This window comes from Sphingopyxis sp. JAI108 (assembly GCF_013410105.1).
Lineage (GTDB): Bacteria > Pseudomonadota > Alphaproteobacteria > Sphingomonadales > Sphingomonadaceae > Sphingopyxis > Sphingopyxis chilensis.
Map to the genome: position 1 here is coordinate 1 of NZ_JACCCJ010000001.1, position 225204 is coordinate 225204.

The 225204-nt window shown below is 64.0% G+C and carries 219 protein-coding genes, 1 tRNA gene and 1 riboswitch (1 of these 221 only partly in view); of the genes, 115 read left to right on the forward strand and 105 right to left on the reverse strand.

Translation table 11 applies throughout. The features are described 5' to 3' along the window. Window positions 1-377: 377 nt before the first annotated feature. Complete coding sequence (locus tag HDC29_RS00005; RefSeq protein WP_257017956.1) at window positions 378-1589, forward strand: GGDEF domain-containing protein; 1212 nt, start codon at window positions 378-380, stop codon at window positions 1587-1589. 142 nt (window positions 1590-1731) lie between these two features. Here the strand turns inward: HDC29_RS00005 and HDC29_RS00010 are convergent, their stop codons facing one another. Further along, complete coding sequence (locus HDC29_RS00010) at window positions 1732-4410, reverse strand: bifunctional diguanylate cyclase/phosphodiesterase (RefSeq protein WP_179493435.1); 2679 nt, start codon at window positions 4408-4410, stop codon at window positions 1732-1734. A gap of 667 nt (window positions 4411-5077) precedes the next feature. Between HDC29_RS00010 and HDC29_RS00015 the strand changes: the two genes are divergently transcribed. Both HDC29_RS00015 and HDC29_RS00020 read left to right on the forward strand, forming a co-directional pair. Further along, on the forward strand, window positions 5078-7345 hold the full coding sequence (locus tag HDC29_RS00015; protein ID WP_179493436.1) for a glycosyltransferase family 4 protein: 2268 nt from the start codon (window positions 5078-5080) through the stop codon (window positions 7343-7345). A 154-nt stretch (window positions 7346-7499) separates the two neighbouring features. After that, on the forward strand, window positions 7500-8660 hold the full coding sequence (locus HDC29_RS00020; RefSeq protein ID WP_257017957.1) for a glycoside hydrolase family 130 protein: 1161 nt from the start codon (window positions 7500-7502) through the stop codon (window positions 8658-8660). Between the two features lie 6 nt (window positions 8661-8666). Here HDC29_RS00020 and HDC29_RS00025 read toward each other — a convergent pair whose 3' ends face one another. From HDC29_RS00025 to HDC29_RS00035, 3 genes are read right to left on the reverse strand one after another with little or no spacing between them, the layout of a single operon-like run. Continuing rightward, on the reverse strand, window positions 8667-8819 hold the full coding sequence (locus HDC29_RS00025) for a hypothetical protein (RefSeq protein WP_179493437.1): 153 nt from the start codon (window positions 8817-8819) through the stop codon (window positions 8667-8669). Continuing rightward, window positions 8816-9643, reverse strand: coding sequence for an HAD-IIB family hydrolase (locus HDC29_RS00030; protein WP_179493438.1), 828 nt, complete (start codon window positions 9641-9643; stop codon window positions 8816-8818). Before HDC29_RS00030 ends, HDC29_RS00025 begins: the two co-directional genes overlap by 4 nt. Continuing rightward, window positions 9640-9906 (reverse strand): hypothetical protein, encoded by a 267-nt coding sequence (locus tag HDC29_RS00035; RefSeq protein WP_179493439.1) that lies wholly within the window; start codon window positions 9904-9906, stop codon window positions 9640-9642. The genes HDC29_RS00030 and HDC29_RS00035 overlap by 4 nt, the downstream gene beginning before the upstream one ends. A gap of 594 nt (window positions 9907-10500) precedes the next feature. Between HDC29_RS00035 and HDC29_RS00040 the strand changes: the two genes are divergently transcribed. After that, window positions 10501-11154, forward strand: a complete 654-nt coding sequence (locus HDC29_RS00040; protein WP_326913892.1) for a LuxR C-terminal-related transcriptional regulator — start codon at window positions 10501-10503, stop codon at window positions 11152-11154. Between the two features lie 167 nt (window positions 11155-11321). Here the strand turns inward: HDC29_RS00040 and HDC29_RS00045 are convergent, their stop codons facing one another. Together HDC29_RS00045 and HDC29_RS00050 are read right to left on the reverse strand one after the other, a co-directional pair. Continuing rightward, complete coding sequence (locus HDC29_RS00045; RefSeq protein WP_179493440.1) at window positions 11322-12374, reverse strand: ACP S-malonyltransferase; 1053 nt, start codon at window positions 12372-12374, stop codon at window positions 11322-11324. After that, a complete protein-coding gene (locus HDC29_RS00050; RefSeq protein ID WP_179493441.1) occupies window positions 12371-14572 on the reverse strand; it encodes a thiamine pyrophosphate-dependent enzyme in 2202 nt (733 codons plus the stop codon). The genes HDC29_RS00045 and HDC29_RS00050 overlap by 4 nt, the downstream gene beginning before the upstream one ends. Window positions 14573-14751: 179 nt before the next feature. Between HDC29_RS00050 and HDC29_RS00055 the strand changes: the two genes are divergently transcribed. The 8 genes from HDC29_RS00055 to HDC29_RS00090 are packed head-to-tail and all read left to right on the forward strand — an operon-like array spanning window position 14752 to window position 22051. Further along, window positions 14752-15459, forward strand: coding sequence for a DUF4129 domain-containing protein (locus HDC29_RS00055; protein ID WP_179493442.1), 708 nt, complete (start codon window positions 14752-14754; stop codon window positions 15457-15459). After that, window positions 15456-16691, forward strand: a complete 1236-nt coding sequence (locus HDC29_RS00060; protein WP_179493443.1) for a DUF4350 domain-containing protein — start codon at window positions 15456-15458, stop codon at window positions 16689-16691. Before HDC29_RS00055 ends, HDC29_RS00060 begins: the two co-directional genes overlap by 4 nt. Further along, the gene (locus HDC29_RS00065) at window positions 16681-17658 is read left to right on the forward strand and encodes a MoxR family ATPase (protein ID WP_179493444.1); all 978 of its coding nucleotides are present in this window, start codon (window positions 16681-16683) and stop codon (window positions 17656-17658) included. The genes HDC29_RS00060 and HDC29_RS00065 overlap by 11 nt, the downstream gene beginning before the upstream one ends. Next, entirely contained in the window at window positions 17655-18971 is a 1317-nt protein-coding gene (locus HDC29_RS00070) for a DUF58 domain-containing protein (RefSeq protein ID WP_179493445.1), read from the forward strand. The genes HDC29_RS00065 and HDC29_RS00070 overlap by 4 nt, the downstream gene beginning before the upstream one ends. After that, the gene (locus HDC29_RS00075) at window positions 18968-20008 is read left to right on the forward strand and encodes a stage II sporulation protein M (RefSeq protein WP_373562735.1); all 1041 of its coding nucleotides are present in this window, start codon (window positions 18968-18970) and stop codon (window positions 20006-20008) included. The genes HDC29_RS00070 and HDC29_RS00075 overlap by 4 nt, the downstream gene beginning before the upstream one ends. Then, the gene (locus tag HDC29_RS00080) at window positions 20005-20871 is read left to right on the forward strand and encodes an RDD family protein (RefSeq protein ID WP_179493446.1); all 867 of its coding nucleotides are present in this window, start codon (window positions 20005-20007) and stop codon (window positions 20869-20871) included. Before HDC29_RS00075 ends, HDC29_RS00080 begins: the two co-directional genes overlap by 4 nt. Next, the gene (locus HDC29_RS00085) at window positions 20858-21547 is read left to right on the forward strand and encodes a nitroreductase (RefSeq protein ID WP_179493447.1); all 690 of its coding nucleotides are present in this window, start codon (window positions 20858-20860) and stop codon (window positions 21545-21547) included. The genes HDC29_RS00080 and HDC29_RS00085 overlap by 14 nt, the downstream gene beginning before the upstream one ends. 9 nt (window positions 21548-21556) lie before the next feature. Further along, on the forward strand, window positions 21557-22051 hold the full coding sequence (locus HDC29_RS00090) for a hypothetical protein (RefSeq protein WP_257017960.1): 495 nt from the start codon (window positions 21557-21559) through the stop codon (window positions 22049-22051). A gap of 8 nt (window positions 22052-22059) precedes the next feature. On the opposite strand, the gene HDC29_RS00095 is transcribed toward HDC29_RS00090, so the two are convergent. Continuing rightward, window positions 22060-22494, reverse strand: a complete 435-nt coding sequence (locus HDC29_RS00095) for a hypothetical protein (protein WP_179493449.1) — start codon at window positions 22492-22494, stop codon at window positions 22060-22062. A gap of 107 nt (window positions 22495-22601) precedes the next feature. On the opposite strand from HDC29_RS00095, the gene gyrB reads away from it, so the two are divergent. After that, window positions 22602-25178 carry a DNA topoisomerase (ATP-hydrolyzing) subunit B gene (gene gyrB / locus HDC29_RS00100; protein WP_179493450.1) on the forward strand — a complete coding sequence of 859 codons (2577 nt, stop codon included), beginning with the start codon at window positions 22602-22604 and terminating at the stop codon, window positions 25176-25178. Between the two features lie 89 nt (window positions 25179-25267). Then, window positions 25268-25690 (forward strand): septal ring lytic transglycosylase RlpA family protein, encoded by a 423-nt coding sequence (locus HDC29_RS00105; RefSeq protein ID WP_179493451.1) that lies wholly within the window; start codon window positions 25268-25270, stop codon window positions 25688-25690. 4 nt (window positions 25691-25694) lie between these two features. On the opposite strand, the gene HDC29_RS00110 is transcribed toward HDC29_RS00105, so the two are convergent. Next, window positions 25695-26588, reverse strand: coding sequence for a glutaminase (locus tag HDC29_RS00110; RefSeq protein ID WP_373562787.1), 894 nt, complete (start codon window positions 26586-26588; stop codon window positions 25695-25697). Between the two features lie 136 nt (window positions 26589-26724). Here HDC29_RS00110 and HDC29_RS00115 point away from each other — a divergent pair, with 136 nt between their 5' ends. From HDC29_RS00115 to HDC29_RS00125, 3 genes are read left to right on the forward strand one after another with little or no spacing between them, the layout of a single operon-like run. Further along, window positions 26725-27198 (forward strand): VOC family protein, encoded by a 474-nt coding sequence (locus HDC29_RS00115; protein ID WP_179493453.1) that lies wholly within the window; start codon window positions 26725-26727, stop codon window positions 27196-27198. Beyond that, entirely contained in the window at window positions 27195-27521 is a 327-nt protein-coding gene (locus tag HDC29_RS00120; RefSeq protein ID WP_179493454.1) for a helix-turn-helix transcriptional regulator, read from the forward strand. The genes HDC29_RS00115 and HDC29_RS00120 overlap by 4 nt, the downstream gene beginning before the upstream one ends. Beyond that, entirely contained in the window at window positions 27518-27988 is a 471-nt protein-coding gene (locus HDC29_RS00125) for an SRPBCC domain-containing protein (RefSeq protein ID WP_179493455.1), read from the forward strand. The genes HDC29_RS00120 and HDC29_RS00125 overlap by 4 nt, the downstream gene beginning before the upstream one ends. Window positions 27989-28163: 175 nt before the next feature. Here the strand turns inward: HDC29_RS00125 and glpX are convergent, their stop codons facing one another. Further along, window positions 28164-29132 carry a class II fructose-bisphosphatase gene (gene glpX / locus HDC29_RS00130; RefSeq protein ID WP_179493456.1) on the reverse strand — a complete coding sequence of 323 codons (969 nt, stop codon included), beginning with the start codon at window positions 29130-29132 and terminating at the stop codon, window positions 28164-28166. A 111-nt stretch (window positions 29133-29243) separates the two neighbouring features. Here glpX and HDC29_RS00135 point away from each other — a divergent pair, with 111 nt between their 5' ends. Continuing rightward, a complete protein-coding gene (locus HDC29_RS00135) occupies window positions 29244-29675 on the forward strand; it encodes a hypothetical protein (RefSeq protein ID WP_257017961.1) in 432 nt (143 codons plus the stop codon). On the opposite strand, the gene HDC29_RS00140 is transcribed toward HDC29_RS00135, so the two are convergent. Next, window positions 29672-31003 (reverse strand): homoserine dehydrogenase, encoded by a 1332-nt coding sequence (locus tag HDC29_RS00140; protein ID WP_179493458.1) that lies wholly within the window; start codon window positions 31001-31003, stop codon window positions 29672-29674. The genes HDC29_RS00135 and HDC29_RS00140 overlap by 4 nt on opposite strands. 205 nt (window positions 31004-31208) lie before the next feature. Continuing rightward, a complete protein-coding gene (locus tag HDC29_RS00145) occupies window positions 31209-32018 on the reverse strand; it encodes a hypothetical protein (RefSeq protein ID WP_257017962.1) in 810 nt (269 codons plus the stop codon). 341 nt (window positions 32019-32359) lie between these two features. On the opposite strand from HDC29_RS00145, the gene HDC29_RS00150 reads away from it, so the two are divergent. The 7 genes from HDC29_RS00150 (at window position 32360) to HDC29_RS00180 (ending at window position 36295) form a co-directional block, all read left to right on the forward strand. Further along, entirely contained in the window at window positions 32360-33016 is a 657-nt protein-coding gene (locus tag HDC29_RS00150; protein WP_179493460.1) for an energy transducer TonB, read from the forward strand. Window positions 33017-33071: 55 nt separating this feature from the next. Then, a complete protein-coding gene (locus HDC29_RS00155) occupies window positions 33072-33887 on the forward strand; it encodes a MotA/TolQ/ExbB proton channel family protein (protein ID WP_257017963.1) in 816 nt (271 codons plus the stop codon). Between the two features lie 123 nt (window positions 33888-34010). Further along, window positions 34011-34532 carry a biopolymer transporter ExbD gene (locus HDC29_RS00160; protein WP_179493461.1) on the forward strand — a complete coding sequence of 174 codons (522 nt, stop codon included), beginning with the start codon at window positions 34011-34013 and terminating at the stop codon, window positions 34530-34532. Between the two features lie 36 nt (window positions 34533-34568). Further along, window positions 34569-34994 carry a biopolymer transporter ExbD gene (locus HDC29_RS00165; RefSeq protein ID WP_037555438.1) on the forward strand — a complete coding sequence of 142 codons (426 nt, stop codon included), beginning with the start codon at window positions 34569-34571 and terminating at the stop codon, window positions 34992-34994. Between the two features lie 192 nt (window positions 34995-35186). Beyond that, window positions 35187-35528 (forward strand): DUF962 domain-containing protein, encoded by a 342-nt coding sequence (locus HDC29_RS00170; protein WP_179493462.1) that lies wholly within the window; start codon window positions 35187-35189, stop codon window positions 35526-35528. Window positions 35529-35607: 79 nt separating this feature from the next. Then, complete coding sequence (locus HDC29_RS00175) at window positions 35608-35811, forward strand: DUF2061 domain-containing protein (protein WP_179493463.1); 204 nt, start codon at window positions 35608-35610, stop codon at window positions 35809-35811. 55 nt (window positions 35812-35866) lie between these two features. Continuing rightward, the gene (locus HDC29_RS00180; protein WP_179493464.1) at window positions 35867-36295 is read left to right on the forward strand and encodes an OsmC family protein; all 429 of its coding nucleotides are present in this window, start codon (window positions 35867-35869) and stop codon (window positions 36293-36295) included. Here HDC29_RS00180 and HDC29_RS00185 read toward each other — a convergent pair. Beyond that, window positions 36292-36876 carry a 2'-5' RNA ligase family protein gene (locus HDC29_RS00185; protein WP_179493465.1) on the reverse strand — a complete coding sequence of 195 codons (585 nt, stop codon included), beginning with the start codon at window positions 36874-36876 and terminating at the stop codon, window positions 36292-36294. The two genes, HDC29_RS00180 and HDC29_RS00185, sit on opposite strands and share 4 nt — an antisense overlap. 70 nt (window positions 36877-36946) lie before the next feature. Next, window positions 36947-37363, reverse strand: coding sequence for a nuclear transport factor 2 family protein (locus tag HDC29_RS00190; RefSeq protein ID WP_179493466.1), 417 nt, complete (start codon window positions 37361-37363; stop codon window positions 36947-36949). Between the two features lie 229 nt (window positions 37364-37592). Between HDC29_RS00190 and HDC29_RS00195 the strand changes: the two genes are divergently transcribed. The 4 genes from HDC29_RS00195 to HDC29_RS00210 are packed head-to-tail and all read left to right on the forward strand — an operon-like array spanning window position 37593 to window position 40243. Next, window positions 37593-38480, forward strand: coding sequence for an arylamine N-acetyltransferase (locus tag HDC29_RS00195; RefSeq protein WP_179493467.1), 888 nt, complete (start codon window positions 37593-37595; stop codon window positions 38478-38480). A gap of 57 nt (window positions 38481-38537) precedes the next feature. Beyond that, window positions 38538-39395, forward strand: a complete 858-nt coding sequence (locus tag HDC29_RS00200) for a TauD/TfdA family dioxygenase (RefSeq protein ID WP_179493468.1) — start codon at window positions 38538-38540, stop codon at window positions 39393-39395. A gap of 12 nt (window positions 39396-39407) precedes the next feature. After that, complete coding sequence (locus tag HDC29_RS00205) at window positions 39408-39836, forward strand: DUF1801 domain-containing protein (protein ID WP_179493469.1); 429 nt, start codon at window positions 39408-39410, stop codon at window positions 39834-39836. A gap of 8 nt (window positions 39837-39844) precedes the next feature. Then, window positions 39845-40243, forward strand: coding sequence for a DUF1801 domain-containing protein (locus HDC29_RS00210; RefSeq protein ID WP_179493470.1), 399 nt, complete (start codon window positions 39845-39847; stop codon window positions 40241-40243). Here HDC29_RS00210 and HDC29_RS00215 read toward each other — a convergent pair. From HDC29_RS00215 to thiC, 11 genes are all read right to left on the reverse strand, one after another. Continuing rightward, complete coding sequence (locus HDC29_RS00215) at window positions 40240-41055, reverse strand: ThuA domain-containing protein (protein ID WP_179493471.1); 816 nt, start codon at window positions 41053-41055, stop codon at window positions 40240-40242. The genes HDC29_RS00210 and HDC29_RS00215 overlap by 4 nt on opposite strands. Before the next feature lie 77 nt (window positions 41056-41132). Then, the gene (locus tag HDC29_RS00220; RefSeq protein ID WP_179493472.1) at window positions 41133-41588 is read right to left on the reverse strand and encodes a glycine zipper 2TM domain-containing protein; all 456 of its coding nucleotides are present in this window, start codon (window positions 41586-41588) and stop codon (window positions 41133-41135) included. Window positions 41589-41697: 109 nt separating this feature from the next. Next, window positions 41698-42162, reverse strand: coding sequence for an NIPSNAP family protein (locus tag HDC29_RS00225; protein WP_179493473.1), 465 nt, complete (start codon window positions 42160-42162; stop codon window positions 41698-41700). Between the two features lie 25 nt (window positions 42163-42187). Then, window positions 42188-42625 carry an NAD(+)--rifampin ADP-ribosyltransferase gene (gene arr, locus HDC29_RS00230; RefSeq protein ID WP_179493474.1) on the reverse strand — a complete coding sequence of 146 codons (438 nt, stop codon included), beginning with the start codon at window positions 42623-42625 and terminating at the stop codon, window positions 42188-42190. 14 nt (window positions 42626-42639) lie between these two features. Next, window positions 42640-43197: a hypothetical protein gene (locus tag HDC29_RS00235; protein ID WP_218844264.1), complete on the reverse strand. Its 558-nt coding sequence runs from the start codon at window positions 43195-43197 to the stop codon at window positions 42640-42642. A 112-nt stretch (window positions 43198-43309) separates the two neighbouring features. Then, window positions 43310-43957, reverse strand: coding sequence for a hypothetical protein (locus tag HDC29_RS00240; RefSeq protein WP_179493475.1), 648 nt, complete (start codon window positions 43955-43957; stop codon window positions 43310-43312). Between the two features lie 82 nt (window positions 43958-44039). After that, the gene (locus tag HDC29_RS00245) at window positions 44040-44621 is read right to left on the reverse strand and encodes an N-acetyltransferase (RefSeq protein ID WP_179493476.1); all 582 of its coding nucleotides are present in this window, start codon (window positions 44619-44621) and stop codon (window positions 44040-44042) included. 32 nt (window positions 44622-44653) lie between these two features. After that, window positions 44654-45181 (reverse strand): 2'-5' RNA ligase family protein, encoded by a 528-nt coding sequence (locus tag HDC29_RS00250; protein ID WP_179493477.1) that lies wholly within the window; start codon window positions 45179-45181, stop codon window positions 44654-44656. A 61-nt stretch (window positions 45182-45242) separates the two neighbouring features. Continuing rightward, window positions 45243-46247, reverse strand: coding sequence for an SIR2 family protein (locus tag HDC29_RS00255; protein WP_179493478.1), 1005 nt, complete (start codon window positions 46245-46247; stop codon window positions 45243-45245). Between the two features lie 45 nt (window positions 46248-46292). Then, window positions 46293-47399, reverse strand: a complete 1107-nt coding sequence (locus HDC29_RS00260; protein WP_179493479.1) for a TIR domain-containing protein — start codon at window positions 47397-47399, stop codon at window positions 46293-46295. Window positions 47400-47594: 195 nt separating this feature from the next. Continuing rightward, window positions 47595-49487 (reverse strand): phosphomethylpyrimidine synthase ThiC, encoded by a 1893-nt coding sequence (gene thiC / locus HDC29_RS00265; RefSeq protein WP_218844265.1) that lies wholly within the window; start codon window positions 49485-49487, stop codon window positions 47595-47597. A gap of 43 nt (window positions 49488-49530) precedes the next feature. Then, window positions 49531-49642, reverse strand: a riboswitch (TPP riboswitch). A 78-nt stretch (window positions 49643-49720) separates the two neighbouring features. On the opposite strand from thiC, the gene HDC29_RS00270 reads away from it, so the two are divergent. From HDC29_RS00270 to HDC29_RS00280, 3 genes are all read left to right on the forward strand, one after another. After that, window positions 49721-50161 carry a DUF6265 family protein gene (locus HDC29_RS00270; RefSeq protein WP_179493480.1) on the forward strand — a complete coding sequence of 147 codons (441 nt, stop codon included), beginning with the start codon at window positions 49721-49723 and terminating at the stop codon, window positions 50159-50161. Next, on the forward strand, window positions 50161-50853 hold the full coding sequence (locus HDC29_RS00275) for a YafY family protein (protein ID WP_179493481.1): 693 nt from the start codon (window positions 50161-50163) through the stop codon (window positions 50851-50853). The genes HDC29_RS00270 and HDC29_RS00275 overlap by 1 nt, the downstream gene beginning before the upstream one ends. Before the next feature lie 81 nt (window positions 50854-50934). Then, entirely contained in the window at window positions 50935-51339 is a 405-nt protein-coding gene (locus HDC29_RS00280) for a GFA family protein (RefSeq protein ID WP_179493482.1), read from the forward strand. Between the two features lie 176 nt (window positions 51340-51515). On the opposite strand, the gene rplT is transcribed toward HDC29_RS00280, so the two are convergent. The 4 genes from rplT to hisN form a co-directional block, all read right to left on the reverse strand. Further along, window positions 51516-51881 carry a 50S ribosomal protein L20 gene (gene rplT / locus HDC29_RS00285; RefSeq protein WP_167920066.1) on the reverse strand — a complete coding sequence of 122 codons (366 nt, stop codon included), beginning with the start codon at window positions 51879-51881 and terminating at the stop codon, window positions 51516-51518. A gap of 13 nt (window positions 51882-51894) precedes the next feature. Further along, window positions 51895-52098 carry a 50S ribosomal protein L35 gene (gene rpmI / locus HDC29_RS00290; RefSeq protein ID WP_058803495.1) on the reverse strand — a complete coding sequence of 68 codons (204 nt, stop codon included), beginning with the start codon at window positions 52096-52098 and terminating at the stop codon, window positions 51895-51897. A gap of 117 nt (window positions 52099-52215) precedes the next feature. Next, complete coding sequence (locus HDC29_RS00295) at window positions 52216-52566, reverse strand: GFA family protein (RefSeq protein ID WP_179493483.1); 351 nt, start codon at window positions 52564-52566, stop codon at window positions 52216-52218. A gap of 17 nt (window positions 52567-52583) precedes the next feature. Then, window positions 52584-53366 carry a histidinol-phosphatase gene (gene hisN, locus HDC29_RS00300; RefSeq protein WP_179493484.1) on the reverse strand — a complete coding sequence of 261 codons (783 nt, stop codon included), beginning with the start codon at window positions 53364-53366 and terminating at the stop codon, window positions 52584-52586. A gap of 116 nt (window positions 53367-53482) precedes the next feature. Between hisN and HDC29_RS00305 the strand changes: the two genes are divergently transcribed. After that, entirely contained in the window at window positions 53483-54025 is a 543-nt protein-coding gene (locus HDC29_RS00305) for a TetR/AcrR family transcriptional regulator (RefSeq protein WP_179493485.1), read from the forward strand. Between the two features lie 4 nt (window positions 54026-54029). Here HDC29_RS00305 and HDC29_RS00310 read toward each other — a convergent pair whose 3' ends face one another. Continuing rightward, complete coding sequence (locus tag HDC29_RS00310) at window positions 54030-54965, reverse strand: ribose-phosphate pyrophosphokinase (RefSeq protein WP_179493486.1); 936 nt, start codon at window positions 54963-54965, stop codon at window positions 54030-54032. Window positions 54966-55089: 124 nt separating this feature from the next. Here HDC29_RS00310 and HDC29_RS00315 point away from each other — a divergent pair, with 124 nt between their 5' ends. From HDC29_RS00315 to rpmG, 5 genes are all read left to right on the forward strand, one after another. Further along, complete coding sequence (locus tag HDC29_RS00315) at window positions 55090-56757, forward strand: NAD+ synthase (RefSeq protein WP_179493487.1); 1668 nt, start codon at window positions 55090-55092, stop codon at window positions 56755-56757. Next, on the forward strand, window positions 56754-57182 hold the full coding sequence (locus tag HDC29_RS00320) for a hypothetical protein (RefSeq protein WP_179493488.1): 429 nt from the start codon (window positions 56754-56756) through the stop codon (window positions 57180-57182). The genes HDC29_RS00315 and HDC29_RS00320 overlap by 4 nt, the downstream gene beginning before the upstream one ends. Then, window positions 57179-58489: a glutamate--tRNA ligase gene (gene gltX / locus HDC29_RS00325; RefSeq protein WP_179493489.1), complete on the forward strand. Its 1311-nt coding sequence runs from the start codon at window positions 57179-57181 to the stop codon at window positions 58487-58489. The genes HDC29_RS00320 and gltX overlap by 4 nt, the downstream gene beginning before the upstream one ends. A 143-nt stretch (window positions 58490-58632) precedes the next feature. Then, window positions 58633-59370: an energy transducer TonB gene (locus HDC29_RS00330; protein ID WP_179493490.1), complete on the forward strand. Its 738-nt coding sequence runs from the start codon at window positions 58633-58635 to the stop codon at window positions 59368-59370. A 209-nt stretch (window positions 59371-59579) separates the two neighbouring features. Next, a complete protein-coding gene (gene rpmG, locus HDC29_RS00335) occupies window positions 59580-59747 on the forward strand; it encodes a 50S ribosomal protein L33 (protein WP_011543216.1) in 168 nt (55 codons plus the stop codon). 268 nt (window positions 59748-60015) lie between these two features. On the opposite strand, the gene HDC29_RS00340 is transcribed toward rpmG, so the two are convergent. Further along, complete coding sequence (locus HDC29_RS00340; RefSeq protein WP_179493491.1) at window positions 60016-61032, reverse strand: MipA/OmpV family protein; 1017 nt, start codon at window positions 61030-61032, stop codon at window positions 60016-60018. A 193-nt stretch (window positions 61033-61225) separates the two neighbouring features. On the opposite strand from HDC29_RS00340, the gene HDC29_RS00345 reads away from it, so the two are divergent. The 3 genes from HDC29_RS00345 to HDC29_RS00355 are packed head-to-tail and all read left to right on the forward strand — an operon-like array spanning window position 61226 to window position 64132. Continuing rightward, a complete protein-coding gene (locus tag HDC29_RS00345) occupies window positions 61226-61456 on the forward strand; it encodes a hypothetical protein (RefSeq protein ID WP_179493492.1) in 231 nt (76 codons plus the stop codon). 46 nt (window positions 61457-61502) lie between these two features. Beyond that, complete coding sequence (gene dxs / locus HDC29_RS00350; RefSeq protein WP_179493493.1) at window positions 61503-63431, forward strand: 1-deoxy-D-xylulose-5-phosphate synthase; 1929 nt, start codon at window positions 61503-61505, stop codon at window positions 63429-63431. A gap of 32 nt (window positions 63432-63463) precedes the next feature. Next, a complete protein-coding gene (locus HDC29_RS00355) occupies window positions 63464-64132 on the forward strand; it encodes a hypothetical protein (RefSeq protein ID WP_179493494.1) in 669 nt (222 codons plus the stop codon). A gap of 3 nt (window positions 64133-64135) precedes the next feature. Here the strand turns inward: HDC29_RS00355 and HDC29_RS00360 are convergent, their stop codons facing one another. Further along, window positions 64136-64672, reverse strand: coding sequence for a PaaI family thioesterase (locus tag HDC29_RS00360; protein ID WP_179493495.1), 537 nt, complete (start codon window positions 64670-64672; stop codon window positions 64136-64138). A 78-nt stretch (window positions 64673-64750) separates the two neighbouring features. On the opposite strand from HDC29_RS00360, the gene HDC29_RS00365 reads away from it, so the two are divergent. Then, a complete protein-coding gene (locus tag HDC29_RS00365; protein WP_179493496.1) occupies window positions 64751-65080 on the forward strand; it encodes a helix-turn-helix domain-containing protein in 330 nt (109 codons plus the stop codon). Window positions 65081-65205: 125 nt separating this feature from the next. Here HDC29_RS00365 and HDC29_RS00370 read toward each other — a convergent pair whose 3' ends face one another. The 9 genes from HDC29_RS00370 to purE all read right to left on the reverse strand — a co-directional run bounded on the left by HDC29_RS00370 (window position 65206) and on the right by purE (window position 74537). Continuing rightward, the gene (locus HDC29_RS00370; protein WP_326913864.1) at window positions 65206-65625 is read right to left on the reverse strand and encodes a DUF3035 domain-containing protein; all 420 of its coding nucleotides are present in this window, start codon (window positions 65623-65625) and stop codon (window positions 65206-65208) included. 27 nt (window positions 65626-65652) lie between these two features. Then, on the reverse strand, window positions 65653-66174 hold the full coding sequence (gene lspA / locus HDC29_RS00375) for a signal peptidase II (RefSeq protein ID WP_179493498.1): 522 nt from the start codon (window positions 66172-66174) through the stop codon (window positions 65653-65655). Further along, a complete protein-coding gene (gene ileS / locus HDC29_RS00380) occupies window positions 66171-69113 on the reverse strand; it encodes an isoleucine--tRNA ligase (RefSeq protein ID WP_179493499.1) in 2943 nt (980 codons plus the stop codon). Before ileS ends, lspA begins: the two co-directional genes overlap by 4 nt. Window positions 69114-69226: 113 nt before the next feature. Continuing rightward, window positions 69227-70276, reverse strand: a complete 1050-nt coding sequence (locus tag HDC29_RS00385; RefSeq protein WP_179493500.1) for a glycerophosphodiester phosphodiesterase family protein — start codon at window positions 70274-70276, stop codon at window positions 69227-69229. Between the two features lie 86 nt (window positions 70277-70362). Next, window positions 70363-71292 (reverse strand): bifunctional riboflavin kinase/FAD synthetase, encoded by a 930-nt coding sequence (locus HDC29_RS00390; RefSeq protein ID WP_179493501.1) that lies wholly within the window; start codon window positions 71290-71292, stop codon window positions 70363-70365. After that, on the reverse strand, window positions 71289-72470 hold the full coding sequence (locus tag HDC29_RS00395; RefSeq protein ID WP_179493502.1) for a dipeptidase: 1182 nt from the start codon (window positions 72468-72470) through the stop codon (window positions 71289-71291). The genes HDC29_RS00390 and HDC29_RS00395 overlap by 4 nt, the downstream gene beginning before the upstream one ends. 3 nt (window positions 72471-72473) lie before the next feature. Then, window positions 72474-72965 carry a dihydrofolate reductase gene (locus tag HDC29_RS00400; RefSeq protein ID WP_179493503.1) on the reverse strand — a complete coding sequence of 164 codons (492 nt, stop codon included), beginning with the start codon at window positions 72963-72965 and terminating at the stop codon, window positions 72474-72476. Then, window positions 72962-74035, reverse strand: coding sequence for a 5-(carboxyamino)imidazole ribonucleotide synthase (locus tag HDC29_RS00405; protein ID WP_257017965.1), 1074 nt, complete (start codon window positions 74033-74035; stop codon window positions 72962-72964). Before HDC29_RS00405 ends, HDC29_RS00400 begins: the two co-directional genes overlap by 4 nt. Before the next feature lie 4 nt (window positions 74036-74039). Further along, window positions 74040-74537, reverse strand: a complete 498-nt coding sequence (gene purE, locus HDC29_RS00410) for a 5-(carboxyamino)imidazole ribonucleotide mutase (protein ID WP_179493505.1) — start codon at window positions 74535-74537, stop codon at window positions 74040-74042. Between the two features lie 190 nt (window positions 74538-74727). Here purE and HDC29_RS00415 point away from each other — a divergent pair, with 190 nt between their 5' ends. The 4 genes from HDC29_RS00415 to HDC29_RS00430 all read left to right on the forward strand — a co-directional run bounded on the left by HDC29_RS00415 (window position 74728) and on the right by HDC29_RS00430 (window position 76929). Further along, the gene (locus HDC29_RS00415; RefSeq protein ID WP_179493506.1) at window positions 74728-75372 is read left to right on the forward strand and encodes a GGDEF domain-containing protein; all 645 of its coding nucleotides are present in this window, start codon (window positions 74728-74730) and stop codon (window positions 75370-75372) included. Between the two features lie 49 nt (window positions 75373-75421). Beyond that, window positions 75422-75754, forward strand: coding sequence for a hypothetical protein (locus HDC29_RS00420; protein WP_257017966.1), 333 nt, complete (start codon window positions 75422-75424; stop codon window positions 75752-75754). A gap of 44 nt (window positions 75755-75798) precedes the next feature. Further along, on the forward strand, window positions 75799-76353 hold the full coding sequence (locus tag HDC29_RS00425; protein WP_257017968.1) for a TMEM165/GDT1 family protein: 555 nt from the start codon (window positions 75799-75801) through the stop codon (window positions 76351-76353). Window positions 76354-76467: 114 nt separating this feature from the next. After that, window positions 76468-76929: a Dps family protein gene (locus tag HDC29_RS00430; protein ID WP_179493508.1), complete on the forward strand. Its 462-nt coding sequence runs from the start codon at window positions 76468-76470 to the stop codon at window positions 76927-76929. Between the two features lie 97 nt (window positions 76930-77026). Here HDC29_RS00430 and HDC29_RS19370 read toward each other — a convergent pair whose 3' ends face one another. After that, entirely contained in the window at window positions 77027-77815 is a 789-nt protein-coding gene (locus tag HDC29_RS19370; protein WP_179493509.1) for a cold-shock protein, read from the reverse strand. 261 nt (window positions 77816-78076) lie between these two features. On the opposite strand from HDC29_RS19370, the gene HDC29_RS00440 reads away from it, so the two are divergent. The 12 genes from HDC29_RS00440 to HDC29_RS00495 all read left to right on the forward strand — a co-directional run bounded on the left by HDC29_RS00440 (window position 78077) and on the right by HDC29_RS00495 (window position 91429). Continuing rightward, window positions 78077-78694, forward strand: coding sequence for a ribonuclease D (locus HDC29_RS00440; protein ID WP_179493510.1), 618 nt, complete (start codon window positions 78077-78079; stop codon window positions 78692-78694). Between the two features lie 28 nt (window positions 78695-78722). After that, window positions 78723-79361 carry an LPS export ABC transporter periplasmic protein LptC gene (gene lptC / locus HDC29_RS00445; RefSeq protein WP_179493511.1) on the forward strand — a complete coding sequence of 213 codons (639 nt, stop codon included), beginning with the start codon at window positions 78723-78725 and terminating at the stop codon, window positions 79359-79361. A gap of 14 nt (window positions 79362-79375) precedes the next feature. Continuing rightward, on the forward strand, window positions 79376-79933 hold the full coding sequence (locus tag HDC29_RS00450) for an LptA/OstA family protein (RefSeq protein ID WP_373562789.1): 558 nt from the start codon (window positions 79376-79378) through the stop codon (window positions 79931-79933). A gap of 105 nt (window positions 79934-80038) precedes the next feature. Then, entirely contained in the window at window positions 80039-80188 is a 150-nt protein-coding gene (locus HDC29_RS00455) for a hypothetical protein (RefSeq protein ID WP_179493513.1), read from the forward strand. 102 nt (window positions 80189-80290) lie between these two features. Further along, entirely contained in the window at window positions 80291-82111 is a 1821-nt protein-coding gene (locus HDC29_RS00460; RefSeq protein ID WP_179493514.1) for an ABC transporter ATP-binding protein/permease, read from the forward strand. A gap of 102 nt (window positions 82112-82213) precedes the next feature. Next, window positions 82214-84283: a bifunctional diguanylate cyclase/phosphodiesterase gene (locus tag HDC29_RS00465; RefSeq protein ID WP_257017969.1), complete on the forward strand. Its 2070-nt coding sequence runs from the start codon at window positions 82214-82216 to the stop codon at window positions 84281-84283. 32 nt (window positions 84284-84315) lie between these two features. Next, a complete protein-coding gene (gene ybaL, locus HDC29_RS00470; protein ID WP_179493515.1) occupies window positions 84316-85959 on the forward strand; it encodes a YbaL family putative K(+) efflux transporter in 1644 nt (547 codons plus the stop codon). Between the two features lie 93 nt (window positions 85960-86052). Further along, window positions 86053-87840, forward strand: coding sequence for a DNA helicase RecQ (gene recQ / locus HDC29_RS00475; RefSeq protein WP_179493516.1), 1788 nt, complete (start codon window positions 86053-86055; stop codon window positions 87838-87840). A 51-nt stretch (window positions 87841-87891) separates the two neighbouring features. Continuing rightward, a complete protein-coding gene (locus tag HDC29_RS00480) occupies window positions 87892-88326 on the forward strand; it encodes a TIGR01244 family sulfur transferase (RefSeq protein WP_179493517.1) in 435 nt (144 codons plus the stop codon). Next, window positions 88323-88757, forward strand: coding sequence for a hypothetical protein (locus HDC29_RS00485; protein WP_179493518.1), 435 nt, complete (start codon window positions 88323-88325; stop codon window positions 88755-88757). Before HDC29_RS00480 ends, HDC29_RS00485 begins: the two co-directional genes overlap by 4 nt. Further along, the gene (locus HDC29_RS00490) at window positions 88750-89664 is read left to right on the forward strand and encodes a sterol desaturase family protein (protein ID WP_179493519.1); all 915 of its coding nucleotides are present in this window, start codon (window positions 88750-88752) and stop codon (window positions 89662-89664) included. The genes HDC29_RS00485 and HDC29_RS00490 overlap by 8 nt, the downstream gene beginning before the upstream one ends. Before the next feature lie 178 nt (window positions 89665-89842). Next, entirely contained in the window at window positions 89843-91429 is a 1587-nt protein-coding gene (locus HDC29_RS00495; protein WP_179493520.1) for a GMC family oxidoreductase, read from the forward strand. 70 nt (window positions 91430-91499) lie between these two features. Here HDC29_RS00495 and HDC29_RS00500 read toward each other — a convergent pair whose 3' ends face one another. Beyond that, the gene (locus tag HDC29_RS00500; RefSeq protein WP_179493521.1) at window positions 91500-92042 is read right to left on the reverse strand and encodes a winged helix-turn-helix transcriptional regulator; all 543 of its coding nucleotides are present in this window, start codon (window positions 92040-92042) and stop codon (window positions 91500-91502) included. 95 nt (window positions 92043-92137) lie between these two features. On the opposite strand from HDC29_RS00500, the gene HDC29_RS00505 reads away from it, so the two are divergent. Both HDC29_RS00505 and HDC29_RS00510 read left to right on the forward strand, forming a co-directional pair. After that, window positions 92138-92512 carry a VOC family protein gene (locus HDC29_RS00505; protein ID WP_179493522.1) on the forward strand — a complete coding sequence of 125 codons (375 nt, stop codon included), beginning with the start codon at window positions 92138-92140 and terminating at the stop codon, window positions 92510-92512. Continuing rightward, window positions 92509-92988, forward strand: coding sequence for a hypothetical protein (locus tag HDC29_RS00510; protein WP_179493523.1), 480 nt, complete (start codon window positions 92509-92511; stop codon window positions 92986-92988). Before HDC29_RS00505 ends, HDC29_RS00510 begins: the two co-directional genes overlap by 4 nt. Before the next feature lie 231 nt (window positions 92989-93219). On the opposite strand, the gene HDC29_RS00515 is transcribed toward HDC29_RS00510, so the two are convergent. From HDC29_RS00515 to HDC29_RS00575, 13 genes are all read right to left on the reverse strand, one after another. After that, complete coding sequence (locus HDC29_RS00515; protein WP_179493524.1) at window positions 93220-95610, reverse strand: TonB-dependent receptor; 2391 nt, start codon at window positions 95608-95610, stop codon at window positions 93220-93222. Window positions 95611-95906: 296 nt separating this feature from the next. Then, window positions 95907-97271 carry an ammonium transporter gene (locus HDC29_RS00520; RefSeq protein ID WP_179493525.1) on the reverse strand — a complete coding sequence of 455 codons (1365 nt, stop codon included), beginning with the start codon at window positions 97269-97271 and terminating at the stop codon, window positions 95907-95909. Between the two features lie 17 nt (window positions 97272-97288). Further along, complete coding sequence (locus HDC29_RS00525) at window positions 97289-97627, reverse strand: P-II family nitrogen regulator (RefSeq protein WP_003043080.1); 339 nt, start codon at window positions 97625-97627, stop codon at window positions 97289-97291. Between the two features lie 170 nt (window positions 97628-97797). Continuing rightward, window positions 97798-98496: an endonuclease/exonuclease/phosphatase family protein gene (locus tag HDC29_RS00530; protein ID WP_179493526.1), complete on the reverse strand. Its 699-nt coding sequence runs from the start codon at window positions 98494-98496 to the stop codon at window positions 97798-97800. Between the two features lie 162 nt (window positions 98497-98658). After that, a complete protein-coding gene (locus tag HDC29_RS00535) occupies window positions 98659-98871 on the reverse strand; it encodes a DUF2007 domain-containing protein (RefSeq protein WP_179493527.1) in 213 nt (70 codons plus the stop codon). Further along, entirely contained in the window at window positions 98871-99434 is a 564-nt protein-coding gene (locus HDC29_RS00540) for a pyridoxamine 5'-phosphate oxidase family protein (protein ID WP_179493528.1), read from the reverse strand. Before HDC29_RS00540 ends, HDC29_RS00535 begins: the two co-directional genes overlap by 1 nt. Window positions 99435-99462: 28 nt before the next feature. Beyond that, window positions 99463-100029, reverse strand: coding sequence for a DUF924 family protein (locus HDC29_RS00545; RefSeq protein WP_257017971.1), 567 nt, complete (start codon window positions 100027-100029; stop codon window positions 99463-99465). A 104-nt stretch (window positions 100030-100133) separates the two neighbouring features. Further along, a complete protein-coding gene (locus HDC29_RS00550) occupies window positions 100134-100535 on the reverse strand; it encodes a hypothetical protein (RefSeq protein ID WP_179493530.1) in 402 nt (133 codons plus the stop codon). Window positions 100536-100617: 82 nt separating this feature from the next. Beyond that, complete coding sequence (locus tag HDC29_RS00555) at window positions 100618-101853, reverse strand: hypothetical protein (protein ID WP_179493531.1); 1236 nt, start codon at window positions 101851-101853, stop codon at window positions 100618-100620. 209 nt (window positions 101854-102062) lie between these two features. Further along, the gene (gene tldD / locus HDC29_RS00560; protein ID WP_179493532.1) at window positions 102063-103505 is read right to left on the reverse strand and encodes a metalloprotease TldD; all 1443 of its coding nucleotides are present in this window, start codon (window positions 103503-103505) and stop codon (window positions 102063-102065) included. Between the two features lie 39 nt (window positions 103506-103544). After that, window positions 103545-104042, reverse strand: a complete 498-nt coding sequence (locus HDC29_RS00565) for a DUF4402 domain-containing protein (protein WP_179493533.1) — start codon at window positions 104040-104042, stop codon at window positions 103545-103547. Window positions 104043-104194: 152 nt separating this feature from the next. Next, window positions 104195-104392 carry a zinc-finger domain-containing protein gene (locus HDC29_RS00570; protein ID WP_179493534.1) on the reverse strand — a complete coding sequence of 66 codons (198 nt, stop codon included), beginning with the start codon at window positions 104390-104392 and terminating at the stop codon, window positions 104195-104197. 136 nt (window positions 104393-104528) lie between these two features. Then, window positions 104529-105026, reverse strand: a complete 498-nt coding sequence (locus HDC29_RS00575; RefSeq protein ID WP_257017974.1) for a DUF4402 domain-containing protein — start codon at window positions 105024-105026, stop codon at window positions 104529-104531. 176 nt (window positions 105027-105202) lie between these two features. Between HDC29_RS00575 and HDC29_RS00580 the strand changes: the two genes are divergently transcribed. Then, on the forward strand, window positions 105203-106123 hold the full coding sequence (locus tag HDC29_RS00580; protein ID WP_179493535.1) for an ABC transporter ATP-binding protein: 921 nt from the start codon (window positions 105203-105205) through the stop codon (window positions 106121-106123). A 3-nt stretch (window positions 106124-106126) separates the two neighbouring features. Here HDC29_RS00580 and HDC29_RS00585 read toward each other — a convergent pair whose 3' ends face one another. After that, on the reverse strand, window positions 106127-106897 hold the full coding sequence (locus HDC29_RS00585; protein WP_179493536.1) for a PHB depolymerase family esterase: 771 nt from the start codon (window positions 106895-106897) through the stop codon (window positions 106127-106129). Between the two features lie 272 nt (window positions 106898-107169). Here HDC29_RS00585 and nadB point away from each other — a divergent pair, with 272 nt between their 5' ends. Continuing rightward, on the forward strand, window positions 107170-108744 hold the full coding sequence (gene nadB / locus HDC29_RS00590; protein ID WP_179497093.1) for an L-aspartate oxidase: 1575 nt from the start codon (window positions 107170-107172) through the stop codon (window positions 108742-108744). On the opposite strand, the gene HDC29_RS00595 is transcribed toward nadB, so the two are convergent. The 3 genes from HDC29_RS00595 to HDC29_RS00605 are packed head-to-tail and all read right to left on the reverse strand — an operon-like array spanning window position 108741 to window position 111363. Beyond that, a complete protein-coding gene (locus HDC29_RS00595; protein WP_179493537.1) occupies window positions 108741-108986 on the reverse strand; it encodes a GlsB/YeaQ/YmgE family stress response membrane protein in 246 nt (81 codons plus the stop codon). The two genes, nadB and HDC29_RS00595, sit on opposite strands and share 4 nt — an antisense overlap. Beyond that, window positions 108983-110188, reverse strand: a complete 1206-nt coding sequence (locus tag HDC29_RS00600) for a M20 family metallopeptidase (RefSeq protein WP_179493538.1) — start codon at window positions 110186-110188, stop codon at window positions 108983-108985. Before HDC29_RS00600 ends, HDC29_RS00595 begins: the two co-directional genes overlap by 4 nt. Next, entirely contained in the window at window positions 110185-111363 is a 1179-nt protein-coding gene (locus HDC29_RS00605) for an acyl-CoA dehydrogenase family protein (RefSeq protein WP_179493539.1), read from the reverse strand. The genes HDC29_RS00600 and HDC29_RS00605 overlap by 4 nt, the downstream gene beginning before the upstream one ends. A gap of 78 nt (window positions 111364-111441) precedes the next feature. Between HDC29_RS00605 and HDC29_RS00610 the strand changes: the two genes are divergently transcribed. Continuing rightward, the gene (locus HDC29_RS00610) at window positions 111442-112713 is read left to right on the forward strand and encodes a dipeptidase (protein ID WP_179493540.1); all 1272 of its coding nucleotides are present in this window, start codon (window positions 111442-111444) and stop codon (window positions 112711-112713) included. Window positions 112714-112725: 12 nt separating this feature from the next. Here the strand turns inward: HDC29_RS00610 and HDC29_RS00615 are convergent, their stop codons facing one another. Continuing rightward, complete coding sequence (locus HDC29_RS00615; RefSeq protein WP_179493541.1) at window positions 112726-113148, reverse strand: DoxX family protein; 423 nt, start codon at window positions 113146-113148, stop codon at window positions 112726-112728. Then, window positions 113145-114437, reverse strand: a complete 1293-nt coding sequence (locus tag HDC29_RS00620) for an FAD-dependent oxidoreductase (RefSeq protein ID WP_179493542.1) — start codon at window positions 114435-114437, stop codon at window positions 113145-113147. Before HDC29_RS00620 ends, HDC29_RS00615 begins: the two co-directional genes overlap by 4 nt. Window positions 114438-114591: 154 nt before the next feature. On the opposite strand from HDC29_RS00620, the gene HDC29_RS00625 reads away from it, so the two are divergent. After that, window positions 114592-114665 (forward strand) — tRNA-Gln (locus HDC29_RS00625). Window positions 114666-115151: 486 nt separating this feature from the next. On the opposite strand, the gene HDC29_RS00630 is transcribed toward HDC29_RS00625, so the two are convergent. Next, window positions 115152-116333, reverse strand: a complete 1182-nt coding sequence (locus HDC29_RS00630; RefSeq protein ID WP_179493543.1) for an acyl-CoA dehydrogenase — start codon at window positions 116331-116333, stop codon at window positions 115152-115154. A gap of 93 nt (window positions 116334-116426) precedes the next feature. Here HDC29_RS00630 and HDC29_RS00635 point away from each other — a divergent pair, with 93 nt between their 5' ends. From HDC29_RS00635 to HDC29_RS00650, 4 genes are all read left to right on the forward strand, one after another. Further along, window positions 116427-117413 (forward strand): LysR substrate-binding domain-containing protein, encoded by a 987-nt coding sequence (locus tag HDC29_RS00635; RefSeq protein ID WP_179493544.1) that lies wholly within the window; start codon window positions 116427-116429, stop codon window positions 117411-117413. Continuing rightward, complete coding sequence (locus tag HDC29_RS00640; protein WP_179493545.1) at window positions 117410-117991, forward strand: cupin domain-containing protein; 582 nt, start codon at window positions 117410-117412, stop codon at window positions 117989-117991. Before HDC29_RS00635 ends, HDC29_RS00640 begins: the two co-directional genes overlap by 4 nt. 93 nt (window positions 117992-118084) lie before the next feature. Then, on the forward strand, window positions 118085-119389 hold the full coding sequence (gabT, locus tag HDC29_RS00645; protein ID WP_179493546.1) for a 4-aminobutyrate--2-oxoglutarate transaminase: 1305 nt from the start codon (window positions 118085-118087) through the stop codon (window positions 119387-119389). Window positions 119390-119435: 46 nt separating this feature from the next. Then, the gene (locus HDC29_RS00650; RefSeq protein WP_179493547.1) at window positions 119436-120875 is read left to right on the forward strand and encodes an aldehyde dehydrogenase family protein; all 1440 of its coding nucleotides are present in this window, start codon (window positions 119436-119438) and stop codon (window positions 120873-120875) included. 235 nt (window positions 120876-121110) lie between these two features. Here HDC29_RS00650 and HDC29_RS00655 read toward each other — a convergent pair whose 3' ends face one another. Both HDC29_RS00655 and HDC29_RS00660 read right to left on the reverse strand, forming a co-directional pair. After that, on the reverse strand, window positions 121111-122412 hold the full coding sequence (locus HDC29_RS00655; protein ID WP_179493548.1) for an MFS transporter: 1302 nt from the start codon (window positions 122410-122412) through the stop codon (window positions 121111-121113). Window positions 122413-122642: 230 nt separating this feature from the next. Beyond that, the gene (locus HDC29_RS00660; RefSeq protein WP_179493549.1) at window positions 122643-123758 is read right to left on the reverse strand and encodes a class II histone deacetylase; all 1116 of its coding nucleotides are present in this window, start codon (window positions 123756-123758) and stop codon (window positions 122643-122645) included. A 656-nt stretch (window positions 123759-124414) separates the two neighbouring features. Between HDC29_RS00660 and HDC29_RS00665 the strand changes: the two genes are divergently transcribed. From HDC29_RS00665 to HDC29_RS00685, 5 genes are all read left to right on the forward strand, one after another. Next, window positions 124415-126718 (forward strand): TonB-dependent receptor, encoded by a 2304-nt coding sequence (locus HDC29_RS00665; protein WP_179493550.1) that lies wholly within the window; start codon window positions 124415-124417, stop codon window positions 126716-126718. A 119-nt stretch (window positions 126719-126837) separates the two neighbouring features. Then, window positions 126838-127863, forward strand: a complete 1026-nt coding sequence (locus HDC29_RS00670) for an alpha/beta hydrolase (RefSeq protein WP_179493551.1) — start codon at window positions 126838-126840, stop codon at window positions 127861-127863. Between the two features lie 207 nt (window positions 127864-128070). After that, complete coding sequence (locus HDC29_RS00675) at window positions 128071-129201, forward strand: hypothetical protein (RefSeq protein WP_179493552.1); 1131 nt, start codon at window positions 128071-128073, stop codon at window positions 129199-129201. Window positions 129202-129299: 98 nt separating this feature from the next. Then, window positions 129300-130208 carry a LysR substrate-binding domain-containing protein gene (locus HDC29_RS00680; RefSeq protein ID WP_179493553.1) on the forward strand — a complete coding sequence of 303 codons (909 nt, stop codon included), beginning with the start codon at window positions 129300-129302 and terminating at the stop codon, window positions 130206-130208. Between the two features lie 164 nt (window positions 130209-130372). Beyond that, on the forward strand, window positions 130373-132016 hold the full coding sequence (locus HDC29_RS00685) for an NAD(P)/FAD-dependent oxidoreductase (protein WP_179493554.1): 1644 nt from the start codon (window positions 130373-130375) through the stop codon (window positions 132014-132016). Between the two features lie 76 nt (window positions 132017-132092). Here the strand turns inward: HDC29_RS00685 and HDC29_RS00690 are convergent, their stop codons facing one another. The 4 genes from HDC29_RS00690 to HDC29_RS00705 form a co-directional block, all read right to left on the reverse strand. Next, window positions 132093-133385 (reverse strand): CoA transferase, encoded by a 1293-nt coding sequence (locus HDC29_RS00690; protein ID WP_218844267.1) that lies wholly within the window; start codon window positions 133383-133385, stop codon window positions 132093-132095. Between the two features lie 108 nt (window positions 133386-133493). Continuing rightward, a complete protein-coding gene (locus HDC29_RS00695) occupies window positions 133494-133979 on the reverse strand; it encodes an acyl dehydratase (protein WP_179493555.1) in 486 nt (161 codons plus the stop codon). 13 nt (window positions 133980-133992) lie between these two features. Further along, entirely contained in the window at window positions 133993-135159 is a 1167-nt protein-coding gene (locus tag HDC29_RS00700) for an acyl-CoA dehydrogenase family protein (protein WP_179493556.1), read from the reverse strand. A gap of 31 nt (window positions 135160-135190) precedes the next feature. Beyond that, entirely contained in the window at window positions 135191-136696 is a 1506-nt protein-coding gene (locus HDC29_RS00705) for an aldehyde dehydrogenase family protein (protein WP_179493557.1), read from the reverse strand. Between the two features lie 606 nt (window positions 136697-137302). On the opposite strand from HDC29_RS00705, the gene HDC29_RS00710 reads away from it, so the two are divergent. Together HDC29_RS00710 and HDC29_RS00715 are read left to right on the forward strand one after the other, a co-directional pair. Next, window positions 137303-138604: an aspartate aminotransferase family protein gene (locus HDC29_RS00710; RefSeq protein ID WP_218844268.1), complete on the forward strand. Its 1302-nt coding sequence runs from the start codon at window positions 137303-137305 to the stop codon at window positions 138602-138604. Between the two features lie 280 nt (window positions 138605-138884). After that, on the forward strand, window positions 138885-139622 hold the full coding sequence (locus HDC29_RS00715; protein WP_179493558.1) for an SDR family NAD(P)-dependent oxidoreductase: 738 nt from the start codon (window positions 138885-138887) through the stop codon (window positions 139620-139622). 291 nt (window positions 139623-139913) lie between these two features. Here HDC29_RS00715 and HDC29_RS00720 read toward each other — a convergent pair whose 3' ends face one another. Then, window positions 139914-140840: a LysR family transcriptional regulator gene (locus tag HDC29_RS00720; protein WP_179493559.1), complete on the reverse strand. Its 927-nt coding sequence runs from the start codon at window positions 140838-140840 to the stop codon at window positions 139914-139916. A gap of 115 nt (window positions 140841-140955) precedes the next feature. Here HDC29_RS00720 and HDC29_RS19100 point away from each other — a divergent pair, with 115 nt between their 5' ends. Further along, complete coding sequence (locus HDC29_RS19100) at window positions 140956-141159, forward strand: NAD(P)-binding domain-containing protein (protein ID WP_218844269.1); 204 nt, start codon at window positions 140956-140958, stop codon at window positions 141157-141159. Between the two features lie 461 nt (window positions 141160-141620). On the opposite strand, the gene HDC29_RS00730 is transcribed toward HDC29_RS19100, so the two are convergent. From HDC29_RS00730 to HDC29_RS00770, 9 genes are all read right to left on the reverse strand, one after another. Then, entirely contained in the window at window positions 141621-142280 is a 660-nt protein-coding gene (locus HDC29_RS00730) for a DsbA family oxidoreductase (RefSeq protein WP_179493560.1), read from the reverse strand. Between the two features lie 345 nt (window positions 142281-142625). Beyond that, window positions 142626-143762 (reverse strand): Gfo/Idh/MocA family protein, encoded by a 1137-nt coding sequence (locus HDC29_RS00735; protein ID WP_179493561.1) that lies wholly within the window; start codon window positions 143760-143762, stop codon window positions 142626-142628. A gap of 161 nt (window positions 143763-143923) precedes the next feature. Beyond that, entirely contained in the window at window positions 143924-144646 is a 723-nt protein-coding gene (locus HDC29_RS00740; protein WP_179493562.1) for an alpha/beta fold hydrolase, read from the reverse strand. A 136-nt stretch (window positions 144647-144782) separates the two neighbouring features. Further along, entirely contained in the window at window positions 144783-145799 is a 1017-nt protein-coding gene (locus tag HDC29_RS00745) for an aldo/keto reductase (protein WP_179497099.1), read from the reverse strand. Window positions 145800-145815: 16 nt separating this feature from the next. Beyond that, window positions 145816-146913 (reverse strand): Gfo/Idh/MocA family protein, encoded by a 1098-nt coding sequence (locus HDC29_RS00750; protein WP_179493563.1) that lies wholly within the window; start codon window positions 146911-146913, stop codon window positions 145816-145818. A gap of 132 nt (window positions 146914-147045) precedes the next feature. Then, window positions 147046-148002 carry a LysR family transcriptional regulator gene (locus HDC29_RS00755; protein ID WP_218844270.1) on the reverse strand — a complete coding sequence of 319 codons (957 nt, stop codon included), beginning with the start codon at window positions 148000-148002 and terminating at the stop codon, window positions 147046-147048. Between the two features lie 779 nt (window positions 148003-148781). Then, complete coding sequence (locus HDC29_RS00760) at window positions 148782-150254, reverse strand: aldehyde dehydrogenase family protein (protein WP_179493565.1); 1473 nt, start codon at window positions 150252-150254, stop codon at window positions 148782-148784. A 115-nt stretch (window positions 150255-150369) separates the two neighbouring features. Further along, window positions 150370-151449 carry an MBL fold metallo-hydrolase gene (locus tag HDC29_RS00765; protein ID WP_179493566.1) on the reverse strand — a complete coding sequence of 360 codons (1080 nt, stop codon included), beginning with the start codon at window positions 151447-151449 and terminating at the stop codon, window positions 150370-150372. 27 nt (window positions 151450-151476) lie between these two features. Then, entirely contained in the window at window positions 151477-152637 is a 1161-nt protein-coding gene (locus tag HDC29_RS00770) for an NAD(P)-dependent alcohol dehydrogenase (protein ID WP_179493567.1), read from the reverse strand. 105 nt (window positions 152638-152742) lie between these two features. On the opposite strand from HDC29_RS00770, the gene HDC29_RS00775 reads away from it, so the two are divergent. Next, a complete protein-coding gene (locus HDC29_RS00775; RefSeq protein ID WP_179493568.1) occupies window positions 152743-153642 on the forward strand; it encodes a LysR family transcriptional regulator in 900 nt (299 codons plus the stop codon). Window positions 153643-153650: 8 nt separating this feature from the next. Here HDC29_RS00775 and HDC29_RS00780 read toward each other — a convergent pair whose 3' ends face one another. Continuing rightward, complete coding sequence (locus tag HDC29_RS00780) at window positions 153651-155291, reverse strand: MFS transporter (RefSeq protein ID WP_179493569.1); 1641 nt, start codon at window positions 155289-155291, stop codon at window positions 153651-153653. A gap of 202 nt (window positions 155292-155493) precedes the next feature. Between HDC29_RS00780 and HDC29_RS00785 the strand changes: the two genes are divergently transcribed. Together HDC29_RS00785 and HDC29_RS00790 are read left to right on the forward strand one after the other, a co-directional pair. Beyond that, window positions 155494-156354, forward strand: coding sequence for a pirin family protein (locus tag HDC29_RS00785; RefSeq protein WP_179493570.1), 861 nt, complete (start codon window positions 155494-155496; stop codon window positions 156352-156354). Between the two features lie 26 nt (window positions 156355-156380). Further along, entirely contained in the window at window positions 156381-157337 is a 957-nt protein-coding gene (locus tag HDC29_RS00790; RefSeq protein WP_218844271.1) for a zinc-binding dehydrogenase, read from the forward strand. Between the two features lie 155 nt (window positions 157338-157492). Here the strand turns inward: HDC29_RS00790 and HDC29_RS00795 are convergent, their stop codons facing one another. Both HDC29_RS00795 and HDC29_RS00800 read right to left on the reverse strand, forming a co-directional pair. Further along, a complete protein-coding gene (locus tag HDC29_RS00795; protein WP_179493571.1) occupies window positions 157493-158434 on the reverse strand; it encodes a LysR family transcriptional regulator in 942 nt (313 codons plus the stop codon). A gap of 744 nt (window positions 158435-159178) precedes the next feature. Then, window positions 159179-159424, reverse strand: coding sequence for an amidohydrolase family protein (locus HDC29_RS00800; RefSeq protein WP_257017977.1), 246 nt, complete (start codon window positions 159422-159424; stop codon window positions 159179-159181). A 357-nt stretch (window positions 159425-159781) separates the two neighbouring features. On the opposite strand from HDC29_RS00800, the gene HDC29_RS00805 reads away from it, so the two are divergent. The 14 genes from HDC29_RS00805 (at window position 159782) to HDC29_RS00870 (ending at window position 173069) form a co-directional block, all read left to right on the forward strand. Beyond that, window positions 159782-160426, forward strand: coding sequence for a hydrolase (locus tag HDC29_RS00805; RefSeq protein ID WP_179493572.1), 645 nt, complete (start codon window positions 159782-159784; stop codon window positions 160424-160426). A gap of 236 nt (window positions 160427-160662) precedes the next feature. After that, a complete protein-coding gene (locus HDC29_RS19105; RefSeq protein WP_218844272.1) occupies window positions 160663-161418 on the forward strand; it encodes a nuclear transport factor 2 family protein in 756 nt (251 codons plus the stop codon). 71 nt (window positions 161419-161489) lie between these two features. Next, window positions 161490-162530 (forward strand): LLM class flavin-dependent oxidoreductase, encoded by a 1041-nt coding sequence (locus HDC29_RS00815; RefSeq protein ID WP_179493573.1) that lies wholly within the window; start codon window positions 161490-161492, stop codon window positions 162528-162530. 90 nt (window positions 162531-162620) lie between these two features. Next, a complete protein-coding gene (locus tag HDC29_RS00820) occupies window positions 162621-163265 on the forward strand; it encodes a hydrolase (RefSeq protein ID WP_179493574.1) in 645 nt (214 codons plus the stop codon). 153 nt (window positions 163266-163418) lie between these two features. Further along, window positions 163419-164249: an alpha/beta fold hydrolase gene (locus tag HDC29_RS00825; RefSeq protein WP_179493575.1), complete on the forward strand. Its 831-nt coding sequence runs from the start codon at window positions 163419-163421 to the stop codon at window positions 164247-164249. Window positions 164250-164255: 6 nt separating this feature from the next. After that, window positions 164256-164564, forward strand: coding sequence for a GNAT family N-acetyltransferase (locus HDC29_RS00830; RefSeq protein ID WP_179493576.1), 309 nt, complete (start codon window positions 164256-164258; stop codon window positions 164562-164564). Next, complete coding sequence (locus HDC29_RS00835) at window positions 164557-165450, forward strand: pirin family protein (protein WP_179493577.1); 894 nt, start codon at window positions 164557-164559, stop codon at window positions 165448-165450. The genes HDC29_RS00830 and HDC29_RS00835 overlap by 8 nt, the downstream gene beginning before the upstream one ends. Window positions 165451-165546: 96 nt before the next feature. Next, window positions 165547-166509: a retropepsin-like aspartic protease gene (locus HDC29_RS00840; RefSeq protein ID WP_179493578.1), complete on the forward strand. Its 963-nt coding sequence runs from the start codon at window positions 165547-165549 to the stop codon at window positions 166507-166509. Window positions 166510-166591: 82 nt separating this feature from the next. Then, a complete protein-coding gene (locus HDC29_RS00845; RefSeq protein ID WP_179493579.1) occupies window positions 166592-167041 on the forward strand; it encodes an OsmC family protein in 450 nt (149 codons plus the stop codon). Next, window positions 167038-167976 (forward strand): hypothetical protein, encoded by a 939-nt coding sequence (locus HDC29_RS00850; protein ID WP_179493580.1) that lies wholly within the window; start codon window positions 167038-167040, stop codon window positions 167974-167976. The genes HDC29_RS00845 and HDC29_RS00850 overlap by 4 nt, the downstream gene beginning before the upstream one ends. A gap of 5 nt (window positions 167977-167981) precedes the next feature. Then, window positions 167982-169016, forward strand: a complete 1035-nt coding sequence (locus HDC29_RS00855) for an alpha/beta hydrolase (protein WP_179493581.1) — start codon at window positions 167982-167984, stop codon at window positions 169014-169016. A gap of 36 nt (window positions 169017-169052) precedes the next feature. Further along, on the forward strand, window positions 169053-170804 hold the full coding sequence (locus HDC29_RS00860) for a monovalent cation:proton antiporter-2 (CPA2) family protein (protein WP_179493582.1): 1752 nt from the start codon (window positions 169053-169055) through the stop codon (window positions 170802-170804). A gap of 259 nt (window positions 170805-171063) precedes the next feature. Further along, the gene (locus HDC29_RS00865; RefSeq protein WP_179493583.1) at window positions 171064-171996 is read left to right on the forward strand and encodes a hypothetical protein; all 933 of its coding nucleotides are present in this window, start codon (window positions 171064-171066) and stop codon (window positions 171994-171996) included. A 185-nt stretch (window positions 171997-172181) separates the two neighbouring features. Further along, window positions 172182-173069, forward strand: coding sequence for a LysR family transcriptional regulator (locus HDC29_RS00870; protein ID WP_179493584.1), 888 nt, complete (start codon window positions 172182-172184; stop codon window positions 173067-173069). 32 nt (window positions 173070-173101) lie between these two features. Here HDC29_RS00870 and HDC29_RS00875 read toward each other — a convergent pair whose 3' ends face one another. Further along, window positions 173102-173983, reverse strand: coding sequence for an AraC family transcriptional regulator (locus tag HDC29_RS00875; RefSeq protein WP_179493585.1), 882 nt, complete (start codon window positions 173981-173983; stop codon window positions 173102-173104). 295 nt (window positions 173984-174278) lie between these two features. Between HDC29_RS00875 and HDC29_RS00880 the strand changes: the two genes are divergently transcribed. Continuing rightward, window positions 174279-175019 (forward strand): SDR family NAD(P)-dependent oxidoreductase, encoded by a 741-nt coding sequence (locus HDC29_RS00880; protein ID WP_179493586.1) that lies wholly within the window; start codon window positions 174279-174281, stop codon window positions 175017-175019. Between the two features lie 284 nt (window positions 175020-175303). On the opposite strand, the gene HDC29_RS00885 is transcribed toward HDC29_RS00880, so the two are convergent. Further along, on the reverse strand, window positions 175304-176263 hold the full coding sequence (locus HDC29_RS00885; protein ID WP_179493587.1) for a zinc-binding alcohol dehydrogenase family protein: 960 nt from the start codon (window positions 176261-176263) through the stop codon (window positions 175304-175306). Window positions 176264-176522: 259 nt separating this feature from the next. After that, window positions 176523-177425, reverse strand: a complete 903-nt coding sequence (locus HDC29_RS00890; RefSeq protein WP_179493588.1) for an AraC family transcriptional regulator — start codon at window positions 177423-177425, stop codon at window positions 176523-176525. A 91-nt stretch (window positions 177426-177516) separates the two neighbouring features. On the opposite strand from HDC29_RS00890, the gene HDC29_RS00895 reads away from it, so the two are divergent. Beyond that, the gene (locus HDC29_RS00895) at window positions 177517-178263 is read left to right on the forward strand and encodes an SDR family oxidoreductase (RefSeq protein ID WP_179493589.1); all 747 of its coding nucleotides are present in this window, start codon (window positions 177517-177519) and stop codon (window positions 178261-178263) included. 123 nt (window positions 178264-178386) lie between these two features. Here the strand turns inward: HDC29_RS00895 and HDC29_RS00900 are convergent, their stop codons facing one another. Continuing rightward, entirely contained in the window at window positions 178387-179364 is a 978-nt protein-coding gene (locus HDC29_RS00900) for a zinc-dependent alcohol dehydrogenase family protein (protein WP_179493590.1), read from the reverse strand. Window positions 179365-179596: 232 nt separating this feature from the next. Here HDC29_RS00900 and HDC29_RS00905 point away from each other — a divergent pair, with 232 nt between their 5' ends. After that, on the forward strand, window positions 179597-180511 hold the full coding sequence (locus HDC29_RS00905; protein ID WP_179493591.1) for a LysR family transcriptional regulator: 915 nt from the start codon (window positions 179597-179599) through the stop codon (window positions 180509-180511). A gap of 133 nt (window positions 180512-180644) precedes the next feature. On the opposite strand, the gene HDC29_RS00910 is transcribed toward HDC29_RS00905, so the two are convergent. The 3 genes from HDC29_RS00910 to HDC29_RS00920 form a co-directional block, all read right to left on the reverse strand. Then, complete coding sequence (locus HDC29_RS00910; protein ID WP_179493592.1) at window positions 180645-181103, reverse strand: VOC family protein; 459 nt, start codon at window positions 181101-181103, stop codon at window positions 180645-180647. A gap of 116 nt (window positions 181104-181219) precedes the next feature. Further along, entirely contained in the window at window positions 181220-183025 is a 1806-nt protein-coding gene (locus HDC29_RS00915) for an amidohydrolase (protein WP_179493593.1), read from the reverse strand. A gap of 169 nt (window positions 183026-183194) precedes the next feature. Next, a complete protein-coding gene (locus tag HDC29_RS00920; protein WP_257017978.1) occupies window positions 183195-184733 on the reverse strand; it encodes an alginate export family protein in 1539 nt (512 codons plus the stop codon). Between the two features lie 300 nt (window positions 184734-185033). Between HDC29_RS00920 and HDC29_RS00925 the strand changes: the two genes are divergently transcribed. Next, on the forward strand, window positions 185034-185972 hold the full coding sequence (locus tag HDC29_RS00925; RefSeq protein ID WP_179493594.1) for a LysR family transcriptional regulator: 939 nt from the start codon (window positions 185034-185036) through the stop codon (window positions 185970-185972). A gap of 46 nt (window positions 185973-186018) precedes the next feature. Here the strand turns inward: HDC29_RS00925 and HDC29_RS00930 are convergent, their stop codons facing one another. From HDC29_RS00930 to HDC29_RS00950, 5 genes are all read right to left on the reverse strand, one after another. Next, complete coding sequence (locus HDC29_RS00930; protein WP_179493595.1) at window positions 186019-186174, reverse strand: hypothetical protein; 156 nt, start codon at window positions 186172-186174, stop codon at window positions 186019-186021. Window positions 186175-186269: 95 nt separating this feature from the next. Beyond that, the gene (locus HDC29_RS00935) at window positions 186270-186731 is read right to left on the reverse strand and encodes a cupin domain-containing protein (RefSeq protein ID WP_179493596.1); all 462 of its coding nucleotides are present in this window, start codon (window positions 186729-186731) and stop codon (window positions 186270-186272) included. A gap of 191 nt (window positions 186732-186922) precedes the next feature. Next, window positions 186923-189199: a TonB-dependent receptor gene (locus tag HDC29_RS00940; RefSeq protein WP_179493597.1), complete on the reverse strand. Its 2277-nt coding sequence runs from the start codon at window positions 189197-189199 to the stop codon at window positions 186923-186925. A gap of 197 nt (window positions 189200-189396) precedes the next feature. Beyond that, a complete protein-coding gene (locus tag HDC29_RS00945) occupies window positions 189397-189837 on the reverse strand; it encodes a hypothetical protein (RefSeq protein WP_179493598.1) in 441 nt (146 codons plus the stop codon). 61 nt (window positions 189838-189898) lie between these two features. Further along, window positions 189899-190882 (reverse strand): hypothetical protein, encoded by a 984-nt coding sequence (locus HDC29_RS00950; protein WP_179493599.1) that lies wholly within the window; start codon window positions 190880-190882, stop codon window positions 189899-189901. Window positions 190883-191301: 419 nt separating this feature from the next. Here HDC29_RS00950 and HDC29_RS00955 point away from each other — a divergent pair, with 419 nt between their 5' ends. The 10 genes from HDC29_RS00955 (at window position 191302) to HDC29_RS01000 (ending at window position 204611) form a co-directional block, all read left to right on the forward strand. After that, window positions 191302-192813: a carboxylesterase/lipase family protein gene (locus HDC29_RS00955; protein WP_179493600.1), complete on the forward strand. Its 1512-nt coding sequence runs from the start codon at window positions 191302-191304 to the stop codon at window positions 192811-192813. Window positions 192814-192823: 10 nt separating this feature from the next. Further along, a complete protein-coding gene (locus HDC29_RS00960) occupies window positions 192824-194176 on the forward strand; it encodes a glycoside hydrolase family 1 protein (RefSeq protein WP_257017980.1) in 1353 nt (450 codons plus the stop codon). An 81-nt stretch (window positions 194177-194257) separates the two neighbouring features. Next, the gene (locus HDC29_RS00965) at window positions 194258-195178 is read left to right on the forward strand and encodes an ROK family protein (protein WP_179493601.1); all 921 of its coding nucleotides are present in this window, start codon (window positions 194258-194260) and stop codon (window positions 195176-195178) included. 304 nt (window positions 195179-195482) lie between these two features. Then, window positions 195483-197678: a TonB-dependent receptor gene (locus HDC29_RS00970; protein ID WP_179493602.1), complete on the forward strand. Its 2196-nt coding sequence runs from the start codon at window positions 195483-195485 to the stop codon at window positions 197676-197678. Window positions 197679-197737: 59 nt separating this feature from the next. After that, a complete protein-coding gene (locus tag HDC29_RS00975) occupies window positions 197738-199054 on the forward strand; it encodes an MFS transporter (RefSeq protein ID WP_179493603.1) in 1317 nt (438 codons plus the stop codon). Window positions 199055-199177: 123 nt separating this feature from the next. After that, window positions 199178-200755, forward strand: a complete 1578-nt coding sequence (locus HDC29_RS00980; RefSeq protein ID WP_179497111.1) for an AMP-binding protein — start codon at window positions 199178-199180, stop codon at window positions 200753-200755. Window positions 200756-200810: 55 nt separating this feature from the next. Continuing rightward, entirely contained in the window at window positions 200811-201524 is a 714-nt protein-coding gene (locus HDC29_RS00985; RefSeq protein WP_257017981.1) for a TetR/AcrR family transcriptional regulator, read from the forward strand. 440 nt (window positions 201525-201964) lie between these two features. Further along, window positions 201965-202105, forward strand: a complete 141-nt coding sequence (locus HDC29_RS00990) for a hypothetical protein (protein WP_179493604.1) — start codon at window positions 201965-201967, stop codon at window positions 202103-202105. A gap of 68 nt (window positions 202106-202173) precedes the next feature. Beyond that, window positions 202174-202863, forward strand: coding sequence for a lasso peptide biosynthesis B2 protein (locus tag HDC29_RS00995; RefSeq protein WP_179493605.1), 690 nt, complete (start codon window positions 202174-202176; stop codon window positions 202861-202863). Then, a complete protein-coding gene (locus HDC29_RS01000) occupies window positions 202860-204611 on the forward strand; it encodes an asparagine synthetase B family protein (RefSeq protein WP_179493606.1) in 1752 nt (583 codons plus the stop codon). The genes HDC29_RS00995 and HDC29_RS01000 overlap by 4 nt, the downstream gene beginning before the upstream one ends. Here HDC29_RS01000 and HDC29_RS01005 read toward each other — a convergent pair. The 10 genes from HDC29_RS01005 to HDC29_RS01050 form a co-directional block, all read right to left on the reverse strand. Next, window positions 204608-206815 carry a prolyl oligopeptidase family serine peptidase gene (locus tag HDC29_RS01005; RefSeq protein ID WP_179493607.1) on the reverse strand — a complete coding sequence of 736 codons (2208 nt, stop codon included), beginning with the start codon at window positions 206813-206815 and terminating at the stop codon, window positions 204608-204610. The genes HDC29_RS01000 and HDC29_RS01005 overlap by 4 nt on opposite strands. A 2-nt stretch (window positions 206816-206817) precedes the next feature. Beyond that, on the reverse strand, window positions 206818-209358 hold the full coding sequence (locus HDC29_RS01010; RefSeq protein ID WP_179493608.1) for a TonB-dependent receptor: 2541 nt from the start codon (window positions 209356-209358) through the stop codon (window positions 206818-206820). Window positions 209359-209455: 97 nt separating this feature from the next. Then, window positions 209456-210445, reverse strand: a complete 990-nt coding sequence (locus tag HDC29_RS01015; RefSeq protein ID WP_179493609.1) for a FecR domain-containing protein — start codon at window positions 210443-210445, stop codon at window positions 209456-209458. Further along, on the reverse strand, window positions 210442-210981 hold the full coding sequence (locus tag HDC29_RS01020) for an RNA polymerase sigma factor (RefSeq protein ID WP_373562736.1): 540 nt from the start codon (window positions 210979-210981) through the stop codon (window positions 210442-210444). The genes HDC29_RS01015 and HDC29_RS01020 overlap by 4 nt, the downstream gene beginning before the upstream one ends. A gap of 321 nt (window positions 210982-211302) precedes the next feature. Next, on the reverse strand, window positions 211303-211914 hold the full coding sequence (locus HDC29_RS01025; RefSeq protein ID WP_179493611.1) for a GntR family transcriptional regulator: 612 nt from the start codon (window positions 211912-211914) through the stop codon (window positions 211303-211305). Further along, entirely contained in the window at window positions 211911-212789 is an 879-nt protein-coding gene (locus HDC29_RS01030) for a phytanoyl-CoA dioxygenase family protein (RefSeq protein ID WP_179493612.1), read from the reverse strand. Before HDC29_RS01030 ends, HDC29_RS01025 begins: the two co-directional genes overlap by 4 nt. Further along, window positions 212786-213409 (reverse strand): acyl-homoserine-lactone synthase, encoded by a 624-nt coding sequence (locus tag HDC29_RS01035; RefSeq protein WP_179493613.1) that lies wholly within the window; start codon window positions 213407-213409, stop codon window positions 212786-212788. The genes HDC29_RS01030 and HDC29_RS01035 overlap by 4 nt, the downstream gene beginning before the upstream one ends. 98 nt (window positions 213410-213507) lie before the next feature. Further along, on the reverse strand, window positions 213508-214257 hold the full coding sequence (locus HDC29_RS01040; protein WP_373562737.1) for a LuxR family transcriptional regulator: 750 nt from the start codon (window positions 214255-214257) through the stop codon (window positions 213508-213510). A gap of 300 nt (window positions 214258-214557) precedes the next feature. After that, the gene (locus HDC29_RS01045) at window positions 214558-215049 is read right to left on the reverse strand and encodes a hypothetical protein (protein ID WP_179493615.1); all 492 of its coding nucleotides are present in this window, start codon (window positions 215047-215049) and stop codon (window positions 214558-214560) included. Window position 215050: 1 nt separating this feature from the next. After that, entirely contained in the window at window positions 215051-215242 is a 192-nt protein-coding gene (locus tag HDC29_RS01050; RefSeq protein ID WP_179493616.1) for a DUF6771 family protein, read from the reverse strand. Window positions 215243-215469: 227 nt separating this feature from the next. Here HDC29_RS01050 and HDC29_RS01055 point away from each other — a divergent pair, with 227 nt between their 5' ends. From HDC29_RS01055 to HDC29_RS01085, 7 genes are all read left to right on the forward strand, one after another. Next, entirely contained in the window at window positions 215470-215871 is a 402-nt protein-coding gene (locus HDC29_RS01055) for a DUF2958 domain-containing protein (RefSeq protein ID WP_179493617.1), read from the forward strand. 122 nt (window positions 215872-215993) lie between these two features. Further along, window positions 215994-217589 (forward strand): hypothetical protein, encoded by a 1596-nt coding sequence (locus HDC29_RS01060; protein WP_179493618.1) that lies wholly within the window; start codon window positions 215994-215996, stop codon window positions 217587-217589. 4 nt (window positions 217590-217593) lie between these two features. Continuing rightward, the gene (locus HDC29_RS01065; protein WP_179493619.1) at window positions 217594-218559 is read left to right on the forward strand and encodes a hypothetical protein; all 966 of its coding nucleotides are present in this window, start codon (window positions 217594-217596) and stop codon (window positions 218557-218559) included. Then, window positions 218559-218801 (forward strand): hypothetical protein, encoded by a 243-nt coding sequence (locus HDC29_RS01070; RefSeq protein WP_179493620.1) that lies wholly within the window; start codon window positions 218559-218561, stop codon window positions 218799-218801. Before HDC29_RS01065 ends, HDC29_RS01070 begins: the two co-directional genes overlap by 1 nt. Before the next feature lie 12 nt (window positions 218802-218813). Next, the gene (locus HDC29_RS01075) at window positions 218814-219860 is read left to right on the forward strand and encodes a toprim domain-containing protein (RefSeq protein ID WP_179493621.1); all 1047 of its coding nucleotides are present in this window, start codon (window positions 218814-218816) and stop codon (window positions 219858-219860) included. Window positions 219861-220300: 440 nt separating this feature from the next. Beyond that, a complete protein-coding gene (locus tag HDC29_RS01080) occupies window positions 220301-221242 on the forward strand; it encodes a DUF2493 domain-containing protein (protein ID WP_179493622.1) in 942 nt (313 codons plus the stop codon). Window positions 221243-221307: 65 nt separating this feature from the next. Next, on the forward strand, window positions 221308-222231 hold the full coding sequence (locus HDC29_RS01085) for a nucleotidyltransferase and HEPN domain-containing protein (protein WP_179493623.1): 924 nt from the start codon (window positions 221308-221310) through the stop codon (window positions 222229-222231). 411 nt (window positions 222232-222642) lie between these two features. Here HDC29_RS01085 and HDC29_RS01090 read toward each other — a convergent pair whose 3' ends face one another. After that, the gene (locus tag HDC29_RS01090; RefSeq protein ID WP_179493624.1) at window positions 222643-223221 is read right to left on the reverse strand and encodes a PIN domain-containing protein; all 579 of its coding nucleotides are present in this window, start codon (window positions 223219-223221) and stop codon (window positions 222643-222645) included. Next, entirely contained in the window at window positions 223218-223667 is a 450-nt protein-coding gene (locus HDC29_RS01095; protein ID WP_179493625.1) for a helix-turn-helix domain-containing protein, read from the reverse strand. The genes HDC29_RS01090 and HDC29_RS01095 overlap by 4 nt, the downstream gene beginning before the upstream one ends. A 934-nt stretch (window positions 223668-224601) precedes the next feature. On the opposite strand from HDC29_RS01095, the gene HDC29_RS01100 reads away from it, so the two are divergent. Continuing rightward, window positions 224602-225204: the start of a DNA sulfur modification protein DndB gene (locus HDC29_RS01100; protein WP_179493626.1), read on the forward strand. The gene runs 651 nt beyond the window's last position; 603 of the gene's 1254 nt are visible here — the first part of the coding sequence; the start codon lies at window positions 224602-224604; the stop codon falls past the right edge of the window.

Genomic DNA, 225204 nt, shown 5'->3' on the forward strand with positions numbered 1-225204 from the left:
TCAAAACCGCTTTCCCCATAGCTCTCAGCCTATGACCCCCGCGGTTCGGGCATCGAAGACTTTCCGACGCCTATCGGCGTCCGAAACTCTCAACGGTTCGCGACAGTCCGATATAGAAGCAAATCATGAGAAGCGGTCATTTGGCGGTCCGCCCGTCCGATGGATTGCAACCGCAATCGACCTCGGGATTGCGGAAAGGACAATGGTCCAGGCCTTCGTCGACACCGTAGCTCGCTTCGCGATGGATGGGATCGGTTCGAGTTCGTCGCCCTGCCACGCCGCCCCGCACGGTGGAACTTCGTGAGTCGCCGTTCATTAATTCCGCATATGCGACGCGGGTTACAGGGCGTTAAGATTAAGGGATTATGATTTGCCGCATGAGAAGGTCGGACTCCCCCGCACCGATCGCGCACATCTTTCGCCTGCGCATTTTCCCGGATCCCGCGACGCTGCCGCTTCCGGTGTACCGCGACTTCGTCGACATGCTCTTCAGCATGCGATTGCCGATATTCGGACTGGGGGCAGTATTTGTCGGCATATGCATCCTCGCCGGTCACGAGTTCGGCAGCGTCTTTCTGTTCGGCCTCGCCGGCCTTGGTGCCGTCACGACCCTGGCGCGCCTTTTGACGATCCGCGCCTATCGCCGGGCCGAGCCTGTCCTCGCATTCAGCGAGCTGCGAAAATGGGAACGGCGCTACGCGGCCGGAAATCTTACCTCGGCGGTGCTTCTCGCACTTCTCAATGTCGCCGCGATATCGGCCCATAACCCCCTGTTCCATCTCATCACCGTCAGTCTTGTCTTCGGATTCGGCGCGGGGATCGTCGCGCGGACGTCGATCAGGCCCGGGATCTGTGTTGCCGCGCTCCTCACGGCGACCGTGCCTACGGTGCTGGCGCTTGCGATGCACGCCGCCGAGATCCACGCGATGTCGCTCCATCGGGAAATGTATGTGATCGAGGCATTCATCGTCGCCGCGATCACAGGGCTTAGCCTCCAGACCGTCGCCCACCTCTATCGCTCCGCAGTCGAACATCACACGGCCCGCCACGATATGGCCAAGCTCGCCCGAACCGACGCGCTCACCGGGCTCTCGAACCGGTTGCTGCTGCGCGAACTATTCCAGGACCGCGCCGCGAACGCAGTGCGCGCCAAAAGCCTCGTGGCCCTTCACTATCTCGACCTCGACGGGTTCAAGGCGATCAATGATCGATATGGTCATCCCGCCGGCGACGCGCTGCTTGAACAGGTGGCGCGGCGTCTCGAAGACATGGTTCGGGCCGACGACGTCGTAGCGCGCCTCGGAGGCGACGAGTTCATCGTGTTGCAGGCCGGCATAGCCGAAGAGACGGAAGCCGAATTGCTGGCACGCCGGATAATCCGCGACATCAGCAAGCCCTATGTCGTCGACGGCATTTCGATGTCGATATCGGTCAGCGTCGGCATTGCCACGGCGCCCAAGCTCGGCCTCGAGCTCGAACGCCTGCTCGCCTGCGCCGATGCCGCGCTCTACCGGGCCAAAGCAGGCGGCAAGGCCCGCGCTCTATTCTGTCTGGACGCGGACGCGGTGGCTGCCGACATGGCGGCCTGAGGCCGGGGTTTCAGCGCGAGAAACGCGTTTGATGCGATCGGCAGTGGCCGTAAGCAGCCAGGGGTGCTTTTGTTCAAAAGCAGGAAAAAGCCGATGCTTTAGAGCAGCCGCTGCACGAGGCGCGGGCGGGTCCTTCCTTCGGTCATGCCGAGCGGATGGGCGGGTCGGCAGCGACCCGGTCGGTCACCGACTTCGACCAGCCCGGAAGATTCTGTGACCATTTTCGTAGCCAGGCCGGTACGCGTTCGGCGCTGATCGCGCGGCTGAAGAGATAGCCTTGCGCGATATCGCAACCGAGACTGCGCAGCTGGACCAGCTGATTATCATTTTCTACGCCCTCGGCAACGGTGACGATGTTCATGCGATGCGCGATGTCGATCACGCCATGCACGATTGCGAAGTCCGCGCTGTCGGCGCTGTCGAGACGCGAGATGAACGATCGGTCGATCTTGAGCACGTCGACCGGAAACTGCTGCAGGTGTGTCAGGGAAGCATAGCCCGTCCCGAAGTCGTCGAGCGCAATCGAGACGCCCTCGGCCACCAGTGCCCGCAGGGCGCGCTCAACATTGAGCGCCAGATGATCGACGAACACGCTTTCGGTAACTTCCAGCTCGAGCAGCGTGGGCGGAATGCCAGCCCGCTGAAACTTTCGGAGGATACGATCCGCGAAGTCGTCGCGCCGGAAATCCGCAAGCGAGCCGTTGATCGCGATGCGGCCAAAGGCAACGCCCTTCTCGCTAAACTGCACAACATCGGCGAGCACGCGGTCGATCATCCGGTCCGTCAGGTCGCTCGCGAGCAGGCTGTCGTCGAATGCGGCCTGGATGCTGTCGGGCGGCTGAAGACCGCGCCGATGATGATGCCAGCGCAGCAAGGCTTCGAAACCGATAACGTCGCCGCTGCGAAGGTCGATCTTTGCCTGATAGAAGGGGATGATACGATCGTCGCGCAGCGCCTCGCGCGCCTCGCGCAGCATCGACTTACGGCTCTCCGCGGACTCGCGCATTTCGGAACGAAATTCGCGAACGACCCCCGCACCCTCTGCCTTCGCCGCGTAAAGCGCGAGGTCTGCGCTCTTCAGTATTCCTTCGGCGTTATCGCCGTCGGCAGGCCACACGGCGGCGCCCGCGCTAATGCTGACGGGCAAGACGCTCTCGTCGATGGTGAGCGTATCGGCCACGCCCTTTAGGATTGCATCGACAGCCGAAGCGAGCGCGGAACCAGGAGCCAGCCCCGGCACGATTACCGCGAATTCATCGCCGCCAAGCCGGGCCACCGTCGCTTCGGCAGGAAGGTTTCCCTGCAGGCGTCGCGCTATGGTTCTGAGAAGCTCATCGCCTGCCGCATGCCCCATGCTGTCGTTGAGGAGTTTGAAGCCATCGACGTCGATCACGATGACGCAGACGCACGACGCGTTGGCGGAAGCGGCCGTCAGCGCCTGTTCCAGCACTTCGGCGAAGAGCTTGCGGTTGGGCAGACCGGTCAGCGGGTCGTGGTTCGCGGCCCAGCGCAGTTCCCCTTCCGCCCGGCGCGCGGCAGTGACGTCGAGAAGGGCGCCGATCGAGCGCACCGCCTGACCTTCATCGTCGCGCACGACATATCCTCGCGAGTAGAGGTTGATGAAATTGCCCTGCGCGGCACGGAACCGATATTCATGATTCCAGCTGTCGTGGAGCTTCCGCAGAATCCCGTCGAATGTCTTTTCCACCATCGGCAGGTCGTCGGGATGAATCCGCTCCTTCCACCAGGCGACTGCCGTGCCGGTTGATACTTCCGGATAGCCCAGCACCTCTACCGCGCCATTGCCCCATTCGATCCGGTCGGTACGATGCGACCAGTCCCAGATCACGTCGTTCGTGGCATGGGAGGCCAGGCGGTAACGCTCCTCGCTCTCGCGCAGAGCCAGCTCCGCGGTCACCTGATCGTGAATATCTTCGAGCGTTCCGTACCAACTGACGATCCGATCGTCGGAGTCGCGACGCGGATTGGCTCGGGCCCGGCACCATCTGTAGCTGCCGTCCGAATTGCGAACTCTGTACCGCACGTCGGCAAAAGCATTATCGACCGACGTCAGCGCCTCTTCCCAGTGCGCGAGAACGCCGGGCAGGTCGTCGGGATGGAGCGAATTGGTCCAACCCGCGCCGAGCGCATCCTCGGCCGGCGTGCCGGTAAGCTCGGTCCAGCGAGGTCCCACTTCGACGATCTGGCCTTCGGGATCGCTGATCCATGGAATCTGGGGATTGAGCTCGACGGAAAACCGATAATGTTCCTCGCTGCGCCGAAGGGCTTCGATCAGCACGGACATTTCCGAACGCGCCCGAAGCGACTCGAATACAGCCGACCGCGTCGTCGCGATCGTCCGTAGAATGACGCCGGCCCCCAGCAGGAACGTCAGGCCCATGCCCGTGAAGTACCAATTACCCGAAAGGAGGAGGCCGATCGTCACCGGTGTCGCTCCGAACAGGAGGACGAGCCGGGCGGCGGCGGGAAGGGCCTGGAGACAGTAACAACAACTGATCGAGCCTACGAATATGAACAGCGCAATCGCGGTCGTGTGGAACGGATCGGCCGTCAGGAAAAGATAGAGGCCCCAGCCGCCGAACAGGAGACTGAAAGCGCCGGCGCGAAAAACCGTACCGCGCAGATATCGGCGAATGTGATCGTCGGTGGTGACGGCACCCCTTCGCGCATACCACGCGGCCGCGCGAACCGCGATGATCCCCGTCAAAGCCAGCGGCGCCACGAAGCTGACTGCCCAGGATCCCCCGTCGGCGGTTACGAGCGCGAGGAACAGGACGTTGAGGAACATGAGTGCGTACATGAGGGGGACCTGCCGCGCCAAGCTCGCATATTGCTCGCGGAGGACAGCTTCCGATTGAACGTATAAATTACCGCTCGCGCCGAGGGCCATTTTTACTGCAATCCCGTAAATAGTGGTCAGAGAGGATATCGCTCCCCCATTTAACGAAGCGTTTAGCCGCTCGTTGCGCCAGCTTGGAAATTGCTTGCTGCCTTCTCCGGAGGCTCGTGAACATGAAAGGAGAAGACAAGCTCTTCAATCTTCGGGCTAGTCCGGCGGCGTTTGAGAGCAGAGTGGTCGATACGGCTGGGGAAAGCATAGCCCTCGATCGATCCGCCCCGATGTGGCCGGGTTTGCGCGAAGGCCCGGCACAATCGGCTTGGCCCGCTACTGGTAGGTAATAGACTCGCCCATCGCAAAAATAGGAATTATACAAATCAAGTCTATTGTTACTGATATGTAATTTTATTAGAGAATTGATATTATATTAACATTAAAAAATGGAAATTTACCGAAAAATTTATTGTTTTTAGATTTTCTAAAACGTTCATATTATTAATGTCGCTACCCTTGTTTTGGAGCATATATTCCCCACATCATCAGAAGACACGCCAAGGAAGCACCAGGCCCCGTGGTTCCCGATTCATCGCGGATGCGTCGACGCGCTGTCATCTGAAAGTTGGAACAAATGCACGAAGTCATCGACCGCGTGGCGTTCGACGAAGCCTGCTCGCCGGTTCTCGCGCCGGAAGCCGCCGCGCTCCCGGGAACGCGTCTGGCGCTTGTCGGCGGTTTTCTGCCGCGGCGATGCGGGATCGCAACCTTTACCACCGACATCCATGCGTCGCTGGGGCTCGCCGCTCCCGACCTTGCTGTCGATGTCTATGCTATGGCTCCCGCCATCGACGCGATCGCCTTCGATCCCTCCGCCTGCTCGACGATCACCGAAGGCGACGCGGCGAGCTTTGTCGATGCCGCGCGGCGGATCGAAGCGAGCGGCACCGACGTGATTTGGCTGCAGCACGAGTTCGGCCTGTTCGGCGGACTAGCTGGAGACAAGATATTCGAACTCGTCGATCGCGTCAGCGCGCCGCTGATCGTCACGCTTCACACCGTACTTGCCGATCCCGACGCCGATCAGATGCGCGTTATGCAAAAGCTGATCGGAAGCGCCAGCAAACTGGTCGTCATGTCCGACTGCTCACGGATCCTGTTGAAAACACTTTATGCCGTCGATGACGAGCAGATCGCCATGATCCCGCACGGCGTGCCCGACCGTCCCTTCGGACGAACCGAGAGCTTCAAGGCGGCCGCCGGCCTGGCGGGCCGCGATGTCCTGATGACGTTCGGCCTGCTGTCGCCGGGCAAGGGCATCGAGGCCGCGATCGCTGCGCTGCCCGCGGTTATCGCCGATTGCCCCGACATCCTCTATTGCATCGTTGGAGCGACCCACCCCAACCTGCTCGCACGCGAGGGCGAAGCCTATCGCGAACGCTTGCAGGCACAGGCGAAGGCATTGGGCGTCGAAAACCACATCAGGTGGATCGATGCCTTTCTGGAAACCGACGCATTGCTGGACCTGATCGAGGCGGCCGACGTCTACGTCACCCCCTATACCGGGGCGGGACAGTCGACGTCGGGGACGCTGGCCTATGCGATGGCCTTGGGAAAGGCGGTCGTTTCGACACCCTATGCGCACGCCGCCGAGCTGCTCGACGATGGCCACGGCATCCTCGTGCCCTTCGGTGACAGCACCGCAATCGCGAGTGCGATCGTCGCGCTGTTCAGCGACCGCGAACGGCTCGGTGAGATGCAATGGCGCGCATACGAGCACGGGCGGCTCATGATCTGGCCTGCGCTCGCCGCAGAGCTCGCCGGCCTCGTCAGCGCCACCAAGGTGACGCCCCGTGTCTCGGAACACCCCGCGCACGTCGGGATCGGTGGCCTGCTCCGCATTTGTGACGACACCGGCATCCTCCAGCACAGCGTCCACGACATCCCGGACCGCGCGCATGGCTATTGCGTCGACGACAATGCGCGGGCGCTGATGCTGACGAACCGGCTGGGTCCGGAGGCAGAACCGCACCGCAGCCGGCTGGGAAGCATTTTTGCGGCCTTTGTCGAGGCTTCGTGGAACGCGGACAAGGGGCAGTTCCGAAACTTCATGGGTTATCGCCGGAACTGGCTGGAAGACACCGGGTCCGAGGACAGTTGCGGGCGAACGCTTTGGGCGCTTGGCGCGACCGCGCTCGAAGGCCGCACCGCAAGCACGCGTTCGTGGGCGCGGCGGCTCTTTGCCCGCGCCGCGACTTCGATCTCCGATTTCCGTTCGCCGCGCGCGATCGCCTTTGCCATGCTGGGCGCCGACCATCTTCTCGCCGCCGAAGAAAACGCGCCCGCGCGCGCCATATTGGAGCAGGGCAGCAAGCGACTGCTCGCGCTCTACGACCGCGTGTCGGCCCCCGACTGGGACTGGTTCGAGCCCGTGCTGGCCTATGACAATGCGCGCATTCCCGAAGCCCTTATCCGCGCCGGCATGAGGTTGCGGCGCGCCGACGCGACGCAATGCGGCCTCGCCACGCTCCGCTGGCTCAACAACAGCCAGACCGCGCCCGCCGGCCACTTTCGTCCGGTGGGATCCGACAGCTTTGGCCGTCATCGCGAATTGCCGCGTCCGTTCGACCAGCAACCGGTCGAGGTGTGGGCGGCGATCGATGCTGCTTCGGCAGCCTATGACCTTACCGGCGACGCGATCTGGCTTGCCCACGCCCAGCGCGCCTTTCGCTGGTTTGCCGGCGCAAACGACCGCGGGCTTGCGGTTGCCGATCCGCTTACCGGCACCTGCCGCGACGGGATCAATCGGCGCGGCGTGAACCTCAACGAGGGCGCGGAATCGGTGTTGGCCTATCAGCATGCATGCCTCGCCCTTCGCGCGTTGACGGCCAAAATCCATTAAACGTCCCTCTGCTCTCGAACTCGTTCAGCACGAACTGCGACTCCACGCCGACCCGACGCGGGTCGTGGTGCGGCCATTCCATCTGGCCTGGCAGGCGTCGGGTCCGGATCTCGTCCGGGTCCAGCGTCTCGCCTGCGATATCGCCGGTCTTGATATGCGCACGGTGCGCAACGAACTCGCGTCGGTCCTGCGCGATTTTTCCGACAGGCACTGGCAAATCGAAAAAGTGTTCGAAGAAAGATACGTCGAGATCGAACCGAAGCTGGGGCTCGACGGAAAGGTGCTGAAGCGCGAGATGCGTCTCCTGATCGGGGCCTATTTTTGCCACGAATACAGCTATGCCGCTGCCGCAGTGATGAACCCCAGCGTGGTGCGGCATCCGGACCAGACGGGATTGCAGGAAGGCAGCGTCCGTATCATCCTCTCGCTGCGCGCGGTCGGCGAAGGCCATATTTCGACAATCGCCTTTCGCGAAGGGATTGTATCACCGGGCGGCGAATTGACGCTGGCGCCCCAACCCACCTTTGCGACCACGGCCATGCTGGGCGTGCATCAGGCGGGCAATCAGGTGGACCGCATTTCGGTCCGCTGCGACCCCGATAGCAGTATTTCCGGAACCGTTATCTTCCCGATTACCGAAGCCCAGCGCAACGGACTCGAGGACCTGCGCCTCGTCGAGTTTAGGCGCGATAGCGGCAAGAGCGAATGGATCGGCACCTACACCGCCTACAGCGGCCGCGATATTCGCTCGGAGCTGCTTCGGACGCGGGACTTTCGGGATTTCACGCTGACCCCGATCAAGGGGGACGCCGCCCGCAACAAAGGCATGGCGCTGTTCCCTCGCAAGGTGGACGGAAAATTCTGCATGATCGGGCGGCAGGACGGCAAGAATCTCTATCTGCTGCGATCGGACTCGATCGACCACTGGGAAAGCGGCGAGCTGCTGCTGGAACCCCGTTTTCCCTGGGAGTTCGTCCAGATCGGCAATTGCGGCGCGCCGATCGAACTAGACGAAGGCTGGCTTGTACTCACGCACGGCGTCGGAGCGATGCGAAAATATGCGATCGGCGCGATACTCCTAGACAAGCAGGACCCGTCGAGGGTTCTCGGGCGAACGCCGAACCCGCTTCTGTCCGCTGCGGACGAGGACCGCGAAGGCTATGTCCCGAACGTCGTTTATACTTGCGGCGCCATCCGCGTCGGCGAGGACCTCTTTCTGCCTTATGGGGTCGCCGACAGTTCGGTGTGCTTTGCCTTCATACCCATCGCAGGAATCCTGGCGGCGATGGAAATGCAAGCCGCCGCGCCGCCGTGACAGACCTCAGCCCCGGGGCGGGCTCATTTGCCAGGGCATGCCGGGCAATTTGACCATCTCGCCCTTGCATATCGCGCAATGGCTGACGAACCGTCCCCTGTCCCAATGGCTGGCCTTGAAATCGACCTGATGCCGCCCGAACAGATTGTGCAAGATCATGCCTCCGCTCCCAGCACGGATTGCGCACGATCGTTCGCAGCCGACGCATGGCGAACTGCCGCGCCCACGGTGGGTGCCGGTTTCAGGCAGGCGATGATGGTGTCGATCACCGCGCGGGTCTCGCACGGATCGCGCACGCACACCGTGTCGACCCCCAGCGTCTTGGCGGGATAGTCGTTGCCGCCGGGAAAGATCGCATCGCCGACGAAAAGCATGGCATCGAGCGATATGCCGCTGACGTCCTGCAATTTCGTCAGGCCATACGCCTTGTCGACCCCTTCGCGCGTGACGTCGATCGACGTTGCGCCGCCCATGTTGATCGAAAGCCCCGGGAGCCGCTGACGAAGGTCGCGCTGAATGACCTTGCGCTTCGCAAAGTCGGGATCCCATTTTTCCTTGGCATCGATCGGAGCTTTCTGACCCAGCGCCGAGAAGGTGATCTGGCTGCCGCGGTCCTCGACGCGTTCGCCCCACACGGTTTCGGGAACGAAGCGGGTGGCTTCGAGTGACGCGTCGAAGGCTCCGAAGATGAGCTGCTTTTCATCGTCCGCGAACAGTTCGGCATAGACCGGCCGCCATGCGCCGGAACCGTGAGTGTAGAGTTTGGTGCCCGTCGTCGGCATAAGCCACAGCCGCGCGATGTTCGCGCGGGCAGGAAGACGCGACGCGACCTGTGTTTCGAACTGGGGCCAGTCGCCGCCCGAGATCACCGCGACATCGACGACATCGAGAAGATCGGCGAGCGCTTCGCCCATCGCGGCATCGAGCGGCTGCTTGCTTTCCGCAAGCGTCCCGTCGAGGTCGAAGGCAATGAGCTGTTTCATGTAGCGGAAACGCAGCGTTGTGCGACGACCAGGTCACCCACGAACGGGCTCGGCTTTGCCTTGGCGCAATTCGCCGGTCCGCCGCCCCATTGCGCGATTACCGGAATATCGAAGGTCAGGCCGCGGCGCTCGCGATATTCGTTGATACGCCTGGCAAAATAGCAAGGGAGATCGAAATTGTCGATCGAGCGCCCGTCGCGCTGCGCCCGGCCCACGGCCATCAAAGCCATTTGATGATGATAGAGAAGTTCGTTGAGGTCCATATCGTCGCTCCGTTCGGCGGGAGCGCAAGAGTCTCTCAGTCGTCGGCACGCTCGGGAAGCCGTCGATATTCCATATGTGGTGTCGCGGCTGCGGATTTACAATCGGCTGCCGATTAAGCGATATATGCTCTTGGCCCGACTTTGGATCGCTGGGGCGTCCTTTGGTCACGAGTTCAGAGGATGAAAGGGCTTCGCCGGGGCGGCGGAGCCCTTTTGCCGTCGCGGCCCAGGCAAATTCGCTGACGCAATCCGCGCCTGTTGGCCGGTTCCGGCCAGGCGGCGTTCGGACGCGGATCGAAAATATCCGACATTCGTCATGATCCCGCGCGGGCGACCCATTGCGGACCTTAGCGTGTGGAAAACGCGAAGGGCCAAATAAGTCGCGGCTTCGATCGACTAGCGCTGCAAATGGAATGACGAGAAGCAGACGTTCAGGGCTATAACCCTCGCAGTCCTGCGAAAAGTGCCCGTAAAGGTTACCAAAAGCCGTGTTGCGGACGTAATTCTCGAAAATTTCGGCAAACGCGCCGAAATGGCGCCGGCATCGACCCTTTTTCGCTGTCCGTCCGACCCTTTGGTGCGCAGCATCGCGACGTGACCGAAAGCGGGGGCCATATCCATCTGATCCTGCCTGACCCGATCGAACGGGCGGCCTGTTTTCGTGTGCTCGCGGCAGGCGCCGATCGGGTCGTGCGTAGCTTTGCGAGCGCCGACGCCTGGCTCGAGGCGGAAGGCGACGATCTGTCCGCTATCCTGCTTTTTCACTGGCGCCAGCCGGGGCGGACGGACGGCGCGGCGCTGCTCGATCGGATCGCCGGGAGTCCCGCCATCACCGCCTTTGTCGCCGCCGAACAGCTCAGTATCGCCGAATCGCGCGCCATCCTGCGCGGCGGCGCGCGGGATTTGCTGCCCGCGCCGCTCGACCCGCGCCTCGTCCGGCGCACGATCGATGCGGCGCTTTCCGACTGGCGCGCGGCGCAGGACGCGGTCGCCCGACGCCGCGAGGCCGAAGCGCGGCTGGCCGCGCTGACCCCGCGCGAGCGCGACATATTGGACGCGATCGCCGTCGGCCTCGGCAACAAGGCGATCGCGCGTCAGTTCGACCTCAGCCCGCGCACGGTCGAAGTGCATCGCGCGAATATCATGCGCCGGGCGGGGGCGGGCAATATCGCCGAATTGCTGCGGTTGCAGTTCACCGCCGAACCTGCGCGCGCCGCGCCGGTCGATCGGGTCCGTTTTGGTGCATGATCGCGCGGGAACTCGGCCAAGTGCCAAACGTAGCGCCTATAAGGAAAATGAACGGTATATCGCCCTTGAGTTGGTCCCCATTGGCGCTGCCGTTCATCGCCCGGGGTCAACCCCACCTGACTCCGGGCAAACAACAGGGCCGGCAGGGACGTTCCTCCCTGCCGGCCCTATCGCTGTCCGGTAACCAGCTCTCGCTGGTCGGCGCGGGCCATCGAGAGCAGGATCGGGGCCGACGCCTGCCGCGCCATGAAGTCTGCCTTGCTTGCGAGGCCCTGCCAGCCGATGCCGATCAGGGATTGCGCGATCGCACCGCCCAATGTGTCGCCGGGGCCGGGCAGGATGATGACGTCGGGCGCATATTCCTTGACCGCCACCTGCACCGACAGCGCGAAATCATAAGGCGCGAGGATCTGGTGGCCGAAGGTGTAATCCCAAACCTCGTCAGGGTCGCTGGAGAAGCGCCGCCAGATATGCCCGCGGCCGTCGACCATCGGGATCGCCGGGGAAGCGAACAGCGAGGGCGGCAGTTCGGCCTTCGCCTTGCCCGAGCTGCCGAACATCAAAGGCGTGTGGAAGGGGCCATGGCCCGCGAGGCGCAGCGGGTCGCGACCTGGGGTCGGCGGCGCTTCGGCGAGCAGCGCGGCGAGACCTTCCTCATTGCCTGCGAGGACGAGCATGCCCGCGAGGTCGATCGACAGCGCGAGATCGTAGCCGGGACGCGATGCGATGGCGCCGACCAGCGCCAGTAGCGCATCGCGAAACCCCGGAACCGGGCGCCAGTTCTCGTCGACAATCTGAAGGAGGATTTGCCCGCCGGGGCCGTGCGTCTGGCTGTTGAGGCCCATCGCGTTGGATATGCGGAAGCCGTCCGCGACCGAAACCGCGCCGCCAAGCGCAAGCGCGCTGTACCAGCCCATCGAATTGCCCGCGACCGCAACGACGTCGAACCTGTCGCGGTCGATACTCAGATAATCGAGCGCGGTGGCGGCGTAGATCAGCGGCGCGGCGACGTCGCCGCGCATATGCGTCGCCACGCTAAAGCGCTCGGCACCGTCGAGTTCGCTCACCGTCGGCTGGCCACGATCGCGGCGCTGGGCGTCGAAATTCGCGATGTGGCTCGCGAAGCGCTGGCCGTGCAGCCGCGCGATGCTGCCGAGTTCGCCCTTGCCATAGGTGCCGCGTCCGGGCGCGATCACGATGGCGGTCTTGCGGGCGTTCATGCCAGCAACTCCTTTGCGGCGGCATAGATGGAATCGCGGCTCGGCAATGTCAGAGTCGCGGCCCTGCCCAGCGGGATGAAGCTGTCGTCGGCGGCGATGCGCTTCAGCTTCTTGTCCGGCGTGCGCTCGACAAATGTCGCCATCAGCGCCTCGCTCTGCGATCCGGTGATGCGGCATTCGTCGACGATCAGGATGCGTTTCGCGTCGCCGACGGCGGCGACGAGCTTGTCCTCGTCGATGGGTCCGAGCCAGCGCAAGTCGATCACGCGCGCCTTCACGCCATCGGCGGCGAGCAATTTCTCCGCCTGCCGCGAGAGATAATAACCATTGCCGTAGGTGACGATCGCAAGGTCGCTGCCCTCGCCATGAACGCCGACGTCGCCGAGGCCGATCGGCTCGCCCTCGCCGGGCGCTTCATAGACGCTCGTCCACAGCCCATCGCCTTCTTCGTGCAGGTCGCGGGTCATATAGAGCGCGATCGGCTCGACGAAGACGACGACGCGCTGTTCCTCGCGCGCCAGCCGCACACATTCGCGGAGCATCGCGACCGCGTCGCGGCCGTTCGACGGGACCGCGAGGATGACGCCCGGAATGTCGCGAAAGACCGCGAGGCTGTTGTCGTTGTGGAAATGGCCGCCGAAGCCCTTTTGATAGCCAAGCCCCGCGATGCGGATGACCATCGGGTTGGTATATTGGCCGTCGGAGAAGAAGCTGAGCGTCGCCGCCTCGCCGCGGATCTGGTCCTCGGCATTGTGGACATAGGCGAGGAACTGGATCTCGGGCATCGGGACAAAGCCGTTGTGCGCCATGCCGATCGCGAGCCCGAGGATCGCCTGTTCGTCGAGCAAGGTATTGACGACGCGCGCCGATCCGAAGCGCTGGTGGAGCTTTGCCGTGACGTTGTAGACGCCGCCCTTCGGCCCGACATCCTCGCCCATGACGGCGATTTCCTTGTGCGCGAGCATCAGGTCGGCCAGCGCCCAGGAGAGGAGCCGCGCCATGTGCATCGGCTTGTCCATCTGCGCGGCGTCGCTGCCGAACATCGCCTTGCGGTCTTCGGGAGACGGTGTGTTGGGCCGCGCCACCTCGCGCTTCGGCGGGATCAGGCTGTGCATTACATGCGCGGGCGTCGTGATCTTGGGCCGCTGGATCGCCGCCTCGGCCTGCCGCGCCAGCGTCGCGCCAGTCTCTTCATAGGCCTCGACGATCTCGGCGCGCGACATCCAGCCGTGCGCGTCCATCAGCGCCGCACCCGCAAGCAATGGATCGCGCGCCTCGTCGGATTCGATCAGCGCCTTGGGCAGATATGCGCCCTGCACGTCCGAGCCGGCGTGGCCGTAGAGCCGCACGGTCGCCATGTGGAGGAAGACCGGCTTGCGATAACGCCGCGCATGATCGGCGGCCTCGGCGGCGCCGGCATAGGCCGAGACGAGGTCGGTGCCGTCGCATTTGATATAATGAAGCCCCGCGCGGTGGCGGAACTGCGCCTCGATCCAGCCCGTCGGCGTGCGCGTCGAGATGCCGATCCCATTATCCTCGCAAAGGAAGATCAGCGGCATCGGCGACCCCTGGAACGCCGACCAACCCGCGGTGTTGAACGCGCCTTGCGCGGTCGAATGGTTTGCCGAAGCATCGCCGAAGCTTGCCAGCACGACGCCGTCGTCGGGCAACGCGCAACCGGTCAGGCCCTGACGCCGCGCGATACCGATCGAAAAGGCCGCGCCCACGGCCTTGGGCAGGTGCGAGGCGATCGTCGAGGTTTGCGGCGGAATGTTCAGCGGTTTCGATCCGATCACCTTGTGCCGCCCGCCCGAGATCGGATCCTCGCTCGATGCGGCGAAGCTCAGCAGCATGTCCCACGTCGGGGTGCCGCCCGGAAGCTGGCGCGCGCGGTGGAGCTGGAACGCGTTCGAGCGATAGTGAAGGAACGCCATGTCGGTGACGCGGAGCGCCGCCGCGACCGCGGCATTGCCTTCGTGCCCCGACGAACCGATCGTGTAAAAGCCTTCGCCGCGCGCCTGCAGATGGCGCGATAGCCGGTCCATCTGGCGGCTCGTCAACTGCGACAGGAAAATGTCGGTGGCGTCGCGGCGTGACAGGCCGGCGGCGGCGGGATCGGGCGCGCCCGCGCGATCGGGAAGCTTGCCCGCCGCCAGCGCCGCGAGGAATTTCTCATGTACCGCCTGCGCCGCGTCCACCTGTCTCTCCTGTCGCGCGGCCGGTGGTTACAAGTGGTGGTTACAAGTGCAACGATCAGGCCGGTTTTGCCGCGCGCTAGAACGGAGCAGTCGCACGCGCAAGCATCTCTTGCCTTGCCGCGCCCGCTCGCGCTACCACCATATTCGATGCACGATCGGGGCGGGGCCATCTTTTCAACATGATATCCTTGTGGATCGCCCAGGCGTCGGCAGCGGCCGAACCGTCGAGCAGCGACACCGGGGGAGGATGGCTGCTCGATCCTGAACTCATCGATCCGGGCTATAGCCAGACGATCGCGGGCGGCGAGATCCAGACCGCCTTTCCTCCGCCGCCTCCACCCCCGCCGCCGACACCCGAGTGGCTGAAGTCGCTGCTCGGCGCGCTCGGCGATTTCTTCGAATGGAGCGCCCCTGCGGTCAAGCCGCTGATGTGGATCGCGGTCGCGCTGCTCCTGCTGTTCCTCCTCTATCATTTCGTCCCCGCTTTCGCGCGGTGGGTCGATACCCTGCGCTACGGACGCAAGCGCGGCGGCGACACCGACGATCATGTTGGACAGGCCGAGGCGGGCGCGGCGCGCGCGCTGCTTGCCGAGGCCGACGCGCTCGCCGCCGAGGGGCGTTTTGCCGAGGCGGTGCATCTTCTGCTCTATCGCAGCGTCGAGGATATCGAGGGGCGCCGCCCGGGTCTCGTCAAGCCCGCGATGACATCGCGCGATCTGGCCGAGGCGAACGACTTGCCGTCGGTCGCGCGCGGGGCCTTCAGCCGCATCGCCCGCGCGGTCGAGATCAGCCTGTTCGGCGGGCGGTTGATCGATGCCGGCGCGTGGGAGCAATGCCGCAGCGCTTATGCCGAGTTGACGGTGCCGAAGAATTGGGCGCGCGCATGAGCAACGCAGCGACGAACGACCATGGCTTCAACCCGCGACTGATCGCGGCCGTCGTCGCCATCGGGGTGATCGCCTTCATCGCGCTGTGGGCGCTGATCGCGCTGGCGCCGCAGATCAGCAGCGGCAACGACGGCGGCGGCCATGCCTTGTCGAAGGCGGCGCCGGGTTATGCCGGCATCGTCGACCTCGCCGAACGCGCGGGCGCCGAGGTCGAGCTGCGGCGGCGGGTCGAGGTGGAATCCTATGAGGAATATGAACCGCTTCTGGTTCTGACCCCGACGCACCGCACCCGCGCACCCGAAATCGCCGAACTGCTCGACGCCCACCGCACCGGCCCCGTGCTGATCGTGCTGCCCAAATGGCAGACAATGGCCGTGCCGGGGCAGACGCCGAAACCCGGCTGGGCCAGTGCAGGGTTTCCGGTGCGTCCGCCCGCCAAGATGCTGCCGCCTGCCTATTTTGGAACGGTCGCGATCAAAGCGGCGCCGAGCAAGGCGCAGCAGGTGCCCGCTCGGCTCGGCGGCCGCAGCTTCGCGGCCTCGCTACCCGGCAATGTCCAGACGATCGAAGGCGGGAATCTGGAAACGTTGATCGCGGGGCCTGGCGGCGCTGCGGTGCTCGCGCAGGTCGGCGAGCACGACATCTATGTCCTCGCCGACCCCGACCTTATCAATAATCTGGCTTTTGCCTCACGCGACCGAGCTAGTGCGGGCGTCGTTTTGATCGACGCGCTCGCCGAATATGCCGACGCCGACGGGCTTGCCTTCGACGTCACGCTCAACGGTTTCGGCGGCCAGCGATCGCTGCTTCGCTTCGCCTTCGTGCCGCCGTTCATCGGCATCACCCTCTGCCTGATCGCCGCCGGGATGCTGGCGCTGTGGCAGGCGTGGATGCGCTTCGGTCCGGCACTGAAACCCGGCCGCGCGATCCCGGTGTCGAAAGCGGCGCTGATCGCGAACAGCGCCGACCTGATCCGGCAGGCACGGCGCGAACTCGACGGCGCCGACGCCTATGTGAAGAGCCAGCGCATCGCGATCGCGCGGCGACTGCACGCCCCCACCGGGCTCGACGATGCCGAAACCGACCGCTGGATCGACCGGCATCTGCGCGGTGGCAGCGACCTTTTTTCCTCGCTCGCGCGGCGCCTGCCGCTCGCGCGCAATACGCATGAATTCCTCGCAGACGCGCAGGCGCTGCACGACATCAGGAAGGATCTACTCCGTGACAGCTAATCCCGTCGCCCAAAGCGTTCAGAGCGTCCAAGCGCTCGGTGCCGCGATCGAGGGCGAGGTCGCGAAGGCGGTCTTCGGCCAGGGGCCATTGACGCGCATGGTAACGATCGCGTTGCTCGCGGGCGGCCACGTCCTGCTCGAAGGGCCGCCGGGCACCGCCAAGACCCTACTCGCGCAGGCGTTCGCGCGCGCCACCGGCCTCGATTTCGGGCGCATCCAGTTCACCCCCGACCTGATGCCCGGCGACATTTTGGGGTCGAACCTCTTCAACTTCCAGACGTCGAGCTTCACGCTGACCAAGGGGCCGATCTTCACCGAACTGCTGCTCGCCGACGAAATCAACCGCACCCCGCCCAAGACGCAGGCCGCGCTGCTCGAGGCGATGCAGGAACGCCGCGTCACCATCAACGGCGAGCCGCACGCGATGAGCCCGCGCTTCACCGTACTCGCGACGCAGAACCCGATCGAGCAGCAGGGCGTCTATCCTCTGCCCGAGGCGCAGCTCGACCGTTTCCTGTTCAAGCTCGTCGTCGATTATCCCGACGCCGCCGAGGAACGCCGCATCGTCGCCGACCATGGCGGGCGCTTCAAAAGCCCGGCGGTTAGCGATTTCGGCGTGGCGCAGGTCGCCGATGCCAAAACGATCGGCGCCGCGATCGACACGATAGCGACCGTCCGCCTGGCCGAGGAGATCGTCGACTATATCGTCCGCCTCGTCCGCGCGACGCGCGAGAGCGCCGACCTGGAATGCGGCGCGAGCCCGCGCGCCGCGACCCTGCTCGCGCGCGCGGCGTGCGCCGCGGCGGCGCTCGACGGGCGTGACTATGTCATTCCCGACGATGTCCAGCGCCTCGCCGCGGGCGTGCTTCGCCACCGCGTCATCCTGTCGGCGGCCGCCGAGATCGAGGGCCGCAACGTCGAGCAGGTCGTCGCGGCGTTGCTCGATCGCGAGGAAGTCCCACGGTGATATACCCCACCCGCCGGGCGATCTACTTGCTGCTCGCGGGCGCGCCGATGGCGCTTGCGCTCGGGCTGATCCGGCCCGAGCTGTGGTCGGTCGCGCCCGGCTGGATCGGGGTGATTCTTGCCTGCCTGATTCTCGACACCATGGCGGGTACCAATCCGCGTCACCTGAGCCTCGACGCCCGCTTTCCGAATCAAGTCGGGGTCGGCGACCCGTTCGACCTGTTGCTCGCCGCGAGCGGCCGCGATGTCCCGCCGCGCGCCGAAATCGCGCTCGCGCTCGACGAACGGCTGGCCGAGGGTGGCCGGCTCGCGGACGATATGCGGCGCACGGCAAGCGGCGAAGCGCTGGTCCGTACCCTGTCGCTCACCGCGTCGCGGCGCGGACAGGCGGTCATCGATTCGTTGTGGATCCGCTGGGCAGGGCCGCTCGGACTCGTGTGGAAGCAGCGCAAATTCGCGATCGGGGGTGCGATCAACGTCGTGCCGAGCCTGCGCGCGGTGACCGACGAGGGGAGCCGGCTGTTCCAGCGCAATAGCTGGTTCGGACTTCGCCAACAGCGTTTTCGGGGCGAAGGCACCGAATATGAGGCGCTCGCCGAATATCAGCCGGGGATGGATCGCCGCGCGATCGACTGGAACGCCTCGGCACGGCACGTCAAATTGCTTGCCAAGGAATATCGCGTCGAGCGCGACAATCGCGTCGTGCTCGCGATCGACGGCGGACGGACGATGGCCGAGCCCGTCGGCGGCATGCCGCGCGTTGACCGTGCGGTGTCGGCGGCGCTGCTGCTCGCCTATGTCGGCTTGAAGCTCAACGATCGGATCAGCCTCTTTTCCTTTGCCGCGAAGCCGCAGGCACTGACCCCCGCCTATATGCACACGCAGGATTTTCCGGCCCTGCAACGCGCAGCGAGCCTGATCGACTATGCGCATGTCGAGAGCAATTTCACCCTCGCACTGACGACGCTCTCGGCGCAGCTCAACCGCCGCTCGCTGATCATCCTCTTTACCGAATTCACCGATGCGACGAGCGCCGACCTGATGATCCGCGCAGCCGGACGGCTGGTGCAGAAGCACCGCCTGTTGTTCGTCGTGATCCGCGACGAAGAGGTCGAGAGCGAGGAGCGCCGCCGCCCCGAAACCGGCGCCGACGTCACGCGCTCGAACGTCGCCGCCGCGATGCTGCGTGACCGCCAGCTGGTGATCGCGCGGCTCCAGCGCCTGGGCGCCGACGTCATCGAGGTACCCGCCGACGCGATGGGGGCGAGCGCGGTCGAGGCCTATCTCGGCATCAAAAGGCAGGGCAGCCTGTGATCCCCCCCGCTGCCTCCGCCCGCGCGGTCGACGCGCCGAGCTTCTCGACCGGCCGCTTCCGCGCCGAGCGCGAGGCCGACTGGATCGCCTTCGACCTGCTGCTCACGAAGCTCGAGAAAAAGGGTGCGAAGGCGCTGACCAGCGACGAGTTGCTCCAACTGCCGCTCCTATATCGCGCGACCCTGTCGTCGCTGTCGATCGCGCGCGCGACGAGCCTCGACAAGGCGCTGCTCGACCATCTCGAGGCGCTGTCAATCCGCGGCTATTTCCTCGTCTATGGCGTGCGCGAGAGCCGTTGGAGCCGCCTCCGGCGCTTCTTCCTCTACGACTGGCCCGCTGCGGTGCGATCCGTCTGGAAGGAAACATTGATCATCGCGCTCGTCATCCTGCTCGGCGCGCTGACCAGCTATTCGCTCGTGTCGAGCAACCCCGAATGGTATTTCAACTTCGTCGACGAGGAGATGTCGGGCGGCCGCGACCCGCGCGCAACGGCCGAATTTCTCCAGTCGACGCTGGGGCACGGCAAGGCCGCCGGCGAAAAGGGCGAAAGCGGGCTGCACGTCTTCGCGACCTATTTGTTCACGCACAACAGCCGCGTGTCGATCCTGTCCTTCGCGCTCGGCTTCGCCTTCGGCGTGCCGACGCTGATGCTCGAATATTATCAGGGGATCGGCCTCGGCGCGATGATGGCGGTCTTTTCCGCCAAGGGGCTCGGCTACGACTTCGGCGGCTGGCTGTTCATCCACGGCACCACCGAATTGTTCGCCGCCGCACTGTCGGGCGCCGCAGGGCTGCGCATCGGCACCGCGGTCGTCTTTCCCGGCGCGCGCGGACGGCTGCAGGCGGCGTCGGATGCGGGGCGCACTGCGGGCAAGGTGATGGTCGGTGTCATCCTGATGCTGTTAGCCGCCGGCCTGCTCGAAGGGTTCGGGCGCCAGCTGATCACCGACACGATGCTCCGCTATGCGATCGGCTCACTGATGCTGCTTCTCTGGCTCGGCTATTACTACATCCCGCGGCGCGAGGATGTGACGTGACCGCCGCCGCCAACGCGAAACAGCGCGCCGTCAAGGCAAAGAAAATCCGCCAGTTCATCACGCCCGAAGGCGTCGATCTCGAGCTCAAGATCGCCAGCGCGGGGCTACGTTTCGGTGCCTTGCTTGTCGATTTGTTGCTGATCGTGCTGACGCTGTTCCTCTTTTCCCTGTTCATGCTGTGGGTCGGGCTCGCCTCGCGATCCGACGTCACGGTCGTCGTCTGGATGCTCGGCGCCTTCGTCCTGCGCACCTTCTGGTTCATCGGCTTCGAACTCGGTTCGCGCGCCGCGACGCCGGGCAAGCGCCTGATGGGAATCCGCGTCGTTGCGCGCGATGGCGGGCGCCTGACCGCAGACGCGGTGGTCGCGCGCAATCTGATTCGCGAGCTCGAGCTGTTCCTGCCCCTGATGATGCTCGGCGCCGGCGCGTCCGAGGATATGGTGTCGGGGTGGATCATGCTCGCCGGCGTGCTCTGGTCGCTGACCTTGAGCCTCTTCCTGCTGTTCAACCGCGACCGGATGCGGATGGGCGACCTGATCGCGGGAACCTGGGTCGTGATGGCGCAGCGCGTCAAGCTCGATGCCGATATCGCGAGCGACGCCGCAGGCGAGGCGATGACCTTCACCGACACCGAGCTCGCCGTTTACGGGATTTTCGAACTGCAGGAACTCGAACGCGTGCTGCGCGGCCGCGATCCGCGCGCGATGCGTGAGGTGGCCGACGCGATCCGCGCCAAGATCGGGCGACCCATCGCCGAAGAGGATGACGTCTTCCTGCTTTCCTATTACCGCCAGCTGAAAGCCCGGCTCGAACGCAAATTGCTGTTCGGCAATCGGCGAGAGGATAAATATGCCAGCGACTGACACCGTTTCCGTCACCGAAGCCCTCCACGCGCGCCGCTCGGTACGTGCCTTTACCGACAGGCCGGTCGATCCGGCGCTGCTCAAGGAGATTTTCGCTGCGGCGCAGCGCGCGCCGTCGGGCGGCAACCTGCAGCCGTGGCAGGTGACGGTGCTCACGGGCGAACCCTGGCAGGCGGTGAAGGATGCCGTCGCAGGCCGGATCGCGATGGGGCGCGAGGGCCAGGAGCCCGAATATGACATCTACCCCCCGGCGCTGACCGCACCCTGGACCGACCGCCGCTTCGGGGTCGGCGAGGCGCTGTACGCGTCGCTCGGCATTCCGCGCGAGGACAAGCGGGGGCGCCTCGCTCGGTTCATGGACAATTACCGGGGTTTCGGCGCACCGGTGATGCTTTTCCTCCATTGCTCGCGCATCATGGGCCCGCCGCAATGGTCGGACATGGGCATGTGGCTGCAGTCGGTGATGCTGCTGCTCGTCGAACATGGCCTCGCAAGCTGCCCGCAGGAGTGCTGGGCGATGTACGGTGCGACGATCCGGCGGACGCTGAGGCTCGACGAGGGGCAGATTTTGTTCACCGGGCTCGCAATAGGCTATGCGGATAACGATGCGGCGGTGAACCAGTGGCCGGTGCCGCGCGCGCCGCTGGGTGAAGTGATCGATTGGCAGGGGTTTTAGGGAATGAAAATGTCCGTGTTTCGCTGTGTGTTCGCAGGAACGCTGATGCTGGGCATCGCGGGCTGCGCCGCCATCCCCCAGCCCGCAGCGCCGCCCCCCGCCCCGCAACCCGTCGCCCCCGCCCCGACGCCCGCTCCGCTACCGACGCCGACGCTCGGGTGGGAAGACCGCGCCGTCGATCGCGGCGCATGGCGCTATGACGCCGCCAGCCGGACCGCCGCCTTTGTGCCGACGGGCAGCGCGAACCCGCTGCTGACGATGGCGTGCAGCGGCGGCAGCATCCGCATGACCTCGGCGCTCGCCGGCAATGTCAGCCTGCACACCAGCGCCGGCAGCGACCAGATCCGCTTCGACGGCGGCAGCGCGAACTTGCCGAGCCGTGATCCCCGGCTCGACCGCATCGCCTTCAGCCGCGGTCGCTTCGCGCTCGAAACGCCGGGCGGCGGCGCGCTGACGCTGCCCGTCCAGTCGGAAATCGGCCGCGTGATCGAGGATTGCCGCTAGGCCGGAGCCTAGCCGCCCAATTGTACCGTCCCGCCCCTGATCCAGCCCCAGCGGCACGGGCCCTGATATTCGCGGGCGTTGGGCACCGACTTGCCGACGCCGCACATGTCGGGATCGGTGCCGGGACCGGCGAAAACGACGCCGAACCATGCGTCACTCTCGGCCGCCTCGCACAGCGACACGTTCGCGCCGCCGGCGAGCTTCGCCTTGACCGCGCGCGTTTCGTTCGGCGCCCAATAGACGTCGGTGCCGCCCGCCTTGACGCGGCTGATGCTCGAGCAGGCGGGCAGGCTCGGCCCTTCGGTGCCGATCATCACCGCGCGCGTCGCAAGCGGTTCGCCTGCAAGCGCGGGAGCATTGTCGGCGGGCGGCGCGGGCTGGCTGCACGCGGCGAGAGAAGCGAGAAGAAGGGCGGCGAGGGGAAGGGCGATACGATGTTTCATGCCCACGAAACTAGCCGCCGCGGCGCGGGGGCGCAACGCTCGTCGTCCCGGGCCCGAGAGCCGCATTTTCGCTTGGGTTTTGCGGCCTTCGACCCTATATAATCGATATGACAGACATGCCCGAAAACGGCGCGCCCGAAAGCGCCTCCAAACAGCCCAACACAAATGCCTATGGCGCCGATTCGATCAAGGTCCTGAAGGGTCTCGACGCGGTGCGAAAACGCCCGGGCATGTATATCGGCGACACCGACGACGGTTCGGGCCTGCATCACATGGTGTTCGAGGTTTCGGACAATGCGATCGACGAAGCGCTTGCGGGGCATTGCGACCTCGTCCTGATCACATTGAACAGCGACGGATCGGTCAGCGTCGAGGATAACGGCCGCGGCATCCCCACCGGCATCCACGCCGAAGAAGGCATTTCGGCGGCCGAGGTCATCATGACCCAGCTCCACGCGGGCGGGAAGTTCGAGAATACGAGCGACGATAATGCGTACAAGGTGTCGGGCGGCCTGCACGGCGTCGGCGTCTCGGTCGTCAACGCGCTTTCGGAATGGCTCGAGCTCACCATCTGGCGCGACGGCGAAGAGCATTGGATGCGCTTCGAGCATGGCGATTCGGTTTCGCCATTGAAGGTCAACGGCCCCGCGCCGGCTGGCAAGAAGGGCACGCGCGTGACCTTTCAGGCGTCGACCGAGACGTTCAAGAATGTCACCGAATTCGATTTCGAGAAGCTGGAGCACCGTTATCGCGAGCTCGCCTTCCTCAATTCGGGCGTCCGCATCAAGCTCGTCGACGCTCGCCACGCCGAGCATGAGACGCACGACCTGTTCTACGAGGGCGGGATCGCGGCGTTCGTCAAATATCTCGACCGCAACAAGACCCCGCTGCTGCCCGACCCGATCGCGATCAGCAGCGAGCGCGACGGCATCGGCATCGACGTCGCGCTGGAGTGGAACGACAGCTATTACGAGAATGTCCTCTGCTTCACGAACAACATCCCGCAGCGCGACGGCGGTACGCACCTGGCGGCCTTCCGCGCGGCGCTGACACGCACCTTGAACGGTTATGGCGACAAGTCGGGCATCCTCAAGAAAGAGAAGGTCTCGCTCACCGGCGAGGATATGCGCGAAGGGCTCACCGCGATCGTCTCGGTCAAGCTGCCCGATCCCAAATTCTCGTCGCAGACCAAGGACAAGCTCGTCTCGTCGGAAGTCCGCCAGCCGCTCGAAAGCCTGATGGCCGACCGGATGACCGAATGGCTCGAGGAAAATCCCGCCTATGCGAAGGCGGTGATCCAGAAGGTCATCGACGCCGCCGCGGCGCGCGAGGCCGCGAAAAAGGCGCGCGAACTGACGCGGCGCAAGGGGGCGATGGACATCGCCAGCCTGCCCGGCAAGCTCGCCGACTGCCAGGAACGCGACCCCAGCAAGTGTGAACTCTTCCTCGTCGAGGGCGATTCGGCAGGCGGGTCGGCGAAGCAGGGGCGCGACCGGCATGTGCAGGCGATCCTGCCGCTGAAGGGCAAGATTTTGAACGTCGAGCGTGCGCGTTTCGACCGCATCATCTCTTCAAAGGAAGTCGGCACGCTGATCCAGGCGCTCGGCACCGGCATCCGCGACGAATTCAACCTCGAAAAGCTTCGCTATCACAAGATCGTGATCATGACCGACGCCGACGTCGACGGCGCGCATATCCGCACGCTCCTGCTCACCTTCTTCTATCGCCAGATGCCCGAGATCATCGAGGGCGGTCATCTCTACATCGCCCAGCCGCCTCTCTACAAAGTCGCGAAGGGGCGGAGCGAGGTCTATCTCAAGGACGACACCGCGCTCGAAAACTACCTCGTCGACGGCGGCATCGATGCGCTGATGCTCGAAACCACGGGCGGCGCACGGTCGGGCGCTGACCTCCGCGACCTGATCGAACATGGCCGCCGTCTGCGCGCGCTGATGCGCTACGTCCCGCGCGGCCATAATTATGAGCTCGTTGAAGCCTTGGCGCTGAACGGCGCGCTCGATCCGGAGCTCGACAGCGCCGGACGCACCGCAGCGGGCGTGCGCGCGGCCGAATGGCTCAACGCGGCCGAACGCGCGCTGACCGGAGGCGCCGAAGCCAAATGGACGATCGTCGCGGTCGACGGAGGCTATACGCTCGAAAAGCGCTGGCGCGGGGTCAGCGACCATCATGCGATCGACGCCGCCTTCCTCGCCAGCCAAGAGGCCCGCCGCCTGCACAAGCTCGCGAGCGAACAGGCCGAAACCTACGCCCATCCCGCGCGGCTGGTGAAGGGCAGCAGCGCCGCGGCGCAGGCCGCCGACGCTGCCGCGCTCGCTGCCGCCGAGGCGGCCGAAGACGATGCCGAAGCGAGCGACAGCGATCTGCCGGCCGCTACCGCCGGCAAGGTCACGCCCATCACACGCCCCTCCGAACTGCTCGAAGCGATCTTTGCGCATAGCCGCAAGGGCCTCGCGATCAGCCGCTATAAGGGCCTGGGCGAGATGAATGCCGAGCAGTTGTGGGAAACCACGCTCGATCCATCGAACCGTTCGCTGCTGCGGGTCGAGGCCGAGCAGGCCGATGTCGCGCACGAAATCTTTGAACGGTTGATGGGCGACGAGGTCGAACCGCGGCGCGATTTCATCCAGACGAATGCGCTCTCGGTCGCGAATCTCGACGTCTGACCGTAAATTAGGTTCGATCTAACGCGCGGCGGCTTGTTTCGGCAGGCCGTCGCTGCTTTGGGCGCCTCCACCAAAGAGGGAGAGGTGCCATGCGGGCTCTTGCAACCATGGTGATGCCGCTGATGCTCGTAGCGTCGGCCGCCGCGCAAGATAGCGATGCCGCGGCCATCGCGGGCGCCGCCGCCAGCGCGATCCCGCTCGCCTACCCGGAAACCGAAATCGACGGCGGTATGGCGAGCTATTACGGCAACGAGCTTGCCGGCAACCGCACCGCGAACGGCGAACGCTTCGACCCCGGCCAGCTTACCGCCGCACATCGCACGCTGCCTTTCGGCAGCAAGGTGCGCGTCACCAACATGTCGACGGGCGACAGCGTGATCGTCCGCATCAACGACCGGGGCCCCTTTGCCCACGGCCGCGTGATCGACGTCAGCCAGGCCGCCGCGCGCGAAATCGGCATGCATCGCAGCGGCACCGCGCGGGTGAAGCTGGCACTGCTGACCGACGATTAACGCGTCAGTCGAACACCGACCATCCCGCCGCATAGGCGAAATGTTCGAGCGCAGCCGCGCCCGCGAGCGACGTCCCCGCTTCGTTGAGCGCCGGCGACCAGACCGCGATCGATCCCTGCCCCGGCGCAATGCACAGGATGCCGCCGCCGACCCCGCTCTTGCCCGGCAGGCCGACGCGGAAGGCGAATTCGCCCGAATTGTCATAGTGACCGCACAGCATCATGACCGCATTGATGCGCCGCGCGCGGTGCGGGTCGATCAACTGCTCGCCCGTGAGCGGGTCGCGTCCCTCCATCGCGAGGAACAAGCCCGCCCGCGCCAGCTGGCGGCACGACAGGGCAATCGCGCATTGGCGGAAATAGACCCCGACCACCGTCTCGACCGGATGCGAGAGATTGCCGAAGGCGTCCATGAAATGCGCGAGGCTGCGGTTGCGGGCGCCGGTTTCGGATTCGGAAAAGGCAACGTCGAAGTCGATCGCGACGCCGTCGTCGTCCGCGCGGGCGCGGATGAAATCGACGATCTCGTCGATCGTCGCATCGCCGCTGCGCCCGTCGATCAGCCGGTCGGTCGTGGCGATCGCGCCCGCGTTGATCAGCGGATTGCGCGGGATGCCCTGCTCGCTTTCGAGCTGAACGATCGAATTGAACGCCGACCCCGACGGCTCGCGCCCGACGCTGTCCCACAGTGAACTGCCGACGCGGCGGAGTGCGAGCGCGAGCGTGAAGACCTTCGACACCGACTGGATCGAGAAGGCTTCGTCGGCGTCGCCCGACGTATGGATCGTGCCATCCGGCAGCGCGAGTGCGAAGCCGAGCTTGTTCGGATCGACCTTTGCCAGCGCGGGGATATAGTCGGCGACACGGCCCTTCCCGAGGTGCGCCGCGGCCAGCGTCATCGCCTCGTTGATATGCTTTCTGAGGTTCTCCGTCATCGGGTTCGCCTAGCATAATCGCCGCGCAAAGCATGTATTTTCATTTTTCCAGAAATATTCTATAAGATAGAAATCAATTAGCCGAATCGGGAGACGAAGCATGGCCGACCATCCGCGTTCCAAGGGGCTTTCGAGTGCCGTCTGCTACAAGGACGCAAAAGCGGCATTTCGTTGGCTGGAAGAGGCGTTCGGTTTCGAGCCGACCTTCGTGTTGCTCGACGATCAAGGCAATCTGGCGCACAGCGAAATGGAATATGGCGCTTCGTCGATCATGGTCGGCAATGAATGGTCGGACGATCATCGCAGCCCCGCGAACCTTGGCGGCAAAAACACGCAAACGGTGCATGTCCAGCTGGGGCGCGGTGAAGATATCGACGCGCATTGCGAAAAGGCGCGCGCCGCCGGAGCCGATGTCATCGCCGAGCCCGAAACGCAATTTTACGGCGACCGCACATACCGCGCCAGGGATCCCGAGGGGCATATCTGGACCTTCGGCGTCACCGTCGAAGAGAAGACCGCCGACGAGTGGGATGCCGCGGGCGGCTTCACGACCAAGACGCGGCTCGACGATTGAGCGCGGCCCTCGACCGGATGTTGGGCGCGATCGCCGATCCGACCCGCCGGCGTGCGATCGAACTGCTGGGCGAGCGGCCGCGCAGCGCGGGCGAACTGGCGGGCGCGCTTGGCCTCGCCCCGCCGGCGATGAGCCGCCATTTGCGCGTGCTGAAGGAAGGCGGGCTGGTCGAGGACGGGCATCCCGCATTCGACGCGCGCGTGCGCATCTATCGGTTGAAGGACGGCGCGACGGGCGAGCTCAAGCAATGGCTTGCCGAGACCGAGGCGCTGTGGGTGCACCAGCTGGCGAGTTTCAAGCGCCATGTCGAAAGCGGGGAATGAGCGGGGCGGCGGTCATCGTCGCGCTGCGCGTTGCGGCGACTCCGCAAGCGGCGTTCACCGCCTTCACCCGCGACATCGGAAAATGGTGGCGGAGCCATCCGCTATTCCAGCTTTCGCGCAAGGGCGATGGCATGCTGCGCTTCGACCCTGCCGGGCCGGGCGGGCGGCTCGTTACGCGCTTCGACGATGGCGAGGAGTGGGAGATTGGCGCGGTGCGCCACTGGCTGCCGGGCGAACGGCTGGCCTTCGCCTGGCGCTTGCCGAGTTTCCAGGAGGGCCAGCTAACCGAGGTTGATGTGCGGTTCGAGGCGGTGGACGGCGAAACGCGCGTGACGGTCGAGCATCGCGGCTGGGATACCATCCCCCCAAGCCATGTCGCGCGGCACGGCTTTGAGCTGATGTTGTTTCAGCGGCGGCTGGGCGAATTTTGGCGGGGGTTACTGAAGCGAATGAGCGCGCAGCCTTGAATGACTATCGGCTTTGAGGTGGAGCGCGGGCCCGCCCAACATTCGTCATTCCCGCGAAAGCGGGAATCCAGTGTGGGATCAGCCTACGCACGCCCTGGGTCCCCGCTTTTCGCGGGGATGACGAAAGTAGGAGGGTGTGCGACGGCTAACGCTCGCTTTCAGCCCCGACCCATATTCAATGCGCGCGATGCTCGCCCTTGACCCAGCGTACCGTGCCCGACGAGGCGCGCATCACGACCGTTTCGGTGGTCATCACGCCGTCGCGGCGCCGCTTGACGCCGCGCAGCAGCGAGCCGTCGGTGACGCCGGTCGCGGCAAAGATCACGTCGCCGCTGGCGAGGTCTTCGAGGTCATAGACGCGGTCGAGATCCTCGATGCCCCATTTCTTGGCGCGCCGCCGCTCGTCGTCGTTGCGGAAGAGGAGGCGGCCCTTGAACTGGCCGCCGACGCAGCGCAGCGCCGCCGCGGCGAGAACGCCCTCGGGCGCGCCGCCCGATCCCATGTAAATGTCGATGTTGGTTTCAGGGTTGGTCGTCGCGATCACGCCCGCAACGTCGCCGTCGGGGATCAGCGCGACGCCGCAGCCGATCGCGCGCAGTTCGGCGATGATCGCCTCGTGGCGCGGGCGGTCGAGCACGCAGACGATGATCTGTTCGGGCTTGCAGCCCTTTTCGCGCGCTACCGCCTCGACATTCTCGCGCACGCTGTTGTCGAAATTGACGATGTCCGGCGAATAGCCCGCGCCGACCGCGAGCTTGTCCATATAGACGTCAGGGGCGTTGAGCAGACAGCCTTCCTCGGCGATCGCGAGCACCGCGAGCGCGTTCGGGCCGGCCTTCGCCGTGATCGTCGTGCCTTCGAGCGGGTCGACCGCGATGTCAATCTTCGGGCCCTTGCCCGGCGCATTGCCGACCTTTTCGCCGATATAGAGCATCGGTGCCTCGTCGCGTTCGCCTTCGCCGATGACGATCGTGCCGTCCATGTAAAGGGTGTTGAACGCGGTCCGCATCGCCTCGACCGCTGCGGCGTCGGCGGCCTTCTCGTCGCCGCGGCCGATCAGCTTCGCGGCGGCGATCGCCGCGGCTTCGGTGACGCGCACCATCTCGAGCACGAGCACCCGGTCGAGGTTGCTGCTATTCGTCATGTCCGCCACTCTCCGTCTTTACTTGTTCCGCCCGGTCGGCATGGTGGGCGCCATATGGTCGCCCGCGCCACTTGTCGAGAACGCTTCGCCCGATTCGGTGCCGCTTTCGCCATGAGCTGTGTCATCGCGATGACCGGCGCGATAACCGCGATGGTCCCTGCGGCCGCGCAGGTGCAGGGGCCGCCCGCGCCCCCGACGGCGCGCGACGCCGAAACCGCCGCGGCCCGGGCGAAGGAGATGGTCGATCCGATCCGGCGCTGTAAACCCGCCGAAGACGGGTCGATCAATGTGTGCGGTACGGACACCGAACGCCACCGCCTGACGCCCGAACTGCGCGCGATCGCGGGCGTCGGCCGCGAGGCGCCGCCCAAGCTGCCGCGCGCCGAGGCGCGCGCGATGAGCCTCGACAAGCTGCCCTATAACTGGATCTCGATCGGCGGCGGCTATCCGCCGGGCCCTGAATATAATGCGCTCTATGAAATGGCGAAGCGCGCGACCGATCCCGAAACGGGCAATCCGCCGCCGGCGGAAGAGGAACCTTAAAGCGCGAGGATCGGCATGTGCATCGGCGCGCCGACGACATGGTCCGACGCGCCGAGCACGCCGAGCGCCGCGTGGATTGCGCGCGCGGGGCCTTCGTGCGTCACGAGCACGATGACGACGCCCTCGCCGTCCTCGCTGCCGCGCTGGATCAGGCTTTCGATCGACACGCCCGCATCGCGCATCGCTGCGGCGATTTCGGCGAGAACGCCGATGCGGTCCTCGACGATCAGGCGGACATAATGTTTTCCGACGCGCGCGCCGGCATCGGCGGCGGGCGCGGCGTCGAGCGAGTCGACGGGCATCGCGAAGGCGGGTCCATATTCGTCGCGCGCGATGTCGATGATGTCGGCGACGATCGCGGAGGCGGTCGGCCCCGCGCCCGCGCCCGCGCCCTCGAAGAACAGGCGGCCGACAAAATTGCCCTCGGCGACGACAGCGTTCAATGCGCCGGGGACATAAGCGAGCGGGTGGTCGGCGGGGACAAGGCACGGCTGGACATGCTGGTAGAGGCCGCCCCCGTTTTCGGCGCTATCGCGCTCGGCCATGCCGATCAGGCGGACGCGGTGGCCGAGTGCCTCGGCCTCGCGGATGTCGGCGGCGATCAGCCCGCGAATCCCGTCGGCGGTCACCGCGCCGATGTCGAGCCGGGTGCCGAAGCAGAGCGCGGCGAGGATCGACAATTTATGCGCGGCGTCGATGCCGTCGACGTCGAAGCTCGGATCGGCTTCGGCGTAACCCTCGGCCTGCGCAGCAGCGAGCGCGTCGGCGAAGCTCGCGCCGTTCCGCTCCATCTGCGTCAGGATATAATTGCAGGTACCGTTGAGGATGCCATAGACGCGCGCGATTTCGTTCGCCGACGCACCTTCGCGGATCGCCTTGATCACCGGGATGCCGCCCGCGACCGCAGCTTCATATTTCAGCGGCGTGTCCTTCGCCTCGGCGAGCTTCGCCAAGTCGAGCCCGTGATGCGCGATCATCGCCTTGTTCGCGGTGACGAGCGCCTTGCCCGCGCCGAGCGCGTGGCGCGCAAGGGTCAGCGCCGATCCGTCGGCGCCGCCGATCATCTCGACGACGACATCGACATCGTCGGCCGCGACGATCGCGTCCATGTCGTCTTCCCAGCGATAGGGGGACAGGTCGACGCCGCGGTCCTTGTGGCGGTCGCGTGCCGACACCGCGACGATTTCGATCGGGCGGCCCGCGCGCCGGGCGATCAGTTCGCGGTTCGCCTCGAGCAACCGCACGACGCCGCCGCCGACGACGCCGATTCCCGCGAGCGCGACGCGGAGCGGCGGGCGGGGAGCGGTCGGGGCGGAATAGGGCGACATGCGGGAACTCCATAAAAGCGCGGAGCCTCGCCCCGTCATCGCGAGCGCCCTATCGGCTTTTCCCGCCGAAACAAGGAAGCTTTTCTGTTTCCACGACGCGGAAACATACGGCACCGCCTGCTCCCGGCCTCCCCAGGTTGCTATCGTTGGGAGGGCGGGAGGGAGCGAGCCGGTGCCGCTTACGACGTCAGGCGGAGATAATCGATCAATCTACCGGCGGCTTGCGCGTCCGCGTGCATTCGCCGAGCGCGCCGAGGATGACGCCATAGTCCGATGCCGCCTTGCGCCGATCCTCGGGCGGGGTCCCCGCGAGCTTGTTCAGCGGGAGCTGGCGCGGCAAGCCGCAGGCGAGGCGGTACCAGGCGAGCGTATCGCGCGCGGGCACCGCCGCCGATCCATCGACGATCTCGCCGAACGCCGCCGCCCAGCGCCGTGACCCGTCGGCAGCGGTCAGCACGGTGAGCGACACGGGGTCGCCGGTTTCGGTGTTCAGGAACAATTGCGTCTCGCCTTCGCCGGGAAGCGTGCCCGGGACGTGAAAGCCGTTGGCGATGCCGGTGATCGCCGGCGGCGCGCCCGGCTTGACCAGCTCGGTGAGGATCGCGCGTAATTGCGCCTCGGTCGCCGGGTCCCACGGGAGCTGCGCGTCGGGGGCGATCAGGCGGACGCTTCCCGTGTTGTTCGTCCCTGCGCTTGCGCCCGCGACGGGGCGGGCAAAGAGCAGGACGGGCTGTTTCTTCTTCAGCTTCGGCGGCTTGCCCTTCGCATCGACTGGCAGGTCGACGAGATAGGAGATTCGCGCGGCGAGCGGGCCCCTACCGCGAATCAGGCTGACGACGTCGGCTTCGACGTAGATTCGGACATGACCCGCCGCGACTCCGGGCGCGCGCTCGGGTTTCAGGACCGTCGCCTCGCGGATACGCGCGTGCAACGCAATCGGCGCCTCGGTCGCCAGGTCGGCGATATCGGCATAGGTGTAAGGGCCTGCCGTCGCGGCGGTGGCCGGCGCCTGCATTGCAGAAACGCTTGGGATTCCAAAGCTCAAGGTCAATATGCCGGCGATAGCGGCCGGGTGAGGGAGGCGCATGATCGATCTACTTTCCATCATCTGTGACACCGGTATCGGCGCCTGAATCCCCATCATGGGACAAGGCACATTAACCCCTGATAAAGGGTTTGCGAATGTGCCGCCACCGCGATAGGACGGGCCGCGAAGCGTCCGGCGAAAACATAATAAGCCGGATGCAGCGCCGTCGGGTCTGTGGAAACGCATCGGAAATCATCCGGGCATTTGGCAACCGTCCCGAGGGTTGGGAATTGGTGTCAGGATGATCTAGCAAGGAGCGTCGTCCCTGAATGGCTTATGGTGATAATGTCGACCCTAAAAACAGGGTAGTGGCGATTGTCTTGGTTGGTCTGTTTACGGCAGTTCTGGGCTATGGCCTGGTGAACGGCCTGAATATCAGTATCGTCAAGAAGATCGCCGAAAAATTGGATGTGGTGGACGTCGAAGAGCCGCCGCCGCCGGAGGAGCCCCCGCCGCCGCCGCCGCCGGACAACAAGCTGCCGCCGCCGCCGCCGGTTGTGACGCCGCCGTCTCCGATTCCGCCGCCGGTGACGACCAACACGGTCCAGTCGGTGCCGAAAGCGCCGCCGACGCCGCCGCCGCCCGTCTTCACGCCGCCGGCTCCGCCGGCTCCGCCTCCGACGCCCGACCTCAGTCAAGCCGGTACGCCGCGTGGCAACCCGGGACGTTGGGCGACGAACGACGACTATCCGGCGCGTGCCATGCGTGAAGAACGCGAAGGCACGACGGGTTTCCGCGTGACCTATAATGCCGAGGGCCGCGTGACCTCTTGCGACGTCACGTCGTCGAGCGGCCACGCCGACCTCGATGCCGAAACCTGCAAGCTTATCCAGCGCCGCGGCCGGTTCAATCCGGGCAAGGACCGTGCGGGTAATCCGACGGGCGGCACTTACAGCAATCGTATCCGTTGGCAGATTCCGCGCTGATCGGCGCCGGACCACCTGTTTTCGATTTTGAATATTTTGAGAGGGAATTTCCTATATGTTTAATCTGATCGCAAATGCCGCCGCTGCGGCGCCGGCTGCCGCTCACGACGCAGGCATGAGCCTGATGCCCGCATCGATGTGCGTGAAGGAAGAAGGCACGAACCCCTACGGTCTCGTTCCCGCGCTCTGCGAAGGCGGTATCGTCTCGCAGGTCACCTTCCTCGTCCTGCTCATCATGTTCATCGGCACGCTTTACATCCTGTTCACCAAGCTCTTCGAACAAAATAAGGTGATCAACCAGGGCAAGGCGGTTGACGCCAACTTCTGGCGCGCGCCGACGCTCGCCGACGGCGCGTCGAAGCTTGAAAAGAACAGCGCCTATCGCCAGGTCGTCGAAGACGGCCTGCGCGCCAACGAAGAGCATAACAAGCTGACCGACCCCGTCGAAGCCCACGACTGGATGCACGGCACGCTCGAGCGTTCGCAGAACCACATCAACTCGAAGCTGAATTCGGGCCTCGCCTTCCTCGCGACCGTCGGTTCGACCGCGCCGTTCGTCGGTCTGTTCGGTACCGTTATCGGTATTCTTCGCGCCCTTGTGAAGATCGGTGCGTCGGGTCAGGCCTCGATCGACACCGTCGCCGGTCCGGTCGGTGAAGCGCTGATCATGACCGCTATCGGTCTGATCGTGGCGGTTCCCGCGGTGCTCGCGTTCAACTGGCTGCAGAGCCGCAACAAGTCGATCGCCCGTCGCCTGTCGACCTTCTCGAACGACGTGCTCGGCTCGATCATGTCGAACGGCCAGGTGAAGCCGGCGTCGCTCGCTCCGGCGAAGGCGACCGCTCCGGCCGCAGCGCCGAAGAAGGCCTGATTGGTTCCTGGATCCCGGCCTTCGCTATGCGGCGAAGGCCGGGTCCGCTGGACCGGGCGCAGCGCCGGTGGCGCGACCACCCAAGGGTCCATGACAGTAATTTTGTGACAGGATGCTAATCCTATGGCGATGAGTGTAGGCGACAAGGGCGGCGAAGACGCCCCGATGTCCGAAATCAACACGACCCCGCTCGTGGACATCATGCTTGTGTTGCTCATCATCTTCCTCATCACGGTTCCCGTGGTGCTGGAGACGGTGAACCTCAAGCTGCCCGACGTGGTCTTCGAGCCGACGACGACAAAGCCTGAAAATGTGCTGCTGTCGATCCGTTCGGCCGATACCGACGGTGATGGCGAGCCTAATGCGGACAGCAGCGCGTGCGAAGTTTACTGGGGCCAGACCCCGGTCGATTCGCGGCAACTGCTCGAGCGCGGACAGCAGAAGCTTGAAAAGCTGCTCGAAGATATCGGCGGGCCGCAGAACATCACCGAAGAGAACTTCCCCGAAGTGCATATCCGCGGCGACGTGAATACGCCGTACCAGTGCATCGGCGGCGTGATCTATACGATGCAATATGCCGGCTTCCAGAAGATCGGGTTCATTTCCGAACCGGCTCCTGGCTCGGGCACGGTGGGTCGCCTTTAAGGGCGGTCTTCCGTTTAGGAACGAAGGAATAATCGCATGTCCATGGCAGTTGGAGATCGGGACGAAAACGAACCGATGATGGACATGAACACGACGCCGCTTATCGACGTCATGCTCGTGCTCCTCATCATGTTCATCATCACCATCCCGGTCCAGACCCACGCGGTGAAGATCGACCTGCCGGTCCCGACCGACAGCCAGAGCAATGTCGACCCCGAAAAGAACAAGGTAATGATCGATCCCGCCGGGACGATCACCTGGAACGGGACGCCGGTCGATCTCGCTCAGCTGGCGCAGTATCTGGAACAGACCAAGGCGCTGCCGGTCGAACCCGAGCTGCAGGTCCAGCCCGATCCCTATGCGCGCTATATCGTCGTCGACAACGTTATGGCGGTGATCAAGCGTAGCGGCGTCGGCAAGCTCGGCTTCGTCGGCAACGAACAATATGCCCGCGTCTTCTGATTTCTGATCAGAGTCGTCAGGCAAAAATAGATGGGGCCGCGAAGCGATTCGCGGCCCTTTTCTTTTGCGCGCGATAGGCAGAAACCGCCGGGAACCGCCGCTGGCTGCTTCCTGCCCCAAAACCCACGTGGGGCGGCTGGCATACGATTGGCAGCTTGACGGGGCGCGCCGGTCGCAGCATCTTTCATCATCATGCCGCGGCTTTACAAGAGTTTCGCCGAATTCTGGCCCTTCTACCTGCGCGAGCACAGCAAGGCATCGACGCGTGCGCTGCATTATGTCGGGACCAGTCTGGTTATGCTGATCGGGATAGCGGCGGTGCTGAGTGGGCGCTGGGGCTGGCTCGTGGCGCTGCCGGTCGCCGGCTATTTCTTTGCCTGGGTCGCGCATTTTGCGGTCGAGAAAAACCGGCCGGCGACCTTCACCTATCCACTGTGGAGCCTCGCCGCGGACTTCAAGATGTGGGCGATGTGGTTTGGCGGGCGGCTCGGGCCCGAACTCGATCGCGCGGGAGTATCGCGGGAAAACCGATAAGACTGAGCGAAAGCACTCTCTGGCACTTGTTGCGAACCATTCTTAATTTGAAAGAGTTCGCCGCTGCTGGAGACTGGCCATGCCGACCGACCTGATCAAGACCTTCACCTATCTCTCGATCCATCTGACCATCGGATTCAGCGTCGCTTATGTGTTGACCGGATCGGTCGCGCTGGCGGGCGGGATCGCGATCATCGAGCCGTGCATCAATGCGGTCGCATTCTTCTTCCATGAAAAGGCGTGGAAGCGTTTTGCTACGCGGCGTAAGCTGCTTGCCGCCTGAGGACTCCGAGTCTTCGGCGCCGTTTCCGACTCGCCCCCTCGAAGGAGATATGAGCATGACCGTCAATCGCGCATCCGCCCGCTACGAAGGTTTCGGCAAGGAGGGCAAGGGATCGATCACGACGAAGTCGGGCGTCCTGAATGCGCAGCCCTATGGTTTCGGCACGCGCTTTGAGGGCCAGCCGGGAACCAATCCCGAGGAGCTGATCGCGGCGGCGCACGCCGCCTGCTTCACCATGGCGCTGTCATTCGGGCTCGCGCGCGCGGGTTATTCGGGCGACTCCCTCGAGACGAGCGCCGCGGTGACGCTCGAGCAGCAGGACGGTGGCTTCACGATCACCAAGTCGGCGCTGACGCTGACCGGCAAGGTGCCGGGAATCGATGCCGACGAATTCGCGAAGATCGCCGAAGAGGCCGAGAAGAACTGTCCGGTGTCGAAGCTGCTCGACTGCGAGATAACGCTCGAACATAGCCTCGAAGGCTAAGCCGCATGGCGCAGCAGCGGCGGTAGCGCGTCGTCCATGAAGTCGAACGCGCCCTGCGCAGATGCAGGCAGTCGCCAGCGCTGGAGGACGCGGTGACGGCTGTGACCGATATGGCTTTCGATCAAGACTAGTTCGCGCGGGGTCCAGTTCCACGCGACCCGTACCGGGTCGAACAGATGCTTGCCATAGCCGAGCGTGACATGCGGGCGGAGTCCCGACCGGCGATACCAGGGTGCGATCCCGTGCGGCGCGAGCAACGCGACGAGCTCGTCATAAAGCTGGCGAACAGCGGCAACGCTTCCGACCGTGACGAGCTCGGCGCCCGCCCCCCTGCTGATGATCCGGCCAAAGGGTATGGAACTGGCTGCGGGCAAGCCGGCTTCGAATGCCCTGGCGACGTGTTGGCGCAGGAAGGGATTGGGAACCGACGTTTCATCGATCGTGCAGAGCGTGAGGTGATAATATTGCGGTTTCAGTCCTGCGAAGAGATCGCCCGAAACCGGCGGCAGTTGGCGAGCGAGCCAACCGGCGCGGTCGGGGGCAAGCTGAAAGCCCAGGAAATAGCGGAACATTGGCGACATGGCGATCCCTCCGAATCAGATCAATGTTCCTATTATGTTCTCATGTGTGCGGAGAGTCGAATCGTTCCCGCTATTCCTGTTCGATCGTCATCCGGGTGACGTGGATATAGGCTACCTGCCAGCTATCGCCGTGACGCCGGAATATGTCAGTGAAGCGGATACGGACGCGGAAGGGCTTGCCTGCCGAACGGCCCGACAGGATTGTCTCGGCGCTTGCAAGGCCCGCATCCTCGCCGAGCGGCAGGACGATCCTGTCCTTCAACATCACCGGATCATAATCATCGTCGGGCCCGGTCCAGCCGTCGATGAAGAAAGCCTTGCCATAGCGTTTACCGCTCCCGTCGATGAAGACGAGGTCGTCGGCGACCATGCGCTCGAGCGCGGCGCGATCCTGCGCGATCTGCGCGGCGTCGAAGGCATCGGCAAAACTGGCGAGATCGGCACCGGTGCCCACGGGCGCTTCGGCGGCGATGGCGGGCGGCGCCATGACGATAGCCAACAATATTGCCGTTGCGCCCCGCATAAAGTCCTCCGAACGTGCCGCAGCCAATATCCCGACATGATGTGCGCCGGCATAGGCGCGCCCGCAAGGGCCAAGTTGCGGACAGCACGATCTTTGCGGGGTGTTGGTTGCCGGGCGAAGATTCGGGCTTGATCTCAACTGTGGTTGAGCTTTCATAAGGCGGGCAGTTGATTTGCGAACGGAGCATTATTGCATGTTGCACTATCCCGCTGCCCCCACCGATTCCGGCGAAGCGTCCTTCGCCGCCGCCGCCGGGTTCCTCCCGCGCTACTTTGCGCGCATCGGCTATAGCGGCGCCGTGGCGCCGACATGGGAGGTGCTCGCTGCGCTGCAAGCCGCCCATATCGCCGCGATCCCGTTCGAGGCGATCGACGCGCTGACCGGTGCGGGGGTCGATATCGGCGCCGACGCGATCGATGCGAAGCTGATCGGCCAGCGGCGCGGCGGATATTGCTTCGAGCAGAACGGGCTTTTCCTTCGCGTCTTGCAGGCGATCGGATTCGCTGCCGAAGGGTTGATTGGGCGCGTGCGCTGGATGCTCCCCGACGATGCGCCGCCGACGCCGCGCACGCATATGGTCGTGCGGGTGACGATCGAGGGCAGGTCGTGGCTCGTCGATGCCGGCTTCGGCGCGGCGGTGCCGCCGCAGCCGCTGGCGATGGACAGCGAAGACCCCCAGCCGACGCGACACGAAAGCTATCGCGTCGTGCGGCATGGCGCCGAATGGCAGGTCGCTGCGTTGATCGAGGAGGAATGGCGGACGCTCTACCGGATCGAGAATGTGGTGCCGCCCGCGATCGATTATGAAATCGGCAACTGGTACACCTCGGCGCATCCGGATTCGCATTTCCGTCACCAGCTGATCGCGGCGCGTACGACCGCCGAGGCGCGTTATGGCCTGCGCGACAACCGCCTGACGACGCGGCTTGCCGATGGGCGTCTCGACCGCCGCTATCTGGGTGCAGACGAGATCGAACGCGTTCTGGGCGAAATCTTCCTGCTGCCGGCGCGGCCGCACTGGCGCCCGGCGATCGAACGGGCGGCGACCGCGGAGATCGCCGCTAGTCGCACCGCGGCTTGACTCGCCGCCGCCAGGGCTCTCTCATGCTCCGACAACAAAACAGCAGGAGCGGAAGCCATGACCCTTGTTGCAGCGCAGCGGGTGTTCGAGCGCGTGAAGGTCGCGCCCCTGACGCCATCGATCGGTGCCGAGATTTCCGGGATCGATCTCGCCGACGAACAGGATGATGCGACGATCGCCGAAATCCGCGCGGCGCTGCTCGCGTACAAGGTGATCTTCTTTCGCGACCAGTTCATCACGCCCGAACAGCATATCGTCTTTGCGCGGCGCTTTGGGCCGCTCGAAATCCATCCCGCGACGCCGAAGGAGCAGTCGAACCCCGAAGTGCTGCATATCGCGCACGGGCCCGAGTCGCGCGGGCGGGAGAATTTCTGGCATTCGGACGTCACCTGGCGCGCAGAACCGTCGCTGGGGTCGATCCTGCGCGCGATTGAGGTGCCCGAGGTCGGCGGCGACACGCTGTTCGCCGACATGGCGGCGGCGTTCCGCGGCCTGTCGCCCGCGATGCAGGACTGGTGCCGCTCGCTGAGCGCGGTGCACGATATCGCGCGCGTCTTCGCCAAAAGGCTGGGGAAGAGCGCCCACGAATTGCACGAGCAATATCCGCCGCAGCTTCATCCGCTGGTGCGAACGCACCCCGAGACGGGCGAACAGGCGCTGTACGTCAACACCGCCTTCACCAGCCATATCGAAGGTGTGTCGGCGAAGGAAAGCGAGTGGCTGCTCGCGCATCTTTATGCGCAGGCGGCGGTGCCCGAAATCCAGTGCCGTTTCCGCTGGCGTGCGGGTTCGGTCGCCTTCTGGGACAATCGCGCCGCGCAGCATTATGCCGCGTCGGATTATTTTCCCGCGGTGCGGCGGATGGAACGGGTGACGATCGCGGGCGACCGGCCCTTCTATCGCGACGAACGCTGACGCGAGGATTTGATGAGCGAAAAGAAGGTCGTGCTGCTGTCCGGCGGCAATCCCCAGATCGCCAAAGGCTATGGCGACGCGCCGGTGCAGGCCTATATTGCCGCGATGCCGGGGTGGAAGTCGGCCGCCTGGGCGCGGCTCGACAAGCTGATCGAGAAGACGGTCCCGGGGGTCGCGAAAGCCGTCAAATGGAATTCGCCCTTCTATGGCCCGCCGGGGCAGGGCGAGGAGCCGACGCACTGGTTCATGAGCATCCATTGCTTCGACCGCTATATCAAGGTCGCTTTCTTTCGCGGTCAGTCGCTCGATCCCGTGCCGCCGGTCGCATCGAAAAGCGGCGACACGCGCTATTTTCATATCCATGAAGACGATCAGGTCGACGAGGCGGCATTCGTCGACTGGGTGAAACAGGCCGCGGCGCTGCCCGGCGAGAAGATGTGAGGGAGACGATGGCGACGGATCTGATCGATGCGAAGATAGCCGGGCTCGGCGACTGGCGCGGCGAGATGCTGGCGAAGCTGCGCGCGCTGATCCACGCCGCCGACCCGGATGTCGAAGAGACCGTGAAGTGGCAGAAGCCGTCGAACCCGGCGGGCGTGCCGGTGTGGGAACATGCCGGAATCCTGTGTACGGGCGAGACATATAAGGACAAGGTCAAGCTGACCTTTACCAAGGGCGCGGTGCTTGCTGACCCAGCAAGCCTGTTCAATTCGAGTCTCGATGGCAACACGCGGCGCGCGATCGATCTGTTCGAGGGTGACGACGTCGACGCGGCGGCGTTCAAGGCGCTGGTCCGCGCCGCAGTCGCGGCGAACCTGGAAAAGCCCGCTCGCCCAAAAAAGGGCTAGTCGCAGCCCGTCCCCTCCTTGCGCGCTGCCCAGGCGATTGCGCCGTCGACGACCTTCAGATGCACGGGGTCGGCCCATGCCTCGGCCTTGTGGCCGAGCGCCGAGTAGAAGATGCGCGCGCGGCCTTCGCAGCGCCACCAGATAAGGGCGTGGTGGCCCATCTCGAGCTTGGGCGTCAGCCGCATCCCGGTCTCGTCGAGCGAGGCGAGGATATGCGCGTCGGCGGCGGGCGGGGCGTCCCAGCTGTAATATTCGTCGGTCCAGCGCCAGCGGGCGGGCAAGTGGTGCGTCGCGGGATGGTTATGGTCGGCGACGATGAGATCGGCGGGCTGGAACTGGTCGCCGCCGCCGGGATGGCCGGTGAAGTTACCGTTGCCGCGCATCTTCACGAACCAGTCGGGATGGCTGCCGTCGCCCGCGCTGTGGAGGCCGACGAAGCCGCCGCCGTTGGCGACCCACGCCTGAAACGCGGCGCGTTGGTCCGGGGTATAGATATCGCCGCTGGCATTGGCGAAGACGATGACATCGAATTTGGCGAGGTCCCGCGGATTGAACACCGCGGCATTTTCGGTCGCGAAGCTGCTCCAGCCGCGCGCCTCCACCATCGATTCGATCGCGGGCACCGCTTCGGCGATGCTGTCATGGCGGTAGCCGTTCGTCTTGCTGACGATCAGCACGGCGGGGCGGTCCAGCGCAGGCAACGCGGGCGGGATGCTGTCGAATGTCGGCGCCGGGCGCCGCGGGTCGGGTGCCGCCTGCGCGGCACCCTGCGTCAGCAACAGCGCGGCGGCCAGCGTGGCGGCGGTGATCATTTGGGCTCTCCCGATATTATCGGGCACAGACTAATGACACCGGTGAACCTCCGCAAGCCACCGTGGCGTCGCGCCCGTTAGCGGCAGCGCACGTCGTCGTTGCCGCTGCGTTCGATCGCGCGCCCGGCGACCGCGCCGCCGACCGCGCCCAGCACGGTGCCGAGCGTCTTCGAATCGCCCGGCGCAATGACGTTGCCCGCGATGCCGCCGACGACGCCGCCGACGATCAGGCCGGTCGAGCCGTCGTTGCGGCGGCAATAATATTTGCCGTCGCGGCCGCGATAGACGCGGTCGTTGTTCGACAGGCGGCGTTCGCGGTAACGGCGGTCGTTGCGGTAATAATTGTCGGCATAATAGCCGTCATAGCGCGGGTCGGGCCGGTCATAATCGTAGCGGCCGTACTGGTCGTAAGTGCTGCGATCATAATAGCCGTAGCCGCCGTCGTCATAGCCGCCGCCATAACCGCCGGTCGAGGCGCAGGCGCCGAGCGTCGCGGTCGCGGCGGCGAGGGGCAGGATCATGAACTTGTTCATCGGCATCACTCCATCTGGTCGCGTGCCGGGCCAAGCGGGCGGGGCATGCTTTATGGCCCCTCTGCATCATAGACCCGCGAAGACGCCTCCCGGTTCCGTCGGCGGGCCGTCAGCCGCCCGCGCCCGCGCGGTCGGGCGACCAGGGCAGGGGTTCGAGCGTGCGGTCCGAAATCGCGTCGACGAAGCGGCCGTGGCGCGCGCCGGTTTCCTTCTTGATCGCGGCCCATTCGGGATCGGCCATGAAGGCGGCCCAGGCCGCTTTCATCGTGGCGGCGTCGGGCCAGTCGATCAGATAGACGAACTCGACCTTGCCCTCTTGCTCGCTGCGCCAGATCGAGCGGACGGCAAAGCCGTGGCGCGCCATGATGCGCAGCGCATGATCGCGGAAGCGGTCGTGGAACACACGTTCGTTGGCGCGCGGGATTTCGTAGATACGGAGCTGCTGGAGCGGCGCGGGAGCGGCCGGAGATGCGGCCGTGGCGGCGGGCGCGAGGGCGAGCAGGGGGGCGATCAGCGCAGCGAGCAGCGCGGCGGGGGCGAGGGTGGGGGCAAGGCTGCGGATGGGGGAGGGCATCGGCGTTTCTCCTTTCTACGGGCGGTCAGTCGATGATCCCATCTTTCCCCTCGGCCTTCAGCTTCGCGAGGCCGTCCTTCATCGCCGCGAGCACCTCGGGCGCGTGCGGGGTCCAGCTTTCGACCTCGCCGACGATGCGCAAGGGGGCGCGGCTGCGGTAGCTGCGCGTCGGGTTGCCGGGGAATTTCTGATCGGTGAGGTTGGGGTCGTCGAACCAGTCGCCGGTGGGCTCTACGATATAGATGCGCTCGCGCCCCGCACCTGCCGCGAGCTCGCAGCCCCAGATTGCGGATTCGAGCGCGGCGGAAAAATAGATCCACGACAGCGGCTTTTCGGTGCCGTAATTGCTGTTCCAGCCGGCGGCGAGCAGGTCGCCGGCGGCGAGGTCGGCGCGCGTGCCGTGATAGAAGGTCGCGCCCTTTTCAGGACCATTGGCGTCGGCGCCGGTGGGCATGTCGGTCATCGGCGTATCTTGCCTCAATATGCGTTGCGCGTCGTGCGCAGCACCGCCTTGCCGTCCTGCCAGTTCACCTCGGCGGCGGGCTCGTCGGCCTTGCCCGGCGCGAAGAGTTCATAGACGATCATGCCGTCGTTCTGCGTGCTTTCGATGACGCGCGCGGGGATGAAGGCATCGGTCGCGGCGGCGGCCACCGCGCGCACCTCGGCGGGGGCGGCGGCCCAGGCGATGTCGCGCTGCATCTCGACCACCGTGTAGGCGCCCGCTTCCTCGATCAGGTCGAGCTCGACGGGGCTGCCGTCGGGGCGCGTCCCCTCGACATCATAGAAGATCCTGCCGCCCCGTTCCTTGCGCTCGGCCTCGGCAATTTTCATGCCGGGCACGCGGGCGAGCACGGCATCGCGCACCCCCTGCGGCAGGTCGGCCTCGGCAATCTCGTCGATCTCGGCGGCGGGGCCGTCGGCGAGCACCGACTTTTCGGGCGCCGCACTTTCGGGCGTTGCGGGCGCCTCTGCCTTGCCGCACCCCGTTAGCGCCAGCATCGCGCTCGCAATCAACCAGGCCTGTCCACGCATCATCACTCTCCCATGAAGGCAAGGGAGGTCAGCCTATCCGGGACCCGGCGACGTGTCGAGGCGGGTGGAAGTTGTCAAACTTGTCATTCCCCTCCGGTAAAATGATACCCGTCGCTCAATAATCGTCATCCTCGTCCGCGTCTTCGGGGCGGAGGACGCGCGGGTCGATGCCGAGCGCGGCGGCGAGCAGCGCGGGATCGGGCGGCGCGGGGGTGCCGCGATCCTCGCCCATATAGGCGGCGTCCTCGGCCAGGCTGAGCAGCCGCGCGAGGATCAGCGCGGGGCCGTCGAAATGCTGCACCGCCTCGCGCCCGTCGCGCCAGTCGCCGAAGCGCACGGGATCGCGGCGGCGGAGGATGAACTGGGTCAGCCGCTCGTCATAATAGCGCCGCTCGCCGATCTGTTCGCCCCGATAGAAGACGGGGCGCGACACGCCGTGGACCGCGCGCGACAGCGCGGCGTCGGCGAGCCGCCGCACCCCCATGTCGAGCGCCGCGTCCCACGCGAGGCGGAACGCCTGCGCCTCGGGCCGGCGGCGGAGGTTATAGGCGGCGGTGGCCGAGACGCCGACCGCGGCGGCCGCCTGCACGACGCAGGCAGTTTCGGCGAGCGCCTCGATAAAGCCGACCTGCCGCTCGGGCGTCCAGCCGTCGTGGCGCGCGCGCAGCGCCACCGGGGCGAAGCCCGCGGGGGCGTGGGAAGGGGCCGGCGCGGCATCGTCGTGCGGCGCGGCGGGGCGAGGGGGGATTTTTTCCTGCTTCATCGGGCAGGATGAACCACGAACGGATAATGTAGGACAGCGATTTCGGCGCGGCGACGTGCGAAATAGGATCGCGCCGCGCGCCTCACCCCCGCCCCGGCCGGAGCATCGGGGTCAGCACCGGCGAGCTTTCGGTGCGGATCTCGCCGGTAATTTCGAAACCGAAGCGGCGGTAGAGCGGGATGTTGCGCGGGTTCGAGCTTTCCAGATAAGCGGCGCGGCCGTCGGCGTCGATGACCGCGATCGCCGCCTCCATCAGCGCGGTGCCGAGCCCGCGGCCGCGATACGCCGGATCAGCGGCGATCAGCGGCAGATACCAGACCGGCTCCTGGGGGTGAAAGCGGTCCATCTGTTCGACGAACGCGTCGAGTTCGGCCTTGCGGTGCGGCGGCGTCTGTTCATCCATGATCGCGGCCATGACCTCGCCGTCGGGCGCGACGCCGGGCGGGAGCCAGGTCGCGACCGCGGCGCCGTCGTCGGCGACGAACGCCGTTCCATGCGCGAACGCCGCGCCGCCGAAGGCGCCGAAGAATTCGTGACGGCGGCTCATATAGGTCGCGGCGTCGGGCGAGGCCCAGCGCGCCACCGGGTCGGCCGAAAAGCCGAGCACCAGCGTGTGGAGCAGCCGCGCCTTGTCCGCGGGTTTGCCGATCGTGATCGTCGCCATGTCTGCTCTCCTCTCTCGTCGGGGCGCCGCGCTCAGTCGCCGGGCGGCGTCAGCGCCCAGCGGCCGTGCTCGACATGCGTGGTCTTGCCGACAACGCTTTCCATCAGCAAGATTTCCCGCACCGTCCATTCGATCGGCGGCAGTTTCAGCGCGCCGAACGTCTGCGAACCCAGCCGGTCGCCGCGATAGTTGATCGTGATGTGCGGTTCGGGCGTGGTGCCGTCCATGATCGGCGCCTTTTCGCGCAGCAGATGGTTCACCAGCGCCTTCTGAAACGCCCGCGCCTCGGCCAGCGGTTCGCGCGTGCGCAGCGTCACCGCCTTGCGGTTCTCGATCCGGTCGAAGCGGAGCGGGAAGGGGGCCGCGGCGAAGCCGTCGAGCGCGGCGATGGTCGCGGGCAGCCACTCGGGCGGCGCATAATGCAGGTCGTAGAGCGAGATGAGCGTGACATGAAGCAGGTCGGGCCCGCGCCCGGGATCGTTGCGCGGCAGCGCGGCGATTGCCGCCTGCACCTCGGGCGGCGGCTTGGCCATGACGTAGAGGGGGTTTCGGGCGCGCATGTCGGGAGTGTAGCATGGTGTGGGGGTGAGGCCGACTGGCCGTTGCGCCAATCCTGAAGTTTCAAAACTTGATTGAGGATATCGCTGACTTGTTGAAACCAGATTGTATTAGCTTGACCCGCCCGCGCTGGCTCGGAAAGTTCGTAGGGTTGGGATTAATAATATAAACATCTGTCGAAGATGTAACGTTTTCACGTATTATGGAGTTAATATGTTCATCTCTAAATGCAAAACCAATAAATATAATCGCAGAGCTTTCGGCTATGGATTTTGCGAGATAATTATGAAATATTGAAAAAAACTCGTTGTCGCTCTGTCCTTTAAATCCGGGATATATTATCGCATGATTTTTGTGATTTCCCGTGAAGTTCGAATCTCCAACATGTATCTCTTTGCCGGCTCTCCTCCAGTCGAGTGAGCCGTGAAGCTTCGTTAAAGTCGAATGTCGAGCACCAATTTCTGCCCATTCCTTCAGGTTCAATTTTTGCCGGATGCGACCGCTAACCCCCCGCCATTCCTTTGCGGTGTCTGGTCCTAGCCGTATGTCCAACGCAGTTTCGATTGCGGCATCATAATTCGTTGTGAATATTTCAAGGCTCTCTCCCGCGCCCTCGGCGTGATGTAGTAGTTCCAACCAGTTGTCTTTTAATTCTTCCTCGCTTGGTTCATATCCATAGAGGTCGTATACGACCTCGTTTATACTTGAAATCAAACTGTCCAGCCTAGACCTTGCGCCAGAATTTAGATCAAAAAATGCACCAATATTTTTGCGAGGAATAATTTCGTTTATCAGTGAGCTTCTAAAGAAGCGTCCCGTTATCGAACCTTTTGACTGTACCCTGACGCAGTCGTTTCTAAGGTTTTCTAGTATCCATAGGACCATCTCGATATCAATTTGGTCGGGATTCTCGGTTTCTCGGATAAAAGATATGGCAAATTGAAAGAAGCTATCATTTTGAATTTCAGCGGGGAGGCGTTCAAAAAACTCCACGGTAGTTGGAAACTCATTTGAGTTAACTGCCTTCGAGGCCCCTGCTCCGGCAAATATCGTAAGCCTCGTACCCATTTTTATCTCCAGTTAGGCGGGTTCTTATTAATATAAGTCCAGTCTCTATTGAGCTTTGAGTCCTCTAAGGGCTTTCAAAATCTTCATCCCTGCTTGAAATTCAATTGAACTTCCTGAGTATCGAGATTCATATAGCCCCTGCAGATTGGACGGCAAAGTTACACCATCCTCAACCACAAGGATAAAGCGACCCTTATAGAGTGCCATTGCCGCGCCTATCTCAATTAGGACATTAGAATTAATTTGAGGGTGTTTTTTTCCTTCGTCGTCAGTAAGGACGCCTTCAGATCCAACGTGTATGACGGCCGCGCTGCAGCTGCGCATGTCGTCCATTACTTTATCGGGTATCGGTTTCGCGGTGGTTTCTGTTCGTGTCGATATAATAGGTTCAAATCCACCAAGCTCGACGACTTCTTTGATTTGGTCCAAGATGCCTTGGTTTTTGCCGTGAGTGATAAAAACCCTGCTGTTAGGAGCTGGGCTTATTGTCACGATGTCGGATTGCGGCGCAGGTGCTCGCTCATCCCGGTTCTCGTCTTGGCGCTCTCCGTACTCTTCGTCATCGACCTGCAAATCGGTTTCGCCTGATCGGAGCTTGGCTTGGCTAGGAGAAGGGGCGTCGAGCGAAACAAATGGACCCGTCTTAGTCTGTTTGATGAAACCGACGAAATCGCCGTTGCGCTTTAAAAGGGCGACGAGGCCATCAATCCGATCTTTGGGGAGGCCTTTGCTAACCAGTACATTCCCGGCAATGTCGTCACGGGGAAATTTTGCTCGATCGTAATTGCGATAAAAATCCCCAAGAAGACGAGGTTTTAATGCTGCTTCCTGCAAGGCGACTAGGTCATCTCCTTCGGAAGTAGGCGCCACTATGCGACGTCCTAAGTCTGTAAGAAGTATCTCGCTAGCGTTATAGCCGCCTTCGGTAAGGCCATACGCAATAGAGGCGCCACAAAGGTTACGCCATCCGCCACTTGTCGGACTGAGATCTAGCGCCATTGCTACGTTGTGCGGCGCAGCGCCCTTACCCGCGTAGTTGTCCCAGAGACCACGCGCGATGCGAAGTGCTTCTTCTAAGCTGATATTTGGGAAGTCTGCTTGGCTGATTCTTGAACGTTTTGCCGCTTCGCTGGCCGTCTCCGCTTTAGGCATGACCCTACCCCTTCGTTGCTCAATGAGAACAAAGTAGGATTTTTGCGCGGCCGTTTCTAGGCTTATTTGATCACGTCGCTCTGAATCTTCTGTGTGGTTGGTTTAGAGTTATGATTTTATTGTCTAAATAAATTCAGAAGATTCATTTTCCTCACCCCAGTTTTGCTTGAGCGGTGATTGGAGCGCTTCCTCGCCCTAATCATGCTCCCGGCCACCTGCGCCCATATAAAGCTCGCTCCCCGTTTCCTTAAACAGCTCGCTCATCTGGGCCATGCCCTTCTCGGCTTCCTCGGCCGCGATGAAATTCTCGGCGGGCTGGTTTTGCTTCGCCGCAAATTCCCGCACTTCCTGGCTGATCTTCATCGAGCAGAATTTCGGGCCGCACATGCTGCAGAAATGCGCCGACTTGGCGCCCTCTGCCGGGAGCGTCTGGTCGTGGTACTGCTCCGCCGTGTCGGGGTCGAGCGACAGGTTGAACTGGTCGCGCCAGCGGAATTCGAAGCGCGCTTTCGATAGCGCGTCGTCGCGGACCTGCGCGGCGGGGTGGCCCTTGGCGAGGTCGGCGGCGTGGGCGGCGAGCTTGTAGGTCACGACGCCGACCTTCACATCGTCGCGGTCGGGCAGGCCCAGATGCTCCTTGGGCGTGACGTAGCAAAGCATCGCGGTGCCGTACCAGCCGATCTGCGCGGCGCCGATGCCGCTGGTGATATGGTCGTAGCCCGGCGCGATGTCGGTGGTGAGCGGCCCGAGCGTGTAGAAGGGCGCCTCGCCGCACGCTTCGAGCTGCTTTTCCATATTCTCCTTGATCTTGTGCATCGGGACGTGGCCCGGGCCCTCGATCATCACCTGCACATCCTGCGCCCAGGCGCGCTTGGTGAGCTCGCCCAGCGTGTAGAGCTCGGCGAACTGCGCCTCGTCGTTCGCGTCATAGATGCTGCCGGGGCGCAGGCCGTCGCCGAGGCTGTAGGCGACGTCATAGGCCTTCATGATCTCGGTAATCTCGTCGAAGCGTTCGTAGAGGAAGCTTTCCTTGTGATGCGCGAGGCACCATTTCGCCATGATGCTGCCGCCGCGCGACACGATGCCGGTCATGCGCTTGGCCGCGAGCGGGACGTAGGGCAGGCGGACGCCGGCGTGGATGGTGAAATAGTCGACGCCCTGCTCGGCCTGTTCGATCAGCGTGTCGGCAAAGATTTCCCACGTCAGATCCTCGGCGACGCCGCCGACCTTTTCGAGCGCCTGATAGATGGGGACGGTGCCGATCGGGACGGGCGAGTTGCGGATGATCCATTCGCGCGTGTCGTGGATGTTGCGCCCGGTCGACAGGTCCATGACGGTGTCGGCGCCCCAGCGGATCGACCAGACCATCTTGTCGACCTCGGCCGCGACGTCGCTGGCGACCGCGCTGTTGCCGATATTGGCGTTGATCTTGACGAGGAAGTTGCGGCCGATCGCCATCGGTTCGGATTCGGGGTGGTTGATGTTGCTGGGGATGATCGCGCGGCCGCGCGCAACCTCGTCGCGGACGAATTCGGGGGTGACATAATCGGGGATGCTGGCGCCGAAGCTTTCGCCGTCGCGCTTATATTCGGACAGGCGCGCGCGGCCGAGATTTTCGCGCTCGGCGACATATTCCATCTCGGGGGTGATGATGCCGCGGCGGGCATAGTGCATCTGGCTGACGTTCTGACCCGGCTTGGCGCGGAGGACCTGGCGGCGGACGTTGGGGAAGGCGGGGACGCCACCGCTGCGGTCGGGGCCGAGCTGGCCGTTGTCCTCGGGCTTCACCTCGCGCTGGGTGACTTCTTCGACGTCGCCGCGGCCGCGGATCCACTGGCTGCGGATTTCGGGGAGGCCGGCGTTGATGTCGATGGTGGCGTTTGCGTCGGTGTAGGGGCCGCTGGTGTCGTAGACGCGAACGGGGGGCTCGCCCGAATGCGGGTCGAGGTCGATCTCGCGCATCGCGACGCGGATGCCGCTGCCGGTCTGGGTCGCGACGTGGATCTTGCGGCTGCCGCGGATCGGGCCGGTCGTCACTCCGATGGGGGTTGCGGCGCTCTTGTCGAGGCGGGAATCGATGTCGGCCATGTGCAGTCGCTCCATTTTTATCGGAGCGAGAATGGGATTCCGGCTTAGGAACGCCAACCCTCCCTCCGCCGGTATTAGCCGGATCAGGTTCAACGGGTCGCGGTCTATTCCGCTCTCAACCGGCCCTTGCAGACGCGGCTCCCCGGGGATGGAGGGGTTATAGGGGGCGGGGGATGCGCTGTCCATTGATGATGGGGATGGTGCGATGGTAATGAGCGGCGAGGGAGAGATTTATGCGGATCATGGCGGCGGTTCTATCGGTCCTGCTGGTGGCGGCGAGCCCGGCGGCGACGGTCGACGATCTCGGCTGGCTCGCGGGTGACTGGGCGAGCGAGGCCGACGGGCGCTGGACCGAGGAAAGCTGGGCGCCCGCGCGCGGCGGGGTGATGCTGGGGCACAGCCGCTCGGGGCGCGACGAGGCATTGCGCGAGTTCGAATTTCTGCGCATCGCGCGGGGCGACGACGGCGCGCTCGCCTATATCGCGATGCCGCAGGGCGGGGCGCCGGTCGTGTTCCGGCTGGTGCGGCAGGAGGGTACAAGCGCGACCTTCGAGAACGCCGCGCATGATTATCCGCAGCGCATCGCCTATGTTCGGAGCGGCGACACGCTGACCGCGACGATCTCGGCGATCGACGGGTCGAAGCCGCGTAGCTGGAGCTATCGGCGGCGCTGATGGACAAGACGGGACGGTTGTTCGCGATCATCGACGGGCTGCGCCGGCGGCGGCGGCCGGTGACGGCGGAGGTGCTGGCCGAGGAGCAGGGCGTGTCGGTGCGCACCCTCTATCGCGACATCCAGGCGCTGATCGCCCTGGGCGCGCCGATCGAGGGGGCGGCGGGGGTCGGCTATGTGCTGCGCCCCGGATTTTTCCTGCCGCCGCTGATGTTCACCGCCGACGAGCTGGAGGCGCTCGTGCTCGGCGCGCGCTGGGTCGAGGGGCGGCAGGACGGATCGCTGTCGCGCGCCGCGGGGCTGGCGCTCGCCAAGATCGCGGCGGCGAGCCCCGACGAACTCAAGCAGCGGATCGACGAGGCGGGGCTGTGGCCGGTGAACAGCCAGTGGCGCGAGAGCGATGCGCCCCTGCTCGCGACGGTGCGCGATGCGATGCGCGCGGAGAAGGTGCTGCACATCGACTATGCCGACGAGCGCGGCAAGGCGACGGCCCGCGCGATCTGGCCCGCGGCGCTCGCCTATTATGAGGAGAAGCAGATCATCGCGGCCTGGTGCCTGCTGCGGCAGGATTACCGCAGCTTTCGCATCGACCGCATCGCCGCGGCGCGGATCGGCGACGAGGGGTTCGGGCGGCGGCGCGCGGTGCTGATGGCCGACTGGTGGCGGCGCAACGGCTGGGACGACGCCTCCTGACATGATCCGTCAGGGGGGTGGGCTATCCCCTTCGGGAGAGCGGCGCCGGCGGACGGCGCGCACCCGACCGGAGGATAGGAAATGCTGAAAACCCATCATGGTTCGTGCCACTGCGGCGCCGTCAAGTTCGAGGCCGACATCGACCTCGAGGCGGGGACGGGCAAATGCAATTGTTCGATCTGTACCAAGAAGCGGGGCTGGAACGCGCAGATCAAGCCCGAGGCATTTCGCCTGCTGACCGATCCCGCGGCGCTGTCCGACTATCAGTTCGGGTCGAACAGCGCGCATCATGTCTTTTGCAAGGCGTGCGGGGTGTCGGCGTTCGGTCATGGCTATGTCGAGGAGATCGGCGGCGCCTATGTTTCGGTGTCGATCGCGTGCCTCGACGATCTGACTCCGGCCGAAATGGCGGCGCTGCCCGTGACCCATATGGACGGCGCGGGCAATAATTGGTGGAACCCGCCCGCCGTCACCGCGCATATGTGAGGGGGCGCGGCTGGTTTGCTGAAGCGTCGGCTTCGGGGTGGGGATCGTCGTTCCCGCTTTCGCGGGAATGACGAAGCAAGAAGTAGAACAGCAGCTTCCGGTCGATAACGGACACCCCGACGAAAAAGGGCGGCCCCGCGGGACCGCCCTTGTTTCGTTCGTCCTGGCTGAAAGCGTCAGGCTGCCTTGGGCAGCGCCGCCTTCGCCTGCGCGATGATCGCGGTGAATACGCCGCCTTCGTTCATCGCGAGGTCCGCCATGACCTTGCGGTCGAGTTCGATTCCGGCGAGCTTCACGCCGTGCATGAACTGCGAATAGGTCAGGCCTTCGGCGCGAACCGCGGCGTTGATGCGCTGGATCCACAGGGCGCGGAAGCTCCGCTTCTTTACCTTGCGGTCGCGGTAAGCATATTGGCCCGCCTTTTCGACGGCCTGCTTGGCGATGCGGATCGTGTTCTTGCGACGGCCATAATAGCCCTTCGCCTGATCCAATACGCGCTTGTGCTTGGCGCGCGTGGTGACGCCGCGTTTGATGCGTGACATGGTCTAGCGCTCCTTACTTCAGGCCGTAGGGCGCCCAGAGGCGCACATGGGCCGCGTCCGAATCGCTGAGCACGCTGGTGCCGCGGTTGGTGCGGATATATTTCGAGTTGTGCGACATCAGGCGGTGGCGCTTGCCGGCGACGCCGTGCTTCACCTTGCCCGAGGCGGTGAATTTGAAGCGTTTCTTCACACCGCTCTTGGTCTTCATCTTGGGCATTTTGGTCTCCTTTGAAGTCCGTTTGCGTATCGGCCTGGCAGCCCTTTCAGCCAGCCGACACAATCGGAAGCGGGGCGCTTAGGGGGATTCGCCCGGAAATGCAAGCTTGGAAGCCGATTAAAAGCTCGCGCCGTCGACCTTCTGGATCTGGAGCGCGTCGAGATCGGCATCGGGCACGCAGCGCAGGTTCACCGCGGCCATCTTTGCGCCGTCGGGGGCGATGCCGACCGAAAAACTCTGGCAGCCGCAGTCGGAGCAGAGTTGATGGTCGATATTATGCTTGTTGAACTTGTACGACGCGAGCTTGTCACTGCCGCTCTCCAGACGAAACCGGTCGATCGGCACGAAGGTCAGCAGGAAGCCCTTGCGCCGGCAATGCGAGCAGTTGCAACTCATCGCCGTGTCGGGAATGTCGCCCTCGACCGTATAGGTCACCGCGCCGCAATGGCAGCTGCCTTCATAAGCCATGTCCGTTCCTCCCCTTGTCAGTGGTGGCAGGCGAGTCCTTCGATCACATCCTCGAGCCGCGCCGGATCGCCCAGTGCGATGACATGGCCCGCGCTCTCGCTATGCAGCGGGTCGCCGTTCCAGTCGCACATCGTCCCGCCCGCACCCTCGACGATCGGCACGAGCGCGGCGAAGTCGTGGAGCTTCAGCCCCGCTTCGACGACGAGGTCGATATGGCCGCTCGCGAGCAGGCCATAGTTGTAGCAGTCGCCGCCGAAGAGCATCCGCTTGTGCGACGTCTTTGCCGCGAGCGCCATGAAATGCTCGCCGTCATGGTCGCTGAAATATTGCGGGCCGGTCGTCGCGAGAACGGCGTCGGACAGGCTGCGGCAGGCGCGCGTTGTCGCGGGCACGCCACTGAACAAGGTCGGATGCCCCGTTGCGCCGACCCAGCGCTCGCCCGAGATCGGCTGGTCGATGATCCCGATCAGCGGCCAGCCATCCTGCAGCAGCGCGATCAGCGTGCCGAAGATCGGGCGGCCGGCCATGAAGCTGACCGTGCCGTCGATCGGGTCGAGCACCCATTGGCGCGCGGCCTCGGGACGCTCGGCGCCATATTCCTCGCCGATGATGCCGTCGCGCGGCGCCTCGGCATCGAGCAGGCGGCGCATCGCGGCTTCGGCGGCGCGGTCGGCTTCGGTCACCGGGGACGCGTCAGCCTTGGCTTCGTGGGCCCAGTGCGAACGAAAAAGCGGGCGAATCGCTTCGCCCGCGGCGTCGGCGAGGCGGTTGGCGAGAGCAAGGTCAGAGGTAATCGACATCGCCCCCCGCTAGCCCAGCCCGGCCCGCGCCGCCAGTCCGCAGCGCACATATCGCGCCCTTCGGTACGTCATTATATCGATTTTACAATATTCATATAAACTGTAAAATCACGCCGATGCCGGGCGAGTTTCCTCTCGATGCGATCGTCGCGACCTTCGCGCGCTATGGGCTGCGCAAGGCATCGATGGAGGATATCGCCGCCGCGCTCGGCGTCTCGCGGCAGGCGCTTTATCTGCGCTACGGATCGAAGGGTGCGTTGATCGGCTGGGCGACGAAGGCGCTGATCGACGCGTCGCTCGCCGCCGCGCTCGCGAGCATCGAACAGCCGGCGAAAACGCTCGCCGACCGACTGGTCGATGCGCTCGACGCGTGGGTGGGGCGGCATATGGCGGCGCTCCATGCCTCGCCGCATGGCGCCGAGATCGTCGCCATGCTCCAGCGCGATCCGTCCGATGCGGTGCGCACCGCCGAACGCCGGCTGGTCGCCGCGATAGCCGAGGCGATCCGCCTGAGCGGCCCGGGATCGGCGGTCGCGCGCGCGGGCAGCATGGCGCAGGCCCTATGCTGGACGGCGCGCGGGCTCGTCCACGCCGTGCCCGACCATGCGAGTTTCCGGAGGCAGATGGAGCATATCGTCGGCGCGCTCGTCGCGCGCTGACGCATCAGTCGAAGAGCGAGGAGACGCTCGTTTCGTCGGCGATGCGCTTGATCGCTTCGCCGAGCAAGGGCGCGACGGTGAGCGCGCGGACCTTGCCGCTGTCGTTCACCGCGTCGGTCGGCTGGATCGAATCGGTGATGACGAGCTCGGTGAGTTCGCTCGCATCGACGCGCGCGACCGCGCCGCCCGACAGCACGCCGTGCGTGCAATAGGCGACAACACCCTCGGCGCCCGCGGCTTTCAGCGCGGCGGCGGCGTTGCAGAGCGTGCCCGCCGAATCGACGATATCGTCGATCAGGATGCAGAAGCGGCCCGAAACGTCACCGATGATGTTCATCACTTCCGATTCGCCCGCGCGCTCGCGGCGCTTGTCGACGATCGCGAGCGGGGCGTTGTCGAGGCGCTTCGCCAGCGCGCGTGCGCGCACCACGCCGCCGACGTCGGGCGAGACGACCATCAGATTCTTGCCGCCGAAGCGCGCCTGGATGTCGGCGCTCATCACCGGCGCAGCATAGAGATTGTCGGTCGGGATGTCGAAGAAGCCCTGGATCTGCCCGGCGTGCAGGTCGATCGCGAGGACGCGATCGGCACCCGAGGTGGTGATCAGGTTCGCGACGAGCTTCGCCGAGATCGGCGTGCGCGGGCCGGGCTTGCGGTCCTGGCGGGCATAGCCAAAATAGGGGACGACCGCGGTGATGCGCTTCGCCGAGGCGCGGCGCAGCGCGTCGTTGATGATGAGCAATTCCATCAGATTGTCGTTCGCGGGGAAGTTCGTCGGCTGGACGACGAAGACGTCCTGGCCGCGGACATTCTCGTGAATTTCGACGAACACCTCTTCGTCGGCGAAGCGGCGCACGCTCGTGTCGGTCAGCGGCAGTTCGAGATAGTCCGCGATCGCACGGGCCAGCGGCAGGTTGCTGTTGCCGGAGATGAGTTTCATGGCGTGCAAGGCCCTTTCGCGCGGGTGGGATTGCGCGCCCCTTAGCCACCCTGGGCGGAGAGGGGAAGGGTCTAGTTGCTTCGCCGCCATTGCCCCGGCGCCGCGGGCGGAATATGGGCAAGGCATGACCTCGCCCGAAACGCTTACCATCGTCCTTTCGCAGATGACGCAGGCGGTCGGCGATCTTGCCGCCAATGCCGATGCGATGCGTAGCGTTCGCGCGCGGCATAAGGACGCCGACCTGATCCTCTACCCCGAGTTCCAGCTGATCGGCTATCCGCCCGAGGATCTGGTGCTCAAACCCGCGCTCGCCGAGCGCGCGGCGAAGCTGCTCGCCGATCTGGCGGCGGAAACCGCTGATGGGGGCCCGGCGATGCTCGTCGGGTCGGTTGAGCGGGAGGGGGAAGCGCTCTATAATATCGTCGCCTTGCTCGATGACGGCAAAATCGTCGCGACGCGGCGCAAGCATGAACTGCCCAATTACGGCACCTTCGACGAAAAGCGCATCTTCGCGCCGGGGCCGTTGCCCGACGTCGTCGAATGGCGCGGGGTGAAGCTCGGGCTGCCGATCTGCGAAGATGGCTGGCTGCCGAAGGTGAGCTCACATCTTGCCGCGCAGGGCGCCGAGCTGCTGATATCGGTCAACGGCAGCCCCTATGAGATCGACAAGGACGAGCGCCGCCTTGCCCAAGTCTTCGCGAGCCGCGTCGCCGAAACGAAGCTGCCGCTGATCTTCCTCAACCGCATCGGCGGGCAGGACGAGCTGGTGTTCGACGGCTGCTCCTTCGTCCTCAACGACGATGGATCGACCGCGCACCGGCTGACCGACTGGGAGAGCGAGGAGCGCGTCACGCGCTGGACGAATGCGGGCGACGGGCGCTGGACCTGCGAACCCGGTGCGATCGCCGAATGGGAAGTGCACCCCGCCGACATCTATAGCGCGATGATCCTCAGCTTGCGCGACTATGTCGAACGCAATCGCTTTCCCGGCGTCGTGCTCGGCCTGTCGGGCGGGATCGATTCGGCGATCTGCGCCGCGATCGCCGCCGATGCGCTGGGCCCCGACAAGGTCTGGTGCGTGATGCTGCCGAGTCGCTTTACCAGCGAAGAGAGCCTCGACGATGCGGCCGGATGCGCGCGCATGATCGGGTGCAGGCTCGACACGATCCCGATCGTTCCCGCAGTCGAGGCGTTCGACGTGATGCTTGCCGGCAGCTTCGCCGACAAGCAGGTCGACATCACCGAAGAGAATGTCCAGTCGCGCATCCGCGGTGTGACGCTGATGGCGCTCAGCAACAAATTCGGCCCGATGCTGCTGACAACGGGCAACAAGAGCGAGATGAGCGTCGGCTATGCGACCATCTATGGCGACATGGCGGGCGGCTACAACCCGCTGAAGGACGCGTACAAGATGACGGTCTTTGCGATCGCGAAGTGGCGCAACGAAAATGTCCCGCGCCTGTCGCGCAACCCGGTCACGCCGGTGATGCCCGACAATATCGTCACCAAGCCGCCGAGCGCCGAGTTGCGCCCCGACCAGAAGGACGAGGACAGCCTGCCGCCCTACGCCGATCTCGACCGGATGCTCCATATGCTCGTCGAAGAGGAAGCGAGCGTCGATGATGTCGTGGCGAAATATGGTTTCGATCGCGACGCCGTGGCGCGGATCGAGCGCCTCCTGATGCTCGCCGAATATAAGCGACGCCAGGCGCCGCCGGGGGTCAAATTGTCGACGCGCAATTTCGGGCGCGACCGGCGCTATCCGATCACGCACGGGTTTCGGACTGCATGATCGCCGCACTCTTGCTCCTGTTTCTGGCCGAGCCGGAAACCGCCCCCGAGCGCTCCTGCGAATATTGTGCAGCAATCTTCGCTGACGTTCGTCTCAATGCGATGATCGGGAACGGCAATGTGGAGGTGAGCACGGAGTGGGCCATGGGCCGTAACGGCGATGATGTCGTGATCCAGGTTGAGGATATGTCTTGCCCTGACGGACGAAAAAGCAAGACGTGCAGCTTCACGCTACGCCGGATGCTGACCCGCAACGGCGTCGCGGTAACCGATCCGGCCTTACCCGAACGCCTGCGTTGTATCGCCATATTGAAATGGGTGGAGGCTCGCGATGGAGCCGGATGGGGTGTCAAACATGATCCTCCGCGCCGCATCGGTCATTCGCGCACATCAATGACCTGCCGGCGCCCAAGAGAAACATCATGACCGTCGTTACCCGCTTCGCCCCCTCGCCGACCGGCAGCCTGCATGTCGGCAATGTCCGCACCGCGCTCCACAACTGGATGTGGGCGCGCAAGCATGGCGGGCGCTTCCTGCTGCGCATCGACGATACCGACCTCGAGCGGTCGAAGGAGGAATATGTCGAGGGCATCCGCGCCGACCTCGCGTGGCTGGGGCTCGATATCGACGGCGAGGAGCGGCAGTCGGCGCGCTTTGCGCTTTATGAGCGCGAGTTTGAAAAACTCAAATCGGACGGGCGCGTCTATGCCTGTTACGAGACGCCCGAGGAACTCGACATCCGGCGCAAGGTGCTGCTGTCGCGCGGGCTGCCGCCGGTTTACGAGCGCCGCCCCGAGGGGGCGCCGGTGCCCGAAGGCGTGGCGCCGCACTGGCGTTTCCGGCTCGACCATGATGCGCCGATCGAGTGGACCGACATGGTCCGCGGCCCGCAGCATTTCGAGCCGAAGACCATGTCCGACCCCGTCGTGCGCCGGGCCGACGGCAGCTGGCTCTATCTGCTGCCGAGCGTGATCGACGATATCGCGATGGGGATCACGCATGTCGTGCGCGGCGAGGACCATGTGTCGAACACCGCGGCGCAGATCCAGATGTTCGACGCGCTCGGGGCGAAGCCGCCCGAATTCGCGCACGAAGCGCTGCTCGTCGGGACCGAGGGCAAATTGTCGAAGCGGCTCGGCTCGCTCGGCATGGCGAGCCTGCGCGATGAGGGGATCGAGCCGATCGCGCTCGTCGCTTTGCTCGCGCGGCTCGGCACCAGCGATCCGGTCGAGCCGGTGACGACGCCCGCGCCGCTGATCGAGAGCATCGATTTTACGCGCTTCGGCCGCGCTCCCGCGCGCTTCGACGAAGCCGAGCTGGTGCTGCTGAACCAGAAGATCCTGCATCACACCGATCATTCCGCGGTCGCCGGGCGACTCCCCGCCGCGATCACCGAAGCGCGCTGGAACGCGATTCGCCCGAATGTGATGACGGTCGCCGAGGCGGCCGAGTGGCTGCCCGTGTTCGAGGGCCCCTTCGCACCACCGCCTGCCGAAGCGGCCGACCGCGCGGTGCTCGACGCGGCGGCGGCTGCCGTGCCGGATATCGACTGGACGAATGATCCCTGGCACGCGCTGACCGGCGCGGTGAAGGCGGCGACGGGCGCGAAGGGCCGCGCGCTGTTCCTGCCGCTGCGCCGCGCGCTGACGGCACGCGATCACGGGCCCGACATGGCCGAGCTGCTGCCGCTGATCGACAAGAGCGAGGCGTCCGCGCGGCTTTCGGCCGCATAGGCGCGAATCGCCCGGCCGATTGATTCTTGCTTACCGATCCGCTTGACAAGTGACGTGATGTTATAATATCACGTCATTCTGACCTGGCCGGAGACGACGGTCAGAACGCCGCGGGGCCGGGTCGACAGGCAAGGAGAGATGCCATGACCTTGATACCCTTGATTTCGGCGATTGTGGCCACGCCCGAGGCGGCGACGGTGCCGGCCGGTGCCCATCAAGCCCTGCAACCACGCAACAGCTATGGCGCCGGCCAGAGTCACCGGCCGGTTGCCGCTTTGCTTGCCGTGGGATTGCCGGCGGCGCTCGTCGTCGCGGTTGCCTTGTCACCGATGGTCGTCGAGCCCGGACCGCGGAGCGTCCCGCTGATCGGCACGATTATCGACCTGCCGACGCCGCCCCCGCCGCCGCCCGAGGTGGTCGAGGATGCCAAGCCTACGCCGAAAACCTCCTCTGCCAGCGACACGGTCGAGCCGATCGTCAAGACGATCCCGCTTGGCGACGATCGCGTGGAGCCGGGGCCGGTGATCGTCGACCTGCCGCGCATAGATCCCGGCCCGCCCGTGCCGCCTGTCGATCCGCCCGCGCCGCCCAAGCTCGTGCTCGCCGACGTCGATCCGCGTTTTGCCGGCGCCTTCCAGCCCGATTATCCGGCGCGCGAGCAGCGCGGGGGGATCGAGGGTGTGGCGAAGGTCCGCGTGCTGATCGGTGCCGACGGGCGGGTCAAGGCGGTCGAGCTGATCAGCGCCGACAGTCCGGGCTTCTTTGAAGCGACGAAGCGGCGCGCGCTCGCCAAATGGCGTTTCAAACCCGCGACGCGCGGCGGGGTGCCCGAAGAAAGCTGGAAGGTGATGACCGTCCGCTTCGAGATAAAGAACGCCTGAACCCCTCCCGGGCGGGCGGCCGATCTTGCCGCCCGCCCTTCGCTTTCGCTTGACAGAAAGGCCGAATCCCGCCAAAGGCGCCCGGATATTGAGGGGCGGCGCGGCGTCGCGCGGCCCTTTCATGTTTTTCACACCAACGTCGGGGCCCATAGTCCCGCCGCATCCATCGGGCCTCCGGCGGATGTGCAGTCATTTCGAGGAACAGGGCCATGGCCAAGCCGACGACCGTCAAGATCAAGCTGGTGAGCACCGCCGACACGGGCTTTTTCTATGTCACGAAAAAGAACCCGCGCACGATGACCGAAAAAATGACGGTGCGGAAATACGACCCGCGTGCGCGCAAGCACGTCGAGTTCAAGGAAGCCAAGATCAAGTGAGGCGTTTCCCGCGCGGCTGAGCTGCGCGGTTTGAAATGCGTCATCCCGGCGATGACCGGGATCCGGGAGGGCGGCCGCGTGCCGCCCTTTTTTGCGTTTCGGATGGCGGCTTCGGGGTGGTGAGCTGCCGTTCCCTTGTTCGTCATCCCGGACTTGATCCGGGATCCACTGCGGCGCTGATGTCGTGGACCCCGGATCAAGTCTAACCAGCCACGCGTCTCGTTAGAGGTTGACGAGGAGAGAGAAGGCCGCTTCCGGTCGAAACTCGTCAGAACTGATAGGCGAGCCCGGCGCCGAAAAGCCATTGGTCGGCGCTGCCGACGTCGGCCACGATGGGCGATTTGGCGAAGCGCGAGCCGATTCGGCCATATTGTGCGCCGCCGATCAGCGTGAACCCCTTTCTGAGGTCACCCGACAGCGCATAGGCGCCCGCGATTCCAACCGTATATTTGCCCGCAGTCGCCTTGCGGCCCGCGCCGTCATAGACGGGAAGCCCGCTCGCGGCGCTGTCCGCTGCGTCGATGTCGTAATAATAGCGGCCGAAACCCTTGCCATAGAAATTGATCGACGCCGACACGCCGACATAGGCGCGTTTCGACAGCGGGGTACCATAATCGATCGTCGGCGATGCGGTCCAGCTGCCATGGCGGCCCGAGATATCCTTCGACGCTGACATGCGAAAGCTGACCTGATCATAGGCGCTGGTGATGACCCCGGTATGGCTGACGCCGGCGAACAGCCCCATTTCGACCGCGAGTTTGCGCTTGCCGAGCGCCGCGACCTGCGGGTCGTCGATCTTGCCGGTGCGGTCGCCGCGCAGGCTGATCGTCGGCCCGAATTTGAAATCGGTTTTTTGCCCGCGCCGCTGGCGGATCAAATCGACCTGGAAATTGGTGCCGCGCGTCGAGAAGGAATAGCCGCTGATCCGCCCGCGCAGGTAAAAGGCGGGCAGCGTGCGGCGATCGTCCGAGCCGTTATATTTGGGCGTGTTGAGCACCCCGGCGGCGATCGCGAAATAGTCGCGCGACCATGTGCGTTCGGGATCGTCGTCCTGCGGCCGCGCGGGAGGCAGCAGGATATTCTCGTCGATGTCGCTATCCTGGAGATAGCGCGCGGGCGCATCCTCGACGCCCGTCGCGAGCGCCGTGTCGGCCGCGGAGGCCGGGAGATCGTAAGAGAGCGGCACGTCTTCGGCGGCAGCGGGGACGGCGACGGCTGCGGCGATGAAAGGGATGAAGAGCGGAAACGAGCGCGTTATGCGAAGCAGCTTGGTCAAATCGGGCATAAGCGTCCGGTTCCTGTATATTTTGCCCCCTCTTTACGGGGGTGTAAGTAAACAACGCATCATTGCAACGGCTTCGTCTTGCCGACCGCCGCATTTCGCCGCATGTGGCTTTCATGCCACGATGCTTCTTCGCCGCCTTGATATTCCTCCGCAGCGCCATTGGTTCCCTCCGGCGACCCCGGCGTGCGTGCGCATGAGCCGGATCCCGCGCCTGATCGGCTATGGCTTCATGGCCGCGGCCGCGTTGCTGGCGGCGGCGATGAAGAAGGAGGGGGTCGAGGCGATCGGTCCGCTGCCCGCGGTCGCGGTCGCGCTTTTCCTCGGCATGGTCGGGGTGATGCTGGTGTTCACCGACCTGATGGTGCGCGGGCTTTATGCGCAGGTCGATGCGGCGAAACGGCGCGAGGACGAGCGCGGCGACTGATCCCTTTTCGTTCGACACCCCATGTGGTTGCCAGTATGACGGCGTGATGACTGATCGCCCGCATACGCCGCTGCTCGACACGGTGGATGTCCCCGCCGACCTCCGCAAGCTGAAGCCCGAAGACCTCCGCCAGTTCGCAGACGAATTGCGCGCCGAGATGATTTCTGCGGTGGGCACGACGGGCGGGCATCTGGGTTCCGGCCTCGGCGTCGTCGAGCTGACCACCGCGCTCCATTATGTGTTCGACACCCCGCGCGACAAGATCGTGTGGGATGTCGGGCACCAATGCTATCCGCACAAGATCATCACCGGGCGGCGCGACCGCATCCGGACCTTGCGGACCGGCGGCGGCCTCAGCGGTTTTACCAAGCGCAGCGAGAGCGAGTACGACCCGTTCGGCGCGGCGCACAGCTCGACGTCGATCAGCGCGGCGCTGGGTTTCGCGGTCGCGAACAAGCTGACCGGCGCGCCTGGGCGCGCGATCGCGGTGATCGGCGACGGGTCGATGTCGGCGGGCATGGCCTATGAGGCGATGAACAATGCGAAGCAGGCGGGCAACCGGCTGATCGTCATCCTCAACGACAATGACATGTCGATCGCGCCGCCGGTCGGAGGGCTTTCGGCCTATCTGGCGAAGCTGGTGTCGTCGCGCCCGTTCGTCGAATTGCGCGAAATCGCGCGGCGCTTCGCGCGCAAGCTGCCCGAGCCGCTGCACAAGGCGGCGAAGAAGACCGACGAGTTCGCGCGCGGCATGGCGATGGGCGGGACGCTGTTCGAGGAGCTCGGCTTTTATTATGTCGGGCCGATCGACGGGCATAATCTCGAACATCTGATCCCCGTGCTCGAAAATGTCCGCGACAGCGAGCATGGCCCGGTGCTGATCCACGCGGTGACCAAGAAGGGCAAGGGCTACGCCCCCGCCGAGGCCGCCGCCGACAAATATCATGGCGTCCAGAAATTCGACGTCATCACCGGCGAACAGGCGAAGGCGCCGCCGGGACCGCCCGCCTATCAAAATGTCTTCGGCGAAACGCTCGCCAAGCTTGCCGATACCGATCCGCGCATCGTCGCGATCACCGCGGCGATGCCGTCGGGCACCGGCGTCGACAAATTCGCGAAAGCGCATCCGACGCGCAGCTTCGACGTCGGCATCGCCGAGCAGCATGCGGTGACGTTCGCGGCGGGATTGGCGGCGCAGGGGATGCGGCCTTTCGCGGCGATTTATTCGACCTTCCTCCAGCGCGCCTATGACCAGGTCGTCCACGATGTCGCGATCCAGAACCTGCCGGTGCGCTTCGCGATCGACCGCGCGGGGCTGGTCGGCGCCGACGGATCGACACATGCGGGGTCGTTCGACGTCACCTATCTGGCGACGCTGCCCAATTTCGTTGTCATGGCGGCGGCGGACGAGGCCGAACTCGTCCATATGACCTATACCGCGGCCGAATATGACGCGGGCCCCATCGCCTTCCGCTATCCACGCGGCAACGGCACGGGCGTGGCGTTTCCCGCGCTTCCCGAGAAGCTGGAGATCGGCAAGGGCCGCGTCGTGCGCAGCGGCAAGACTGTCGCGATCCTGTCGCTCGGGACGCGGCTTGCCGAGGCGCTCAAGGCTGCCGACACGCTGGAAGCAAGGGGCCTGTCGACGAGCGTGATCGACCTGCGCTTCGCGAAACCGCTCGACGAGGAGCTGATCCGCAAGGCGCTCGCCGCCCATGAGGTCTGCGTGACGATCGAGGAAGGCAGCATCGGCGGGCTGGGTGCGCATGTGCTGACGCTCGCGAGCGACGAAGGGCTGATCGACGCCGGGCTGAAGCTGCGCACGATGCGCCTGCCCGACGTGTTTCAGGATCAGGACAAGCCCGAACTGCAATATGATGCCGCGGGGCTCAACGCGCCGCAGATCGTCGATACGGTGCTGAAGGCGCTGCGCCATAACAGCGCGGGGGTCGAGGAAGCGGGCGCGCGGGCCTAGGTTGGACGCCCGGTCGGGGCGGGGGGCACGCCATGGATTTCCTGAAACTCATCCAGTCGCTCGACGAGCTGCTTTACGAGGTCATGTCGTGGCTGATCTTCTATCCGGTCACGCTGTGGCGCGCACTGACGCGGCCGCTGAAGATGATGGATTATTCGGAGTCCGAGCTCTCCGACCCCGCCGAGCGCCAATATACCGACACGATGTCGCCGCCCTTGTTCCTGATGCTGACGCTTGCGCTGACGCACGCCGCCGAGCTGTCGATCGTCGGGCAGAGCGAGACGGTGCTGCAAAAGACGGGGCTGGGCGGGCTGGTCAACGACGATTCGAGCCTGATCGTGATGCGCGTCGCCTTTTTCAGCATCTTTCCGCTGGCCATGGCGGCGCGGCTCGTGCGCGCGCGCAATGTGAAGCTCGACCGCGGCCCGTTGAAGCCGCCCTTTTACAGCCAATGCTATGTCGCCGCGCCCTTTTCGGCGATGGTCGGCATTTCGGGCATCCTGATGCAGCTGAAGCCGCTCGCCCCCCAGCTTGGCGGGATCGCGCTGCTCGCCTTCGCGCTGCTGTGGTTCGGGACCCTGCAGATATTCTGGTTCGCGCAGCACCTCAGGATCAGCTATTGGCGCGCTGCGGGCCATGCCTCGATCGCGATGGTCGAGGCGCTCGCGGCCTTCACCCTCTTTTCGCTGATGTTCCTGTGACCCTCAGGCAGCTTCGCGCGACGGGTCGGCGACATGCGCCGCCTCGATCGCGGCGCAGGTGAGGCAGGTGGCCGCTTCGTGTACGGCCGCCACCGGCGCGGCGTCCACCGCAACCGGCACGATCGTCGCCTGCGCGATCGCGCAGCGGCGCGGTTCCTCGCCGTCGCTTTCGGCCCAGACGTCGGCGCGGACGATTGCCTGGCGCTTGCCCGCCTTGATCACGCTGCCCTTCGCGCGCAGCCGGCTGCCCTTCGCAGGCGCGAGGAAGTTGATCATATAGCTGCCCGTCACCACGTCGCCGACGACGCTGCTCGCCGCCCATGCGCAGGCATTGTCGGCCATCAGCCCGACGATCGCGCCGTGCGCAAAACCGTGATGCTGGGTCATGTCGGGGCGGAGCGCGAGCAGCAGTTCGGATTCGCCGTCGAAGCAGCGCAGCGGTTCGACCCCGAGGAAGGCGGTGAAACCCGAGGCATCGACCGCGACGCGTTTCATATAGGCGACGGCCTCGTCGTTGCTCGCAAAGCGATGTCCGCGCATGGGGAGAATCCTGTTTAGTCTGGATTGCAGACATTATCGCCGCTTGCGCCGCATCGCGTCAAGTCTTAAATCCAGACTATGAAGGATTATACGCCATCGCGGTCGCCGTGCGCGGTCGGCCGCGCCTCGCGCCTGCTTGGCGATCGCTGGGTGCTGCTGATCCTGCGCGAGGCGTTCTTGGGGGTCGACCGCTTCGAGGATTTTATCGCGCGGCTCGACATTTCGCGCGCGGCGTTGACGTCGCGGCTCGGCTGGCTGGTCGAAGCGGGCGTGATGGAACGCGTGCCGCCCGAGGGCAAGCGCGCCGTTTACCGGCTGACCGCGGCCGGATTGGCGCTGCGCCCGACCTATGATGCGATCAAGGCATGGGGCGACACATGGCTGCCGCGCGGAGCGGCGCTTGGCTGAGGTCGGTTAGCGGCCGCTTGCGGACATATAATTCGCCGTCACCCGGGCTTGACCCGGGGCCCATGACCGCGGCGCCGCAGTGGATTCCCGATCAGGTCCGGGATGACGAGGCGGGGTAGAACGCCTTACGCGCCTGGGATCGCCGCCTGTGCGTCGCGGCCGTCGCCTTCGGGGGCGGCGAGGATGTCGCGGACGACGAGGCCCTTGTCGACGACCTGCGTGCCGGGGCTGCCGACTGCGCTGCGGATGCCCGGATCGGCGCGAGTGCCGTCGGCGGCGCCGATGATCTGCGTCTCGCTCGCGCTACGCTGCGACGCGCCGCCGAAGAGCGCGCGCAGCGTCTGTTCGGCGGTCGATTCGCCGCCGGGTCGCGCGGTGCCGGGCGCGGGCGGGGTCAGCGCGAAATCGGGCGGCACGACGAGCGGCGCCTGACGCGACACCATCATCTCGTCGGGGCGGTCGCGGCTGAACAGGCTGTTCGACCCGCAAGCCGACAGGGTGGTGGCGACGATCGAGGCAGCCAGGATGGCGGTGGTCCGGTTCACTTTAAACATACTCCCAATGCGCCCCGTTTACTCGGCGGACGGCCTGGCGTCCGCGTTCCCGGCCTTTTCGCCCAAGAGCAGCGCGCGCGCAACCAGCAAAAGCACGCCGAGCGTGATGCACGCATCGGCGACGTTGAAGATCATGAATGGGCGGAAATCGCCGATATGCAGGTCGGCGAAGTCGACGACATAGCCGAAGCGCACGCGATCGACGATATTGCCGAGCGCGCCGCCGAGGATCATCGCGAGCGCGATCACGTCGCCCTTCGCCTGCTCGCGCGTCATCCAGAAGGCAACCGCGGCGGCGACGATCCCGGTCACTGCAACGAGCGTCCAGCGCGTCGTGTCGGTGCAGCTGGCGAACATCGACAGTGAAATGCCGCAATTTTCCGCCCAGGTCAGATTGAAGAAACTCGTGATCTCGATCTGCCCCTTGGGTTCCAGCGACAGCGGGACGGTGACGACCCATTTAGCGATCTGGTCGAGGATGAAGGCGGCGGCGGCGAAAATAAGGCCGAAGCGCAGATAGGGCGAACGTTGGCTGCTCATGCCGCGGTCAATACCGTGTCGCAGCGATTGCACAAGGCGCCGTCGGCGGTGACTTCGGGCAGGTGGCGCCAGCAGCGGCCGCATTTGTGGTTTTCGGTCGCCTTGATCGTGATGCCGTCATGCCCCGGCACAAGATGCACCGCTCCAGAAATGAAGGTTTCTGCCAAATAAGCCGGATCAAGGTCCCGGAGGATGGTGTCGAGATCGCTCATCGTTACTTCAGCTTCGAGGCTGGAACGCACGATCTTGTCACGACGCAAAGGTTCGATGGCCTCGGTGACTCGTGCGCGGACTTCGCGCAGTTCGGTATTCCGAACGACGAGATCCTTGTCACGCTCGAACGACGGTAGTGCCGGCCACTCCAGCAAATGCACGCTGCCCGCATCGGGATAGCGCGTACCCCACACTTCCTCAGCCGTGAACACCAGCACCGGCGCCGCGTAGCGGACGAGCGCGTGGAAGAGCGTGTCGAGCACGCTGCGATACGCGCGGCGGGTGTCGGTGCCGAGTGGGGCGGCGGGGCCGAGGTCGCAGTAGAGGACGTCCTTGCGGATGTCGAAATAGAAGGCCGAGAGGTCCTCGTTGCAGAAATCGGCGAGCAGGCGCGTGTAGGTATTGAAGTCGAAGTCATCGACCGCCTGATGCATCTTGGCGTCGAGATCGGCGAGAAGCGAGAGCATGTAGCGCTCAAGCTCGGGCATCGCCGCGACGTCGGTGACGCGTTCCTCTTCGGTGAAGCCGTCGAGCGCGCCGAGCAGGTAGCGGAACGTATTGCGCAGCTTGCGATACTGGTCGGCGACGCCCTTGAGGATTTCGTCGCCGATGCGATGGTCCTCGGTGAAGTCGACGCTCAGCGCCCACAGGCGGATGATGTCGGCGCCGTTGGTCTGCATCACCTTGACGGGATCGGTCGTGTTGCCGAGCGATTTCGACTGTTTGAAGCCCTTGCTGTCCATCGTGAAGCCGTGGGTCAGCACCGCCTTGTACGGCGCCTGTCCGCGCGTGCCGCAGCTTTCGAGCAAGGACGACTGGAACCAGCCGCGATGCTGGTCGCTGCCTTCGAGATAGAGGTCGGCGCTGTGGGTGCCGCCGTCGTGGCGGACGAGCGCGGGCCAGCGGCCGCTTTCGAGGACGAAGGCGTGGGTGCAGCCCGAATCGAACCAGACGTCGAGGATGTCCACGATGCGCTCGTAATCGGCGGCGTCATAAGCGTCGCCCAGATATTCCTGCGCGCGCGCGTCGCTCCATGCGTCGACGCCGCCCGCCTTCACCGCCGCGACGATGCGGTCGTTGACGGCGGGGTCGCTCAGATACTGGCCGGTCTTGCGGTCGACGAAGAGCGTGATCGGTACGCCCCAGGCGCGCTGGCGGCTGAGCACCCAGTCGGGGCGGTCCTTGACCATCGACCCGATGCGGTTGCGGCCCTTTTCGGGGACGAAGCGCGTGCGGTCGATCGCGTGCATCGCGGCCTGCCGCAGCGTCGGCGCGGCGCACAGATCCTCTTCGGCGGGGTTGATCGCGCCGCCTTCGGATTCCCAGCGCTGCTCGCGCGGCGCCTTGGGCTCGATATGCGTCATCACCCGGTCCATCGGCACGAACCATTGTGGGGTGCAGCGATAGATGACCTTCGCCTTCGAGCGCCAGCTGTGCGGGTAGCTGTGCTTGTAGTCGGCGCTCGCGGCAAGCAGCCCGCCGGCGTCGCGCAGGTCGGTGCAGATCGGGCCGTCGGGGGCGTTGAATTTCGGGTTGATCACCGATCCCTGACCGCCGAGCCAGCCCCAATCCTCGCGATATTTGCCGTCGCCCTCGACCGCGAACACGGGGTCGATGCCGTTCGCCTTGCACAGATCGAAATCATCCTCGCCATGGTCGGGCGACATATGGACGAGCCCGGTGCCGCTGTCGGTGGTGACGAAATCGCCGGGCAGGAAGGGGCGGGGGCGTGCGAAGAAGCCGCCAAGCGCGTGCATCGGGTGGCGGGCGATGGTGCCGGCGAGGTCGGAGCCTTTGCCACGCCAGATTTCGGCGCCGGTGCGGCCGGTGCGCGCATAGAATTGCTCAAGGAGCGGTTCGGCTACCAGATATTCGCCAACGCCTCCCATCGCGTCGTCGAACAGCTTCACCGAAACATACTCGACATCCGGCCCATAAGCCAAAGCCTGATTGACAGGGATCGTCCACGGCGTCGTCGTCCAGATCACCGCATGCGCGCCGACCAGCTCGGGGATCGGGCTCTCGACGATCTCGAACGCCACATCGATCTGCGTCGAGACGATATCCTCATATTCGATCTCGGCCTCGGCGAGCGCGGTCTTTTCGACCGGCGACCACATCACCGGCTTGGCGCCGCGATAGAGCATGTCGTTCGCCGCGAATTTGAGCAGCTCGCGGACGATCGTCGCTTCGGCCCCATAATCCATCGTGAGGTACGGATGGTCCCAGTCGCCGCCGATGCCGAGGCGCTTCAATTGCTCGCGCTGCGTGTCGACCCAATGCTGGGCATAGGCGCGGCATTCGGCGCGGAATTCCTCGACCGGCACCTCGTCCTTGTTGAGCTTTTTCTTGCGATATTGCTCCTCGACCTTCCACTCGATCGGCAGGCCGTGGCAGTCCCAGCCGGGGACGTAAGGCGCGTCCTTGCCCTTCAGCGTCTGGGTGCGGACGACCATGTCCTTGAGGATATGGTTGAGCGCATGGCCGATGTGCATGTCGCCATTGGCGTAGGGCGGGCCGTCGTGGAGGATAAACTGCTCGCGGCCCTTGCGGGCTTCACGAATCTGGCCTTCGAGATTGCCCTCGAGCCATTTGGCGAGAATCGCCGGTTCCTTCTGCGGCAGGCCGGCCTTCATCGGAAAGTCGGTCTTGGGCAGGAAGACGGTGTCGCGGTAATCGCCAGTATCTTTGGCGCGCTGTTCGGCGGGTGCGGGCGTGTCGGTCATGGTGGCGGCGCTTAGCGCAGATTTGCGTGGGAGCAAAGGGAATGGGCGCGGAACGATGACCGCTTCGTCAACCCGGATCAAGTCCGGGGTGACGAGGAGTGATAAGCTCGCCCTTACCTCTGCCGTGGCCGCAGCGCCGGGCCGACTTCGCGAATATCCTCGACCCAGATATGGCCATTGAAGCTCGCGGGAATTTTCGCGAGTTGCTGCGGGGTCGAAACGCCTTCGTTCGACTTGCCCTTTTCATAGGGGCCGAAGACGATCACGCGCGCGCCGACGCTGTCCATGCGGGCGATCAGCCGGTCGGGCCAGCCCCAATAGGCCCATTGATAGTTGATCGGGATCGCGATCACGCCGTTCCGGCAGCTTTCGGGGACGACGCCGGTCCAGCCCCAGGCGACATAATCCTTTGTGCAGGCCTTCGCGCCGCCCTTGAGGTCGAAGGACCAATTGTCCGGCAACAATTCGCGCATCCGCTTCACCGGCGCTGCGCCGCCGTAGAAAGCGTCGCCGATCTTAACGCTGTCGCGGCCCGAGGCTTTCAGGATCGCGAACAGCTGGTCGGCCTCGCGCGCGTCTTTCGACTTGAAGTTGAACAGGATCGGATGGACGGGGAGCGCCGCGAGGCCTTCCTCGACCGTCGGCATCTTGCCGATGCCCTTGCCGCGCAGCGGAAAGGTCTTGCCGCCGTCGGCGGTGTAACCAAAGCCGATGTCGAGCGCCTTGAGCTGGGCGAGTGTCAGGTCGCGTGTTTCGCCCTTGCCATCGGTGCGGCAGTCGACGGACCAGTCGTGGAACAGCACCATGCGTCCATCCCTGGTCGGCGCGACATCGACCTCGACCATCGCGGCGCCGTTGCCGACCGCCCAGCGCATCGATTCGGGGGTGTTTTCGAACACCTCATGCTCGGGTGCGAAGATATGCCGCGCGGTGCAGGTGTCGCGCCCCGTCGCGGCGCGCTTGTCGTAGAGGTGATAGACGCCGCGATGCGCGATCAGCTTCGGCTTGCCCTTGGGATCGGGGGCGAGGAAGCTCGCGTTCGACAGGGTGAACCAGGCGACAAGGGCAGCGAAAAGCCAGAGCAGGATTTTTGTGCGCCGCTTCATCGGCTTTTTCTTCGGGCCTTCGAGCGCTGCGGCCCAATCTTCGCTGTCGGTCATCATTCCCCCAATCCGTCATGCCGGACTTGATCCGGCATCCGTTCCTGCCTCGCCTCATGGGTCCCCGATCAAGTCCGGGGTGATAAAAATCAAAGATGGGCGAGCAGCCTCTTGGCCTCGTCGCAGTCCTCGGCGATCTGCGCCATCAACGCGTCCATATCGTCGAACCTGGCTTCGGGCCGGATGAAGGCGTGGAAGGCGACGTCGATCTCCTGCCCGTAAAGATCCTCGGCGAAGTCGAAGAAATGCGGTTCGAGCAACTCCTTCGGCGGATCGAAGGTCGGGCGGATGCCAAGGTTTGCGGCGCCCTTCAGGATACGCCCGTCGGGCAGGCGGCCGGTGACGGCATAGATGCCGTAGCGCGGGCGGAGATACTGCCCCATTTCGATATTCGCGGTCGGAAAGCCGAGCAGGCGGCCATTCTTGTCGCCGTGCTGCACCCGCCCGCGCACCGTGAAGGGGCGGGTGAGCAGGCGCGTTGCGGCGGCGCAGTCGCCCGCCTGGAGCGCCTCGCGGATGCGGCTCGACGAGATGACCTCCTCGGCGTCGTCGACCGGCGCGACCATTTCGGTGAAGAAGCCGTGCGTGCGCGCATGTTCGGCGAGCGTGACGACATCGCCGCCGCGGCCCTTGCCGAAGACGAAGTCGCTGCCGGTGACGACGCCCGCGGCGCCGTAGCGATCGAGGAGCAGCCCGGTGATGAAATCATCCGCCGTCGTGCCTGCGAGCGCGGCGTCGAAGGGCAGGACAAGCATCGCGTCGGCGCCGGCGGCGGCGAACAGCTCCTGCCTTTGGTCGAGCGTGGTGAGGCGGAAGGGCGGGACTTCGGGCTTGAAGAAGCGCACCGGATGCGGATCGAAGGTCGCGACGATCGCCGGGCGGCCATCGTCCTTTGCATGGTGGACCGCGCGGCCGACGACCGCCTGGTGCCCGGCGTGGAATCCGTCGAAATTGCCGAGCGCGATCACCCCGCCGCGCAAGGGCTCGTCGATACGGGCGTGGCCGTCGAGGCGGATCATGGGGCTGGCGGGGTCAGGGGCACCAGCCCCGCCTTGAGTATGCGGATCGCGTTGCCGCCCATCGCGGCGCGAATCTCGTCGTCGGAAAAGCCCGCGTTGATCAGCGCCTGCGTCACCTGCGCGAGCTTCGAGGTATCGAAGCGCACGGTGGTGGCGCCGTCATAATCGCTGCCGAGCGCGACATATTGAATGCCGACAAGGTCGCGGACATGCTTCATCGCCTTGGCGATGCTCGAGGGGGATGTGTCGCAGACGGCGGCGTCCCAATAGCCGATGCCGACGACCCCGCCGGTCGCGGCCACGCCCTTGATCTGTTCGTCGCTGAGGTTGCGGTTGACCTGACACGTCGCCTGCACGCCGCCGTGGCTGGACACGACCGGGCGGCGCGCGATCTTGAGGATGTCCGCGACGCAGGCTTTCGAGCAATGCGCGATGTCGACGATCATGCCCTTCGCCTCCATCGTCTCGACGACCTGCCGTCCGAGCGGGGTGAGCCCGCCCTTCTTCAGCCCGTGCATCGATCCGGCGAGCTCATTGTCGAAGAAATGGGTGAGCCCCGCCATGCGGAAGCCCGCGGCATATAGTTTGTCGAGATTGGTGAGCTTGCCTTCGAGGACGTGGAGCCCCTCGATGCTGAGCATCGCGCCGACGGGCGGAACCTTGCCGCGACGCGCGGCGAGCAGGGTGCCGATATCGTCGGGCGTATCGACCGCGCGCAGCTTGCCCGCCGATGCCGCAACCGCACGGTGCAGCTTTTCCGCGTGCCAGAGCGAGCGTTCGAGCAGCGAGTTCCACGTCCGCACCGGCTGGAGCTGCGCGATCACCAGTGCGGTGATATTGTCGGTGTCGCCGCTGTTGGCGTCGTAATTCTGGCCCTTGGGCGACTTGGTCGTGCTCGCGAGGATTTGCAGCGCGACATTTCCGTCCTCGAGCCGCGGCAGGTCCATATGGCCGCGTGTCGCGCGATCGAGGATGTCGCGTTTCCACAGCAAAGTATCGCTGTGGAGGTCGACGATCGTGAGCGTCGAGTGCAGCGCTTTCGCGCGTTCGCTGACCGTCGGCAGCGGCTTGCCGTCGATCTTGTTCGTGCCGCGCTCGATGATCCCGGGGGCGAGCGCGAAAAAAGCCAGCGCGGCGACCGCAACGACGAGCAACAGGCCGGCCAGCCAGCGGCGCATCGGCTATTTCCTCACCAGCGTGACGAAGCTGTACGCCGGGCGGCCGGCGTCGTCGGCGGGATGATCCTCGCGCGCGGCTTCGCGCCAGTCGGCGACGGCTGGATAGTCGATGACCGCGTCGCCCTTGGGCTCGATCGCGACTTCGGTCAGTTCGACGCGGTCGGCCAGCGGCAGGAAAAGGCGATAGATTTCCGCTCCGCCGATCACCATGACGTGCGGCGCGTTGGCGAGCTTCAGCGCTTCCTCGATCGTCGCCACGGGCTCGGCGCCCTCGTCCTGCCAGTCGGGGTCGCGGGTGAGGACGATGTGGCGGCGGCCCTCCAGAATGGCGGGCAGGCTGTCGAAGGTCTTGCGCCCCATGATCATCGGGCGGCCCATGGTGAGCTGCTTGAAGCGGCGGAGGTCGGCGGGCAGATGCCAGGGCATCTTGCCGCCAGCGCCGATCACGCCGTTGGCCGCGCGGGCGAGGATCAGCGTGATTTCGGGGCGGTTCATGCGGGCGAGGCTCCAACCCAAGTGGCGTGGCCGAGTTTGCGTCCCTCGCGCACCGCGGTCTTGCTGTAATGATGGACGTGGCAATTTTCGTCGGCGAGCAGCGCGGGCACGGTTTCGATCCCGCCGCCGATCAGATTGTGCATGGTGACGGGGAGCGTCGCGGTTTCGGTGCTGCCGAGCGGCAGGCCGGCGACGGCGCGGATATGATTCGCGAACTGGCTGGCGACCGCACCCTCGATCGTCCAATGGCCGCTATTGTGGACGCGCGGCGCCATCTCGTTGAATACCGGCCCGTCTTCGGTGGCGAAGAATTCGCCGGTGAGGACGCCGACATAATCGAGCTCGGCGGCGATTTTCGCCATCAGCGCGCGGGCTTCGTCCTGCTGGTCCAGGATGATCTGCGGCGGGGGCAGGCTCGAGGTCGCGAGGATGCCGTCTTCATGAACATTGACGGGCGAGTCCCAGAAGCGGACCTCGCCATCGATGCCGCGGACGAGGATCACCGAAAATTCGTGCGCGAAGGTCACGAAACCTTCGAGCACCGCGGCGTGGCGGCCGATCGCTTCCCATGCGGCGTCGGCATCTGCGGGCGCCACGATACGCGCCTGTCCCTTGCCGTCGTAGCCCATGCGCACCGTCTTGAGGATCGCGGGCGCGCCAAGCTCGGCCAGCGCGGCATCGAGCGCGGCGCGGTCGGGCACCGCCGCGAAGGGGGCGGGACGGCCGCCGAGGCCCGCGACGAAGGTCTTTTCTTCCAGCCGGTCCTGCGCGATCTTCAGGCCCGCCATGCCGGGGCGCACCGTGACATGCCCCGACAGGAAGCGCACCGTGTCGACGGGCACATTTTCGAATTCATAGGTGACGACGTCGCACGCCGCGGCGAAGGCGGCGAGGCGCGGTTCGTCGTCCCACGCCGCCTGGCTGTGGTGCGCGGTCACCTCGGCCGCGACGCTTTCGGCGTCGGGGGCGTAAATGTGAACCTTGTAGCCGAGCTGCGCCGCGGCAAGACCAAGCATCCGGCCGAGCTGGCCGCCGCCAAGGATGCCGATCGTCGAACCGGGTGCGAGCAAAAGGTCAGCCCTCGCGAACGGGAACGGGGGCGACGCCGTTCGTCTGCGCATCGCGCCAGCCATTCAGCTTGTCGGCGAGACCCGCATCCTCGTTCGCGAGCAGCGCGGCGGCGAACAGCCCGGCGTTGGTCGCGCCCGCCTTGCCGATTGCGAAGGTCGCGACGGGGACGCCGCCAGGCATCTGGACGATCGAATAGAGGCTATCGACGCCGCTCAATGCCGCCGACTGGACGGGAACGCCGAGCACCGGGACGCGCGTCATCGAGGCGACCATGCCGGGCAGGTGCGCGGCGCCGCCTGCGCCCGCGATGATCGCCTTGAGGCCGCGCTCCGCCGCGCTCTTGGCATAGGCGACGAGGCGGTCGGGGGTGCGGTGCGCCGAGACGATCTGGACGTCGTGGGCGATGCCGAATTCCTCGAGAATCTGGACCGCGTGCGCCATCGTCGGCCAGTCCGACTGGCTGCCCATGATCACACCGACTTGCGGCGCCCTATCGCCCATCACCCGATCCCTCCTGTTGGCCGCGATGAATCGCCGCCGCCTTCCCCCTAGCGACTGCGCAGCGCGCGGGCAACGCCGCGCAATTGATGTCGGGCGCGTTTACCGATTGGTATCAAGTCGCAGCTAATGTTGCCGCCTCATATCCGTCGGCATCCGGCCGGCGGAGGATAGGGCGCGCCGGGGACAAGGCATGGATAGCGTAGGGGGGGCACGGATCGCGGTCGACCATTTCGGGACCGTCGCCGTTGACTCCATTGAGGACCAGTTGCGTGAGATACGCCGGGAACGCGACGCGCTGCGCCGCGAGAATCGCGTATTGAAGATCGCCGTCGCCGAGCTCGAACGCGTGTCCGAGCGCGATACGCTGACGCCGTTGTTCAATCGCCGCTATTTCCTGACCGCGATCCATCACCGCATGGCGCGGTTCGAGCGCCATGCCGAACGCGCCGCGGTCGTGTTCATCGACGTCAACCAGCTCAAATATATCAACGACAATTTCGGTCATGCCGCAGGCGACTTCGCGCTGATGGAAATCGCCAAGCGGCTCGCGGGGTCGATCCGCGCGACCGACGTCGCGGCGCGCATCGGCGGCGACGAATTCGGGCTGATCCTCGACCAGTCGAGCGAGGAAGGCGCGCGCGCGCAAGTCGACAGGCTGTGCGGCGTGCTCGCCGCCGCCCCCGCCGACTATGACGGGCACGAGATTCCGCTTTCGGCCTGCTTCGGGGTCGCGATGCTGCAGACCGGAATGACCGAATCCGACATATTGGCCGCGGCCGACCGCGACATGTATCGCAGCAAGCAGAGCCTCGGCGGCCTGCCGGGCCACCGCTAACCCTGCCTTAACCAAAAGGGCGCATCGTCCGGGTCGGAACAGGGGGTGGATGATGCGGAACCAGACCGACCCATATCTCGACATTCAGGACCGGATCACCGGGCAGATCGGCGCGCTTGCCGAAGCCCTGCCGCGCTGCGCGCTCGCGCAGATCGTACAGGGAATCGACGATATCCGCTGCCTCGCGCGCGACAATGGCTTTGCCGCGGTCGAAACGCTGGCGAGCCGGCTCGAATCGGCGGTCGCGGGCGGCGGCTACCGCGCCGCGATCCTGACCTATCTCGACGCGATGAGCGACGCGGCGCACGCGCCGCGCGGACCGATGCCCGCGGCCGCGCACGAGGCGTGGCTGGCGTCGGTGGCGACGCGGCTCGGGCATTGACCCCGAGCGCCTGAAAATCCAGACCTGACGTCATGGACGCAATCATGCTCGCGCTGGTGGCGGTGCTGCTCGCCAATGCCGACGGGCGCAGCGGGATCGCGCTGTCGCGGCTCGTTGGCGTGCGCGGCGACCGGCGCGTTACCGTCGGCATCGCCTTCGGCGCTTTCATCGTCAATGCGGCTGTCGCCGCGACCGCCGGGGCCCTCGCGAACCAGATGATCGGGCAGGGCATCGCAGCCTTGCTCGTCACGCTCGCGATGCTGTCGGCCGCGGTCGCATTGCTGTGGCCGCTGAAGCCCGTTGGCGATGCGCGCGCCGACGACGCGTCGACGATCATGTTCGCGGGCCGGATGCTCGCGAACCAGTTCGGCGACCGCAGCCATTTCCTGATCGCGGCGCTCGCCGCGACCAGCGGTGCCGGACAGTGGGCGGCGGCGGGCGGGCTGATCGGCTGGACCTTGTCGATGCTGCCCTTCCTTGCCTTCGGACCCGCGCTGGCCGAGCGGCGCGCGGCGCGGAACCTGCGCTGGGCCGCGGCGGTGATCCTGGTGCTTTGGGGTTTGCGCACCGCGCTCGGCGCTTTCGGATTAATCGGCTGATCGGGCGCGCGGGGAGTGTTTCATCGCTTTTATCGATGAAACTTACCCAAAGCTTCAATGGGAAAGCGTCATCGGGTTTCGCTATATTGGCGGGACAACAGAAAGGATGCTCCCATGTCCGAGAAGAACGCGAACACCCCCGCCGTCGCCGATGCGCTGAACGCGCTGCTAGCCGACAGCTTCGCGCTGTATCTGAAGACCAAAAATTATCACTGGCACGTCCAGGGACCGCGCTTTCGCGAACTGCACCTGCTGTTCGACGAACAGGCGGGGCAGATTTTCGCGACCACCGACCTGATCGCCGAACGCGTGCGCAAAAACGGTGCATCGACGCTGCGTTCGATCGGCGATATCGGCCGCCGCGCCTCGATCCGCGACGATGATAGCGCGAACGCCGATGCCGAGGCGATGATCCGGCGCCTTGCCGAGGATAACAAGCTGCTGCTCGGCCAGTTGCGTGACGTGAAGGCCGCCGCGGAAGCCGATGGCGACATCGCGACGAGCGGGCTGGTCGACGGCTGGGCCGACGAGACGCAGCAGCGCATCTGGTTCCTCGAGGCGACGCTGGGCTATTGAGCCGGTCACTCGCCGCAACCGCTCGCGCATAAAACCGGTGCAGCAAACAAAAAGGGCGGCTCGCGAGCCGCCCTTCTTTTTTGGCTTGTCCGGCCGATCAGTCCTGATGCGGCTGGATGTTCACCGCCGCGAACTTGCCGCGGTCGTCGACTTCGATGTCGAAGGCGACGCGGTCGCCCTCGTCGAGGCCCGCCATGCCGGCGCGCTGCACCGCGCTGATGTGGACGAAGGCGTCGGCCTGTCCGTCGTCGCGCGCGATGAAGCCGAAGCCCTTCGTCGTGTTGAAGAATTTGACGGTGCCCGACGTGCGTTCACCGGTCAGCTGGCGACGGCCGCGGGCGCCGCCCGGACGGTCACCGCCAGCGCGATCGTCGCGGCGCGGAGCGAATTCCTCGACCGGCATCGGTTCGCCCTCGATCTTGAGGTCGATCGCCGAAACCTTGCCGTTGCGCTCCACGAGCGTGAAGCCGAGCGGCTGGCCCGAAGCGAGGCCCTGAAGACCCGCCTGTTCGACCGCGCTGATGTGAACGAACACATCTTCGCCGCCATCGTCGCGGGCGACGAAGCCGAAGCCCTTTGATGCGTTGAAGAATTTGACGGTGCCCTGGCCTTCGCCGACGACCTGCGCCGGCATGCCGCCACCGCGTCCGCCGCCGAAACCGCCACCGCCGCCGCCGCCGCCGAAGCCGCCGCTGCGCTCACCGCCGCCGAAACCGCCACCACGATCGCCGCCGCCGAAGCCGCCGCGATCACGGTCGCCGAAGCCGCCACGGCCGCCGCCATAGCTGTCGCCGCTGTAGGGAGCCGGCTCGAAGCTGTCGAAATTGCCGAAATCATCGCGCTTGCCGCGTCCCCGATGGCCACGGCGATCCTTGTTGAAACTCATTGCTTAGTAGTCGCTTTCGGTCGTCCATACCCCATTCAACCGGCTCCTTGCGCCGGACGGGGACGCAGTTCACCACGGGCACAGACTCGCCCCATGCCATCAAGGACGCAAGATATAGCCTAATTATCCACAGGCTGCGAACAGAAAATTTCAGAAAGATGCTGCGGAATATTGCACGGTTTGCCGCGGGCTTCGGTGGCTATGGGGCGGGCCTGCAAACCAGCCATTGAGCGGCAGGGCCGCTTGGCCTAAGGCGACCTGATGACAGTCTATTTCCACGAAGAAGATTTGCCCGAGGGCGTGATCGGCCCCGGCGCGGTCGCGATCGATACCGAGACGATGGGCCTCAATCCGCTGCGCGACCGGCTGTGCCTCGTCCAGATCAGCGACGGGTCGGGCGACGAGCATCTGGTCCGTTTCAACCCCGGCAGCGCCTATGATGCGCCCGTGCTGAAGGGGATATTGACCGATCCGGGCCGGTTGAAGCTCTTTCATTTTGCCCGCTTCGACATCGCCGCGCTGCAGCAGGCGCTCGGCGTCGTGACCGCGCCCGTCTATTGCACCAAGATCGCCTCGAAGCTGGTGCGCACCTATACCGACCGGCACGGCCTCAAGGAACTGGTGCGCGAATTGCTCGGCCAGGAAGTGTCGAAGCAGCAGCAGTCGAGCGACTGGGGCGCCGCCGAGCTCAGCGACGCGCAGCGCGACTATGCGGCGAGTGACGTGCGTTTCCTGCACGCGATGAAGGCGATTCTCGATACGCGGCTGGCGCGCGAGGGGCGGGCCGAACTCGCGCAGGCCTGTTTCGATTTCCTGCCGACGCGCGCCGCGCTCGACCTCGCCGGTTGGCCCGAGGCCGATATTTTTGCGCACAGCTGACGAGCGATTCGCACGAAGGTCCTGATGAATGTCCGAACGCGCCGACCTTGACCGCACGATGCGCCAGATGTGGGCGCGAAGCGGCTCGAGCCACGACCGGGTGGTGCGCATCCTGCGCTTCGGCCTGCCGCTCGTCATCGGCGTCGTCGCGGCGGTGCTCGTCTTCTCCCCCTTCACTCAGCGCGCCGAGATCAGCTTCCTGCTCGCGAAGGACAAGGTCGACATGGCGAGCGAGCGGATGAAGGTGACGCGCGCCGAATATCGCGGGCAAGATGCGAAGGGGCAGCCTTTTGCGCTGCTCGCGGGCAGCGCGGTGCAGAAAAGCTCGGCCGAGCCGATCGTGCGGATGACCGACCTGTCGGGGGCGATCAAGCTCGCCGACGGCCCCGCGACGATCGTTGCGCGCGACGGTGCCTATAATATGGAAACCGAAAAGGTCGCGGTGCCCGGAACGGTGCAGGTCAAGAGCGCGAACGGCTATCATATCGACGCGAGCAATGTCGCGGTCGATTTGAAGACGCGCACCCTCACCGGCACGGGCGGCGTCAACGGTGCGTTGAACATCGGCCCGTTTTCGGCCAACCAGATTTCGGCCGACCTCGACAAGCGGATCGTGCGGCTGGAAGGCAATGCGCGGCTCAGGATCAATCAGGGAGTGCTCAAATGAACCGGCTTTGGACCATGAAGAGCATGGCGCTTGCTGGCGCGAGCTTTGCCCTGACCAGTCTCGCCGTCCTTTCCGCCGGCACTGCGGACCGGGCCGAGGCGCAGGCGCTCGCCAATCACAACAGCAACGCGCCCGTCGATTTCGCGGCGGGCAGCATCGAGGTGCAGGATCGCGCAGACCGCGTCGTGCTGGCGGGCAATGTCCGTGTGACGCAGGCGGGGCTGACGGTCACCGCGCCGCGGATGACCGTCGCCTATACGCGCTCGGGCGGCACCGACGTCAACCGGCTCGATGCGACGGGCGGCGTGACGGTGGTGAAGGGCGACGAGACGGCGAAGGGCAATGTCGCCATCTATGACCTCGACCGCCGCCTGATCACGATGGTCGGCAATGTAGAGCTGCGCCAGCGCGGCAACAATCTGCGCGGCGGGCGGCTCGTGATCGATCTCAACAGCGGCCGCGCGACGGTCGACGGGCGCGGCGCGTCGCGCGGTCCCGATGGCAACGCCGTCCAGGGCGGCACCGGCGGGCGCGTCACCGGCACCTTCACGGTACCGGAAAGAAAGCAGTAACCACGCCGCTTTACCGGGCTGCAACCATGCGGCTGCACCATGGGTGCCGGGACCAGATCATAGCGGAGCCGGGGGGCGCGCCGCGTCAGATTGAAGGCAGCCCCCATGCGCTTTTCCCCCCTCGTCCCGCCCCGCCGTCCGCTGTTCGGTCGGCGCCAGGAACCGCCCGCCGCGATCGTGCCGACCCCGACATCCGAAGAGCGGCGGCTGATCGACCGGATCATCCGCCACGCGGTGCCGCGCCAGAAAATATAGCTCTGCCGTCCCGATAATCGTCATGCCGGCCCGCGCCGGGATGCGGGAGCAGGGAAGCGAGCCGCTTGGCGTTGAGCTCCCGCGCCCCTACATGGGGCGTTCATGCCTCCCGACACCGCAACCTCCGCCGACGCCAGCCGCGAACCGCCCGTCCTCGCGACGCTCCGCCGCTTCCTGCCCTATCTGTGGCCGGCGGGGCACGCCGAGGCGAAGGCCCGTATCGTTCTTGCGGGCCTCATCGTGCTCGCGTCGAAGGGCGTGCAGCTGTCGATGGGCTTCCTGTATGGCGCCGCGATCGATCGCATGGCGCCGGGAATGGAGGAGGGCGCCCTGCTCGCGATCGGGCTGGTGCTCGCCTATGCCGGCGCGCGCTTTGCGGGGGTGCTGTTCGACAATCTTCGCAACGTGGTGTTCGAACGCGTCGGGCAGGATGCGACGCGCGAGCTCGCGATCGCGACCTTCAGCCACCTCCACGCGCTGAGCCTGCGCTTCCACCTCGCGCGGCGGACGGGCGAGGTCACGAAAGTGATCGAGCGCGGCACCAAGAGCATCGACACGATGCTCTATTTCCTGCTGTTCAACATCGCGCCGACGATCGTCGAGCTCGCCGCGGTGCTGATCATTTTCTGGACCAGGTTCAGCTTCGGCCTTGCCGGCGCGACCGCGCTGATGGTCGTCGTCTATATCATTTTCACGCGCAAAGTGACCGACTGGCGCAACGCGCTGCGCACGCGGATGAACGACCTCGACACGCTGACGATCGGGCGCAGCGTCGACAGCCTGCTCAATTACGAGACGGTCAAATATTTCGGCGCCGAGGACCGCGAGGAAGCGCGCTATCGCGACGTCGCCGACCAATATGCGCGCGCGGCGGTGAAGAGCGAGAACAGCCTCGCCTGGCTCAACATCGGGCAGAGCCTGATCACCAATGCGGCGCTCGCGGGCGCGATGGCCTATACCGTGTGGGGCTGGTCGACCGGCGAATATAAGGTCGGCGACGTGGTGCTGGTGAACACCTTGCTCGCGCAGCTTTTCCGCCCGCTCGACATGCTCGGCATGGTCTATCGCGTGATCCGCCAGGGGCTGATCGACATGGAGGCGATGTTCCGCCTGATCGACACCCCGCCCGAGATTTCGGATGCGCCGGACGCGCGGCCGCTGGTCGTGAACGGCGGCTCGGTGGCGTTCGAGAATGTCGTCTTCGGCTATGAACCCGACCGCACGATCCTGAACGGCGTGAGCTTCGCGGTCGGCGCGGGCGAGACGCTGGCGATCGTCGGGCCGTCGGGCGCGGGCAAGTCGACGATCGCGCGGCTGCTTTTCCGCTTTTATGACCCGCAAGGCGGGCGTGTGCTGATCGACGGTCAAGATATCAGCCAGGTTACGCAAAAGAGTTTGCGCGCCGAGATCGGGATCGTCCCGCAGGACACGGTGCTGTTCAATGACAGCATCGGCTATAACATCGCCTATGGCCGCGAGGGTGCGAGCGTCGACGAGATTGCGGCGGCCGCCGAGGGCGCGGCGATCGACGGCTTCGTCGCGCTGCTGCCGCAGGGTTACGAGACCGAGGTCGGCGAGCGCGGGCTGAAGCTGTCGGGCGGCGAGAAACAGCGCGTCGCGATCGCGCGCACCCTGCTCAAGAACCCGCCCGTCCTGATCCTCGACGAAGCAACCAGCGCGCTCGACAGCCGCACCGAGGCGGCGATCCAGGACACGCTCGAACGCATCGCGGCGCGGCGCACGACGCTGGTGATCGCGCACCGCCTGTCGACGGTGACGAACGCCGACCGCATCATCGTGCTCGAGAAGGGCCGCGTCGCCGAAACGGGCACGCACGACCAGCTGCTTGGCATGCGCGGGCTCTATGCCGACATGTGGGCGCGGCAACAGGCGGAGCGTGACGAAGGAACGGTGGAGGCGTAATTCGCGACCCCGTTGTTTACAATTTTGTAAGTGATTTCCGCTCATTGAGCCTCTTCGAACCTATCCGTCACGTCGGCGGACATCGACGCGAAAGGTGGGCTCTTGATCAGGCTGGCGATGTGTATCGCGATCGACCACGATCCGTGGCTCGTCGCGCTGGCGGTCGCGATTTGCGGCGTCGGCGCTTTTGCGATCGTCCAGATGTTCGAGCGCGCGCGCGATGGATCGCGCGCGCACGGGGTCGCCTGGGCCTTCCTCGTCGCGGTCGCCGCGAGCGCGACGATCTGGTGCACGCATTTCGTCGCCATGCTGGCGTTCGAGGCGAAAGCGCCGGTGACGCTCGACCCGGTGCTGACCATCGCGTCGCTGATGGTCGCGATGATCGGTAGCTTCATCGGATTCGCGGTCGCGGCCTGGGGGAAGGACGAGGTCTTCGGCGCGATCGGCGGGGCGCTGTTCGGCGCCGCGATCACCGCGATGCACTTCACCGGCATGACGGCGTACCGCGTCGATGGCATCGTCACCTGGGACGGCCATTATATCGCCGCCGCGGTGATCTGCGGGATGGCCTTTGCGGCCGCGGCGCTGACCGTGCTGCGCACGACCCGCACGGTACGATATCGCGTCCCCCTCGCAACGCTGCTCATCGTGCTGGCGATCGCTTCGCTCCACTTTCTCGCGATGACCGCGATGCGGATCATCCCGATGGCGCTCGACGCCACGCCGCTGCGTCCGGCGGAATTCAACGCGCTGGCGCTCGCGACGGTCATCGTCGGCGGCATCGTGATCGCGGCGGGAGTCTTCGCCGCGATGCTCGACCGCCAGACGCGGTCGGAGGCGCTGCGCGAGATGACGCGTATGGCGATGAACGACGCACTGACGGGCCTGCCCAATCGCGTCGCCTTTCGCGGCGAACTGGCGCGGCAGATAGGGGCAGCGATGGTGAGCAGCGAGCGCGTCGGCCTCTGCGCGATCGATCTCGACCGCTTCAAGGAAATCAATGATGTCCACGGCCACAAGGCGGGCGACGAGGTGCTCGCGCGGCTCGCGCAGCGGATGCGCGATATGCTCGGCCACAATGAATTCGTCGCGCGGCTGGGCGGCGACGAATTCGTCGCGCTGACGCGCTTTACCGATCGCGCGCAGCTGACCGCCTTCGCGGCACGGCTCGATTCCGAGCTGAAAGCGCCGCTGGCTTTTCCCGATTTCGAGGCGCGGCTCGGCGCGAGCATCGGCGTCGCGGTCTTCCCCGACGATGCCGCCACCGCCGAGATGCTGGCGAACAACGCCGACCTTGCGATGTATCGCGCGAAAGCCGATGCCGCGACCGCGCCGTGCCATTATGACGGGCAGCTCGACGAGGCGATCCGCGAGCAGCGCGAGCTCGCGGCCGACCTGCGCGGCGCGATCGATCGTCACGAGCTCGACGTCCATTATCAGGTTCAGACCTCGGTCACGACGGGCGAGGTCACCGGATATGAAGCCCTGCTGCGCTGGACGCATCCGGTCCGCGGTTCGATCCCGCCCGCGGTGTTCATCCCGCTCGCCGAGGCGAACGGCTTTATCCTGGCGCTCGGCGAATGGGTGATGCGGCGCGCCTGCGCCGACGCGGCCGCCTGGCCGCACGCGTCGAAGGTGGCGGTCAATGTGTCGCCGCTGCAACTCGCGCATGTCGACCTGCCGCGCCTGTTCCACCAGATATTGCTCGACACCGGCCTGCCGCCGCGACGGCTGGAGATCGAGCTCACCGAGACGGCGATCATCGCCGACCGCGAACGCGCGCTGCATGTGCTGCGTCAGATCAAGGCGCTTGGTGTCGGGGTGGCGCTCGACGATTTCGGAACCGGCTATTCGTCGCTCGAAACGCTGCGCGTATTTCCGTTCGACAAGATCAAGCTCGACCGCTTCTTCCTTGCCGAACTCGCCGGCAACGCCCAGTCGACCGCGATCCTGCGGGCGGTGCTCGCGCTCGGCAAGAGCCTGTCGATCCCGATCCTCGCCGAAGGGATCGAGACGCCCGAGCAGCTCGACGTGCTGCGGCGCGAGGGCTGCGACGAAGCGCAGGGTTTCCTGATCGGGCGACCCGGGCGCGGGGTGGCGATCGCGGCGACGGCGAACGGATCTGCGTCGCCCGACGGTCCAATCGTAACGAAAATAATGGGCTTGGGTTGACCCTGCGCGCGCGGGCCCTTTACGCAGGGTCCATGCCGCATGATACCACGCTGATCGGAACCATCGTCGCGGGCCTTGGTGTCGCCTTTCTGATGGGCGCGCTCGCGCATCGCCTGAAAATATCGCCGATCGCGGGCTATCTGCTCGCAGGTATATTGGTTGGTCCCTTCACGCCGGGGTTCGTCGCCGATACGGGGCTCGCGATGCAACTCGCCGAGATCGGCGTCATTCTTCTGATGTTCGGGGTCGGCCTCCACTTTTCGCTGAAGGACCTGCTCTCGGTGCGCAAGATCGCGGTGCCGGGGGCGATCTTGCAGATCGCGGTCGCGACCGCGCTCGGCATGATGCTCGGGCTTTACCTCGGCTGGCCCGTCGAGGGGAGCGCGGTGTTCGGCCTCGCACTGTCGGTTGCATCGACCGTCGTCCTGCTGCGCGCGCTGCAGGCACGCGACATGGTCGAGACCGAGAAGGGACGCATCGCGGTCGGCTGGCTGATCGTCGAGGATCTGGTGATGGTGCTCGCGCTCGTGCTGTTGCCCGCGATGTTCGGCGACCGCGCCAATGACGCGAACGGCGCGGGATTGCTGCAATCGGCAGGCTTCGTACTGCTCAAGGTCGTCGGCTTCGCGGCCTTCATGTTCCTGATCGCGCGGCGCGTGCTGCCGTGGGTGCTGCATTGGGTCGCGCATTCGGGGTCGCGCGAGCTGTTCCGTCTCGCGGTGCTCGCGATCGCGCTGGGGGTCGCCTTCGGCGCGGCGGTGATCTTCGATGTGTCCTTCGCGCTCGGGGCCTTCTTCGCGGGGATGATCCTCGGCGAGACGCAATTGTCGCGGCGCGCGGCCGAAGAAACGCTGCCGCTGCGCGATGCTTTCGCGGTACTCTTCTTCGTGTCGGTCGGGATGTTGTTCAATCCCGAGGTGCTGACCGAACAGCCGGGGCCGGTACTGGCGACGGTCGCGATCATCGTCGTCGGCAAGTCGCTCGCCGCCTTCGCGCTGGTCCGCGCCTTTGGCTACAAGTCGCAGACCGCGCTGACGATTTCGGTCAGCCTCGCGCAGATCGGCGAATTTTCCTTCATCCTCGCGGGGCTTGGCGTGGGCCTGGAGGTCCTGCCCGAAACCGGGCGCGACCTGATCCTCGCGGGGTCGATGCTGTCGATCCTGCTCAACCCGATCCTCTTTACGCTGGCGGTGAAGCGCATCCGCGCCGACGAGCCGATCGAGAAACTGCCGTGCGATGTCGCCGAGGAGGCACCCGAGCCGTGCAACGCCGGCGTCGTGCTGATCGGTTATGGCCGCGTCGGCAGCCATATCGGCGGCATGATCTGCGGGCGGGGCGAGGGGCTGACGGTGATCGAGGACCAGAAGGATATGGCGGCGGCGGCGCGCGAGGCGGGCGCGACGGTGATCGTCGGCGACGCGACCAAGGAAAGCATCCTACGGCAGGCGGGGCTGGAGGATGCGTCGACGCTGCTGATCGCGATTCCAGAGGGGATAGAAGCGGGCGCGATCGTACGGCGCGCGCGCGCGATCAACCCCAGGCTCGTGATCGTGGCGCGGGCGCATTCGGACGAGGAAGTAAATGATCTCGTACGCCGCGGCGCCGACCATGTGGTGATGGCCGAGCGCGAGACAGCGTCACGGATGGCCGAGCGGGCAATGTTGGCTAGAGCGTAAACCGCTCTGGATTGCTTCGCTCCGCTCGCAATGACGATATTGGAGACGTGTGGGGCTTCCCCCTTGCTCCTAAACTTCCTATCGCCCTCTCCAATGTCCGCAGACGCACTTCTCCCTCTCCTGAAATCGACCTTCGGCTTCGACCATTTTCGTGGCCGTCAGGGCGACGTCGTCAGCCGCGTGATGGCGAGCGCGCATACGCTCGCGGTGATGCCGACGGGCGCGGGCAAATCGCTGACCTATCAGCTTCCCGCCGTTGCCTTGGACGGATGCGTCGTCGTGGTGTCGCCGCTGATCGCGCTGATGCACGACCAGCTGCGCGGCGCGCGCGCGGCGGGGATAAGAGCGGCATCGCTGACCAGCGTCGACGCCGATTTCGCCGATACGCGGCAGGCCTATCGCGACGGCCAGCTCGACCTGCTCTACATCGCGCCCGAGCGTGCGACGGGCGAGGGCTTCCGCTCGCTGATGGCGGCGCGGACGCCGGTGCTGTTCGCGATCGACGAGGCGCATTGCGTCAGCGAATGGGGGCATGACTTCCGGCCCGATTACCGGCTGCTGCGCCCCTTGCTCGATGCCTTTCCCGCGGTGCCGAGGCTTGCACTGACGGCGACGGCGGACAGGCACACGCGCGAGGATATCCTCGTCCAGCTCGGCATTCCGGCCGACGGGCTGGTGCTTGCGGGGTTCGACCGGCCGAACATCCGCTATCGCGTGACCCCGCGCGTCAGCCCCGCGAAGCAGCTCACCGATTTTATCGCCGCCAATCCGGGGCCGGGGATCGTCTATTGCCCGACGCGCGACGGAACCGAACGCATGGCGGCGAAGCTCGCCGCCGCGACCGGGCGCAGCGTCGCGGCCTATCACGCCGGGCTCGACCCCGAACGGCGCGCGCAGGTCCAGCATGACTTCGTCGCGTCGGAGGACGGGATCGTCACCGCGACGGTCGCATTCGGCATGGGGATCGACAAACCCGACGTGCGCTTCGTCGCCCACGCGGGACTGCCGAAGTCGATCGAGAGCTATTATCAGGAAACGGGGCGCGCGGGGCGCGACGGCGACCCCGCCGAGGCGATGATGCTGTGGGGCGCCGAGGATTTCGCGCGCGCGCGGATGCGGCTCGGCGAACTGCCCGAGGCGCGCATCGCGGGCGAGCGGGTCCGGCTCAATGCACTGGCGGCGCTGGTCGAAACGGTCGAGTGCCGGCGCGCGCTGTTGTTGCGGCATTTCGGTGAAAATCCGCCCGAGCGCTGCGGCAATTGCGACAATTGCCTCGAACCGCCGCGGCAGATCGATGCGACGGTCCTCGCGCAGAAATTGCTCTCGGCGGTCTATCGCACCGGGCAGAGCTTTGGCGCGGGGCATGTCGAAGCGGTGCTGACGGGCCGGAGCGACGAGCGGATCGAAAGCCGCGGTCACGACAAGCTGTCGGTCTTCGGCATCGTCGCGGGCGAGGAAGCGCGGCTGATCAAGCCGCTCGTCCGCACGCTCGTCGCGCGCGAGGCGCTCGAGACGACCGAGCACGGCGGGCTGATGTTCGGGCCTTCGGGGCGCGCGGTGATGAAGGGCGAGGTCTCGGTGCTGATCGCCGAGCCGCCGGTGAAGCGCAGCCATCGGGAGGGTGGGCGCGCCTCGCGCGCCGATCGCGCGGCAGCGAACCCGGTGGGCGATCCGCTGTTCGACGCGCTGCGCGCGATGCGGCGCGAACTGGCGGCCGAAGCCGGGGTGCCTCCCTATGTGATCTTTCACGACGCGGTGCTGCGCGCGATGGCGAGCGAGCGGCCGGCGACGCGGAGCGCACTGGCGGACATCCCCGGCGTCGGCGGCAAGAAGCTCGAGGCGTGGGGCGACGCATTCCTGAATGTGATCAGTCAGCACTGACGTTCACCTTCACGCTTGTCAGCAACCAGCCGCCGGGAGTAGATCGCTGGCATGAGCGATTTTAGACCCCTGTCCGCCCATTTCAGCGTCGCGCCGCAGCTCGGCATCGAGGATGTCGCCGAGGCGAAGTCGCAAGGCTTTGCCATGGTGATCAACAACCGTCCCGACGGCGAGGAGCCCGCAGCGCCGCAGGGCGAGCATATCTCCACTGCCTGCGCCGCCGAAGGGCTGGCCTATGCCGCGATTCCGATCGGTCACGCGGGGTTCAGCCATGCGCAGATCGACGCGCTCGACAAATTGCTGGCGAGCGCGACGGGGCCGATCCTTGCCTATTGTCGCTCCGGAACGCGTTCGACGCATCTCTGGGCGCTGACCCGCGCGCGCGCGGGTGACAATGTCGATGGCATCGTCGAGGCGGCCGCGAAGGCGGGTTATGATCTTTCCGGGCTCAGGCCGATGCTGGACGCGCTCGCGGGGGAAAAATGACGGCGGTGCTCGTCCAGACGGGCGCGTCGCTCGCCGCGGTGCTGTTCGTTGCCTGGCTGGTCGGCAAGATGGGGCTCGGCGACGATCCCCGGATCGCGGATGCCGATCATGCGATCCGGCTCGCCGAAGAGGCCGAAGCGGGGTTTCGCGGCACCGAGGTCGCGCGCGACCGCGCGGGCTTCGCCGCGATAGTGCAAAATGCCGAGGGGCGGATGATGCTGGTGCGCGCGCATGGCAATCATTTCGCAGCGCGGCCGGTCGATGCGAGCGTCATCGGGCGGCTCGACAAGGATTTCCTGACGCTCACGATGCCGGAGAAGACATTCGGCGCGGTGACGCTGCAACTGGGGAAGGATGCGGGGATGTGGGCGAGCAGAATGCGGTCGCTTTCCGCGGCCTCTTCGTCAGAAGAGGCTGTTGATCGTGCCTGAGCTGCCCGATCCCGTCGTCTACGCGGTCCCGGCCTTCATCCTGTTGCTGATCGCCGAGATGATCGTCTCGCTGCGCAAGGACAGGAGCCGGTACGAGGCGCGCGATACGCTGACGTCGCTGATGCTCGGGACAGTGAGCCAGATTGCGGGTGCGCTCGTCGGCGCGGCGGTGATCGGCATGTCGGTGTGGGTGTACCAGTTCCATCTGTTCGACATCGGGATCGAGTTCAGCCGCTGGTGGTGGGCGTGGATCCTCTGCTTTTTCCTCGACGACCTCGCCTATTACGCCTTCCACCGCAGCGCGCACCGCGTGCGCTGGTTCTGGGCGAGCCATGTCATCCACCACAGCAGCCAGCATTATAATCTCTCGACCGCGCTCAGGCAGACGTGGACGGGCTTTTTCAGCCTGACCTTCCTGTTTCGCATGCCGCTGTTCCTGATCGGCTTTCCGCCCGCGATGGTTTTTTTCTGCGCGGGGCTGAACCTGATCTACCAGTTCTGGATCCATACCGAGGCGATCAAGCGGCTGCCCCGATGGTTCGAGGCGGTGATGAACACGCCGTCGCACCACCGCGTCCACCATGGCGTCAATCCGCGCTATCTCGACGCCAATTATGCCGGGGTCTTCATCATCTGGGACAAGATGTTCGGCAGCTTCGTCCCCGAGCGCGACGACGAGCCGGTGCGATACGGCATCGTCAAGCAACTCGGCAGCTTCAACATATTGTGGGCCGCGGTGCATGAGTGGGTCGGGATCGCGAAGGATGTGTGGAGCGCGCCGTGGAAGCACAAGCTATCCTATATGTGGCGCGAACCCGGCTGGAGCCACGACGGCAGCCGCGCGACCAGCGCGATGATCAAGGAACGCTGGGCGGCGGGACGGCCGATGGAAGAGCCGGCGGAATAATTTTCGCCGTCATTGCGAGGAGCCGAAGGCGACGCGGCAATCCAGAGTCGGCGCAATCCGCTCTGGCTTCGCTCCGCTCCCAATGACAAGCTTTTGGCAGCTTGCTTCGCCGCCTAATGACATTCATGTAAGCATCCGGGCGACCGCCGGCAGGCGGCGCGAGGGAGAGTCGCGAAACATGGATCAGTTCGACATCATCGTCATCGGCGGCGGCAGCGCGGGGAGCGCGGCTGCGGGGCGGCTGGCCGAGGACGGCAAGCGCACCGTCTGCCTCGTCGAAGCGGGCGGGCACAACGACACGGTGCGCGTCAAGACGCCGGGCTTCATGCCCTTCATCCCCAAATCGTCGAACTATCGCTATGACACCGTGCCGCAGTCGGGGTTGAACGGCCGGATCGGTTATCAGCCGCGCGGGCGCGGGCTCGGCGGGTCGAGCGCGATCAATGCGATGGTCTATATCCGCGGCCATGCCTTCGATTACGACCAGTGGGCCGCGCTCGGCGCGAGCGGCTGGAGCTACGCCGACGTGCTGCCCTTCTTCAAGCGCAGCGAGGGCAATGAACGGGGGGGCGACGAATTTCACGGCGCCGACGGGCCGCTCAATGTCATGGACCAGCGCTGGCCGAATGTGACGAGCCGGCGTTTCGTCGAGAGCGCAGCGGCGCTGCAACTGCCGCGCACCGCCGATTTCAATCAACCCAACAACGAAGGCTTCGGTCTCTATCAGGTGACGCAAAAGGGCGGCGAACGCTGGTCGGCGGCGCGCGCCTATGTCGAGCCCCTGCGCGGGCGTGGCAATTTCGCGGTGCGCACCGGCGCGCTGGTCGAGAAGATCCTGATCGAGGACGGGCGCGCGACCGGGGTGGTGATCCGCCGCGGTTCAAAGCGTGAGACGCTGCGCGCGCGCGGCGGCGTGGTGCTGTCGGCGGGGGCCTTCAACAGCCCGCAGATTTTGATGCTGTCGGGGATCGGCCCCGCGGCCCAGCTCAAGGACAAGGGCGTCGAGGTGGTCGCCGACCGCAAAGGTGTCGGCGCGAACCTGCAGGACCATATCGACTATGTGTCGAGCTGGGAGACGCGATCGACCGACCCGTTCGGCGACAGCGCGGGCGGCACATGGCGGATGGTCAAGGCGATTTTCGAGCATCGCCGGCAGCGTAGCGGGATCATGACCACCTGCTTCGCCGAGGCGGGCGGTTTCTGGAAGTCGCACCCCGACCTCCCCGCGCCCGACATCCAATATCATTTCGTCCCCGCGATGCTCGAGGATCATGGGCGCACCAAGGTAAAGGGGCACGGCTTTTCGTGCCATGCCTGCGTGCTGCGCCCCGAGAGCCGCGGGTCGGTGACGCTGGCGTCGGGCGATGCCGCCGCGGCGCCGCTGATCGACCCTGGCTTCCTGACCGACGAGCGCGACATGGCGACGTTGCGCGCCGGCGTGCGGATGATGCACCGCATCGCTGCAGCGCCGCCGCTGTCGGACTATGCCGGGGTCGACCGGCATCCGGTGAATCTCGACGACGATGCGGCGCTGGACGCGTTGATTCGGTCGCGGGCCGACACCGTCTACCATCCCGTCGGGACGTGCCGGATGGGGAGCGATGCCGAGGCGGTGGTTGATCCGGCGCTCAAGCTCAACGGTGTCGAAGGGCTGTGGGTCGCCGATGCGAGCATCATGCCGCGGCTGGTGTCGGGCAATACGAACGCGCCGAGTATCATGATCGGCGAGCGGGCGGCGGATTTCGTGAAGGCGGCTTTGGCATAGTGACACCCGGCGAAAGCCGGGGGCCCCTGCGATGTAGCGCCAGCCTTCTGGCCCCGGCTTTCGCCGGATGTCACCAGGTGCAAGCCTCCGCCAGCACCCTTCCAGTCCGCGTCAGTTCATAGCGACTCGCCGGCGGGCGCAGGTCGAGCACTTCGCGCGACACCAGCCCATGCTTGCCCAGCGCCGTCAGCCCCTGAGACAAGGCGCGGGGCGTTGCCGGGGCGAGCAGGCGCGACAGCGCGTTGAAGCGGTCGTGCCCGGCGCCGATTCCGGCGACGAGCGGCAGGCCCCAGCGCGTCGCGGCGCCGCGAGGCAGGCCGATTTCCCGCTGCGCTACGGCGATCGCGGCGGCGCGCGCGGCTGCGGCCCGCCCTTTTTCGGTGAGGATATATTCGGGCCGCAGCGGGTGGCCGTGGCCGGGGTTGCGCTGCACCCAGCCGATCCTTGCCGCAGCATCGAGCGTGCGTGCGCAGCTGTCGCGCGACAGCCCGAGCCGGTGGATCAGCTCGACGAAGCGTGCGCCCTTGTGCGCCGCGAGGTCGGCGAGCAGCGGCACCAGCCAGCGGTGGCTGCCAAGCTCGACAAGCAGGGGATCGGGTGTGCTTGACTGCATTTGCAACTAACTATACAAACCAGATCATCGAGGCAAGCGATTTGGGGTGCGGCATGGCTTGCCGTGCCGGTCGGCTGGCGGTCAGGGAGGAAGCTATGGCGCTTGAGATCGGGTCGGAACTCACCTGTTCGATGGGGGTCAGGGACATGACCGCATCGATCGCATGGTATGAGCGGGTGATGTTGTGCGAGCTGCTCTACCGCGCCGACGAGATCGGCTGGTGCGAGCTGAAGACCCCGATGACGGGGGTCAATATCGGGCTCAGCCAAATCGAAAATGTGGTGCAGGGCGGCGGCGCGACCAATGTGTTCGAGGTCGCCGATATCGAGGCAGCGAAAGCGCATCTCGACGCCGAGGGCGTAAAGCAGGACGGCGATATCCAGCATATACCGGGGTTGGTGAAGCTGCTCACCTTTTACGACCCCGACGGCAACGCCTTCATGTTCTCACAATCCGAGATCGCGCCATGATGCGGCTTGGGTGGGCCGCGGCGGCGCTGCTCGCGCCCGCCGGGCCCGCCGTCGAGGCGCCTTCGCTCGCTGCCTGGCATGGCAGCTGGGTCGGAGAGGGCGAGGCGTTCGGCAAGCCCGCGACCGCGACGCTCGAAATCGCACCGGACGCGGGCGGCGCGACGGTGCTGGCCTATCGTCTGAGCATCGCCGGGACGCCGTCCGTCATCTATGCGGCCAACGCGACCTATGCCTTTGATGCCGAGGGGCGGTTGTACGGGAAATGGACCGACGACACGGGCCGAACGCGCGCGATCGCGGGCGGAGTGAATGCGGCGAAATGGTGGACACATTGGGGCAGCGCCGATGTCGAGATCGGCCGGTCGGCCTATGTCCTTGAAGAGGACGGAAGACTCGTTGTCAGCGATTCGATTCTGCAGGACGACGGCAATTGGCGCGTCTTCGCCATGCTGCGCTACACGCGCAAAACCCCGTGAAACTGCCATTTTCAGGCAATATTCCTGTCGCGCACAAAAAAAAGAGGGCCGGGACTTGCGTCCCGGCCCAGCCTTTCAGGCTCTCCCCTCCTGAAACTGTTGACCCAATGAATGCCATATTAATGTCATGTTGGAAAGGCTAAAATTGCGGCAATGCTGCACAAAATTTGTGCAGCATTTCAGCGCGAAAAAGGGGCCGCGTTGCGGTCGCGCCCGACCCCCTTTCCACTCTTAAAAGCCCTTTCGTACCGTGACGCCGAAGGTGCGCGGCTGGTTCGTCGCAAAGCCGAGCCGCGCCCGCCCGCCGCGTTCGCGGTCGAAGGCGAGCAGCGCATTTTCGTCGAACAGATTGTTCACATAGACCGAGATTTCGAGTTCGTCCGGAAACTCGATCCCCGCGCCGAGATTGACCAGCTGATAGTCGGGCAGCTTGAGGTCCAGCGTCGTCGCCGACCCGATCGGCGCGCCGCCGAAGGTGAAGCCGTGCACGAAAGTCCGCGGGTTGTTCTCCTGGTCGCCCGGCTGGGTATAGCGGCTGCCGACATGCTGGAAGGAGGCGGTGACGAAGGCGTTGGTGTCCGACGAGGGATCGATCGGGAAGCTGTAGGTCGCGTTCGCCGACATCTGGAACTTCGGTACCGAGGGCAGGCGGTTGCCGTCACGGATACCCTCGATCACCGTGCCGTTCGGGCGCGTCAGCGTCGAGTCGAACTCAGCCTCGACATAGCTGCCCGACAATCCGAGATCGAGCCCGGTGACGGGGCTCGCCGACAGCTCGAATTCGAGCCCCATCGTATGCGCGTCGGCGTTGAACACGATGCGCGACGAGCAACTGCCGGCGTCGGCGGTGACCTGCAGATTGTTGATCTTCGTATAGAAGCCGGCGGCGTTGAACGTGATGCCGCCGAACTGCGCCTTCACCCCGCCTTCGTAGTTCCACAGCGTTTCGTCGTCGTAGCGCGGCCGGCCGCCAAACGTCTCCGCGTCGGGGCCGTTCGGCACGCCGCCGTCGCAGAGCGGCAGGTTCAGCGGGTCGTTGACGCCGCCGAGGCGGAAACCCTTCGACGCCTGCGCGTTCAGCGTGATGCCGTCGGCGACGTCGTAGCTCAAGAGAAGGCGCGGCGAAAAGCCGGTCGACGAGGTCTTGTCGCGGTCGTTGTCGCCGTTCGTGAACAGTCCTCCCGATACGAAGCGGCGCGTTTCGTCGAAGGCATAATAGCGCCCGCCCACCGTCGCGGTGAGGCGCTCGGTGAAATCATAGCTGACCTCGCCGAAGATCGCTATTTGCGACAGGTCATAGGGGATGTCGGCATTGTACGGTGAATTGGGGCCGAACCCGTTCGCCACCGCCGCAGAGGTTCCGTCGCCAAGCGTCGCATCGGTGACGGCATCGTAGCCCGGTGTCGGCAGGCGCTGCGTATAGTCGCGTTTGACGTTGGCATAATAGCCGCCGATCAGCCACTGGAAGGGACCGGTGCCGGCGGAGTTCACGCGCACTTCCTGCGTGAACTGCTTGACGCCGGTCGTGTCGACGAGGTTCGACGGGAGCAGGATGCCCGCGTCGGGGAAGCCGAGGTCGGCCGACACGCTGCCGGTGAGCGCGCTCGCATCGCGGCTGACGAGGATGTCGCGATCGGTATAGCTCGTGACCGAGGTCAGGCCGATCGTATCGCCGGCATAGTTCATCGTGAGGTCGAAAAGCTTGACCTCGTCCTCGAACGCTTCGTCGAGGAGCAGATATTGCTGGCGCTCGTCGAAGGTCACCTGCGGCCGCGTCGTCGTGAACGGGTTGGCGAAAAGGTTATAGACCTCCTGCCGGTTGAAACCGTCGGTGGTCACCTTCTGATAGACGAAGCGCGGGGTGATCGAGAGATTCTCGGCGGGTTCCCAGCGGAGCGACACGCGCCCGCCATAGCGTTCGCCGTCGTTGACATCCTCGGTCACGCCGCCGCCCTCGCGCAGCGCGTCGATGAAGCCGCCGTATCGCGTGTAATAGCCGACCGCGCGCATCGCGAGATTGGAACTGAGCGGCAGGTTGATCGCGCCCTTGAGGTGTCCGCCGAAATCGTCGCCGTCGACGAGATTCACATTGCCCTCGACCTTGCCCTCGACGCGGTCCGTGGTCGGCTGGTTGGTGATGTAGCGCAGCGTGCCGCCGACCGAACCCGAGCCGAAGAGCGTGCCCTGCGGCCCGCGCAGTGTCTCGACGCGGTTCAAATCGAACAGGTCGAGGTCGGGGGTGAAGAGTGAGAGCGAGACGACAGATTCGTCGAGATAGACGCCGACCTGTTCCTTGACGCCTGGCTGGTCGCGCGCGATCTGGCCCGCCGAAACGCCGCGCACCGACACCTGGCTCTGCCCGGGGCCGAGGTTTTGAACGGTCAGGCCCGCGACATTGCGCGACAGATCCTCGATCGTGCTGGCGTTGGCGCGTTCGATCGCCTGCTCGGTCTGGGCGTTGATCGAAAAGGGAACGTCCTGAAGGCTCGCGTCGCGTTTGGTGGCGGTGACGATGATCTCATTGCCGTCGTAGCCGCCCGAAGTCGCGTCCTGCGCCGCTGCCGGGGTGCCTGCGAGCGCAAGGCACGACAAGCCCGCGAGCAAAGATGCTCGGTTGTTCATGATAATCCTCCTCCTGGTGGCCAATCTTCGCTGGTCCGTCCGGGAGGGTGCGCCTCTTGCGGGTGATCTGCAATGGGGGACGATTCGCACGTAATAAAATTACTCTGACCTGTTGCGTCGTAGCCACAGTCAAAAAAACGGCCGGAACGTCGGTTCAGGGCCCGTGGCCCTTCCGGCCACAACCAAAAAAAAGGCCGGGACATCGGTCCCGGCCAGTGGTTCGCAGGAGGAACCCGGTGAGGATCCCGCCGCCGTTTGAAAGGAGAGAGACGTGCGGCGACGGGTATCCTGTCTCGTCAATAATTGTAGGCGCGCTCTCCATGCTCGCCGAGGTCGAGGCCTTCGCGCTCCACCTCTTCGGAGACGCGCCCGCCGGTAACCGCCTTGGCGATATAGAAGGCAATGGCCGAACCGACCGCCGACCAGAGGACGGCGACGCCGACCGACTTGATCTGGATCCAGAGCTGGCTGCCGAGGACATAGTCGTCGCCGGCCGGACCGCCGAGCGCGGGCAGCATCGTGACCGCGGTCAGGATCGAGCCGATCAGGCCGCCGATGCCGTGGATGCCGAACACGTCGAGCGAGTCGTCGAAACCGAGCTTGGCTTTCAGCTTCATCACGAACCAGCAGCAGACAATACCCGCAACGGCGCCGAGCAGGATCGCGCCGAACGGACCCGAGTTGCCCGCGGCCGGGGTGACCGCGACAAGGCCGGCGATCGCACCCGAACAGGCGCCGAGCAGCGAGCCCTTGTGGCCGAGGACGCGCTCGGTGAGCATCCAGAACAGGACGCCGGCGGCGGTGGCGGTGAAGGTGTTGATCAGCGCGAGGCCGGCCGAACCATTGGCTTCGAGCGCCGAGCCGGCGTTGAAGCCGAACCAGCCCACCCAGAGCAGCCCGGTGCCGATCAGCGTCATGGTCAGCGAGTGCGGCGCCATGATGTCCTTCTGATAGCCGCTCCGCTTGCCGATGATCAGGCAGCCGACGAGCGCCGCGACACCGGCGTTGATGTGGACCACCGTACCGCCCGCGAAGTCGAGCGCGCCCCAGCCGAAGATCAGGCCCGTCGCTTCATCGGTGCCGCCGAGATACCAGACCATGTGCGCGATCGGGTAATAGACGATGGTCAGCCAGACGATCGCGAAGACCATGACCGCGGAGAATTTCATGCGCTCGACGAGCCCGCCGAGGACCAGCGCGACGGTGATCGCCGAGAAGGTCATCTGGAAGGCGATGAACACGAATTCGGGGATCACGACGCCGTCGCTGAAGGTCGCGACGGTCGAATCCGCGGTGACTCCGGCGAGGAACAGTTTGCCTGACGAAATATACTCATTGCCGTCGCCGCCAAAGGCGAGGCTGTAGCCGAACATCACCCACATGATCATCGCGAGCGCCGCGACCGCGAGGATCTGCGTCAGAACCGACGCCATATTCTTGGTGCGGACGAGGCCGCCGTAGAACAACGCGAGGCCGGGGACGATCATCGCCATGACGAGCACGGTGGAAATCATCATCCAGGCGGTGTCACCCTTGTCGGGTGTCGGCGCGGCCGCCTCTGCGACGGCGGGCGCCGCCTCTTGCGCCCAGGCGGGCAGCGCGGCGAACAGCGAGAGGCCGGCGGCCCCGGCGCTCGCCGCAATCTTGTTTGCGAACGTCATAGTTTCCCCCTTCGTCATTACAGTGCCGCCTCGCCGGTCTCGCCCGTGCGGATACGCACGGCCTGACCGACGTCGAGGACGAAAATCTTGCCGTCGCCGATCGAACCGGTGCCGGCGCTTTGCTGCAAGGTTTCGACGACCCGCGGTGCGAGCGCGTCGTCGCAGACGAGCTCGATCTTCACCTTCGGCACCATGTTGGTGGCATATTCGGCGCCGCGATAGATTTCGGTCTGCCCCTTTTGCCGGCCGAAGCCCTTGACCTCGGTCACGGTCATGCCGGCGATGCCGAGTCCGGTGAGCGCCTCGCGCACCTCGTCGAGCTTGAATGGTTTGATGATGGCCAGGATCAGCTTCATGACGCCCCCTTTTGCTAATGGCACCATGTTGCACTGCAACGGGCGTGCCAGATTGCGCACACGGGACGAAAGTTAACATTTTGTGACGGTATTGGAGTCGCCGACGCGCCAGATCGTGCGTTTGATGGGCAGGAAAGGCAGGGTCATGCCTAAATTTTAGGCAAAGATTGCTATTTTGTTGCTCTGAACCGGGCCCAGATCGGCAGATGGTCGGACGCGCGCGCGGCGAGCGCGCTGCGGTGCACGCCCGCCTCGATCGCTTCGAGATCGGGCGAAGCGAAGATGCGGTCGAGCCGCGCGACGGGGCGGCGGCTGTGGAAGCTGTGGCCGGTGTCGACGGGGCGGTGATGCGCGCCGAAATCGGCAAGGCAGCCGCCGCTCGCGCGCCATTCGTTGCAGTCGCCCATCAGGATCGTCGGCAGGTCTTCGCCTTCGGCGACATGGTGCAGGATCGCGCGGGCCTGCTGGCGCCGCCGCAGCCCCGAAATGTCGAGGTGCATGCCGACGACGCGCAGCCGCGTGTCGCCGATGCGGATCGTCGCCGCGACCGCGCCGCGCGGCTCGAGGGTCGGCAGGTGAAGCGCGTGGCTTTCCTCGACCTCGGCGCCCTTGCGCACGAGGAGCGCATTGCCGTGCCAGCCGATCGCATAGGGGCGGCCGCTCAGGAGGTCGACGGGGACATAGTCGCTATGGTCCTCGAACATGTGCGGCGGGATCGCGCTCGCGCGCGTGCCGAACCGGCGGTCGGCCTCCTGCAATGCGACGATATCGGCGTCGAGTTCGCCGAGCACCGATAGCACCCGGCCGGGGTCGCGGCGGCGATCGAGCCCGATGCCCTTGCGCATATTGTAACTGGCGACCTTGATCATGTTCGGCGTTTTCACAGGATTAGGGACGAACGGATGCGGGGTTGGTTGCGTTTTACAGGCTCGTCATTGCGAGCGGAGCGAAGCAATCCAGGGCGGCTTACGTCCCGCTGGATTGCCGCGTCGCTTCGCTCCTCGCAATGACGAAGTGAGGAAACCACGACTCTAGGGTGTGGTAAACTCGGCCATCAGCGCCTGCGCTTCGCTCAGATCCTCGTCGAGCACCATCACGCGCACGGGGATGAGCAGCCCGACGCTTTCGGCGATGTTCATGCCCGCATCGAAGCACACAGCGTGGACGCCGGCGCTTTCGAGCCGGCCGCGCAGCAGCTCGGCCTCCGCACCGTTGGGAAGACGCACCAGCTCGACCAGCGGCATCAGGCGTCGCCCGCGATGAAGCGGTCGGTCGGGCGCGTGGGCAGCCCGTCGATGCTTTGCGTGCGTCCCTTGAATTTTTCGACCCAGAGGTCGCGGTCGGCCTGACGGTGGTATTTCTGCAGCGTGTCGCGCTCATGCTGCAATTCCATCATCGGCACGCCCCAGCCGCAGCTCGTCTGCACGCTGTCGATATCGATCACGAAAATCTGGCGCGTGCCCGGAATCAGCGTGAAATGCGCCGCAAGCGCCTCCCACTCGGCATCCTGCGGCAGCACGGCGCGGCCGCGACCATAGATGCGCAGGATCAGCGCGCTGCGATCGAAGGCGCAGAACATGATCGTGATGCGGCCGTCAGCGGCGAGATGCGCGTGGGTCTCGTTCCCCGATCCGCCGAGGTCGAGATAGGCGACCCGCGTATCCGACAGGACGCGGAAGCTGTCGGCATAGCCCTTGGGCGACAGGTTGATGCGCGCATCGGCGGCGGCGGTCGCGGTGAAATAGACCGGCTGCCTTTCGATGAAGGCGATATGCTTGTCGGTCAGCGTATCGGTGAATTCGGCCATGGCTGATCTCCGTTTGCAGCCCGCCCTATCACCAATTCTTGCCCTCTTCTATCGCCGCTTCTTCCTCGGGACGCGTCGCGCGGCCGAGCGCTTCGTTGCGGTGGGGGAAGCGGCCGAAGCGGTCGACGATGTCGAAATGCTTCTTCGCATAATCCTGGAACATCGGATCGCCGAAGCGCGCGAACAGGCGCAGCGATTCGCGCTGGTCGCCGATGTCCTCGCTGTGCTGGAAGGGCAGGCAGGCGAACTGGCGGCGTTCGTCGGGCCAGTTTTCTTGCCAGCCGCGTTCGACGATCCCGCGCGCGATGGCGCGCGCGAGGCTGTCGGTCGCAAAGGCATCGGCGTGGCCGCGATAGATGTTTCGCGGCACCTGGTCGAAGAGGATCGTCGCGGCGAGCGCCGTGTCGGGGTCGGTCAGGAAGCTCTCCGCCGGCTGCGAGCGGAGCGCTTCGTGCCAGCCCTCGGCCAGGTCGCGGACCGCCGCGTCGAAATCGGCGCCGCCGCCGTACCAGTCGTCCATGCCGTGCGCTTCGAACCAGAAGGCGAGGAGCTGCCGGGCCCAGTCGGCGGGTGGCGGGGCGGGCGATATGTCCAAGTCATTTGTCATTGCGAGCGGAGCGAAGCAATCCAGAGCGGTTTACGCAAGCTCTGGATTGCCGCGTTTCGTTCGGCTCCTCGCCATGAGGGAACGGATGATCCTTATTCGCCCTTCGCGCGGCGATAGGGGACGAACTCCCCGAGCGACACGAAGCCGCTGTACATGCGGCTCGTCCGATCGTGCAGTTCGAGCGTGTCGATGCTGCACAGCTGGCTACCCGTCGTCCTGAGGACGAGGATATCGTCGTCGTCGAGCGATTCGGCGCCGCCCTTCGGCCGGTTGACCCAATAGGTGCTGCCGACCTTGTAGACGATCGCTGTCTTGTCGATGATCTGCGAGCTGCGCGCGGTCGAGAGCGGGATGCAGTCCTGCGGTTCGCCAGCGACGCGGCCTTCGAGCAGCTTGGCAAGCTGTGCTTCGGGTTCGAGCTTCTCGCGCGCCATGGCGGCGGGGGCGGCGGTTACAGCCGCGGCGGCAATGAGCGCCGGGATGAGGTGACGCATGGTTCGACTCCTGTCTTCATCATACCCTACCCGGCGCCCTCTTACGCGATCACGCGTGAACAGGGGCTGACTCGCCGCCGTTTCAGCACGCCCCGTCGGGGAGCGGGATGCCGAACGGACCCTTGCACTTTTTCTTTTTTGCAGGCTCTGCCGGGGCGCTGCCGCCTGTCGACGATCCGCCCATGCCGCCGAAATCGGCGCCGATCATCAGCATGGTGTGCGAACGGAAGCGGACTTTCGCGGTCCAGTCGATATTCCACACGGCGTTGCCCGCGGGCTTGGGCGGATAGGAGAAATTGGCTTCGGGGCCAAAGGCGTTGAGGTTTCCGAACATCATTTCGCCCGACGCCTTTTTGACCTCGGCCGGAATCTGGCAGCTCGTCTGCGCGGGCGGCATCACGATCTTTCTGGTCACGAGGTTGGCGACGGTCGCGGGCGGCAGCCAGTCCCACAGCCCGCCGCCGAACTGCTGCGATGCGCTGCTGGTCCACCATATCATGTCGCCGTTCCCACCGCCGCGGTCCATGCCGCCGAACGCCCAGGCGACGTAGCCGGTCGCTGGCTGGAGCGCGTTCCAGCGGATCATCACCGACCCGTCGCCCTGCATCGCGGTCGACGCAGTCAGCGCAGGCATATAATCCTGCGCGAGGGTGAAATTGATATCCGGCCCGACATTGCCCGCGATGCGGTGCGCGCCGAGCAGCGAGCTGTCCTTCGGCACCGCCTTCGACGATTTGCGGTTCGGCCAGTCGGCATAGGAGGCGCTGTTCGACGCCATCACCTCGCGGATGCGCGGGACGGTCGAGGTAAAGAGGTTCGGCGGCACTTGCCCCGCCGCGACCTTGGCAAAGTCTATCACGACGGGCTGCCCCGGCCCGGCCTTGGCGCCGCAGCCCCAATAAAGCATCAGGCGGCCCTTGGGCCGCTCGAAATTGTCGGGCATTTCATTGCCGTCCTCGCGCGGACGCGGCTGGCTGGGCTCGGGCCCCCATAACGGCAATGACGCGCCAAGCTTCGCCTGCGGCTGGAAGAAATGATCGGCGCGCACGGGCGGCTTGGTCGGCGGCTGGTTTGCCCCCAGGCGAAGTTCGATCGTGCGCGCGACCTGATTGTCGGGGCCGCCCCCGAACATCATCCCCATCATCCCGCCCATGCCGGGCTTGCGCCCGCCCGCGGTCATCGCGGCGAACCCCGACGCGGTCGCGACGTCCATCTCGTAACGCTCTTTGGGACCGGTGGTCTTTTGCGCCGAGCCGGGAACGGCGGCGAGCATCGCGGCGATAGCGGCGACGGAAACGAAACGCAGACTCGAACGCATATTATCCTCCCTGTTGCGAGGGATCCCCCCACGGATGATGCGACCGAAACCTGTTCTTGTTTGACGCTGTTATATGCGCTGATCGGGCGAACGCCAAGTGAGGGCGATCACAGGCGCAAATCACCATCGTCGCCCCGGACTTGATCCGGGGTCCATTGCGGCGATGGCGTCATGGATGCCGGACCAGGCCCGGCATGACGATATGGGGGTCAGGCCGTCCCGCCCACGGTCAGCCCGCTGACCAGCAAGGTCGGCTGGCCAACCCCGGCGGGGACGCTCTGGCCGCCCTTGCCGCAGATGCCGATGCCTTCGTCGATCGCCATGTCGTTGCCGATGCCCGTGACCTTGGTCAGCACGCTCGGACCATCACCGATCAGCGTCGCGCCCTTGATCGAGTCGCCCAGCTTGCCGTTCTCGATCTTGTACGCTTCGGTGCAGGAAAAGACGAACTTGCCCGACACGATATCGACCTGTCCGCCGCCGAAGCTCTTGGCGAAGATACCGTTCTTGACGCGGCTCAGAAGCTCGGCGGGATCGTCGTTCCCGCCGCGCATGAAAGTGTTGGTCATCCGCGGCATCGGCGCGTGCGCGAAGCTTTCGCGGCGGCCGTTGCCTGTGGGTTCGACGCCCATCAGCCGTGCGTTGAGGCGGTCCTGCATATAGCCCTTCAAAATACCGTCCTCGATCAGGATCGTCTCGCCGGTCGGGGTGCCTTCGTCGTCGATCGAAAGCGACCCGCGGCGACCGCCGCCGACCGGGCTTTCCATCGCGCCATCGTCGACGACGGTGACGCCGGGCGCGGCGACGCGCTCGCCGATCCGGCCCGAAAAAGCACTGGTGCCCTTGCGGTTGAAATCGCCCTCGAGCCCGTGACCGACCGCTTCGTGCAGAAGCACGCCGGGCCAGCCGGGACCGAGCAACACGGTGAACTCGCCCGCGGGGGCGTCGACTGCGCGGAGGTTGACGAGCGCCTGCGACAGCGCCTCGTCGATCGCGCGGTTCCACTGCGCTTCCTCGAACAGATGGTCGTACATGTAACGGCCGCCGAGGCCGAAATAGCCCGATTCCCGACGCCCGTTCTCCTCGACGACGATCGAGACGTTGAGGCGGACGAGCGGGCGGATGTCGGTCGCGACGAAGCCGTCGGCGCGGACGATTTCGACCACCGACCAGCTGCCCGCCAGCGCAACCGACACCTGCACGACGCGCGGGTCGCGCGCGCGCGCTGCGGCATCTACCTTTTGGCAGAGCTCGACCTTTTTTGCGAAGGGGATGAGGTCGAGCGGGTTCGCTTCGTCATAAAGATGGCGGTTGGTGCGCGGCGGCGGGCCGGCGGGCGCCTGCCCGGCGGGGTCGAGCAACGCGAGCGTCTCGGCCGCGCGGCGGATCGCACCGGCGCTGACATCGCTCGCGTGCGCAAAGCCCGTCATCTCGCCCGATACGGCGCGCAGGCCGAAACCCGCGTCGGTCGAATAGTCGGCGGTCTTCAATCGCCCGTCGTCGAAGCCGAAGCTCTCGGTCGCGCGATATTGCAGGTAGAGTTCGCCGTCATCGGCCTTGGCGAGCGCTTCGCGCGCGAGCTTCTGCGCCAGATCGGGGTCGAGCGCGTCGGCACGATAAAGGAAGCGGCGGGGATCGGTCGGGCTTGTCATCGGCCCGATATAGGCACGCGCAAGCGTCGGCGCCAGCGCTCAGAGATAATTGACGGTGAGCGTGAATGTCCCGCTGTAACTCCCCGCGGGCTGGTTCGCTGGGACGTTGAGCGTGCCGCCGATATAATAGGTCTGCACCCCGCTCGGCAGCAATGTGCCGCCCAGCAGCGCGATGCCGCCGCCGCTGGTGCTCGCGGCGCGGACGAGGGTCGCGGTCATCGCCGGAGCGCCGCCGCCCGCGCGCGTGAGCGTGGCCGAGGTGCTGCCCGATACGGTGATCAGGAAGATACCGCCGGTGCCCTGGAACACCGCGCGGCGGCCGTCGTTGCCGACGAGTGTCGCGCCGCCGGTCGCGCCGCGCCCGTTGGTGAGGGGGTTGATCGTCACCGTGCCGCCCGTCGGGCCGCTGATCAGCGTGCCAAAGTCGAGATCGTCGGTCTTGATCAGCGTGTTCGGACGAACGACCGCGGCATTGGCGGTGCCGCCCAGGTCGGCGGCGTGCGCTGGTCCGCATAGCGCCGCGATCGCCGTTGCCACGGCGATGGCCAGGACGCGAGCCGCGCCCCGACAGTTTCTGGTCCCTCGAATCCCCACAGATTCTGCTCCTGTCTGGCACATACTATGCCAGCGGGACCTTCATCACTGATGCATGGGGTTGGTAAATCGGCCGTTTACTTCCGGCCGGCGGCCTAAGCTTTATCGGCGATCCCGCCGATGAGGACGAACCGCCGGTCGCAATAGCCGCAATCGGCGAAGCCTTCGTCGGGGTCGATTTCGAGCCACACGCGCGGATGGCCGAGCGCCGCATCGGCGAGGCCGTCGCCGGTGCCGTCGCAGGCGATGCGGGTCTTGGGCGTGCGGATGGTTTCGGGTGCGGGCTGGGTCATCGATCGCGCCCATAGCAAGGCCGCGAAGGCTCGGCAATCGGGTCTGCGCGATGACGGCAGGGCCGTGACGGCACCGGTGCAAACGCCGCATGGGCGCAAGTGGTCCCCCGGTGCCGTCTTCCCCCCACAGGAAGGCCTAAAGATAGTTGAGCGTGATCGTGAACGTGCCGCTGTAATCGCCCGGCGCCTGGTTCGCTCCGACCTCGAGCGTTCCGCCGACAGGGAAGTTGTAATTGCCAAGCGGCGAGGTGATTCGAAATCGCGTCGGCGCGGTCGACAGGATCGCGGTCGGCGTGCTGCCGATTTCGAAATTGCGGACGCGCATCCTTGTACCCGGTCCGGTGATCCAGATCATATTCGATCCCAGGGATATATTGACCTGACGGTTGAAACTGCCGAGCCCGGCGAAGCGCGCAGGTTCGCCGCCGTTACCCGCGAGCGTGACGCCCCCGGTGCGGCTTCGCGACCCGTCGGGCTCGATCGTCACCGTTCCCGCGCTCGCCGACGGGATGATGTCGCCGAAATGAAGGTCGTTCACCTTGAAGAAGGAAAGCGGACGAAGCACGATGGCTTCGGCCTCGCCCTGCGCGCCGCCCTGTGCCAGCGCCGGCGCGGCGAGGGCGGGCGCGATCAAGAGCGCAGCGATGGCTAGCCCGCGCTGCATAGGCAGCGGGCAAAAGATGTGACTGGTCCCCACAGGCCTCGTCCTAGCGGCAAGTTTCCAATTTAGCGTTAACGCCCCCGGTCAGCAGAAAATCTATCGGCGATGATGCCTTTCGCGTGGGCCGACGCGCGGCTATGGAGGCGGCCATGAGTGAAGCCGCCATCCGCATCGACGCCGTCTCCAAAATCTATGCCGGCGGCAAGCAGGCGCTCGACAATGTCAGTTTCGACGTACCGCGAGGGGCAATCTTCGGGCTGCTCGGGCCGAACGGCGCGGGCAAGTCGACGCTGATCAACATCCTCGCCGGCCTCGTCAACAAGACCGGCGGCCATGCGAGCATCTGGGGCTTCGACATCGACGCCGACCCGCGCAACGCCAAATATTCGATCGGCATCGTGCCGCAGGAGATCGTCTTCGATCCCTTTTTCACGCCGTTCGAGACGCTGGAGAATCAGGCGGGGCTATACGGCGTGCCCAAGGACAAGCGTATTTCCGACGAGCTGCTCGCCGCGGTGCATCTCAGCGACAAGCGCGACGCCTATGCGCGCACGCTGTCGGGCGGCATGAAGCGCCGGCTTCTCGTCGCGAAGGCGATGGTGCATTCGCCGCCGATCATCGTGCTCGACGAACCGACCGCGGGGGTCGATATCGAGCTTCGTCAGCAACTCTGGGAATATGTGCAGAGCCTCAACGATCGCGGCGTGACCGTGGTGCTCACGACGCACTATCTGGAGGAAGCCGAGGAGCTCTGCGACCGCATCGCGATCATCAACCATGGCAAGCTGATCGCGAACAAGCCGACGCGCGAGCTGGTCGACATGGCGCGCGAAAAGATCGTCGTCGTGACGCTCGACGCCGATGTCACGGTGCTGCCGACGCATCCGGCGTTCGAAAAGGTCGAGCGCGACGGGACGCGCGGGCTCGCGATCAGCTATAACAAGGACCGGATGAACGCGGGCGAAGTGCTCGCGGCGGTGAACGCGATGGGGCACGGCATCGTCGATGTTTCGACGCGCGAGGCGGACCTTGAGGACGTCTTCCTCAACCTGACGCGCAGCGCGGCCTGAGGCTCAGCGCCGGTAGCGCGCGAAAAAGGCCCACATCGCCTCATTATCGGCGACCCATTCGTGGCCGCGACCCTGGACGATACGCCCTGCGACGCGCGCGTTGCCGAGGCAGTTCGAATAGATTTGCTCTTCGGCGGTCTCGGAAACGGGGACGGTTTCGGGGCCGGTGCTGCAGCGATCGAGCTCGGCCCAGCGCGCGAGCGCGGTCGCCATCGAATATTGCCAATAGCCGGCACCGCCGCCCGCGACGGGGTTGGTCGTGTCGTCGCTGCCCGCAAAGGCATAGACCGGAACCGCCTTCTCCGGCCGACAGGTTGCGGGGTCGGGGCGCTGCGGATCGCCGGGTGAAGGATTGCCGGCGCGAAGCCCGACGACGGGTGCGATCGCCGCGAAGCGATCCGACGCGACGCAGCCGAGCCACGAGGTCATGCGCCCGCCGCCCGACAGGCCCGTCGCGTAGACACGCTCGGCATCGATGCACCTCTGCCCGGCAAGCCAGTCGATCGCGGCGGTCAGATAGGCGACGTCGTCGGGATCGTCGGCGGTCGGCAACGCGCCGGTGACGGTCGGCACGCCGGGGATGTTCCAGACGAAGCCCTTGCCAGCGGGAATGCCGGCATCGGGCGCCGCGAGCAGGAAGCCGTGATGGTCGGAGGTCGCGGCGAGCCCCGAATGGCGGAGCATTTCCTGCCCATTTCCGGTGCTGCCGTGGAGAAGGAAGACGAGCGGCCGATCGCGGATGCGGCGCACCCCGACGGGAATATGAATCAGCATCGAACGCCCGGTGTCGCCGACCGCGACGCGCTGCGTCGTTCCCGGTGCGCCGAGGGTGCAGCCGGGTGCGGCCAGTGCGGGCGTGCCGAAACCGAGAACCGCGATCAGGGCGACGGCTAGGATGCGAAACAGGGACAGGGGGCTTCTCCTTCGCGGCTTTGCTAGGCGGCGAGGGCGGTTGCGGCAAGGGCGCGCATCGAATTGAACCGCCGCCGCTTTCGCGTATAGGTGCGCGCACCGACGGCCGAGAGGAGCCTGCCTTGTCCACCGAAATGCAGCATGACGTCATCATCATCGGCTCGGGCGCCGCGGGGCTGACCGCCGCGATCGCGCTCGCCGATCATTGCCGCGTGCTGGTGCTCGCGAAGGGCGAGCTGACCGGCGGGTCGACAGCCTGGGCGCAGGGCGGCATCGCGGCGGTGCTCGATGCGGGCGACACGTTCGAGAATCATATCGAGGACACGATGGTCGCCGGCGCCGGCCTGAACCGGCGCGACACGGTCGAGTTCGTGATCGAGAATGCCCCGCATGCGATCGAGCGTCTCGTCGAAATGGGCGTGCCGTTCAACAAGGACGCCGAGGCGCTCCACCTGACGCGCGAGGGCGGGCATTCGCACCGCCGCATCGTCCATGTCGACGACGCGACCGGCTGGGCAGTGCAGGCGGCGCTGCTCAAGACTGCGGAGGCGCATCCGAACATTACCCTGCTGCCCGGACAGGCGTGCATCGACCTGATCACCGGGCGCCATGAGCTACGCTATTCGGGTTCGGGGCGTGTCTGGGGCGTCTATGCGCTCGACGAGAAGAGCGGCGAAGTCCACGCGTATGTCGGCCGCGCGACGATCCTCGCCAGCGGCGGGGCAGGGCGCGTGTATCAATTCTCCACCGCCCCGCGCGGCGCGACCGGCGACGGCATCGCGATGGCATGGCGCGCGGGCGCGCGCGTGTCGAACATGGAGATGATGCAGTTCCACCCGACCTGCCTCTATAATCTCGACGTCAAGAATTTCCTGATCACCGAAGCGGTGCGCGGCGAGGGCGGGATATTGAAGCACCCCGTCACGGGGCACCGTTACATGCCGGATTATGACGCGCGCGCCGAACTTGCGCCGCGCGACGTCGTCGCGCGCGCGAACGACGATCAGATCAAGCGCTTCGGGCTCGATTATGTCCATCTCGACATCAGCCATCAGGACCCCGATTTCGTCGCGGGGCATTTCCCGAACATCTATGAAAAGCTGTTGACGCTGGGCATCGACATGACGAAGCAGCCGATCCCGGTGGTGCCCGCGCAGCATTATACGTGCGGCGGGGTGCTGATCGACCTCGAAGGGCGCACCGACCTGCCCGGGCTTTATGCGGCAGGCGAATGCACCGAAAGCGGGTTGCACGGCGCGAACCGCCTCGCGTCGAACTCGCTGCTCGAATGCTTCGTCTTCGGCGAGGCGGCGGCAAGGGACATCGTCGCGCGCTGGGATGAGCTCGACGCCCCGCCGCCGATCCGGCCGTGGGACGAAAGCCGCGTGACCGATTCGGACGAAGAGGTCGTGATCAAGCAAAACTGGACCGAGATCCGCCGTTTCATGTGGAACTATGTCGGCATCGTCCGCACCACGAAGCGGCTCGAACGCGCGCGGCACCGCATCGACATGATGACGCACGAGGTCGAGGATTATTACGGCCACTTTCGCGTCACCACCGACCTCATCGAACTGCGCAACCTGCTGCAATGCGCCGAGCTGATCGTCAGGAGCGCGCTCCACCGCAAGGAAAGCCGCGGGCTGCATTATACGCTCGACTATCCCGACCTGCTGCCGCAGGCGGTCGATACGGTTTTGGTGCCCTAACCGCCTACACCGACCAGCCGCCCAACCAAAATCAACACGATCGCGCCGATCACCGAGGCGAGGCAGCCGGCGCGGTGGAAATCGCCGCGGCCGCGCGAGGTGGCGAGGCCGGCGAGCAGCGAGCCACCGATGCCGAGCAGGATCGTCGCGACCCATCCCATCTCTACCGCGCCGGGGTAGAAGAAGCGCGCCAGTGCGCCGATGATCAGGCCCGACAGGATCGCGCCGATGATGTTGATCATGCGTTGAATCCTTCGTTGAGAAAGCGTTCGGCGAGCGCGGCGTGCAAGGCGGCGCCGCGCGCCATCACGCTCTCGTCGAGCACCATATGGTTACTGTGGAGCCCGCAACATTGGCGCCAGTCGCTGCCCGCCTCGCTCGCGCCAAGCCAGAACATCGCGCCGGGGACTTTCTCGAGGACGTAGGAGAAATCCTCGGCGCCCATCACCGGATTGTCCATCGTCAGCCAGGCCTGCTCGCCAAAGGTCGCCTCGACGACCGACTGGCCGAAGCTCACCGCGCGGCTGTCGCAGATGGTGACGGGGAAGCCCTCCTCGATCTGCACCGCGGCGGTACAGCCGTGCGCTTCGGCGATCGCGGGGGCGAGGCGCTTCAGTTCGCGCGCGACCATCGCGCGGCGTTCGGGCGACAGCGTGCGGATCGTGCCGAGCATTTCGGCACTTTCGGGGATGATATTGTTCGTCGTTCCTGCGGCGATCTTTGCGATGGTGACGACGGCGGGGTCGAAAACCGAGATGCGGCGCGTCACCATCGTCTGGATCGCGGTGACGATCGCACAGGCAACGGGGATCGGGTCGATGCTGTCGTGCGGCATCGAGGCATGCCCGCCCGCGCCCTTCACGGTGATCGACAGGACATCGGACGAGGCGAGCAGCGGCCCGGCGCGCCCGGCGAAGATGCCGTGCGGCGCGTTGGGCATGATGTGGAGCGCAAAGGCGGCATCGGGCAGCGGGTCGATGATCCCGTCATCGAGCATGAAGCGCGCGCCATGATGGCCCTCCTCGCCCGGCTGGAACATGAACATCACGGTGCCAGGGAGCCGATCGCGCGCCGCGCAGAGCAGCTTCGCCGCGCCGACGAGCATCGCGACATGCGTGTCGTGCCCGCAGGCGTGCATCGCGCCGCTGATCTCCGAAGAGAAATCGAGCCCGGTATCTTCGAGCAAGGGCAACGCATCCATGTCGCCGCGCAGCAACACGGTGCGGCCGTTGGCGGGCCCGCGCAGGATCGCGACGAGGCCGGTGGTCGAAGGCCCCTCGCGAAACTCGAGCGGCAGCCCGGCGAGCGCCTGCTTGATCTTCGCGAGCGTCTTGGGGTTCTGAAGCCCGAGCTCGGGTTCGCGGTGGATCGCGCGGCGAAGGTCGACGAGGTCGGATAGGAGAGTTTCGGCCTCCGCGGGCCAGCTTCGAGCAATCTCGTTCATTTCTTTCCTCCTCCGAAGAGTTGCCGTCCCGCCAAATCGAGCATGATTTCCTCGCTGCCGCCCCCGATCGCATTGACGCGGACCTCGCGGTAGATGCGTTCGACCTTGCTGCCGGTGATATAGCTCGCGCCGCCGAGGATCTGTGCCGCCTCGCGCGCTACGCTTTCGAGCATCCGCGTCGCCTGAACCTTCAGCATCGCGAAGTCCGCTGGGCGGTCCTTGCCCTCTTTCACCTGCCACGCGCAGAGGTCGACCCACGCCTGCGTCGCTTCGATCTGGCGTTCCATGTCGGCGAGCTTGATGCGGATCGACTGGTGGCCGACGAGCGGTTTGCCGAAGGTTTCGCGGCTCTGCGCCCATTCGGCGGCCTCCGCCATCGCGACGCGGGCATAGGCGCAGCAGCCCATTGCCATGCCGAGCCGCTCGCTGTTGAAATTGCGCATGATGCCGATGAAGCCGCCATTCTCGGGACCGATCAGATTCTCGGCGGGGACGCGGACATCGCCGAAGTGGATCGCGGCGGTGTCGCTGCAGCGCCAGCCCATCTTGTCGAGCCGCGTGCGCTCGACCCCGGGCGCGTCCATCTCGATCAGCAGCAGCGAGATGCCCGCGGCGCCCGGGCCGCCGGTTCTCACCGCGCAGGTGAGCCAGTCGGCGCGCATCCCGCTGGTGATGAACATCTTCCCGCCGTTGACGATGTAGCTGCCACCGTCGCGAACCGCCGTCGTTTTGAGGTTCGCGACGTCGCTGCCTCCGCCCGCTTCGGTGATGCCGAGCGCGATGATCTTGTCGCCCGCGAGTACCGGCGGCGCGACGCGCTGTTTCAGTTCGTCCGACCCCAATGCGAGGATCGGCGGCAGGCCGATGCCGTGCGTCATCAACGACGCGCCGAGCCCGCCCGCGCCGACCGCCGCGAGTTCCTCGGTCAGCACCAAGCCATGGAAATTGTCGAAGCCTTCCGAATGGCCGCCATATTGTTCGGGATAGCGCAGGCCAAGGATGCCCGCGTCGGACGCCTTCTTGTGGAGTTCGCGCGGCAGCTCGCCTTCGGCCTCCCAGCGGTCGATGTGCGGCGCGATCTCGCGCGACACGAACCGGCGGACGCTTTGCGCCAGCGCTTCGTGGGTTTCGTCATAATAGGGCGACCTTGCGCGCCAGTCGTCGAAGGCTGTCATGCGCCGATGCTGCGCGGCGTTGACGTCCCCGTCAAGCAAGGCTTGCGCCGCCGGGCCAAGGACTTAAGGTCGCGCACCATGAACATGTCGCACCTGCTCGCCGGCCTTGCCGCTTTCGCCCTGATCTCTACCCCCGCCCTGGCGCAAAAATCACCCGAAGCGACCGCCGAAGCCGCGCTGAAGAAGGCGCCGGTATTTGACGGGCATAATGACGTGCCCTGGGCGCTGCGCGGGCGCGTCGACAATATGATCAACGGCTTCGATTTCCAGGACACGACCGACACCGCCAGGCCCGACGCAACCCCGCCCGAGATCGCGATGCACACCGATCTGATGCGGCTGCGCAAGGGCCATGTCGGCGCCCAATTCTGGTCGGTCTATGTGCCGAGCAATCCGAACGAGGGGCAGGCGGTGCAGCAGACGCTCGAGCAGATCGACGTGATGAAGCGGCTCGTCGCGCGCTATCCGGACGACCTCGCGCTCGCATCGACCTCGGCCGAGCTCGAAAAGGCGATGAAGGCGGGCAAGGTCGCCGGGATGCTCGGCATGGAGGGCGGTCATTCGATCGGCTCGTCGCTCGCGGTGTTGCGCCAGATGTACGACCTCGGCGCGCGCTACATGACGCTGACGCATTCGAAGAATCTGAGCTGGGCCGACGCCGCGACCGATGCGCCTGCGCATGACGGACTCACCGATTTCGGACGACAGGTCGTTCGCGAAATGAACCGCATCGGCATGATCGTCGATTTGAGCCACGTCAGCGAGGCGACGATGAAGGACGCGCTCGAAACCTCGCAGGCGCCGGTGATGTTCAGCCATTCGGGGGTGCGCGCCATCAACCCGCATCCGCGCAACGTCCCCGACAGCGTGCTGCCCGCGGTGAAGGCGAATGGCGGGATCGTGATGATCGTGCTGTTACCGAGCTTCCTCGATGCCGACGTCCGCGCGCAAGGCCTCGCGCGTACCGCCGAGGCGGCGCGGCTGAAGTCGCTCTATCCGGGCGACCCGGCGGCGGAGGCGGCCGCGCTCAAGACGTGGGACGCCGCCAACCCCGCGCCGACGACCAGTGTCGCGAAGGTCGCCGATCATATCGATCATCTCAAAAAGACGATCGGCGTCGATCATATCGGGCTCGGCGGCGATTATGACGGGATGGATTCGGCGCCCGTCGGCATGGAAGATGTGTCGGGCTATCCGGCGCTGTTCACCGAACTGGCGAAGCGCGGCTATTCGCAGGCCGACCTCGAAAAGATCGCGAGTGGCAACATGCTGCGCGTGCTGAAGGCGGTCGAGGCCTATGCCAAAGCGCATGCCGGCGACCCGCCGGGTGAAACGCCCGTCGCCAAATAGCGCCTTCCGCTTTCAGGGCGAACGGCGTTGGGGTACTTCTGTCTTCCCGAACGGCCAGTCGACCGCCTCGCTTGCCCAGAGCGCCCACCAGATGATCAGCGGCTGCGCGGCGAGGCGTGGGCCGTGGTACCACCAGCCGAGTGTCTCGCCGCCGATCGCGATGTTGGCCAACGCGTGGTGGAAATTTGCGGGCCAGACACACAGGGCATAAAGCGCGAGGCCCAAGCCCGCGGCCTTGCGCGCCTGCGGAATCATCAGCCCGATCGCGCCGGCAATCTCGGCGATGCCGGTCGCCGCCACGACGATCTCGGGCGCGGGCACCCATGGCGGGGTGATCGCGATAAACGGGGCGGGGCGCACGACATGGAGATAGCCCGCATAGCCATAGGCGAGCGCGAGCAACCAGCGCAGCGCGGTGCGACCGCGCTCCTTCACCGCCCGATGGCGCCGAGCATTGCCTCGATGCTGGTGAATTTCTCGCGCGGGTGGCCGTCGAGTGCAGCGGCAACCTCGGCTTCCTCGATCCGGCGCCAGTCGCGGAAGGTGACGGGGGCGATGCCCCGGCTCGCGAGCAGCGCATCGAGCCCCGGGCGCCCCGCCTTGCCCGCGCCGCGCCCGATATCCGCAAGCACCATCTCGCCGATGCGCGCGCCGTCCGGCTTGTTCGTGCCGATCGTTCCCGACGGGCCGCGCCGCGCCCAGCCGACGGCGTAGAGGCCGGGCAGGATGCGGCCTTCGTCGCTCGCGAAGCGCCCGCGCCCATGCTCATAGGGGACGCCCGCGATCGGCGGCGTCTGATAGCCGATGCAACTGACCACGAGTCCGGCATCGACGGCGTAGGTCTCGCCCGTGCCGTGGCTACGCAGGTCGGCGTCGAGCGTTGTGCGTTCGACGATCACGCGTTGGACGCGGCCGTCCCCCTCGATCGCCACGGGCATCGCGAAGAAATCGAAATCGATCGTCACCGGCTTGGCGACGGGGTTGGCGGCGAATTGTCGGAGGTGCGTCACCGACTTGCGCATCCCGGGCTCGAGCAGCGCATCGTCGCCTTCGGGCGGCAGGTCGGCGGGATCGACGCGCGGGCTCGCGCGCTCGAGATGGCCGAGTTCGCCGAGCTCCTTCGGCGTCATCGCGATCTGGTGCGGGCCGCGGCGGCCGAGGATATGGATATGGCGTACCGCGCTTTCGGCGAGTGCGGCGCGGGCATGGGTGACGATATCGCTGCCGGCGAATTCGGCCGGCGTCTTCGCCAGGATGCGAGCAACGTCCAAGGCGACATTGCCATTGCCGATCACGGCAACGCCGGGCGCGCCGAGCGGCGGATCGAGGTCGGCGAAGTCGGGATGGCCGTTGTACCAGCCGACGAAGGCGGCGCTGCCGATCACGCCGTCGAGGTCGGCGCCGGGGATGTCGAGCGGGCGGTCGTTCGGCGCGCCGGTCGCGAGCACGACCGCGTCGTAGAGGCCGACAAGCTCGTCGATCGTTACGTCGCTGCCGACCGAGACGTGGCCGACGAAGCGGACATTGTCGGTGAGCGCGACGCCTTCGTAGCGGCGCGACACCGCCTTGATCGACTGGTGATCGGGCGCGACGCCGGTGCGGATCAGGCCGTAGGGCACGGGCAGCCTGTCGATGACATCGACCGCGACATCGTCGGCCTTCTGCAATGTTTCGGCGGTGTAATAGCCCGCGGGGCCCGATCCGACGATCGCGACATGACGCATCAACCCACTCCTTCGGGCATCCGCGCGGGCGCGCGGCCCCTCTTTTGTTATGGGATGATGCTAGCGGCGAAATGCGTCAGGGCAAGCGGGCTTGTACGGGCCGCCGCTCCGGCCTTGACAGGCGGCCCTCGCAATCATATTGCGCGCCCCTCTTTGCCCCGTCGTCTAATGGTAAGACTACGGATTCTGATTCCGTCTATTGAGGTTCGAATCCTCACGGGGCATCCACAGCTTCGCTCTAAGCGCATGAAATTATTGGGAAAAGTGCGCGCCCAGCTCGCGCCCTCCCTCATTTCCTCCCTCATTCGGCATTTCCAGCAAGCGAGCGCGATGGCGTTGCCTCGCCCTCTCCAGCGTAGATTGCCGGGCACGAATCGGATTTTAGCGAATTGCTATATAGCGGTCGTCAACTGCGCCCACGTGATGGCGACCCCTGCGTCGGGGCCTGAGAGAGCGGCAGCGGAGCCTTGGCGGTAAGAGTCCGATAATGGATCTCTCTTGAATTTCGCCCAATGATCGCGCGGTTCGGGAGATCATGAAAAAGAGCCTGTAGCGCGTGCCTTGAGCGCAGCATGGGAGGCCAGATCGCCGAAGTCCGGAAGGCCTTCGCTCAGTCCGCAATCTTGGAGTCCCATCCGCCGCCTGCCGCGCGAGCTGCACGGTCCGATAGTCAACCGCTGTCGAGCTTGATTGCCGCACAGCCAGCGCAGGCGATCAGAAGGCTGAAATACCCGTGATAGCTCGGCCAAGTATCAATGCGTGGACGTCGTGCGCGCCCTCATAGGTGTTGACCGTTTCAAGATTCATCGCGTGGCGCATCACGTGATACTCACCCGAAATTCCATTCGCGCCATGCATATCTCTCGCGGCCCTTGCGATATCAAGCGCCTTGCCGACATTGTTGCGCTTAATAAGTGAGACCATATCGGGCGTAAATCGCCCTTCGTCCATCAGCCGCCCGACGCGTAGCGACGCTTGGAGGCCCAAAGTAATATCGGTCAGCATCTCGGCTAGCTTCTTTTGATAAAGTTGCGTCGCAGCGAGTGGCCGGCCGAACTGGGCACGGTCGAGGCCGTAACGCCTTGCGGCGTGAAAGCAGAATTCGGCTGCTCCTAGCGCGCCCCAGCTAATGCCATAGCGCGCGCGATTGAGGCAGCCGAACGGTCCTTTCAGTCCTTCAACGTGCGGCAACAGCGCTTCCTCGCCGACTTCGACATCGTCGAGATTGATCATGCCCGTTATCGAGGTCCGCAACGATAACTTGCCCTCGATCTTCGGGGCAGAGAGACCTCTCAAGCCTTTCTCCAGAAGAAATCCGCGAATGGCGCCGCCATGCTCGTCGGACCTGGCCCAGATGATGAATATGTCAGCGATCGGGGAGTTGGAGATCCACGTCTTATTGCCGGTGAGCCGGTAACCCCCCTTGGTCTTGACCGCGCGAGTACGCATGCCGCCAGGGTCCGAGCCAGCATCGGGTTCGGTGAGACCGAAGCATCCGATCATTTCTCCAGTCGCGAGCCTCGGCAGAAAACTGTGCTTCTGCTTTTCCGATCCATAGGCGTGGATCGGAAACATGACGAGGCTCGACTGAACGGACATCATCGAACGATATCCTGAATCGACGCGTTCTATTTCACGCGCAATCAGGCCATATGCGACGTACGAGGCCTCGGATCCGCCAAATACCGCAGCCAAAGTTGGCCCAAGCAGTCCGATTTCCCCCATTTCCCGAAATATCTCCGGCGCCGTGAACTCGTTTGCGAAATCTTCGTTCGCTCGCGGGGCCAATTTGTCCTGCGCATACGCACGCGCGGTATCGCGGACCATCCGCTCACTGTCGGTCAATTGCTCATCGAGCAAAAATGCGTCGTCCCATTCAAAATTTGTCGTCGCCATGATGTCACCTCCTGCGCGCCTCGCATTGCGCTGAAAGATTGCATCGAATAAAGAGCGCAAATCATGACATATGAGCTTATTTTGCGATCATAAATGTCGATCGACACACGGCACCTCCGCGCATTCATTGCTGTTGCCGAAGCGCTTCATTTCGGACGGGCGGCGCAATCGCTCGACCTCGCGCAATCCGCGCTGAGCGCTCACATTAAGCGATTGGAAGATGTCGTGGGCGGCCCACTGTTTCACCGCGGGCGTCGGTCGGCTGTGATGCTGACGCGTGCCGGCCATACCTTCTATCCGGAAGCGCTGGCGACGATGGCGCATTTTGAAAGAAGCGAACGTATTGGACGATTGGCAAATCGTGGAGAAGCAGGCGAGTTTCGGATTGGGTATGTTTTTTCGGCCGCCATGACCGGACTTCTATCGTCCGCCATTTCGATCATTCGTGAAAGGTTTCCCGAAATTGCGGTCAAAATCTCTCCTATGGAGACACCCGAACAGATTGCCGCATTAAAGGCCCTGCGCATCGATGTCGGCTTAGTCCGCCCCCGGGCACATTATCCTGCAGATGTGGAAGGCCAGCTCGTGCATCGCGAGCCACTTCTGATCGCATTGGCCGAGAGCCATCCACTAGCTCGTTTGCCGGAGCTTGCCGTCGCGGATTTGGTGGATGAATGCTTTCTAATTCCCCAAACGGCCGAGACCGGCGCGTTTGCGGCGGCCGTCAACGAATTACTGGGCCGAGAGAAGCGGCGCCCGCATTCCATTCAGGACACCAGCGACTTCGTTTCGGCAGCAAGCCTCGCGGCGAGCGGCGAGGGTGTCATCCTTGCTCCTCGCTCGCTGTCGCATCTCAGGATGCCGGGACTAACTTTCCGCCCCGTCGCGACGCTGCCGATCACCGTTGATTTGGCCCTCGTTTGGCGAGAGACGACGTCGCCGGTCGTTGCCACTCTTCGGCACGCGTTTCAGGAGGTATCTTTGGGTCAGCCAGGCAGCGTTCAGGTTGCAACACGATCCGATCGACGCCAAGGCCGAAAAATAGCGGGCTCAACCGCCAGATCGGGAATGACGAAATGACTACGCCGTTCAACGCCGACTTTGATGTCGGTGCTCGTTTGCGAGAAATCCGCACCGAGGCGGGCCTCAGTCAGCGGGCGCTGGCGGACCGCGCTCAGGTGCCGCATGGTCAGATATCCCTCGTGGAAACCAACCGGAGCAGCCCGTCGGTCGCAACGCTGAGGAAGATCCTGGGTGGCGTTCCCATGACAATGTCGGAATTTTTCGATCCGGATCGCCCGGAAAACGACAATGTGTTCCATCGTCACGCCTCGTTTCTCGAACTGACGGCAAAAATGTCGAAAGATTCGGCACCAATCTCCATAAGGCAGGTCGGGGATTCCCGGCGCCATAACCTCCAGATCCTCCATGAACGCTATCCACCAGGCGCGGACACCGGCGTGTCGATGCTGGAGCATGCGGGTCACGAGGGCGGCATCGTGATTTCGGGGACCCTCGAAGTGACGATTGGCTCGCAGCGCAGCCTTCTCGGCCCCGGCGACGCTTATCTGTTCGATAGCCGGACCCCGCATCGCTTTCGAAATCAGTCCGATCAGGAGGTGGTCCTGTTCTCTGCCTGCACGCCCCCCTATCTTTGACTCCCATTATCGGCACACACCAAAGCATATTTAAAGCGGTTGCTTAAAATTTTAATAAAGACTAGCATCCTGTCGTTGCGACGGGAGGATGTTATGGGCACAAACACGAACAGCTTGCGCGAACGCCATCTCAAGGCGGTCAGCGCGGGTATCGGCACGAAAGGCATTTACGCAGCCCGCGCCGAGAATGCTGAGATGTGGGACGTCGACGGTAAACATTATATCGATTTTGCAGCGGGCATCGCTGTCAACAATACTGGGCATCGCCATCCCAAGATCATGAAAGCCGTCGCCGAGCAGGCCAGTCGGTTCACTCACACCTGCTTTCATGTGGCCCCCTTCGAAGGCTATATACGGCTCGCCGAGCGGCTTAACGCGCTTGCCCCAATTGCAGGGCCGGCCAAGACGATGCTGGTCACGACTGGAGCGGAGGCGGTCGAAAATGCCATAAAGATAGCGAGGATCGCCACCGGCCGTCCCGCTGTCATTGCTTTTGCCGGCGGATTTCACGGGCGCACGCTGATGGGCATGGCGCTGACCGGAAAAGTGGCGCCTTACAAGACAGGCTTTGGCCCCTTTCCGGCGGACGTATATCACGCGCCTTACCCAAACGACTTTCACGGCGTCTCGATCGACGACGCGCTTCGCAGTCTCGAGATGCTGCTTGCTGCCGATGTCGATCCCAGCCGGGTTGCAGCGATCATTATCGAACCCATCCAAGGAGAAGGCGGCTTCGTCCCAGCGCCAGCGGCATTTCTTGCAGCTATCCGCGATATCGCCGACCAGCATGGCATCCTTCTGATCGCAGACGAAGTGCAGACGGGGATCGGAAGAACCGGTGCCATGTTCGCACTGGAGGGGAGCGGAGTAAAAGCCGATCTCGTCACCCTCGCCAAGGGGCTTGCGGGCGGCTTCCCCCTTTCAGCGGTCGTTGGCCGAGCAGATCTCATGGACGCTGCTCATGTAGGCGGCCTGGGTGGCACCTATGCGGGCAATCCTCTCGCGGTCGCTGCCGCCAACGCGGTCATCGAAATTGTCCAAGAGGAGCAGCTTTGCGAACGCGCGCTGGCGATCGGCCGGACGATCACGGACCGGCTCACCAGCCTTGCGCATCGGCAAGGTATGGAATGTATCGGGGATATCCGGGGTCCCGGCGCAATGGTCGCGTTTGAACTTGTTACGGATCGCGACACACGCAATCCCGATCCGGCTCTTACGAATATGGTGATCAGGGAAGCGGAGATGCGCGGCCTGATCCTGCTCGGTTGCGGTACGCGCTTCAATGTTATCCGCCTTCTGCCGCCGCTGACGATCCCGGAGAGTATTCTCGCCGAAGGCCTCGACATTCTCGAAGCCTCCATAATTGCGGCGACAGGATGCGAGGCCGAAGCCGCGTAGCGGCACTTTTGCACGCGGATCGAGACGAAACCGATAGGAAACTACCATGGCCGAGACGCTTCGCCGGAATCTGATCGGCGGCGCATGGGTGGAGGGCGCTCCGACCCCGAATTTCAATCCATCTGATGATAAAGATATTGTCGGATATTTTGCGTCGGCCTCGGAAGCTCAGGTGAATGATGCCATCCTGGCGGCGCGTGCGGCCTTTCCGGGTTGGCGCAATTCCAGCCCCCAGACCCGCGCGGACCTCCTCGATCTGGTGGGCACCGCGCTCATCGCTCGAAAGGACGAGATTGGCGAACTTCTTGCCCGTGAAGAGGGCAAGATCCTGGCGGAGGCTGTTGCCGAGACCGTCCGTGCAGGCCAAATCTTCAAATTCTTCGCCCAGGAGGCGCTCCGAATTGCGGGAGACCTGATCGCATCCACCCGGCCGGGCGTCGACGTGGAAGTCACACGCGAACCCCTCGGCGTGGTGGGGTTGATCACACCTTGGAATTTTCCGATTGCCATTCCCGCTTGGAAGGTCGCGCCTGCGCTCGCTTTCGGCAATTGTGTGGTATTGAAGCCTGCTGAACTGACGCCGGCTTGCTCGCACGTCCTTGCAGGTCTCCTTGACGATGCGGGATGCCCGCCAGGTGTCTTCAATCTTGTAATGGGCCGGGGCTCGGTGATCGGAAAGCAATTGGTCGATCATCCCGAGATCGATGCAATATCGTTCACCGGGTCTGCGCCCGTCGGACAACAAATCGCCGCTTCAGCAGGCCCGGCCATGAAAAAGCTGCAGCTCGAGATGGGGGGCAAGAACCCCATTGTGATCCTCGATGATGCGGATCTGGAATTATCGGTGGCCGCATGCCTCAACAGCGCTTTTTTTTCGACCGGGCAGCGATGCACGGCGGCATCGCGGCTCGTCGTCCAATCCGGGATTCACGATGCATTCGTCGACCGGCTGACCACTGCCATGGCTGCATTGAAGGTCGGACATGCCCTCGACTCTTCCAGCGAAATCGGCCCGGTCGCGTCGGAAAAGCAGTTGATCGAAAACCTTGCCTATATCGACCTCGCGAAGGTCGAAGGCACACAGGTGATCGGCGGAGACCGGCTAGAGCGGGAGCGGAACGGCCTTTACCAGGCCCCGGCTTTGTTCGTCGGCGCATCGAACCGGATGCGTATCGCGCGCGAAGAAATTTTTGGGCCCGCGGCCGCGGTGATTAAGGCCGATGATTTTGATCATGCCCTGGCCATCGCCAACGATACCGAATTTGGCCTCTCAGCGGGCATTTGTACGACAAGCCTCAAGCATGCGCGTGCGTTCCGGCAGAATGCTATGTCCGGGATGGTGATGGTCAACCTGCCTACGGCCGGCGTCGATTATCACGTGCCGTTCGGAGGCCGAAAGAAATCATCATATGGCAGCCGCGAACAGGGCCGCTACGCGATCGACTTCTATACGGCAGTGAAGACCTCATATGTCTTCGCCGGCTGATCATTTTATCGGAGTCGAGCCGCACGCATGATCGCATCGCAGGGGGCGAAATCGGGATTTTGAGCCGGTCGAATTGAGCCGATATCAAGCATCGCATTGCCGCCCGTGCAAACGCTTATTGGACATGTCGTTGCCGGCGTCGGATGCAGATTTTCGACAATATGAGTGAAGGGCAGCCAAGCGACCATACCGCTGCCCAATCCGATCCAGCCCGGGGAGCGCCCGGCATTTCGTGTCAGAATTTATTGAACTGGAGCGCCTGCGGCGGCTTCCCGATTGCTCTGGCCGCAAATAGCTGGGCGCCGATCGCGACGACGATGACAGGTATCAGAGCCGCAAGGCCGACGCTCAGGGAATTGACATCGTATCGACTTGCGGCCCAGTCTGAAATCCAGCCAATGTACAGGGGGCCGGCTCCGAGACCGATCAGATTGATGATCAGCAGGATGATGGCGCCCGAAATCGTGCGTCGGTTCGGTGCGACACTGTTCTGAACGAGAGCCAAGGCAGGCGCGAGATAAAATAGGTTGGCCACAGACGGCACGACCAGAAACGCGAGAGCGATGGGCCAGGTCGGCGCCCACAGCACACCGACCCAAAACGGAATACTGATGAAGAGCGCAATAGCGGGCAACCAGGCCGCCCAACGCCGGTCCTTTGACATTAGCATGTCGGCCAGACGGCCGGAAACGAACGTTCCGATCATGCCGGTTATGCCGACCACTATGCTGTAGTAGAAGGCGATCTCGGTCAGAGTCATGCCTTTGACCCGCATGAGAAATGGCGGGTTCCAGGACATTGCCCCATAACCGATGAATGCCGAAAGACCGCCGGCGACGGCAATGCGGGCCAACATGGGATTGGCGAAAAAGTCCGCGACGGCTTCACCAAACGTGGGCAAAGCGTCCTGCGTGGGAGCGCTTATCTGCAGCTTATCGAGGCGCCCCCGGCGAGGTTCCTTCACGAAAATCGCGAGCAATACGGCCATGATGATGCCGGGGGCACCCAAGCAGAAAAAGGCCATGCGCCATCCATATTCGGCAGCAATAAATCCCCCTAGGGCTGCGCCGATCATCGCGCCAAAGGGCACAGCCATGGAATAGACTGCCAGCGCCGTGGCGCGTTCGGTCGGGGCAAAATAATCGGAAATCAAGCTGTAGGACGGAGGAGCGCCGCCGGCTTCGCCGAAGCCGACTCCCATTCGCGCCAGCGCCAACTGCCAAAAATTCGTCGCAAGTCCGCAAAGGGCGGTGAACAGGCTCCAGATGGCACATGCGAATGATATGATCCGGACGCGATTGGCGCGATCCGCGATCCAACCGACCGGCACTCCGAATAAAGTGTAAAATGCCGCGAACACAATTCCACTCAAAAGCCCGAGCTGTGTGTCGGTGAGGCCAAGGTCGCGGCGGATCGGTTCGGCAAGGATCGAGAGCAACTGGCGATCAAGAAAATTGAGTGCATATATCAGCGTCAGCATGGACAATGCCGCATAGCGATGGGTTGCTTTTTCGCGAGATATCATCGGTTCGATCAAAACATGTCCCTTTTCACTGGCGAGCCGACAGATGCCAAGTTGCTGCGCTCACGCTCGGATCGATCCTGGAAGTTGGCCTTGAAGCTTGACCCCGGCATTCCATTGACGGCCACGATCGGGCACAGGCCGGGCTTTTGTTGACCTGGTCGGTCTCCGCTCAATCCCGGTGCAGGTTAGGAGTCTTGCCGGTATCGCAAGTCTCTGCTCGCTCGCGTACGGGCCCCGATATTTCAGGGTCCGTCCAGGCCATGATGCTGGCGAACCGCATCGACCAGCGCTTGCTGGTGCGCAGCGAGTTGTTGCCCGCCATAGCTCAAGATGTGCTGCATGAAGGGATCCTCAATGCCGGTCTTGTGGTTTGCGAGCTCTTCGAGCACCGCGAGGCCGCAATAGGGCACATATGCGGCGGAATAGCCGCCCTCATGCGTGACAACGATGCGGCCGCCGCAATGGCGCTCCGCGAGCGCTAAAAGTCCCCGCATCATATAGGCATAGTCAGCCGACGCGAGCATCATGTGCCCCAGGGGATCCATTGCTGACGCATCAAATCCGCTTGCAATAAAAATCATCTCCGGCGCGAAGCGCTCGATCGCCGGCACCACTACCCTGTCGAATGCCTCACGATAAGCGCCCGAGCCTGAGCCGGGAGGCAGGGGGATGTTGATGTTAGCGCCTCGCCCGGCGCCCGATCCCATGTCCCCGAGATTGCCTCTTTTGGGCGGGAACAGATCGTCCTGATGGACCGAGATCGTAAGGATGTCCGGGTCCTCCAGAAAGGCCGTCTCCGCGGAATTTCCGTGATGCACATCCCAGTCGAAGATGGCGAACCGCCTGATCCCGTGAACTTGCTGAGCATGTTTAACCCCAAGCACGCCGTTCGCGAGCAGACAAAAGCCATAGGCCGCGTCAGAATTCGCATGATGGCCTGGGGGGCGGCATAAGACATAGGCATTGTCGACACGTCCCTCAACGACGGCATCGACCGCGTTCAGCACCCCGCCGACCGCCAGCCTTGCGATGGCATAGCTGGCTGCCCCTACCGGCGTTTTTGATGCTGCAAGACCACCCCCCGACAAGCACAGGCTTTCGAGCGCATCAAGATATTGCGGCGTATGGAAGCGCAGCAGTTCCTCACGAGACGCCTGTCGCGGCTTTATGCGTACAAGTTCGTCGGCCAGACTGGACACTTCGACGAGATTGCTGAACCGCCGCTTGGTTTCTTCGTTCTCGGCATGCTCGCCCGGCTGCACGGTCAAGCTCGGAGCAACGGTCAGATTGTAGCGCTGGGTATCGTGCCACAAATATTGTTCAGCAAACACCCATCCGGTACGCCGCGCCAATGTCACTTGCCGTTCCTAACACTCTTGGCACCTCTGACAGGCGCGGTGGGAATAACGACATGATAGCGAGGGCGTTCTGGCAATTAAGTTCAAATAACTTGCCGAAATCCAAGAGTGAAGTTCACCAGTACAACCTGATTCCGGTTCATGTGTGATGGCAAGCCTTCAGCCGAACCAGGAGCCACGGAATTTTAGCTGAACATGGCGCGCTTGTTTCTCCCGGTCTTGGCCGGGCAGCCAAAGCGATGCGATGCATCTGATCGCACGGCTACGCCGCAGATGTCTCCGATTAGTCCCGATTATCCGCGTTCGCTGGCAAGCCGCAACCGCCAAGCCGGGCGCAAGCTCGGGCGGGCATGGCGATATCTGAGAGGCGGCTGCCCCCGTCGTGATGACCCTCGCGTCACCACCTTCACTCTGATAGCGCCATGACCAATCACCCCAAGATTGCATCTGCTCTGAGCAAAGCTTTGCCCCATCCGATGCCCAGAATTGATGAAGTTTCCTCATGTGTAACAGCAAGTTCTTTTGACTTATCCCGTTTGAATTTTTCGTTATTAATATATGCGAGTCTCTCTCATTTGCCGGAGAGTAATTTTGGGGGCGAGCAAATGAAATATTTAGCAAATTGTTGTTCGATACTTGCAATCTCTTGGATGGGCGTGAGTTCTGCTTACGCCCAAGATAACTCCGGCCAAAGCGATACAAGTTTTGCTGATTCCGTTGGTGAAGCCGATGCGAATGATGTGCCCGACGCGTCAAGCTCGGGGAATGTGATTGTCGTCACGGCCAACAAGCGGCAATCGACCACAGTCCTTAAAGCGCCTAGCGCTATTCAGGCCATCTCCGGCGCGGATTTGCTCAACCAAGGCGCCGTGAGCTTTGAGGATGTCGCCGGGCAGGTGCCTGGTCTGGCGATCCAAAATCTCGGCCCCGGCGATCGCAAATATGTCATTCGAGGTGTCAGCTCTACGGGTGCCTCAACCACCGGCGTTTATTATGACGAGGCGGTGATAAGCGGCTCCAATGCGAATGACGGCGGCGGTTTTCAATCCGACATCCGGCTGTATGATCTGGAACGCATCGAGGTCCTTCGAGGGCCGCAAGGTACGCTTTACGGCGCCGGCTCCATGAGCGGAACCATCCGCTTCATCACCAACAAGCCCGATCTTGACGAGTTTAGCGGCTATGTGAAAGGCGAGATATCGACGACCCGTAAAGGCGGTGAGAATTACAATATAAACGGGGCGCTAAACCTGCCGATCATCGAGGACAAGATGGCCTTGCGCCTTGTTGGTTGGGGCGTCGATGACAGCGGCTTCGTCGACCAGGTCCGCGTCGGTGCCGGTTCGCTCGATCCGCTGGGGCGTGTCTCCAACGTCAACAATGACAATGTCCTTGGGGGCAGGGCTATCCTGCGCGTCAAGCCGGTCGACCAGCTGACGATCGACCTTTCTTACACGCGTCAGAAGCAAAAGGCACGCGGATCGTCGCGATACACGCCTGCCGGGATCACGGCCTACCCGGCTCCGGGGGCCCCGATTATCCAAGGTTGCGATCTGTGCAACACCGATGTCAACCTCGCTCCGCGCGAAGACAATCTTCAGATTTATAGCGCCACCGCCAATTACAGCACGTCGTTCGGTACATTCACGGCCACCACCAACCAGTTCAACCGTAAATTTCTGTACAGTATCGATACGACAGCAATCCTGGTTCAGTTTGGCCTTCCCTACCCGTCGGTGACCTATGAATATGTCGATCGGAAGGTAAACTCCAGCGAGCTGCGCTTCGCTTCCGATTTCGATTTCCCGGTCAATTTCGTGGTGGGCGGCTTCCGCCAGAGCGAAGCTTCGAAACTCGAGGTCAATGTGCTGGCTACGAATAACATCGGCACGCCAAGGGGCGGGTTCAGCACGCTGACTTCGCAAGATGCTCTGCAGTTCCCCGACACCGGGACCACGTTTCTTGGCCGCACCGATCGCCGCAAGAACCTGCAATATGCTGCGTTTGGCGAGATGGCATGGGATGTGGTGCCTGGTCTCGAACTGACGGCTGGCATCCGCTATTTCCACGAGACACTTAACGGCGTTCAGCAAATCACCCATCCGTTTTTCGGTTTTCCGGACGGCCAGACAAGCGAGCCACCGGTCGTCAACGAGGAACAAACCAACGACAAGTTTACCTACAAGTTCAATGCGGGCTACACGTTCAGCGATGACTTGCTGGTCTATGCGACGGCGTCTTCAGGCTTTCGTTCTGGCGGCTTGAATCCCCCGAGCCCCTTCGCGCCCATTCCACTATCATTCGGGCCGGACAATCTCTGGAACTACGAAGCTGGTATCAAAGGGAAATTGTTCGGTGGCGGTCTCGAGTATCAGGCCGACGTCTTCTACATCGACTGGAAAGATATCCAGGTTCAGCAAGCAACCTCACAAGCATTGCCTTACCTGGGCAATGCCGGCAACGCGCGGATCAAGGGCTTTGAATTCGAGTTTGTCGCGAGGCCGACCGATGCGCTGACCGTCAATTTCGCCGGCTCGATCCAGGATGCCTATCTGAAAGAAGGCGCCGCGCCCGATCAGTTGGCGATAAATCCCACTCTGGGTGTCTCCGGAGACAAGCTGCCTGACGTCCCGCCGTTCCAATTTGCAGTTGGGCTGAATTATACGGCCCCGCTGTCGGCGACCAGCGACTGGACCGCGACCTTTGCGGCTGACGTCAACTATCAGGGCAAGCGCAACGCTTATTTCCAAAACAGTCCGTTCAACATCGAGCTGGAGGCCTACACGCTGGTCGATCTGCGTGCTTCGATGACGAACGATTTGTGGACCGTGTCGGTTTTTGCGAGAAACCTTACCGATAAGCGGGCCCAACTCTCGGCGATCAACTCGGCCCAGGATCCATACGCGTTCATAACAGCTCGTCCGCGGACGTTTGGCCTCTCCGTCCTGCGGAATTTCTAAAGCGCGGCAGGAATGATGGTGCTGAAGCGGGACCCTCGCGGCGACCAGGATAAAGTCCCGGTCGCCTTGAGTTAATGCGCTGAGCGGGCGATGCTGGCAGGAATCTTCGGAGGGTGAATATGAAGCCGATTTGTATCCGTCTTTTGCGCAGTGCCCTGGTCGGCATGTTGCTATGCGTCTTTGGCCAGCCTGCGTCGGCGCAAGAATTCATGCAGCAATATTGTGTTCCCAGCGAAGCCGCCGATCCCCAAGCCTTGCATATCAATGGCGCCAAGCCGTTCATCTACAAGACGGTCGATGATGTCGCGTTGCGACTTCACGTGTTTAACTCTGCTGCGCGGCAGCCCGGTGAGAAGGCGCCGGCGGTCATATTCTATTTCGGGGGCGGCTGGATCATCGGCGACATCCGGCGCTTCCAGACCCAGGCCACTCATCTGGCGCTGCGCGGCATCGTGACAATTCTTGTCGATTATCGCGTCAAATGCCGGCATCGGTCTTCCATGATGGATTCCGTTGCCGACGCGAAGTCGGCGATGCGTTGGGTTCACGAGCATGCCGGCGATTTCGGCATCGATACCAACAGGATCGCAGCCGTCGGCAGCTCAGCCGGGGCGCATCTGGCATTGGCTACGGCACTTTACCCCGATGCGGTAACGGCGACGAAAAGGCAGGAAATGGATTTCCGGCCCGATGCCCTCATTCTTTACAATCCCGCCCTCGACACCTCCTCTCCCGAAGTGGTGCAAAACATAGCGCGATATGTTGGCGGGGAGGATGCCGAGCGAGGTCGCGCATTCTCGCCACTTGAGCATCTCGACAAAGGCCTGCCCCCCACCATAATCTTTCAGGGCACGGCAGACACGTCTACACCGCCAAAGAAGGCGGAAATCTTCTGCGAGGAGGCCAAGGAGAGAGGGGCGCCTTGCGAGGTTGTGCTGTATCCCGGCGCGCCGCACGGGTTCACCGAAATCTGGATGGGCCTCGAGGATCCTTCGGTCGGCGTAAAGGCAGAATATTGGGCAGCGGACACCAGCCGGCGCACCGATGCCTTTCTTGCCGCGCTGGGCTGGTTGCCGGGAGATGAAAATTCCGCCGACGGCACCGCCGCGTCGTGCGAATGCGCCGCGCCGCGGAGTGGTCATTAGCGGCCTGTCGGTGACAAGCTATTTTGAAGCGGTGACGGTTTCTCGGGCACGGAGCGCGGCTTCGCGATCGCTACGCCAGCCATTGCTCGTGCAGCCTCGCTAGGAAAGGCAATTGTCTTGAACGAACGTAAATTCATCGGCCAGGAAAAGGCGCGCGGGACCGGTCTTCGGGACTGCCCGTTCGCAGCCCTGATCCGTTAACGCGTCATGTCAAGCAAGCTGACTCGCGTCATCTTAACGCCATCGGCGGTGTTTCTCTCCGTGCTGTTCGGAGGCGCGTTTGGTTCGGGACGCGAAGTCGTACAATTTATGAGCCGACACGGCCCCGTGGGTGGGTTTCTGTCGATTGGTACGATCGCACTGGTGTACGCGGCATGCCTGTTTCTCAGCTTCGAAATCGCGCGAATATATCGAACGCACGAATATCGAGGTTTCTACAAGCTGCTGCTGGGCCGGGGCTGGTTTGTCTACGAAATCGTCATAACGCTCACTATGGTGGCGACCCTGGCGATTTGCGCGTCGTCGTCCGGCGCGGTGCTGCAATCGCACTTCGGCGTGCCGCTGCGCATTGGCGAAGCTGTGCTGCTGCTGCTCGTCGTCGCGATCAATTATGGCGGACGCGACCTTGTCGAGCGCTCGATGCGGTATAGCGTGCTGGCGCTTGCCCTGATCCTGATCGCTCTGCTGGTGATCGTGATCTCCTCGCACGGACAGGCTCTCGCCGGTGCATTCGAAGACGCGTCCTCGGTCCCCGGCGCGCTGCGCGACGGACTGAAATATGCGATCACGAACGCGGGCTTGATTCCATTGCTGCTGTTCTGCGGGACGCAGTTGGAAAGTCGCGGCGAGGCCCTGGTAGCGGCAGTCTTCGCCGGTTCTGCCGCGGTTGCTCCCGCCGTCTGCTTCCACCTGACCTTTCTTGTCGAATATCCGCGGGTGCTCGGCGAAGTTTTGCCGACCTACTTCATGATGGAACGGCTTACCTCTCCTTTGTTTCTCGATGCCTATGTATTGGTTCTCTTCGTGATGATCGCGCAGACCGGCGTGGGTTTGCTGCGCGGTGCGATCGAGCGCGTCGATCGCTGGAGCCAGGAGCGCGCAGGCGCCCCGATGGGCAGGCTTAGCCATGCCGGCCTTTCGGGTGTCGCGCTCCTCGCCAGCATGGCTCTTGCATCCATTGGTCTCGTGGACCTGATCGCACAGGCGTATAATTATCTGTCGATCATTTTCACCCTGATCTTCGTTCTGCCGTTGCTGATCGTCGGCATTCCCAAAATCATGCACGGCAATTCCTACTCAAAGACGCCGTCCGGGCCTGGAGAAAACGAGGCCGCATAGCGCGGTTTCAAGGCACTGAGCGGCACGGTCGGCCCAAGGGCCCAATACTGGCATGTCGCTGGACAAAGGCTGCGAGATGATGCGGCGGGAGGTGATCGATGAAGCTTCAGCAATTGCGTCAGTTCGTTGCGGTTGCGGAAACGCTCAGCTTCCACCGGGCGTCCGAGCGCCTGAACATCGCCCAGCCCCCGCTATCAATGGCGATCAAGCGGCTGGAGAATGAACTCGGCATGAAGTTGTTCGAGCGCACTTCGCAATCGGTGGCGTTGACGGAGGCGGGACGGGCTGCGCTCGAACCGGCGCGAAATGCGATTTTTCATGCGGACCAGGTTCGGCAGGTACTGGCCCAGGTGGAGTCGGGTCACATCGGCCGGCTGCGGATCGCTTTTGTCCCGTCCGCGATGCTGTCCTTCTTGCCGCGCACGATCACTCGCTTGCGTGTCGAAAATCCAACGATCCAGCTCGATCTGGTCGAAAACGACACGCAAGCCATTCTCAGCTTGTTGAGCGAGGGGCAGGCAGACGTAGGAATCGTGCGCCATCCGGCCCCGCAATATTCATCGATCACCCTCGTTCCCATTCAGCATGATGGTTATATTGCCGCTCTTCCCGAGGGACATCGGCTTTCAAAGTCACCGGGGATTGCGTTGGAGGATCTCGCGAGCGACAGCTTCGTGTTGCCCTCGGAGAGCCGCAATCCGACGATGTTCTTTAGCGTCAAGGCCACATGCGCCCAAGCGGGGTTCATTCCGAAAATCGTGCAACACGGCGAGCAAGCCCACACAATCCTTGCCTTTGTCGAAAGCGGGATCGGCGTGGCGCTCGTACCCGAGATGTGGAAAAGGATCGCGCCGCCCGGGGTCGTCCTGCGCCCGCTCACCCAGCAGACGCCAGCCAGCCGAACCGGCCTTTCGATCGCGCACCGCGCCGACGCGATGACATTCGCCAAGCGCCGGATGATCGAGGTGGCGATTGATGTGCAGAAGGCGTTTGACGCGTCCGCATAGGCGAACCCGGCAGTATCCGAATGATATCGAGACCGTAGCGAATGATATTAGACGGCGTGCGGAGCGGTTCCTAATTTGATCGCCAGGCTGGCGGCGGGCCTGCCCCTGACGGGCGGGAACGGAAATTTCGGTCAATATAATATGTTTGAGAGAGGGACCCACCGATGAGCTCCGCATCCGTCGTGAAAGACACTCAGGCCCATGACGCCGAGCAGGTCGATGTCCTGATTGTCGGAGCAGGCTTTGCCGGCCTTTACCAGCTCGATAGCCTGCGGCAGCGCGGCTTCAACGTTCGATTGATTGAAGCTGCGGCCGATGTTGGCGGGGTCTGGTTCTGGAACAGTTACCCGGGCGCGCGCCTCGATTCCGAAGGTGCGGTATATCAATTCTCGCGTGATGACCTGTGGAAAGACTGGGATTTCAGCGAGCGGTTTCCCGGCCGTGACGAAGTCTATGCCTACTTCAAATATGTCGACGAGAAGCTCGACCTGAGCCGAGACATTCGGTTCAACACGCGAGTCACCAAATGTGTGTTCGACAGCGGCGCGAACGCCTGGACGATCGACACCGATACCGGGTCGAGGTTTCGCGCGACCTTCATGGTCATGTGCACCGGTTTCGCCTCAAAGCCATATATCCCCGAACTAAAAGGTCTCGAAAGCTTCAGCGGCGAATGCCACCATACCGGCCTGTGGCCCAAGGAGGGGATCGACTTCGAAGGCAAACGCGTGGCCGTGATCGGCACCGGGGCAAGCGGGGTCCAGCTGATTCAGGAGGTGGGGCCCCTCGTCGAGGAACTGACCGTTTTCCAGCGGACCCCCAATACGGCCTTTCCGATGGGACAACGCCAGTTCGATGCGGCGGCCAAGCTCGAAGTGAAGAAGCAACAGGCTGCGGGACGGTTCAAGGCCGTGGCGGACTCTCACGGAGGGGTCGACGTTGTGCCGCTCGGCGATTCAGCGCTCGCCGTTTCCGAGAGCGAGCGCAATGCCGTGTTCGAAGAGCGCTGGAATCAAGGCGGTTTCGGCTTCTGGCTCGGTACCTTCGCCGATGTTCTCCAGGACATCGACGCGAATGTAACGGCCTATGAATTCTGGCGAGACAAGGTTCGTGCGCGGGTCAAGGATCCCGTCATGCAGGACAAGCTGGCACCCATGAAGCCGCTGCATCCGATCGGCACCAAGAGACCCAGTCTGGAGCAACGCTATTATGAAGTTTACAATCAGCCCAACGTGACGCTCGTCGACGTCCGAACCGATCCGATCGTCGAGATCACGCCGACGGGATTGCGGACGGGCCAAGCGGCGTTCGAGTTTGATATTCTGGTGCTGGCCACGGGCTATGACGGGGTGACCGGCGGGCTGACCAGCATAGATATTCGCGGTACGGAGGGTGCGCCGCTGAAGGATAAATGGCAGTCTGGGGCCAAGGCTTATCTTGGCCTTGGCATCCACGGTTTTCCGAACATGTTCGTGATTTACGGTCCGCAAAGCCCCTCGTCGTTTTGCAACGGTCCGACCTGCGCCGAGATACAGGGCGCGTGGGTCGTCGATTGCCTCGAACATATGCGGGAGCATGGCTATAGCCGGATCGAGGCGACCGAGGAAGCGCAGGAGAATTGGGTCCAGCACGCAACCGAAGTAGCTATGGCGACCTTGTTCGTTCACGCAGACTCGTGGTGGATGGGGGCCAACATCCCTGGCAAGGCCCGCCAGCTCATCAGTTACGCAGGTGGCCAGCCGGCCTATTTCGAGAAGTGCAGAGAGGTCGCTGTCAAGGGTTATGAAGGCTTTACGCTGAGCCGATAGCGCGCGGCGCCGCCGCCCGGTTTTCAAAACCATATGGCAGGACGCTTTGCGGCGGCTGCGAAGGCGCGCTGCGCCCTCACAGATTGTCCTGCTGTTCCTCTCCGGCATGGGGCGGCTTGTCGCCCAAATATATGACGCTATCGCGCGCGAGCTTTTCGATCACCTCGGCGGAATAGCCAAGATCATCCAGAACGGCCCGCGAGTGCTGGCCGAGGCTGGGCGCCGGAAGGCGAACACTCATCGGCGTGCGTTCGAAGCGGGCGGCAGGGCGCACAAATCTCGTCTTGCCCTCACTCGGATGATCCATGGTTTCGAACATCCCCACCGCCTTCAGGTGCGGGTGGTCGGGCAGATCCTCGATGTTGTAAATCCGCGTTGCGGGGATATCGAGCTCTTCGCAAATCGATAGCCATTCATCGGTGGTTCGCGCCGGCGTGATCTCGTTCAGTCTGTCGTAGAGCATGCGGACGGCCGAATTCACCTTGAAGCGGTCACCGATGTCGCATTCTTCCAGAACCGCGGCATGGCCAAGATGGGCGAACAGATCGGCCCAATGCTTCGGGCTGTAGGGGAGCATGGCGACATAGCCATCGGCCGTTCGCGAAGGCCGCCGCCCGCCGCTCAGGATACGGGCATATCCCGCCGGACCCGCAGGGGGTTCGAATGCCATCCCGCCCATATGTTCGGCCAAGACGAACTCGACCAGGGTTTCGTACATCGGGACTTCGACATATTGGCCCTCTCCGGTCCGCGCCTTATGCACCAACGCGGCAAGCACAGCGCCGGATACCGCGACACCCGCCAGTTTGTCGGCAACGAGGCTTGGCGTATATTCCGGTCGGCCACTCGCCGCGCCAACCAGACCCACGAGGCCGCAAGCTGCCTGAATGATGTCGTCGAACGCCGGCTTGTTTCGATCGGGACCGTCCTGGCCGAAGCCTGTCGCCGCACAATAGATGACTTCGGGATTGACCGCCTTGACGGCTTCATATCCCAGGCCCAGCCGCTCCATGGCGGGGACGCGCATATTGTGGATGACAATATCGACCGACGCGGCGATTTCCAAAGCTATCCTTCGGCCCTCGTCGGTTTTCAGGTCGACCGCCAGCGAGCGCTTGTTCCTGTTGATTGCCAGGAAGATGGAACTCATGCCGAGGTTACGGGCGGCACCGTTGGCACGCATCATATCGCCGGTGGTGGCCTCGATCTTTATGATATCGGCACCGTGGTCGCCGAGTATCTGCGTGGCAACCGGGCCGAGGACGACCGATGTGAGATCGAGCACCCGGATGCCCGTCAGAGGACCGGCTGCAGTTGGCGATGCGGGTTCGCCATCCGGCGACACGGCTCGATGGCTAGGCGTCGTCACGGTTTTTTCCCCCTGAAATGGTGACAGCGGCGAACGCGTCGGGTGCAGATCGCGCCGGTGCTGGGCGGCCGGGGTGCAGCGGGGTGGTCGCGCGGAAAGGCCAGGGCATCACCCGGCGCTCTCTGTTTCGCCATGGGTATCCCGGAGACGTAACAAACGCAGCGGCTGATACTGCAGAACAGGCCGTTCATTTTGATCCACCACGATATTGCGCGTGCGAACCAGTCCACGGTCTTTCCTGGACGTTAATCGCGCCTCGATGACCTCGCACTCGACATGGATTGTATCGCCGAGGCGCGTCGGCGCTAGGACTTCCATATCGGTGTGGAGAAATGCGAGCCCGGCCCGGGCGAGGGTGGGGACGATCAGCCCCTCCGCAAAAGCCATCACCATGAGTGCGGGCACGGGACGCCCCTCGATCGCATTGTCGGCGCGATCATGCTGATTGGTGAACAGCTCTTCGGTGAACCAGCTCAGATTGATGTAGGCTGCAAGGTCAGCCTCCAGTAATGTGCGGCCAGGGCTGTGCCACCGCATGCCCAATGCGAGGTCGCCGAAAAACAGACCGCTGCCGATCAAGCCCAAATCTTTCATGCGATTCGCGCGCCTAATATGAGCGAGGAAGGCCGAGGACCTTCTCCGCGATAAAACACATGATCAGCTGGATGCTGACGGGCGCGATGCGCAAAAGCATCGCCTCGCGCATGTAGCGTTCGACATGATATTCCTTGGCATATCCGAAGCCGCCATGGGTGAGGACCGCGGCTTCGCAGGCTTTGAATCCTGCTTCACCGGCCAGATATTTGCCTGCATTGGCTTCGGCGCCGCAGGACAGGCCAGTATCGTAGCGCCAGGCGGAATTCATCACCATGAGATTGGCGGCTTCGAGCTCCATCCAGCATTTGGCGAGAGGATGCTGAATCCCCTGATTCTGTCCGATCGGACGATCGAAAACGATCCGCTCATTGGCATATTGCGCCGCCCGTTTGAGCGCCGCCCGGCCAAGCCCGATTGCCGCGGCTGCCGCCAGCGATCGTTCGGGATTCAGTCCGTGCAGGATGTGGTAAAAGCCCTTCCCCTCCTCGCCGATCAGATCGGCGGCGGGCACCGGCAGGTTCTCGATGAACAATTCGTTGGAATCGACGGCCTTGCGCCCGAGTTTTTCGATCTCGCGCACATCGATATAGCGCCGGTCGAGGTCGGTGTAGAACAGGCTCAATCCGTCCGTCGGTTTCTTGACGTCCTCCAAGGGGGTCGTCCGTGCCAGAATCAGCATTTTTTCCGCAACCTGCGCCGTACTGATCCATACCTTGTGCCCGGTCACGAAATAGGTGTCGCCTTCGCGCCGCGCGAATGTCTTGAGCTGCGTGGTATTTAGTCCGGTGTTTGGTTCGGTTACCGCGAAACACGCCTTTTCGGCTCCCGCGATCAGCGGCGGAAGGATGCGTTGTTTTTGTTCGTCTGTCCCGAACACCACGACCGGATTGAGACCGAAGATGTTCATGTGGACGGCGGAGACGCCGCTCATTCCGGCGCCGGACTCGCTGATCGCCTGGATAAGGATGGCGGCTTCCAGGATTCCCAGCCCGGCACCGCCATATTCCTCCGGCATGCAGATGCCGAGCCAGCCGCCATCTGCAATGGCTTTGTGGAAATCCAGCGGAAAGCCGCCGTTGCGGTCACGGTCCAACCAATATTCGGCGTCAAAACGAGCGCATAATCGCAACACCGAGTCGCGTATCTCGTTTTGCTGTCCTGTCATTTCGAAATTCATGGGCGAGTTGTCCGGTCTGGAAGGTGAGATATTAATTGTGAAAATAGAGAGACTGGGGCGTCGTGTAGGCGAGATAGCCGTGCTCACCGCCATCGATGCCAAGTCCAGATTCCTTTTGCGGTTCAAAATAGCGGGCGGTCCCGAGTTCGGGACCGGTCGAGCGCGCCGCATCGACCGAGGAAAAGATGGATATGCCGCCGGCTCGAATGTTACGGGCCAGCTTGTAGCCATGGTCGGATCGCGCGGTCCAAACACTTGCCGATAGACCGAATTCGGTGTCGTTCGCCAACGCGATCGCATCGTCCAGATCGTCGAACAGCTCGACCGTCATCAGCGGGCCGAAGACTTCTTCCTTTTGCAGGACCGAACCTCTGGGCAGCCCGGTAACAATGCTGGGCAATGCATAATAACCATCGCCCTGCATGTCGCCGCGCGGGCAGCCAAGGTTGATAACTTCACCCAGCGCTCCGGCCTTGGCGTAATATCCTCTGACCCGGGCAAGCTGGCCCCTGCTGGCGAGAGGGCCGAGCCGCGTGGCCGGATCGGCCGGATCGCCTACTCGCCATTCACGAGCGGCAGACATCAGGCCGTCGATCGCCTGCTGTTCCCGAGCTCGCGGGATCAGCAGCCGTGTCTTGGCAACGCACCATTGCCCGGTATTCCAGAAGGCGGAAAAGAAAAGCAGCGCCCAGATCCGCTCGTCTTCGAATGCGTCGTCGAGCACGACTTGCGGCGACTTTCCGCCGCACTCCAGCAGCACCGGCTTGAAGTTCGTGCTCGCGGCGGCGCGCGCCACCGCGTGGCCCGTGGCGCTCGACCCGGTGAAGGCGACGAGGTTCAGGTCGGGATGTTCGGCAAGGCGTGCGCCCGCCACGGGCCCCGCCCCGATTACGGCATTGAAGGCGCCGTTCGGCAAACCGGCTTCCGAGGCTAGGCGCGCCAACAGGAGCGTGGTTCTGGGGCACAGCTCGGAGGCTTTGACGACGATCGTGTTTCCGGCCGCAAGCGCTGGGGCTAACCGCAGAAGGACGTTCATGACGGGAACATTCCACGGAACGATCGCGCCGACGACACCGCGCGGGCGGCGCAGCACTACACCCATCCGGCGCTCCTCGGACCGGAACATGTCTCCATTCACGGTATCGATCTTGGCCGCATAAGTCCGGATTATATCGCCTGCCGCGGCGTTAAGCGCGGCGGCGTCGCTGCTCGGTCTGCCCACCTCGAGCATTTCGAGCAGCGTCAGCTCGGCCGCATGCTCGTCTATCAGATCAGCATAGCCGAGGAGCAGCTTCTTGCGGTCATAGGGCGACAATGAACCCCAGCTTCCCTCGAAGCAGCGGCGCGCGGAGGACATGGCAAGATCAACGGTTCGGGCGTCCGCCATTACCGTGTCGCCAAGATCTGCATCGTTGGCGGGATTTCGATGTGACATGACCTCGCCGACATCATCAACGGCTCGGCCGTCGATCCAGGATGAACGCATGGCGGACATCAGGGCAATTCCGCTTGAGATATCTGCGCGGTTAGGTTTCACGGGCATCTTCCCCTGACGAAGTGGCGGCATTGGTCGTTTGGCGCGAAGGCGAGCGACCGGATTAACTCGACGCGATGTGGAGGCAGACTGCCGTTTTCCGCGCCTCACGCGCTGCGCGTGATGGCATTGTAATTTCCAAGGCGGCTGTTCATCACGCCGCTTTCGACGCGATGGCTCACCCCAAGGGACGGCTGCGATCGCATGCCCCTATGATCTTTCACCTCAAGCCCGCCTGGCGCAAACTTTTCCCGATTCCGACGATAATGCTACTGTTGATCTGCGGCCTAACCCCCGCAAACCGCACCTTCAAATATCAGTTTGTTGAAGATCAATATCCGACAGATATCAGCCCAGAGTTAGCTTGCGGGCTTTGCGAGCCCTTGCTGGCCAAAAATGTCAAGCCGACTGGGTAGCTGATCCTATCGGGTTGCCGGTCAATACGCATCGGCCTTGCCGTTCAAAACAGCGATAATTCAGGATTGAAAAAATGTTCTCATGAATTGGAGAGAAGTATTTGCGTTTATCGCTTGTGCTGTCGTCGGGCTAATAATCGCCCGAACATCATCGATATACGTCGATGTCAAAGTCTGAAGGGGCGGCACCAAAATGAATAACCCGGTAAATGGCATGGATCGCTCGTTGTGGGATGCCGCCGACAAGTATCTGCTTCGCTATATGGGCGTCAGTGGCAGCTTTGTTCCCTTTGTGCCGGAGCGCGCCAAGGGATCTTGGCTTTATGATGCATCTGGCCGGAAGGTGCTCGATTTTACCTCCGGTCAAATGAGTTCGGTGCTGGGCCATGCGCATCCCGATCTGGTCGAAGCGCTGCGAGACGCTGCCGGTCAACTCGACCATCTTTTCAGCATGATGATCTCCAAGCCGGTGGTCGATCTCGCTGAAGCACTCGCCGACCTTGTGCCGGACTTGCCCCGCTCGATGTTCCTTTCGACGGGCGGCGAATCCGTCGAGGCGGCCATCAAGCTCGCCAAGGTCGTTACCGGCAGGTGGGAGGTGGTGGGGTTTGCCCAATCCTATCACGGGTCGACGGGGGTTGCCGCCTCGGCGACTTATTCTCTGGGGCGCCGCGGCCAGGGCCCGCTCATGCCGGGCCAGTTCGCAATTCCGGCGCCCAATGCCTTTCGCCCCCGCTTTCCGGGTGTAACCTGGCAGCAGGAGCTCGATGACAGCTTCGCCCTGCTCGATCGCCAGTCGACGGGCAATCTCGCGGCGTTTGTCGCAGAGCCTGTGCTGAGCACCGGTGGGGTAATCGACCTGCCTCCCGGATACCTCCCCGCGCTCAAAAAGCACTGCGAACAACGCGGCATGCTTCTCATCATAGACGAGGCGCAAACCAGTCTTGGCCGAACCGGCGAAATGTTCGCGTTCGAACGGGATGACTTTACGCCGGATATCCTGCTTCTATCCAAGACGCTGGGGGCTGGCATGGCCATGTCGTCGGTGTCGACCACGGACGAAATCGCGGCGGCCGGGGAAGCGGGCGGGTTCATGTTTGCAACGACACATGTCAACGACCCGCTGCCTGCGGCTGTCGCGCTCAAGGTGCTCGAAGTCATCAAGCGCGATCAACTGCTTGACCGATCGAAACAACTCAGCAGCCGCCTCGTGAAGGGGCTTCAGAACCTGATGCAAAAGCATCAATGCATCGGCGATGTGCGCGGACGCGGCCTCCTTCTCGGCGTCGAATTCGTGCCGCATAAGGGTCTAACCGGCACCGAAATTGTATCGCGTGTGACGCGGCTGGCGCTTGAGAATGGTGTCTCGGCAAATATCACCGGAGCTTTCTCGGGCGGCACGATGCGTCTGGCGCCTCCGATTACGGCAACAGAGGATGAGATCGACTTCGGTCTGGAGGTTCTTGATACTGCGATCACCCAAGCCACAGCCTGAGCGTAACCGTGGTGTGGAGGCCGCCTTGCAGGAAGCTGCTTTGGGGTAATGTTAGCCGCTCTTTGCCAGGAGTGGTGATGAGCGAGGATATGGCGAGCGGTCGCGAACTGACACTCCTATTGCAAACGATCCGTTGAAGATAAATCAATTGATTTGCCGCTTATTGTGAAGCGGTATCCTGTCCATCTTCAGGGTGCGGCGCCAACATCGATCACGTGATGATCGGCGAATATCGCAATGGCAGCGCGCACGTCGCGCAAACACTGAGGAAGGAATTTCGATGACTGAGTTGGCTGGAAAACGCGCACTTGTGACCGGAGCGTCACGCGGGATTGGTGCGGCTATCGCAGTTGCGCTGGCGGGAAAAGGCGCAGACGTTGCCATCACCTACGCGCATTCCGCCGATCGCGCGGCAAAGGTGGTGGAATTAATAGAGAGCAAGGGCCGTGCCGCCGTTGCAATTCAGGCCGATAGCGCAGATCCGATTGCAATCGCGCGCTCGGTGGATGAGGCAGTGAAAGCGCTCGGGGGTCTTGATATTCTCGTCAACAACGCGGCGATCGCCACCTACAAGGACGTTGCGGACTTCACGGTCGACGAGATCGACGCGCTCTTTGCCGTCAATGCCCGGTCTCCGGTCCTGGCATCTCAGGCGGCCATGCCCCACCTCTCTGCCGGGGGGCGCATTATCACGATCGGGTCCGCCGGCGCCGAGCGAATTGTCGGGCCATCAACGGTTTACTCGATGACGAAATCCGCGCTCCAATCATTTACGCGAGGGTTGGCACGCGAACTGGGTCCTCGTGATATCACCGTCAATCTGGTGCAGCCTGGTTCAACGAATACGGAAATGAACCCGGCCGAAGGCGAATTCGGTGATTTCCAGCGAGCGTTGATCCCACTGGGGCGGTATGGCGAGCCAGAAGACGTGGCAGCTGCGGTCGCATTTCTCGCATCGAATGCCGCGCGCCAGATCACGGGCACCATCCTGACGGTTGATGGAGGTACGCTTACCTAAAGACCTAGGCCATTACAGTGAGGGCTGCGATCGCTCCACCGCGAAACCGGGTAAGGTTCCCAGCGCTCGCAGCCACCTCACTCAAAACCTCCTCTGGTTCGCCTAAAGGCTGATGCCAAGGTGTGATCAAGGCGCCCTAAGAACTATGGGCTAACAGAACGCATATATTTTTTGGGGCACCTCGCTCCGCTCCAGCAGCGCCGGGCCTTTCGGCACCTGTTTGGAAGGAGGCAATGGAGGTGCCCATCATTTATCTAAGACAATCGTCAGGGAATGGATTACGCTGGCTTACTAGAGGCTTCCCGCGAACCGTGCGCTGATGCGCTCTCGACGAAAATGTTCCGTGTAAAAGTCGATGAATGCTCTGGTCTTGCGCGGCTGCAAGGCGCGACCTGAGTGGTAGAGCGATATTGATCCCGCATCCGCATACCATTTCGGCAGGATGCGTTTCAGCGCGCCGCTTTCCAAATGCGGAAGCGCGTCCGACACAGCCACCATTGCGATACCAAGCCCCGCAAGGGCCGCTTGGACCATTGGGGCGGAATCGCTCATAATGATTGTCTCCTTTAACAGCGCGCGCTCCTCATCCCCCTGAGCATTCCGCATCATCCATTGTCGGATGCGACCCGATGTAGAGAAGCGCATGAGAATCCCATCGTGTTCAGCGAGATCAGCAGGGCTCGTAGGTAGAGCTTTTCTGCCGAAATAGCTTGGCGCGCAGACGGCGACGACGTGAACGGGCGCTAGTGCCTTGGCAACAATTCCGGGATTTAGGTCAAAACCTCCGCCGATCGCGACGTCGAAACCTTCCGCAACCAAGTCGACTTGGCGGCTGTCGAAATGCCAATCGGGCCGGATGCCCGGATACCTGCTGAGAAATTCTGGCAGCGCGGGAAGGACGTAGCCCATGGCGAAGGAGAGGCTCAGGCTTACTTTCAGGACGCCGACTGGCTCGCCCTTGATCTGCGAGGCGCCGTCGATTGCGCTCTGAAGGTCGGCAAGGCTGTCGCCGATGCTTTGCAAGAAGGCTTCACCCTCTTCCGTCAGGGCCAACTTGCGTGTTGAGCGATGGAATAGCCGCACGCCTAAGTTTCGTTCGAGCATGCCGACGTTCCGGCTGACTGCCGCCGGCGTGAGGGAGAGTCGGCGAGCCGCGCCCGAGAAGCTGTTTGCCTCCGCGCTACGGACGAACGCTTCCAGGTTGGCGAGTGTCTCCATGTAATTAAACCTTCAAGCAAGAATTGAAACTTAAATAATCCATCTGTGACTTTTGATATGTCTATCTGCGACCCATTTTCTGGTCAACGGAAACACGTGATTGAAGTATTGGCTCATGACGAGTGGTATTATCGGCGCAGGCAATATCGGCGGTGTGTTCGCGAAAGCGTTAGGCAAGGCAGGCATTGAGCCCGCCATCGCGAACAGCCGCGGACCTGACAGTATCGCGGGGCTCGCCTCCACGTTCGGAGGCTCAATTCGGGCTGGAACGGTCAAGGAAGCTGCAGCACGGGACTTCGTTCTTGTGGCTGTCCAGTGATGGGAAATTCCCGGCGCGCTCGCGGGTCTGGATTTCGGCGGCAAGATCGTGATCGATGCCAATAACCCCTTCTAGGCGCCGCTCTATCGCCCGGTCGATCTGGGTGGCCGCATTTTTGGATGTATTTGCGGACCTCGTTCCCGGTGCGCGGGTCTTGAAGGCGTTCAACCATCTCACCCGAGCTCACTTGCCGGGCGATCCGCAATCGGAAAGCAGCAAGCGCGTTCTCTTTATTCGGGCGACGATCGGCGGGCCGAGGCTGAGGTAGCCGCCATCATCGACCAGATTGGCTTTTTCGGCATCGATCTCGGCTCGATCTCAATTGGCGGTTAGCTGGTGCAATTCCCCGGTGGACCCCTGCCGGCGCGCTGAGCGTCCCACCTCAAACGCGGTGTCCATTCGGCTGCGAGCGTGGAAATGCGCTGACGCAGTGAGGCGATGCGTTCGGTGCATCGTCGGCGTCAGCTGGCATCGCCGCCTTCGGCGGCAAGATCACGCAGCCGCCGCTCAAACTCCTCGGGGGGTTGCGCGCCGGAAATTAAGTGCCGGTCGTTGACGATCACCGTCGGAACGCTGTTGATACCGCGACTACGCCAAAGCTCCTCCTCGGCACGGACCTCTTCGACGTATCGATCGGATTCCAGCACCGCACGCGCCGCTGATCCGTCCAGACCGACCTCCTCCGCGGCCACCACGAGAGCAGAACGGTCGCCCGGATCGACCTGATCGGTCCAATATAGAGCCAGCAAGCGGCGCTTCATGTCGAGCTGCCGTCCCTCATCCTTTGCCCAAGCGAGCAGCCGATGCGCGTCGAACGTATTGTAGATGCGGCTCTCATCGGAAGTGTTCATGGTGACGCCGACGCTGGCGGCACGTGCCCGGATCATATCGCGGCTGGAGCGAATCTGGTCGTGCGGCATGCCGAACTTCCTGCTGATGTGCTCCAAGCCGTTCTGCCCGCCCGCCTGCATGTCCGGGCTCAGCTCATAGGGATGGAACGTGATGTCGGCGTCGACCTGGCCCTCCAAGGCCGCGAGCGCCTGCTCCAGACCTCCTACCCCGATCGCGCACCAGGGGCAGGCGATATCCGAAATGAAGTCGATCTTGAGCTTGGTGGTCACGGCGAAGTCTCCTACTGATTGCATCATAAGTCGATTCTGCCGTCGGGCGACAAGCCCGCCGACGGGATGAGACTATCATCAACGAGGATGATGACGGCGCGGCGGGAGCCGGACGCCGGACTCGCGGAGTCGGTTCGGCTCCGCTTTGAAAACTATTATAACAGCGCCTAGAAACGTAGCTCCAGCAGAAGGCCAGTGAACATCGCGGCTTCTGCATCCGCGCTGTGACAGCCATAGCCGTCGACCGAGAGCCACCCTCAAAAGCCGGTCATGCACGATCGCTCGGCCTTCCGGTTGCACGCGCAGAGATAAGCGACGCGGGCGGATCATGGATATTCCTTGGTTTTAGCGATTGGAGTTGACTAGGTCGGGTTGGGCCAGATGCTGGCGATGACCCGTTTCAGAGGCCTGTGTGATCGCCTCGAGCACCCGGTGACGCTCGAGTGCGACCGCGAAGTCCGGCGCATCTGAGGTTCCATCGCGGAGGTCGGCGGCAAGCTGGGCATAGAGGCGGGCGACGCCCGCCGCGGGCGGGTCGAGTTGCAGGTCGGGAGCCGCGTATGCCGGTGGGACGTGTAGCTGCTGGACAGGCTCGCTGCTGCGGCGCAACGTGATGGTAATATCGCCGAAGTGGATGTAGCCCGACGCCGTCTCGACTCGCAGCCGGCCTTCGGTGCCCTGGATCTCCCAAACCACCCCCGCGGACTGCCCGGCACTGTAGTGCAGCGAAGTGACGATCCCGCCTTCGAGAACGCCGGCGACGATGATCTCGTCCGGCGCGTCCTTCGGGAGGGACGTGCCATCCGAGAGGTGAATGCCGTCGCCGCGCTGATTGGAGACGACGGCGGACAGGCTCTCGAATGCGCCGAGTACATGCGCGAGCGGTTGGAGCGCGTGGCCGAGCATGATGCTTTGAAGCGTGGCGCCATTCCCTGCGTGAGCCATGTATTCGAACGGCGGGTCATATCGGCCGACCCACATGTCGTCGTTCAGATGCGCTCGGATGCTCGTGCTGAGCGGCCTGCCGATCACGCCCTGCCGGACGAGGTCGCGAAGGTAGCGGATCGGCGGGTGCAGGCCGCCCTGCAACCCGATAACCGTGCGCAGCCGCCGTTCGCGGGCGAACCTCTCCAGCGCTTCGGCTTCCGATAGGTTTCGCGCGAGCGGCCATTCGCAATAGACCATTTTGCCCGCAGCGAGCGCGTCGGAAACGATCTGCTTGTGCTCCGGTACCTTAACCGCAACCACCACCAAGTCGACCTCCGGCCGAAGGACCAGCGCCTGATGCGTGTCGAAGGCGAGATCGGCACCCAGTTGGTTAGCGGTCGCTTTCGCGCTCTCCATACGAGTCGTGCTGACGGCGCGGATCTGGAACGCGTCGAGCGCCCGCAGCGCCGGTACGTGAGCAATTCCGCCCCAGCCTCGATCGGCACTGGCGCCGACGATACCGACGCCGATCCGGGTGTTTGCTGAATTGATCATGTAGGTGCGCTCCTGTCTGGTGCAGCCTGGGCAATGCTCGCCCGGCTGCTCAACCATGGTTTCATTTCCGGACGAGTGCTTGGGCGCATTGCAAGTGACCAAGCATTGTCGTTCGCGCTGCGGATGCGTGGGTTTGACCCAAGTGAAGCAAGCGCAGGGAGTTAAGATTGAGCCCAATGGGCCTCGAGTTCGCGCGCGACATCGGCCGGACGCTCGTTCATCGGCCAGTGCGAGCTGCGCAGTTTCACGACGGCGCGTGCTTTTGTGGCATTGCCGAGCTCGTCGGCGAATCGGTGCGGCAGAAACGGATCGTCCAGGCCCCAGATCACCAGCGCTGGGGCGGTCACATCGCTCAAACCCGGCTTCCACTCCGCGCCGACCTCAATTGCGGAACGGTAAAGTGCGAGAATGCTTGCCCGCATGGTTGCATCCAGATGCCGAACCGATTCATCCGCCGCATCTCTCGGCATCTGTGCCTCGACGAGATTTGCCGCAAATTCCTCGAGGTCGAGATCTTCCATCCATTGCTCGCCCTGCCCTGGCGTCTGCCAGATCTTGGCAAGATAGTGCCACGGAAACTCCGGATCGATGGGCCCGCTGATTCCGGTCCAGGTCCGCACCAACTCCGGTCGGATCGACGCGAGACGGCCTGTTAGCAGGCTGCCCCAGTCATGACCGACCAGATCCACGGGTTCGCCGATCTCGGCGATCCGGTGGACAAGCCAGTCGAGATACTCTTCCTTTGTCGACCTGAAGTCTGACGGCAACGGATTGCCGAAACCGGGGAGATCGACCGTGATGATGTCGTCCCGCTCAAGATGAGGGCGGACGTCGTCCCAAATCCGGTGGGTGTCGGGTACGCCGTGGACGAGGACTGCAGGCATGTCGTTATCTCCTTGTGATTGCTATCAGGAGAATAGGGAGATGGATGCATTGCGGAAGCCGGCGTTGGAGAAACCGGGCGTTGCCAATCGCGGAACCCCCGCCGTCGTGCGCTCTGTGCGAACGCTGGTAACATGACTATATATCTTGCTCTGCCGCCCGGTTCAGCAGCCAGCCCGGATATTCTATCGGAAGGCGGCTGGCTGCGCCCAGGCGGTGCATGTCGTCGATATCGAGCTCGACCTCCGCTGCCTGGAGATTCTCGTGCAACTGTTCAACGCGCTTTGCGCCTATGATGACGGTGGACACAACGGGCTGTTTTAGCAGCCATGCAATAGCGATCTGTGCTGGCTGGCGCCCATGCTTGATCGCAACTTCCTTCATCACGCCGATCAGCGGTTCCCCACGGATGCGATCGATCGGTGGAAAGTCGAGCTCGGTCTGCCGCGCCGATTCAAGATTGCCGCGATCGGCATATTTGCCGCTGAGATAGCCACCCGCAAGCGGGCTCCAGACCATCATGCCGACCCGTTCGGCGGTGAGCAGCGGCACGATCTCGCGCTCCACGTCCCGGCCGACGAGCGTGTAATAGGCTTGAAGCGACGTGATCGGCGCCAGGTTGCGCGCCCGCGCAATGCCGATCGCCTTCATGATCTGCCAGGCGGCCCAGTTCGAAAGCCCGATGTATCGAACGTCACCGGCGCGCACGAGCGTGTCGAGCGCCTCCAGCGTCTCCTCGATCGGGGTCGCGGGGTCGAAGGCGTGAACCTGGTAGAGGTCGATATGGTCGAGCGCTAACCGGCGCAGGCTGGCATGGCATTCGCTCAGGATGTGTCGGCGCGAAGCGCCGCCCTGGTTCGGCCCTTCGCCCATTGACGAGGCCACCTTCGTTGCCACGATCACGTGATCCCGGGCAACGCCGATGTTCCTCAGCGAGCGGCCGAGAATTTCTTCGCTCCGGCCGTGCGCGTAGACATTCGCCGTGTCGAACAGGTTCACGCCCGCGTCGAGCGCAGCGCCGACCAACGCATCGGCATCCTCCTGTCCCAATTTGCCGACCTGTCCCCACAGGCCGTCCGTGCCGCCGAAGGTCATCGCACCAAAGCAAAGTTCGGACACGAACAATCCGCTGCTGCCAAGTTTGCGCAAGCGCATGATATGTCTCCCTGGATCAGATCGACTGCCGCTCGCCCGATTGCGCCGCCCGCTCGACGGCAGCGACGAGGCGGCTGTTATGGAGCGCGTGGTCGAAGCCAGGCGTGTGGTAGGTGCCTGCCACCAGATCGCGCGCGAGCGAGGCATAGACCTCGCCGACATTGATCGCCGCGCCGGCCCAGAAGTCGGCCGCTGTGGGCCCGACGCCGGTCGCGATGGGCGCGTCGGGAGCGGCAATATCGACGGATGCCGTCAAGCGGAGATCGCCGACCTGCACACCGGCGAGGTGATCGCCGGTCAGTGTGAGGCGTCCTTCCGTGCCGCGGATGTCGAAGCGGAACCGCGCTTCGTCGGCGGGCACGCCGGCCAGCACCTGAACTGACACTGGGGTGCCGATCGCCGTCGCGGCGATAAGGTCCAGATGGTCCGGGATCTCGCGAGTGGAAGTTTCGCCGGTGTCGACCACTTCGATCTGCGGCCAGTGCAACGCGGTGCGCGCATCCACCTGCGTGATGTCGCCGAGCACGGCTTCGATCACGTCGAGGACATGGCCGACGGTGATCGTCATGAAACTGGCGCCGGACGCGGCCTTGTTGAAATAGTCGTAGTTGCTCGTCACTTGCGGTCCATAGCCGAACGTCGTTGCATCGACGCGCGCCGACAACAGGCGGCCGAGTTTGCCCGAAGCGACCAGTTCGGCTGCGCGGCGAACGGCGGGATTGTGCCGGCCTTGTAATCCGATCGCGGTGTGAAGAGATCTGCCAGCTGCCGCCATCGCCTCGGTTTCGGCAAGCGTCGCGCCCAAGGGAGACTCCGCGTAAACCGCCTTGCCCGCGGCCAGCGCGGCCATCACCAGATCATGGTGCGCCGGCACCTTCACGGCGACGGTCACGATGTCAATCCTTTCATCCTCGATGAGCTTGAAAGGGTCGGCATACCAGCGCTCGGCGCCGAACGCCTCGGCGGCCGCCTTGGCGCTTTCCTCGCGACGTGTAGCAACGCCGGCGAGGACCAGCGAGGATTGCGCTGCGAGGGCGGGAATGTGGGATGCGCCCGCCCAGCTGGCCTGCGTGTCCGCGCCGATAATGCCAACACGAAATTTACCGTCCGTCATGATGATGCTCCAGCGATTGGCGCAGAAGTCGCGCCGCTGCCGGACATTTAGGTCATCGGAATGAGCGATCTAAATCGATATCCAGTATGCGTTATTATCCACCGCATGGATGATAATCTTGCTTGCGTCGGCTTAGTAATATTGCTGCCGGAGATCTGCACAGATCTGCTCCGACCTCTGCCAGATTCGGGGAAAAGCACCGGAAAGGCAGGTGCGAAACCAACGCTGGGCGGGGTGTTGGTCGTTCCGGCGGTGCCAGTTGAGGACAAAGGGTACGGGGTTCAGGCGCAGCGGGAAGTCGCTGACATTCAGCTGCTCCGCGCAGCCCGACCGTTGTACGACACTTTCAAGAACCGTAGCGACCATGTCGGAGGCGGCGACCAGTGGGGGGGCGCTCGCCATATGCTGTATGGTCAGCGCAACCCGACGCTTTAAACCCTTGCTGGCGAGCGCCGCGTCGGCCACGTCCAGCCCTTCGTTCTCCGGCGAGACGAGGATGTGTGGGAGCGACAGGAAACGTTCGAGGTCGGGTGTCCGGTTCGCAGCGGGATGGTCCCTCCGCAGGATGCAGACGAACCGTTCCTGAAACAGGGGGGTGGTCAGAATGCGTCCGCGATCGACGGGCGGCAGGCCGATTGCCACATCGACTTCGCCGGCATCGAGCATCCGCGTGGCCTCGTCCCGCGTAGCATAATCGCGGACGCGCAGGTCGACAAGCGGCGCGCGGGCCGCGAGGATGTGCAACAGCGGCGGCAACACGACGCTTTCGGCATGGCCCGACAAGGCGAGCGAGAAAGACATCGACGCAACGCTTGGTTCGAACGCCTGCGTGAAGACCAGCGTGCGCTGGATATCGCGCAACGCGTGCGAAATCGGTTCCGCCAGTTCGAGCGCACGCGGCGTAGGCTGGAGGCCTTTGGGTCCCCGGACGAACAGTTCGTCCTGGAGCAGATCGCGCAGGCGACCCAACGCCGCGCTCATCGCCGGCTGGGTGCGGCCAATTCGCAGGCCGGCGCGGGTGACGTTTCGTTCGGCGATCAACGCGTCGAATGCCACCAGTAAGTTCAGGTCGATGCCATGCAAGTCCATCAAGCGACCCTATCGTCGCAAAAGCCAAGGTGGGCAAGCGGCCGCCGCACCGTTGCAAGACCCTGCGGGGAATCTCGGCGGTCGACCGTGCCCATGCCGGTCACAACGATCGGGCGCGAAATGGATGCGACGAGCCCTGTCGTCGTCGCTGCTTGCCCGACCGCCGCCTTGGAGGCGTCCTGATCGTTTGCCATGGGCGTCAGGATACTCGCGGGCAGCAGTTCCGCCCTCACTAGTCCGAACACGCCAAGAGCAAGCGAGAAGATCGCGAGTCAAGCTGCGTTCGGGTGCTGCTGACGGAGTGCCCGGTGGGTTCCCGTGTCACACGCGAGAAGAGGTTCGCCGGTCAACGTGCGTACTCCCTACCGGGGACAGTGTGCGTACGCCGGTGGACGACAGTGTAGGCGTTGGGACCGATCGCAGCTTTGTGGCTCGCACGGGGTAGCGCGAATAGATGGGCGAGCAGTTGCTTTGATCAAGGCAGCGGATCGCAATGTCGATTACGGCCGCCGCATCCGCTGGTGTCATCCCGTCGTTCACGAGCGACGACAAACCGAGCCTGAGATTGTCCGCCCACAAGGCGAGTCCTGCGGCATCCACAAGGTCGGGCAATTCTTCCGCGAGCATTGCATCTCGCAAACGGGCCTCCAACCGCGTTCGAGCGGGAAGACAGCCATCTGCGGACGCCGGCCCGCTGTGATCATCGGTCAGATCAAGGAGGAAGGTCCTGACATAGTCCCGGACCTGCACCGCCGTCGCTGCCCGGCGACCGGGGGAGATCATTGGTCGCGTCCGGTCATGGCTGTTTGGCCGGGGCGCAGCGCGATATGCTTGTACTCGACGAAGTCCTCGATCGCCGCGACGCCGTTCAGCCTGCCGAGGCCCGAAAGCTTGAACCCGCCTTCTTCCGTGCTGTCATAGACCTTGGCCCAGTCGTTGACGAAAACGCTGCCGACCTCCAGCGCCTGCGCGACCCGCAGCGAACGGTCGAGGTCGCGCGTCCAGACGCTCGCGGACAACCCGAATTCGCTGTCGTTGGCGAGTGCGACCGCCTGTGCTTCGTCGCTGAATCGCTGGATGGTGATGACCGGTCCGAACGTTTCCTCCTGCACGATAGCGAGCCGGTTGTCGTCGACCTCCAGCATCGCGGGTCGGAAGAACGCCCCCGCGGCGAGTGGGCCGTCGGTTACGGGGCCGCCGCGCACGATCGCCCTAGCGCCGGCCGCGATCGCGTCTGTCACGACCTTGTCGACCCGTGCGACATTGGCCTTGTCGATCAGCGGTCCCATGTCGCTCGCAGGGTCGGCTGCCGGGCCCACCCTGACGTTGCGCAGTCGATCGGCAAGGCGGTCGCGCACGACCTCGTAGAGATTGTCCTGCACCAGAAGGCGCGATCCGGTCATGCAGAACTGACCGGCGAACACCGTCAGCGCCTTTTCGAGGACCGGGATCATGGATGCGACATCGGCGTCGTCGAACACGATCATCGGCGCCTTGCCGCCGAGTTCGAGGCCGAAGCGCTTTATTCGCCGCGCTCCGACCGCGCCGATCGCCGCGCCGGTCCTCGTGCTGCCGGTGAAGCTGATCATTGGCACATCCTCGCTCTCGACGAGGTGCGCAGCGCCCTCCGAGCCGCTCTCGGCGAAGATGTTGACGACGCCTGCGGGCAGGTCGGGCGCTTCGGCAAATATCTCGGACAGCACAGAGGCGACCTGCGCTGCCTGACCCGACATCTTGACGACCACTGTGCAACCGGCGGCCAGCGCCGGTGCGAACGACCGGACTGCGAGGATGACCGGGGAGTTCCAAGGTACGATGACTCCCGCCACCCCTATCGGTTGGCGTAGCACGATCGAGATGCTTCCCGGCCGTGGCTGCAGGGCGCGCCCAGCCTCGGTACGAGCCATTGCCGCCCAGTAGCGCAGCTTGCTTGGCGAACCGTCGGCTTCGAGCGCTGCCTCGCTCCCGATCTTGCCGTTCTCGAGTGAGAGGATGGCGATCAGCCGCTCGCGATGGCGTTCCATCGCGGCTGCCATCTGATCGAGCACTCGGGCGCGCAACTCGGCATCATGCGCCCATGGTGTCCGGCGGAACGCCGTCGCGGCGGCGTTGACCGCATCGCGCGCGGCGGTAGCCCCGTCGTCGGCATAGCTCCCGAACGTCTCGTAGGTCGCCGGGTTGATCGAAGGGGAGAGCGCCACCGGCGCGGCGAAGGCGCCGTTGATCCAGTTTCGGGCCGGAGAGTTCGTCATCGCGTCGTCCTTTGCGAAGGGGTGCGGGCGTGCCGATCCGTGGCATGCGCGTCATGGCCCGTGTCTGGAAGGAGACGGCCTGCGGTAGTTTCGGCTGCCGCGAGGCCGCAGGGTATCAGGTCAGGAAGGGCGGCGCGTTCTCTCCGCGCAGGCGATAATTCGGCCGCGGGCGCTCGAGCCTGATCGACTCCAGCACCGTGTAGGCGTGATACTTCGTCTGGGTGGTCACCCCGGCCAGCCGTTCCGACCACAGCTGCCCGTTGCTGCTGCGCTTCTCGAGCACATATTTCGTGGCGTAGTTCGCCATCGAGTTGATCCAGTTCTCCGTTCCGACGAATACTTTGTCCCAGCCCGCACCGTCGAGGATGCCGATGAGCGCGTCGGAGCGGGAGAAGCGGTCGACCGCGGCCTGTGCGCCGGCGAGGACGTCGGCGAAATACTCGATCGAGGCCTTCACCGTCTCAGGTGTGCCGTAAGACATGTGGTGACCGGCGACCAGGAAGTCGAAGTCGAACTCCGTCAACTGCTGTTGCGCCTGATACCAGCCCATGATGTTCTGCGACGCATCGCAATGCATGAAGGTGGCGCTGCCGGGGCTGATGATGTCGATGACGGTCAGCACTCTATGGGCCGGCGCATAGATGAAGATGTTGCCGGGGCAGTGGTTCTCGCCCTTGTACGACAACTCCAGAGTCACGCCGCCGACGTTCAGCGTGTAATCCTTGTCAAACGTCAGAGTCGGGATCGGGCGGTTGGGGTCGGGAAAGCGTTCGAGCAATTCCTTGGTGATCGCGTGCGCGACGATCTCCACGCCGGAGCCGAACACCGATGCGGCGCCGATATGGTCGGTATGCCAATGGCTGTAGATGACGTGCGTGACAGGCTTGTCGGTGACCTCCTCGATCGCCGCCAGCATGTTTTCGCCGATGGTCGGGGGTGCGTCGATCGCGATCACGCCGTCGTTCGTCACGACGAAGGCCGCGTCGTACCCGCCGCTGGTCACCCAGTAGAAGCCGTCGCGAAGCTCCTCGACATGGTAACCGAGGGCCCGAAATTTCTCGCTGCTGAAATAGGGTGGATAGTAATGCGGCGGATCGGCCGGATGCTCGCCGGCTTCGGGGAAGCCGTAATTGTCGATCGCGAAGAACGCTGGCGTGTCGTCGGCGACGATCGCCTTTTGATGATTATTGCACATGGTTTTGTTTCCTTTCTGCTGAGTGGTTCAGGCGTGCGCGGCGTCGAAGCGCAGCACCGCCTTGATGACGCGGCCGGCGGCTACGTCGTCGAATGCCCGGTTGATGTCCGCGAAGTCGTAGAAGGTGATGAGCCGGTCGAACGGGAAGCGACCGGTGCGGTAGAGGCCGATCAGCTCTGGGATCATCAGCGCGGAAATTGCGTCGCCCTGGATGATTCCCTGCAGCGTCTGCCCGACGGTCAGGCGCGATGCGTCGACGAACGCGCTCGAATGCGCGTTGAAGGCGACGAAGCCGAAATGCCCCATCGGCGCCAGCGCGCCGATCCCGGCGTCGAGGTTGGCGGCCCGCCCGCTGGTATCGAGGACGAATTCGACCCCGCGTGGCGTGATCGCGCGGATCGCGGCCGTGACGTCCGGCTCATCGGCGGCGTTGACGACGTGCGTCGCTCCGAGTTCGCTTGCGAGTTCGAGCCGCTCGGCATTCACGTCGATCGCGATGACGGTTGCGGCATCCGCGACCTTCGCCGCCATGATGGCGGCAAGGCCGACCGCGCCGACGCCGAAGACCGCGACGCTCGCGCCCACTGGCACCTTCATCGCCTTGAAGATCGCGCCCGCGCCCGTCTGGAAACCGCAGCCTAGCGGCCCCAGAATCTCCAGCGGGACATCATCCGGCACTTTGACGGTGTTGCGCTGGTGAGCCAGCGCATAGGTCGCAAAGGACGATTGGCCAAAGAAATGCGCGTGGAGGTCGTCGGCGCCGTGTCGCTCGACGCCGATGCTGCCGTCCAGCCGCGCCCCCGCGAAATTTGCCTCCCAGACCTTCTCGCAATAGGCGGCATGTGAGGACAGGCACGGCTTGCATTGTCCACAGGAATGATAAGACAGCACGACATGGTCGCCAGGCTTTAGATGCGCGACCGATGCGCCGGTCCGCATGACGACGCCGGCGCCTTCGTGACCAAGAATCGCGGGCAACGGCGACGGCATCAGTTGTTGGCGGACATGCGAATCGGTGGCGCAGATGCCAGTCGCGACCATGCGAACTAGAACCTCGTCGGCTCGCGGCGCTTCGAGAGCGATGTCCTGCATAATGAACGGTCCATCCTTTTGCTCGACCACGGCCGCGCGGGCATGGGTGATCGTGGCTTGTTGCTGTGCGGCACTGGCAGGTGGTGGCTGATTCATCGGGTCCTCCATGAGGTTCGTATGCGGTCTTCCGCTGCGTCGCCGTCTGGTTTACCGCTCGTATCCTGTTGCAATAGCCGCCAAGGCTGGAACCTGGAGTTGCACATGCCGGAACCCTCGCCCGTTGATCTGCTCGATGTCATCGCTTTCGTCCGCGTGGTTGAGACGGGAAGCATCGCGAATGCAGCGACGCGCCTGGGCATCGCCAAATCGATCGTCAGCCGCCGAGTGAGCCGCCTGGAGGGGGTGCTCGGCGCTCAATTGCTGACCCGCACCCCGCGCGGCACGACGCTGACCGACATCGGGCGCGATTATTACGAGCGGGCCGCCGTTGGCCTTTCCGAGCTGGAATCGGCGCGTGAGGTGGTAACCAAATCGACCAGCGAGGTGTTCGGGCAGCTTCGCATCCAGGTGCCCGCCGCTTTCGGCGAGTTCCTGCTGGCACCGATCCTTGCCGAGTTCGCGGCGCGCTATCCGCGCATCGAGTTCGACGTCCGGTTTACCGATCGCCAGGTGGACATGATCGCGGAGGCCTATGATCTGGCGATCTGGCCGGGCGCGGTGCCGGACTCGATCCTCATCACCCGCAAACTGGCCAAGGTGCGATGGGCGATGGTGGCAAGCCCGGCCTATCTCGATGCGCGGGGGCGTCCCGCCGGGCCGGCGGACCTGGCCGACCACGATACCATCCTGTATGCGCTCGATCCCGGCCGCTGGCGACTACAGGGACCAGACGGCTGGGAGCCCGTGCGGATAAACTCGCGTTTCTGCACGGACAGCGGGCGGATGCTGCTGGCCGCGGCGCGCGCGGGTCTAGGCATCGTGCTCGTCCCCATGTTCATGGTTGAAGAGCCGCTGGCACGCGGCGAGTTCGAGGCGGTGCTGCCGGACTTCCCGCATGAGGGCGGGGATCTGCAGATTTTCATGCCGCCGGCACGCGCCGGTATCGCACGGGTGCGGGCACTCGTCGACTTTCTCTACGAGAAGTTCGACCGCGAAGTTTGAGGTGCGCGTCAGGCCCGTCCGAATGCGGCCAAAATCAACACGACGCCGCAGATCGCCAGCGCCGCCATGATCGCTCCGATCGCCGGAACGACACGCGGCTGTGTCCATCTCGAACCGGCGGTAGACGCTTCCTCCTTACTTGCCGCACCGGCTCTCTCTACCGTCCGTAGCTCGGCAAGGCGCCGCCGTACGCGCAACAAGAGGAGTCCTGCCAGGTACAGGGTCGTGGCAAGACCAAGCACCGCTGCGAGCCACATCGTGTCGGCGCGAGCCGCCTGCTCGGCCCTGCCCGCCGCGAGCCGCCAATCCATGTAACTGCCCAGCAGCGCCGGGCCGGCGGCCGCGCCCAACGCATTGACCACCCCAAACAGGACGATGAAGCTGATGAGTGCGCCGCTGCCATGCCGCAAGGCGCTAGTGATGCCGAGCAGCAGCGCCGGCCCAAGGAAGAAGGTGCCGGCGAACGCGATCGCGGCCTGCGACACGTAGAGGCGCGCCAGATGATGCGGTTCCGTCGCGGCACTGTCGACCAATGCTGCGATCGCGACGATGCCGATGGCCAGCATCATCGGTCGTGCGATCTTCTCGAGGTTTACGCACATCGTGCTGGCGAGAACGCCCGTGACCGCGCTTGCGAGCATCACCGCCGCTAGCGATTGAAATTCGTTCGGACGTGCGCCGAGCCAGCGCACTGCGCCCAGCGCCATCTCCTGTTCGGCCAGCACCAGCCGGATGAGGAACACCGCCGCGGCGAAGCGCCAGACATCTCCGTGTGTCAGCCAGCGCAGGTCGATCAGTGGTGTCGCGCGGCGCAGCTCGATGACGTCGGCCGCCAGCAGCGCTGGCGGAGCGGCAAGCAGCGTCACGACGATCCATTGGGTATGCAGCCACCCTTCGAAACGCCCCAGGCCCAGCGCAGCGGCGATCGCGGCCAGAGCGCCGCCCAGGAGGACGAAGGTCAAGAGATCCAGCGGCTCGAGCACGCGCGCTCGCTCGGCGGGTGGAAGGCGCAGCACGCCGACTGCTGCGAGAGACAGCAGCGCCAGGCCGGCTTCGAGCAGGAACAGCGAACGCCACCCGTCGACGCCTAGCAGCGAGGGAGACAGGAGCCGCGCCAGTGGCACGGCGCATTGCGTTATGCCGATCCCCAGGACCAGTCCGCGAAGGCGCCACTGTGTCGGAAACCCCTGCATCGTGTGGAACAGACACAGCGGGACCAACGTCACGGAAACGAAGCCGGCAATCGCACGCAGGAGCACCATCGCCGCGATGTCTGTCACGCAAGCCTGCGCGAGCGCCGCGGCGGCGTAGAGGCCGAGAGACACCAGTGCGAAGCGCCGCAGGCCATATTGCTGCCGGACCTTGATCAGCCGCAGGTTCGCCGGGATGGCGGCGGCGATATAGCTGGTCGACAGCCATGCCGCCTGGATCGAGCTCAAGCCCAGCACCTGTCGCACCTGCATCAGATCGGCGCTCACCAGGGCCCCGCCGAGACCTGCCGTCGTTCCGACCAGTACGCCCACCGCCATATGGGCCAATCGGGTCCCCGCCTTGTGCGATGGGGACGCGGGCGAACCGACGGCCGCTGGGCGCTCGTGCGCCGGAAAGTCATGGGCTTCGTCATCGAAGAACGCACGCAGCGACGTCATGGCTTTGCTCCTGCTGCGCCAGCCAAGTGTTTCGGTATCGCTCCTGAGTAGAGCATCGATGGCGAAACTTCTTCCCTGTTCGGGTTGCGCGTCCAGCAACGCTGAGTTCTTCGATCCTCGTCTTGATTGTGCCGAGGTTATTTCGAAATGATGCGGCACAAATCGACCCGATGTAGTCGGGCCTCAGCCGAAGGAATGGAACATGCTTCACAGATCGATCGATCGCGTCACCGTCATGCCGCCGCTCGGACCTGGCTTCGATGGCGAGCATCACAAGGCGGCGCTGGTGGTGGCTCCGGGAAATTTCCACGCCACCGACCCGTTCTTCCTGATGGCAGACGACCACATCACCCTAGAAGGGCGCTTTGGCGAGGCGCATCCCCATGCCGGACTGGAAACCGTAACCTTCATGCTCAACGGCACAATGGAGGACACCGGCGGCCGGCTGGCGGAAGGCGACGTCGAATGGATGACGGCGGGCAGCGGCATCGTGCATTCGGAAGATGCGATGGTATCGACCGATATGCGATTGTTCCAGCTGTGGCTGGTCCTGCCTGAGGAACAGCGCAACATGCCGCCGAGGGTGCAGATCCTGCAGCGCGCGGCGATGCCGGTCCATGTCGAACCGGGGGTCGAGGCGACGGTCTACAGCGGCCGGTTGGGTGAGGCGGCTGCGCCGACGAAGAATGCGGTGCCCGTCACGCTGGCGGACATCCGGCTTGAGCCGGGTGCTAGCTTCGCGCCGGAACTGCCCGCCGCCTATAACGCCTTCACGGTGGTAATCGATGGTGAGGCGACGGCCGGTGCCGGTGGCGAACCGCTGTCGGAGAACATGGTCGGCTGGACCGGTCCCGCCGGCGACGGTTCCAGCGCGCTCGCGCTACGAGCGGGCACGAAAGGCGCCCGGATACTGCTGTACGCCGGTCAGCCCCAGAACATTGAGGTCGTGGCGCAGGGGCCGTTCATTGCCGGCTCCCGCGACGAGCTGGCGGGATATTACGCCGCTTATCGCCACGGCAGGTTCCCGCACGCCGGCACGATGCGGCCGGTGGCCCTCGCATGACGCGGTCAAACCCGGAGGAGCAGAGCATGGACAGGAAAATCGAGATGCGGACGACCGGCACGCCTGCCGTCCTGAGAGTGGTGGAGGCGGAGGTCGGATCGCCCGGTGCCGGGCAGGTACGGTTGGTGCAAACCGCGATCGGTATCAACTATGTCGATGTCATGGTCCGCAAGGGCCTCTACCCGATGCGGCTTCCCGCCACGCCGGGCTTCGAAGCGGCGGGTTTGGTCGACGCCGCTGGCCCGGGGGTGATCGGCTTTGCACCGGGAGACCGTGTCGCCTATTTCTTCGTCGAGGGAGCATACGCCACCGCCTCGCTCGTCCCCGCCGAGGCGCTCGTCCGCCTGCCGGACGACATTTCCGACGAAGTGGCGGCGACCTTCCTTGCGAAGGGACTGACGGCCTGGATGGGATTGTACGCCCTGCACCCCTTGAAGGCGGGCGAGGTGGCGCTCGTGCTCGGGGCATCGGGCAGCGTCGGGTCGATCCTGTCACGCTGGGCGCGATCGCTTGGAGCAACGGTGATCGGTGTGGCAGGATCGGCCGGCAAACTGGCGTCGGTCGCGGCCGGTGCCGACCATGCCTTTGTCGCCGACGATCCCGCGCTTTCCGACAGAATCCGTGCGCTCGCACTCGCCGGTGTGGACGTGGTCTACGACTTTGTTGGACGCGCGACCTTTCCGCTGGCGGTGGCTGCTGTGCGGGATGGCGGCGTGATTGCCTCGATCGGCGCCGCTTCAGGACAGGCGCCTCCCGCTATCGATCGGCTCCGCGCCCGCGGCGTCGAGATACGAAGCGGCGGCACGCCGCAATACGTTCGAGGCGAAACCGTTCCAGTAGCCACGGCGCAGCTTTGGGACGCGATCCGGGCCGGCCTATTCAGTGATCTCTCGGTGGCCCGCTATACGTTCGACAGGATCGCGGCCGCACACGAGGGCATGGAGGCACGGCGGCTCACTGGCCTGCCCGTCGTGGCCGTGTGACCACTCATGCCGGGATGCGCATTCTGGGCACTATCGAGTTCACGTTCAGGGAAAATTCGCTGTTAGAAACCGTGAAGGCGGTCGTTCTCACCTGCTTTGGTGAGGTCACGCGTTCGACCTGCGCGATGTTCCCTTGCCGCCGATCGGCCCGGTAGCTACGCGTTCAGGTAATTCTCCTCGGCCATGGCTTCGAACCATTGCCGGACTGCCTCGACGCAAGGGCGCAGGCCGTTTGCCGATGGGGTATAGATCCAGTATCCAGCCCCCGGCCGGCTCAGAGCAGGGAAAGGTGGCACAAGCGTTCCGTCGTTCAGTTCGCGCGCGACGAGCGCGCTGCTTTCCAGAATAACGCCGACGCCATCGAGGGCGGCCCTTATCGCCAGATGCGATGGATCAATCTGAATCGCTCCGACGCCTTCAACACGTTCCATGTCGACGCCCTGGATATTGAACCAGTCGTCCCACGATACGACGTTTAGCACAGTGCTGATCAGCTTCGTCTGCAGCAGGGCTTCGGGGCGAGCGAAATCGTGATCGTTCAAAAATGACGGTGTACAATAAGGCTGGAATACTTCGGGAAGAAGCAGCGAGGCGCGATCCTCCCAGGTGTGCCGCGCGCCATATACGATATGCACGTCGGCTGGAGCGTCAGCCAGCATGGGGAAAGGTGATTGGGCGCCGGGCAGATAATTGCCTTGCGCGTTTACCCGGATATCGATGTCCGGATAACGAGCGCTGAGATCGGCAAGGCGCGGCATCAGCCAGCAGTGAGCGAAGGAGGGCGGCATCTCTATCCTGACGACATTAAGCGCCTTTCCGGATTTTCCGCGTGATCTGATCTCGCGTGTCGCCGACCGCATGCGCCGGAGGCTTTGGCGCACAGATCGAGCATATTCGGCGCCGTCTGGGCTCAATACGACACCGCGACCGACACGATTGAACAGGCGAACGCCCAAAATATTCTCGAGCAGCCGGATCTGATGGCTGACGGCAGAAGGCGTGAGGTTCAACTCTTCCGCGGCGGCCTGGAAACTCGATGCGCGTGCGGCGGCGTCGAATACCGCTATTCCTCGTAACGGGAGCACGCGCTCGGACATCGGTTCCTCCTTGATGGGTTCCGCGCGCGTCAGAAAACTGACCGTGACACGAGAATAAGCGGACACAGGGAACTTAAAATTCCACACCAGTCAAGGGGCGGTGTGGAGAGGCAGTCAGCGGCCCCCTGAGTGTTCGCGCCGAGGCGAGTGTCTCGCGAGCCTCAAGGCAATTCCGACTTACGCTGCGCGCCTAGAGGGTCAACATTTCCTTTGGGGGGGGGCGGGCGAGCATCGAGCTTGGCACTGTACGCATCGGCGTGCCGATCAACGTCCTTTCTGCGCGCGATCCAATCGGCCCCCCGATACCAGGAACACGCCTCCTATCATGGCGATCGCGCCCACGAGGAAATTATCCGTCAGCACATCACCGAGAATGGCAACTCCGACCGAATGCGAAGGCAGCCATTGTTGCCAGCACGCCCGCTCCGGCGAGCTGGTAAAACAGCGTGACCGTCGCGGGTGCAAAAGTGAGACGGGTCGTGGGCACGACCGCAGTGGTCATTCTCCAGGCGGCACCGGCAAGCAGTCCCAGCGCATCGCCGATCCAGGCATTATCAATTACGGGTGCACGCGTGGAAAATGTGATGATGATACCGCAAAAGGCCAAAGCAATTCCGACCCACTCCGTTGAATTTGTCGGCTTTCTTCTCGGAATCGCGCTGCGCGTGTGGGAGTGTCTGGTTAACCCGGGGAAGAATCTCCAGCTTACATTTCAGTGCCGCCGCCGGGCGGTGATGAAGGAGGTCAGGGGCATCGGCCCCGTCCTTGACCCTGCACGAAGCGACCTGGGCGGGCGCCACCACTATGTTCGCCATTTTTCAGGACCGCGACGCCGTTGACGAATACGTCCCGCATCCCGACCGAATATTGATGCGGTTTCTCGAAGGTTGCGCGATCGCCAATGGTGGCGGGATCGAAGACGACGACATCCGCATGATAGCCGGGCTTCAGCGCCCCCCGGTCTTTGATGCCGAGGTTGGCGGCGGGCAAGGTGGTGAGCCGATGGACGGCCTCATCGAGCGAAATCAGCTTCTCGTCGCGAACATATCGGCCAAGCAGACGCGCGAAATTGCTAGGCGCGCGGCGGGGCGTCTGCTCCTTTTGCTCTCATAGCCCTCCGGGACGCTGTCGCGCCGCGCGGCAGGGCCGTATGCCCCCGGTATCGAAAATCTCCACGAATGGATGGAAATCTTCAGATTCATTCGGTGTTGCCGATTGTGCGACACAGCTCTCCACGAAGCGACGCTACCGCAACGCGGGCTGAGATGGCACTTCTCGCTCGCGAGACGCCGCCCAGCGGCCGGTCGCCTCAAATAACCCACCCCCCTTCATCAGCAGAGGATTATCATGACCTTTCGCAATGGCCTCGACTCGCTTCTTCGCCCTGAGGATTCCGTCCTCGTCCTGATCGATCACCAGCCCTACCAACTCGCTAACCTTAACAGTCACGATCCGCACATGGTGGTGAACGCCGTGACAGGGCTGGCCAAAGCCGCCAAGGCATTCGATGTTCCCACCATCCTGACCAGCGTTATCGCTGCGCGAGGCGGCCTCCTGTTCCCCTCGATCACCGAAGTGTTCCCCGACCAGGAAGTGATCGACCGCACCTTCATCAACACCTGGGAAGATAAGGCTGTCGTGGACGCGGTGAAGGCAACCGGTCGCAAGCAGCTGATCATCGCCGGTCTTTGGACCGAAATCTGCGTCGCGATGCCTGCGATCCAGGCTCTCGGTGAGGGGTGGGATGTCACCGTCGTCACCGACGCATCGGGCGGTACCTCGCTCGAAGCGCACCAGGTCGGCATTCAGCGCATGATCGCCGCCGGCGCCAATGTGATGACCTGGGTGGCGGTGGCTGCCGAGTGGCAGCGTGACTGGGCCCGTACCGAAACGGCTGAAAAGATCAACAAGGCGATCGGTCCGCACTCTGCCGGCAGCGGAATCGCCTATTTCTGGGAACAGCAGCTTCTCAACACGCCGGTGGCGGGCTGACACGGGCGGATGACGGGGTTCTGCGTCATCGCCCGCGGCAACGCGGCTTGGACAAGTAACCCCGTCATCCTCGTTCACCGTGTGGGCGCGAGAGGCGGCGCTGCTCCGGATGGTCAAGAGCGCTCGCGGCCTCGCGGCTTGCAGGCCGTGACCGTCTCGCAGGCGCTTCGCTCCTCTTCCCTCGGGCGGCGGCGAAGCTTCACCCCCTCATCGCGATGTGAATCAGGAACGAGAATATGAGCATGTCGATCGATCATTTTCCCGTGGGTCAGGAAATGGATGTCACCTATCCGGCATTCCAGGTCCACCTGCGGCTTGAGTCGACGACCCAGCTCGTGTTCGCAATCAGCGAAGGGCCATATGCCCGAACCGAAACCGTCGATATCGAGGTCATACCGCTCGGCAACAGCCTCTTCGCCGTAAGCTGGCAGGAGGCAAGCGGCGCCACGGTCACGAACCTGCAGGATTATGATCGCGGTCTCGTCCACTCCTTCGCGACCTTGCCCGGCGGCGAATTCATACGGATGACCGGCCCCATGACGGTCATCCGCGCGGCGAATGCCGCCGTCGATGCGCGCCCTCACCATAACAAGGCACTGGTCGTCGAGGCGATGACCGCTCTATTCCAGCGCCGCGATGCCGCCGCGGTCGAGCGGCTTTACGCGCCCGATTACGTCCAGCACAATCCGAACATCCCTCAAGGCCGCGATGCCCTGCAATCGATCGTTGCGGGGCTGTCCCCCGACGTCTGGTACGAGCCCGGGCTGATCGTCGCCGAAGCTGACTTCGTCGCAATTCACGGCCGCATTCGTGGCTGGGCGGAGACGCCGCAAGTCGTCGTCGATCTCTTCCGGATCGAAGGCGGCAAGCTCGCCGAGCATTGGGATGTTCTCCAGGACGAAGTGCCGGTGACGGCCGCGCTCGGCGGCAGACCCATGTTCGACCCCGAAGAGCGTTTGCGTCAAGTGCAGGCCGAAGCGGCAGGGGTCTGAATTTTTCCGCGCAGCCCGCTGCTGGCGGAGGCGGCCGCCGATCCAACCTTTAAAATTAGCAAGGAGCTATCATGGAAATCGGTGTCGACAGTTTCGCCGCCATCCTCCCCGATCCGGTCAGCGGAAACCTGCCGTCGGCTGCCGACCGGATGGGCGACCTCCTCCGGGAAATCGAGACGGCCGATCGCGTCGGGCTCGATGTGTTCGGAATTGGCGAGCATCACCGGGCCGAGTTCCTCGATTCGGCGCCCGCGATCATCCTGGCAGCGGCTGCTGCTCGCACCAGCCGGATTCGGCTGACGAGCGCGGTGACCGTTCTGAGCGCTGCCGATCCGGTGCGCGTCTTCCAGGAGTTCGCAACCCTCGACCTGATCGCCAGGGGCCGTGCCGAAATCGTCGTCGGCCGTGGTTCCTTTGGCGAGGCGTTCCCTCTGTTCGGTCTGGATACTCGGGCCTATGACGACCTGTTCGCGGAGAAGCTCGACCTGTTCCTGAAGCTCGGTGAGATAACCAACGTCGAATGGGAAGGCCGTTTTCGTCCGGCGTTACGCGGCGAGGGCGTCTATCCGCGTCCGCATCAGGCGCGATTGCCCCTGTGGGTGGGCGTCGGGGGCACGCCCGAATCCTTTGTCCGCGCCGGCACGCTCGGCCTTCCGTTGATGATCGCGATCATCGGCGGCAGTTTCGAGCGATTTCGGCCTCTCGTTGATCTGTATCGCGCAGCCGGGACGCGGGCGGGGCACGATCCCGATACGCTCAAAGTCGGCGTACACGCGATGGGTTTCGTCGGCGAGACCGATGAAGAAGCGAGAAACTCCTTCTTTCCGGGATGGGCGCATCTGACCACCAAGGTTGGACGCGAGCGCGGCTGGGCACCGCCGTCGCGGGCGCAGTTTGACGAGATGGCCGGCCCCGATGGCGCATTTTTGGTCGGCGCGCCCTCAACTGTCGCCGCCAAGATGCTCCACGCAAGCGATGTGTTGGGGGGCGTTTCGCGAATCACCTTTCAGATGAGCACCGCGTCGCTCGAAACGACGGCGATGCAGCGATCGATCGAACTTCTCGGGACAGAAGCCGCTCCGATCGTGCGCAGCGCCCTTTCCGGCAAGTGAATAGGGCGCCCACCATATCGAAGAGCAGGTGTTTCGGGCCGCTCAACTTTTTCCACGCATCCTGATTTCCATGGCAAGGAGGACAAATCCATGACGAGTGAACCGATCCGCAATCCCTACACCGACCAGTTGCTGTCGCCGGAAAATTCCGCGCTCATCATCATCGACTATCAGCCGATCCAGGTCTCCTCCATCCGCTCGATCGGACGCGAGGAACTGGTCTTCAATATCACCAGCGTCGCCAAGGCGGCGGTCAACTATGGTCTCCCGATCGTACACTCGACCGTCAATGTGGCGACCGGGCGCAACAAGCCGCCGATCCAGGAGCTGCAGGACGTCATCGGCCATCTGCCCACCTATGACCGCACCTCGATCAACAGCTGGGAGGATTCCGAGTTCAAGGAAGCGGTCAAATCGCTCGGCCGCCGCAAGCTCATCATGACGGCGCTCTGGACCGAGGCATGCCTGACGTTTCCGGCGCTCGATGCCATCCAGGAAGGATATGAAGTTTATGTGCCGGTCGATGCGGTCGGCGGCACCTCGCTGGCCGCGCATGGCGCGGCGCTGCGCCGGATGGAACAGGCGGGCGCAAAGCTCATAAGCCGGGTGCAGATGTATTGCGAACTGCAGCGCGACTGGGCGCGCGAGGCCACCGTTCCGGGCTTCATGGACGTCTTCGAAAGTTTCGACGGGTTCAATCCGGAGAAGGCGGCGGAAGCAGCGCGCGTGCTTTGAGCCGATCAACTTCTGTCGGGCTTTGAAGTCAGTACGCTTCGTGCATCGGCCGAAAAGCCCGAGCAGCACCGGCCGCCCCTGCGGGCCGGTGCAGTCTTAACCGGCAGAATTCCACTCCCCCCAAATTCCACGTCCCCGCAAAGGAAATTTCCCATGTCGACCATCACCACCGCCGACGACGTTAGCCTTTACTACAAGGATTGGGGGCCGAAGGACGCGCAGCCCATCATGTTCCACCACGGCTGGCCGCTGAGCGCCGACGACTGGGACAACCAGATGCTCTTCTTCCTCTCCAAGGGTTACCGCGTCGTGGCGCATGATCGGCGCGGTCACGGCCGTTCCGACCAGACCGATACGGGGAATGACATGGACACCTATGCCGCCGATGTCGCCGCTCTCGTGCGCACGCTCGACCTGAAGAATGTGATCCATGTCGGTCACTCGACGGGCGGCGGCGAAGTGATCCGCTATGTCGCCCGCAGCGAGCCCGGCCGCGTCGCCAAGGCTGTGCTGATCGGTGCGGTCACCCCGATCATGCTGGCGACGGATCGCTATCCGGGAGGACTGCCGATGTCGGTATTCGACGGTTTTCGCGAGGCGCTCGCCCGAAACCGCGCGCAATTCTTCCTCGATATCCCCACCGGTCCCTTTTATGGTTTCAACCGCGGCGGTGCCGCGGTCAGCGAAGGGCTGATCCGCAATTGGTGGCGGCAAGGCATGATGGGCGGCGCGAAGGCGCATTATGACTGTATCACGGCCTTCTCCGAGACCGATTTCACCGACGATCTCCAGGCCGTGTCGCAGCCCGTGCTTCTGATGCACGGCGAAGACGACCAGGTGGTTCCGGTCGATGCATCGGCCCGCGAGGCGATCAAGCTGCTGTCGAATGGCGCGCTCAAGACATATCCCGGGCTTTCGCATGGCCTGTTCGCCACGCATCCCGATCTCATCAATGCCGACCTTCTGGCTTTCTTCGAGGCGTGATGGACGATGAGCGAGGTTGAAGACAATCCCGCCGAGGGGCGTTTCGAACTGGAAATCGACGGCAGTCACGAGATCGCGGCCGCCTATTACCGCGTGAAGGGCGAACGGATCGTCCTCACGCACACGATTGTCCCGGAACGCTTCTCGGGACAGGGAATCGGTTCCAGACTGGCGCGCGGGGTCTTCGACGCGCTGCGCGAAAGTGGCCGCAAGGCAATCCTGCTCTGCCCGTTCATGACCGCCTACTTCAAGCGTCACCCGGACTATTCCGACGTCGTCGACGGCGCCGACAACCAGGAGAATTTACATGATTGAGATGGTCATCGAACAGCGGCGCCGCGACCTCGGCTCGGGCTTCGAAGTCGGCCGCGTGCTGCCCTTCGCGAAAAGACACATGATCGGGCCGTTCATATTCTTCGACCATATGGGACCGCTCGACCTGCCGCCAGGCATCGATCGGAGCATGGACGTCCGCCCGCATCCGCACATCGGTCTGTCAACGGTGAGCTATCTCTTCTCGGGCCAGATCATGCACCGCGACAGTCTCGGCTTCGAGCAGGCGATACGGCCGCAGGAGGTCAACTGGATGACCGCGGGCCGGGGCATCACGCACAGCGAACGGCTCGAATATGCACGCGAACATGGCGATCGCGTCCATGGCATCCAGGCATGGGTCGCGCTGCCCGACGGGCAGGAGGAGATCGCGCCGTCCTTCTCGCATCACGCCGGAGCCGATCTGCCGCAATGGGCCGAGGCTGGCGTGGCAGGTCATCTCATCGCAGGCAGCGCCTACGGCCTGACGGCCGGAGCCCAGACGCATTCGCCCTTATTCTACGCGCATCTCGAAATGGAGCCGGGGGCGATCGCCGAGATTCCTGGCGGTCACAAGGAGCGCGCGCTCTATGTGGCGGAAGGTGAAGTGGAGATGGACGGCACGACCTACGGTGCCGGAAAAATGCTCGTGCTCGACGCCGCCGCGTCGCGCGTCCGGGCTGCTGCACGGTCCACCGTGATGGTTCTCGGCGGCGAGCCGGTTGGCGAGCGCTTCATCTATTGGAACTTCGTGTCATCTTCCAAGGATCGTCTTGCGCAGGCGGCGTCCGACTGGAAGGCGGGGCTGATGAAGCTGCCGGATGCCGACGACGCGGAGTTCATCCCGCTGCCCGACGAGCCGGCTCCGCCCGCCCCGGCCATGTCGTGAACCAGGCTAGAATAGCCCGCCGGACCTTCCTCGTGCCGCCTGCTTGGTCACGCTCCGAGGCACCGACCGGCAAGTAATGAAAATGGAACCCGTTCAATGAGCGTTTTCAGACCGCTGACGCTGACCGGAGCTGTCTTGGTGTCGTCGATCTATCTGCCGGGTGATGGCTCCGCCCGGACGCAGGCATCGGCCGCGTCCCTGGAGGCAACCGCCGAGCGCGCAGACTCGGGCTCCCAAGCACTGCCATTCGAACTGACGGACAATCTTGTTCGCATCGAAGTGGAAGTGAACGGACAGAAACGCAGCGGCGTCCTCGATAGCGGCGCGGGGGCGATACTCATCGACCGAAAGGCAAGCCGCGAGCTCGGTCTCGATGAGGGCGCCCCGGCTGGCGATGCAGCGGGAGCCGGGAGCGAGGTCAGGCAACTTTTGCCGGTTACGCTGGGCCGTTTGACGGCCGGCCCCCTGACCTTCGAAGGGGTTGAAGGCTATGCGATCGATCTCGGCCATTTGACGAGCTCGGCACAGTTTCCGGTCGATGTCCTGCTCGGCGCGCCCGCTTTCCAGAACCGCACGGTGAGTGTCGATTATGCGCGGAAAGTCATCAGCTTCGGCTCGCCCGGGACCGCAATGGAATGTGCAGCGCCGATCGCGCTGGAGCTCGTACACAATGTTCCCGTCGTCGAAATCGAGGTCGAGCCAGCCAGCGACCAGCCGCCCGTGCGCCTGAAGGTTCTCGTCGATCTTGGAACCAGGCACAGCGCGCTGGTGCTCGGGGGACCCTTTGTTCGCAGCGATGCCGGGAAGGCGCTGGCGCTCCAAGGCAGGGCGAAGGAGATCGGGCACGGCGTCGGCGGCCGGGTGCAGGGTGCGGTGGTTTCCGTGCCGGAGGTCCGGGCTGGCGGGACAAGCTTCGGACCGCTGGAGATCAGCATGACGTCCGAGGTTCCCGCCTTCGAAAACGGAACGATCGACGGCACTTTGGGGGTGCCGCTCTGGAACGGAGGCGTGATCAGCTTCGACTACCCCGCGCGTCAGCTGTGTATCACGCGCAAGTGAGCTCCCGGACGGAATTGCAGCCCCTTGTCCGGGCCGGGCACTTCGCGGTCGTCAGGTGGGTAACAGATGGAAGGAAGGCCCGATGGCAGCACTTCGTACCCGGGTAACCGTCTCGGAAACCGGCCAAAGTCCGTTCGCGGTGCGCATCGAGATGGGGGCTCAGGAAATTCTCGGCGACGAGCCTGCCGCTGCGGGCGGCGGTGGCCTCGGCCCAAACCCGTTCGACCTGCTGGTTGCCGCACTTGCCGAATGCACTGCCATGACCGTGCGCTGGTATGCGCGGCGACACGACTTGCCGCTCGAACATGTGGAAGTGGTGGTCGATCACACACGCAGGCTGGTCGCTGGCGCGGCCGAGCCGGTCGATGTCTTCGACAAGGTCGTGTTCCTCCGCGGACCCGCTCTCGATGAAGAGCAACGCGCGCGCCTTATCGACGCCGCGGCCCACTGTCCGATCCAACGTCTGCTCGAAGGCTCGCCCCTGATCAACACGCGACCCGGACGGCCGCTCGGCGAGCTTTTCGATCGATGAAAGAGAATGTCTCTCCAACTTCTGCCGCCTGGACAAATGCTCGCAAGCCCGGACTTCTGCTGGCGGGTCTCGCCGCGGCCGGCTTCGCGGCGATGAGCGTTCATGTCGGGATGCTGGCGGCGGGGGCTCCTTTTCCGCTGCCGCAGCCCCCGCTTTGGGCGAGGTGGCTCAATGAAGCCTTCATCGCGGGCGGCCTGCTTATCTTCCTCCGACTTGCGAATCCCTCCCTTGGTCATCGCGGCTTCATTTTCCGGACACTCATCGCCTGTCTGGTCATGGCCGCCATCCAAGAAACGCTTCGCGTCGCGATCATGAGCGGGGTGGTGACCGGGGGCTGGGCTTATTCGGCGATTGGACTGATCAAGCCGCTGATCCGGGTAGTGATCGTCGCGCTTGCTTGCACCTTGGCGGTCCGGTGGGTGCGGGGTCCTTTCGGGCTTTTGGGTGCTGCTTTGGCGGTCGCCGCCGTCAGTGCCGCCGCGCGCAAACTCCTAGCTTATGTGATCGACCCATTCCTGGGGCAATTCGCCTGGCTTTCGCGCCCCGACCTCTATGCTTTTCCATATCCCTTTCACGTCACGTTTGCCGCCTATCTGTCTTTTGCGGAAGCCGTTGCGGGAGCTTTTCTGCTGACCCTGCTGGTTTGGAGCCATCTCCCCCAATCGCGGTTGCTCCGTTTGCTGGCGGCGGGGTTTCTTGTCGCGCTCATTAAAGGCGTCGTCGGCAACACGCTTCTCTACAGCAGCTTCACCGGCAGCTCTGTTGTCGAGGGCGTCCTGAGCTGGAGCCAGTTCCTCCTCGAGTTCTTCACCCTCGGCTGCCTTGTCGCCCTCGCCTGGGATGCCTTCGGCGGGGAACGGGAGCTTTCCCCGACCGCGCGACCGACAAGGGCCGGAAGCAATGGTGAGAACATGGCAAACAGGGAAGGGCCTTAGCGACGATGGAAGACCAGAAACCAGGTGTGACGATACCGGCGCGCACCATCCCCTTTCCCGCTTCGATAAGCGCCGAAGCACGCGCAGCGATCGAGCGGTTGGTGGGCGACGATGGCAGCGTGCTCAATGCTGCCTATGTCATGCCTGAACCGCACGATCACGAAGGCTGGCTACGCATGAAGGCGATGGCGGACGCGCAATATGCCGCGGCGGTCAAGGCTATGACACGGCAGCCGCGCGCGACCGTCGAGACGATTGCTGTGGGGGAGGCGACCTTCCATGTCGCCACCCCGATCGAGGAGTGGAGCCCGGGGCTCGCCTACATCGATTTCCATGGCGGCGCGCTGGTGTTCGGTGGCGGCGAGGCATGCCGCGCTGGTGCCCGCATCCATGCCGATTTGCATGGGGTTCGGTGCTACAGCGTCGATTACAGGATGCCGCCTCTGCATCCCTATCCTTCTGCATTGGATGACGGTCTTTCGGCCTATCGCTACGTCGCCGAGCGCCACGCTCCGCAAGATATCATCGTCGGCGGTCGTTCGGCGGGCGGGAATATCGCGGCCGCAATGCTGCTTCGGGCGCGCGATGAGGGCCTCCCCATGCCCGCCGGGCTTGTCCTCTTGTCGCCCCAGGTCGATCTCACCGAATCAGGGGACAGCTTCGAAACCAACCGTCTTGTCGATGTGGTCCTGCCCGGCTCGCTGATGTCCAACAACCTCCTCTACGCGAATGGCGCTGACCTCACGCATCCCTATGTCTCTCCGCTGTTCGGCGATCTGTCAGGCTTTCCGCCGACCTTCCTGCAGTCGGGCACTCGCGACCTGTTTCTCTCCAACACGGTACGAATGCACCGCGCCCTGCGCCAGGCCGGTGTGGCGGCCGAACTCCATGTCTTCGAAGCAATGCCTCACGGCGGCTTCGGCGGCGCGGCGCCGGAAGACCGCGACCTGCAGGACGAGATCGTACGCTTCGCACGCCAGCGATGGGCAGATGGCCCGACGCGGCCCGCTTCCCCCCAACCGCCCCACCCAGAGAACTGAGAATGTATATGGCCAATGAGAAATGGCTGGCCGACCATGGCTGATGTGAGCTTGGGGCAGACGATCGGACCCGCGGTCGCGCTGATGGGCGCGGCCGTCGTTGCGGTGCCGCTCTTCCGGCGCCTCGGGCTGGGCTCGGTGCTAGGATATTTCGCGGCGGGCGTGCTGATCGGCCCCTCGGTGCTCGGTCTGTTCACTGATGCGCAATCGATCCTTCACTTTTCCGAACTCGGGGTCGTGATGTTCCTGTTCGTTATCGGTCTCGAACTGCGCCCGCCCAAGCTGTGGGCGATGCGCGGCCAGATCTTCGGGCTCGGGCTGGTCCAGGTCGCCGCCGCGATCGCGGGGTTATCGGCAACCGGCGCACTGGTTTTCGGCCTGCCCGGTCCCGTCGCCTTCATTGCCGGGGCAGGATTTGTCCTTTCTTCGACAGCCGTCATCATGTCGGTGCTGCAGGACCGCGGCGAAATTTCGAGCGATGAAGGGCAGAAGTCGGTTGCGATCCTTCTGTTCGAGGATTTGATGATCGTTCCATTGCTCGCGGTCGTTGCTTTCCTTTCGCCAATGTCCAGCGGACACTCGGGCTGGACCGAGGTGCTGATTGCGCTTGCCGCGATGCTCGTGTTGCTCGGAGTGTCGCGCTGGGGCCTGAACCCCTTTTTTGCGCTTCTCGCGCGCGCGCGGACGCGCGAGGTGCTGACGGCGGGCGCGCTGCTTGTCGTGCTCGGCGCAGCGCTGTTGATGGATGCCGCCGGACTGTCGATGGCGATGGGCGCCTTTCTGGCCGGGGTCATGCTGTCGAGTTCCAGTTATCGTCACCAGATCGAAAGCGACATCGAGCCGTTCCGCGGTCTGCTGATGGGACTGTTCTTCCTCGCCGTCGGCATGTCGCTCGACCTCGCGGTCGTAGCCGCCGAATGGCGATTCCTTCTCGCGCTGCTGCTCGCGTTCACAATCGCGAAGGGGCTGGTTGTCTATGGGGTCGCGCGGCTGTTCGGCAGCTCCAGCCACGGGGCGCTGCATCGGACCTCGATGTTTCTGCAGGGCGGCGAATTCGCTTTCGTGCTGTACACCGCAGCGGCAGCGGGCGGTGTGATCGACGCCCGGCAGAACGCGCTCTTCGCGACCGTCGTCATCCTGTCGATGGCGTTGACTCCCTTGCTGATGCTGGCTGCCGACCGGTTCCTGCGCTCCGAGGCGTCGATGGAGGGGGTCGATCATGCCCGAAACTTGAAGGGCCGCATCCTGATCATCGGGTTCGGGCGTTTCGGGCAGATCGCCTCGCAGGCGCTGCTAGCCAAAGGAATTGATCTGTCCGTCATCGACAATGATCCCGACCGCATCCGCGACGCCGATCGATACGGGTTCAAGGTCTTCTTTGGCGATGGTGCGCGGCTCGACGTGTTGCGGCATTCGGGGGCGGGCGGCGCCGATGCGATCATGATCTGCATCGACGATTCCAAAGCCGCGATGCAAATCGTCGAGCTTGCGCAGCACGCCTTTCCGCAAGCGCGACTACTGGTCCGAAGCTATGATCGGGGGCATGCGGTCGAGTTGATCCGGGCCGGTGTCGACTATCAGATCCGCGAAACGGTCGAATCCGCCTATCTGATGGGTGCGGCCGGGCTTCGCTTGTTGGGTTTCGTCGAGGCGGATATCGAAGAGGTCGCCGAGGACATTCGTCGCCGCGATACCGAACGTCTTTCCGAACAGGTTCAGGGCGATGCCATGTCGGGAAGCGATCGACTACTCCTTCAGCCACGCCCCGAACCACTGGTGCACGGCTGAGCGGCCCGCTATGCGCGGCAGCAGGCATCGGTGGAAGGCAAGCTGTGGAGAGTCGCTCGGCGGCCGATCCGGCCAGAAGGACGCCGCCGTGGATCAAGTGCGCGCCCCGACGGGATTGTCGACGCATGGTTTCCGGTTCGTCCGGCGGTCGGACGAAAATGACAATGCGGCCGATGAGAAACAGGCAGGGTAAAAGGAAAACATGCGCGTAATCTCACGTCGTACCGCCCGCACAATGATATCGCGCGATCGGGGGTCCTTGCGGCTGGTCCATGTGATTGCGCTGTCTATTCTGGCGGTGGCGGCGACACCGGCATTCGCATCCGCGGACTCGCCGGCACCTCCTTCATCGGCGCGTGCCCCGGAAATACGGCTGCCCTCGAAGACGGTAACCCTGCCGATTGTCATGGTGCGCGAGTTCCCCTTTATCGAGGGTGAGATCGCGGGCGTGAAGGGCAAGCTCATGCTCGATACCGGCATGCAGGACGGCCTGGTCATCAACGACCATCGTGTCCCGCTCACCGGGGGTACGAAGATCGGGACCGGGCATTTCGGCAGCGGCCAGGCCTTCGACATCCGGCTACACGCAGCCGTTCCAGACATTCGGGTCGGCAATCTTCGTCATCCGCGCGCAACAAATGTGAGGAGCCAGGATGCGCGCATGCTGGAAAAGATCGCGCCCGACTTTCTGGGCTGGGTTGGCTTTAATTTCTTTGCCGATCACGCCATCAAGATCGACTATCGTCGGCTGGAAGTGACCTTCTATGAAGCCGGTGATAAGAGCTTCATCGCCGGCGAGAAAGTCATCGCGATCCTGCCATTCGAAACCCGCAAACTTCCGAACATCCCGGTTTTGCCCGCGCGTATTGGCGATCTCGACGCCATCGTTACCCTGGACACCGGCATGTATGGATCTCTCAATATCCCGGAGGAAAAGAAGGCGGGCCTGATTGCCAGCGGCCTCCTCAAACCGGCGTCAGACCCGGACGCTCACGATCTGTCGGGCGTTCGCCTCGCGGACATGGTCGACGGCAGTTTTCCTGCGCTCGAGGTTGAAGAAGGGCCATCGCCGAGTGCAAAGTCGGTCGGTATCACCGAAGACACCGAACTCGAGCTCGGCTTCGTGTTCCTGGGAAACTACAAGACCGTCTGGGACTATCGCCAGAAGCGCATCTACCTTCTAGCGCCCTAATTCCTGCCCGAATCATAACCGACTTCTTAGCGACGGGCCTTGCCCGCGAAGCCTCTCTGCCGAGGATCAAGGGCGGCGCAGAATATGTTTGCGCTAGGCGCAGGGAAATGGACATTGTAACCTCTGCCAAAGCTCGGGTAACTTGAGGTCCTGTCGCCTTTGTCGGCGACATGTGGAATGCTCAATTGAACATCGAAGAATTGCGAACATTTGTGGAGGTCGCCGACGCAGGAGGGGTTTCGCCCGCCGCGCGCAGACTAGGCGCCTCCAAGTCGATCGTCAGCCGGCGCCTCCTCCGCCTCGAAGCGGATCTTGGTGTCCAGCTTCTTGCCCGCACGACCCGCGGCGCGGCCCTAACGGAAGCCGGCGCCACGTTCCGCGATTATGCGGCGAAGGCCTGCGCCGAGATGGACATCGCGCGGGAAGCGGTCGTGCCGGCGGGAGAGCTGCGCGGCAGGATTCGCATATCCGCTCCGCTGACCTTCGGTCCGACCCATATTGCTCCGGTGCTGGCCGAGCTGGCACGCCGCAACCCGCTTCTTCAGGTTCAGACGTGTTATACGGACCAGTTCGTGGATCTGATCGCCGAGGGTTATGACTGCGCGATCCGGATCGGTCACCTTCCCGATTCCAATCTGATCGCGAAACGCTTTACGTTCATGTACGGCCACCTCTTTGCGAGTCCGGAATATCTGAAGGTGCGTGGCGCCCCTCAGAAGCCAGAAGATCTTGTCCACCATGAGGCGCTCATGCAGGGCACCGAAAGCTGGCAACTGACCGATGGCGACAAGCCGGTCACGGTAAGGCCCCACGGTCGCTTCAAGGCGGACAACGGAACCGCGCTGATCGCCGCTGCAGTGGCGGGCCTCGGGATCGCCTATCTCCCGGCAAGCCTGGTTCAGGAGCATGTGGCCTCGGGGGCGCTGGTCCCGGTGATGCCTCACCATCCGCCGCCTCTCGCGGGTGCCTATGTTGTTCGTCCACCGGGACAGCATCCGACGCGAAAAATCCGGGTCCTTACCGAATTGCTGATCGAATATTTCGATGACTCGCGGCCTCTTCCATCGCCATAATCGGGAAAGTTTCGTGGCCTTGGGGCGCGGTGCTAGCGCTGCAGATCAGCGACGGGCGGACTGCCGAACATTTTTTTATATTCGCGGCTAAACTGCGATGGGCTTTGATATCCGACCTCATAGGCGACACGCGCGACGTTCGCGCCGCCGGCGGACAAGAGTTTTCGCGCCTCGATAAGGCGCATTTGCCGCTGAAAGGCGAGCGGACTGTATCCCGTTACGGCTTTGAAATGCCTGTAGAAGGACGTCGCGCTCATTCCGGCCGATGACGCGAGGTCGGCGATGACGACCGGCTCGCGGTTGTTGGTTCCCAACCAATCGGCCGCGGCCTTGATCTGCCGCACCCGATCATCGCGCTGGACGATCTGACGCAGAGTATCGCCCATCGGGCTTTGCAGCAGTCGGTAATAGAGCTCGCTTTCATAGTGCGGTGCGAGCATCGCTATATCGTCGGGCGTGTTCAGAAGGCCAACAAGGCGGGTGAATGCCTCGCCAATCGCGCCCTTCATTTCTCCAGCGGCGACCGCGCAGGCCCAGCGATCCTCGCCGCCGGGCATATCGAGCACGATGCGCGTCAGCTTGTCGATATCGAGATGGAGGCTGAGGCCGACATAGGGGCGTTCGGGCGTCGCGTCGGTGAGTTGATGGCTATAGGGTAAGCCGAAGGATGAGGCCGCGCAGGTGCCGGCCGCCATCTCGAAGCGGTTGGCCCCCATGGTCAAGACCTTGGTGCCCCTTGCGACCGCATAAAACAGGGGTTCGAACACCGCCGAGACGGAAGGGGTCGGCCTTGTGCTCGTCCATACCGTCAATCGCGGAATTGGCGTCGCGCGTCCCACCAGTCCCGGAAGGGGCGCGATATAGGGTGCGATATCGCGCAGGAGACGATCGGTGGCGGGGTCGGATTGAGACATGCTTCCCAGATGGGAATTTGGCAGGATTAGGCAAGCCTAAGGCAAGATCGGGAATGTCTCCGCGGTCCCGTCTTCCTATCTGTCAGGCCTGAAGGAGAACCAAGGCTATGACCGAGCAGACAGTAACCACTGGCTGGGGTGTTTCTCAAATAAGCCGGATCGGAAATCTCCAGCAGTGAGCGCGGCCACCTCTTGGCCCGAAGACGCGCAGGGGAGAGCGCTCGGCTGCGGCGCCGCCGGACCAAAATTCGGTTCCGGCGGATGCGAGTGAATCAGGAAAGAAAAGGACAAGATCATGATCGATTTGAATGGAAAGCGTGCATTGGTCACGGGCGGGTCGCGGGGCATCGGAGGCGCGATCGCGCTGGCGCTGGCGGAGAATGGCGCGGACGTTGCGTTTACTTACCAGAGCTCGGCCGAGAAAGCTGCAGCGGTCGTCAAATCGATCGAACAGCAGGGCCGCAGGGCGGTCGCTATCCAAGCCGACAGTGCGGCGCCCGGGGACATCCAACGCGCGGTGAGCGAAGCGGTTTCGGCGCTCGGCGGACTGGATATTCTCGTCAATAGTGCGGCTATCGGTCACAGCGGATATATCGCCGACATCGACGCGAACGACTATCAGGCGCTGATGGACGTCAATGTGCGAGCGCCCGTGCTGTTCGCAAAGGCAGTCATTCCGCATCTTGGCGAGGGTGGTCGTATCATTTCGATCGGTTCGGGCCTCGGCGAGCGGGTTCCGTTCCCGGGTGTGACAGCTTATGCCATGTCCAAGGCAGCACTCACCGCATTCACGCGAGGCCTTTCGCGAGAACTCGGGCCGAAGGGCATCACCGTCAATCTCGTCCAGCCCGGTTCGACCGATACCGATGCCAATCCTGCGGACGGGGAAGCGGCCGATTTTCAGCGCAGCCTGACCTCCCTGGGGCGCTATGGCGAGCCGCGCGAAGTCGCGAACGCCGTGGTCTTTCTCGCAAGCTCCGCTGCGAGCGTGATCACCGGTGCGATCCTGACCGCCGACGGAGGCGCGCTCGCCTGAGCCGGTCTCGTGGTTGCCGGTCGTCCGGTGCAATTGGCGCGGCACCATAGCGTCGCGCCAATTGCACCGTGGCCGGCGAGGCGGGGCCGGCCGCATGAAATCGCAAAGGCCGACCGGTCGCAGAACTCGGCGCCGCAACGAGAAGCTTCAGGGGACGTGCCGACCTGCCAGCTTCATGCGCGAGTTTTGAATGATTTGCATGGCGACTTGCCAAAGGCTGCGCCGACTCCGATCGCTCCCGGCAGCCGGCGGGCCAGCCAGGCCCTCAGCGATAATTATTGATGTCAGGGTATCAGGATTATGCGGCCGAAAACCCTCTCATTCTCGGCGTAGCGGTGTGCGGCGGCGGCCTCGGAAAGCGGGAACCGGCGATCGATCGGTACGACTAGCCTGTTTTTCGAGAGGTCAGCCAGCATTGTGTCGACCGCGTCCCGGACCACCGGACGCGTCAGCAGGGGCCCCATGAACACGCCGTGGATCGACTGATTGCGCTGCACGGCCGGCCATAAATCAGCCGTCAGGGACGCGCCCCCAGCATTACCCACGGCAACCAGCGTCCCTTCATCACGAAGCACGTCGAGAGATGTAGCCAATGTCGAACCTACCGGATCGATGACGAGGTCTACGCCGCGCTCCCCGGTGACCTCGCGAACCGCAGCCGCAACAGGTTCGACGCTGGGGTCGATGATCCGCGATGCGCCCAGTTCCGCAAGCTTCTTTGCCCTATCCTCGCCTCTCGCCACGGCAATGACGTTCGCGCCGGCCGCGCGGGCAAGTTGCACCGCTGCGATGCCGACTCCGCCCGCGGCGCCTTGAACCAGAACGCTACTGGGCTTCGACAGTCCGCCTCGCGTGAACAGGCAATAGTGCGCGGTCCCAAACCCGATCGGGATCGCCGCGGCCTGGGCGACACCGACGTCAGGCGGAAGCAGCCAGGTCTGGCGCCACGGGACCGCGCGCAACTCTGCGTGAGATCCCTCAAGGTTCCAGGACGTCACCCGATCGCCGACCTTGCGATCCATCACGTCGTCGCCGACCGCCAACACCGTGCCTGCTGCGGCATAGCCAAGGATATGACCGGGGGCCCTTGGCGGAGTGCTGTGGCGGCTGATCAGATCGCCGCCTTCGATCGATATCGCCTCGACGCGGATTAGCACCTCTCCAGGGGCGACATCGGGATCGGGTGCATCGACAAGATGAAGGACTTCAGGTGGCCCTTCATGGTCGTATATCGCTGCTTTCATTGCATATCCTTTGCGGACCCGGCGCAGTTCCGAATATTCGGTGCGGTCGCGGGTGTCGTCGCCTTTTGGGCCTTTTGGCTCTCCAGCGGCGCCCAAGTGGTATTGAAATTCGGCGGCGGTAGGGTCGGGGCGTGCCGAGCTGAGTTGCCGGAAGAGGAACGCTTGGCAGGCGAGGGCAGCGGCATTGCGCTGCGGCAGCTGCCGATTCCCCGAGGACTGCGGTGCGAGAAAATCCGGGCGAGTTTCCGCTACTACGAGCTTACGCCGCCCGTTGGTGGCGCGCGTAGAGTCCCGGAGGCATGCCGACATGCCGCAGGAAGGCAACACTGAAACTACTGGCTGAGCCATAGCCGACCCGCTGGGCCACCTCAGCGATCGGTGTTTGTCGATCCCCCAGCAATTGTTTCGCCAATATCATACGCCAGTGCAGCAGATATTCCATCGGCGCCATGCCCACGGTGCGGCGAAAGCGATCGTAGAACGCCGATCGCGACAACGCTGCCGCCTTGGCCAATCGCTCGACCGTCCAGGCGGCGTTTGGTTCATCATGAATGAGCCGTATGGCGATTGCGATGCGATCGTCGCCAAGCCCGCGAAGCATGCCGCTCGGGCAATCGGGTCCCGTCGCGCGCAGCGCTTCGATGAACAATATCTCCATGAGCCGGGCGAGGATCACCTCTCGCCCCGCGCGTTCGGCCCGCGATTCGTCCGCTGCAAGCTGGAGCAGTGTGGTCAGTCGTTCATTTCCGCGCGCGTGGATCAGCGACGGCAGGAGCGACACGAGCAGCGCCGCATCGGTGGAGCCAAATGTACAATAGCCGACGAGCATTCGCAGGTTGGGCTCTGCTGCAGGATTGCCGATGCGGTACACGCCGGGACGCATCTGGATCGGCACGCTGTCCAGGCCGCGAGCAGGGGCGGGGTCCAGGCTGGTGAAGGTGAAATCGAACGCGGCGGGGATCAGCAGGAAGTCACCGCCAGAAATGCGAAGCGGTGCGCGGCCCTTGATCTCCAACTGGACAGCGCCGTCGAGCACCGCGCAGAAGAATGGCGTGCCTTGCTCTGAACGGCGGATGCGCCAGGGGCCGGATGCCTCGGTGAGTTTGGCGAAAGACAGGTCGGGCCTGAGCAGGCCGACGATCTGCGTAAGAGGATCGGTCATTTCCGGACGTTCGCTAACGAAGATTGGATATTCGATTGTAGAGTGTCCGGGCGGAATGTCTATCTGACAGCATGCTACGACAGGAGATATTATGCCCACTATCTTGATTACCGGATGCTCGTCGGGCTTCGGCTTGGAGACCGCACGCCACTTCGCAGAGCGGGGCTGGGACGTCATCGCCACCATGCGATCGCCGCGCGAAGACGCGCTGCCGTCCTCTGATCGCATTCGCGTCTTGCCGCTCGACGTCACCGACGCCGCGAGCATCGCTTCGGCCATCGCACAAGCAGGGCCGGTCGACGCGCTCGTCAACAATGCCGGAATAGGGTTCCTCAACGCACTCGAGGGCACGTCGATCGAGACCGCACGCGAAATCATCGAAACGAACACGCTCGGTACGATAGCGATGATGCAGGCCGTACTTCCCCAGATGCGCGAGCGCGGCGCCGGCGTGATTGTCAATGTGACTTCGTCCGTGACGTACAAGCCCTTGCCGCTGCTGTCGGTCTATACGGCGAGCAAGGCGGCGGTGAACGCATTCAGCGACAGCGTCGCCATCGAGCTCGAACCGTTCGGCATCCGTGTCCGCGTCGTCTTGCCGGGCCGGGCGCCGCAGACCAGCTTCGGTGACAATGCAAGGTCGCGCCTGACCAGCGGGTTTCCCGAACCTTATTCCGAACTGGTCCAGCAGGTTTTCGCCGGTTGGGAGCAGGATGCGGGACCGGTAACTTCGGTGAACGATGTTGCCGAGGCGGTCTGGCAGGCGGTCACCGACCAAGGCTCGCCGACGCACATCCCGGCGGGCGCGGACGCGATCGCCTGGTCGAACGGGAGCTGAGATAAGTGGGGGTGGCTATCGATCGATAACCGCCCCGCTTATCCGGCTATAAACGGGATAGGGCTCGGACCTTCGTCCACCTTCGCATATACCGCCCGTCCCGCGCCCTATCTCGCCGCGAGCCTAGCCCGCTATTTCGATCGCGACCTTGCCGCGAAGCCCGTGGGAGGCTCTGTTCTCCAATAGGTCATGGGCCTCGCCCATCCGCGAAAGCGGCAGTGTCGCGCCGATGATCGGCCGCACGAGCCCGCGTTCGACAAGTTTTGTGAGCGCATCCAGCTTGCCGCGATTCTGACGCGTGAACACGAAATGATAGGTGGCATTGCGGCCCCAGGTCTCGATAAGATTCTGCGGCTGGGCAATGTCGACGATGCTGACCACGCGCCCGAAGTCCGCCAGCGCCAGGGGGCTTCTGGTCAGCGCATCGCCGCCGATCGTGTCGAACACGATATTGACGCCTTCCCGATCGGTGTAGCGCGCCACCGCTTCGACATAGTCTTCGGATGTGAAATCTATCACCTCATCCGCCCCAAGCGATCGCACCAGCTCATGGTCGGTGCTTCTCGCCGTCGTGATGACCCGCGCCCCCATGGCCTTGGCAAGCTGAATGGCGATGGTGCCGACGCCTCCGGCCCCGCCGTGGATGAGGACGGTCTCACCGACAGCGAGTTGCGCGCGCGTGACGAAGGCTTCCCACACAGTTCCTCCGACGAGCGTGAGGCTTGCTGCTTCGGGATGGGAGAGGTTCCTCGGCTTGCGGCCGACGAGTTCGACATCGGCAACATGCTGCTCGGCATAGGAGCCCGCACCCCCGAAAATCTTCGGCGTGTAATAGACATCGTCGCCGGGCTTGAACTCGGTCACATGCGATCCCGCTTCCTCGACAACACCGGAAATATCGTGGCCGATGATCGCGGGTAGCGGTACATGATCGGCATAGTCGCCGCGGCGGATCTGGTAATCGAGCGGATTGAGGGCAGTCGCATGGACGCGCACCCGCACCTGCCGGGGACCCACTTCCGCAACGGGAACGTCGCGCATTTCAAAGGCATCATAACCTCCAAAGCGGGTCAGCACCGCCGCCTTCATCATCTTGGCCATTGTTCAAGCTCCTTCACATCAAGTTCGAAATGCATGGCCGCTTGGGGGTTCAGTCCAACGACCACGCGATGAAGAGCTATTTGACTTTCAGACATTCAAAGCGGTAGGCGCATGAAAAAGGAAGCTCTTTCAAAAGTCATTTGAAAATGTAGCCTATGTGTCATCCTCAGCGGCGAAGCGGATGTTCGATGCGTGGCGCTCTGCCGGCGCCGCACTATGACGGGAATGGACGATGGACTTCGACGATCTGGCCCTGTTTGTGCGGATCGCGCAGCTCGGGAGCATCAGCGCCGCGGCCCGCGATCGCGGCATGACGCCGGCGGGAGCAAGTGCACGTCTTGCATCCTTTGAGAAGCATCTCGGGACGCGCCTCTTCCACCGGACGACCCGCATGGCGACATTGAGCGAGGATGGTCAGGCTTTCCTGCCGCATGCCGAACATCTCATCGACGCGTCAAAGGTCGCTCGCGAGGCCCTGGGAGGCGGGCAGGCCGTGCCGCGCGGCACGCTGCGGGTCGCGGCTCCCTCCTCCTTTGCACGGATGCACATCGTGCCCGGCTTGGCCGCGTTCGTGCAGCGTTATCCCGACCTTCGGATCGACATGCGATTGTCAGACCGGGTTGTCGATCTTGTTGAAGGTGCGTTCGACGTCGCGGTCCGCTACGCCGATCTTGGCGATTCATCCTTCGTCGCGCGGCGAATTGCGCCCGACCGCCGGGTCCTTGTTGCGTCGCCTGACTATCTTGAACGCTGCGGCCGACCGCGTCGGCCCGCGGATTTGGACGCCCATGATTGTCTCGTCGTCGGGACCCTTGATCTCTGGTCCTTCAGGGGCGCGGCGGGAGAAAGCATCGAAAAGCGCGTTGCCCCGACATTGCGGATCGACGATGGCGAAGCGGTGCGCGATGCAGCCTGCGCGGGGCTCGGGATCGCGCTGATGGCAACATGGTGTGCCGCAAATGAGCTCCGCACAGGTTCGCTTGTGCCCGTTCTCGCGGAGTATCCGCTCATCTCGACCCAGACGCTTTGGGCGCTCTATCCCAGCTCACGCGAGTTGGCGCCAAAGGTCAGGGTGTTCATCGACTGGCTTGTCGAGCGCTTTTGGCCCGAACCTTATTGGGACGAAGGACTGGACATCCTGAGTTGAACGATGTCCCCGGCGGCGGGTGGCGCACCTTGCTCCCGTTCATGAGGCCGCGGCGACCAGTTGCTCGATGAAAATTGCGCGGCAAGGTCCACCACACGACCAGTGGGTCATCGGGACGACGTCGGCGAGCGGTTCAGGTGATTAGCTGGGCAAGCTCGATCAGGTTGCCGAATGGGTCCGCGAAGAAGGCGAGCCGGCGTCCGATCGCTTCGACAACAAACGGCTCGGCCACGATCTCTACCCCCCGCTGGCGCAGTTTTTCGACGGTCAGATCGACATTATCGACGGTCAGGCAAAAATGATGGTAGCCGGAGTAGGCAAGGCTGTCGCCGAGATCGGCATAGGGCCGCACGTCCTGCGGAGGCGGTTCGCCGCCACCCAGGATTTCGATCCAGAAATGATCGTCGGCGGGCGGCGCGATATATGCGAGCTTCTGGTCGCCGTAGCCCCACTCGGCGACCAGGCGGAAGTCGAGCTTCTCGATATACCAGCGCTTGACCGTCTCAAGGTCGGGGGTGCGAACTGCGACATGGTGGCCGCGCATGTCCGCAAAGGGCGAGGCGCGGAGCGCCGGGGGAATGACGTCAGCCATGGTTCGTCTCGGAAATGGGGGTTGAAGGGGGGCGTTTTAGCCGGCGCGGAATTAGTCGCAAACGGCCTGGGGCGGGCGCGAAGATTGCGTCCAATGAAGCAATCTTCGCGCCGTTGTCATTTATCCCCATAATAGCTGCCGAAGGAATTCGATGGGGACCAGGCGGGCAGAGCCGCGGGCAGTTTCGGCGTCTGATCGCTATAGTCCTGCGCTCCGAACACGACCCTCCCATCCATGATCGTCAGAACCGACGAGATGGATCCGATCTGATTTTCGGGCACGGTGAAATAGTCTCTGTCGAGGACCGCGAAGTCCGCCAGATTGCCGGGCGCGATGACGCCGAGTTCGGCTTCCGCATTCATGAACCAGGCGCCCCCGCTGGTGAAGAGTTTCAATGCCTCGGTGCGCGAGAGGCGGTTGCCATCGGCCAGCGCCTGCGATCCCGAAACGGACTTGCCGGTAACCATCCAGCTTATACCGACCCAGGGATTGAAGGTCGCCGCCCGGAATGCGTCGGTCGTCATCGCCAGGGGAATGCCGCTATCGACAAGGGCGCGCAGGCGCGGCGTTTCCAGTGCCTTTTCGAGGCCATGGGTCTTGATGAAACCATCGGCATGGAGCGCCATCTTGGCGTCGAGGGCGATACCGCCTTTCAGCCGCTTTACCCGCTCGATATTCTCCGGGCTGATCGTTTCGGCATGCTCGAGGCTCCATCGCAGACCGTCGAGCGGGACCGTTTCGTTCACCTTCTCGAGCGCGTCGAGGAAGGGCGTGATATTCTCATTGTAGCTGATGTGCATCCGGAAGGGGATGCGCCGCTTGATCAGCTTCGCCACATCCTGCTCGACGAAGCGGCGCATCTTTTCAGGCTCGATGACGACGGCCGGGCGATCGAAATTCTCATGGTCATGGACTTCTCCGGCAAGCACCTCGCCAGCGCCGCGATATTCAAGGCCATGCGCGAGGCCGGGGTGCAGATTTTGTCCCGGGCTTATCGGCGCCGCTTTCGTGATGGCCTCGATCTCCAGATCGACCATGTTCACCGGCCCGCCATCGCCAAGTTGAAGATCGACAAATGGCATTCGCACGTTGAGGCGGTTGTCGCGCGCAAGAACATCGACCCTGGCCTGGGCTTCGGGATAGGGCCACCGGCCGCCATTATCGATGATCGACGTTACGCCGAACCGGTTCAGGCCACGAATGGAGTAGATCATCGAGCTGACTTGTTCGTCGAAACTGGGCTGCGGAACCATCGCCTCCAGCGCGAGAAACAACCAGGTGTAGCCGTGAACGACCCCGGTGGGGTCGCCCTTGCCGTCCCGCTCGATCTCGACGTCGGGCAACTGAGGGAACCGATCGGTTCCGAGGCCGAGCGCCTCCATCGCCTTCTTGTTCAAATAGGCTCGGTTATAGGCATATTGAACGATCATCGGGCGGTCGGGGACCGCCTTGCGCAGTTCGGCCAGCATGGGAAAGCGCTTCTCTTCGAACTGGTAGGGCGACCAGCCGCCGATCACCTTGACCCACTGACCCTCGGGCGTGCGCCGTGCCTGTTCGCTCAGCATCGCGAGCGCGCCGCGAAGCGTAGGCACGCCATCCCAGCGCACATTATAGTTATAGGCGAGGTCGTTGAGGACGTGCGTATGCGCATCGACGATGCCAGGAATGAGCCTGCGGCTGCCCGCATCGATCACCTTGGTCCGCGCATTTTTCAGGCCGACGATTTCGGCATCCGAACCGACGAGATAGATGCGGCCATCCTTAACCGCCAACGCCGATGCTTCGGGCTGGGCACGATTTCCGGTGAAGATTTTTGCATTGATTACGATCAGATCGGCGCCGGGGTTATCGGGCGCCGATTGTGCCTGAGCCGCTGCGAAGGATATGGTCGCTGCGAAAGCGACGACTAGTTTTCTGATCATTTTATCCCCGTTCAACAGATTTATTGGAATTGTGCCCAGTCAAGGGCGGCGGCTTGAAAATCGCGGCCATGCCTCGACGACGCGGTGCGACGTCGGAACGGCTTTCGTGGCGACCGAGCGGCGTCGCCAGCGATACAATGCAAGAGATGCGTGCCGGCTGTCGCATGGGTCAAAAGCGGAAGGTCGCTTGGGCGCCGGCCATCTTGATCGTGCGCGCAGGGCCGGTGTCGCGAATGAACGGGCCCGGATCGAAGGCGCTGAGCGAAGCCGTCAGGTTCATCTGGGGGGTCGCTTGCCAGCTTGCGGCGAGCTCGATCTGCTTGCCGATAAAGCGTGCGTCGCTCTCTTTACCGCTGCGCACGAGCAGTCCGGGAAGGGAGTAGATTCCGTCGTTCCTGCTTTCCCGCCAATAGGCCACCCCGGTTAGCGACACCGCGATGTCCTTATGCGGATGAATCGAGACGGTCGGCCGCAAGTGAATGAGGTTCCGCGGACCGATTGGCGACAAGGCGCCGAAATATTTGCCGTTCGGAAAAAGGGCGTTGAGCGTCCCAAGCTTCGCGTCGTTCGGGTCGTCATCGCCCGAGACGATATCGGCGGTGAGGCCGATCGTGGGCCGCAGCGGCGCGTCCCGGAAGCGATAGCCTGTCTCGGCTCCCGCGCCCCACGCCGCCGACTTCTGGCCGGCAAATCTTCCGCGCTGTAACGCTGCCTCCACGTTCCAGTAAAAGGCGCCGTCGTCGCCGAATATTCTGGAACCGAAACTGTGCGCCACCTGCCTGCCGGCCCCTTGGTCGAAGACCGCGTTCCGGTCTCGCAGGCCGATATAATAGACATCGATTCCGTTCGCGCGCTTCGTGTCCAGCCACTGGGTGGCATAGAGGCCCCATACCGCCTTGCTCCGCGAACGCCGGTCGTTGAATGCCCCGGCCTTGGTATCGACCGGCTGAAGATGAAACGCCGTCACTCGCCGCGTAGCCCCGGTGAGGGTCGCTTCAAATCCATCAAAAGGCAGCGGAACGCCGGTCCCGTAGCGCCTGTCGATGAACCGTCCCGATCCCAGCGACACGAGCTTGCGCCCGGCGGACAGGCGCAGCGACGCATCGCCGGGCGCTGCGACTTCGACGTCGACAAACGCCTGCAGCATGTCGACGCCGGTGGTGTCTGCGGGGCCTTTCGGCCTGTCTGTTCCCGTGATTGCCGAGAGGATCGGCTGCGCAAACAGGCGAAGCTTGCCGAGATGAAGATCGGCATAAGGCATCAGGCGATGCCAAGCATAATCATCGTTGCCTGAAGATCCCCAATTTACATTCCGATAGGCTTCGTAGCGCGATCGCGCCTCGACGCCGGTCGTCAGGTAAATCCGGCCGTCGTCGCTGAGGGGAATATATTTAAAGGGCTCGGTCCATTCCCCCCTGCGATTTTCCGGATCCGCGAGATCCGACCAATCTTCCGAATAGCGTTCGATGGTCAGGGTCGGTGCCCGCTCCAGATTGGTTGAAACCTGCGCATCTGCCGCGAAAGGCAAGACCGGGAAGGCGGCAGCGGATATGATCCTCGCCAGCAGACCAGTCTTGCGCCTGCCGCAATGGCCCGATGCCGGATGGCTTGTCGCCCCCCCGAATTTGCGAGGCAGCATAGTAAGCTCCGACATGTGTCCGTTCTCTGCAGCACGGATGCTGCCGCCGACCTGCGACCCGGTCGCCATCGGCCGAGCCCCACCGGGCTGCTCGACAGCTGCCTCGCCCCCGAATGGTTTCGGCCCGGCGACCGCCAGCCGCCGAAATGCTTGATGATCGAACAGAAGGAAGAATGACCCCCTATCGGTCGGAAGCGGATTTAGTCCATGGAGAGGGGACACAGATTTTTCCTTGCGCGCCGTTTTTTGAGAAGTGGCCTAGGGTTAGCAGGGCACCCCTGTGTCGATTTCCAAGCGACTAGTGCCATTGCCTTTTACCCTTGGGTAGACCATCAGAACGCCACACCGTGTCGCGCAAAAGGGAACGATGTGCAGATAGAGGAACTGCGGACCTTCGTGGAGGTAGCCGACGCCCGCGGCATTACCGCAGCAGCCCGCCGGCTTGGCGTCTCGAAGTCGATCGTGAGCCGGCGGCTGGCCCGGCTTGAGCAGAATCTGGGTGTTCAATTGCTCGCGCGGACAACGCATGGCGCGGCCCTGACCGAAGCCGGCGCGACATTTCGGGATTATGCGGCAAGGGTCTGCAGCGAAATTGACAATGCAAGGGAGATCATTCTTCCCTGGGAGGATGTCCGCGGCCGGCTACGGGTCGCCGCCCCGCTTTCCTTCGGTCCGACGCACTTCTCTCCCGTCTTTTCGCAGATGGCGCAGCGACACCCGGACCTTCATATTCACGCCGACTACAGTGATCGGTTCGTGGATATCGTCGCCGAAGGCTATGACTGCGCCATTCGCGTCGGCCACCTGCGCGATTCGACCCTGATTGCAAGACGTGTCGGCCCCATATTCGGGAAGCTGGTCGCAAGTCCTGCCTATATCGAGGCGCACGGTGCTCCCGAAACGCCGGACGAGATCGTGCATCACGAAGCCATCATGCAAGGCACCGAGACCTGGCAATTCATGGACGGCGAAAATATCGTCCCGGTGAATCCCCGTGGGCGTTACAAGGCCGATAATGGAATATCCCTCGTGACAGCGGCGCTGGATGGGGTCGGGATCGCCTATTTGCCGGAAGCGCTCGTCGCGGATCACATCGCTTCGGGAGCGCTGGTGCCCATCATGACGCGTCATCCGATTCCGCCAGCGGGGATCTTCGTCGTAAGGCCGCCCAGCCAGCATCCCTCCCGAAAGGTGCGAATTCTAACCGATATGCTCATCGAACGCTTCGGGCAGTCGGGCATCGGTGCGAGCCTTGCGGACGCTGACGAGCAAGCGAAAATATCGGTGAGGAATAGCCGCAACATCTGAAGCCGGGCGGGGGCCTCGGCTTCTGGCTTCTTGTTCCGGTCAAAGCCTATCGCGCATCCGACCGCATCTGGCGTTTGAAAAAATAATGCAGCACGAAGTGCGCCGGCGATACAACCGCGACCAATTCCCAACCCTCGGCGCCGAGCTTACCGAGTTCGCCGTCATCAAGCGTCGTTTGAACGGTCAGATATTCCCATTGCATGTCATTTCCTTCCTGATCGTCACCTCGGACGTGGAGCGCGCGGGTCCATCGTGCATCCTCGATCGATCTTCCGCGTGCCCGCAAATTCTGTGGGCTTAGCTTAGGCTTGTCCCACCATCGGGCCGCCGAGGGCTCCATCCCGTTGGCGCGAGCTCGAAGCCGTCAAAGCTGAACCCTGGCGACACGATGCAAGACACCAGCGCCCAGCCGTCTTTTGCGTAGGTGCTTTGCCAGTGATTTGCCTCGACGACATGTTGAGGCGTCTCGCCTGCCCAGACATCGTTTCCGAGGATGATCTCGGAGATAGGGCCCGCATCGGTGGGCGAGGTAGACAGCAAGGCAGGTGACCCCGCGTGCCACAGCCATATCTCGGACGCGTCGACGCGGTGCCAATGCGACCGCTGGTCTTGTTCGAGCAGAAAATAGATGCTCGTGGCCGACGCGCGTTCGCCGCCTGGCGCAGCCGCCCTCCAGGTTTCGCGATACCAGCCGCCCTCGGGATGCGGCTCAAGATCCAGCATCCTTATCAGTTCGGTGGCGGAAGATGGTGTATTCATTTTCGAAACCTCGGTCGGATCGTGAGGGGGCTAGAGATCCAGATGTACCAACCCGCCTTCCGGTTCCGCCAAGCTCCCGAGCAACAGACATCTTCGATCAATTTGCTTGGCCTGCCGGCCACGCTGATGACTCCTCGGACAGACGCAATCGAGCGGGCGAAGGCCTTCCATCGCCCCGCATCGCCGAGCCGCTAGAAGCGCGCGCTCGCGTTCACCCCGATCGTGCGGACCGAATTATAACCCCATTGCTGCTGGATCGAAGTCGCGCCGCGCAGCACCTGGTCGACATTGTCGTAGGCGATGGCGGTGGGGACGAGTTCATCCGTGCAATTCTTGCAGAACAGCGAGAATTCGAAGCCCGATGCAAGGCGCACGCCAATGCTGGCGCCAAAGACGTTAGTCCCGCCCAGGCGCGTGAAAGGCGAGTTGTTCGCGGCGAAATTGACCGAAGAACGGCGGTTGTAGCTGCCCTCGATGAACGGAACGGCACCGCCCGTTTCGGGGAATTCGTAAATCCCCTGAAGGGTTGAAGTGAAGCGTGCCGAGGCCGGGGTGCGCAGCCCGGCGGCGTCGAACGTCCCGTTCTCGCCACAATCCGGCTGGCCCAGATAGCAGGCCGCGCCGACATAGGAGCGGAAATTGGAGTCGAGCAGCGTCGCGCTCGCATTGAAGGTGAGCCCCGTGACCGGCCTGATGACCGCGGTTGCCTCGATGCCTTGCGCCCGTACCTTGCCGGCATTGCCAACGGCGGTAACCCCGGTGCCGATATTGAGCGCCTGGACCTGGAAGTTTCGGAAATCTTCGCGGAATGCGGAAAGGTTGAGACGAAGGCGGCGATCGAACAGCACGGCCTTGATGCCCAGCTCGATGTCGGTGACGGTTTCGGGCAGGATTTTGAGATCCTGGTCCGGAACCGAGAAGGTCGGGTTGAAGGACGGACCCTTATAACCACGACTATAGGTAACATAGCTCATGATATCGGGGGTGAGTTCATATTGAGCGCCGAGCTTCCAGCTGAAGTCGGTGGTTTTGAAGGTCTGGCGGGCGGGCGGCGTGCGCGGCCCCAGCGTGGTGCCATATGGGCGGTCGTTCTGTCGCGTGTTGATCGTGATATAATCATTGGTCACGCGCCCACCTGCGATCAACTGCAGGCTATCTGTCAAATGGAGCTGAAACTGGCCGAATGCCGCGAGGCTTCGCAGCGTCTGGCGGTAAGTCGCATCGCGGCCGAGCGCGTTGGGCACCCCGCTACCCGCCGAACCCTGGAGAACCGTGGCGGTGTTCAGCTTCGAATAGAAGCCATAAAGGCCAAGCTGGCCGTCGATCAGGCCGCCCGGCGCGAGCGCAAGCCGAAGTTCGTTCGAATATTGATCATAGCTGCTGTCGTTCCGGTTGATGTTGAGAAGATCGGCGCTCGTCCCGTCGCCGTCGATCGCGAGCGAAAGATCGAATGTGCGCCAGGCCGCGATGTTGTTGAGTGTCAGCACGTCCGACAGGCTGAAGGTCGAGTTGAGTGAAATGCCGGACGTATCGACGCTGCGGTATCCGTCGCCATCCGAGCCATATTCCAGATTGCCGGGGCCAGCGGTGACGCCGTCGATCGTTTCGAGCGCCGGCCGGATCAAGCTGCCTGTTTCGGCGACCGAACGGAAGGTGCGATCAAAGACGCCGCCCACGCCGCGCTCGCGGCTGTGATCGCCGATCAGGTAGAAGCTGGTATCTGCCGAAGGCTCGAAAAGCAGCTTGGCCTTGACCGCGGTGCGGGTCTGGTTCGCGTCGAACCGATCGGGCGATCCGGCAACCTTGTCCGCGATCGGGCTCTGGTTCGAATGCAGCGCGTTGATGCGCAGCCCCAGCGTGTCCCCGATCGGCATGTTGGCCATGGCCTTCAAAATGATCCCCGAGCCATCGCCGGGCACCGTGTCCCGGTGGTTCGCCTCGAGGCTCAGCTTGCCTTCGACCCTGTTCAGTTTCGGCCGGTTGCTGACGATATTGAGAAGGCCTGCCGAAGCATTGCGGCCAAAGAGCAGGCCTTGCGGTCCCTGCAGAACCTCAACCCGCGCGACATCGTCGAGAATGCCGTTGCTCATGAAAAGCGGAACGCCGAGTGAGACCTCGTCGACCGATACGCCGACGCTGGAGTCGATATTGGGGGCGAAGACCAGGCTGCCGACGCCGCGGATACTGAACGAATTGTCCGCGCCGGTCGACAGGCTGGGCGCCGCGAGGCTGAGTTGGGAGAGGTCGTTGAGACGCCGGGAGGCGAGATCCTCGGCACCGACCACCGTCACCGCGATGGGTACATCCTGGAGATTCTGGCTCGAGCGCTGCGCGGTCACGATGATTTCGTCGGCGCCCTGCACCGCCCCGTTGCCGGCCTCATCCCTGTCCTGGGCATATGCAGGAGCCGCGGTAAGCAACGTGGCGGCCGTCATCAGGAGCATCGTCCGCGAAGCGACTTTTTTCATGATTATCCTCTCCAGGCGGCTGCTCGTGCAGCCGGCTCGTTTTTGTCGGTGGCCTGATTGGGCCGGCCGCTGATTGCCTCCGCCACAGCATTTCTGTCAATAAAATTAATTCATAAATTAATGAAAATAGGGATTGGAAATTTGCATTTGTGTGCGTTAAATTATTATAATATATGATGAAATTTTACTAAATCGTATTATCGATTCTGGCTTCCCGTCAAGCCGATGTCGCCGTCGCAGAGCTTGCCGAGCCGGGCGAAGTCCGGTCCGCCGTCGTCGATTGCGAGCAATTGGGCCTCGGCGATCCAGGCGAAGCGCCGATAATAGGAGCGACCGGATGCGCGGACTTCGCCGCACATGACCTGGTTGGCGCCATCGGCAGGCCTGATGCCGCGGAAGGTGACGCCGGGATCGTCCAGCGTCTTGGCGATACGCGGATCGGCTGACGGCTGAGATTCTGTCGGAACGTGGGAGCGTGCCGGAGCGGCGCGCGCGGTGTCGGGAGGCAGTTGCACCAGCGGACGCGCCGGGCTGCTGTCCGGTTCGCTGATCGCCGGGCGCCAGAAGACCAGCGCGGCGATAAGCGGGAGGGCCATGGTGCCGGCAACGAGGGAGGCGCGCGGCTGCTTTGCTGTCATCTCTTGAAGCTTTCACTGGTTGGACGGGCGCGCCGCCGGACGGACGGCGCGCGCTGCGTCCTTATTGAACATTGCTCAATTGGCTGTGCCAGGCCTTGGCAGTGAAGAATTCGCCCTCCTTGTGTCGGAAGGCTTTCCCAGCCTCCTTGGAGCCCTGGAGCTGCCATGCGAGCCACGCGGTCGGAAAGCCGCGATAGCCATAAACGCCGAAGGTGCAGGTAAGGGTGACGCTCTGAGCCGCCGAACGGCAGTCGGGCTTGCCAAGAATATCATTGTGGTTCGCGAGTTTGACGAGGCCTTTGGCCTTGGGAAGCTTGGACGGCGTTGCCTTGTAATAGGCGGTCAGCGAGTTCAGCGGGCCGGAGCTGAATTGCCAGTCGGGCGAGATCAGCGCGTCAAGCGTGCCGCCAACATAAAAGATCGAGCCGGATTTGGCGGCCTCGAGGTCGGGGGTCAGTAAGCAAAGGTCGGCGGGCGAGCACCAGAGCTGAGCGGGGAGCTGGAATGCAATCGTCGTCTTGATCGTACCTCGCGACTTCAGCATTGCATTGGCAGCGCCTGTGGCGCCCTGCGAATGACCCGCGACGCCGACGCGCGCGAAATCGACACGCCGGTGGAGCGGGCTCGCCGGCTGTTCCGCGAACTTGCGTAGATAAGCCAGGGAATCGAGAACGGTATCGCCATAACCGGTCTTGCCGTCGCGGGTCGCGATAACGACAAACCCCCAGCTGGCGAAATGCGACAGGATATGTTCGTAAACCTCCTTGCCGACCGGCCCATCGGAGGTCCCGTTTGCCCAGAGAAGCACGGCGCGCGGAGGGCCGCGGCCGATGTCGGACGGGTACCAGATGTCGCACGGATTGCCCTTGCGGTCGCACGCGGCGGCGGAGGTCATGTGGCGAACGCCGGCAGGCCCGCCCGCGTCATATTTTCGCTCGATCGGCCCGGTGGGCTCGTTGGGCGCAGCGGAAGCTGGTGCGGCAGCGGTGAAGGTGAGGCCGAGGCCCGTCAAAATGACGGCAAGCGGGGTCTTGCTATGGGACATGCTGGGTCTCCTACTTGATCGTTTTTGGGAGGGGCGGCGCGGCACGATCGGACCGCTTACGCCTGTGCCGGCGACGCTTGCCCGAACGGCGCGTGCTGGCGCCGAACAAGGACGATGCCGGATTGAGAAAGGGCGATACGCACGGCGGTGCTGGCTCAGTCGCGACCTTTTGTTGGAAATTCATTGATTATCGTATGAATGAAATTTGCATCGCGTTTCTCGTCCGTGAAATGAACGGGAGATGACTAAACGACGAGCACGCGGGGAGGTTTCACATCTTCATGAATATATGAATGAAGATATTGACGAGCATGAAGCACCGGTGCAGGATGCTGAGCAATCGCGTCGATCAGTCGCGGGGCAATGATGCGGGGCAAGCGCGGAAACGCGGCAGGGCCCTGACGATATGGGAGATGGCGATGAGAGGCATGATTTGCGCGATTGTTCTCGCGTGCGCGGCGGCGACGCTTCCCGCGGCGACCGCTCAGACCTCGGTGATGACCGAGACGGGCGAGGTTGCGGGAGTGAAAAGCGCCCAGACCATCTCCTTCAAGGGGATACCTTATGCGGCGGCGCCGGTGGGTCCGCTGCGCTGGAAGGCGCCCGAGCCCGCGCTGCGCTGGGCGGGCGTTCGCGATGCGAGCCATTATGGCAATGCCTGCCCGCAGCCCGCGCGCAAGGAGGCTTGGGCACAAGTCGGGCGGCAGGGCGAGGACTGCCTGTTTCTTAATGTGTGGCGGCCCGCCAATCCGGGCAAATATCCCGTCATGGTATTTCTCCATGGTGGCGGCTTCGTCTCCGGTTCCGCGGGTGTGCCGCTATACGAAGGGACAGGGCTTGCCGCCCGCGGCGCCGTCATCGTCACCTTGAACTATCGCCTCGGGCGGCTCGGCTATTTTGCCCATCCCGCGCTCACGCACGAGGACCCCGAAGGCCGGCTCGGCAATTACGGGGTCATGGACCAGGTCGCGGCGCTCGAATGGGTCAAGCGCAACATTGCCGCATTTGGCGGCGATCCGGACAATGTTACCCTCTTCGGCGAGTCCGCCGGCGCCGGCACTGTGCAAATTTTGATGGGATCCCCGGAAGCGAAAGGGCTGTTTCACAAAGCGGTTTCGCAATCGGGTTCGGGCGGGACGATTCTCGCGCCGATCCGCGGAGGTGCAGTTAACGCCGAGGCCTTGGGCAAGAAATTCACCGACGATGTGGGACTTGAAAATGCCTCGGCGGACGATCTGCGCGCCATCCCCGTCGCCGAAATCATCAAGGCCCGTGCCTTCCCCTTCATCGACGGCAAGGTCGTGACGCAAAGCCCCGGCGAGCCCTTCTATCTCGGCAAGCAGATGGGCATTCCGCTGATCATCGGCTCGAACTCGAACGAATCGAGCCTTGGCGGCATGACCGAAGCGACCGCCAGGATGCTGCTGGGAAGCGCCTTTCCCGAGCTTCATGCGGGCTATATCGCGCTCAGCGGCAAGGCGAGCGAAGCGGCCGCGATCGACCTGGCCGAAGGTCTTGGCTTCGTCCTGCCGTCCCTGGCGCTCGCGGACCGGCACGCGGCCGCGGGAAACCCGACCTTTGCCTATTTCTTCGACCAGGTGCCGGTCGACCAGCGCGCGAACGCGGCAGGGACGGATCATGGCGGCGAGCTTGAGTATCTGTTCGGCAACAAACCCGCCGAGCATCGCTGGGACGCCGCCGACATCAAGGTCTCGAAGCTGATGGGGGATTATTGGGTGCGCTTTGCGCGGAGCGGAAATCCCAATGGCGGGGGCGCGGTGCAGTGGCCTGCCGTCACTACGCCGCCGACAGCCTATCTCCACCTCGATGCCAGGCCGCGCGCCGCGCGGCTCGCGCCGGTCGAAGAAAAAGCGAAGGCCGCCGCGATGTCGGCTGCGGTCAAGGCGTGGACCGCGCCTGCCGCGCCGTAACGGCGGACCCATGATGATCGATACAGGAGAGAAGAGCATGACTTCGAACCAGCCGACGCGGCGCCAGGTCGTTGCGGGGGCGGCAGGGCTTGCCGCCGCCGTCAGCGCCGCCCCCGCCAGGGCGTTCGCCCCGGCGAGGCAAGCGCCGAAGGGCTTTCTCTGGGGCACCGCGATTTCGGCGCACCAGAGCGAAGGCGGGAACACCGCGTCCGACAGCTGGCTTCTCGAAACGATTGAGCCCACCGCCTTCACCGACCCCTCGGGCGATGCCTGCGACAGCTATCATCGCTATGAGGAAGATCTCGACATCGCTAAGAGCCTGGGCCTCAACTGCTATCGCCTGGGCATCGAATGGGCGCGGATCGAGCCGGCGGAGGGCATGTTTTCCGAAGCTGCCCTCGATCATTATGCCCGCGTCCTGCAGGCCTGCCACGCGCGCGGGCTCCTGCCGATGGTGACCTATAATCATTTTACAGTGCCGCTGTGGTTCGCGATGCGCGGCGGGTTCGAGGTCGCTGACGGGGCAGATCTTTTCGCGCGCTTCTGCGGCCGCGCCACCGAGCGTCTGGGGCCGCTGGTTGGCATGGCGACGACCTTTAACGAAGCCAATATTCTCGGCCTTCGCAAGGTCCTGCCGCGTTTCGCGAGCGACGCGGCAGCGGAAAAGGCCCGCGCGATGATCGCGGCCGCCGCCAAGCGCACCAACTCGCCGCAATTTTCGGCGATGCTGTTCGGCGACCCCGACAAGATCAACAAGGTGATGCTCGACGCGCATGCCAAGGGCTATGCCGCGATCAAGGCGGCGCGCGCCGACTTGCCGGTGGGCGTGACCTTATCGATGCAGGAAATCCAGGGCGTCGGCGAGGGTAATCTGGCGCGAGAGGCCGAGGCGACGATGTATAGTGGCTGGATCGAGGCGGCACGCGCCGCGTCGGACTTCGTCGGCGTACAGACCTATTCGCGGCTGCGGATCGGACCCCAGGGCCTGATGCCGTCCGAGCCCGGCGTCCCGCTCACCGACATGGGATATGAAAATTATCCCTCGGCCATCGGTCATACGCTCCGCTACGCGGCAAAGCATATCGGCAAGCCGATTTACCTGACCGAGACGGGCATCGGGACGACCGACGACGAGGTCCGCATCGCCTTTATCAAGGCGACGATGGACGAGGTCAGCAAATGCATAGACGACGGGATCGAGGTGAAGGCCTATCTCTACTGGTCGCTCCTCGACAATTTCGAATGGACGTCGGGCTATGCGAAGAAATTCGGGCTGGTCGAGGTCGATCGCAAGACATTCAAGCGCACGCTGAAGCGGAGCGCGCGCTATCTTGGCATGCGCGCCAAGGCGAACCGGATATGACGGGTTCGTCGCGGCGGCTCCGGTCGATGCCGTGCCCGTGCCGACGGCCGGGCACCTGCCGTGGCATGAAAGCGTGCCTCCATGGGTAAGCGTCTTGCGGGGATCGAGCTTGGAGGCACCAAATGCATCGCCATTCTCGGCTCCGGCCCGGATCGGATCGAGGCGCAGGTCGAAGTCCCGACGACTTCGCCTGAGGAGACCCTGGGCCGCCTTCGGGACATATTGGACGACTGGCATCGGGACAGGGGCTTCGAGGCGCTGGGGCTTGGCAGCTTTGGCCCGCTCGACATCGATGCCGGTACGATCGCCGCCACTGCGAAGCCGGGCTGGACGGGCGCCGCCGTTCGCGACCAACTCGCGGGAGGTTTCGATTTGCCGCACGCGCTCGATACCGACGTGACCGGCGCCGCACTCGCCGAAGGGGCGTGGGGCCGCGCACAGGGCCTAGGAAGCTATTGCTATGTAACTGTCGGGACCGGCATCGGAGCAGGGGTGATCGTCAACGGCAAGCCCGCGGCAGGCCTGGGGCACGCCGAGGCCGGCCACATCCGCGTCGCCCGCATGCCGGGCGACAGCTGGCACGGCAATTGTCCCTTTCACGGCGATTGCGTCGAAGGGCTGGCGTCGGGCAGCGCGATCGTGGCGCGCAGCGGCGGCAGCGCGGGCCAGCTCGGCGAAGACGACCCCATTTGGGATTTCGTTTCGGATGCGCTCGCGCAGATGCTCCATGCGCTGGCGCTGATCGCGACGCCCGAACGCGTGATCGTGGGCGGCGGCGTGATCAACGCGCGCCCTCATCTGGTCGCAAGGGTGCGCGATCGGCTCGGCGTCAGCCTCGCGGGCTATTCCGGGCCACTTGCAGCAGCCGCGGGGCGCGAAAAATTCCTCCAGCTATCCGCCCTCGGCGCCGACGTCGGCCCTCTTGGCGCTCTCGCACTCGCCCGCATGGCGCTAGAAGGGAGCAGCAAGGCTCAGCCATCTGTCTCTCCTGTCATTGCCTGACAGCAACGGCCGCGGCCAGCGATCCGCATTCGCATATCCCCGATCGGGACGTCGGCAAGGGCGCTGCCACGCCCGAAGGAGACGTCGCTAGGCGATGCTGTTCGTTTCGTCAATTTTGTTCACGGCGAGTTGAGCAAATAACCTTCACCTCGGCGCATTGGGCTTCAGAAGGCATTATTTTGAGGGAATCGAAACCGTCAATTTTATTAATTCATATATGAATGACTGTTGACACGGTTCCGACGGGAGCGCACATCCGGTCGCCGAGAACGCCGCAGAGCGTTTGCGATTGGGAGATGAGATCATGAGAAATCGACTGCTTTTGGTATCCGCCGCGGCGTGGCTTGCCCCCGTGTCGGCCTATGCGCAGGCGGCGCCTTCGCCCGCCGGTGAAGATTCCGTGACGACCGACGAAATCGTCGTGACGGCAGAGCGCCGCACCACGAGCCTGCAGCGAACGAGCGTTGCGGCGACGGTGCTCACGGGGGAGGATCTGGTGCGCAAGGGCGTCAACAGCGTCGAGGGGCTGCAATTCGCCTCGCCGTCGCTGACGGTCAATACCACCGGACAAGGAAACGCCTTCAACATCCGCGGCATCGGCAAGACCGAACAGAACAGCGCGATCGGCGTGGGCGTCATCACCTACCGCGACGGTGTTGCGACCCTGCCGGGCTATTTCCAGACCGAACCCTATTATGACATCGCGAGCGTCGAGGTGCTGCGCGGGCCGCAGGGCACTTTCGCCGGCGGCAACGCGACCGGCGGCGCGGTGTTCATCACCCAGCAAAATGCGACCTTCGACCGAGTCGGCGGCTATTTCCTCGCCCAATATGGCAATTACGACCATATGAAGCTCCAGGGCGCGCTCAATATCCCGCACAGCGATACGCTCGCAATCCGCTTTGCCGGCAACATCGAGCGGCGCGACACATTCTATGATGTGTCGGGCCCCTGGACGGGCAATCCGGGCAATCGCCGCGATTATAGCGGCCGCATCAGCATCGCGTGGGAACCGACGCCCGAGCTCACCGTGCTGTTGAAGGGGGACTATAACAATATCGAATATGGCGGCCTGCCTGCGGGCCGAGCGACCGAGACGGGCGATCCGCTGAAGGTTGCCAACAACGCCGATCTGGGTGGCCGGGACGAGTTCGGCCGCGTGGTGCTCAACATGGCGTACAAGTTCGACAATGGCATCACCCTGCGATCGATCAGCGGCTTCCAGCGCGGGACGACGCAGATCGCCTCGGACAGCGACGGCACCGCGGCGGCCGGCACCGTCGCCGCGCCGGCGATCCAGTTTCGCGCCAAGATCAGCGAGGAAATCTGGTCACAGGAATTCAATATCGTCTCGCCCGATACGGGGCCCTTCACCTGGGTGCTCGGCGGCTTCTACCAGCATGACAAGATCACCATTCCGCCAGACGGCGGCTATATCGTCGATCAGACCCCCAACTCCTTGTCGCCGCTGGTCTTCGATACGGTGATCGAAGGCGTCAATCCGAAGACCGCGCTCGCGGCATTCGGGCAGCTGGGTTATGAATTGACCGATGGCCTCCAGGTGACGGCGGGGGCCCGCTGGTCGCGCACCACCTCGGCCAATGATGCCGTCGCGAGGGCGATTATTCCGCCGCTCGGCACGCTGCTGACGCTCGAACAGGTCGATCGCACCGTCAACAAGAAGGTCAACGGCAAGATCGCGCTGAACTGGACGGTCGACCGCGATCATTTCCTTTATGCCTTCGTCGCAACCGGGACGAAGGCGGGCGGTCTCAACGGGCCCAATGTGCTGGGCCTCCAGCCGCTGGCATTCGAACCCGAGGACGTGACCGATTTCGAACTCGGATGGAAGGGGACCTTCCTTGACGGCCGCTTGCGTACCCAGCTTGGCGGTTATTACAATATCTATGAGAATTTCCAGATCAGCATCGTCGATCCGGTATCGCCGAGCATCTCGTCGATCTTCAATGTGCCCGGCAAGACCAAGCTTTATGGCGTCGAACTCTCGGCGCAGGGCAGTTTCAACCGTCTGTCATTCGACCTTGCAGGATCGGTGTCCAATTCGAAGCTCGGCACTTTCTTTGCCGCCGATCCGCGGCTCGGAGCATTGGGCGTCGTCTGCAATCCCGAAAGCGGGCCGCCGACAGCGCGCTGCATCGATCTCAGCGGTAACGAGCAGGCCTATGCGCCGAAGCTTACGCTGAGCGCCGGCGCGCAATATGCCATCCCCCTCGGCGGTGACGCGACGCTCACTCCGCGCGTCGATTTCGCGCATATCGCGGCAGCCTGGGGCAGCCTGTTCCAGAACCGGCTGTTCGGCGACCGGCTGGAGGCGCGCAACATCCTCAATGCGCAGCTGACGCTCGCAACCGGCGACTGGTCGATCGCGGCCTATGGGACCAACCTCACCGACCAGCATTATGTCGCCGCGATCAACGGGACGCGGCGCCTTGCCGGGGTCCCGCGGCAATATGGCCTGCGCGTCAGCCGAACTTTCTGACCCTCCCTCGCGGGCATGGCTTCTCCCGCCATGCCCGCATCTTTTTGCGAAAGAGCAAGATGCCGACAGCCTTGCCACAGACAGTCTCTCCCCCCGGGCAACCGCGGGATCGCTATGCCTGGTTCGTCCTCGCCGCGCTCTGTCTCGTTTATGTGCTGAATTTTCTCGATCGGCAGCTGCTGTCGATCCTTGCGAAGCCGATCCAGGATGAGCTCGGCGTCACCGACGGCGAGCTCGGGCTGCTTGGCGGCCTCTATTTCGCGATGTTCTACTGCGTCCTGGGAATCCCGGTCGCCTGGCTGGCCGACCGGACGAACCGTGTGCGTGTCCTGTCCCTTGCCTGCGCGCTGTGGAGCGCGGCGACAATCGCCTGCGGATTGTCGACGACCTATGTCGAGCTCGCGGCGGCGCGCATGGGGGTAGGGATCGGCGAAGCGGGCGGAGTGCCGCCCTCCTATTCGATCATTTCCGACTATTTCCCGCCCGAGCGGCGCGGCCTCGCGCTGGCCCTGTTCAATCTCGGGCCGCCGCTCGGGCAAGCACTCGGCGTCGCCTTCGGAGCCAAGATCGCCGCGGCATATGACTGGCGGCTCGCCTTTCTGCTGCTCGGTGTCGCGGGACTGATTGCCGCCGCGGGCGTGTGGGCGTTCGTGCGCGAGCCGCGGCGCGGTGCGACCGATACCGTTCAGCCGGCCTCGCCGACGGGCGAGGCGCCGACCTTCGGCGCGACAATGAAAATGTTCTTCGCGCGCGCCGACCTGACGCTCGTCTCGCTCGCTGCCGGCGCAACGCAGTTCGTGACCTATGCGACGCTTGCGTTCACGACTCTCTTCCTGATGCGGGAGAAAGGAATGACCCTAGACGAGATCGCGATCTGGTACGCGCTTGTCCTTGGTGTCGGCGTCAGCGCGGGCATCTATCTTTCGGGCCGCCTGGTCGACCGTTTTGCCGCGGTGCGTCCCGAGGCCTATGGGCTGATCCCGGCCATCTCGCTGCTGCTGGCCGTGCCTTTCTTCATCGGTTTCGTCCATACGCCGGCCTGGCCGCTCGCGATGCTTTTCCTGATAGGTCCGACCTTCTTCAATTATTTCTACCTGACACCGGCGGTGACACTCGTGCAGAACGCCGTCGCGGCGCGCCAAAGGACGCTGGCGGGCGCAGTGCTGCTGCTGATCATGAATCTGATCGGTCTCGGGCTCGGCCCGACATGGCTCGGCGCAGTGAGCGACTGGCTGAAGCCGGCGCACCCCGACAATTCGCTCCAACTGGCCTTCTACAGCCTCGTCCCCTTCTACTTTGTCGCGATCGCTCTCCACCTTGCGCTCGCGCGTGTACTCAAACGCCAGCATCAAAAGGAACTCCATGACCTCCCCTGACCGAGCCGCATGCCATCTGTCCGCGCCGGGGGCGCTCCGCAGTTCCGAACGAGTGACCTTGAAGAGCATGAAGCGCCGCGACAGTCTTATGGCCGCCCACCGCGCGAAAGCGAACGCCTCGTGATGGCCGGCAACCCGCAGCCTTACGCGTTGACGCTCGACAAATTCCTCGACCATGCGGCCAAATGGCATGGCGGGGCCGAAGTGGTGACGGGCAGCGCGCCCTCGCGCATCGGCTATGCCGCCTTGCGGGCGCGGGCCAATCGCCTTTCGGGTGCCTTCACGGCACTCGGGCTGCGGCAGGGCGATCATCTCGCGACCCTTGGCTGGAACACGCAGGCGCATATGGAGACCTGGTATGCCGCGATGGGCGTCGGCATCGTCTGCCATACGCTCAACCCGCGTCTTACCGCCGACCATCTCGCCCGGATGATACACAGTGCGGGCAATCGCGTGCTCGCCGCGAGCAGCGGTTTGGCGTCGCTCGTCGAGGAACTGGTTCCGCTTTGCCCGGCGATCGAGCATGTCGTGCTGCTCGACGATGGCCCGGCGACCGATGCCGTGCCCGCCCTTGAGCGGGCGAGGGTCTGGCGCCTCGCCGACCTCCTTGCCGAAGAGGGCGCGCCGGTCCAATGGGGCGCCTTCGACGAAGATGCGCCAGCTGGGCTTTGCTTCACGTCGGGCACCACGGGCGATCCCAAGGGTGTGACCTATACCCATCGCTCCAATTACCTTCACACGGTCCATCTGTTGCAGGCCGATGTGATGGGGCTGCGAAGTGAAGACGCCGTGCTGGTGGCGGTGCCGATGTTTCACGCGAACGGCTGGGGCTTTCCATTCGCTGCTCCCGCCGTCGGCGCCAAGCTCGTACTTCCAGGCCGCGACCAGGATGGCGCGAGCCTCGCGAAGCTGATTGCCGATGAAGGGGTCACGGTGGCCGCGGGCGTCGCAACGGTCTGGCTGGGACTGGTCGATCATCTCGACGCTGTCGGCGGTCAGCTGCCCTCGCTCCAGCGCCTTCTTCTCGGCGGCTCGGCGGTACCGCAAGCCTTGATGGATCGGCTCGAGCAGCGGCTCGGCGTGACCGTCCAGACCAGTTGGGGAATGACCGAATTGTCGCCGCTCGGTGCGATCATGCCGCCGACGGCGCAGGAGCGCGTCTCCGCTAAGTCCGGGCGGCCGCCGATGGGGATCGACCTGCTGCTCACGGACGAGAATGGCGAGGCGCTAGCCGAACAGCGGGGCCCGGAGGGGCGACTGCGCGTCCGGGGCGCCAGCGTCGTCGATCGCTATTTCGGCCATCAGGACAAGGCGACCGATGCCGATGGCTGGTTCGACACCGGCGACCTCGCGACGATCGACACCGATGGCTATCTGTCGATCACCGGCCGTGCCAAGGATCTGATCAAGTCGGGCGGCGAATGGATCAATCCCGCCGAGATCGAGGCCATCGTCGGCGCGCTGCCCGAGATCGCCCTGGCGGCGGTCGTCGGCCGCCCCCATGAAAAATGGGGCGAACGGCCGATCCTGATCGTCGAACCTCGCGCAGGTGCGGACGTCAGCGACGAGACATTGCTCGACGCGCTGCGCGGCCGCATCGCCAATTGGTGGCTTCCCGATGCAATCGTGCGGCTGGCGGCAATGCCGCTGGCGCTTACCGGAAAAATCGACAAGAAGCGCTTGCGAGCCGAGCATGGCTGAAACAAAGATGATCATGCGCCGCGGGTCACCGGTCCCGGGGCGCAAGGGGATGGAAATGAATAAGCCTGCAAAGCCGACCAGGCACACCAGGCGGCCGACCAAGGCCGACCAGCGCGCTGCGACGATGGAGCAGATCTACGATGCGGCCGAAGAGCTGTTTTCGAAGCGTGGTCTCTATGGCGTGACCCTGAAGGAGGTCGCGGCAAAGGTCGGCGTCCACCAGTCGCTTCTTCATTATTATTTCAAGGACAAGAAAGAACTGTTCGATGCGGTGATCGCACGCCGCGCGCCGGTGACGATCGAACGGCGGATGAAAGCGCTCGACGCCTATGAACGCGCCGTTGAGGGCCGGCCTACCGTCGAGGGTGCTCTGCGCGCCTATCTCGATACGGATCTCGAACTTCATGGTGAGGGCGGCCTTGGCTGGCGTCACTATGGGCAGCTCGGCGCCCAGATGAGCAATACCGCCGAATGGGGGGCCGAGCTCATGGACACGCATTTCGACGAGGTCGTGCTGCGGCTCATCGCAATCATCCGCAAGGCGATGCCCGATTGCCCCGACGAAGACCTGTTCTGGGGCTATCACTTCGTGTCCGCGGGCCTGATGCTGACCCTTGGCCGCACCGGACGTATCGACAAACTGTCTGGCGGACTTTGCAAGTCCGACGATTTCGATGCCGTGAAGGAGCGGATGGCACGCTTCATGGCGGCGGGCTTCATTGCGACCTGCGAAGCCCGGCGCGCCCAGCGCGAGGCCGCCAAGCAATGAGCCTAGCCCGCTCGTCAGCCTGAGCGGTTGCGGGAAGGGGCCCAAAAGATCCGCAAGCGCCGGAAATCCTGTTCACAGCTAAGCGATCGCTATGTTCGGCAAAATATGTCCGCCAGACAGCTCGAGCGAACACGGCCCGCCTTTATAGAACCATTCGCGGTTCCAGTTTCCGTTGCCACTCAGAAATGAACAGACAAAATGTCTTCGCCCATCCTGATCGAAGGGTGTGACCGGGTTTTGGCACGCATGTCCAGGCGAACCGCTAAAGGTGTCAATGCGCACTCCTGACGTGCGCTTTCTATAGCTCGGTCACATTTGTTGCCGCCCGTTCGAAAGCTGCGTTCGATAATAATCCGATTATTAAATGGAACCGGATTTCACCGGGCCATAGCCTCGGAATGCGACTCATTTCGGTCGCGTTTTATGTAGAGGAAACTGCCATGAAAACGGTGAATAAGGACGAGGGCCTCGTCGATCTCGGCGACGCTCGCATCGAAACGAAGGGCTCCGATCTCGAAGGTCAGATCGATTTCCAGACGGGGCTCAAGCGGGTCAACGGTGGCATCCAGGCCGCCGACTGATCGATCCGGCGTGCGGTTCGTCGAGGACCGCACGCCATCCCGTGCAACGGTCTCCTGCGAGCGACATCATGGCTGGCAACACTTCCCCGAAAGTCGAACAGATCCAAGAAGAATCGGCATCAAGCTGGCCGGAGTGCAGAGCCGTCAGGCTCCGGCCCCAGGTGCATTTCTGTCGAATAGGCGCGCGCTTCATCTTGCTTGATCTCGCCGCGAGCCGTTACTTTCTGCTCGAAGGACCGGCAGCGGAGCGCTTCACTTCGTGGTGCGACGAGAAGGCGGACGCTTCCACGATACGCTGGCTTCAAGAAGCCGGTCTCGTTGAACCGGGATCGGCAGCCGCGCATCCGTCGCCCCCCGTCCTGCCTCTCCTCAGCCTCTTCGATGTACCGCCAGCGCGGGCCCGGCCCTGGCTGGTCGCCGAAGCGCTGTGCGAGCAGGTCGTTGCATCCCGGCGCGTACGCGGCGAATCGCTGGCGGCATCGCTGCGGCAAGCCAATAGCGCCACGGCCGACCTGGAGGCTTGTCGCCCCATCGCGGCCGCCTGCCGTGCAGCGGCGCGCTACCGGGCGGCCGCCGATCAGTGCCTGCCAAATGCGCTCGCGATGAGAAGGATGCTCGCCCGCCGCGGTATTGCTTCAAACCTTGTCATAGGCGTCATGCTTCCCTTTTCTGCCCATTGCTGGCTCCAGTCAGGAGAGACGGTGCTGAGCGATCCATTGGACAGCGTCCGAAACTTTCACCCCTTGGTTGTGGTATGAGTTTCTGGGTCAGGATCGAAATTGCACCGGAGGGTCGATTCCTAATCGACCAAGCGGCAGCCCTCCCCAACTTCGCCAGCCGCACTGCGCGTGTATGGAGCGGGCTCCCTCCGATATTCCTCGGCGATCGTGGATGCATCATAGGGTATCTCTTTCGCCGCGCATCGCCCTGTGGCCGCATTCTCGATCTCGGTGCGCAGGCTGTCGAAGAAGTGCTCGCGACGCGAGGCGCGTCGCTGCTTGCCGATTATTGGGGCGGCTATGTGGCCGTCATAGAGAATGATGATGGCAGCACTGATGTATTGCGGGACCCGTCCGGTCTGCTTCCCTGCTATGTGCGCCGCAACGGTGCTTCGACTCATCTCGCGAGCGATACGACAGCCTTGATCCCTCCCGGCTCCGCCAGGATCGATTTCGAGACAATCGCACGAACGTTCGCCAGCATGGATGCGCTTGGCCGAAGGACTGGCCTCGCGGGGGTTCAGGAATTGCTTCCCGGCGAGCGACTGCACACGGCCCCGGTGGGTTTGACCACAACTCCCCTATGGTCCCCATGGGACCATGTGCCGCGCCGTTATCGCCGCAGCTTCGCCGAAGATGCCGAAGCCCTTCGCGTCACTGTCAAAGAAGCGGTCGGATCATGGTCCAGCTGCTTCGAATCCATTCTACTCGGCGCTTCCGGCGGCGTCGACAGCAGCATCGTCGCCGCCGCTGCGATGCCGCGAACGCCGCGACTTCGACTCCTTACCCTCGTCGAAGCCGGCACCGAAGGCGATGAGAGGCGCTATGCCGAGGCTATCGCGGCCAAACTCGGCGTGCCGCTCGCTGCCCGACACTTCGAGCTCTCCACGGTTGACGTGACGAAGGCCGTGCTGCCGCATTTTCCGCTTCCCCTCGCGCTGCCGATCTTTCAGGCGATCGAGGCCATTCATGAGGAGGAGCAGCGCCGCAAACCCATTGACGCCTTCTTCTCGGGCAATGGCGGCGACAATATTTTCTGCAATATGCACAGCGCTGCGCCGCTCGCTGATCGCATACTCGCTCGTGGATCCCCGGCTGGCGCATGGCGCACCGCGCGCGACCTCGCCGACCTCACGGGTTCACCCCTCGCCGAGGTCTTCCGCCACAGTTGGCGCCGGCTATGCGACCGACGCCTTCCCCATTCGATCCGCTTCGACTTGATGGGCCTGACGCCGCGCGCCGCCGCGGCTGCGATCGCGGACGAAGATCGCCATCCCTGGCTCGAACCACCGCCGGGCGTGCTGCCGGGGCAGATTGCCTATGTCGCGATGCAGGCTCGCGGGCAGAAGAGTGTCGAGCTCTATCCGCGGCACAAGAAGGCCCCGCAGATCACGCCTCTTCTTTCGCAGCCGATCGCCGAATTGTGCCTTTCAATTCCAACCTGGCACGCGGTACGAGACGGCCGCGACCGCGCTGTGGCGCGCGCCGCCTTCGCAGCGGACCTACCGCCGCTCGTCGCGCATCGTCGAACGAAAGGAAGCCCACAGGGCTTTCTGCGCCGCATTTTCGAGGCGCAACTGCCACAGGCATTGAACTTTCTTCAGGGCGGGCGCCTGGTCGAAGCTGGAATCATCGACCCTCTCTTTATTAAACGCGTCGGCGACGGCGCATGGCGCGACGACGGCCGCGACCACCGCATTCTCACATTCTGCGCAGCCGAAGCGTGGGTGCGCTGGTGGGAAAGCGGCGACGCGCCTCGCGGCAACGCCGGCCGGAGCGCAGCCTAGCGGCAGCGGTCCCGTTGCGCGGCTTTCATTGCATCCCACTTTGCATAGCGATCGGCAAAGGGTGAGGCCGGATCGCGCTTGTCGAGCAGCCAATAATCGAACCACGCGATATTCTCCTGCATCGCCGCCATGCGGTTCGACGGAATATGAAACACATGGGTTTCGTCGGAGGCCGAACTTTCGCCCGGGAACAGGCTGATCTGCGTCGGCACTCCGGACTTGCGAAGCGCGCGGTAGAAGTCGATCGAAGCGACGTGAGGCGCCGCCACCTGCTGGAGAATTGCGCCGCAGGCCTCGTTTGCCCGCAAGGAAGGGGACAGCGCCAGATAATTGGGAAGCGCCTTTGGATCATAAGGCAGCCCACCAAAGATCGCGACATAATGGTCCGGCATATCGGCCGCCATCGCCGGTTCGAGAAAACCGCCGTCGCCGCTTGATGCGGCGCGGAAAAATCTCGACTGGGTCATCGCGACATTTACGAGTTGCGAGCCGCGGCTATATCCCGCGATCCCGACGCGCGCGGGATCGACCACGCCCTCCTTGGCCAATTCGAGGACCGCGTCCTCGAAGCTCGCGACGCCGGTGAGCCAGAGAAGCTCGCGCATCCGATCAGGCGCAAGGGGCTTGCCCTGCAGGCCCCAAGCCTGGTCCGCGGCGCGCAGATCCGCGTTCAACCGCGAACTTGCCTCGTTGATGAGAAGGACGACATAGCCGCGCTCGGCGAGCGTCTGGACCGGATATTCCCACTGATTGTCCTGGAGGGCGAAGCGCTGGTCGGCATCGTTGCCGTGGGTGACCACGATCGCCGGGTAGCGCGTGCCTTGCACATAATCGCGCGGCCAAACGATATAGCCGGTGACCTTGTGACCGTAACGATTGGTCCAACTTCGCGACTGGACCTGCAAGGGGGCAATCTTCTCGTGCTCGGGGGACACTGAGGCGACGTGCCGGACCCGTCCCGAGGATATATCGACGGTGACGATGGAAGGCGGTATGGCCTGTCCTTCGGCCAGACAGGCGGCGCGGGCAAGCTTCGGCGTGAAATCGCATTTGGTGAGACTGCCCCTGGCCCAGATCGGTCGCACCCCGCGCGGGTCGACGACACCAATCCCGAAGCGGGGATCGTCCAGTGAGCGGATATTGACGACCGTCCGCCGTCCATCGGGCGACCGAAGGCCGCCGAAGGTCGCGCCATGCCCGATCGAGAAAGGGAAGCGGCCATAGCTGTGCCGCCGTCCATCTTCGCCGACCTCGACGATCTCGCGCGTGTCGCCAAGCCCTTCGGACCCCAATTGCCCGCCGCGCGGCCCCTTCATCTGCCAATAGACATAGTCGCGCGTCGACGCGATCTCTCTCGCGCGGCCCTCAGCAAACGACCAGGCCATCGTCACGCGCCGTCCGTCGCTTCCCGCTACCGGCTCCATAATCCGATACTCGAAGCCGTTCTTCGTCCACACGACGTCGCCTTTCGAGCCGATCGAATAGAGGTCGCTGCTTGGACGCCGACCGATCAGGGTCGTGCTTCCGTCTATGCCTCGAAGATAGAGTGACGCGGTCGCCTGCCCCTCGGGGCGCCGCACGCCGCGCTGCCTGCTCACCTCCTCATCGACAAGGATGCCTCTTTCCTCGCGGGCGGAATCGAGCGTGATGTAGAATAGCCAGCGACCGTCTGGCGACCAGCTGTAGCCCCGCACCCCGATTGTGAGCGGCGCATGGGCAAAACCCCGCAGCAACCAGCCGTCGACTTCGCCGAAACGCGCGCTGGCAGGGTGAATGATGATCGGCGAGATGCCGCCATCGGCCTCGATCCGGTACAACTGGACGCCCTCGCCGCGATCGACCAACGCGCTCCACGCATTGCTCCCCGGGATGCGGCGCAGTTGGTCGATCCATTCGCTGTGAAGCAATTCACGGCTAGCGCCGCTTTCGAGGTCGACCAGCGTGAGCCGTGCAAGCGTCTTGTCGCTTGCGGTGTCGGCGACGCGGGTCACATAGGCGGCGCTCCCGCCATCTTCCGAGATCGCAACCGCCGAGAGTCTGGGAACGCTGAGCTGGTCGGCGAGCGTCCATGGACGACCGGCCACTCGCTCCACGGTGAGGCCGGAATCAGTGCTTTCATCCACATTAGCTGCCGTGCCGGGTTCGGGCGCGACAAAGAGAAGTGCGGCGGCGGCCGACCGGGCGAGCATTTGATAAGGCGTCATCTTCACCACTCCTGCCGGAGAGTGAGGCCGACGAAGCGTCCGGCCGGCGAATAGTTCGTCGTGTCGTAGGGCGTGTCGGCGGCTGAGGTCGTCACGATCGGCGGCGGTTTGGCGTTGAAGAGATTCAGCGCGGCGAGCGACACGCGCGTCGCTTTTCCGACGCGGACTTCGCCCGTCAGATCTATCGTCGTAAGACCCCGCACCTTCACCGTGGGCGTCCGCCGCGCGTCGGTGAGAGCGGCGGAATGGTTGACGAAGGCGGCGAGCGACAGGTGCTCGGTTGACCAGCTCGCCCCGCCGCGCGCGCGGAAGCGCGCCGGGAAGAAGAGCATGCCGGCGAGCGGTGTGACGGCCGCGTCGGGGCGAAGCTGCTGGTGGCTGCGCAGCAAGGTGCCCGCTGCCGTGAGGGTCAGATCGCCGGCGCCCGCTTTCACGGCGTAGCGGACCGACAGGTCGGCGCCGCGGAAGCGTTGGCGTGCTATGTTGCGATCGCGCAGGTCAAGAAAGGCGACGACGCTCGCGGGATCATAGGCCGCGCCGCTCGCGTTCTGAAGTGGCGGCAGGGCGGCTGCGATGATGTTTGCCAAAAAGTCCGCGCTCGGCGACCGCGTGATCGAATCGGCGAAGATGGGATTGTCGAGCGCTCCTAGCGATGACGCAAATGGCGTCGCCACGCGGTCGCGGTAATCGATATCGAACCAGGCCGCGCTGATCTCAAGTCCATCGGCCGGCGTGAGCTGCGCGCTCAGCGTCCAGTTTTCCGATCGTTCGGCGCCGATCCGGCTGTCGGATCCGGCGGCATAGAGCACCGTTGCACCGGCCGGGAGACCCGTCCCGAAGCGCGCCGCCGGCGCGAGCACCGCGGAATAGCCGCTATATTGCTGCAGCAGTGTCGGCATCTTGAACGAACGGCCCCACGAAACGCCGAGCCGAAGGAAGCCGACGGGCTCCCACGTCACCCCGAGCTTGGGCGTCACAATCCCTTGCGAGTCCGAATAGTCCTCGACCCGTAGCGCTCCCGAGATTGCCAGGCGATGCAACCCTGCCAGCCGCTGCGCCGGAGCGGTGATCGGGACATGGATTTCGCCATAGGCGAAGACCGCGTCGCGCCGCTTCGCGAGATCGCCGACCGCACCGCCGGAGCGGAACCGGCTCCGGCGCGCGCCGGCCCCGATCGCCAGCCGCACTTCGCCCGCCGGAAGCGCGAGCAGCGCACCCTGAATACCGCCCTCCAGCGCGAGGTTGCGGTTGAAGAAGAGGCGGTCGAAGCTGGCGATTTCGGTGCCGCCCGAGAAAAGCCTCGTGACGCCCGTCGTGCGATCGGTCCCATAGAATGCGCTGGCCTTGAACGCCCAGGCGCTACCGATCTCGATGTCCAATGTGGGGGCGATACCGAAGCTTTCCGAGCGCGTGATCGCCTCAATGCCTGCGGCGCGGAGGTCGCCTGCGAGAGTCAATCCGGTCGCGGCCCGATTTCGGCTCCTTTTGTAGAGCATGTCGGCGGACAGCGTTACTCTCTCGCCTAGCGCCTGATGGCCGCTCAGCAGCGCCGAATGTCGGCGCTGCGAAGGAAAGAGGCTACTCGCTGGGTTCGCGGCACTTGTATAGTCGCGGTCGCCGGCGACAATCGCGCTCGACCGACTGAAGTCGTAGGCGGCAATTATCCCGCCCGCCGTCCAGCGCGTGCCGCCTAGCAGGCCATATTGCTGCTGCAAATTGCCGCCGTCCGTTGACGCTCCGACGCGCGCCATGGCGGACAGGCCGTCATAGTCGCGCTTGAGGATAATATTGACGACCCCCGCGACCGCATCGGCGCCATAGATTGCCGATGCGCCGTCGGCGATGATTTCGACGCGCTCGACCGCCGACACCGGGATCGCGCTGATGTCGATGACCGAAGAGATTCCGGTGTAGGCGAAGCGGTTGCCGTTGAGTAATGTGAGCGTGGCGTTCGGACCAATGCCGCGCAGGTTAAAGGTCGACGCGCCATTGATATTGGCATTTTCATTGCCCGAACCCTGGCCGTTTCCGATGCCCGGATTCTGACCGCCGCCGAAATTCTGCGGCAAGCTGCGCGCAACCTCGCCGAGGTCGTTTTGACCGGCTTTGCGGATATCCTCGGCGGTGACACGGATCACCGGAGTGACAGGCGCGGCGCCCGCGATACGAGATCCGGTCACGATGATCGGCTCGTCGTCGCTCGATGCGTCCAATGGAGAGGGCGCGAGCGCTGCTTTCGAGATGATGACCGAGCCGGCTTCGATCCTTGCGACGAGTCCGCTGCGCGCCAGCAGTGCTTCGATCGCCTCGCGCGGCGTCAACTCTCCCTTCAGCGGCGGCGCGATCTTGCCTTCAAGATCGCGCGACGACGCGTAAAGCTCGATGCCGGCAATCGTCGCCGCGCCGCGCAGCGCGTCGCCGAGATCCTGCGCGGGCAAGTCATAAGATTGGCGTTCCTGCTGCATCGCGAGCGCAGCCGCGGGTGAAAGACAGGCGGCGCTTGCTACCAGCAGCGCTGCGATCGAACGGGACTTCTTTGTCAAACTCATTCCCCCAGATTAGCGGCCGCGCTTCAGGCAGGCGGCCGGTGGGGGTGGGTTGACGGGGAGAGGAGGCCGACCTTAGCCGACCGGTGAAAAATTATCGCCGGCTGAGGTGAATGGCGTCCGCCCTCCGTTCGATACGGAGACCAAGCAGACTCGCGATACGGTCAGCGAACGGCCCGGTCTTGCTGATATGGAAGCGTCCCGACACTTCGCGGGCGGCAATCGCGCTGTCGTCGATCACGATCGGCAGCGCGGCGTAGCGATTGGCCTCGGCAACAAGCCGTTCGAGCCGTATCGAACGATATTCGGCCCAGCCCTCGGGCCAGCTTGCCGGAATGCCTGACGTTTGCCCCGGGGCGGGTTCCAGCGTGCCGTCAGGCCGATAGGCCAAAATCTTTCCTTCTCGAATTGGCGTCGCTCCGCCAGCGTTCGCGTCGGCGCGCACCTCCGCCTCGCCGCGCCGCAGCGCCGCGACAACGGTCCCCGTCTCATCGAGGCTGAGATCGATTTCGGCATCGTTTGCGGTTGTCACCGCGCCGCTGGCCGCGATTTTCAGGGGGACAGGCTGTCGCGCGACCGAAAGGCGTACGCGGCCCCTGACCAGGCGCACGCTCCGACTGGTCTTTCCGAACGCGACGTCCAGCCGGCTGTCGGTGTCGAGCGTCGCTCTCGATCCATCGCCAAGGCGGAAGGTACGAATCTCGCCGCGCCTCGTTTCGAGCGGTTCGGCGGCAAATGCGGCCGGGGCGCCGCCCGGCTGGCCGGGAAGGGACGCGCCGCCGGCCCCCACCGCGACAATCAAAAGAGCCAGCGCCGTCGCGGCGGCCCCCCAAGGCAGCCATCTGCTTATTCGGCCCCGCCGTTCCTCAGCATGCGCCGACCCGTGGCGTTCCGACGTCTTGAGGATGGCTAGCGCCGCCATTCGCTGCTCGGCGCGGCGATACGCCTCGCGATGTTCGGTCGATGCGAGCAGCCACGCGTCAAACTCGCCGCGCAGCGCGTCAGCTTCCTCGCCGCGCATCTTGATCAGCCACGCCCTAGCGACCTCGTCGAGCGAATAATCGTCGCCGCTCGTCCTGGTCATCGACTGCCATCCACCGCCTTCGAGATCTGACTGAGTGCCTTCATCATATGATATTCCACCGTCGCGATGCTGATGCCGAGCGCCTCATGTATCTCGCGATAGGAGAGCTCGTCCACCCGGTGCATCAGGAAGACGCGGCGCGTCTTCGGCGGCATGGCGTCGACAGCGGCCTCGTAAAGCCGCAGCAGGTCGGCAGCTTCGAGATTCCATTCCTGCGCGGCGGGAGTCACGGCATCGCTCTCTTCGCGAAGCGGGAAGAAGACCGCGCGCGCCGATTTCTGGCGTCGGGAGCGGTCGATGAGAAGATTCTGGGCGATACGGCGCAGGAACCCGCCCGGATTGGCGAGCTGGTGGCGTTGCGCGCTGCCCGCTGCGCGCGCAAAGACTTCCTGCACAAGATCGGGCGCTTCCTCGGCGCCCGCCTTGCGGCGCAGGAAATGAAAGAGCGATGCGCGATGCGCGCGAAAGGCCGCTTCGAGATCCTGCTCCGCTTCTGGCCGCTGCTCGCAGATCGGCGGCCGGTCTCGCGGATGCACATGACAGGCCGAAGAGGGTGAGAAGGGGTGACGCGGCGGCGCACGGTCGCGGCAGGAACAGGAAGACAAGGCGGCAGTCCCGGACGGCACGAGCGGGTGCGGCCGGCGTGTGCCGGACACCCGTCTCCCAGTGCTCTGCCGCCGTCTGGCCGCTTGCGCGGATCCATGGTCCGGTTGGGCCGCCGGTCCGATCAGGGACTGGCGTGTTTGATGACTGGCGAATTATTTCGCGCCGGAGTTGCCAGAGATGCTCCTGCGCCTTGGAATCATGTCAATTTCAGGCGCTGCTGACAAGCAAAAGCGTTCGCTGCGCTTTTGGGTTTAAGCCCCGCGTCCGGGATGGCCGCCAAGCGTGCGGGCATAAGCTGCCGCTTCCTGCGCGCGCCTTTCATGGTAACCGAGCAGCAGGTTCCGGACCTCGGCTTGCGGCTCGGCATCGGTGAGCGCGGTTTCGAGCATCCGATACTCCGCCTCAAGATCGGCAAGGACGAGGGCGTCGAAATGCCGCGAGAGCTGAAGCCGATCGCCGATCGCCGCGATGCTCGCGACAATCTCGCAGTTCGACGAACGCTCGGCGATGGCGAGAAACAGGTCGGCGATCCGGTCGGGATAGGGCTGGTCGGCCGGCACCGATGCCGCCGGTCCTTGAGGTGCCGTGGCGACCGCGGCGAGCAACAGGACCAGGTGCAGCTCGAGCAGGTCGCGAAACTCGGTTTCGGTGAGGCGATGGACATGAAATCCCTCGCCCGGCGTGAAGTCGACCATGCGCTCCCCGTTCAAACGGTAGAGGCTGTCGCGCACCGGGGTGACGCTGACGCCAAGCTCGTCGGCGAGGCGCGCGGCCTCGATGCGCGTGCCGCTCGCCCATTCGCCGGCCATCAGTCTGATCTTGATCGCCTTATAGGTCGGTTCGAAAACATGCGCGGGGCTCATTGGCCGTTCCTTTGTGCGGCGGCGAACTCGGCCACGGCGTCGGCCTGGTCGGGGCGCAGCGCGTCGACCGCGCCGATGGGGCCGGGCGGATCGTCCTGAAGCAGGATCGACGGGCATTGGCCTTCATAATTGCCGAGATTGGGCCGGTGTTGCGCATAGCCCGCGAGCGCTGCGAGCTCGGGCGGAAATTGCCTCGCGACCCCGGGCGGATAGGCGAGCCACAGATTCTCATAGGGCTTCAGCCAGCCGAGACTGTAGCTCACGAGGACGCCGCGCCGGACCTCGTTGCTGAAGTTCGCGCCGCCTGCGTGCGCGGTCGACCCGAGGAAACAGATCGCCGATCCGGGCTCGCATTCGGCATATATCGGCGGGCCGAGATCGGTCTTCGCCATGCCTGCGGCGCCATGGCTTTCCGGGAAGATGCGCGTGGCGCCGTTGTCCCTCGTGAACGGGGTGAGCGGCCAGAGGATATTGACGAGATATTCCTGGGTCCCATTTGCGCCGCGCCACATGTCCTGGTCGCGGTGCGGGAACTGCCGCACTTCGCCGGGATGGATTTCGATGGCCTGCGTCAGATTGAGCTGGATCCGGTCGCATCCCGTCCCGAGGATCGTCTCGGCGGCAGGAAGGATGACCGGGTTGAGCACCAGATCGGCCATGTGCGGCGATCGTCGGAGCAGGCTGCCGAACCTTTTCGTTTTGCGGCCATAGAAATCGCCCTCGCAAAAAGGTGTCTCGGCGAAGACCGGATCGAGATCCCGCGCGAGCGCCCGCACGCTCGCGATCGCCGCGTCCTGCAGGATGCAATAGCCCTCGCGGGCGAGCTGCTCGACTAGCAGGCCCGGAAGATCGGCGTTGCTCAAGTCGTTTTTCATGGCGCCAGCTCCCCGCCTTCGAGCTTGAGCCCGAGCGGCGCCCAGGTGCCGGTGCGCTGCAAACCGGCAAGCGTATCCGCGTCGATCCGGATGCCGAGGGCGAGGATCCGGCACGCACCGTCGGGGTCGGCGGGGCCGAGCGCGCGGCAGGACCAGCCGAAGCGGCTGATCTTGGCGAACCAGCCCACCTCGGCGATGCCCACATATTCGCTGATGCCATGGTGAAGCGCATGGTCCGCGAGCGCGGTGACGAGCTGGTTGCGCGCATCGCGGCGCTCGGCTGCAGTTTGCGCCGGGTCGAGGCAGAAGCGGCTGATTTCCCAAATACTCTCGTCAGAGGGCGCGCCGTCGGGGCAGAGATGCGGATAGAGATCGCCGAGAAGATGCGAAGCGGTTGTCGGCAGCAGCCGCGCCGAGGCCCGGTGACGAAGGTCGTCGGGGTCGAGCAGGATCATATATCTGGCGTCCGGATTGTCGAACTGGTCGATCTCGAAGCGCCCATCGAGGGCGGGAAGATCCCATTTCAGCTGGTCGATGAAGACCTGCTTGCGGGCTGCGAACATGGCGCGCAGCGCCGCGTCGCCGGGCGCAGCTTGCGCCCGCGTGGATTGGGTGATCATGAGACATCCTTGGTTGCTGGAAGCTCGATTCAGACCATCAATCTCGCGGGCCGACCATCCCCATTTATGGGCAAGCCTTGTGCGTTTTGCGGGCCGGATCAGTCGGGTCGCCACCAGTCGTAGACGTCCGAAAAGCCGATCAGGCCGTCGAACAGCGCACATAGGATCAGCATCGATCGGCAGTGGACCGCGTAGCGGTCGCGCGCCATCTTGAGGTGGCGCACCACCGTCTCTTCGCTGATCCCGAGAATGGCCGCAATCTCGCCCGCGGTCTTGCCGCGCGCCGACCAGAGCACGCATTCGCGCTGCCTCTCGGTGAGGACCGATTGCGGTCTTGGTGCGGGTGTGCCCATGAGTGCGCGGGCCCTCGCGATCGCGATCGCGCCGACGATTTCGGCGACGTTGAGCATATGGGACGGCATGTCGGCGCGCGGGCCGACCGCGAAGGAGCAGGCTCCGGTCGCTTCGCCGGGCAGGTGGCGCGGGACGGTGAAGCCGTCGGCGACCCCGCTCGCGCGCGCGACGCTGAGCAATTGCCGGTCGCCGCGCGACAGCGGGATATAGCGGCCGACGTCGCGCCATTCGAAGCCGGTGATGGTCCGTTCGCCGGCGCGGCGGATCGGATCGGTCGCGGCGAGGTCGAGGCCGATGTAGATCTTCGCCCAGGCGTCGGGATAATTATGGACGAGCATCGACGTCGCCTCGCCGCCGCGCCGGTCGAACGCGAGGGCGAAATGATCGAAGCCCATGCGATCCGCGGCTCTCGCGAGCGCCGCAAAAAGCTGATCTTCTCTTCCCGCGCCTGAAATTTCCTCGGCAAGTTCCTCCGTCAGATGATAATGCTTCACGTCGTCATCATCGGCCGCTGGCGCGTTCCCGACCCGGCTGCCACGCGGTCCGCTCCTTGGTATCGCACGCCATCGGTTCCTCTCCGGGGCGCGCGAAGCTTGGACAAATCTCCGATGGGTCCTGATATTGCGCGGCGGGCGGCTGTCTTCGCTTCCTCGGCGCGGCAATCTATCGGCCGCCATAGTCTAACAGCCTGATAACCGGCGTAAAGCCTGGCGGCCCGAGAGTTGCACCCAGTTTGACACGTCATTCAGCCGGAGGTCGTGGCACATAATCGAGCGGCCACCGGAGGGACGCGATCAGCTACCGGCAAGCGATCGGATCGCCCCTATGATGCCGGCGACGAACGAGCCTGCAACGAGCGCCGACAGGAGCCAGAATTCAAGAACGATAGCGCGGCGCTTCCATTTGGGGTCGCGTGTCATCGGAACGGCATGACAGGGATACGCAGTGTAGGACAGACAAAAAGGCCTCGTCTTTCGACGAGGCCCTCCCGGCTTTCGATGACACATCGGCAGGGCGATATCGTCCGGGCGCGGGTCGACCAGTTCGATCCGCACCGGGCGAACGCGCTTGCCCGTCCTCGCGCCGCAGCGGACGCACCAGAACCGCTGCCGTGCCCTGGTGAGATCATCGTCCCACATCCGGCACTGGAAACGCCACCAGATTCCATAGGGATTGAAGGTCGCGCTATGCCCGCAGCGGCACACCGGCTTGATCGCCCGCAACCAGGCGGCCGCCTCGAAGATGTGGGTCGCGCGGGGCTGCCCCTCCTTTATCCAGCCACCCACGTCACAGGGAGAGTCCGAGCTGGTCGGGGCTCGCCGGCTCCGCACCCGCGCGCATGCTCTCGGCGATCGCGCGGGCGAGTTCGAACGCTGCCTCGACCCGGATATGGCTCGTCGGCGCGGTGATGCCGACGCGCGCCCAGCCGGGGGCGGCAAGGATCGTCTCGGCGACTCGGGCGGTATCGATTTTGTCCATGCACGCATGAGAACATAGGAAGAACATTTTGACAAGTGGGTGACCGGAACAGAACAGGCGGCCTGCCTGGCTGACAGGCGCCTGCAGCGGCCTGCCGCCGCCCGGCCTCGCACCTTCGGCGCCCGCCGCGGCGCCCGGTACCGGCGAGGAAGAGAATGGCTCGCCGCCGGGCGGCGGACCGGGCGCGGCGAGAGAGGCTCGCTGGCTGCCGCCCAAGGAGACCTGTCATGCAACTCTTGACCCCCGAGCTGGAGGCGCAGCTTCGCGCCAATCTCGCTGCCCGGATCGATGCGGCCGCGCGCGGCGCGCGCGAACCTGACCCCAAACCGATTGTCCGCCTGTTCAGCCCCGTCGGCGCGGCGACCTGGCTCGCGACCGAGATCGACGAAGAGGGTATTTTCTTCGGCCTCGCCGATCTCGGCTTCGGTTGTCCCGAACTCGGAAGTTTCGCGCTCGCCGAACTCGAAGCCGTCCGCTTGCCGTTCGGCCTCACCATTGAGCGCGACCTCCACTTCACGCCTAGCCACCCGCTCTCGGCCTATGCCGAAGCGGCGCGGCGTGCGGGGTCGATCGTGCTGGGGGAGCAAAAGCTCCGGCGCGCGGCCGAAAGGCTTTCGGGGCGCGGCTGACGCGCCGCGCCGCCTGCCGGGACCGCCGCGCGCGGCCCCGGGAGGAAGAGGGGGGCTGGCGCCTTCGTGACGGGCCCAAGAGCCGGGAGAGAGTCTCGCGGCGGCCCGTCATGGAGAATGCCATGGCACAGTTCCAAATCTTGTGTCCGCACTCGGATACCGAGTGGCGGCCGATCACCATTGAATTCTGTTTCGCGCCGACCGGAGATCAGCAATATCTCTGGCCCCCCTTCGAAGATGCCGAGGCGGCGCGGCAGCAACTGCTGCTCCGCGTGCCCGATGCGCGGCTCCGCGTCGCGCTCGCCGGCGCCAATATCGGCGACGTCGATTGGCAGGTTCGCGAGAAGCTGCGCTTTGCCGACGGTAGCTATGAGCCCACCCCGTGGCATGATGAGCCTTGGTACCAGGCGAAGCACGACGAGCATTTTTGCCATATCTCGACCGAGCAGGCTGGCAAGATCGCCTTCACCGAAAACTCGGCCAAGGGGCAGCTCGACCGGCAGCTCGTCATGTCGCCCGGCCGCTATCTCCATCGCTTCTTCTCAAACGATCTCGACAACAATGCGATCGAAGGCTGGTGCGCCCGGCTCTCGGTCCAGTTGCAGGAAGACGCGCTCAAGATAACTCAGGACGCCGATGAAATCGAGGATGTCTATGTCGGCGGCCCCAGCAGCTGCATGGCGCATGACGCGAGCGACTTCGAAAGCTTTTGCCATCCGGCACGGATCTACGCCGGTCCCGACACGGCGCTCGCCTATATCGGCGCCCGCGAGGATGCCCGGGCGCGCAGCGTGGTGTGGCCGGAGCGCAAAATCCACACCAGCATCTATGGCGACGTGTCGCGGCTCAAGCTGCTTCTAGAAGCGGCGGGCTACAGGGAAGGCGGCCTCAATGGTGCGCGCGTACGGCGCATCGTCGACGGCGACAGCTTCGTCGTCCCCTATATCGATGCGGGCGGTGACCTCGCCGACGACGGCGAATATCTCATCATCGGACGCGGCAATATCCCGTCCGAGAACACCAACGGTCTCGGCGATCAATGCTGGTATTGCCCGCGGTGCGACCATTCTAGCACCGCGCATGACACCGTCTATTACAGCGACGGATCGTCGGAAGAGTGGTGCTACGGTTGCTTCACCGATCGCACGATCTTTTGCGCGTATAATGAGTGTTCCTACAGCAATGCCGAAACCTTCGTCACGGTCTTGGCCGATGACGATGAGCATGACGTTCTCGAAAGAGACGTGGAAGCGTTCGGCGCCGTCTATCTCGAGGATCGCGGCGAATGGTGGGTCAGCGGCTGCTGCCGCCGATGCGACGCCAGCGGCGACTGGTTCCACTTGGACGACCTCACCGAATATCATGGCGAATGGCTCTGCGACGACCATCTGCCCGAGCCTTTCGACGATGATGACCCCTCGCTCGTCAATGCGCATGTCCTCGCGCTGCACCGGTTCCGGGACGAGATGGCGGCGATCGCGGTCGAAGTCGCCAAATGGCAGGCGGCCGGCAATCGCGCTCGCGACGAGCGGCTGAAGCGCGAGCGCGAAGACGCGGGGAGCCCGCAATCGGAGACGCCGCACGGCACAGCCTGTGATCCGGAAAGCGATGCCGCCTCGTCTGGCGATCACCCTGACCGGCCTCCTTTGTCCGAAGATCTTCTCCACCTCGTCGCGGCGCAGCCTGCGACCGCAACCGCTCATCCAGCAGGAGCCTGATATCATGACCGATGACCTGACGGGCCGCTCCGGCCTCCTCGAAATCCTCTCCTGGGCGCGGCCGCATGACAGCGCCACCGAACGCGCTTTCTGCCGCGAATATCTCGATCCGATCCCCGGTATGCGCGCCGATGGCTTCGGCAACCGGATGCTCATGATCGGCGACCAGCCCCGCACCCTGTGGAGCTGCCATGTCGACACCGTCGCGGCGGTGGGCGGACCGCAGTCGGTGGGTATCGACGAGCATGGAATTGCGCAGCTGTGCGGCGGAAAGGCCGGCATGTCGCTCGGGGCCGACGACGGCGCGGGTCTGTGGATCATGCTGGGCATGATCGCCGCACGGCGTCCCGGCCTCTACCTCTTCCACCGCGGCGAGGAAGAAGGCTGTCTCGGGTCGTGCTGGATCCAGCATCATACGCCCGAACTGCTCAAGGATATCGAAGCGGCCATCGCGTTCGACCGTGCGGGCCTGGGCGACGTCATCACCCATCAAAGTTACGGACGGACATGCTCCGACGCATTCGCGGCCAGCCTCGCGTCCGCGCTCAATGGACTAAACGGCGACTTTCGATATGCGCCCGACGACACGGGGGTCTATACCGACACCAATGAATATGCCGGGCTTGTTCCCGAATGCACCAACCTGTCGGTCGGCTATCAACGCCAGCACGGTCCCCGCGAAACACTCGACGTTACGCACTGCGAAAAGCTGCTCGCCGCGATGCTCGAACTCGATGCGTCGCAGCTCGTGATCGAGCGCGATCCGTCGATCGAGGCGGATGATCGCTGGGGCTGGTTCGACCGCGATCGCGGCCGAGGCGATGCATTCGCCGAAGCGGTCGCGGACCATCCGCTGCTCGCCGCCTGGATGCTCGAGCAATGCGGGGTCACCCTCGACGACTTCCAGATGGCGCTGTGGGCCGAGGAAATGGACGAGGATGCGGGCTATCGCCCGCTCATGGCATCGTGATGCACGATCCTCGCTGCTTCTGCCGATGGGCAGATGACGTCCGCGAAGAAGAGGCGCCGATCGAATGCCGCCGCTTCGCCGTCGCTAGCCCCACATGGCCGAGGCGCTTTGGCTTGATTTCGCAGGTCATGCTGTGGAAACTCAACCTCTACGTGCCGACAGGGGCTGTCGGCGTCGATGTGGTCGCGCGGCTGGTGGATCGGTTCCCGATCAATCGGGCCTGCGATCGCAAGGCCGCCTGAAGGAGCCCCGCCATGGAAAGTCCGATCCGTGAACTCGCGCGCCGTCTCGGTGAGAATGCCGAGGCGGTTTGCCGCCACTATCTCTCGAACGGTCGCCGCGAAGGCCATTATTGGATGGTCGGCGATATCGAAAATGCGCCGGGGCGCAGCCTCTATGTGCGTCTCGTCGGCGGCGAGGGTCGCGGGGCGGCGGGCAAATGGACCGATGCCGCGACGGGCGAGCATGGCGACCTCATCGACATCATTGCCGCGCGCTGCGCGCATGCGAACCTCGCCGAAACGCTCGCCGAGGCGCGGCGTTTCCTGAGTCTGCCTTCATCCGATGCCGGGACCCAGGGGTTGCGCCCGCGTCCGCGCCGCGCACGCACTGGCAGCGCAGAAGCCGCGGAAAGGCTTTGGGCGGCTTCGAAGCCGATCGCGGGGACGCTGGTGCGCGCCTATCTGGCGGGTCGTGCGCTTCGGCGCGGCGGCGATTGGCCCGCGCTGCGATGCCACCCGCATTGCTATTATCGCCGATCCGAGGAGGATGGCCCGTCGGTCAAACCGGCCTATCCGGCGATGGTCGCCGCGGTGACCGATCTCGATGGCGCGCTCAGCGGCGTCCATCGCACTTGGCTCGATCCCGATCGATCGACCAAGGCGGACGTGGCTTATCCGCGCCGCGCGATGGGATATCTCCTGGGCCATGGCGTTCGTTTCGGGCTCGCGGGCGAGGTCATGGCGTTCGGTGAGGGTATCGAAACCATGCTCTCCTTGCGCGAGATCGCGCCTGCACTGCCGCTCGTCGCGGGACTGTCGGCGGCACATCTCGCGGCGATCGAATTTCCCGCGCCGCTTCGCCGCCTCTATGTCGCGCGCGAACGCGATGAGGCTGGACGCGCCGCATTCGCCACCCTCGCCGAGCGAACCGCGCCGCTGGGGATCGATATCCTGCCGCTCGATCCGGCGCTGGACGATCTGAACAGCGATCTCTTGGCGATGGGTCCTTCGCAGCTTGCCGCTTCGATCGCCGCGCAGATGCACGTCGCCGATGACGCGCGTATGCTGGATGCAGCATGATCGCGTCCGGCGCGAACGGGCGTGGCGCCTCCTGCATCGCGACCGCGAATGGCGTCGTCGCCATCGAGCGCGTCATCACGATGTCCAAAAACCCATGGCCATTTCGGACAGCAGTGCGTCGCTCCGTCGCTTGGGATTGCATCGCGCCGATCCGGGAAGGGCGACGCCCGATCGGCCTTTCTCGGGAGGCCGCGCCTCGGCCTTCGCTGGAGGGCGACTGCGGCAGCGGGCGCGGGCCGCGCAATGGCTCTGGCCTGCGGCTATTTTCCGCCGGGGCTCGCGCCCCTTTGCATCGCGAAACAAAATAGCCGCACGCTCCGCCTTCCTTCGCTGGCGCTTCGGCCGCGCGGGTGCCCCGCGCGATGCGAACCCGCACCCGCCGCCGCAAAGGCGTCGCCGCGAAGGCCGCGAGAGTCGCGGCCCCAAATGCGAGAAACGACATGACCGACCTGTCCGACCTTCCCGAACGCAGCGAACCGCCGCAGCCCGGCGCAAGCGCCTATCTCCTCCAGGAAATGCAGCTCTACGGCTATCGGCCCTTCGAGGACGAACCCGACGGCCGCCCGCTCCCTTGCGACCGGCTCGCGAGCGGCGCCGTCGCCGACATCTTCGACGCACTGGCGGGGTGCCTTATCGATACGCGAATCGAACCCGACCTCGAAGACCTGCTCTGGGGCGTCGTCAATCTCTTCCACGGCGCGGGCACACGGATCGAGCGCGAACTCGACCGCAATGAGGCAGCGCAGCGCGACCTCCAACGCACGCAGGACGGCAGCGAAATCCGCTCGGTCGAGCTCGAGCGTGCGATTGCTGAAGGCATCACGCTGATCGAGCGCCGCGACGCGATGGAGTTTTTCCGCGAATGCGCCGCCGAACAATATCGCATCCATGCCCGCAAGCCCTGGGTCCCGCGCACCGGCTCGCGCGTGCGCCACCAGACGATGACCGCGGCGATGATCGACAGCCGCGACTTCATGGATCGCCGATTGCGGGAGAAGGCCAAGGCGCTGATCCCCGAGGGCACGCGCATCGCTTTTTCGGGCGGCCCGTCGTGCAACGATCATCAGCATATCTGGTCGGCGCTCGACCGGGTGCATGCCCGCCATGCCGACATGGTCCTCCTACACGGCGCGACCCCGACCGGCGCCGAGCGCGCCGCCGCCTGCTGGGCCGATGCCCGCAAGGTGCCGCAGGTCGCATTCCGCCCCGACTGGAACCGCGACAAGAAGGCCGCGCCCTTCAAGCGCAACGAGCGCATGATCAATGCTATGCCTGCCGGGCTCATCGTCTTTTCGGGCACCGGCATCCAGGACAATCTCGTCGACAAGGCGCGGGCGTTCGGCATCCCGGTCTGGGATTTTCGCGTGCGCGAGGCGCCATGAGGTGTCGATCTGGACCCGACCGCGCTTGCCATCGGGCGAGCATGTGACCACAGAAGGAAGGAACGATGCGTACCGATCTCGATCAACTCCCGGCGAACAAGCAGCGCGAGCTCGAGCGCGTGAAGGCGATCATCTTCGAAGAATTCGAGGATGCGCTCGCGCTCGGCACCATGAGCTGGAAGAAGAAGGGCCGGATCGACAAGATCATCCTCTACGGCAGCTATGCGCGCGGCGGCTGGGTCGATGAGCCGCATACCGCCAAGGGCTATCGCTCGGACTTCGATCTGCTCATCATCGTCAATGACAAGCGGCTGACCGAGCGCGTCGACTATTGGCTGAAGCTCGAGGATCGGCTGACCCGCGAACTCGCAATCGACAAGACGCTGCACACGCCGGTGAACTTCATCGTCCACACCCTGCAGGAGGTGAACGACGGGCTCGCGCATGGGCGCTATTTCTTCATGGACGTCGCGCGCGACGGGATCGCGCTCTACGAATATGACGACAAGGAATTGCACAAGCCGAAGCCGAAGACGCCCGAGCAGGCGCTGGCAATGGCGCGGGAATATTTCGACGAGTGGTTTCCGGCGGCAATGAAGCGCTTCGGAGGGGCGCAATATTATCGCGAGCAAGGCCATTTCAAAGATGCGGCCTTCGACACTCATCAGGCGGTCGAACGCTTGTATCACTGCGTTTTGCTGGTGTGCACCTTCTACACGCCGCATGTTCACAATCTAGGTTTCCTCCGCACACAGGCCGAGAGGATCGATATGCGTCTCGTCGATGCGTGGCCGCGTGAGCTGAAGGCGGACCGATCGAGGTTCGAGAAGCTCAAGGAAGCGTATGTGAAGGCGCGCTATTCGAAGCATTACCGGATCAGCGAGGAAGATTTGATCTGGCTGGCGGGACGTGTCGAAGAGCTTGGCCGGGCGGTGCACGCTATTTGCTCGGAACGCATCGCGGAACTGGAAGCTCGCGCTGGCGCATAGTGGCTTCCGGGTTCTATCTCTTTCCCCGGAATCGCTCGAACCGTTCCCGACCTTCGACTGTCTGGATCGCCACATCGGCATTCGCGCACTCGGCGCCCGTCTGCGACCCGTTGGCGCAGGCGGCCGCGACCATGCGCGCATCCTCTATATTTGCCTCGAAATATTGTTTGCTCCGCGGCTCGCCTTGGCCGCACGCCGCAAGTTGAATCCCCATAAGCAGGATAAGATGCCGTTTCATTACCGACCTCCGCGTGGCTTCTTTCGACTATCCTAGACCGCGTGGCGTAAGCTGGAAGCGGAGATGGAACCGGATTTGGATGTAGTTGGCGGCAGCTTTGCATCGATGCGGACATTCGGAGCTTGATTGGATGAGGCGCGTTGAATGCCCTCTTAAGAGTCCGGCGAAATTGCTTAAAGAAGGTCGATATTCTCGCGCAGCATCGAAGCGAGCTTGGGCAGCCCCTTTTTCTGCAGGTCGAAGATGAACTCGCTCGGAGTGAAGGGCGGCCGTGTGTAGCAGCGCCGCATAGCTGCGAGCGCTGCCAAGGCTTCGGTGGGATAAAGCTCAAAAGTGCTGGCAAGGAAATCGTCGGCGGAAACCGCGCTGATCCCATATGGTTCGAGCTTCGCATCTGGAAAATCTTTCAGATTCTCCGTCACGATATGTTCGGCACCTGCGCGGATGGCGGTCGCCAGCACATGGCGATCGTCGGGATCGGGGAGGCCCAGGCTGTCGATTAGATCTGCGCCGCCGGTCACGCACCCTTCGGGAAAGGCGACCCGCATCGCGGCGATCTGGGCTTCGATGCTGGCCTCATAACCCGGCCTATGGGCGATGAGGTTGCGGCGCCATTCGTCGAGGATCGTGGGCGACCAGCGCGCGCGGAATAGCCCCGCCTCGGCAAACCGAAGCAGGGCGTCCCTTACCCTGAACGGGTAAAGCACATTCGCGTCGAGAACGACGACGAAACGGTCGGCTATGCACCTCAATCCGCGTCGAACTCCTGGCCGAGGCGCTGGAGATCGGCGAGCGCACCGCTTCGCTCCGCATCGCGCTGCGCTCGAAACGCGAGCACGTCACTCGCCCGCACCCGTCGATGCGATCCGACCTTGTGGAACGGAATCTTCCCGTCACTCAGCATCGACACCAGGAAGGGGCGCGACACATTCAATAGGTCGGCCGCTTCCTTCGTCGTCAGTTCCGCTCCGTAGGGAACGAAGGTCACCATTTCGCCGCGGGCCACATGCGTCAGCACATCGAGAACCAGCTGTCCGAGAGCCGGTGACAAGTCCACCTCGGTCCGACTGCCGTTTCGCTGCACGGAGAAGGGAAGGCCCTTGGGGGTGAGTGCCTTGGCGAGCGCCCGCGCGGCCTCCGATGCCTGTCGCACTTCTGTATCTGTAGGGGGCCGCTGGGAAAGCTCCTGATCGCTCATATCATTCTCCTCGCTGCCGGGGCCGGCCCTATATAGAGCCAGAACGGCAAACGCAATAAGTGAAATATGTGCAATAAACGTAAATTGCCATGAATGGTTGCTGAAGCAACAGGTCGGGCTCCACGGGGCCTCGAATGACATCCGATGAACATTCTTGATCATGCCGGTGTCAGGCGTCATTCGCGGGATTCTGGTTGCGATGGATACAATATGTTGCCCTGGCGCATCAAAGTCAGAAATTCCGTCACGGCAACCGAAGTTCCTCTGACAACGATGCTGAATTCCGAAAGGAGCGCAGCGCGACCCAATGGAGGGCTCCTCCATTCGCGTTTGCCTGACAGCTATGCGCCTCATTTCGACCGATCAGGTCACCACCGCGCGACACCCGAAAGCGGACGTCGGAGTGCCATCATCTAAGGCGTAGTCGGCCGTGAAGCGCATTCGGGAAAACTGCTATTCGCATTGCGTCGGAGCAAGGCGTCTTCTTCGTACCCCATCGAGGCGGTTCAAAGACAGCGTCGCACTGAGCCCGAAACCGGGCATTCTATGCGCGCGCAAAGGTCGATTGCTACGCGCCGTGTCACCTTCGCCGGAACAAAGCGTCGCAAACGGCGCGGCAGATATCTGTATGGCTTCGGTGCCAACCTCTGGGCTCTGAAAAGATATCTCTAGAAAAATTCGGTATATCTCTCAGAAAATCATTGCGTGCCAGATTGGGCCATGTTAATCGCCAACCACGTCGATGGTATCTCTCCGCCGGCGGAGCCAAGAAGGACACGAAAGGGATGGGTAGGATAACAACAGTAGGAGCGGGTATCTGACTTCCCGCCAGATACCCGCTCGGATGATTAAGACGGGTCGGTACAACCATTAACCGGAGCAGGTGCGTTAGCCGCGCGCCTGCTCCTTCCCTCAATCACAGAGAGTTAAATATATGGCACATTTGATTAAAGCGGTCAAAGGCTCGTTCTTTGGCACTCCTTACTGGTCCGGAAAGATGAAACTCGCCGCGATCAGCAACGTCATCAAGCCGCCCGCGGATTCCATGTGGGACGAAATTTTTGAAGGTCATAGCGCGCAACGCGACCTGACCAAATCGCGCGTGATGAACGATATGGTCCCCTATCTTCTGAAGCCCGACTATCATCCCTTTTTCTCGGCGCTGACGTTGATCCTCGTTCCGGTCGATGGCGAGCATCTGGTCGAAGGCACCGACTATAAGTTCAAGGCCGGCGATGAGGATGGCGATGTCGGCGAACTGGTGATCGAGGACCAGGTCCTGCTGTTTCCGGCCGACGGCCAGCACCGGCAGGCGGCCCTCGCCGAGGCCTTTCGCCAGCGCAAATCGCTCGCAACCGAAGAAGTGCCCGTCATCCTGCTGCCGTTCGACAGCGTCAAGCGGGTGCGTCAGCTCTTCTCCGACCTCAACCTCAATGCGAAGATCGTCAGCAAGACCCTCGGCCTTAGCTACGAAAGCCGGAACCCCGTCGTCGTCGTCGCGAACCGCGTGATGAAGGAATCGGCGCTGTTCGATGGC

Excerpts from the sequence above, each read along its gene's own strand:
- HDC29_RS00005 (WP_257017956.1), top strand. The coding sequence starts at position 378 with ATGAGAAGGTCGGACTCCCCCGCACCGATCGCGCACATCTTTCGCCTG.
- HDC29_RS00010 (WP_179493435.1), bottom strand. The coding sequence starts at position 4,410 with ATGTACGCACTCATGTTCCTCAACGTCCTGTTCCTCGCGCTCGTAACC.
- HDC29_RS00015 (WP_179493436.1), top strand. The coding sequence starts at position 5,078 with ATGCACGAAGTCATCGACCGCGTGGCGTTCGACGAAGCCTGCTCGCCG.
- HDC29_RS00020 (WP_257017957.1), top strand. The coding sequence starts at position 7,500 with ATGCGCACGGTGCGCAACGAACTCGCGTCGGTCCTGCGCGATTTTTCC.
- HDC29_RS00025 (WP_179493437.1), bottom strand. The coding sequence starts at position 8,819 with ATGATCTTGCACAATCTGTTCGGGCGGCATCAGGTCGATTTCAAGGCC.
- HDC29_RS00030 (WP_179493438.1), bottom strand. The coding sequence starts at position 9,643 with ATGAAACAGCTCATTGCCTTCGACCTCGACGGGACGCTTGCGGAAAGC.
- HDC29_RS00035 (WP_179493439.1), bottom strand. The coding sequence starts at position 9,906 with ATGGACCTCAACGAACTTCTCTATCATCATCAAATGGCTTTGATGGCC.
- HDC29_RS00045 (WP_179493440.1), bottom strand. The coding sequence starts at position 12,374 with ATGAACGCCCGCAAGACCGCCATCGTGATCGCGCCCGGACGCGGCACC.
- HDC29_RS00055 (WP_179493442.1), top strand. The coding sequence starts at position 14,752 with ATGATATCCTTGTGGATCGCCCAGGCGTCGGCAGCGGCCGAACCGTCG.
- HDC29_RS00060 (WP_179493443.1), top strand. The coding sequence starts at position 15,456 with ATGAGCAACGCAGCGACGAACGACCATGGCTTCAACCCGCGACTGATC.
- HDC29_RS00085 (WP_179493447.1), top strand. The coding sequence starts at position 20,858 with ATGCCAGCGACTGACACCGTTTCCGTCACCGAAGCCCTCCACGCGCGC.
- HDC29_RS00090 (WP_257017960.1), top strand. The coding sequence starts at position 21,557 with ATGTCCGTGTTTCGCTGTGTGTTCGCAGGAACGCTGATGCTGGGCATC.
- HDC29_RS00095 (WP_179493449.1), bottom strand. The coding sequence starts at position 22,494 with ATGAAACATCGTATCGCCCTTCCCCTCGCCGCCCTTCTTCTCGCTTCT.
- gyrB (WP_179493450.1), top strand. The coding sequence starts at position 22,602 with ATGACAGACATGCCCGAAAACGGCGCGCCCGAAAGCGCCTCCAAACAG.
- HDC29_RS00105 (WP_179493451.1), top strand. The coding sequence starts at position 25,268 with ATGCGGGCTCTTGCAACCATGGTGATGCCGCTGATGCTCGTAGCGTCG.
- HDC29_RS00110 (WP_373562787.1), bottom strand. The coding sequence starts at position 26,588 with ATGACGCTGGCCGCGGCGCACCTCGGGAAGGGCCGTGTCGCCGACTAT.
- HDC29_RS00115 (WP_179493453.1), top strand. The coding sequence starts at position 26,725 with ATGGCCGACCATCCGCGTTCCAAGGGGCTTTCGAGTGCCGTCTGCTAC.
- HDC29_RS00125 (WP_179493455.1), top strand. The coding sequence starts at position 27,518 with ATGAGCGGGGCGGCGGTCATCGTCGCGCTGCGCGTTGCGGCGACTCCG.
- glpX (WP_179493456.1), bottom strand. The coding sequence starts at position 29,132 with ATGACGAATAGCAGCAACCTCGACCGGGTGCTCGTGCTCGAGATGGTG.
- HDC29_RS00135 (WP_257017961.1), top strand. The coding sequence starts at position 29,244 with ATGAGCTGTGTCATCGCGATGACCGGCGCGATAACCGCGATGGTCCCT.
- HDC29_RS00140 (WP_179493458.1), bottom strand. The coding sequence starts at position 31,003 with ATGTCGCCCTATTCCGCCCCGACCGCTCCCCGCCCGCCGCTCCGCGTC.
- HDC29_RS00145 (WP_257017962.1), bottom strand. The coding sequence starts at position 32,018 with ATGCAGGCGCCGGCCACCGCCGCGACGGCAGGCCCTTACACCTATGCC.
- HDC29_RS00150 (WP_179493460.1), top strand. The coding sequence starts at position 32,360 with ATGGCTTATGGTGATAATGTCGACCCTAAAAACAGGGTAGTGGCGATT.
- HDC29_RS00155 (WP_257017963.1), top strand. The coding sequence starts at position 33,072 with ATGTTTAATCTGATCGCAAATGCCGCCGCTGCGGCGCCGGCTGCCGCT.
- HDC29_RS00160 (WP_179493461.1), top strand. The coding sequence starts at position 34,011 with ATGGCGATGAGTGTAGGCGACAAGGGCGGCGAAGACGCCCCGATGTCC.
- HDC29_RS00165 (WP_037555438.1), top strand. The coding sequence starts at position 34,569 with ATGTCCATGGCAGTTGGAGATCGGGACGAAAACGAACCGATGATGGAC.
- HDC29_RS00170 (WP_179493462.1), top strand. The coding sequence starts at position 35,187 with ATGCCGCGGCTTTACAAGAGTTTCGCCGAATTCTGGCCCTTCTACCTG.
- HDC29_RS00175 (WP_179493463.1), top strand. The coding sequence starts at position 35,608 with ATGCCGACCGACCTGATCAAGACCTTCACCTATCTCTCGATCCATCTG.
- HDC29_RS00180 (WP_179493464.1), top strand. The coding sequence starts at position 35,867 with ATGACCGTCAATCGCGCATCCGCCCGCTACGAAGGTTTCGGCAAGGAG.
- HDC29_RS00185 (WP_179493465.1), bottom strand. The coding sequence starts at position 36,876 with ATGTCGCCAATGTTCCGCTATTTCCTGGGCTTTCAGCTTGCCCCCGAC.
- HDC29_RS00190 (WP_179493466.1), bottom strand. The coding sequence starts at position 37,363 with ATGGCGCCGCCCGCCATCGCCGCCGAAGCGCCCGTGGGCACCGGTGCC.
- HDC29_RS00195 (WP_179493467.1), top strand. The coding sequence starts at position 37,593 with ATGTTGCACTATCCCGCTGCCCCCACCGATTCCGGCGAAGCGTCCTTC.
- HDC29_RS00200 (WP_179493468.1), top strand. The coding sequence starts at position 38,538 with ATGACCCTTGTTGCAGCGCAGCGGGTGTTCGAGCGCGTGAAGGTCGCG.
- HDC29_RS00205 (WP_179493469.1), top strand. The coding sequence starts at position 39,408 with ATGAGCGAAAAGAAGGTCGTGCTGCTGTCCGGCGGCAATCCCCAGATC.
- HDC29_RS00210 (WP_179493470.1), top strand. The coding sequence starts at position 39,845 with ATGGCGACGGATCTGATCGATGCGAAGATAGCCGGGCTCGGCGACTGG.
- HDC29_RS00215 (WP_179493471.1), bottom strand. The coding sequence starts at position 41,055 with ATGATCACCGCCGCCACGCTGGCCGCCGCGCTGTTGCTGACGCAGGGT.
- HDC29_RS00220 (WP_179493472.1), bottom strand. The coding sequence starts at position 41,588 with ATGAACAAGTTCATGATCCTGCCCCTCGCCGCCGCGACCGCGACGCTC.
- HDC29_RS00225 (WP_179493473.1), bottom strand. The coding sequence starts at position 42,162 with ATGCCCTCCCCCATCCGCAGCCTTGCCCCCACCCTCGCCCCCGCCGCG.
- arr (WP_179493474.1), bottom strand. The coding sequence starts at position 42,625 with ATGACCGACATGCCCACCGGCGCCGACGCCAATGGTCCTGAAAAGGGC.
- HDC29_RS00235 (WP_218844264.1), bottom strand. The coding sequence starts at position 43,197 with ATGATGCGTGGACAGGCCTGGTTGATTGCGAGCGCGATGCTGGCGCTA.
- HDC29_RS00240 (WP_179493475.1), bottom strand. The coding sequence starts at position 43,957 with ATGAAGCAGGAAAAAATCCCCCCTCGCCCCGCCGCGCCGCACGACGAT.
- HDC29_RS00245 (WP_179493476.1), bottom strand. The coding sequence starts at position 44,621 with ATGGCGACGATCACGATCGGCAAACCCGCGGACAAGGCGCGGCTGCTC.
- HDC29_RS00250 (WP_179493477.1), bottom strand. The coding sequence starts at position 45,181 with ATGCGCGCCCGAAACCCCCTCTACGTCATGGCCAAGCCGCCGCCCGAG.
- HDC29_RS00255 (WP_179493478.1), bottom strand. The coding sequence starts at position 46,247 with ATGGGTACGAGGCTTACGATATTTGCCGGAGCAGGGGCCTCGAAGGCA.
- HDC29_RS00260 (WP_179493479.1), bottom strand. The coding sequence starts at position 47,399 with ATGCCTAAAGCGGAGACGGCCAGCGAAGCGGCAAAACGTTCAAGAATC.
- thiC (WP_218844265.1), bottom strand. The coding sequence starts at position 49,487 with ATGGCCGACATCGATTCCCGCCTCGACAAGAGCGCCGCAACCCCCATC.
- HDC29_RS00270 (WP_179493480.1), top strand. The coding sequence starts at position 49,721 with ATGCGGATCATGGCGGCGGTTCTATCGGTCCTGCTGGTGGCGGCGAGC.
- HDC29_RS00275 (WP_179493481.1), top strand. The coding sequence starts at position 50,161 with ATGGACAAGACGGGACGGTTGTTCGCGATCATCGACGGGCTGCGCCGG.
- HDC29_RS00280 (WP_179493482.1), top strand. The coding sequence starts at position 50,935 with ATGCTGAAAACCCATCATGGTTCGTGCCACTGCGGCGCCGTCAAGTTC.
- rplT (WP_167920066.1), bottom strand. The coding sequence starts at position 51,881 with ATGTCACGCATCAAACGCGGCGTCACCACGCGCGCCAAGCACAAGCGC.
- rpmI (WP_058803495.1), bottom strand. The coding sequence starts at position 52,098 with ATGCCCAAGATGAAGACCAAGAGCGGTGTGAAGAAACGCTTCAAATTC.
- HDC29_RS00295 (WP_179493483.1), bottom strand. The coding sequence starts at position 52,566 with ATGGCTTATGAAGGCAGCTGCCATTGCGGCGCGGTGACCTATACGGTC.
- hisN (WP_179493484.1), bottom strand. The coding sequence starts at position 53,366 with ATGTCGATTACCTCTGACCTTGCTCTCGCCAACCGCCTCGCCGACGCC.
- HDC29_RS00305 (WP_179493485.1), top strand. The coding sequence starts at position 53,483 with ATGCCGGGCGAGTTTCCTCTCGATGCGATCGTCGCGACCTTCGCGCGC.
- HDC29_RS00310 (WP_179493486.1), bottom strand. The coding sequence starts at position 54,965 with ATGAAACTCATCTCCGGCAACAGCAACCTGCCGCTGGCCCGTGCGATC.
- HDC29_RS00315 (WP_179493487.1), top strand. The coding sequence starts at position 55,090 with ATGACCTCGCCCGAAACGCTTACCATCGTCCTTTCGCAGATGACGCAG.
- HDC29_RS00320 (WP_179493488.1), top strand. The coding sequence starts at position 56,754 with ATGATCGCCGCACTCTTGCTCCTGTTTCTGGCCGAGCCGGAAACCGCC.
- gltX (WP_179493489.1), top strand. The coding sequence starts at position 57,179 with ATGACCGTCGTTACCCGCTTCGCCCCCTCGCCGACCGGCAGCCTGCAT.
- HDC29_RS00330 (WP_179493490.1), top strand. The coding sequence starts at position 58,633 with ATGACCTTGATACCCTTGATTTCGGCGATTGTGGCCACGCCCGAGGCG.
- rpmG (WP_011543216.1), top strand. The coding sequence starts at position 59,580 with ATGGCCAAGCCGACGACCGTCAAGATCAAGCTGGTGAGCACCGCCGAC.
- HDC29_RS00340 (WP_179493491.1), bottom strand. The coding sequence starts at position 61,032 with ATGCCCGATTTGACCAAGCTGCTTCGCATAACGCGCTCGTTTCCGCTC.
- HDC29_RS00345 (WP_179493492.1), top strand. The coding sequence starts at position 61,226 with ATGAGCCGGATCCCGCGCCTGATCGGCTATGGCTTCATGGCCGCGGCC.
- dxs (WP_179493493.1), top strand. The coding sequence starts at position 61,503 with ATGACTGATCGCCCGCATACGCCGCTGCTCGACACGGTGGATGTCCCC.
- HDC29_RS00355 (WP_179493494.1), top strand. The coding sequence starts at position 63,464 with ATGGATTTCCTGAAACTCATCCAGTCGCTCGACGAGCTGCTTTACGAG.
- HDC29_RS00360 (WP_179493495.1), bottom strand. The coding sequence starts at position 64,672 with ATGCGCGGACATCGCTTTGCGAGCAACGACGAGGCCGTCGCCTATATG.
- HDC29_RS00365 (WP_179493496.1), top strand. The coding sequence starts at position 64,751 with ATGAAGGATTATACGCCATCGCGGTCGCCGTGCGCGGTCGGCCGCGCC.
- lspA (WP_179493498.1), bottom strand. The coding sequence starts at position 66,174 with ATGAGCAGCCAACGTTCGCCCTATCTGCGCTTCGGCCTTATTTTCGCC.
- ileS (WP_179493499.1), bottom strand. The coding sequence starts at position 69,113 with ATGACCGACACGCCCGCACCCGCCGAACAGCGCGCCAAAGATACTGGC.
- HDC29_RS00385 (WP_179493500.1), bottom strand. The coding sequence starts at position 70,276 with ATGATGACCGACAGCGAAGATTGGGCCGCAGCGCTCGAAGGCCCGAAG.
- HDC29_RS00390 (WP_179493501.1), bottom strand. The coding sequence starts at position 71,292 with ATGATCCGCCTCGACGGCCACGCCCGTATCGACGAGCCCTTGCGCGGC.
- HDC29_RS00395 (WP_179493502.1), bottom strand. The coding sequence starts at position 72,470 with ATGCGCCGCTGGCTGGCCGGCCTGTTGCTCGTCGTTGCGGTCGCCGCG.
- HDC29_RS00400 (WP_179493503.1), bottom strand. The coding sequence starts at position 72,965 with ATGAACCGCCCCGAAATCACGCTGATCCTCGCCCGCGCGGCCAACGGC.
- purE (WP_179493505.1), bottom strand. The coding sequence starts at position 74,537 with ATGGGCGATAGGGCGCCGCAAGTCGGTGTGATCATGGGCAGCCAGTCG.
- HDC29_RS00415 (WP_179493506.1), top strand. The coding sequence starts at position 74,728 with ATGGATAGCGTAGGGGGGGCACGGATCGCGGTCGACCATTTCGGGACC.
- HDC29_RS00420 (WP_257017966.1), top strand. The coding sequence starts at position 75,422 with ATGATGCGGAACCAGACCGACCCATATCTCGACATTCAGGACCGGATC.
- HDC29_RS00425 (WP_257017968.1), top strand. The coding sequence starts at position 75,799 with ATGCTCGCGCTGGTGGCGGTGCTGCTCGCCAATGCCGACGGGCGCAGC.
- HDC29_RS00430 (WP_179493508.1), top strand. The coding sequence starts at position 76,468 with ATGTCCGAGAAGAACGCGAACACCCCCGCCGTCGCCGATGCGCTGAAC.
- HDC29_RS19370 (WP_179493509.1), bottom strand. The coding sequence starts at position 77,815 with ATGAGTTTCAACAAGGATCGCCGTGGCCATCGGGGACGCGGCAAGCGC.
- HDC29_RS00440 (WP_179493510.1), top strand. The coding sequence starts at position 78,077 with ATGACAGTCTATTTCCACGAAGAAGATTTGCCCGAGGGCGTGATCGGC.
- lptC (WP_179493511.1), top strand. The coding sequence starts at position 78,723 with ATGTCCGAACGCGCCGACCTTGACCGCACGATGCGCCAGATGTGGGCG.
- HDC29_RS00450 (WP_373562789.1), top strand. The coding sequence starts at position 79,376 with ATGAAGAGCATGGCGCTTGCTGGCGCGAGCTTTGCCCTGACCAGTCTC.
- HDC29_RS00455 (WP_179493513.1), top strand. The coding sequence starts at position 80,039 with ATGCGCTTTTCCCCCCTCGTCCCGCCCCGCCGTCCGCTGTTCGGTCGG.
- HDC29_RS00460 (WP_179493514.1), top strand. The coding sequence starts at position 80,291 with ATGCCTCCCGACACCGCAACCTCCGCCGACGCCAGCCGCGAACCGCCC.
- ybaL (WP_179493515.1), top strand. The coding sequence starts at position 84,316 with ATGCCGCATGATACCACGCTGATCGGAACCATCGTCGCGGGCCTTGGT.
- recQ (WP_179493516.1), top strand. The coding sequence starts at position 86,053 with ATGTCCGCAGACGCACTTCTCCCTCTCCTGAAATCGACCTTCGGCTTC.
- HDC29_RS00480 (WP_179493517.1), top strand. The coding sequence starts at position 87,892 with ATGAGCGATTTTAGACCCCTGTCCGCCCATTTCAGCGTCGCGCCGCAG.
- HDC29_RS00485 (WP_179493518.1), top strand. The coding sequence starts at position 88,323 with ATGACGGCGGTGCTCGTCCAGACGGGCGCGTCGCTCGCCGCGGTGCTG.
- HDC29_RS00495 (WP_179493520.1), top strand. The coding sequence starts at position 89,843 with ATGGATCAGTTCGACATCATCGTCATCGGCGGCGGCAGCGCGGGGAGC.
- HDC29_RS00500 (WP_179493521.1), bottom strand. The coding sequence starts at position 92,042 with ATGCAGTCAAGCACACCCGATCCCCTGCTTGTCGAGCTTGGCAGCCAC.
- HDC29_RS00505 (WP_179493522.1), top strand. The coding sequence starts at position 92,138 with ATGGCGCTTGAGATCGGGTCGGAACTCACCTGTTCGATGGGGGTCAGG.
- HDC29_RS00510 (WP_179493523.1), top strand. The coding sequence starts at position 92,509 with ATGATGCGGCTTGGGTGGGCCGCGGCGGCGCTGCTCGCGCCCGCCGGG.
- HDC29_RS00515 (WP_179493524.1), bottom strand. The coding sequence starts at position 95,610 with ATGAACAACCGAGCATCTTTGCTCGCGGGCTTGTCGTGCCTTGCGCTC.
- HDC29_RS00520 (WP_179493525.1), bottom strand. The coding sequence starts at position 97,271 with ATGACGTTCGCAAACAAGATTGCGGCGAGCGCCGGGGCCGCCGGCCTC.
- HDC29_RS00525 (WP_003043080.1), bottom strand. The coding sequence starts at position 97,627 with ATGAAGCTGATCCTGGCCATCATCAAACCATTCAAGCTCGACGAGGTG.
- HDC29_RS00530 (WP_179493526.1), bottom strand. The coding sequence starts at position 98,496 with ATGATCAAGGTCGCCAGTTACAATATGCGCAAGGGCATCGGGCTCGAT.
- HDC29_RS00535 (WP_179493527.1), bottom strand. The coding sequence starts at position 98,871 with ATGCCGCTGGTCGAGCTGGTGCGTCTTCCCAACGGTGCGGAGGCCGAG.
- HDC29_RS00540 (WP_179493528.1), bottom strand. The coding sequence starts at position 99,434 with ATGGCCGAATTCACCGATACGCTGACCGACAAGCATATCGCCTTCATC.
- HDC29_RS00550 (WP_179493530.1), bottom strand. The coding sequence starts at position 100,535 with ATGCGTCACCTCATCCCGGCGCTCATTGCCGCCGCGGCTGTAACCGCC.
- HDC29_RS00555 (WP_179493531.1), bottom strand. The coding sequence starts at position 101,853 with ATGCGTTCGAGTCTGCGTTTCGTTTCCGTCGCCGCTATCGCCGCGATG.
- tldD (WP_179493532.1), bottom strand. The coding sequence starts at position 103,505 with ATGACAAGCCCGACCGATCCCCGCCGCTTCCTTTATCGTGCCGACGCG.
- HDC29_RS00570 (WP_179493534.1), bottom strand. The coding sequence starts at position 104,392 with ATGACCCAGCCCGCACCCGAAACCATCCGCACGCCCAAGACCCGCATC.
- HDC29_RS00580 (WP_179493535.1), top strand. The coding sequence starts at position 105,203 with ATGAGTGAAGCCGCCATCCGCATCGACGCCGTCTCCAAAATCTATGCC.
- HDC29_RS00585 (WP_179493536.1), bottom strand. The coding sequence starts at position 106,897 with ATGCTGATTCATATTCCCGTCGGGGTGCGCCGCATCCGCGATCGGCCG.
- nadB (WP_179497093.1), top strand. The coding sequence starts at position 107,170 with ATGCAGCATGACGTCATCATCATCGGCTCGGGCGCCGCGGGGCTGACC.
- HDC29_RS00595 (WP_179493537.1), bottom strand. The coding sequence starts at position 108,986 with ATGATCAACATCATCGGCGCGATCCTGTCGGGCCTGATCATCGGCGCA.
- HDC29_RS00600 (WP_179493538.1), bottom strand. The coding sequence starts at position 110,188 with ATGAACGAGATTGCTCGAAGCTGGCCCGCGGAGGCCGAAACTCTCCTA.
- HDC29_RS00605 (WP_179493539.1), bottom strand. The coding sequence starts at position 111,363 with ATGACAGCCTTCGACGACTGGCGCGCAAGGTCGCCCTATTATGACGAA.
- HDC29_RS00610 (WP_179493540.1), top strand. The coding sequence starts at position 111,442 with ATGAACATGTCGCACCTGCTCGCCGGCCTTGCCGCTTTCGCCCTGATC.
- HDC29_RS00620 (WP_179493542.1), bottom strand. The coding sequence starts at position 114,437 with ATGCGTCATGTCGCGATCGTCGGATCGGGCCCCGCGGGCTATTACACC.
- HDC29_RS00630 (WP_179493543.1), bottom strand. The coding sequence starts at position 116,333 with ATGGCGACGACAAATTTTGAATGGGACGACGCATTTTTGCTCGATGAG.
- HDC29_RS00635 (WP_179493544.1), top strand. The coding sequence starts at position 116,427 with ATGTCGATCGACACACGGCACCTCCGCGCATTCATTGCTGTTGCCGAA.
- HDC29_RS00640 (WP_179493545.1), top strand. The coding sequence starts at position 117,410 with ATGACTACGCCGTTCAACGCCGACTTTGATGTCGGTGCTCGTTTGCGA.
- gabT (WP_179493546.1), top strand. The coding sequence starts at position 118,085 with ATGGGCACAAACACGAACAGCTTGCGCGAACGCCATCTCAAGGCGGTC.
- HDC29_RS00650 (WP_179493547.1), top strand. The coding sequence starts at position 119,436 with ATGGCCGAGACGCTTCGCCGGAATCTGATCGGCGGCGCATGGGTGGAG.
- HDC29_RS00670 (WP_179493551.1), top strand. The coding sequence starts at position 126,838 with ATGAAGCCGATTTGTATCCGTCTTTTGCGCAGTGCCCTGGTCGGCATG.
- HDC29_RS00675 (WP_179493552.1), top strand. The coding sequence starts at position 128,071 with ATGTCAAGCAAGCTGACTCGCGTCATCTTAACGCCATCGGCGGTGTTT.
- HDC29_RS00680 (WP_179493553.1), top strand. The coding sequence starts at position 129,300 with ATGAAGCTTCAGCAATTGCGTCAGTTCGTTGCGGTTGCGGAAACGCTC.
- HDC29_RS00685 (WP_179493554.1), top strand. The coding sequence starts at position 130,373 with ATGAGCTCCGCATCCGTCGTGAAAGACACTCAGGCCCATGACGCCGAG.
- HDC29_RS00695 (WP_179493555.1), bottom strand. The coding sequence starts at position 133,979 with ATGAAAGATTTGGGCTTGATCGGCAGCGGTCTGTTTTTCGGCGACCTC.
- HDC29_RS00700 (WP_179493556.1), bottom strand. The coding sequence starts at position 135,159 with ATGAATTTCGAAATGACAGGACAGCAAAACGAGATACGCGACTCGGTG.
- HDC29_RS00710 (WP_218844268.1), top strand. The coding sequence starts at position 137,303 with ATGAATAACCCGGTAAATGGCATGGATCGCTCGTTGTGGGATGCCGCC.
- HDC29_RS00715 (WP_179493558.1), top strand. The coding sequence starts at position 138,885 with ATGACTGAGTTGGCTGGAAAACGCGCACTTGTGACCGGAGCGTCACGC.
- HDC29_RS00720 (WP_179493559.1), bottom strand. The coding sequence starts at position 140,840 with ATGGAGACACTCGCCAACCTGGAAGCGTTCGTCCGTAGCGCGGAGGCA.
- HDC29_RS19100 (WP_218844269.1), top strand. The coding sequence starts at position 140,956 with ATGACGAGTGGTATTATCGGCGCAGGCAATATCGGCGGTGTGTTCGCG.
- HDC29_RS00735 (WP_179493561.1), bottom strand. The coding sequence starts at position 143,762 with ATGATCAATTCAGCAAACACCCGGATCGGCGTCGGTATCGTCGGCGCC.
- HDC29_RS00740 (WP_179493562.1), bottom strand. The coding sequence starts at position 144,646 with ATGCCTGCAGTCCTCGTCCACGGCGTACCCGACACCCACCGGATTTGG.
- HDC29_RS00745 (WP_179497099.1), bottom strand. The coding sequence starts at position 145,799 with ATGCGCTTGCGCAAACTTGGCAGCAGCGGATTGTTCGTGTCCGAACTT.
- HDC29_RS00750 (WP_179493563.1), bottom strand. The coding sequence starts at position 146,913 with ATGACGGACGGTAAATTTCGTGTTGGCATTATCGGCGCGGACACGCAG.
- HDC29_RS00755 (WP_218844270.1), bottom strand. The coding sequence starts at position 148,002 with ATGGACTTGCATGGCATCGACCTGAACTTACTGGTGGCATTCGACGCG.
- HDC29_RS00760 (WP_179493565.1), bottom strand. The coding sequence starts at position 150,254 with ATGACGAACTCTCCGGCCCGAAACTGGATCAACGGCGCCTTCGCCGCG.
- HDC29_RS00765 (WP_179493566.1), bottom strand. The coding sequence starts at position 151,449 with ATGTGCAATAATCATCAAAAGGCGATCGTCGCCGACGACACGCCAGCG.
- HDC29_RS00770 (WP_179493567.1), bottom strand. The coding sequence starts at position 152,637 with ATGAATCAGCCACCACCTGCCAGTGCCGCACAGCAACAAGCCACGATC.
- HDC29_RS00775 (WP_179493568.1), top strand. The coding sequence starts at position 152,743 with ATGCCGGAACCCTCGCCCGTTGATCTGCTCGATGTCATCGCTTTCGTC.
- HDC29_RS00780 (WP_179493569.1), bottom strand. The coding sequence starts at position 155,291 with ATGACGTCGCTGCGTGCGTTCTTCGATGACGAAGCCCATGACTTTCCG.
- HDC29_RS00785 (WP_179493570.1), top strand. The coding sequence starts at position 155,494 with ATGCTTCACAGATCGATCGATCGCGTCACCGTCATGCCGCCGCTCGGA.
- HDC29_RS00790 (WP_218844271.1), top strand. The coding sequence starts at position 156,381 with ATGGACAGGAAAATCGAGATGCGGACGACCGGCACGCCTGCCGTCCTG.
- HDC29_RS00795 (WP_179493571.1), bottom strand. The coding sequence starts at position 158,434 with ATGTCCGAGCGCGTGCTCCCGTTACGAGGAATAGCGGTATTCGACGCC.
- HDC29_RS00805 (WP_179493572.1), top strand. The coding sequence starts at position 159,782 with ATGACCTTTCGCAATGGCCTCGACTCGCTTCTTCGCCCTGAGGATTCC.
- HDC29_RS19105 (WP_218844272.1), top strand. The coding sequence starts at position 160,663 with ATGAGCATGTCGATCGATCATTTTCCCGTGGGTCAGGAAATGGATGTC.
- HDC29_RS00815 (WP_179493573.1), top strand. The coding sequence starts at position 161,490 with ATGGAAATCGGTGTCGACAGTTTCGCCGCCATCCTCCCCGATCCGGTC.
- HDC29_RS00820 (WP_179493574.1), top strand. The coding sequence starts at position 162,621 with ATGACGAGTGAACCGATCCGCAATCCCTACACCGACCAGTTGCTGTCG.
- HDC29_RS00825 (WP_179493575.1), top strand. The coding sequence starts at position 163,419 with ATGTCGACCATCACCACCGCCGACGACGTTAGCCTTTACTACAAGGAT.
- HDC29_RS00830 (WP_179493576.1), top strand. The coding sequence starts at position 164,256 with ATGAGCGAGGTTGAAGACAATCCCGCCGAGGGGCGTTTCGAACTGGAA.
- HDC29_RS00835 (WP_179493577.1), top strand. The coding sequence starts at position 164,557 with ATGATTGAGATGGTCATCGAACAGCGGCGCCGCGACCTCGGCTCGGGC.
- HDC29_RS00840 (WP_179493578.1), top strand. The coding sequence starts at position 165,547 with ATGAGCGTTTTCAGACCGCTGACGCTGACCGGAGCTGTCTTGGTGTCG.
- HDC29_RS00845 (WP_179493579.1), top strand. The coding sequence starts at position 166,592 with ATGGCAGCACTTCGTACCCGGGTAACCGTCTCGGAAACCGGCCAAAGT.
- HDC29_RS00850 (WP_179493580.1), top strand. The coding sequence starts at position 167,038 with ATGAAAGAGAATGTCTCTCCAACTTCTGCCGCCTGGACAAATGCTCGC.
- HDC29_RS00855 (WP_179493581.1), top strand. The coding sequence starts at position 167,982 with ATGGAAGACCAGAAACCAGGTGTGACGATACCGGCGCGCACCATCCCC.
- HDC29_RS00860 (WP_179493582.1), top strand. The coding sequence starts at position 169,053 with ATGGCTGATGTGAGCTTGGGGCAGACGATCGGACCCGCGGTCGCGCTG.
- HDC29_RS00875 (WP_179493585.1), bottom strand. The coding sequence starts at position 173,983 with ATGTCTCAATCCGACCCCGCCACCGATCGTCTCCTGCGCGATATCGCA.
- HDC29_RS00880 (WP_179493586.1), top strand. The coding sequence starts at position 174,279 with ATGATCGATTTGAATGGAAAGCGTGCATTGGTCACGGGCGGGTCGCGG.
- HDC29_RS00885 (WP_179493587.1), bottom strand. The coding sequence starts at position 176,263 with ATGAAAGCAGCGATATACGACCATGAAGGGCCACCTGAAGTCCTTCAT.
- HDC29_RS00890 (WP_179493588.1), bottom strand. The coding sequence starts at position 177,425 with ATGACCGATCCTCTTACGCAGATCGTCGGCCTGCTCAGGCCCGACCTG.
- HDC29_RS00895 (WP_179493589.1), top strand. The coding sequence starts at position 177,517 with ATGCCCACTATCTTGATTACCGGATGCTCGTCGGGCTTCGGCTTGGAG.
- HDC29_RS00900 (WP_179493590.1), bottom strand. The coding sequence starts at position 179,364 with ATGGCCAAGATGATGAAGGCGGCGGTGCTGACCCGCTTTGGAGGTTAT.
- HDC29_RS00905 (WP_179493591.1), top strand. The coding sequence starts at position 179,597 with ATGGACTTCGACGATCTGGCCCTGTTTGTGCGGATCGCGCAGCTCGGG.
- HDC29_RS00910 (WP_179493592.1), bottom strand. The coding sequence starts at position 181,103 with ATGGCTGACGTCATTCCCCCGGCGCTCCGCGCCTCGCCCTTTGCGGAC.
- HDC29_RS00915 (WP_179493593.1), bottom strand. The coding sequence starts at position 183,025 with ATGATCAGAAAACTAGTCGTCGCTTTCGCAGCGACCATATCCTTCGCA.
- HDC29_RS00920 (WP_257017978.1), bottom strand. The coding sequence starts at position 184,733 with ATGGCGACCGGGTCGCAGGTCGGCGGCAGCATCCGTGCTGCAGAGAAC.
- HDC29_RS00930 (WP_179493595.1), bottom strand. The coding sequence starts at position 186,174 with ATGCAATGGGAATATCTGACCGTTCAAACGACGCTTGATGACGGCGAA.
- HDC29_RS00935 (WP_179493596.1), bottom strand. The coding sequence starts at position 186,731 with ATGAATACACCATCTTCCGCCACCGAACTGATAAGGATGCTGGATCTT.
- HDC29_RS00940 (WP_179493597.1), bottom strand. The coding sequence starts at position 189,199 with ATGAAAAAAGTCGCTTCGCGGACGATGCTCCTGATGACGGCCGCCACG.
- HDC29_RS00945 (WP_179493598.1), bottom strand. The coding sequence starts at position 189,837 with ATGACAGCAAAGCAGCCGCGCGCCTCCCTCGTTGCCGGCACCATGGCC.
- HDC29_RS00950 (WP_179493599.1), bottom strand. The coding sequence starts at position 190,882 with ATGTCCCATAGCAAGACCCCGCTTGCCGTCATTTTGACGGGCCTCGGC.
- HDC29_RS00955 (WP_179493600.1), top strand. The coding sequence starts at position 191,302 with ATGAGAGGCATGATTTGCGCGATTGTTCTCGCGTGCGCGGCGGCGACG.
- HDC29_RS00960 (WP_257017980.1), top strand. The coding sequence starts at position 192,824 with ATGATGATCGATACAGGAGAGAAGAGCATGACTTCGAACCAGCCGACG.
- HDC29_RS00965 (WP_179493601.1), top strand. The coding sequence starts at position 194,258 with ATGGGTAAGCGTCTTGCGGGGATCGAGCTTGGAGGCACCAAATGCATC.
- HDC29_RS00970 (WP_179493602.1), top strand. The coding sequence starts at position 195,483 with ATGAGAAATCGACTGCTTTTGGTATCCGCCGCGGCGTGGCTTGCCCCC.
- HDC29_RS00975 (WP_179493603.1), top strand. The coding sequence starts at position 197,738 with ATGCCGACAGCCTTGCCACAGACAGTCTCTCCCCCCGGGCAACCGCGG.
- HDC29_RS00980 (WP_179497111.1), top strand. The coding sequence starts at position 199,178 with ATGGCCGGCAACCCGCAGCCTTACGCGTTGACGCTCGACAAATTCCTC.
- HDC29_RS00985 (WP_257017981.1), top strand. The coding sequence starts at position 200,811 with ATGAATAAGCCTGCAAAGCCGACCAGGCACACCAGGCGGCCGACCAAG.
- HDC29_RS00990 (WP_179493604.1), top strand. The coding sequence starts at position 201,965 with ATGAAAACGGTGAATAAGGACGAGGGCCTCGTCGATCTCGGCGACGCT.
- HDC29_RS00995 (WP_179493605.1), top strand. The coding sequence starts at position 202,174 with ATGGCTGGCAACACTTCCCCGAAAGTCGAACAGATCCAAGAAGAATCG.
- HDC29_RS01000 (WP_179493606.1), top strand. The coding sequence starts at position 202,860 with ATGAGTTTCTGGGTCAGGATCGAAATTGCACCGGAGGGTCGATTCCTA.
- HDC29_RS01005 (WP_179493607.1), bottom strand. The coding sequence starts at position 206,815 with ATGACGCCTTATCAAATGCTCGCCCGGTCGGCCGCCGCCGCACTTCTC.
- HDC29_RS01015 (WP_179493609.1), bottom strand. The coding sequence starts at position 210,445 with ATGACCAGGACGAGCGGCGACGATTATTCGCTCGACGAGGTCGCTAGG.
- HDC29_RS01025 (WP_179493611.1), bottom strand. The coding sequence starts at position 211,914 with ATGAGCCCCGCGCATGTTTTCGAACCGACCTATAAGGCGATCAAGATC.
- HDC29_RS01030 (WP_179493612.1), bottom strand. The coding sequence starts at position 212,789 with ATGAAAAACGACTTGAGCAACGCCGATCTTCCGGGCCTGCTAGTCGAG.
- HDC29_RS01035 (WP_179493613.1), bottom strand. The coding sequence starts at position 213,409 with ATGATCACCCAATCCACGCGGGCGCAAGCTGCGCCCGGCGACGCGGCG.
- HDC29_RS01050 (WP_179493616.1), bottom strand. The coding sequence starts at position 215,242 with ATGGACAAAATCGATACCGCCCGAGTCGCCGAGACGATCCTTGCCGCC.
- HDC29_RS01055 (WP_179493617.1), top strand. The coding sequence starts at position 215,470 with ATGCAACTCTTGACCCCCGAGCTGGAGGCGCAGCTTCGCGCCAATCTC.
- HDC29_RS01060 (WP_179493618.1), top strand. The coding sequence starts at position 215,994 with ATGGCACAGTTCCAAATCTTGTGTCCGCACTCGGATACCGAGTGGCGG.
- HDC29_RS01065 (WP_179493619.1), top strand. The coding sequence starts at position 217,594 with ATGACCGATGACCTGACGGGCCGCTCCGGCCTCCTCGAAATCCTCTCC.
- HDC29_RS01070 (WP_179493620.1), top strand. The coding sequence starts at position 218,559 with ATGCACGATCCTCGCTGCTTCTGCCGATGGGCAGATGACGTCCGCGAA.
- HDC29_RS01075 (WP_179493621.1), top strand. The coding sequence starts at position 218,814 with ATGGAAAGTCCGATCCGTGAACTCGCGCGCCGTCTCGGTGAGAATGCC.
- HDC29_RS01080 (WP_179493622.1), top strand. The coding sequence starts at position 220,301 with ATGACCGACCTGTCCGACCTTCCCGAACGCAGCGAACCGCCGCAGCCC.
- HDC29_RS01085 (WP_179493623.1), top strand. The coding sequence starts at position 221,308 with ATGCGTACCGATCTCGATCAACTCCCGGCGAACAAGCAGCGCGAGCTC.
- HDC29_RS01095 (WP_179493625.1), bottom strand. The coding sequence starts at position 223,667 with ATGAGCGATCAGGAGCTTTCCCAGCGGCCCCCTACAGATACAGAAGTG.